The 181,836-nt window shown below is 45.4% G+C and carries 185 protein-coding genes, 1 tRNA gene and 2 pseudogenes; 58 read left to right on the plus strand and 130 right to left on the minus strand.

Features of this window, described 5'->3' with window-relative positions; all coding sequences use genetic code 11:
• The 7 genes and pseudogenes from ACWYVB_RS09710 to ACWYVB_RS09740 all read left to right on the plus strand — a co-directional run.
• A pseudogene (locus tag ACWYVB_RS09710) lies at positions 1-396 on the plus strand (electron transport complex subunit RsxC); the annotation flags it as partial.
• Positions 396-1,442 carry an electron transport complex subunit RsxD gene (gene rsxD, locus ACWYVB_RS09715; protein ID WP_395222151.1) on the plus strand — a complete coding sequence of 349 codons (1,047 nt, stop codon included), beginning with the start codon at positions 396-398 and terminating at the stop codon, positions 1,440-1,442. The pseudogene ACWYVB_RS09710 and the gene rsxD, both read left to right, overlap by 1 nt.
• 7 nt (positions 1,443-1,449) lie before the next feature.
• Complete coding sequence (gene rsxG / locus ACWYVB_RS09720; RefSeq protein ID WP_395222152.1) at positions 1,450-2,082, plus strand: electron transport complex subunit RsxG; 633 nt, start codon at positions 1,450-1,452, stop codon at positions 2,080-2,082.
• Complete coding sequence (locus tag ACWYVB_RS09725; RefSeq protein WP_054867993.1) at positions 2,082-2,774, plus strand: electron transport complex subunit E; 693 nt, start codon at positions 2,082-2,084, stop codon at positions 2,772-2,774. The genes rsxG and ACWYVB_RS09725 overlap by 1 nt, the downstream gene beginning before the upstream one ends.
• Positions 2,775-2,838: 64 nt before the next feature.
• Positions 2,839-3,480: an endonuclease III gene (gene nth, locus ACWYVB_RS09730; protein WP_042522463.1), complete on the plus strand. Its 642-nt coding sequence runs from the start codon at positions 2,839-2,841 to the stop codon at positions 3,478-3,480.
• A 32-nt stretch (positions 3,481-3,512) separates the two neighbouring features.
• Positions 3,513-3,929 carry a lactoylglutathione lyase gene (gloA, locus tag ACWYVB_RS09735; RefSeq protein ID WP_005380739.1) on the plus strand — a complete coding sequence of 139 codons (417 nt, stop codon included), beginning with the start codon at positions 3,513-3,515 and terminating at the stop codon, positions 3,927-3,929.
• 150 nt (positions 3,930-4,079) lie between these two features.
• Positions 4,080-4,514, plus strand: a complete 435-nt coding sequence (locus tag ACWYVB_RS09740) for a DUF2753 domain-containing protein (RefSeq protein WP_005384886.1) — start codon at positions 4,080-4,082, stop codon at positions 4,512-4,514.
• Between the two features lie 120 nt (positions 4,515-4,634).
• Here ACWYVB_RS09740 and motY read toward each other — a convergent pair whose 3' ends face one another.
• Positions 4,635-5,516 carry a flagellar protein MotY gene (motY, locus tag ACWYVB_RS09745; protein WP_012841571.1) on the minus strand — a complete coding sequence of 294 codons (882 nt, stop codon included), beginning with the start codon at positions 5,514-5,516 and terminating at the stop codon, positions 4,635-4,637.
• Between the two features lie 263 nt (positions 5,517-5,779).
• Between motY and rnt the strand changes: the two genes are divergently transcribed.
• Both rnt and ACWYVB_RS09755 read left to right on the plus strand, forming a co-directional pair.
• Positions 5,780-6,424, plus strand: coding sequence for a ribonuclease T (rnt, locus tag ACWYVB_RS09750; RefSeq protein WP_395222154.1), 645 nt, complete (start codon positions 5,780-5,782; stop codon positions 6,422-6,424).
• A 28-nt stretch (positions 6,425-6,452) separates the two neighbouring features.
• On the plus strand, positions 6,453-7,778 hold the full coding sequence (locus ACWYVB_RS09755; protein ID WP_005396535.1) for a Na+/H+ antiporter family protein: 1,326 nt from the start codon (positions 6,453-6,455) through the stop codon (positions 7,776-7,778).
• A 75-nt stretch (positions 7,779-7,853) separates the two neighbouring features.
• Here the strand turns inward: ACWYVB_RS09755 and ACWYVB_RS09760 are convergent, their stop codons facing one another.
• Together ACWYVB_RS09760 and ACWYVB_RS09765 are read right to left on the minus strand one after the other, a co-directional pair.
• Positions 7,854-8,483, minus strand: a complete 630-nt coding sequence (locus ACWYVB_RS09760; RefSeq protein WP_395222155.1) for a DsbA family protein — start codon at positions 8,481-8,483, stop codon at positions 7,854-7,856.
• A gap of 562 nt (positions 8,484-9,045) precedes the next feature.
• Positions 9,046-9,231: pseudogene (locus tag ACWYVB_RS09765) on the minus strand (hypothetical protein).
• A 324-nt stretch (positions 9,232-9,555) separates the two neighbouring features.
• Here ACWYVB_RS09765 and ACWYVB_RS09770 point away from each other — a divergent pair.
• Complete coding sequence (locus tag ACWYVB_RS09770) at positions 9,556-10,722, plus strand: hypothetical protein (protein WP_394623496.1); 1,167 nt, start codon at positions 9,556-9,558, stop codon at positions 10,720-10,722.
• Positions 10,723-11,017: 295 nt separating this feature from the next.
• Here ACWYVB_RS09770 and ACWYVB_RS09775 read toward each other — a convergent pair whose 3' ends face one another.
• From ACWYVB_RS09775 to ACWYVB_RS09905, 27 genes are all read right to left on the minus strand, one after another.
• Positions 11,018-11,215, minus strand: coding sequence for a hypothetical protein (locus ACWYVB_RS09775; RefSeq protein WP_074191600.1), 198 nt, complete (start codon positions 11,213-11,215; stop codon positions 11,018-11,020).
• Positions 11,215-12,795: a hypothetical protein gene (locus ACWYVB_RS09780; RefSeq protein WP_318080040.1), complete on the minus strand. Its 1,581-nt coding sequence runs from the start codon at positions 12,793-12,795 to the stop codon at positions 11,215-11,217. Before ACWYVB_RS09780 ends, ACWYVB_RS09775 begins: the two co-directional genes overlap by 1 nt.
• Positions 12,792-13,340, minus strand: coding sequence for a baseplate complex protein (locus tag ACWYVB_RS09785; RefSeq protein ID WP_206949262.1), 549 nt, complete (start codon positions 13,338-13,340; stop codon positions 12,792-12,794). The genes ACWYVB_RS09780 and ACWYVB_RS09785 overlap by 4 nt, the downstream gene beginning before the upstream one ends.
• A complete protein-coding gene (locus tag ACWYVB_RS09790) occupies positions 13,337-14,230 on the minus strand; it encodes a hypothetical protein (RefSeq protein ID WP_074191603.1) in 894 nt (297 codons plus the stop codon). Before ACWYVB_RS09790 ends, ACWYVB_RS09785 begins: the two co-directional genes overlap by 4 nt.
• Positions 14,227-14,769 (minus strand): hypothetical protein, encoded by a 543-nt coding sequence (locus ACWYVB_RS09795; RefSeq protein WP_074191604.1) that lies wholly within the window; start codon positions 14,767-14,769, stop codon positions 14,227-14,229. Before ACWYVB_RS09795 ends, ACWYVB_RS09790 begins: the two co-directional genes overlap by 4 nt.
• Entirely contained in the window at positions 14,766-15,209 is a 444-nt protein-coding gene (locus ACWYVB_RS09800; protein WP_074191605.1) for a hypothetical protein, read from the minus strand. Before ACWYVB_RS09800 ends, ACWYVB_RS09795 begins: the two co-directional genes overlap by 4 nt.
• Positions 15,210-15,217: 8 nt before the next feature.
• Positions 15,218-16,756 (minus strand): phage tail-collar fiber domain-containing protein, encoded by a 1,539-nt coding sequence (locus tag ACWYVB_RS09805; RefSeq protein ID WP_074191606.1) that lies wholly within the window; start codon positions 16,754-16,756, stop codon positions 15,218-15,220.
• A gap of 2 nt (positions 16,757-16,758) precedes the next feature.
• Positions 16,759-17,340, minus strand: a complete 582-nt coding sequence (locus ACWYVB_RS09810) for a phage tail protein (RefSeq protein ID WP_074191607.1) — start codon at positions 17,338-17,340, stop codon at positions 16,759-16,761.
• Positions 17,333-18,517 (minus strand): baseplate J/gp47 family protein, encoded by a 1,185-nt coding sequence (locus ACWYVB_RS09815; protein WP_457528840.1) that lies wholly within the window; start codon positions 18,515-18,517, stop codon positions 17,333-17,335. Before ACWYVB_RS09815 ends, ACWYVB_RS09810 begins: the two co-directional genes overlap by 8 nt.
• Positions 18,514-18,840 carry a DUF2590 family protein gene (locus ACWYVB_RS09820; RefSeq protein ID WP_457528842.1) on the minus strand — a complete coding sequence of 109 codons (327 nt, stop codon included), beginning with the start codon at positions 18,838-18,840 and terminating at the stop codon, positions 18,514-18,516. Before ACWYVB_RS09820 ends, ACWYVB_RS09815 begins: the two co-directional genes overlap by 4 nt.
• Positions 18,837-21,575 (minus strand): phage tail tape measure protein, encoded by a 2,739-nt coding sequence (locus tag ACWYVB_RS09825; protein WP_457528844.1) that lies wholly within the window; start codon positions 21,573-21,575, stop codon positions 18,837-18,839. The genes ACWYVB_RS09820 and ACWYVB_RS09825 overlap by 4 nt, the downstream gene beginning before the upstream one ends.
• Before the next feature lie 6 nt (positions 21,576-21,581).
• Positions 21,582-21,761: a DUF6890 family protein gene (locus ACWYVB_RS09830; RefSeq protein ID WP_374091105.1), complete on the minus strand. Its 180-nt coding sequence runs from the start codon at positions 21,759-21,761 to the stop codon at positions 21,582-21,584.
• The gene (locus ACWYVB_RS09835; RefSeq protein WP_256955324.1) at positions 21,761-22,024 is read right to left on the minus strand and encodes a putative phage tail assembly chaperone; all 264 of its coding nucleotides are present in this window, start codon (positions 22,022-22,024) and stop codon (positions 21,761-21,763) included. The genes ACWYVB_RS09830 and ACWYVB_RS09835 overlap by 1 nt, the downstream gene beginning before the upstream one ends.
• Positions 22,017-22,319 (minus strand): Rz1-like lysis system protein LysC, encoded by a 303-nt coding sequence (gene lysC / locus ACWYVB_RS09840; RefSeq protein WP_431607711.1) that lies wholly within the window; start codon positions 22,317-22,319, stop codon positions 22,017-22,019. The genes ACWYVB_RS09835 and lysC overlap by 8 nt, the downstream gene beginning before the upstream one ends.
• Complete coding sequence (locus tag ACWYVB_RS09845) at positions 22,228-22,569, minus strand: hypothetical protein (protein WP_256955323.1); 342 nt, start codon at positions 22,567-22,569, stop codon at positions 22,228-22,230. The genes lysC and ACWYVB_RS09845 overlap by 92 nt, the downstream gene beginning before the upstream one ends.
• Positions 22,544-23,134 carry a lysozyme gene (locus ACWYVB_RS09850; RefSeq protein WP_256955322.1) on the minus strand — a complete coding sequence of 197 codons (591 nt, stop codon included), beginning with the start codon at positions 23,132-23,134 and terminating at the stop codon, positions 22,544-22,546. The genes ACWYVB_RS09845 and ACWYVB_RS09850 overlap by 26 nt, the downstream gene beginning before the upstream one ends.
• Entirely contained in the window at positions 23,121-23,330 is a 210-nt protein-coding gene (locus tag ACWYVB_RS09855; protein ID WP_074191615.1) for an HP1 family phage holin, read from the minus strand. Before ACWYVB_RS09855 ends, ACWYVB_RS09850 begins: the two co-directional genes overlap by 14 nt.
• 4 nt (positions 23,331-23,334) lie before the next feature.
• Positions 23,335-23,538, minus strand: a complete 204-nt coding sequence (locus ACWYVB_RS09860) for a TraR/DksA C4-type zinc finger protein (RefSeq protein ID WP_374091088.1) — start codon at positions 23,536-23,538, stop codon at positions 23,335-23,337.
• A 12-nt stretch (positions 23,539-23,550) separates the two neighbouring features.
• Positions 23,551-24,006, minus strand: a complete 456-nt coding sequence (locus ACWYVB_RS09865; protein WP_256955319.1) for a DUF2597 family protein — start codon at positions 24,004-24,006, stop codon at positions 23,551-23,553.
• Positions 24,007-25,116, minus strand: coding sequence for a DUF2586 domain-containing protein (locus tag ACWYVB_RS09870; protein ID WP_256955318.1), 1,110 nt, complete (start codon positions 25,114-25,116; stop codon positions 24,007-24,009).
• Between the two features lie 3 nt (positions 25,117-25,119).
• Positions 25,120-25,458 carry a hypothetical protein gene (locus tag ACWYVB_RS09875; RefSeq protein WP_074191619.1) on the minus strand — a complete coding sequence of 113 codons (339 nt, stop codon included), beginning with the start codon at positions 25,456-25,458 and terminating at the stop codon, positions 25,120-25,122.
• Complete coding sequence (locus tag ACWYVB_RS09880) at positions 25,445-25,822, minus strand: hypothetical protein (RefSeq protein ID WP_074191620.1); 378 nt, start codon at positions 25,820-25,822, stop codon at positions 25,445-25,447. Before ACWYVB_RS09880 ends, ACWYVB_RS09875 begins: the two co-directional genes overlap by 14 nt.
• The gene (locus ACWYVB_RS09885; protein ID WP_074191621.1) at positions 25,809-26,333 is read right to left on the minus strand and encodes a phage tail protein; all 525 of its coding nucleotides are present in this window, start codon (positions 26,331-26,333) and stop codon (positions 25,809-25,811) included. Before ACWYVB_RS09885 ends, ACWYVB_RS09880 begins: the two co-directional genes overlap by 14 nt.
• Positions 26,330-26,794, minus strand: coding sequence for a head completion/stabilization protein (locus ACWYVB_RS09890; protein WP_074191622.1), 465 nt, complete (start codon positions 26,792-26,794; stop codon positions 26,330-26,332). The genes ACWYVB_RS09885 and ACWYVB_RS09890 overlap by 4 nt, the downstream gene beginning before the upstream one ends.
• A gap of 109 nt (positions 26,795-26,903) precedes the next feature.
• Positions 26,904-27,608, minus strand: coding sequence for a phage terminase small subunit (gpM, locus tag ACWYVB_RS09895; RefSeq protein WP_264910895.1), 705 nt, complete (start codon positions 27,606-27,608; stop codon positions 26,904-26,906).
• A 9-nt stretch (positions 27,609-27,617) separates the two neighbouring features.
• Positions 27,618-28,658: a phage major capsid protein, P2 family gene (locus tag ACWYVB_RS09900; protein ID WP_264910894.1), complete on the minus strand. Its 1,041-nt coding sequence runs from the start codon at positions 28,656-28,658 to the stop codon at positions 27,618-27,620.
• Positions 28,659-29,594: a GPO family capsid scaffolding protein gene (locus ACWYVB_RS09905; protein WP_256955315.1), complete on the minus strand. Its 936-nt coding sequence runs from the start codon at positions 29,592-29,594 to the stop codon at positions 28,659-28,661. It lies immediately after the preceding gene.
• Positions 29,595-29,769: 175 nt separating this feature from the next.
• Between ACWYVB_RS09905 and ACWYVB_RS09910 the strand changes: the two genes are divergently transcribed.
• The 3 genes from ACWYVB_RS09910 (at position 29,770) to ACWYVB_RS09920 (ending at position 33,415) form a co-directional block, all read left to right on the plus strand.
• On the plus strand, positions 29,770-31,551 hold the full coding sequence (locus ACWYVB_RS09910) for a terminase large subunit domain-containing protein (RefSeq protein WP_317410337.1): 1,782 nt from the start codon (positions 29,770-29,772) through the stop codon (positions 31,549-31,551).
• Complete coding sequence (locus tag ACWYVB_RS09915) at positions 31,548-32,582, plus strand: phage portal protein (RefSeq protein ID WP_268979305.1); 1,035 nt, start codon at positions 31,548-31,550, stop codon at positions 32,580-32,582. Before ACWYVB_RS09910 ends, ACWYVB_RS09915 begins: the two co-directional genes overlap by 4 nt.
• A 581-nt stretch (positions 32,583-33,163) precedes the next feature.
• Positions 33,164-33,415, plus strand: coding sequence for an ogr/Delta-like zinc finger family protein (locus tag ACWYVB_RS09920; RefSeq protein ID WP_079765352.1), 252 nt, complete (start codon positions 33,164-33,166; stop codon positions 33,413-33,415).
• Positions 33,416-33,419: 4 nt separating this feature from the next.
• On the opposite strand, the gene ACWYVB_RS09925 is transcribed toward ACWYVB_RS09920, so the two are convergent.
• From ACWYVB_RS09925 to ACWYVB_RS09975, 11 genes are all read right to left on the minus strand, one after another.
• Entirely contained in the window at positions 33,420-33,644 is a 225-nt protein-coding gene (locus ACWYVB_RS09925) for a hypothetical protein (protein ID WP_182034166.1), read from the minus strand.
• A gap of 152 nt (positions 33,645-33,796) precedes the next feature.
• Positions 33,797-34,372: a hypothetical protein gene (locus ACWYVB_RS09930; protein WP_268979306.1), complete on the minus strand. Its 576-nt coding sequence runs from the start codon at positions 34,370-34,372 to the stop codon at positions 33,797-33,799.
• Entirely contained in the window at positions 34,369-35,103 is a 735-nt protein-coding gene (locus ACWYVB_RS09935; protein ID WP_318080032.1) for an AHH domain-containing protein, read from the minus strand. Before ACWYVB_RS09935 ends, ACWYVB_RS09930 begins: the two co-directional genes overlap by 4 nt.
• 124 nt (positions 35,104-35,227) lie before the next feature.
• Positions 35,228-37,330, minus strand: a complete 2,103-nt coding sequence (locus tag ACWYVB_RS09940) for a rolling circle replication-associated protein (protein WP_268979308.1) — start codon at positions 37,328-37,330, stop codon at positions 35,228-35,230.
• Positions 37,317-37,556, minus strand: a complete 240-nt coding sequence (locus tag ACWYVB_RS09945; protein WP_054576242.1) for a hypothetical protein — start codon at positions 37,554-37,556, stop codon at positions 37,317-37,319. Before ACWYVB_RS09945 ends, ACWYVB_RS09940 begins: the two co-directional genes overlap by 14 nt.
• Positions 37,553-37,780, minus strand: a complete 228-nt coding sequence (locus tag ACWYVB_RS09950) for a hypothetical protein (protein WP_457528852.1) — start codon at positions 37,778-37,780, stop codon at positions 37,553-37,555. The genes ACWYVB_RS09945 and ACWYVB_RS09950 overlap by 4 nt, the downstream gene beginning before the upstream one ends.
• Positions 37,762-37,983 carry a hypothetical protein gene (locus ACWYVB_RS09955; RefSeq protein ID WP_208623535.1) on the minus strand — a complete coding sequence of 74 codons (222 nt, stop codon included), beginning with the start codon at positions 37,981-37,983 and terminating at the stop codon, positions 37,762-37,764. The genes ACWYVB_RS09950 and ACWYVB_RS09955 overlap by 19 nt, the downstream gene beginning before the upstream one ends.
• Positions 37,980-38,267 (minus strand): hypothetical protein, encoded by a 288-nt coding sequence (locus tag ACWYVB_RS09960; RefSeq protein WP_069515556.1) that lies wholly within the window; start codon positions 38,265-38,267, stop codon positions 37,980-37,982. The genes ACWYVB_RS09955 and ACWYVB_RS09960 overlap by 4 nt, the downstream gene beginning before the upstream one ends.
• A 62-nt stretch (positions 38,268-38,329) precedes the next feature.
• On the minus strand, positions 38,330-38,665 hold the full coding sequence (locus ACWYVB_RS09965; protein ID WP_457528853.1) for a hypothetical protein: 336 nt from the start codon (positions 38,663-38,665) through the stop codon (positions 38,330-38,332).
• A gap of 9 nt (positions 38,666-38,674) precedes the next feature.
• Positions 38,675-39,214, minus strand: a complete 540-nt coding sequence (locus tag ACWYVB_RS09970) for a phage regulatory CII family protein (protein WP_457528855.1) — start codon at positions 39,212-39,214, stop codon at positions 38,675-38,677.
• A gap of 110 nt (positions 39,215-39,324) precedes the next feature.
• Entirely contained in the window at positions 39,325-39,537 is a 213-nt protein-coding gene (locus ACWYVB_RS09975) for a hypothetical protein (RefSeq protein ID WP_017821157.1), read from the minus strand.
• Positions 39,538-39,685: 148 nt separating this feature from the next.
• Between ACWYVB_RS09975 and ACWYVB_RS09980 the strand changes: the two genes are divergently transcribed.
• The 5 genes from ACWYVB_RS09980 (at position 39,686) to ACWYVB_RS10000 (ending at position 44,165) form a co-directional block, all read left to right on the plus strand.
• A complete protein-coding gene (locus ACWYVB_RS09980) occupies positions 39,686-40,327 on the plus strand; it encodes a phage repressor protein CI (RefSeq protein WP_457528858.1) in 642 nt (213 codons plus the stop codon).
• Positions 40,327-40,752 (plus strand): hypothetical protein, encoded by a 426-nt coding sequence (locus tag ACWYVB_RS09985; protein WP_457528860.1) that lies wholly within the window; start codon positions 40,327-40,329, stop codon positions 40,750-40,752. The genes ACWYVB_RS09980 and ACWYVB_RS09985 overlap by 1 nt, the downstream gene beginning before the upstream one ends.
• 177 nt (positions 40,753-40,929) lie before the next feature.
• Positions 40,930-41,844: a DUF6414 family protein gene (locus ACWYVB_RS09990; protein ID WP_457528862.1), complete on the plus strand. Its 915-nt coding sequence runs from the start codon at positions 40,930-40,932 to the stop codon at positions 41,842-41,844.
• A gap of 15 nt (positions 41,845-41,859) precedes the next feature.
• Positions 41,860-42,663: a hypothetical protein gene (locus ACWYVB_RS09995; protein ID WP_457528864.1), complete on the plus strand. Its 804-nt coding sequence runs from the start codon at positions 41,860-41,862 to the stop codon at positions 42,661-42,663.
• Between the two features lie 83 nt (positions 42,664-42,746).
• A complete protein-coding gene (locus tag ACWYVB_RS10000; protein WP_457528866.1) occupies positions 42,747-44,165 on the plus strand; it encodes a KAP family P-loop NTPase fold protein in 1,419 nt (472 codons plus the stop codon).
• A gap of 57 nt (positions 44,166-44,222) precedes the next feature.
• Here ACWYVB_RS10000 and ACWYVB_RS10005 read toward each other — a convergent pair whose 3' ends face one another.
• Entirely contained in the window at positions 44,223-45,065 is an 843-nt protein-coding gene (locus ACWYVB_RS10005; RefSeq protein WP_457528868.1) for a hypothetical protein, read from the minus strand.
• A gap of 234 nt (positions 45,066-45,299) precedes the next feature.
• Between ACWYVB_RS10005 and ACWYVB_RS10010 the strand changes: the two genes are divergently transcribed.
• Complete coding sequence (locus ACWYVB_RS10010; protein WP_457528869.1) at positions 45,300-46,322, plus strand: phage integrase; 1,023 nt, start codon at positions 45,300-45,302, stop codon at positions 46,320-46,322.
• 236 nt (positions 46,323-46,558) lie between these two features.
• Here ACWYVB_RS10010 and ACWYVB_RS10015 read toward each other — a convergent pair whose 3' ends face one another.
• Positions 46,559-46,894: a Grx4 family monothiol glutaredoxin gene (locus ACWYVB_RS10015; protein ID WP_017635833.1), complete on the minus strand. Its 336-nt coding sequence runs from the start codon at positions 46,892-46,894 to the stop codon at positions 46,559-46,561.
• 284 nt (positions 46,895-47,178) lie between these two features.
• Between ACWYVB_RS10015 and sodB the strand changes: the two genes are divergently transcribed.
• The 3 genes from sodB to ACWYVB_RS10030 all read left to right on the plus strand — a co-directional run bounded on the left by sodB (position 47,179) and on the right by ACWYVB_RS10030 (position 49,298).
• The gene (sodB, locus tag ACWYVB_RS10020) at positions 47,179-47,763 is read left to right on the plus strand and encodes a superoxide dismutase [Fe] (RefSeq protein WP_005396533.1); all 585 of its coding nucleotides are present in this window, start codon (positions 47,179-47,181) and stop codon (positions 47,761-47,763) included.
• A gap of 155 nt (positions 47,764-47,918) precedes the next feature.
• Positions 47,919-48,422 (plus strand): VC2046/SO_2500 family protein, encoded by a 504-nt coding sequence (locus ACWYVB_RS10025; RefSeq protein WP_074191638.1) that lies wholly within the window; start codon positions 47,919-47,921, stop codon positions 48,420-48,422.
• Positions 48,423-48,554: 132 nt separating this feature from the next.
• On the plus strand, positions 48,555-49,298 hold the full coding sequence (locus tag ACWYVB_RS10030) for an SDR family oxidoreductase (protein ID WP_053808810.1): 744 nt from the start codon (positions 48,555-48,557) through the stop codon (positions 49,296-49,298).
• Positions 49,299-49,440: 142 nt separating this feature from the next.
• Here the strand turns inward: ACWYVB_RS10030 and adhE are convergent, their stop codons facing one another.
• Positions 49,441-52,143, minus strand: coding sequence for a bifunctional acetaldehyde-CoA/alcohol dehydrogenase (adhE, locus tag ACWYVB_RS10035; protein ID WP_012841564.1), 2,703 nt, complete (start codon positions 52,141-52,143; stop codon positions 49,441-49,443).
• 650 nt (positions 52,144-52,793) lie between these two features.
• Here adhE and ACWYVB_RS10040 point away from each other — a divergent pair.
• Together ACWYVB_RS10040 and ACWYVB_RS10045 are read left to right on the plus strand one after the other, a co-directional pair.
• Positions 52,794-53,432, plus strand: coding sequence for a YchE family NAAT transporter (locus tag ACWYVB_RS10040; RefSeq protein WP_005396528.1), 639 nt, complete (start codon positions 52,794-52,796; stop codon positions 53,430-53,432).
• 35 nt (positions 53,433-53,467) lie between these two features.
• Entirely contained in the window at positions 53,468-54,331 is an 864-nt protein-coding gene (locus tag ACWYVB_RS10045; protein ID WP_005396527.1) for an ion transporter, read from the plus strand.
• A gap of 55 nt (positions 54,332-54,386) precedes the next feature.
• Here ACWYVB_RS10045 and asd read toward each other — a convergent pair whose 3' ends face one another.
• The gene (gene asd / locus ACWYVB_RS10050) at positions 54,387-55,502 is read right to left on the minus strand and encodes an aspartate-semialdehyde dehydrogenase (protein ID WP_005396526.1); all 1,116 of its coding nucleotides are present in this window, start codon (positions 55,500-55,502) and stop codon (positions 54,387-54,389) included.
• A gap of 430 nt (positions 55,503-55,932) precedes the next feature.
• On the opposite strand from asd, the gene nhaC reads away from it, so the two are divergent.
• Positions 55,933-57,366 (plus strand): Na+/H+ antiporter NhaC, encoded by a 1,434-nt coding sequence (gene nhaC, locus ACWYVB_RS10055; RefSeq protein ID WP_395222165.1) that lies wholly within the window; start codon positions 55,933-55,935, stop codon positions 57,364-57,366.
• Between the two features lie 86 nt (positions 57,367-57,452).
• Here the strand turns inward: nhaC and ACWYVB_RS10060 are convergent, their stop codons facing one another.
• From ACWYVB_RS10060 to yejK, 3 genes are all read right to left on the minus strand, one after another.
• Positions 57,453-58,616 carry a chemotaxis protein gene (locus ACWYVB_RS10060; protein ID WP_395222166.1) on the minus strand — a complete coding sequence of 388 codons (1,164 nt, stop codon included), beginning with the start codon at positions 58,614-58,616 and terminating at the stop codon, positions 57,453-57,455.
• A 104-nt stretch (positions 58,617-58,720) separates the two neighbouring features.
• Positions 58,721-60,037 carry an Hpt domain-containing protein gene (locus ACWYVB_RS10065; RefSeq protein ID WP_268845279.1) on the minus strand — a complete coding sequence of 439 codons (1,317 nt, stop codon included), beginning with the start codon at positions 60,035-60,037 and terminating at the stop codon, positions 58,721-58,723.
• 82 nt (positions 60,038-60,119) lie between these two features.
• On the minus strand, positions 60,120-61,118 hold the full coding sequence (gene yejK / locus ACWYVB_RS10070) for a nucleoid-associated protein YejK (RefSeq protein ID WP_005396521.1): 999 nt from the start codon (positions 61,116-61,118) through the stop codon (positions 60,120-60,122).
• A gap of 85 nt (positions 61,119-61,203) precedes the next feature.
• On the opposite strand from yejK, the gene ACWYVB_RS10075 reads away from it, so the two are divergent.
• The 3 genes from ACWYVB_RS10075 (at position 61,204) to ACWYVB_RS10085 (ending at position 63,507) form a co-directional block, all read left to right on the plus strand.
• Positions 61,204-61,431: a YejL family protein gene (locus ACWYVB_RS10075; RefSeq protein ID WP_005380722.1), complete on the plus strand. Its 228-nt coding sequence runs from the start codon at positions 61,204-61,206 to the stop codon at positions 61,429-61,431.
• A 22-nt stretch (positions 61,432-61,453) separates the two neighbouring features.
• A complete protein-coding gene (locus ACWYVB_RS10080; protein WP_046874519.1) occupies positions 61,454-63,262 on the plus strand; it encodes a DUF3413 domain-containing protein in 1,809 nt (602 codons plus the stop codon).
• Between the two features lie 154 nt (positions 63,263-63,416).
• Positions 63,417-63,507 (plus strand) — tRNA-Ser (locus tag ACWYVB_RS10085).
• A gap of 192 nt (positions 63,508-63,699) precedes the next feature.
• Here ACWYVB_RS10085 and ACWYVB_RS10090 read toward each other — a convergent pair.
• Positions 63,700-64,623, minus strand: a complete 924-nt coding sequence (locus ACWYVB_RS10090) for a histone deacetylase family protein (RefSeq protein ID WP_395222167.1) — start codon at positions 64,621-64,623, stop codon at positions 63,700-63,702.
• Positions 64,624-64,893: 270 nt separating this feature from the next.
• Here ACWYVB_RS10090 and ACWYVB_RS10095 point away from each other — a divergent pair, with 270 nt between their 5' ends.
• Together ACWYVB_RS10095 and ACWYVB_RS10100 are read left to right on the plus strand one after the other, a co-directional pair.
• Positions 64,894-65,583: an SDR family oxidoreductase gene (locus ACWYVB_RS10095; protein ID WP_395222168.1), complete on the plus strand. Its 690-nt coding sequence runs from the start codon at positions 64,894-64,896 to the stop codon at positions 65,581-65,583.
• 183 nt (positions 65,584-65,766) lie between these two features.
• Positions 65,767-65,973 (plus strand): hypothetical protein, encoded by a 207-nt coding sequence (locus ACWYVB_RS10100; RefSeq protein WP_005380717.1) that lies wholly within the window; start codon positions 65,767-65,769, stop codon positions 65,971-65,973.
• 44 nt (positions 65,974-66,017) lie between these two features.
• Here ACWYVB_RS10100 and ACWYVB_RS10105 read toward each other — a convergent pair whose 3' ends face one another.
• Together ACWYVB_RS10105 and ACWYVB_RS10110 are read right to left on the minus strand one after the other, a co-directional pair.
• Complete coding sequence (locus ACWYVB_RS10105; RefSeq protein ID WP_395222169.1) at positions 66,018-67,985, minus strand: DNA topoisomerase III; 1,968 nt, start codon at positions 67,983-67,985, stop codon at positions 66,018-66,020.
• Between the two features lie 104 nt (positions 67,986-68,089).
• On the minus strand, positions 68,090-68,638 hold the full coding sequence (locus tag ACWYVB_RS10110) for an NAD(P)H nitroreductase (RefSeq protein WP_395222171.1): 549 nt from the start codon (positions 68,636-68,638) through the stop codon (positions 68,090-68,092).
• Positions 68,639-68,811: 173 nt separating this feature from the next.
• On the opposite strand from ACWYVB_RS10110, the gene ACWYVB_RS10115 reads away from it, so the two are divergent.
• The gene (locus ACWYVB_RS10115; protein ID WP_395222172.1) at positions 68,812-70,128 is read left to right on the plus strand and encodes an MFS transporter; all 1,317 of its coding nucleotides are present in this window, start codon (positions 68,812-68,814) and stop codon (positions 70,126-70,128) included.
• A 60-nt stretch (positions 70,129-70,188) separates the two neighbouring features.
• Here ACWYVB_RS10115 and ACWYVB_RS10120 read toward each other — a convergent pair whose 3' ends face one another.
• Positions 70,189-72,201 carry an NADPH-dependent 2,4-dienoyl-CoA reductase gene (locus ACWYVB_RS10120; protein ID WP_168187874.1) on the minus strand — a complete coding sequence of 671 codons (2,013 nt, stop codon included), beginning with the start codon at positions 72,199-72,201 and terminating at the stop codon, positions 70,189-70,191.
• Positions 72,202-72,425: 224 nt separating this feature from the next.
• On the opposite strand from ACWYVB_RS10120, the gene sppA reads away from it, so the two are divergent.
• Both sppA and ansA read left to right on the plus strand, forming a co-directional pair.
• A complete protein-coding gene (gene sppA, locus ACWYVB_RS10125; protein ID WP_012841560.1) occupies positions 72,426-74,276 on the plus strand; it encodes a signal peptide peptidase SppA in 1,851 nt (616 codons plus the stop codon).
• Positions 74,277-74,440: 164 nt separating this feature from the next.
• Positions 74,441-75,454, plus strand: a complete 1,014-nt coding sequence (gene ansA / locus ACWYVB_RS10130) for an asparaginase (RefSeq protein WP_046874512.1) — start codon at positions 74,441-74,443, stop codon at positions 75,452-75,454.
• Positions 75,455-75,553: 99 nt separating this feature from the next.
• Here the strand turns inward: ansA and ACWYVB_RS10135 are convergent, their stop codons facing one another.
• A complete protein-coding gene (locus ACWYVB_RS10135) occupies positions 75,554-75,838 on the minus strand; it encodes a YeaC family protein (protein ID WP_005380700.1) in 285 nt (94 codons plus the stop codon).
• A gap of 101 nt (positions 75,839-75,939) precedes the next feature.
• On the opposite strand from ACWYVB_RS10135, the gene ACWYVB_RS10140 reads away from it, so the two are divergent.
• A complete protein-coding gene (locus ACWYVB_RS10140; protein ID WP_114323307.1) occupies positions 75,940-76,761 on the plus strand; it encodes a DUF2989 domain-containing protein in 822 nt (273 codons plus the stop codon).
• Between the two features lie 114 nt (positions 76,762-76,875).
• Here ACWYVB_RS10140 and msrB read toward each other — a convergent pair whose 3' ends face one another.
• Positions 76,876-77,286, minus strand: a complete 411-nt coding sequence (gene msrB, locus ACWYVB_RS10145; protein WP_005396508.1) for a peptide-methionine (R)-S-oxide reductase MsrB — start codon at positions 77,284-77,286, stop codon at positions 76,876-76,878.
• Positions 77,287-77,623: 337 nt separating this feature from the next.
• Here msrB and gap point away from each other — a divergent pair, with 337 nt between their 5' ends.
• From gap to ACWYVB_RS10195, 10 genes are all read left to right on the plus strand, one after another.
• Positions 77,624-78,619, plus strand: a complete 996-nt coding sequence (gene gap, locus ACWYVB_RS10150; protein WP_012841556.1) for a type I glyceraldehyde-3-phosphate dehydrogenase — start codon at positions 77,624-77,626, stop codon at positions 78,617-78,619.
• 158 nt (positions 78,620-78,777) lie between these two features.
• Positions 78,778-79,662 carry a D-hexose-6-phosphate mutarotase gene (locus ACWYVB_RS10155; protein WP_395194116.1) on the plus strand — a complete coding sequence of 295 codons (885 nt, stop codon included), beginning with the start codon at positions 78,778-78,780 and terminating at the stop codon, positions 79,660-79,662.
• Positions 79,663-79,861: 199 nt separating this feature from the next.
• Entirely contained in the window at positions 79,862-81,898 is a 2,037-nt protein-coding gene (locus tag ACWYVB_RS10160; protein WP_395222173.1) for a methyl-accepting chemotaxis protein, read from the plus strand.
• Between the two features lie 96 nt (positions 81,899-81,994).
• Positions 81,995-82,822 carry a 23S rRNA (guanine(745)-N(1))-methyltransferase gene (rlmA, locus tag ACWYVB_RS10165; protein WP_258459652.1) on the plus strand — a complete coding sequence of 276 codons (828 nt, stop codon included), beginning with the start codon at positions 81,995-81,997 and terminating at the stop codon, positions 82,820-82,822.
• A 97-nt stretch (positions 82,823-82,919) separates the two neighbouring features.
• Entirely contained in the window at positions 82,920-83,867 is a 948-nt protein-coding gene (locus tag ACWYVB_RS10170) for a ChaN family lipoprotein (RefSeq protein WP_395222174.1), read from the plus strand.
• 251 nt (positions 83,868-84,118) lie between these two features.
• Positions 84,119-84,478 (plus strand): hypothetical protein, encoded by a 360-nt coding sequence (locus ACWYVB_RS10175; RefSeq protein ID WP_047010122.1) that lies wholly within the window; start codon positions 84,119-84,121, stop codon positions 84,476-84,478.
• A gap of 397 nt (positions 84,479-84,875) precedes the next feature.
• Positions 84,876-86,453 carry an alkaline phosphatase gene (locus ACWYVB_RS10180; protein WP_257082660.1) on the plus strand — a complete coding sequence of 526 codons (1,578 nt, stop codon included), beginning with the start codon at positions 84,876-84,878 and terminating at the stop codon, positions 86,451-86,453.
• A gap of 135 nt (positions 86,454-86,588) precedes the next feature.
• A complete protein-coding gene (locus ACWYVB_RS10185) occupies positions 86,589-86,888 on the plus strand; it encodes a ribbon-helix-helix domain-containing protein (RefSeq protein ID WP_031780613.1) in 300 nt (99 codons plus the stop codon).
• A 151-nt stretch (positions 86,889-87,039) separates the two neighbouring features.
• The gene (locus tag ACWYVB_RS10190; RefSeq protein WP_054868006.1) at positions 87,040-87,435 is read left to right on the plus strand and encodes a VOC family protein; all 396 of its coding nucleotides are present in this window, start codon (positions 87,040-87,042) and stop codon (positions 87,433-87,435) included.
• Positions 87,436-87,452: 17 nt separating this feature from the next.
• The gene (locus tag ACWYVB_RS10195) at positions 87,453-87,737 is read left to right on the plus strand and encodes a putative quinol monooxygenase (protein ID WP_395222175.1); all 285 of its coding nucleotides are present in this window, start codon (positions 87,453-87,455) and stop codon (positions 87,735-87,737) included.
• A 69-nt stretch (positions 87,738-87,806) separates the two neighbouring features.
• On the opposite strand, the gene ACWYVB_RS10200 is transcribed toward ACWYVB_RS10195, so the two are convergent.
• Together ACWYVB_RS10200 and ACWYVB_RS10205 are read right to left on the minus strand one after the other, a co-directional pair.
• Positions 87,807-89,405 carry a mechanosensitive ion channel domain-containing protein gene (locus ACWYVB_RS10200; protein ID WP_395222268.1) on the minus strand — a complete coding sequence of 533 codons (1,599 nt, stop codon included), beginning with the start codon at positions 89,403-89,405 and terminating at the stop codon, positions 87,807-87,809.
• A gap of 271 nt (positions 89,406-89,676) precedes the next feature.
• Entirely contained in the window at positions 89,677-90,117 is a 441-nt protein-coding gene (locus ACWYVB_RS10205; protein ID WP_065645037.1) for a YcgN family cysteine cluster protein, read from the minus strand.
• Positions 90,118-90,305: 188 nt separating this feature from the next.
• Here ACWYVB_RS10205 and ACWYVB_RS10210 point away from each other — a divergent pair, with 188 nt between their 5' ends.
• Together ACWYVB_RS10210 and ACWYVB_RS10215 are read left to right on the plus strand one after the other, a co-directional pair.
• Positions 90,306-90,554, plus strand: a complete 249-nt coding sequence (locus tag ACWYVB_RS10210) for a GlsB/YeaQ/YmgE family stress response membrane protein (protein WP_005397239.1) — start codon at positions 90,306-90,308, stop codon at positions 90,552-90,554.
• A gap of 127 nt (positions 90,555-90,681) precedes the next feature.
• Positions 90,682-90,930, plus strand: a complete 249-nt coding sequence (locus ACWYVB_RS10215) for a YkgJ family cysteine cluster protein (protein ID WP_395222176.1) — start codon at positions 90,682-90,684, stop codon at positions 90,928-90,930.
• Between the two features lie 18 nt (positions 90,931-90,948).
• On the opposite strand, the gene ACWYVB_RS10220 is transcribed toward ACWYVB_RS10215, so the two are convergent.
• Genes ACWYVB_RS10220 through ACWYVB_RS10230 form a run of 3 tightly spaced genes read right to left on the minus strand, consistent with a single transcriptional unit; the run spans position 90,949 to position 93,310 of the window.
• Positions 90,949-91,608 (minus strand): helix-turn-helix transcriptional regulator, encoded by a 660-nt coding sequence (locus ACWYVB_RS10220; protein WP_005397228.1) that lies wholly within the window; start codon positions 91,606-91,608, stop codon positions 90,949-90,951.
• A gap of 28 nt (positions 91,609-91,636) precedes the next feature.
• Positions 91,637-92,914, minus strand: coding sequence for an L-cysteine desulfidase family protein (locus ACWYVB_RS10225; protein ID WP_006741736.1), 1,278 nt, complete (start codon positions 92,912-92,914; stop codon positions 91,637-91,639).
• Between the two features lie 15 nt (positions 92,915-92,929).
• On the minus strand, positions 92,930-93,310 hold the full coding sequence (locus ACWYVB_RS10230; protein ID WP_005397224.1) for a RidA family protein: 381 nt from the start codon (positions 93,308-93,310) through the stop codon (positions 92,930-92,932).
• A gap of 317 nt (positions 93,311-93,627) precedes the next feature.
• Here ACWYVB_RS10230 and ACWYVB_RS10235 point away from each other — a divergent pair, with 317 nt between their 5' ends.
• Positions 93,628-94,887 carry an SLC5/6 family protein gene (locus tag ACWYVB_RS10235; RefSeq protein WP_031780611.1) on the plus strand — a complete coding sequence of 420 codons (1,260 nt, stop codon included), beginning with the start codon at positions 93,628-93,630 and terminating at the stop codon, positions 94,885-94,887.
• A gap of 206 nt (positions 94,888-95,093) precedes the next feature.
• On the plus strand, positions 95,094-95,792 hold the full coding sequence (gene aqpZ / locus ACWYVB_RS10240; protein WP_074191655.1) for an aquaporin Z: 699 nt from the start codon (positions 95,094-95,096) through the stop codon (positions 95,790-95,792).
• 51 nt (positions 95,793-95,843) lie between these two features.
• On the opposite strand, the gene recR is transcribed toward aqpZ, so the two are convergent.
• The 7 genes from recR to ACWYVB_RS10275 form a co-directional block, all read right to left on the minus strand.
• Positions 95,844-96,443, minus strand: coding sequence for a recombination mediator RecR (recR, locus tag ACWYVB_RS10245; protein ID WP_031780610.1), 600 nt, complete (start codon positions 96,441-96,443; stop codon positions 95,844-95,846).
• A gap of 30 nt (positions 96,444-96,473) precedes the next feature.
• Positions 96,474-96,803, minus strand: a complete 330-nt coding sequence (locus ACWYVB_RS10250; RefSeq protein ID WP_005380618.1) for a YbaB/EbfC family nucleoid-associated protein — start codon at positions 96,801-96,803, stop codon at positions 96,474-96,476.
• Positions 96,804-96,885: 82 nt separating this feature from the next.
• A complete protein-coding gene (gene dnaX, locus ACWYVB_RS10255) occupies positions 96,886-98,991 on the minus strand; it encodes a DNA polymerase III subunit gamma/tau (RefSeq protein ID WP_395222177.1) in 2,106 nt (701 codons plus the stop codon).
• 8 nt (positions 98,992-98,999) lie between these two features.
• Positions 99,000-99,545 (minus strand): adenine phosphoribosyltransferase, encoded by a 546-nt coding sequence (apt, locus tag ACWYVB_RS10260; protein ID WP_005380615.1) that lies wholly within the window; start codon positions 99,543-99,545, stop codon positions 99,000-99,002.
• Positions 99,546-99,707: 162 nt separating this feature from the next.
• Positions 99,708-100,094: a YbaN family protein gene (locus ACWYVB_RS10265; protein ID WP_371131105.1), complete on the minus strand. Its 387-nt coding sequence runs from the start codon at positions 100,092-100,094 to the stop codon at positions 99,708-99,710.
• A gap of 33 nt (positions 100,095-100,127) precedes the next feature.
• On the minus strand, positions 100,128-100,259 hold the full coding sequence (locus ACWYVB_RS10270) for a hypothetical protein (RefSeq protein ID WP_005380608.1): 132 nt from the start codon (positions 100,257-100,259) through the stop codon (positions 100,128-100,130).
• 225 nt (positions 100,260-100,484) lie between these two features.
• Positions 100,485-101,591, minus strand: coding sequence for a response regulator (locus ACWYVB_RS10275; RefSeq protein WP_005397213.1), 1,107 nt, complete (start codon positions 101,589-101,591; stop codon positions 100,485-100,487).
• Positions 101,592-101,879: 288 nt separating this feature from the next.
• Here ACWYVB_RS10275 and ACWYVB_RS10280 point away from each other — a divergent pair, with 288 nt between their 5' ends.
• Positions 101,880-102,755: a LysR family transcriptional regulator gene (locus ACWYVB_RS10280; protein ID WP_005397211.1), complete on the plus strand. Its 876-nt coding sequence runs from the start codon at positions 101,880-101,882 to the stop codon at positions 102,753-102,755.
• Between the two features lie 66 nt (positions 102,756-102,821).
• Here ACWYVB_RS10280 and purF read toward each other — a convergent pair whose 3' ends face one another.
• From purF to fabB, 10 genes are all read right to left on the minus strand, one after another.
• Positions 102,822-104,336 (minus strand): amidophosphoribosyltransferase, encoded by a 1,515-nt coding sequence (gene purF, locus ACWYVB_RS10285; RefSeq protein WP_005397209.1) that lies wholly within the window; start codon positions 104,334-104,336, stop codon positions 102,822-102,824.
• A gap of 36 nt (positions 104,337-104,372) precedes the next feature.
• Positions 104,373-104,864: a CvpA family protein gene (locus ACWYVB_RS10290; RefSeq protein WP_005380590.1), complete on the minus strand. Its 492-nt coding sequence runs from the start codon at positions 104,862-104,864 to the stop codon at positions 104,373-104,375.
• Positions 104,865-104,925: 61 nt separating this feature from the next.
• Entirely contained in the window at positions 104,926-105,519 is a 594-nt protein-coding gene (locus ACWYVB_RS10295) for an SPOR domain-containing protein (RefSeq protein ID WP_301658232.1), read from the minus strand.
• 14 nt (positions 105,520-105,533) lie between these two features.
• The gene (folC, locus tag ACWYVB_RS10300) at positions 105,534-106,796 is read right to left on the minus strand and encodes a bifunctional tetrahydrofolate synthase/dihydrofolate synthase (RefSeq protein ID WP_395222178.1); all 1,263 of its coding nucleotides are present in this window, start codon (positions 106,794-106,796) and stop codon (positions 105,534-105,536) included.
• A 46-nt stretch (positions 106,797-106,842) separates the two neighbouring features.
• On the minus strand, positions 106,843-107,769 hold the full coding sequence (gene accD / locus ACWYVB_RS10305) for an acetyl-CoA carboxylase, carboxyltransferase subunit beta (protein ID WP_005397203.1): 927 nt from the start codon (positions 107,767-107,769) through the stop codon (positions 106,843-106,845).
• Positions 107,770-107,966: 197 nt separating this feature from the next.
• Positions 107,967-108,761 carry a tRNA pseudouridine(38-40) synthase TruA gene (gene truA / locus ACWYVB_RS10310; RefSeq protein ID WP_047010110.1) on the minus strand — a complete coding sequence of 265 codons (795 nt, stop codon included), beginning with the start codon at positions 108,759-108,761 and terminating at the stop codon, positions 107,967-107,969.
• A gap of 138 nt (positions 108,762-108,899) precedes the next feature.
• The gene (locus tag ACWYVB_RS10315; protein WP_395222180.1) at positions 108,900-113,279 is read right to left on the minus strand and encodes a FimV/HubP family polar landmark protein; all 4,380 of its coding nucleotides are present in this window, start codon (positions 113,277-113,279) and stop codon (positions 108,900-108,902) included.
• A 197-nt stretch (positions 113,280-113,476) separates the two neighbouring features.
• Positions 113,477-114,490: an aspartate-semialdehyde dehydrogenase gene (locus tag ACWYVB_RS10320; protein ID WP_006741728.1), complete on the minus strand. Its 1,014-nt coding sequence runs from the start codon at positions 114,488-114,490 to the stop codon at positions 113,477-113,479.
• A complete protein-coding gene (locus ACWYVB_RS10325) occupies positions 114,487-115,620 on the minus strand; it encodes a 4-phosphoerythronate dehydrogenase (protein ID WP_457528890.1) in 1,134 nt (377 codons plus the stop codon). Before ACWYVB_RS10325 ends, ACWYVB_RS10320 begins: the two co-directional genes overlap by 4 nt.
• A 341-nt stretch (positions 115,621-115,961) precedes the next feature.
• The gene (gene fabB / locus ACWYVB_RS10330; protein WP_457528891.1) at positions 115,962-117,173 is read right to left on the minus strand and encodes a beta-ketoacyl-ACP synthase I; all 1,212 of its coding nucleotides are present in this window, start codon (positions 117,171-117,173) and stop codon (positions 115,962-115,964) included.
• A gap of 128 nt (positions 117,174-117,301) precedes the next feature.
• Here fabB and mnmC point away from each other — a divergent pair, with 128 nt between their 5' ends.
• Positions 117,302-119,320, plus strand: coding sequence for a bifunctional tRNA (5-methylaminomethyl-2-thiouridine)(34)-methyltransferase MnmD/FAD-dependent 5-carboxymethylaminomethyl-2-thiouridine(34) oxidoreductase MnmC (gene mnmC / locus ACWYVB_RS10335; protein ID WP_395222181.1), 2,019 nt, complete (start codon positions 117,302-117,304; stop codon positions 119,318-119,320).
• 76 nt (positions 119,321-119,396) lie between these two features.
• On the opposite strand, the gene ACWYVB_RS10340 is transcribed toward mnmC, so the two are convergent.
• The 3 genes from ACWYVB_RS10340 to ACWYVB_RS10350 form a co-directional block, all read right to left on the minus strand.
• Positions 119,397-119,921 (minus strand): NADPH-dependent FMN reductase, encoded by a 525-nt coding sequence (locus tag ACWYVB_RS10340; RefSeq protein WP_248381314.1) that lies wholly within the window; start codon positions 119,919-119,921, stop codon positions 119,397-119,399.
• 145 nt (positions 119,922-120,066) lie between these two features.
• A complete protein-coding gene (locus tag ACWYVB_RS10345; protein WP_005397926.1) occupies positions 120,067-120,330 on the minus strand; it encodes a YfcL family protein in 264 nt (87 codons plus the stop codon).
• Between the two features lie 25 nt (positions 120,331-120,355).
• Positions 120,356-120,886: an elongation factor P hydroxylase gene (locus ACWYVB_RS10350; protein WP_012841543.1), complete on the minus strand. Its 531-nt coding sequence runs from the start codon at positions 120,884-120,886 to the stop codon at positions 120,356-120,358.
• A 333-nt stretch (positions 120,887-121,219) separates the two neighbouring features.
• On the opposite strand from ACWYVB_RS10350, the gene ACWYVB_RS10355 reads away from it, so the two are divergent.
• Positions 121,220-121,843, plus strand: coding sequence for a trimeric intracellular cation channel family protein (locus ACWYVB_RS10355; protein ID WP_074191661.1), 624 nt, complete (start codon positions 121,220-121,222; stop codon positions 121,841-121,843).
• A gap of 87 nt (positions 121,844-121,930) precedes the next feature.
• On the opposite strand, the gene aroC is transcribed toward ACWYVB_RS10355, so the two are convergent.
• Both aroC and prmB read right to left on the minus strand, forming a co-directional pair.
• Positions 121,931-123,016 (minus strand): chorismate synthase, encoded by a 1,086-nt coding sequence (aroC, locus tag ACWYVB_RS10360; RefSeq protein WP_005397911.1) that lies wholly within the window; start codon positions 123,014-123,016, stop codon positions 121,931-121,933.
• A 179-nt stretch (positions 123,017-123,195) separates the two neighbouring features.
• On the minus strand, positions 123,196-124,128 hold the full coding sequence (gene prmB, locus ACWYVB_RS10365; protein WP_005397909.1) for a 50S ribosomal protein L3 N(5)-glutamine methyltransferase: 933 nt from the start codon (positions 124,126-124,128) through the stop codon (positions 123,196-123,198).
• Between the two features lie 63 nt (positions 124,129-124,191).
• Here prmB and smrB point away from each other — a divergent pair, with 63 nt between their 5' ends.
• On the plus strand, positions 124,192-124,722 hold the full coding sequence (gene smrB / locus ACWYVB_RS10370; protein ID WP_046875553.1) for an endonuclease SmrB: 531 nt from the start codon (positions 124,192-124,194) through the stop codon (positions 124,720-124,722).
• Positions 124,723-124,819: 97 nt separating this feature from the next.
• Here smrB and sixA read toward each other — a convergent pair whose 3' ends face one another.
• The gene (sixA, locus tag ACWYVB_RS10375) at positions 124,820-125,284 is read right to left on the minus strand and encodes a phosphohistidine phosphatase SixA (RefSeq protein WP_005397904.1); all 465 of its coding nucleotides are present in this window, start codon (positions 125,282-125,284) and stop codon (positions 124,820-124,822) included.
• A 375-nt stretch (positions 125,285-125,659) separates the two neighbouring features.
• Between sixA and ACWYVB_RS10380 the strand changes: the two genes are divergently transcribed.
• On the plus strand, positions 125,660-128,437 hold the full coding sequence (locus ACWYVB_RS10380) for an insulinase family protein (RefSeq protein ID WP_047010316.1): 2,778 nt from the start codon (positions 125,660-125,662) through the stop codon (positions 128,435-128,437).
• A gap of 168 nt (positions 128,438-128,605) precedes the next feature.
• Positions 128,606-128,860, plus strand: a complete 255-nt coding sequence (locus ACWYVB_RS10385; protein WP_046875551.1) for a hypothetical protein — start codon at positions 128,606-128,608, stop codon at positions 128,858-128,860.
• A gap of 63 nt (positions 128,861-128,923) precedes the next feature.
• Here ACWYVB_RS10385 and fadJ read toward each other — a convergent pair whose 3' ends face one another.
• Positions 128,924-131,035, minus strand: coding sequence for a fatty acid oxidation complex subunit alpha FadJ (gene fadJ, locus ACWYVB_RS10390; RefSeq protein WP_395222182.1), 2,112 nt, complete (start codon positions 131,033-131,035; stop codon positions 128,924-128,926).
• Positions 131,035-132,342: an acetyl-CoA C-acyltransferase FadI gene (gene fadI / locus ACWYVB_RS10395; protein WP_005394284.1), complete on the minus strand. Its 1,308-nt coding sequence runs from the start codon at positions 132,340-132,342 to the stop codon at positions 131,035-131,037. Before fadI ends, fadJ begins: the two co-directional genes overlap by 1 nt.
• Before the next feature lie 718 nt (positions 132,343-133,060).
• On the opposite strand from fadI, the gene ACWYVB_RS10400 reads away from it, so the two are divergent.
• The 4 genes from ACWYVB_RS10400 to ACWYVB_RS10415 all read left to right on the plus strand — a co-directional run bounded on the left by ACWYVB_RS10400 (position 133,061) and on the right by ACWYVB_RS10415 (position 137,555).
• Entirely contained in the window at positions 133,061-133,636 is a 576-nt protein-coding gene (locus ACWYVB_RS10400; protein WP_029836529.1) for a sigma-70 family RNA polymerase sigma factor, read from the plus strand.
• Entirely contained in the window at positions 133,629-134,360 is a 732-nt protein-coding gene (locus ACWYVB_RS10405) for a DUF3379 domain-containing protein (protein ID WP_005394287.1), read from the plus strand. The genes ACWYVB_RS10400 and ACWYVB_RS10405 overlap by 8 nt, the downstream gene beginning before the upstream one ends.
• 297 nt (positions 134,361-134,657) lie before the next feature.
• Positions 134,658-135,917, plus strand: a complete 1,260-nt coding sequence (locus ACWYVB_RS10410; RefSeq protein WP_104974918.1) for an outer membrane protein transport protein — start codon at positions 134,658-134,660, stop codon at positions 135,915-135,917.
• Between the two features lie 309 nt (positions 135,918-136,226).
• Positions 136,227-137,555: an outer membrane protein transport protein gene (locus tag ACWYVB_RS10415; protein ID WP_256894492.1), complete on the plus strand. Its 1,329-nt coding sequence runs from the start codon at positions 136,227-136,229 to the stop codon at positions 137,553-137,555.
• 75 nt (positions 137,556-137,630) lie between these two features.
• On the opposite strand, the gene ACWYVB_RS10420 is transcribed toward ACWYVB_RS10415, so the two are convergent.
• From ACWYVB_RS10420 to ACWYVB_RS10645, 46 genes are all read right to left on the minus strand, one after another.
• The gene (locus ACWYVB_RS10420; RefSeq protein ID WP_005394290.1) at positions 137,631-138,404 is read right to left on the minus strand and encodes an MlaA family lipoprotein; all 774 of its coding nucleotides are present in this window, start codon (positions 138,402-138,404) and stop codon (positions 137,631-137,633) included.
• A 215-nt stretch (positions 138,405-138,619) separates the two neighbouring features.
• Positions 138,620-139,834 carry a c-type cytochrome biogenesis protein CcmI gene (gene ccmI / locus ACWYVB_RS10425; RefSeq protein ID WP_258431088.1) on the minus strand — a complete coding sequence of 405 codons (1,215 nt, stop codon included), beginning with the start codon at positions 139,832-139,834 and terminating at the stop codon, positions 138,620-138,622.
• Positions 139,834-140,319, minus strand: a complete 486-nt coding sequence (locus tag ACWYVB_RS10430) for a cytochrome c-type biogenesis protein (protein WP_005380519.1) — start codon at positions 140,317-140,319, stop codon at positions 139,834-139,836. The genes ccmI and ACWYVB_RS10430 overlap by 1 nt, the downstream gene beginning before the upstream one ends.
• A complete protein-coding gene (locus ACWYVB_RS10435; protein ID WP_005380518.1) occupies positions 140,316-140,870 on the minus strand; it encodes a DsbE family thiol:disulfide interchange protein in 555 nt (184 codons plus the stop codon). Before ACWYVB_RS10435 ends, ACWYVB_RS10430 begins: the two co-directional genes overlap by 4 nt.
• Position 140,871: 1 nt before the next feature.
• The gene (locus ACWYVB_RS10440) at positions 140,872-142,848 is read right to left on the minus strand and encodes a heme lyase CcmF/NrfE family subunit (RefSeq protein ID WP_053808770.1); all 1,977 of its coding nucleotides are present in this window, start codon (positions 142,846-142,848) and stop codon (positions 140,872-140,874) included.
• Positions 142,845-143,330, minus strand: coding sequence for a cytochrome c maturation protein CcmE (gene ccmE, locus ACWYVB_RS10445; RefSeq protein ID WP_005380516.1), 486 nt, complete (start codon positions 143,328-143,330; stop codon positions 142,845-142,847). The genes ACWYVB_RS10440 and ccmE overlap by 4 nt, the downstream gene beginning before the upstream one ends.
• Positions 143,327-143,533: a heme exporter protein CcmD gene (gene ccmD, locus ACWYVB_RS10450; RefSeq protein WP_005380515.1), complete on the minus strand. Its 207-nt coding sequence runs from the start codon at positions 143,531-143,533 to the stop codon at positions 143,327-143,329. Before ccmD ends, ccmE begins: the two co-directional genes overlap by 4 nt.
• Positions 143,534-143,544: 11 nt before the next feature.
• Positions 143,545-144,288 (minus strand): heme ABC transporter permease, encoded by a 744-nt coding sequence (locus ACWYVB_RS10455; protein ID WP_005394301.1) that lies wholly within the window; start codon positions 144,286-144,288, stop codon positions 143,545-143,547.
• Between the two features lie 109 nt (positions 144,289-144,397).
• Positions 144,398-145,066, minus strand: coding sequence for a heme exporter protein CcmB (ccmB, locus tag ACWYVB_RS10460; protein WP_006741714.1), 669 nt, complete (start codon positions 145,064-145,066; stop codon positions 144,398-144,400).
• Between the two features lies 1 nt (position 145,067).
• On the minus strand, positions 145,068-145,685 hold the full coding sequence (gene ccmA, locus ACWYVB_RS10465; protein WP_012841536.1) for a cytochrome c biogenesis heme-transporting ATPase CcmA: 618 nt from the start codon (positions 145,683-145,685) through the stop codon (positions 145,068-145,070).
• A gap of 286 nt (positions 145,686-145,971) precedes the next feature.
• A complete protein-coding gene (locus tag ACWYVB_RS10470; protein WP_046875563.1) occupies positions 145,972-146,466 on the minus strand; it encodes a DUF2802 domain-containing protein in 495 nt (164 codons plus the stop codon).
• Between the two features lie 14 nt (positions 146,467-146,480).
• Positions 146,481-146,975 (minus strand): chemotaxis protein CheW, encoded by a 495-nt coding sequence (locus ACWYVB_RS10475; protein ID WP_005380507.1) that lies wholly within the window; start codon positions 146,973-146,975, stop codon positions 146,481-146,483.
• Between the two features lie 35 nt (positions 146,976-147,010).
• Positions 147,011-148,087: a chemotaxis protein CheW gene (locus tag ACWYVB_RS10480; protein WP_395222183.1), complete on the minus strand. Its 1,077-nt coding sequence runs from the start codon at positions 148,085-148,087 to the stop codon at positions 147,011-147,013.
• Positions 148,077-148,856, minus strand: coding sequence for a ParA family protein (locus ACWYVB_RS10485; protein WP_047008841.1), 780 nt, complete (start codon positions 148,854-148,856; stop codon positions 148,077-148,079). Before ACWYVB_RS10485 ends, ACWYVB_RS10480 begins: the two co-directional genes overlap by 11 nt.
• Before the next feature lie 8 nt (positions 148,857-148,864).
• Positions 148,865-149,977, minus strand: coding sequence for a protein-glutamate methylesterase/protein-glutamine glutaminase (locus tag ACWYVB_RS10490; protein ID WP_047008842.1), 1,113 nt, complete (start codon positions 149,975-149,977; stop codon positions 148,865-148,867).
• Between the two features lie 29 nt (positions 149,978-150,006).
• Positions 150,007-152,247 (minus strand): chemotaxis protein CheA, encoded by a 2,241-nt coding sequence (locus tag ACWYVB_RS10495; protein ID WP_256954292.1) that lies wholly within the window; start codon positions 152,245-152,247, stop codon positions 150,007-150,009.
• A 9-nt stretch (positions 152,248-152,256) separates the two neighbouring features.
• Positions 152,257-152,997, minus strand: coding sequence for a protein phosphatase CheZ (locus tag ACWYVB_RS10500; protein WP_006741709.1), 741 nt, complete (start codon positions 152,995-152,997; stop codon positions 152,257-152,259).
• Positions 152,998-153,117: 120 nt separating this feature from the next.
• A complete protein-coding gene (cheY, locus tag ACWYVB_RS10505; RefSeq protein ID WP_017635949.1) occupies positions 153,118-153,486 on the minus strand; it encodes a chemotaxis response regulator CheY in 369 nt (122 codons plus the stop codon).
• A 45-nt stretch (positions 153,487-153,531) separates the two neighbouring features.
• Entirely contained in the window at positions 153,532-154,266 is a 735-nt protein-coding gene (locus tag ACWYVB_RS10510; RefSeq protein ID WP_048625854.1) for an RNA polymerase sigma factor FliA, read from the minus strand.
• A complete protein-coding gene (locus ACWYVB_RS10515; protein ID WP_005380498.1) occupies positions 154,259-155,146 on the minus strand; it encodes a MinD/ParA family protein in 888 nt (295 codons plus the stop codon). Before ACWYVB_RS10515 ends, ACWYVB_RS10510 begins: the two co-directional genes overlap by 8 nt.
• A gap of 14 nt (positions 155,147-155,160) precedes the next feature.
• Positions 155,161-156,678: a flagellar biosynthesis protein FlhF gene (gene flhF / locus ACWYVB_RS10520; RefSeq protein ID WP_012841533.1), complete on the minus strand. Its 1,518-nt coding sequence runs from the start codon at positions 156,676-156,678 to the stop codon at positions 155,161-155,163.
• Positions 156,679-156,706: 28 nt separating this feature from the next.
• On the minus strand, positions 156,707-158,806 hold the full coding sequence (flhA, locus tag ACWYVB_RS10525) for a flagellar biosynthesis protein FlhA (RefSeq protein WP_041853026.1): 2,100 nt from the start codon (positions 158,804-158,806) through the stop codon (positions 156,707-156,709).
• A 210-nt stretch (positions 158,807-159,016) separates the two neighbouring features.
• Positions 159,017-160,147: a flagellar biosynthesis protein FlhB gene (flhB, locus tag ACWYVB_RS10530; protein WP_006741705.1), complete on the minus strand. Its 1,131-nt coding sequence runs from the start codon at positions 160,145-160,147 to the stop codon at positions 159,017-159,019.
• Positions 160,148-160,150: 3 nt separating this feature from the next.
• The gene (gene fliR, locus ACWYVB_RS10535; protein WP_005384463.1) at positions 160,151-160,933 is read right to left on the minus strand and encodes a flagellar biosynthetic protein FliR; all 783 of its coding nucleotides are present in this window, start codon (positions 160,931-160,933) and stop codon (positions 160,151-160,153) included.
• A gap of 8 nt (positions 160,934-160,941) precedes the next feature.
• Positions 160,942-161,211, minus strand: a complete 270-nt coding sequence (gene fliQ / locus ACWYVB_RS10540) for a flagellar biosynthesis protein FliQ (protein ID WP_012841532.1) — start codon at positions 161,209-161,211, stop codon at positions 160,942-160,944.
• A 24-nt stretch (positions 161,212-161,235) separates the two neighbouring features.
• Positions 161,236-162,105, minus strand: coding sequence for a flagellar type III secretion system pore protein FliP (gene fliP, locus ACWYVB_RS10545; RefSeq protein ID WP_006741704.1), 870 nt, complete (start codon positions 162,103-162,105; stop codon positions 161,236-161,238).
• Positions 162,092-162,505 carry a flagellar biosynthetic protein FliO gene (fliO, locus tag ACWYVB_RS10550; protein WP_104969689.1) on the minus strand — a complete coding sequence of 138 codons (414 nt, stop codon included), beginning with the start codon at positions 162,503-162,505 and terminating at the stop codon, positions 162,092-162,094. The genes fliP and fliO overlap by 14 nt, the downstream gene beginning before the upstream one ends.
• Position 162,506: 1 nt before the next feature.
• Positions 162,507-162,917 (minus strand): flagellar motor switch protein FliN, encoded by a 411-nt coding sequence (fliN, locus tag ACWYVB_RS10555; protein WP_012841530.1) that lies wholly within the window; start codon positions 162,915-162,917, stop codon positions 162,507-162,509.
• 59 nt (positions 162,918-162,976) lie between these two features.
• Positions 162,977-164,023, minus strand: a complete 1,047-nt coding sequence (gene fliM, locus ACWYVB_RS10560; RefSeq protein ID WP_006741703.1) for a flagellar motor switch protein FliM — start codon at positions 164,021-164,023, stop codon at positions 162,977-162,979.
• A 7-nt stretch (positions 164,024-164,030) separates the two neighbouring features.
• On the minus strand, positions 164,031-164,534 hold the full coding sequence (gene fliL, locus ACWYVB_RS10565; RefSeq protein WP_012841529.1) for a flagellar basal body-associated protein FliL: 504 nt from the start codon (positions 164,532-164,534) through the stop codon (positions 164,031-164,033).
• Between the two features lie 85 nt (positions 164,535-164,619).
• Positions 164,620-166,503: a flagellar hook-length control protein FliK gene (locus tag ACWYVB_RS10570; RefSeq protein ID WP_395222184.1), complete on the minus strand. Its 1,884-nt coding sequence runs from the start codon at positions 166,501-166,503 to the stop codon at positions 164,620-164,622.
• 183 nt (positions 166,504-166,686) lie between these two features.
• Entirely contained in the window at positions 166,687-167,130 is a 444-nt protein-coding gene (gene fliJ / locus ACWYVB_RS10575; RefSeq protein ID WP_012841527.1) for a flagellar export protein FliJ, read from the minus strand.
• A gap of 6 nt (positions 167,131-167,136) precedes the next feature.
• Positions 167,137-168,456: a flagellar protein export ATPase FliI gene (gene fliI, locus ACWYVB_RS10580; protein ID WP_006741701.1), complete on the minus strand. Its 1,320-nt coding sequence runs from the start codon at positions 168,454-168,456 to the stop codon at positions 167,137-167,139.
• A 3-nt stretch (positions 168,457-168,459) separates the two neighbouring features.
• Complete coding sequence (gene fliH, locus ACWYVB_RS10585) at positions 168,460-169,260, minus strand: flagellar assembly protein FliH (protein WP_006741700.1); 801 nt, start codon at positions 169,258-169,260, stop codon at positions 168,460-168,462.
• Positions 169,261-169,331: 71 nt separating this feature from the next.
• On the minus strand, positions 169,332-170,387 hold the full coding sequence (fliG, locus tag ACWYVB_RS10590) for a flagellar motor switch protein FliG (RefSeq protein ID WP_012841526.1): 1,056 nt from the start codon (positions 170,385-170,387) through the stop codon (positions 169,332-169,334).
• Complete coding sequence (fliF, locus tag ACWYVB_RS10595; protein WP_006741698.1) at positions 170,380-172,122, minus strand: flagellar basal-body MS-ring/collar protein FliF; 1,743 nt, start codon at positions 172,120-172,122, stop codon at positions 170,380-170,382. Before fliF ends, fliG begins: the two co-directional genes overlap by 8 nt.
• Positions 172,123-172,136: 14 nt before the next feature.
• Positions 172,137-172,448 (minus strand): flagellar hook-basal body complex protein FliE, encoded by a 312-nt coding sequence (fliE, locus tag ACWYVB_RS10600; RefSeq protein ID WP_012841525.1) that lies wholly within the window; start codon positions 172,446-172,448, stop codon positions 172,137-172,139.
• A gap of 122 nt (positions 172,449-172,570) precedes the next feature.
• The gene (locus ACWYVB_RS10605; protein WP_046875536.1) at positions 172,571-173,980 is read right to left on the minus strand and encodes a sigma-54-dependent transcriptional regulator; all 1,410 of its coding nucleotides are present in this window, start codon (positions 173,978-173,980) and stop codon (positions 172,571-172,573) included.
• Between the two features lie 39 nt (positions 173,981-174,019).
• Positions 174,020-175,048: a sensor histidine kinase gene (locus tag ACWYVB_RS10610; protein ID WP_395222186.1), complete on the minus strand. Its 1,029-nt coding sequence runs from the start codon at positions 175,046-175,048 to the stop codon at positions 174,020-174,022.
• 199 nt (positions 175,049-175,247) lie between these two features.
• Positions 175,248-176,714, minus strand: a complete 1,467-nt coding sequence (locus ACWYVB_RS10615) for a sigma-54 dependent transcriptional regulator (RefSeq protein WP_395222187.1) — start codon at positions 176,712-176,714, stop codon at positions 175,248-175,250.
• A gap of 287 nt (positions 176,715-177,001) precedes the next feature.
• A complete protein-coding gene (fliS, locus tag ACWYVB_RS10620; protein WP_005380457.1) occupies positions 177,002-177,412 on the minus strand; it encodes a flagellar export chaperone FliS in 411 nt (136 codons plus the stop codon).
• Positions 177,413-177,424: 12 nt separating this feature from the next.
• Positions 177,425-177,730, minus strand: a complete 306-nt coding sequence (locus ACWYVB_RS10625) for a flagellar protein FliT (RefSeq protein ID WP_005380456.1) — start codon at positions 177,728-177,730, stop codon at positions 177,425-177,427.
• Between the two features lie 3 nt (positions 177,731-177,733).
• Positions 177,734-179,728 carry a flagellar filament capping protein FliD gene (gene fliD, locus ACWYVB_RS10630; protein WP_395222188.1) on the minus strand — a complete coding sequence of 665 codons (1,995 nt, stop codon included), beginning with the start codon at positions 179,726-179,728 and terminating at the stop codon, positions 177,734-177,736.
• A 21-nt stretch (positions 179,729-179,749) separates the two neighbouring features.
• Positions 179,750-180,184, minus strand: coding sequence for a flagellar protein FlaG (flaG, locus tag ACWYVB_RS10635; RefSeq protein ID WP_005384493.1), 435 nt, complete (start codon positions 180,182-180,184; stop codon positions 179,750-179,752).
• A 92-nt stretch (positions 180,185-180,276) separates the two neighbouring features.
• Complete coding sequence (locus ACWYVB_RS10640; RefSeq protein ID WP_005380449.1) at positions 180,277-181,407, minus strand: flagellin; 1,131 nt, start codon at positions 181,405-181,407, stop codon at positions 180,277-180,279.
• A gap of 288 nt (positions 181,408-181,695) precedes the next feature.
• The coding region (locus ACWYVB_RS10645) for a flagellin (RefSeq protein WP_331442293.1) at positions 181,696-181,836 on the minus strand (141 nt) is incomplete at its 5' end.

A 181,836-nucleotide genomic window follows, 5' to 3' on the forward strand; every position in this document is an offset into this window, starting at 1 on the left:
GCACGTAAAGCGAAACAAGCAGACTCAACTGAAGCGGAAGAAGCTGAAGCACCTGCCGAGCAAACCGACGATCCGAAGAAAGCCGCGGTTGCCGCAGCAATTGCGCGCGCGAAGGCTCGTAAAGCGCAACAAGCGGACTCAACTGAAGCGAAAGAAGCTGAAGCACCTGCCGAGCAAACCGAAGATCCGAAAAAAGCGGCTGTCGCTGCGGCTATTGCGCGTGCCAAAGCGCGTAAAGCTAAGCAAGAAGAACCAGCCGAAACGGTAGAAGCTGAAACGCCTGCTGAACAAACTGAAGATCCGAAAAAAGCGGCTGTCGCTGCTGCTATTGCGCGCGCGAAGGCTCGCAAAGCGCAGCAAGAAGCTAATAAAAATAATACTGAGGAGAACGAGTAGTGTCGTTTTTTATTGCCAGTTCACCGCATACCCACAGCCGTCGTAGTACACCTGACTTAATGAAATGGGTGGCACTTTGTGCTCTCCCAGGTTTAGCGGCTCAGACCTACTTCTTTGGGTGGGGAACGCTTATTCAGCTGATTTTTGCCATCGCAGTCGCTGTATCACTTGAAGCCTTAGTTATGGCCTTCCGTAAACGTTCGCCGATGCGAGCACTACGTGATAACAGTGCGATCGTTACCGCTTGGTTATTAGCCGTGGCTATCCCACCATGGTCTCCGTGGTGGATTATGGTGATCGGACTTATTTTCGCGATCGTAATCGCTAAACACCTATATGGTGGCCTTGGTCAAAACTTATTCAATCCTGCCATGGTCGCTTATGTGGTCTTGTTGATCTCATTCCCAGTGCAAATGACGAGTTGGAGTGCCCCGACGTCACTCATACCTGATCACGTAAATTTTGCAGATACACTCTCTTTAATTTTTACGGGCTATGATTACGACGGCTTATCGCTTCAGCAAGTTCGAACGGGGGTTGACGGTGTGACAATGGCGACGCCACTTGATGCATTTAAGACCGGCATTCATACAGGTGCAACCCCAAGCGAAGTACTGTCGCAGCCAATATTCGATGGATTAGCTGGCATTGGTTGGCAATGGGTAAATCTTGCCTACTTACTTGGTGGTTTAGTGATGATCAAAAAACGCATCATCCAATGGTATATCCCCGTAGGTTTCCTAGCGAGCCTGACGCTATTTAGCGTCGTGTTCAGCTTGCTGACCCCAGGGGAAACTGCGTCGCCAATCTTCCACTTGTTATCAGGTGCAACCATGCTTGGCGCATTCTTTATTGCAACCGATCCCGTGTCGGCGTCTACCACCGTTAAAGGACGTTTGATCTTTGGCGCGCTTATTGGTGCTTTGGTCTTTATCATTCGCAGTTGGGGCGGCTTCCCTGATGGTGTTGCATTCGCAGTGTTACTTGCAAATATGTGTGTGCCACTGATCGATTACTACACCAAACCTAGAACTTACGGTCACTGAGGTAAACATGTTAACCGCTATTAGAAAAAATGGTCTGACACTTGCGATCTTTGCCTGTGCAACAACCGGATTAGTCGCCTTTACTCAGTACCTAACAAAAGACCAAATCAAGATACAAGAACAACAACAATTGCTTTCTGTTTTGAATCAAGTCATTCCAGAAAACATGCATGACAACGCACTCACGCAAGCCTGCACTATGGTCACGTCACCAGAACTGGGGACATTACGTGCGATGCCAGCCTACCTCGCCACGAAGAATGGTGAACCGACAGCAATCGCAATAGAATCCATCGCGCCAGATGGCTACAATGGTGAGATAAAAGTTATTACTGGGATTGACAATCAGGGCAATATTTTGGGGACACGCGTCTTAAGCCATCAAGAAACCCCTGGCCTGGGCGATAAAATTGATCTTCGTGTCACCGACTGGATCCTGAGCTTTACGGGCAAACAAGTCACGGAAAGTAACTGGAACTCATGGAAAGTTCGTAAAGATGGTGGTGATTTCGATCAATTTACTGGTGCAACGATCACGCCTAGAGCCGTCGTAAAAGTGGTGCGAAATACCGTTAACTACGTAAACCAATCTCGTGAAGACATTCTTAGCCAGCCTTTGGTCTGTGAAGGAGAGCAGTAATGAATGAGAATAAATTGCTGATGAAAAACGGTATGTGGAGTAATAACCCTGCTCTCGTACAGCTGCTGGGTCTGTGTCCACTACTAGCGGTTTCTTCCACAATAACCAATGCCTTAGGTCTTGGTATTGCAACCTTATTAGTGCTGGTCGGCTCCAACGTCACGGTTTCTCTTATTCGTAATTACGTACCAAAAGAGATCCGCATTCCTGTATTCGTGATGATTATTGCCTCACTTGTTACCTGCGTTCAGTTATTGATGAATGCCTATGCGTATGGTTTATACCTGTCTCTTGGTATCTTTATTCCTCTGATTGTAACCAACTGCATCATTATTGGTCGAGCTGAAGCATACGCTTCAAAAAATGATGTTGCGCCTGCAGCATTAGACGGTTTATGGATGGGTCTTGGTATGACAAGCGTTTTGGTCGTGCTAGGTGCCATGCGTGAGTTAATTGGTAATGGTACGCTATTCGACGGGGCAGATCTGCTATTAGGAGACTGGGCATCCGCTCTCCGCATCCAAGTTTTCCAATTTGACAACAGCTTTTTGCTAGCGCTTCTTCCACCCGGTGCATTTATCGGTGTTGGTCTGTTGATAGCGCTTAAAAATGTCATCGATAATTCAGTCCAGGCACGTCAACCAAAAGAAGAAAAACCAACCATAGAACGTGCTCGCGTCACCAACGCATAACAAAATAAGGCTCTGTCATAGGAGCCTTTTTCATAAACCGCAGAGACGGTATTGGAAGTCAGCAATGAACAAAATAAAAAGAATCGAAATTCTTGAGCGATTACGAGAAAACAATCCGAATCCTCAAACTGAGCTTAACTGGAGCTCCCCTTTTGAGCTGCTAATCGCGGTATTATTATCAGCGCAAGCAACCGATGTAAGTGTCAATAAAGCCACCGACAAACTTTTCCCTGTCGCTAATACACCGCAAAGTATTCTCGATTTGGGAGTTGATGGCTTAAAAGAATACATAAAGACCATCGGTTTGTTTAACTCAAAGGCAGAAAACACTATCAAGACTTGTAAGATCTTGTTGGAAAAACACAATGGTGAAGTTCCTGAAGATCGTGCAGCGTTAGAAGCGCTACCAGGCGTAGGTCGCAAGACCGCAAACGTCGTGCTCAACACCGCTTTTGGTTGGCCAACCATTGCCGTCGATACGCACATTTATCGCGTGTCGAATCGTACTAAGTTTGCAATGGGCAAAACGGTTGATGATGTCGAGCAAAAGCTATTAAAAGTTGTGCCAAAAGAGTTCAAACTCGATGTGCACCACTGGCTCATTCTTCATGGCCGCTACACGTGCTTGGCGAGAAAGCCTCGCTGCGGTAGCTGCATTATTGAAGATTTGTGCGAATATAAAGAGAAAGTATATCCAGATAGCTAACGCTATTTGAAAATCAAAGCTAGGAGCAAAAAATGTCAAATGGTCGAATTCTCCACACTATGCTTCGCGTAGGTGATCTAGACAAATCCATCAAGTTTTACACTGAAGTTATGGGCATGCAGTTGCTTCGTACGAACGAGAATAAAGAGTACGAATACACACTGGCGTTTCTTGGCTACGGTGACGAATCCCAAGGTGCTGTGATCGAGCTAACTTACAACTGGGGTAAAACTGAATATGACCTAGGTACTGCTTTTGGTCATATCGCCATTGGTGTTGATGATATCTACACAACTTGCGACGCTATCAAAGCGGCGGGCGGTAATGTGACGCGTGAACCAGGTCCAGTAAAAGGCGGAAGCACGCACATTGCATTCGTAAAAGACCCAGATGGTTATATGATTGAGCTTATCCAAAACAAGCAAGCTTCAGCAGGTCTTGAAGGCTAAGCGGCACTTCTAATAATCACTTGTACTGCAAGTTGAACATCGATTACAGGCAGGTCTGCGATCTGCCTGTTCTTTTATAAACAAAACACTTTACTTGATAATAATTATCGTTTAGATTTATTCGCAACTTCGAGATGCGGGATTACGATAATGATCAGTGAATGGGAAAAACACACACTTCTAGCCGATACGGCACTTCAACTAGATGACCCTGTTCGCAGCATTCTTCATTACCAGCAAGCCCTAAGCCTGAGTGAAGATATTAGCGAATGTGTGGAAATTGAAGCAGACGAGCGATTATTAATTTCTGTGATTTCTTGTCATAACTTAGCTCAGTTCTGGCGTTGGGCCGGAGACACTGACTATGAACTCAAATACCTTCAGCTGGCTTCAGAGAAAGTCTTAACACTCATCCCACAATGCCCAAATAAAGAATGTGCAAGCTTTATCGACTCAATAGGATGTTGCACTAAAGCATTAATAGACTTCATGAAACGTCACCCTAATCCGGCTATTGCCAAACAGGTTGAAAAAATCGATACCGCAACAAATTGCGAAGTCATTGCCAAATTCCGCTTAAACTAACATTCAAATTATACAGCCGGAATCACCGAAAGGTACTTAGCAAAATCCCATTAAAATATTATTAACAACGTCAGTAAATTAAAAACGCCGAAGCTTTCAGCTTCGGCGTTTTTATATTCGTTACACTTGGGTTCGCCCGAGTGATATTACGACTCGGCGGTTTTTGTCTTTTCCTATTGGCGAGCCATTATCTGCAATAGGACGACGCTTGCCGTACCCTTGCACTTGAATTCGATCTTCCGGTAGCCCTAGAGACTGAAAATAATCACGAAGTGACTCTGCACGTCGCTCAGATAAACTTTGGCTCGCACTTTTGCCATCGGTTGAATCGGTGTACGTCGCCACCAGCACGAGATCGATATCTTGATTATGTCGGATATAATCTGCAATTTGTGATAAACGCTTTTTGGAAGCCTTGGTTAACTGATCACCTTGTCTTTCGTAGTGCAAAATCGTAAAGGCAATGTCTTCAAAACTGTATTTCAATAAATTGGAAATACAGTCGCTAAACGCGTTGTACTTATTTTGAAACAGCACGGATGACAATGCGACTTCAATTCTCTGATCTCGGCTCTGCCAATCCTGATAACTAAAGGTCGGATAACGCCCTTTTTCCAGCTCAGACAAAATGCCCCATGCTGTTTGCCCTCCGACATAACCATCAAACTGTTTAAAAAACTTTAGGTTTGTAATTCGATCGGCGTGTTCACCTGGTCGCCAAGGTGGCGGCATAGAGATGAGACTGACGTTACGTGTTTCTCCCATCGGACGACGCATTTTTAACTCAAAGTCTAAATTGATTTTTTTATTCGCACGAGATGAAAATACCGCATCTCCAAAACTTGGAATAGGGTGAACAAGTTGGCATTCTAACGGTGTGTTGACCACCATTTCCCATTGAGATTGCTGTGGAGTGGCAACATAACGTTTGCCCATCACAGCAAAACTGCTTGTGCTAAACAACGAAAATACAACGCCACTAGTAATCAGCCATTTCTTCATCTAAGTACTGTCTCTTAAACGGCAGTCTGTTGCCGTCAATTTGAATCAATAGAACCACTTCACCTGGCATGCAAAAACCTCGCCAACGTGCGAAATGTCGTGATATTACGATTAACGTTAATCATGGTAACTCAATCACCCGAAATGCGATCGAGCGTATTGATGAGATGCAAAATAGAATTCCGTTTTTCTCCTAAATTGCGGTTTTTCTCGTCGGTATAATCTGCAATAATGCAGCCTTCGTCACACAAAAATAAGCCGACATGACAATAGAAAATGAAGCCCTGACCTTGAAAAAACGCTTTCGTGGTTATTTCCCTGTGGTAGTAGACGTTGAGACCGCAGGTTTCAATGCTCAAACTGATGCACTTTTAGAAATTTGCGCCGTTACGTTAAAAATGGACGACGATGGCGTGTTGCATCCGGCCTCCACCATTCATTTTCATGTTGAGCCATTTGAGGGCGCTAACTTAGAAAAAGAAGCGCTAGAATTCAATGGTATTCGTGACCCATATAGCCCTCTTCGTGGTGCAGTTTCTGAGCAAGAAGCGTTAAAAGAGATTTATAAGCTTATTCGCAAAGAACAAAAAGCCGCAGATTGCTCGCGCGCAATAATGGTTGCCCATAACGCAGCATTCGACTTAGGTTTTGTAAATGCAGCCAATGAGCGCTGTAAACTAAAAAGAGTCCCTTTTCATCCCTTTGCTACTTTTGACACGGCAACATTGAGTGGCCTTGCTTATGGTCAAACGGTTCTCGCGAAAGCATGCAAAACGGCCGGGATGGAATTCGATAATCGTGAAGCACACTCAGCGCTTTACGATACACAAAAAACAGCAGAATTATTCTGCGGCATTGTCAACAAATGGAAGGCCCTCGGCGGTTGGCCGCTTGTTGACGAAGAATAATAAGTAAACACAACATATTAGGAAAAGTATGAATCCTGTCGTTATATCAGTGTGCGTCATGCTCGTGTTAGCATTGATGCGCGTAAACGTGGTGGTTGCCCTCACGTTTAGTGCCATCGTTGGTGGCCTTGTCGCAGGCATGAGCCTTGGAGACACAGTTGCCGCGTTCGAAAGTGGTTTAGGTGGCGGTGCGACTATCGCTCTAAGCTACGCAATGTTAGGTACTTTCGCCGTTGCTATCTCTAAATCTGGCATCACGGACCTACTGGCAAAAAGTGTTATCAAGCGCTTAAATGGTAAAGAAAACTCGGCGTCAACTACCGGGTTAAAGTACGCGGTGTTAGTCGCGCTCGTTCTTGTCACTATGTCATCTCAGAACGTAATTCCGGTCCATATCGCCTTTATTCCAATTTTGATTCCACCTCTTTTGGGCGTATTCGCGAAACTTAAGCTCGATCGACGTTTGGTCGCGTGTGTTCTTACTTTTGGTTTGATCACACCTTACATGATCTTACCTGTTGGTTTCGGCGGTATTTTCTTAAACAACATTCTATTAAAGAACCTACATGACAACGGTTTGGAAAACGTGGTTGCAAGCCAAGTTCCAACTGCAATGTTACTGCCAGGTGCTGGTATGTTGTTTGGTCTATTGCTGGCAATCTTTGTTAGCTACCGTAAACCACGCATCTACGAAGAAACGGAGTTGACTGTCGTTCACGAGACAGATCATGCTATCAATAAAAAGCACATCTTGGTGGCCGCTCTTGGTATTGTCGCCGCATTGGGTGTTCAGCTTTACACTGGCTCAATGATTATTGGTGCTCTAGCTGGCTTTATGGTGTTTACTTTTGGCGGTGTGATTGCTTGGAAAGAAACGCACGATGTCTTCACAAAAGGCGTGCATATGATGGCTATGATTGGTTTCATCATGATCGCTGCCGCAGGTTTTGCTGCGGTAATGAAGCAAACAGGTGGCGTTGAGACATTAGTACAGTCTCTCTCTACCAGCATTGGTGATAATAAGCCGCTTGCAGCACTACTGATGCTGATCGTTGGCCTGCTAGTAACAATGGGCATTGGTTCATCGTTTTCAACCATTCCAATCTTGGCGACAATCTACGTTCCACTCGCGTTGGCATTTGGTTTTTCGCCAATGGCAACAATCGCGCTAGTTGGTACTGCTGCTGCTTTGGGTGATGCTGGTTCTCCAGCGTCCGACTCGACATTAGGCCCTACATCTGGTCTAAATGCCGACGGTCAGCATGAGCACATTTGGGAAACGGTTGTTCCAACCTTTATCCACTACAACATTCCATTGATCATCTTTGGTTGGATTGCTGCAATGGTGCTTTAGTACCGTTGTTTGATGGATATACTTAGTTACGAAAAAGCCGCTCATTGAGCGGCTTTTTGTTATTTGAAATCGCGATTATTGCGCTGGCATATTGTCAATAATACGTTCACGTATCAGTTTCAAGGTAGGCTCTGTTGACAGATAATCCACGGCAATCGGGAAATAAGCGTCGTTAATTTGAAGAACCAAGCTAGGGTAAGAATCCACGCCTAGGCTCTTTGCAAGACTCAGTTGATCTTGGAACACACCTTCTAAGAAAGAGCCGTCCATATCGTTCTTGAACTGCTGAACATTCAAACCAATTTCTTTAGCTAGCTGCAAGTGAGTTGCTTCTTCATGGGGAGGCATCGCACGTAAGTAATACGCATGTTGAATCGCTTCTAGCATCTGCTCATAAGAATCTTGAAAGCCCGCTGCGATAACTGCGCGACAAGATTGGTAAGTGCTTCTTACTGGCGTACAAAGCTTCCAGAAATCGTAGTTAAACTTGGTGCCCAACTGACACTCAATCTGCTTCCAAATACCTTCGAGTTTTTGTTGCATCTCTGGTGGCATCGGCAAACTAGTATCTGGCGCAAGACCACCCACCACATACTCAAACTGAATAACGCCTGGCAGTTGCTGTTTCAATTTATCAAGCGTCGGTTTGTAACCCCAACACCAACTGCACATTGGGTCATGCACGTAGTAAAGCTTTATATCCACTTAATTATTTAAACCTATAAATTCAATTAGTTACATCAAACAAAAATAACAAATGGCGATCAAGTGGCGACAGATATTATTTTATTCACTTAGTAATCTCCCGTTTGCTTAAGAGTTTTCCGGTACAGGTTCAGGCCTTGATATGTGCTTATCTAGCACAAAAACCTCTCCCTTATACTTTATCATTGGAAACGGTTTTGTAAGTTCTGTCTCATAGTCGCAGTGTGAGCATTTTTTGTTTCCAGGTCAATCTAGGATGATTACTCCCATCTACGCACAAAACAACTTCATCACACTTCGGACAAATAAATTCCACTAACTCGGCTTGTAAAGGTATGTATCTAGCGCCTTAGGTCGTTTAATTTGGCACCTCACGAAGACAAGAACTTCTTTACCCCTATTTCCAACGTTACCTAATAATTTCAGTCTAATTATACTGACTCATCGAATGAAAACCTATTTTTGTTCCTGTTCGTTTTTCAGTGCAATTTCTGTAGATTGCTAGGAGTACAGATTCCGTCACCTGACCACTAATATATTCGTCATTAAGTGGCAGCGATGCTTAAATTACTTTGTAAGTCTCACCAGTTACTTGTACTTGAGCGCTCTGGGTGCTTTCTTCTACCACAGCGTTTGCAATAGCTTCTGCCATTTCATGCATTTCGAGCGTGAGTTCCACTTGTTAGAAAGCCTGAGATTGCAATTCAGTCACAATCTTTTGTTTTAGAGATGCTCTGCTTAATGTCATTACTTACCTGCATTTAACAGCCTGCGCTCCAACATAACCCAAAAAACATTTTGAATAAAACCCTGTCAGTGGCTTTGCTAATGTTTATTCACACAACAGAGAGTTACGCCAAATTCACTTTAACCGCGCTTTTCTATCTGACTATTCTCATGCTTCAGTAAGCATGGTATTAGCAGTTCGATATAAGACGACCGACTTATATTTGTGATTTAAATCAACTTTGTGCCTACTTGTTCTCGGCAAGGGGATAAAAATCTATTGATTTATATGTAACAAGTTTACCATTCATGCGCCCATGTATGATTTAGTTTGAAAGGTAAAACAATGTTAAAAAGAAGACACGTATTGTCTCTCGTTATAAGTAGTGTCCTAGTTAGTGGCTGTGGCGGTGGCGGTGGCGGTAACAGTAGTGATGGAGGGAGCAATGATGTGACTCCTCCAATCATATTTGACGTATCAGGAGTAGTTCAAAAAGGGCCATTACAACCAGGGTCAGTTGTAACACTGCATGAACTTAATGATAAAATGGAACAAACTGGCAAGTCTTTCGATTCCCAAGTCCAAAACTATGATGGTTCATACGCTATTTCAGAGAATTTGAATTCTGACTTTGTAGAGGTTTTTTCAAAAGGCTACTTTTACAATGAATTATCAGATGACTCATCTAAAGAATTAACACTATCTTCATATTATGAATTAAAGCCAAAATCTACTCTTAGCATTAATATTGTAACTACCTTGATTAAAGGAAAGCTAAAAAAATTAATTTTAGAGCAGAAACTTCCATTCTCCGAAGCTTCAAAGCTTGCAACAAAAGAACTGTTAGAAATTTATGGGTATTCAGAGAGCAAAACTCCAGATTTCTACACTGTAAGCCTACAACAAGACTCCGATGCTGCCGCAATACTTTTAGCTATGTCATCCTTAACGCTATACCTTTCTGATATGAACGGTATTGAACCAACAACGCAAATTGCACTGCTAGCAAATTATCTAGAAGAGGATAACTTAGAAAAAATTGAGGAAACAAAAAGCAAACTATTACAAGCTCACAAAGAGATAGACACTTTTACAATTGAAAGTAATGTTACTTCCTATTTTCAGGATCACGGCCTCGACTTTGATGCGCCGTCTCTTTTATATTTCATTGATAATGATGGTGATGGCAAGCTACCTGATAAAACAACCCCTATTCTTCAAGGATACTCTGTAGCGGCAGCAATGCCTAATATTGGTGAAACTGTTGAAATAGAACTGCCAATAAAAGTTTATGATTATCAAGGGCGAAATTGGCAACAATGGCCAATAGACGTATCCTTAAAGCCTATGTTTGGCACGGTAGAAATCATGCCATCAGAGCAAGGCTGGACCGCAACATATACAACCACAATCAAAGAACAAATAGATAGAATAGATGACCACTTTACCACTGAAGTCATCACCCCTGATGGAGTGAGCAACTCTATAACATTGCACGTTGCTATGTTCTAATCACTGATTTTTGAGGATGTTATTTCTCAGAACGAACCCAGATCATAATGCTCTCTAACATTCGTTTGAGAGATTCCATAGCGAAGAAAGGCTTCTGTCTGGAAGCCTTTCTTTATCCCGTGCAACTTTATAACTAATTGAAGCCTAAACAAATCAACGAGGTATGGATTCAGCTTCGGAAAAAAAGGTCGAAACATAGCAAGTGTAGGAGAAGTGTTCATTTATCATCACCTAACTGCTGGTTAAAACTATTTGGTTTAAGTATATAGTGTGCGCTTGATGATACAGGGAATCCCTAGGTTATTTTGTAGGCTCCTGCAGAACTTCCCCCCGTTACCAGCACTTGTGCGTTCTGGGTGATTTCTTCTACCACAGCGTTTGCAATAGCTTCTGCCATTTCTGCATTTCGTGCGTGAGTTCCACTTGTTACAAAGCCTTGAGCTTGCAATTCAGTCACAATCTTTTGTTTTAATGATGCTTTGCTTAATGTCATTACTTACCTGCCTTAACTGTTGATGAGAGGTCGGAGTGAGGCTTCCCCGTGTAAGCACAAATACAATCGCCCTGGACCACCCCTTTACCACCATTCATCGTGATAAGGTTTGCCGTATAGCGCATGTTCTTGGCGGTCGCTGTTATGTCTTTTTCTACGTTGGTAACTTTATTCCCCAGCACCTTGAGCTTGTCGTCTAAACCAATCACTACGTCCCGCAGTTGGCCAATGATCTGCACCCAGTCACCACCGTTGGTTAAGTGTATATTCGCAAGTGAACCCAGGGTAATGTCATCACCTGCCATCACCTCAAACCTGCCCAGAACTTCAATGAGCTTTTGGCCGCCAATATTCTCTTTGCTATGCTGGTTTACCGTCACTTCATGTGACCCAAACTCTGCCAGATATTTATCTACCTGGTGTAACTCTTCATAGGCTTCGATAAGCCTTGTTTGGTCGGTTGCCTGAGTGTGGTTGCCTGCTGCATCAATGCGTTCAAAAACCTCATGCCTTTGCTGAGTCAGCAACTCTTCTGGCTCTAATTCGGGTAGTGACCAGCCATCACCCAGAATGGTTCGAATGAATGGGCGATCGCTTCTGCCATACGCAAAAGCGATTTCAACAATGGTGCCCTCTGTCGGTGTGGCGAACTGACCTTGCTCTGAGCCGCCGATAACCGTGGGTAGTGGCACCGCTTTGTATAGTGGCACTTCTTCATCTGGCAGGCCGTTTTCATCCAACAACTGCACATCTACCGCATAGCGTGGACGAAATGGGTTGTTTTCATGTCCGACCTGGCTTTGGTCGGTGACCGCTTTCACCCTGGCAAGTCTCGGCAAGTGATGCCCGGCAGCCAGCTCGGGGAACAGATAGTTGATTTTGCGCTTTTCTGCATTCATTTCACTTTCCCAATACAGGGTGATGTCAGTATTTTGAAAGTGCACCTGGGTAATGCGCTGACCATTGATAATTGCACCGGGACGAACGGAAGGGATCGCACCTAACTTCATGCTTTTACCCCCCATCTGCTGAGTGGTCAGGTTGGTCGGCAAATCGGTAGGACGGTTAGACCAGCGGCTATCCGCGAAACTGCCAACGAAAATATTGCCATCCGTTTGCTGGTACCAGCAAAAATCCTCTATCTGAAACGCTCGGCCCAGATTCTCCAGTAACTGATAACCGGTGCCCTGACTGGTGAAATTCGGAATGCGCGTGGTCATATAATCTTGCTGGGGCATCACGAAACTTAAGCCGCTATCAAAACTCAACTGCTCGAGTACTTCAGAGGCGGTTGGGTGCTGAATACTCACTGGCCACCTGGCCGCGAGTAACCCCGCACGCTCTCGGGCGATCACTTTGGTGTAACCATTTTGCGCCGGCTGAACCTTGGCGGCGAATCCGTCAAAGTAAGCTTTAAAATCATCCTGATAGCCGATATCAAATGTGATTAGCGATCCTTTTGCGATTTCCCCTTCTATGACGAAGGTGGCGCGGCCACCGGCACTAAGCTCAAGAATGACTTGTTCCTCGGCCAGTTTTTGCTCTTCGCCATTGACTCTGATTCGTTTGTTTAACTTCATGCCAGTTGAGACTCTTTCTGTAACAGTGCGGCTTCAAAGCTGGTTCGTTTCACCTGCTCGGTTTGGTTGGTTGTCGCTGCATGAGCTTTCGGCTCTGCTGTCGTTGTGTTCTCCGTACTTTGTGTGACGGCCTGTTGTGCTTTTGCTTGCTCTTTCTGCTGTTTTGCTTCCGTCACCGACATGTATTCACGCAAACGAAACGTCACTTTCCATGCCATCAGCTTTTCTTGTTCATCTGCGGCAAGCTGTCCCACAAACCTGACCTGGCGCACTGTAAGGGTCTTGGCCGTTTCATTACCAATTCGATAAATCTTGCGTTTGCCTGCTTCTGTTGCCCGGGATAACAACATGAGTCGCTTGAGTACATCTTTTCGTTTAAACGGGATAAGACCAGATACCGCCAGCACGATGCCTTTATCACCTTGTTCACTGCCGTCGGTACCGCTGGCTTGCCCCGTCATATCTTGCTCACGAATTTCTACTGAGGGGCTAATTCGTGTGGAGTTCATGTAGATGATTTCGCCGTCTAAAGCTAATTGAGTCATGCGAATAACTCCGAAACAAAAGTAATTGGTTTGGCACTGATAAACAGGCAAGCGAAGGTATAGCTGTTTTCCCGGCCGGGCGGCGTGGACTGGTTCAGTTTGGTTGCGATCATCTCTGCGGTTCCTGATGCTGCAAACTTATGTAACTCAACATTATCCTGCTTGAGGCTATTGATCGCCTGCGACCAGTCGTTGAGTTGTGCCGCGCGTTTTTCTGCAAGCGCTGCGAGCTTATCGACCGGAGTCTGTCTATCTGAGGCGAGTGACTCCAGCTGGGCGATTTGGGCACCTTGCCATTGTTCAACAGAGCGCAAAGGCTCTTGATTTAGCTGTGCTACCGGCTTAAGCCTTGGCTGTACGATTGTGGCCGGTTTGGTCATTTTCTCAGGCTGCAGGCTTTGCTCTTTGCTTACCCTTCGGCTGACCATGCCAAGCTCAGATATATTCACCACCTCATAAAGGGCTTTTGTTGCACTGGCAAAGTTGGCTAACGTGTTCTCTGCAAGCATCCAGCCGACAACATGTAAGTTGCCTTTTGGATGATGCCTATCATTGAAGTCTTTCAACTTATTGGCCAACACCGTGACTGCTTCATCCGGTGTTAAGTGATTCCCAGAATTCGTAACCGTACCAATAGCATGTTGATAAGGATGAACACAAAGCACCTGGCCGCTGGTTAAAAGTGCATCAAGCTCTGTCCGCAGGTTAAGTAAGGCCTCAGCATTGGTACTTAACGGATGGCGGGCAAATATCACCTGCCCTTTCAGCGCTTGAATGCGCTCAACTGTCTTATTGGAATGTCCCTCAACCTTGGTCAACACTGCCTCTGCAGAGGACTGAATGTTTTGGGTTGAGCCAGACCAGCAGAACGAAGCAGTTTTCCACGTCATACTGCTGCCTTACGAAGTACATCAACCCGGATCGGCGCGACTTTAAACATAGGCTCTGGCAAATCGTGGTTAGCCTCGGCATTGGTATAAACAAACTGGCCACTGGTCGGGAAGTTCAACACGACTTCAAACTGACCGTTGACAACTTGCGCCGGGAATAACGTCAAACGTCCATCATCGCGTTTTAGCGGCATTGAAAAGGTTTGGTCAGGGACAGCGACCGTACCCGTGACCACAATGTCCGTCAGTTCCAGGCAGGTAATGCGGGTGTAGTCACTACTGGTTTTAACTGCTCCGACCACCTTGTTGATGATTATTTTCATCAACATTGGCTCAACTCGCTCGCGATAAATGAACTCAGCCACATGACCAGACGAGTATATCTGCTTAACTTTGTCGCCCGGTAGCGGCTCCGCTACAATCCATGAGCCATCGCGAAAGACCTCTGTTTTGTCTTCTTTAATTGGATTAGATGGTAGTGCACCACTTGGTGGGAAATACTCATTTTTTTCAGGTTCGTCAGTAGTTACATAAGTCATAATTTTGCCTTCTCTACTCGGCTATAACGCGCTAAAACATGAACACCGTAATTCGCGACCGAAGGGACATATACCTGGCATACGAAAGACGATTTACAAAACTCACGCGCCCCATCCAACAACTGTGGCTTAGCAAGGGATGCACTTGCAGCTCCACTCGCACCAATGACTGGAGTGAGAACCTGAGTATCAATACTCCGTGGAACCATTTCTACGCCATCGATGAACCACTTAACCTTTACATGTTCAGATTGGCTCGCCGTATTTGTTCCGCCTACCGCTAAATTGTCAATAATATAAGAGCCAGTTAACTCGAGTACGGTTGTCCAAGTGTCATATTGAATATGCCCAGATTCTGGTTGAAGCCGAGTGCTGTCAAACCCAATCTGATCAAGCCGTTTTAAATAATTATTACCAGTCAAAAAGTCACTGACTTCCATAACGTCTCCTATTGGGTAACTGAGGAAATATAAAAATTACTTCCGGTGACTCTAAATGTTGCCTTGCATCGCCCTGTTATCGTAACGCTCGCATGTCCGGTATTGTCGGGGGCATAAATTTTTGCTCCTCGTGTTGTCTCTAAAACAACCGTAACTTTTCCGGCGTTTTCTATTTGGTTGCAGATAACAATTTCATCGTCATTCTTAAAACTATCCGCATCAATTCTTATCCTGGTTTCAGAATATTTCCGAACTAGCAAATATGCTTTGCTATAACCATTCCGCGTCAATGTGTGCTCTGTTTGGGAGCTCCATAAATGCAAAAACTGTTCGTGCTTATCCAAGCGAACCCAACCCTCCTCAAAACCATATTGATCTCGTGAGGAACGGTAATAAGCTCCACCGTTTTTATACCTAAAACGAAACTGCGCTGCAGACGTTGAGGTGCTCTTTGCTAGCATGTGAAGAACTAGCTCACCATGAGAGCCAGGCAAGGAGGCTTGATACACACCCGACTTCACATCCCAAGGTACAGCATCTAAACCTTCATATAGACTCGTTTTACCTTGTGCATAGAACGTGTCTTCCCTGATGTCAGCGTTTAGTGTGTCAACTTGGTGCTTTAGATAATAATCATCATTGTGGTTGTGACCTTTACCCGACTTGGTACTTACTAAATCCTGAACATAGTCTTTAGATGCGTAATCGGGCTTTAACGTACGATGATCAACGACCTGACCATCGGCTTCGATAGTCGCCAGTTTACTGACAAAATGTTCAACGCCGTCATCGTCGGTGTAGTGGTTAAGCTCGGTATTACTCACCGTCACAACTACGTGGCTTTGCCAACGGCTGGTTACTTGCCCTTGCCAACTCGTGTCGACATAAACGAACTGTTTACCGGCTGGCACAGACAGCGATTGTGTTTCCGCCAATTCACTACGTAGCCCTTCGACATAAGCAAGTCCCGCGTTAACCTTGTGGCCTTCAGCATCTTTGTAGACCAGGAACCCGTCAGCAAAGAACGATGCCGGGCCATAGTGGTCACGATTTGCCAAACGTTCTGCTTCATCAATACCGAAAAGCCGCGCGGTAAAATCGATTTGCCAGGTTGACGCATCCACGGTGATTCCCGTTGCAGATTTAGCGCCCACATAGCTCATCAGAATCGACCGGGTAATCGCATTGCCATTCTTCACCCCAGGCACCGATTTATATTTTGTAATGGTCGGCAAATGCGTAATTGCAGCCAAGGTGCCGGTTGCTTTGTTCCGCAGCCCTATCCAGTTGAAATCGAAATCGCCAATACGCGTATCCAGTGTGATGGAGTAAACCACGGCATTGGGGTTCACAAACCCATCCTGGTGCACATTCGTCACATACATGACATGTTCTGTTGGAATACCTTCTTCACGGTCAATCGGCAAAGTAGGGTCAAGGCCCGGCACATTCGCCAGTACAAACTCATCCAGTATTACCGGTTGTGATATTGCTTCTTGCTGCGCTTTGTATGACTCGAATGCTTTGGTGATTACGGTTTGTGACATTGTTATTCCTCTAACACAGCGACATTGCACTGATGCTCCCAATCTAACGGGGCTGTATTCAGCTCAAGTTCGGTCGGCGTGATAATTTGATATTCGTAGCGGCGACAGGTACGGCCATAGTGCTGCAGTAAGACTTCCAGTAACTTCGCGTTGTCAGACAACTGGCTGTCACTCAAACGCAAAGTGATGATGTCCCACTCGCGCCCCGGTACGCGTTCATCAATTTCAATCTGACCGATACCCAGACGCTGAAATATTCGAATGAAGCCGTTTTTTTCTCCCGCATCCCGGGCATTAACAAACGCGTACTTCACCCGCTTACGAAATAGCACGAGCGGCTCATCTTTAAAGCGCGCAATGTCTCTATCCCATGCCAGTAACCTGAGCAGTTTTTCATTGCAGATCAGCGGGTCGAGCTGTAGCAATGGAAACAACAACCAGACTCTCACCCGCTGCCAAAAGCTCATCACACCATTAGCAAGGAAATACGGCTCTTTCAGTTCTTCAGCGATGGTTTTGCCATCCATCCACCAAGGCGCCTGATGTTGGGGCAATTCTGGCGCTTGCTTATTGTGATCAACCATATTTCACCACCACATCGGTAAGCCGGGGTACTTCTAGCTGACTTTCAATATCAGCATTGTCAAAACGCAGGCTCAGTAAGTCTTCACTAAGCAGGTTGTGGATCTCGGTTGCCAGCTGAGAGAAAGAGAATCGGCTGACCGGATAGGTTCGTGTCACCGCTTTGTAGGAGTCAGACTCCCGAAAGGCAGCCCGGATCATATGCTCAATTTCCGCCTGCATTTGCGCTTTGCGCGTCTCCCCGACATTCGGCTTTGCCGCGATCGTTGCGGTTACGGTGTGATGGGTATCTGGTACCGAGAGCACCAACAAATCATCACCATGACCATGGTTTCCTTCGCTCATGACGTAGCTGTTAAGCTGATCCAACAGATGTGACGGGGTTAAACCGACATCCATCAGAATGTAAGCATTTGCGGTTCCCGGGCCACGCGGCGCATCATGCTCAAAATAGATTTGGTCACTTCGAATGCCTGCGACACTGGCCAGCATCGAGCGGTAAATTGCATCAATGTGGTAGCGGCCTACCACGCTAAATTGATTGCGGGTGCGTAAGGCCAGATCCTCATCTTCCTCAACATCGCTGCCATAGGTGGTGATCCAGTCCGCCTGGTTGACCGCGTGGGTAATACCAGAGACACCAACGGGCAAAATGGAGTAGTACCCTGCAGGCAGGTTGTAACCCTCGCCAGGTTCCTCGGCTTCACAAACGACATAACCGCTTGGTTCGTTCTCCGCAATTAGCACATCACTCTCCACCATCAACCGATAGATTTTTCCATCTATCTGTGTGGTCTCAATGACCGTCCCTGATGGGATGAGCACTGGGTTCGCCGGTGCTTCTTTGAAGAACTCGACCACTCCACGTGTCTTGGTGGCTTTTTTACGTTCTAAATCAACCTCCCAGGCTTTGAGGTCAACATAGATACCTTTAGCCGTTGCAGCAAAAGCATTCGGCAGGACATGCTTTGCTAAGAGTGAATCAATCAGCCATAAGGTCGGCGTGATCACAATGGCCTTGACCAGGCGCCAGAACGGCGACATACGGCTGTCGTTAGACACCTTGCTTCCCGCTGCGACCACTTCTTTTTCCAGCTCTACCGCAATAGCTTCTTCGGTGGTCGGTATGCCCTCATCAGCGATGAGCTGCTTAAAGTCAATGTTTGGTCGGTTACTCATATTGCGACTCCATAATTGATTGGGCCGTAGTCTTCGGTTTCAGCGAATATCCAGATTTTCTCTGCCGTTTGTTCGGTGACTTCTGCGGTACCTGGCACTATGCGTTCATCGTCTTCAACCAGCATCTCAATCTGGGTTAATACATCGGCTCTTAATGCCCGGTTGCGTTCTGCCTGCATCTCTCGCAACAACCCGCTTTCTAATATGGCGTGCTTAATATCTTGGGCGATGCTGTTGCGGTTATTGGTGTAGAAGGGTTGCTGACCGGCATCAAAATCAATACCGCCCTCAGACACCAACAAATCGATGTATTGCTCACTCATGGTGTCGCTAACTCCTGCCATTCAGCCAGTTGTTCCGGAGTAAATGGCTGTTCTTGTTTGATCACAATGTCACCGGTGTGCATGTTTTTGCTGTTATCGGTGTAGCCGTTGCTACCCGATTGGGTGATGTAGTTCGCCACCGATTGACGTTGTTTGATGTCGCCGTTTAAGTAGTCGGAGATTGGGCGTGTGATTTGTTCACTGCGCTCCTGGAAGTCAATCACATCCGGGTCAATGCTCGGCATGTTGGCCGCATAATTGACCGACCCGTCCAGCACTGGCGCTGTTGCCGCTGCAAACTCTGCTTTGTATTGAGCTGCTGACTGGTACTCCGGCAAACTTGAGAGCGTTTGCAGTTGTGCCTTGTACTCAATAGGGCTTGGCTGCCCCACTTCTGGCAATACGGTTTTAGGCAGTTGAGCGTTGTAATTGATGCTGCCATCTAATGGTGTGACTGCGGGCTGCTCTGCATACGCTTGATACTGCACCGTACTTTGATAAGTCGGTAGCTGCTTAAGTTGCTCTATCTGGGTTTGATACTCGATCGCGCTTTGTTGGCCTGGCTGAGTATTGTAGCTGTACGTTGATAGCGACTGTCGGTAGTTACCCAACAGGTAATCCGCTTTTTGCGCTGAGACTTCCGGCACAATTGGCTGCTCAACTTCACTGCCAATATTAATACCCGGGATCAGGTTAATTTTATCAATCAACCAATCAATGCCATCACCGACTAGGTTGAACGGGCTTTTCAGGACATCAAGTACGGAGGTGATAAACAGCGCAATGCCGTCATAGACCATACCGAAGCCAGCAGTGACACTTTGCCAGATAGCAGTAAAGTGGTCAGGTACCGTGCCCCATACCTGCATCGCTGCGGCCGGGCCATCTTTTAACAAAGTGAAGAAGCCCTTAAATGCCGTCCATGTTACCGTTAGCGGTGTCAGCAGCCACTGAACGCTGGCACTTAGTATTTTCCATGCTCCTTGGCCAGCTAAGGCAATACCCTGGAATACACTCGAAGCCCGGGCAAACATCCACTCAAACTCAGAAGATAGGTATTGAACAAACGGGTTGCTTAAGATGTTATCTACTGCGCTGTTCCACATGCCAACGATAAAATCAAAACCTTTGCCAATTTGTTCGAACAACCACCAATCACTGAGTGCTGTGACCATCGCATCCCAATTAGAGATCAGCGCATAGGTAGCCACTCCAACCGCGGCGATCGCCGCTGGTATCCAGAAAATCGGGTTAGCCATCATCAATATGGCACTTTTAAGTGCAGCAAGCCCAAAAGCCTTGAACCCTCCAGATGCAGCCATCAGTGCTTTATCAACCAGGAACGTGGATACGGCATAGGCTTTAGAGGCGAGAGAAGCATTTTTCGCGTAAACGCCTTGCTTTAACATTGAATAGTTAAATGCCCACATGGACCATTTTGCTTTGGTGTACGCTCCGTTTAGGCTAAGAACGCTGACTTTGGTGAAGAGCATTGGAGCCCTCAGAGCGTTCATGGCCAGCTTGCTTGCTCCCAGAGTCAGGTTGTACACCCCGATCACACCCGCACCGCCAGCGATGGCTAATGCCAGATAACCCGCGTAACTGGTTAAGGTTGGGTACTCTTGTGTGTATCCAAGTAGCGTTGTCAGGCCGTCAGCCATGGCACCGGCCACGCTATTAATGGCAGGTAAAATAAGGCCAAATGCCCCGGCGCGGATGGCATACCAACTGGATTCCAGTCGTTCCCATTGGTCGGTCATGGCTCCTGCCATGTTTTTGGCCACATCCAGATTCGCTGCGCCAGACAAGTCGGTGATATTTGCTTTCAGGGCATTCGTTTTACCGATAAGGTCTGTCACCACCATAACCGCTTCATCAGAGCCAAATGCCGTTTTTAGCTGACTGATTTCTGTCGAATCCAGATCACCAAACTCTCCCTTGATAGCCGACAGAATGTCATACATCGGGAGCAGCTTGCCGTTGGTATCAGTAAAGCTCAGGCCAAGTTTATCCTGCGCTTTAACCGCTCCGTTGAGGAAAGCTTTGTATTTGGTACCCGCCTCAGAGCCAGACATTGAACCTTGCAGCATTCCCAATATCGCCATTTGGTTTTGCATCTCAATGCCGTGAGTTTTCGCCAGTGAACCGACACCTCTGAAAGCATCCGACATGCCTTGGCCGGTGGTTTTAAACTTCTCAACAGATTTGGCCGTCATGCCAGCAACACGTTCGGCCCAATTATCTTTGCCCATCGCGTCCGCGTTCTCCTGGTATACGGAGTACAAGGTGCCCATGTAGCTGGTGATGGTGGCGGTATCGGCTTTGGTGGCGGCAGCAAGAATGGCCGAGCTTTCGGTTACTCCAGCCAAATCAGCGCCAGACATATCGCCCATGGCGGATTTTATGTCATAAGCGGCGCCGACAACTTCAGTGGCTGATTTGCCGTAAGCAGAAGAGAATGCTAAAGCGGTTTGTTGAAGGGTGTTAAGGTCGGCATCAATCACGCCAAGCGATTTTACTTCACCGAGTACCCGGTCCATTTCGATGGCCGGCATCAAGGCTTGTTTGATAGCAAACCCAGAACCAAGAGCACTGGCCGCACCGCCAGCCATCTGTTCCCATGACTGGCGGCTGACATCTGCCGTTTGAGTCACGGTTTTCTGGATGCCCTTAAGGGGCTTGGTTGCGTAGTCCTGCAACCCGATTTGCATCATCAATTTATCTACGGAAGTCATTAATGATCAATCTCCAGATGAAAAGGCTTTTGCAATGCCGTTTGCCACGGTTTGCGCTTGGTGCTTTGCGAGCCACAAGGCCCGGGCATAGTTCTCTGTGGTATTGGGTTCGTGAGGCAGGTAATGCGCTTTAAGGGCGAATACCTGCTCTAGTTCATTGTCTTCAATCGCTTTGGCGTGACGGATTAGTTTTTTACTTCGATCTCAAGATCACCTTGGAACTCGTTATTCACGGCACCGGCAAGCTGCATGACGGCCCCCGGTTTAGACAGCACTTCATCCAGCGCTGGCTTGTCATCTTTATGCACGATGCGGCGCAGATAGTTGGTTGCCGGAGCAACTTTGTCGAACGGGGTAGTTTCATTAGTAAGTTTGTTGAATGCTTCAAGCGTTGGCGCAAAACGAATTTCTGTGCCATTAGCCACTAAGGTGATAACTTGTTTAGTCATTTTGACTTTCCTTTGGTTGTTCGTGCTTTGCACGCCAATTTAAATAATCGATAGCCTGTTGGGCACACGGTTTAAGTGCCGCTTTCAGCTTGGGTATGTCTTCTGTCACGACCTCTGGCCACGTCCCTTCAACCTTGGGTTTGTCACACGGAACGATAAGTCCGGGTGGCGGCAGTTTTATGATCAGCTCGGTTCGAACCGGCTCAATAGGGCTCGCGCAAGCTGTCAGTAACATCAGAAGGAATATGACATTCAATGTTTGCCATTTTCTGGGTAAGTTCTGCCACTTGCTCATTGAGTTGCCTTTGTGTTTGTTGCTCTGTTTGAACCCGCTGCACGAGTAGCTGGTTCATGTGTACCTGGTCACTCTGCAGAGTCTGAATGGTTAACTGGCTGGTTTGATTCGCTTGCTTTACCGCTTCTAACCGAGCTCTCAGCGCAACTTGCTCAGCTTTGCTGGCTTTAAGCATTAACCACGTCGACATCATTGCTACCCCCACAACAGCAACCAGTAACCACTTAATCCACTTCCATGCACCGTTCACGCTCAATCCCCCGACGAGTTACCAAGCCTTCCAACACCACGCCCTGGCTCTTCACCCACTCGGTGATATGTCCACAGGCTTGCGTGTAACGACCTTGTTTTATCGCCCGGTAGATACGCGTATCGGAACCATCTCTATTTTTGCGAAATTTGCTGCAGCCAAAGTTAAAAACGAAGGACGTAAACGCATCAAACTGCCCGGCAGACATGGATTTGCCAGAGATGCTTTCTGCCGCCATCACACATCGCTCGGCTTCCTGGATGTTCTTAACCCAGTCAATGGCAACTTGCTCAAGGGTGACCGGGGTACCGGGTACGCCATGAGTATTACCAATGCCGTTGGTTAACACGCCTCCGGGGCAGGTATAAGGGTTCTGCCGACAACCTTCTGCATTGCCGATAATTTCTAGCCCTTTGGGGCTGATTCTCAGCTGACCTAATGGTTGATCGGCGATCACCACCTGACCAACGGGTTGAGTCAGGTTCGAGCCATGCAACGTCGCTCCGCCAGTCACCAGACCGATCACCGCAGCGACTGAACATATAATTCGCTTACTCAATTTCATTGATGGCGACTCCTTTTGCTGCGGCGATTCGTTGCATCGCCCGTTTGTGCCAGTAGTTCAGGCCCAACGCCGCTAGGCCAATCAACAACGACAAGATGAAGTACCACTGCTCAAACGTCAGTTTGCTGATTGTCATTCCTGCTAACGACATGAAGTAAGCAATGCCACTGGTTATTTTGTCGAACCAGTCTTTCATTCTGCTATTCCTTCTTCGCCTGACAGTTGACGCATAACTGACAACCCTTTATCGCCTGGCGTCTTCCCTCGGGAATAGCCGCGTCACATTCAATGCACTCTTTGGCACTCTCCTGGTCCACCCCTTTGGTCTTTTGTGCCATATGGTTGGCCAGTGCCATTTGGGTCTGTTTGGCTTCGAGCGCACTGGCGCGATCAAACACATCCATCGCGCCTCCCTATTAACCGATTAGATCGCGGGTGTCTTCCGCACTGAGGTACGGCACACCATCGATATGGATAAAGTCCGGACTGGTCACAACACCTTTGATTTTGTGCTTAGACTTATCCGACGAACTTGGGTCGATATCCAGCAAGCTATCAATCATCAACTTGACGCCATGCACTTTGATTTCTAACTCTTCACCACCGGTATTGGCGTAAAACAGGCAATCATGCGGCTCTATGCCACGCCAGCTACCCGCCGCTTTTGCCGCTTCGACCAACAACTTGAAGTTTTTGGTATCCAGTTCGTATTCAACGTCTGCACTGACCGCACCATCGGTGAAGTCGTCCGGCACGCCACGTGTTTGCGCAGCCTGGCTATCATCGGTAATTGAGACTGTGGCTTTTTCTACGTGAATTAAGCTGCCGTGAATATCGACATCAAAGCTCATACCTGAAATTCGTTTTCCCATTTACGCGGCCTCCGGACTGCTCAGATCTAACATAAGACCTGCTGTGATGGATTTCGGACAGTCGAGCGGCGTAGCCGTCATATAAATCTCGACTGTGTTTTTCGTTTTCCAGGTGATGGCAATGGCACCTTCTTTCGGGCTTTCGATTTCACCCGGAATAACGACTTGTCCAATCGTTGTACTCTTCGCCATTTCACGCATTGGCCTTGTGTAGCGCATTTTGGCGCGAGCAGTGCTTGCTGGCGTACTATTGAACGAACGGTCACCGATGTCAGCAATTGCGATCAAACGAACCCGGCGGGCAATTTTGTCAATCACTCGACGGTTCTCGACCACCTGGAAGTCACCGCCCTCGACATCGAGCATGCGACCATCAGCCCAATAGATGCCGTCGAAGTCCGGGAACCAGGCAGGAACCGAAAGACGGTTTTGCTCCAGAGTTTGTAGTGTTGCGGTAGAGAGCTCGACACCATTCATGTCAACTGGCTTGGTCACATCCCCAACCAATGCACCGGTTTTCACCCGCATTGGGGTATCAGCCACCGATGCTGCCCGGTTACACAGACGACCCGCCAACTTGCCAATCGCTTGTGGTAGCACTTCGGGAACCAGCATGACGCCATCTGCAGCCAAGGTATCTTGAACCGCGACCATTGATGCCTCATAGTCCGACCATGTTTCGGTCTGCTTATCAATACCAGGCAGAGCCAACATCATGAATGTCCAGCGACCATACTTAGCAATCAGTTCATGGTAGAGTTCCTGCGCTGCAGTCACCGCCGCTTTGTCAGTGGTAGGAACGGTATGCACCACAGCTTCAAAGCTTTGTGTTTGTTGCGCATCTTTTACCGCCTGGGTCCAGTCTTCCGGCGCCGTAAGAACGTAAACCCCTGCTGACCAGTTCTGCCCGGCGTTCACCATGGCGGCCTGCAAATTGTCTTTAAGCACACCATCGTCTAACAGTTCGCCAAAGTCAGTTTGCGTATTCACAGACAACAACTTGCCTGCATTCTTGGTGCCCGTACCGAGAAAGAGGAAGTGACGCTCAACTTCAGTCACTGGCCCCTGTAATTGGTTAAGAGCTTTTACGTTGATAATTGGCCATGCCATTGGTTATCTTCCTCTTTTAAGTTCTTTGCGAAGTGCCGCTCGCGCTTTCTTTTTGTCTACCTGAGTAAACGGCCGAGCAGGTAACACGGTTTCCCAGGACTCTTTCGGTGCGCCGCGCATCTGGCGAAGAATTAGCCCGGCTTGTTCTTGGCTGAGGTTATTCTGTATCCACCTCATGCTTGGTTTGCGAAGCTTGCCAATTGGGGCATTCGGGTTGATACGCCTGGCAAAGACACGAAAACCCTCATCTTTTAAAGCCTTGGCTTGAGCCCTGGTTGCGCCACCGTGCCCACCGCCAATTTCCTTTAAAGCCTGTTGCAACCGGCTTTTATTTTTTGCCATGTCGCAGTGCCTTTATTGCTGCGGCTCTGGTATGCCGCTGACGATGGCCATAGTGTTGCTTTGCTGCCACTCTCGCAGTGGCACTTTTGCGCCAGCCGATCACAGCGGTATTGCCATCATTACCAGTGACAGTTAACAGCCTGGCTAAGCGAACTTGCATTTTCTTGCGGCTGGTACCCGATCGCTTTCTCCAGTTTCTGCCCAGGGGTGTTTTTTGGCTCCGCTGGTTTTGTCGCGAAGTCTGCACAGAGCCTTTTGCCGCTGCTTGCAATAATCGCTTTCTGCGCTTTGGCGGCAATGTCATGGCTTTCAACGAATCAAGTACGCCCAGCTCTGACTGCTTATCCACGCTAATTTTGATCATCGACCGTTACCGGACTGGCTGGGTTATTGGCGTTAATCACATCAATATGCTCAGCACACCAAATCTCATAAGGAGCGTTCTTCCAGCGCTTGCCATCCCAGTAAATATCACCGTCTGGGTCTTCGACGAGCATCAGCGGCTCAGTCATATCGACCTCAAGAGTCATAACCACTGTGCTGTCGCTTTCTGGTTCGATGTCAAAGCTTGGATCCGCCAGGTCAAATTTCTCTCTAAATTCGTCGTTGTCATCCAACCACGCCAAAGTGTTTGCCATTACCGCGGCAGGGTTTTGCTTCTTAAATGGAAACCGCTCAAAACTGAATACAGCGGTGTATTCCATCCAGCCGATGTCACGGCCCAACCCTTGGTTTTTGGGAGCAAACTTAAGCTGAATGTCTTCCATCCAACATTCAAAATGCTTGTGCAAACGTTCATCAATAGTGCTACTTAAGTGCTGGTTAAGCCCTTGTAGCATAAAGCCCGCCTGGTACTGGTTGAGTGGTTCTGTCATAACAGTTCTACTCCACAACGCGTATTACCACTGATGGCCCGGATATGCTGCTGGCTCTCTGCAAGTAAGCGCTCTGTGATATCCCGCTCACTTTCTGCCACTCGATCACCGGCTTCTTTGGTCGATACAGTGGCGAACTCTGAAACCATGTCTGCTTTGGCTCTGGCAAATACCGCTTTTTCATACAGTACGATGATGTTGTTTTTGCCCAATACCTTTGGCAATCCCGGTATCTCTTCAGCTTTGGTAATACCTTCGGCCTCGTAGCCTGCTTTCATCGAGGCCAGCTCAATGTTGATTTGACTTACTGCGGCGGCCAGCGCCAATGCCACAGCTTCCGAATCAAAATTTGATGGGATGCCACGACGCTTTTCAAAGTCACCTACGTTGAGGTTTGGCCAAAATCCATCGTTCTCGATCTCGGTGCTTTGGTAACTTTGTGACGATTTGCCATCAAACATTGAACTAGTCCTTAATTGGTGGACTTCTGCCCACTGGGTCGACGGTTAGAAATCGACACTAAGTGTTATTTCAACCTCGCCAGCCGAAGTCCGGTGGGTGTAGGAGCCTTTACAGGTTCTTACCTGTGGTCAAAGCGCTGATGCGTGCTCTAACTCGGTTTATCTTGTCGCCAACGCCAATTTTGTCGTATTGGTTGTTGGCCTCGATCAGTAGTGCCAATGACTGGTTAAGCGTTTCGAGATCACCGACGGCCGCTGGGCGTGGTACGCCATTGCTGTTGCGCAGCAGGTGAAGGCCCGCAAACTTAAACCACTTGGCCGTTGGTTTTTCTTTCAATCGCCACTTGGTGCGCACTTTTTCAAACACCTGGCTGAAATAGGGCTCGATGGAGTGACCATTTGCCGCCATTTTCTCTGCCCAGGCTAAGGTGCTGTCTGCGCAGAAATGGGCGAAGTCTCTTTTAAAGCCCGTTTCTAGCCCTTGCTCAATCGCTTTATCACACCAGGCAATGGCGGTTTCCAGGTCTTCGGTATCGAATAGCCAGATCACCATTTTGCCGAGAAGTGGATTGCGGTAGTTTTCCCCTTTAGCTAAATACTCTTCCACATGGGGTTTGTATTTGGGGATAAGTACCGAACGTTTGTGTTCCACTTTTTCATCAATACGAGCAAGGCCTTTGAGCGCTCGTTCATCGTTCTCTAGTTCAGCAAGCAACACATGTAGACTCTGACTGGCAACCGCCACCACCGAATGGGTAGCCGTTGCGCGTTGTTGCTTGGCTTGCTGGCGTTGTCGTGCAAGGGGACTAAGCATGGTTATCTACTACGCTTGGGGTTCTGTAGTATCGACTGTTTCAGGTGCTGCAGCATCGACAATTTCAACATTCTCAATGGCTGCGAACTTATGAAGATTACCGACCGCGTACCCTTCCATACGCAAGTAGGAGGTTTCAAAGCGTTTACGATCTTCTTCATTGCGAGACTTACGCCATTGCGTACCTTTTTGGGTCAGGATCTGCAGGTTCTTCAGGTTTGTTACCCACACCATGTTTGATGGGAAAAATGGTGGGATATACGCTTTTTTACCGGCAATGGTCTTCGCTAATTGCTGCGCTGCTTTGTGCTCCGTTGGTACCTCTGCCGCTTCCAACAAACGGTGCTGCTCTGCTGCGACAAGGTTACGGCCAACCAATACGACAAGGTCAGGATCATCGACATGAACTTCATGAATGGTGGTGTTCACCAAATCATTAACCAATGAATCCAGATTTTTATATGCGCCCTTAGTGGCTCCGGCGGCATCCAGTTGTGCCGCTGGATTAACTTGATCTGGCGCTTTCTCTTTAACGATTTGTAGCCAGCCCTTGTTGACATCCTGCCCCATGGGTTTCGTACTTGGGTCTGTTGTTACTGCTGATGCGTCAATGCCGTGGAAACCGATGCGAAGCTTATCCAGAGCGAAGCTGCGCGTGATCGCGTTGTTCATTAACTTAACCCATTCCCCTTTTGAGCCAGAGTTCGCCCAAATGGTTAAGGTAATCCAGTTAATGTGTGCACCTGAGTCTGTTTCTACCAGCTCATAGGTGTTGCCGCCTTGGTCCAGCGATGCGCTAAAGCGACCATCTTTAACACGACCAGTCGTTAGGCCACTGTCACCGACATCGATCACCTGGCCTTTAATTTGGTCAACGAGGATATTGGAGATTTTGCCAAGAAATGCATCCGATTCGACGATCGCTTGCTGCAGTTTGGTTTCCATTACCGGTGTAATGCTGAACTGCTTTGAGGCATCGTCGACGCCAGCACTCGATGCAATGGCCGCGTTATATTCTTGTAGGTACTGGGTTGAAATAGCATTCAGCATTTACACAGCCTCCATTAGCGATTCACCCGTGTCACCTTGGCCAAGTTCTTGGTTCGGCGCTTCCTGCTTCAGTGCTTTGAACTGAGCATCTAGCGAATTTTGTTGAGTTACGATGTTGTCAATCTTGCCGATTAGCTGACTAAATTGTTCAGCCGAAAGACCTGACTCTGGTACAACAGTTTGGCTTTGCTGTACTGGCGGTGTTTGCTCTTCGCCACTGCCATCTTGACCTTGGTTAAGCTGTTCAGAGAATTGCTTCTGTTGCTGCTCAAGTTCAGTCTGTTTGGATTCGATGCCATCTAGTTTTGACATCATTTGAGTGAACTGCTCTTGGTTCATGGGTTCATCATCCTCAATGAGAGTTGATTCAATTGGTTGAGAGCCGGTTGTAAGCTCTCCATGCAAGGCGAGGTTTGCCAATGCAGAAAAGAAGTTGCTGAGAGGGTTGGCTTTAGGCTGACACTCTGAAAAATCCAGCTCTTCTAGCTGTGACACTTCACGTTCAACCTCTTTGCCGGATTGGTCTGAGAATTTAAGACGAGTGGTTCCTGTACTAGCCGGTTTATCCGTGACACCAATACCACGCAGGTAGCAACGACCATTACCGCAGTAATCCGGGTCCGGCTCTATAGAGGTGAAAAGCTTCTGACCGTCTTTGTTCGCAGCCAATAGGTAATGATTCGGCGTTAATCGCGCAAATAGGCGCAATTTACCTGCCCGTTTCTCTGCTTTTAGCTCTTCAACCACACCCCAGTTTTTGCCTTCATATGGTCCCCAGGGGGTATCGCCTTTGTAATGCTCTGGCCAAATCAGCGCAGTGGTTAAGTCATGGGAATAGGTTTCCGCCATGTCTTTAATCCATGTAGCAGTAATGGTGCGGCCATCAACGGTTGCTCCCTCAGTTGCTACAATTTTCCAGTCACTGGTTTTCGCCATTTACGTATCTACCTAGTCAAAAATGTCAGTCAATGTCTTGGTTACGGCAAACGATACGCCTTTGACTAAGTCCTTTCAGCCACTTCATTTCCTAACAATTCGGATTTAGCCCATATCCGAATTTATCCGAATTTATGTTAGTCATTTGCAAGTTTTCAGGGCGTATGATTCGCTTATGGCTTATTCCCCTGAAACCCGACATGCTGCCCGGGCGCTTTATCTAAAGGCCTGGACACCTCAAGAAATCGCTGACGAACTTGGCATCAACAGTAATCGAATAATCTATTACTGGGCTGACAAGTATGGTTGGCGGGATATGCTGCGCGAGCAAACTATTGATGAATCGATGGCGCGCAGAATTGAAGTTCTAATGGAAAAGGAGGAACCGACACCTGCCCAGCTCAAAATGCTGGACATGCTCATCAACCATCACACCAAACTCAAAAAGCTTCGCGCAGCCGGTAATTCTGGCGAGCCTGCAAGTGATACTCAGCCAGATGGCAAAGAAAAACCTAAAGCAGTTGAAAGCTCACGCAAGCCAGGTAAGAAGAAAACCAAGTCTGAAAGTAAGAAAGCAGCGGCGTTTGAAGCCATAACAGAGAAAAGCTTTAAGCTGTGGCATGAATCGTTGTTTGGCTACCAGCATGTGATGCGCGATAACCTGCATCAGCGAACACGCAATATTCTCAAATCCCGCCAGATTGGCGCTACATATTACTTTAGTGGCGAAGCCCTGGAGAATGCGGTACTGACTGGCGACAATCAGATTTTCCTTTCAGCATCCCGGGCCCAGTCTGAAGTATTCCGCCGCTACATCATCGCTATTGCCCGTGAGTTCTTAGACATCGAGCTCAAAGGTAATCCAATGATGTTGCCAAATGGCGCAGAGCTGCATTTCTTGTCTACCAACTCGAATACCGCTCAGAGTTATCATGGCCACGTTTATATTGATGAGTATTTCTGGATACGTGATTTTGCCAAGTTAAACAAGCTGGCCTCGGCAATGGCCACGCATAAAAAGTGGCGTAAAACGTACTTCTCAACACCATCATCAAAAACGCATCAAGCTTACCCATTTTGGACGGGGGAACTTTGGAAAGGTAACGACAGCAACCGTTCAAAGATTGAGTTTCCTCGTTTTGACGAATACCGTGACGGTGGGCGGTTATGCCCCGATAAACAATGGCGTTACGTTGTTACGATTGAGGATGCCGCCGCCGGTGGCTGTGACCTTTTCGATATTGATGAACTCCGCGACGAATACAGCAAAGACGACTTCGACAACTTGTTTATGTGCGTGTTTGTTGATGGCGCCAATGCGGTGTTTAAGTTCTCTGATCTTGAAAAAGCGATGGTTGATGCTTCAACCTGGCAAGACTTTACGCGAGACAGCGACTCACCATTTGGTCGCCGTGAAGTATGGGGCGGCTATGACCCATCCCGGACGCGAGACAACGGCTGCTTTGTGGTCGTCGCGCCTCCTATCGTAGCAGTTGAGAAATTCCGTATTTTAGAAAAGCACTATTGGCGCGGTCTCAACTTCCAGTACCAGGTTCAGCAGATAGAGAAAATCGCCAAGCGCTACAACATGACTTATATCGGCATTGATACCACCGGTATTGGTGCCGGTGTGTGGGATTTACTGCACAAGAAATTTCCACGAGAAGCAGTGGCCATCCACTACAGCAACGAGAATAAAACCCGCCTGGTGATGAAAATGATTGATGTCGTGGAGGCCAAACGCATTCAGTTTGATGCAGACGAGAAAGATGTCGCAATGGCGTTCATGGCCATCAAACGAGCTCCGACTAAAAGTGGCGGCAACATGACATTTAAAGCCGAGCGGAGTGAACTAACCGGCCACGCCGATGCTTTCTGGGCGATCAGCCACGCCGTGATTAATGAACCTTTAGATTACAGTGACCCAACCAAATCAACCTGGGATTTAGCAGCATGACCGAAACACTCATTGACAACTCAGAAACAAAAAAAGAATCCTCATACAGCTTAGACCCGGTTGCTGAACCCGTAGATCCAAACCGATGGCTTACCGATTACACCGCGCTTTTTTACAATGAGTTTGAAGATTATTGGGAGCCCCCTATCTCACGCCGTGGACTCGCCAAAATATCAAGAGCAAATGCTTACCATGGCTCACTACTTCGGGCGCGAGCCAATTATGTGACCGCACGCTTTGTGCAGGGTGGCGGCATGCGACGACGTCAGTTCCAAGGTAACTGCCATGACTACTTTACCTTCGGTGACTGTGCCTGGCTCAAGGTTCGTAACTACTTTGGTAAGGTGATTCGCTTAGAGCAGATTCCTACCATGTTTCTTCGCAAGCGCAAGAACGGCAATTTTGCTTTCTTACAACGTGGCAACAATGACCAAATTGAACAAAAGACATTGAAGAAAGAGGATGTCATCTTTTTGCCTCAGTACGACCCAGAGCAACAGATTTATGGTGGTGCAGACTATGTGGGAAGTATTCAAAGTTCGCTACTCAACAAAGAAGCAACCCTGTTTCGCCGTAAGTACTACCTGAATGGTGCACACATGGGCTTCATTTTCTATGCGACCGACCCGAACTTAGGCGAGAAAGACGAGAAAAAACTCAAAGAGGCAATTCGTAGCTCTAAGGGTGTGGGTAATTTCCAGAGTATGTTTGTGAACATTCCTAACGGGGCAGAGAAAGGGATTCAACTTATCCCTGTCGGTGATATTGCCACCAAAGATGAGTTCGAACGAATCAAGAACATTACCGCGCAGGATATTCTGGTAGGCCACCGCTTCCCGGGTGGTAAAGGCGGCATGATGCCAGAACCTGGTGCAACCTTACCTGACCCAATCAAAGTCGGCATTGAATACGCCAAGGATGAGATTATCCCAGTGTGCAAACTGATGATGGATGAGATCAACTCCGACCCGGAGATTCCTAAGCATTTGCACTTTGATTTTGACTTAAGTACTGGTCAAGAGGTGGCTTAAACCTCTGCAATAAATTGAAATTCTGTATGGGGCTGAAATTGGTGTTCAGCCCTTGTCACATAAGAGATCAGAGATCTTTTTCAGATCATCACCTGATCGCTCAGATCACCTAGAACCGTGACGTAAAATATAAAAAGACTTTAAAATTAGCCACTTAATCATCCTCCATAATTAGTGCGCCATCTCTGCTTTTTCAATTTCTTTCAAAAAATTTCAATCGTTGAAATTTTATCAGACCCAATATAAGCCATTCTCAGCGGTGTTTAAGTAACCTTGAATCCTTTACTACAAAAGGGTTTAGCGTTTGTTTGTGGGCAGCCCTACCCCCTAGCTTTTTGCATTCAGAGGAATTTCAAAATTTTCTAGATCGAAAACGTCGCAGGTGGGGAGGAGGAGTGCATTTTACGCCACGCGCTCGCTCCTTTACGTGGCAGATTTTCACAAGCGAACTGCCCTTTGATAAGAGAATAGTATAGGTAGTCTAAGAGGTTGAACTTGGGTTAGAAGAGCCGTAAAACTGTATAAAAACACAGCCTTTTGACGTATGATTATTAAGTCAGTCAATAAGCTAGGTATTTTATATGAGAGTGTTGTGTCCGGAGTGTGGCAGCAAAAGTCGAATCCAAAAATCGAACCGCTTAACTAACAGTCATTCAGATTTGTATTGCAGCTGCAGTGACCCTGAATGTGGGCACACCTTTGTGATGAATTTGTCTTATAGCCATACGTTGAGCCCATCGGCGAAAACGACAAGCCAACTGGCATTCAATTTGTGTAAGGCGTTGCCGCCAGAGGCACGGCAACAGCTCAAACATCAATTATCTATGTTGTAAATTACTACGACATAAACGCAGTACTCTCCGTTTCGCAAGCCATCTCGATAATACTCAAGATGGCTTGTTGTTTTTTGGTGTCTAATTGCCCCTTTGCATCCGCAAGTATTAAGCCTGCGATATACGCACCAGCTGCTCGAGTTCTCTCTGTCGCCTCACTATTAGCCACACCATCAATGACGATTTCTAAAGCAGACAACAAGATATCGTTTTGATTTTTGTTCGACATATCAACACCCTTATCAGTCACCAGTAAAATATACTGTATATCTATACAGCTTTCTAGTGTTGATTGGTGCTTATCATCATTCTGCTATGTCGATAAAGCTCTTTACTTTCACTTAGCAGAAAGTAAAGAGCTTTATACCTTTCGCGTAAAATCTAACCAAATGGATTCGTCAAACTTGAAGAAAACCTTATGCTATCAAACTGATGTTTTTCGCAAAGAGACTTGAACTTATCGGTGCAATAAAGAGTACCCGCTTTTTCCATCTTAGATTTGAAAATTAACTTATCTTCTAAATCTTGCTCATCAAAGACCAAGACTTCCAAACCTGCGGGATAGCCATATTCAATCTTTTCAATACACTTTTGCTTGTCTTCTAAGCCAAACTGAAAAGTCGTGTAGAAATACCACTGAGAGCCATTGCACCGAACAGGTAAAAACTCTCCACCTTTTTTGAGTTCCTGATAAAGAACATCAAAAGCTTTGGGAGATAGAACAAGATATGTTCTCATCCAGAGGCTGACATCAGGTACAAGAGAGTTTTTGTTCAGAACATCAGTAAACTGCACTTCGACGTCCTGCCAAATATCTGATAATGAATCGTTTTCTGCTGCCTGTAACAAAATTCGTTCAAACAGTTCAAAATCACCTAACTGAACAGCGACATCATCGGGAAACGTACTAATCGCCTGATACTCATCCAACTTATCTGCAATCCTATAAACCGTCATACACCTTTCCAATTCTTATCAATACTTTGTAATATTTCAGGTGGGTGGGTTCCATTTTTTAAATTCATTTTCACCTGAAGCAAGTTTGCTTTAAATACGTGCATCTTTGTCTCAAAAGCTGCAAAGCGAGTGCTAATCCATGTTTCATAATTAGATGTATGAATCGACCTATGTGCCGGCGAATTGGGTGACTCCCAGTTCAAGTCAATATTCTTGGCAAAGTTCATGAGCCATACACCATTCTCAGCAGCATTTATGCCTATTTTATGCATATGAAGATTCAGACGAATTCTTCTCATATCAGTTAACTTGTATTGACCTTTCCCTGGAATAATATGATGAGGCTCATGCCTTCTGGTCGGTTTTGGTTCACCTGCAGCCGTCAAATTATTCGCTAACATTCTTGTTGGATGATGCTTCTCTGCGGCTAATTCATTGGCTGTTTTAGTATTATTACTAGCAGTATACGCTGCTAGCTTTAATTGTAGCTCCTCCGCTTTGGCATGCGCTATGAGCTGTATTCTTTTTTTCTTTAAGAAAGCTAGATCTTCAGCCTCTGCTTGTAAAAGCCTTTCCTTTTGCTCTTTTGATTGCACCACTGACGGCTTCTTGCGATATTTTTCGTAGAAATCAGTAACCAATGTTTCAAACCTATCGAGTGCTAGCTCTGCTGCTGTAGGTTCACTAGGCCTATTCGATTTATATCCCGCGGTGCTTAAATTAGTTTTCATCATTCACTCCACTTACTACTAGAGTGCTGTTTAGCATTTGACAGTTCGACGAGTAAACACTCAATAGTTCATATGGAATATAAGCAACCGTACTAGCAGCTCTTTTTCGATATAAGTCTCAAATTTAATTTTTTTCAACCCGACGACACACAGGCAAAAGCCGCCCCTCGAGATAATCTGCCGTAATGCTATACCAATAAGAAAGCTCACTTTCATCAACTTCCATGTGTGGTATAGATTCATGTAATAGTGATTGCCAATAGGACTGATTCTCCTTAAATCGCTGATATTCAGATTGATAGAAGTGACTCGCGTCTTGTTTTATATCGCTCAGGTCCAAATCCCTGCAGTTCAATGACCACCCTCTTGCACCAGCAGCCCAAACCATAAACTTGTCTACTTTATCCTTCGCCAGTTCTCCTTCAAACGTAATGCAGAAACGATTGCTCGTATTCACGTGCACGCCTCTGTTATGCAAGTTCTGACTCAGCTTTTCGGCCTGCTTTTCCAAACGGATGATTCTCTGATAAAGCTTGTTCTGATACTCCTCAGATTTCTGCTGCTTTTTGGCAATGGCTTTAGCTTTGATGGTTTGCTCTTTGGCATTTCGTAGCTTGCGGATTTGCCGCTTAATTGGCTTTTTCCATTGCTCAAGTTTATAGCCCAACTCCTTAATTATTGCGGTCATATTGCCAGCTTCAAACGAAGCAAGAGTTTCCCAGGCAGGAGCTCTTGAGCACTTCGCGATATTGTATCGATTTCCCTTGATTAGCCCTTGGTCAGCATTTTCACCTTTAGCGGCATAACCGACTGCTTTGATGATGTAAGAACCGGCGGCTTTTGGCTTTTTGATTCGCTCTAATTTCGCAAATCCATGCCCCCATATTTTTTCAAGTCGCTTAGCCCAAGGACTAAAGAGATGCTCTGGTACCGTCCAACGTAGCAAAATATGAACGTGCGGATTAGGCTCTCCATCTTCATTGGCTGGACACTCGGCTACCCATATGTAATGGAAATCAGCAGGCAAATTAGTCGGGCCAACATCGCCAGACTGAACATGTTTAGCAACTTTCTCCTGAGATAAGTCGCAGTACTTTCGTCCACTATCTTTATCAACTTGGATGGTATGGTCCGCAACCCAGCCGCGTTGATACATTTTCTTTGCACCATCAAGAAAACGAGAGACTTCTTTACCTATTGTTGTCTCTAAAGTTTTTTCCATCGAGAACTCTTGCTTGGGCTTTTGCTTAAGATCGCAATATGGGCCGACTATGACATTGCCCTGGTTCATAGCTTTAACACGCTTACTATCTGAGGTTGGAAACAGCCAGTATTCTCCACCAATATCCGTTATTGGTTGGTCAACTTTCTTTTCGCCACGCTTGGGATGTATTGTCACCATGTTGCGCTTATAGATTATTGGGTGATGCGATCCCATACTGACACACTCACTTCCATCCAACATTCCACCGAATATGGCCATCCGTTGTGCCTTGGTGAAAGTCAGCGTCAGAAAAGTAGAGAAACCACCATGGCAAGCTGCAGTGTAAGCCCCTGCCTCAAAGATTTTAGAAACTGAACGGGACGTCAGCTTTTCCGAGAACCTCTCACCATTGTTTTCCGCAGGCGCAGCACTAGATGGCGTTTCGGTTACTGCCTGAAACTTATAAGTTTCATTCCAAGACCGGTGCATTAGCTGCATTGAAATAGGAATCTTTTTAGGTTCGCCTTGTCCTCGTTTTCCATTCTGATTGAGAATGGCAGGTTTGGAGCGCTCGTTCGTTTCATACAAAGCATCATGGCTAAAGTTGGCGTCGGCATTGCTGATGATACTTTTAGGGCGTAGAGACTTGCTCAGACTCATCAATTGCTTAATTTGCTTGTCTTTTCTGTGGCGAAATTTCTCTGTCGGACTTTTGCGCCCTTTGACTAGCCTATACTCTTCGGCGATTCTCGCCGCCGCTTCGCGGTCGTGTTCCGAGAGATAATTTACTGATTTATAGAAGTCAGTTCGCTCTTGAAGATCTCGCTCGCGCTTAGACTTTCGATTGGGAACGCGGTCATATATCGCTATTTTTTTGACCATTCCACTATCTAGAAGTGCTTGTTCTTGGTCTGAGTAAATTTTGGAACCTAAAAAACCAGCTTTATAGCTGGCGTCATTATTTTTGATTCGGTCAAGGGGCATCACTGCCCCGCCGATATAGAGAAGGTCAGACTGGTTCATACTCTATCCCTAATTTTTCTTTCGAAAACTTAACAAATAGTCTCTGTGTATCAGGAGACTTCAGAAAACCTTCGACCTCTTCAAGTCGAATAGTCATGGTTATGCCCCATCCTTCCGGCCCAGCAAAATATGCAATAGCACACTTTTCATATGTCTTTGTTCGTCCTTCCAAAATTTGAATGACATCATCACCGACACTAACTGAAGTGATCCTTTTATTTTTCATACCGCCTCCAGTTCTTGGGTCGTTACCAACAAAAAGCCGCCTTTCCCATTGCCTTTGCTCAAAACGCCTTTGGTTAAATGAGTGCAACTGAGGGATACACACGCTTGTTCGATCGCTTGGTCTAACGAGTCAAAGTCGCCAACCATTACATTGGCGACTTCTTTCGTGTCTTCATGGCGGATGATGCCGCCATCTGGGCAAAGCATTATTGCGGCGTATTGCATGACGCACGCTCCTGTTCTTCTAAGAAGCTACTCGCCTCATCAATAAAAGAGCGCCCGCCTTCCACCGTTAACTCGGCATCAATAGTCGTGTATCCGGCAGAACGCGTAATCTCATAGCCAGCTTCGATGCAGTCACAACACTCTTCCAATCGGTCTTTCAACATTTCGATTAACTGGTTGGCTTCACTCGAACTATTACTCATGCTGCATCCTCCGATTCAATTTGATCACGGCGAACAGCAATGCGTTCAATCAGGTAATCTTCAATGTTCAGTAGCTCTTCAAGCGCACGCTCTTTATCAACCAACACAACGTTGTGAGCGTGATTCGTTGTGTTTTCGTCGAACACAATCACGTTGAGAAGGCTCATTTTTGATGAGTACTCGATACGAATACTGATGACGTCTGAGCTATCCAACGCCAAAGCGAACAGACTATTGATGGTTGTTTGGATAGCGAGTTTGTTTGCAACTTCATTTAGATTCATCTTTTATGCTCCTACGCTAAGACGAAAAAAGCCCCCTGTTACAGGGGCAAAGGCTTGGAGAATTAATGCGTACTACTGAGTTGGTAATGCTTGAGGCGTCGAACGTCACCAAGATTGCGATCGAACAACGTCGCGATTTCTTTAATCTGTTGCATGCCGTTACGGATTTTTTGAAGCTCCAAATCATTAAAGCTTTCAAACTCTCGCACATGCTCCGATGCTTTCAGATCACCGGCGATTAAAACCATACCGCGAAAACGTGGTGGCATACCGTTCCACAACTGCTTCAACTTGCCGCGTGTAGCGGAACCATTGAACAACGCTTTACAGGCAGCAATGCTCTCGCTGGCGTTGGGGATTTGCTTTTGTTGTTCTTGTTGAATAGCTAACTGACTCATAGGTTCTCCTTAGGCTAAGCCTGGAAGTGGCGCACCGTTGGCTAGGAAATCTGTGCCCATTTGCATGAGTGGCTGAAAGCCGGTGGTGCGGTTTTCTAAATCGTTGACGAACAAAACCAAGTTGCCGATGGCCGCTTGAACCTTGGCAATGGTTTTGCGCTTTTGACTGCGAGGTAAACGGTCTGCACTGCACATGTGCATTGCATCGCTAGACAGCTCACCTGAATATTGGTTGTTAAGTAACGTGCGCTCTAAAAGGTTCTTATCTTCCCCGTCTTGAGGTAACTGAACCGTCACGACACCTAGGTCAGCAAAGAGTGTGTTCACAATGGTGTAATCGCCGGATTCTTTGCTCAGCAATGCCAAATCCACTGGATCTAGTTTGTGAGGCTGTTCTGGGTTTAGCTTGTTACGCAGCATTCTCCCAGTTAGGCCGATGCATGGAGCCAGCTTTTCCATATTATGATTAATAGCGAAGTCGCAGCATGCAGCGTTAAAAGATTGCTGTTTGCGTTCGCGGAATCCGCACATAGCGATATTTGCGTCCATGATCCACACTCTTACATGAAAGGCGGTACGAGAATGACAACCAACGCGAACACATCTAGCCACATTGGACTGTGCGTTTGAGTTGGAACATGAGAGGTAAAAACCATGACTTACCCTAGCGCAGCAATGGCTTCACGTGCCGCCATTTCGTGCATAGCAACCATGTTAATCAATGGCTTATCGCGGCGTTTGTCTTTTGGTTTGATGATAACGCGACCTTCAGTCACGTATTGCTTGATGGTGCCCATAGGTAAACCAGTCAGGCGAGAGTATTCTTCGTAAGTCACATATGGACTTAGTGGAGGTATCTTGTACGTTAACATGGTGATATCCTTGTACTTATGTCTATCTTCTTCGGTTGTCTCTTGCTTTGGTCGGCGTGACTTCCGAAACACATAAGAATTATTGATCGTCATTCTCGAACTTTCAACAAAAAATGACAAATTAATTCGAAAACGAGAACTTTAAGCCATGAGCATTCGTAAAATAGAACCTTTCGATTATTTGAAAGGCACTGATTTCACAGAAAATTTGAAGAATTTGACAGGATGTAAGAACTTTCAAGAAATGGCGTTCGTATATGGCGTACCCAAAAGCACTTTCAGCACTTGGAATACTCATAATCGAACTTCCCATGAACTCATGGTTAGAGCTCATTTAGCTTTGGGAATCCCAATGGTGGATTTAGCGTTAAAGCCAGAAGACCGGTTTAAGGCTCACTCAGCGACAAAATGTACTGCCGAAGAAGCAAACGCTACAGCTTCACCTCAACACAACTCAGTACAGATCAAAAGCTATTGCTTAACCAATGGAGAGCTTTTAGATACTGGTGAACTGCCCTACGCTATCCGCAGATTTAACAGCTTCAACCTAAATGCTGACGCGACGATTGAAGTTGAAACAAATGAAGCTTTATATCTTGTTGATAAAGGCTCTACGAATCCTGCCTCGGGCAAATATTTAATAGATATTGACGGTACTTTGTCGATCAACCATATCCAGCGCTTACCAGGCAAAAAACTGGCTGTTGTGTTTGGTGAAAGCACCGTTGAAGTTTCAGAAAAAGATATAAAAGTAATTGGCCGCGTGGCGGTGGCGTTGAGGAAAGAGTGATGGCTGGCACTAAGAAAACAAAATGGCTAGCTTATACCGTAGGGGTTGGGATATTACCTATCGGAGCTCGCTTGTTAGCTAATCTCCTCTTCAATGTAGAAATCGAGTGGTTTTCAGCAACCGACTTCATTGCTTTTGGGTTTGTCATGCATATCTCGATCTTAAATGAGCTCGAGCACATGTCAGCAAATAAAGACTGGAAGACAAAGATGAATTTCACCTCCATAGGTTTTGTTTTTGTCTTTGGCTTGCTAACTCTAGCCCAGCTAACAACAGAAGCTGAATCTACATTACTTAATGCGAACACGCTCAAATATTGCTCAATGATTATTGCGGTTGTTTCTTTTATACTGGCTCATAGCGTCTTTAAACGCCTCTCAGTCAAAATAGAAGCCCCTACCTCAGGAGAGCAGCCAGCATGCTAAACATCATCGTAGTTGCACTAACAGTTATTAGTACTATCGCAGGCCTTATTGTTGCTGCTTGGTCTTACATAGACACGCAACGTGTTCGCTCTCGTCAAGAATTCATATCCGAAAGAGCGGAAAAACATAAAGAAGCTAGAGAACGCTTCAAGGAACGTAGTAGGTTAACAAAAAGACATGATTAAAAACTTCCTTTATTTGAATGAGCCCAAATTATATTCATTTTCATCACAACTATTTGAAGGCATAACAGAGTACGTTCTAAACGAACAAAATTATTCCATTAGCGATGAAGAAAAGCAGCAAGGTAAGCTGTTTTCAGGCCGTGTTATCGCTGACGTAATCAAAGAAACCTCCTCATCTACTACTAAGAAGTTCCTTCATGATCATTCGTTCAATTTGTTTGAAAGTGAACTTGAGCAATCTAAACGCTTGCTAGACGTAGGTATCGAAACACTCACTTTTGATGACATTTGTACAACAGATAAGTCTTTTATTCGCATTCGTGCAAAAGGCAAATTCGTTGACATGGCTGAAATTCAAACTTTATTCAGCAACTATGCAAAAATTGGTGAAGCGATCGCTGTACTTCCCCTAACTGAGCAGTTGCAAACACTAGAAATACTTAAAGCTCAAAACAACAAAAGTAAAGAAACTAGAGAACTGCAATCTAAATTAGACAAGTTGATAAAAGAACGAATAGTGGAGATGACATCAGGCCTCCCTCCACGTGCAATAGCAGGATTCGAAACTATCATAGGCAATTTTGGCGATGATATCGTTCGTTTCCAGCAACAAGTTAACGATGTCATTTTTTCCACTTGTCTAACACATGATTATTTAAGAGAACCTCTAAAAAACATTTATCGAAAGTACTCAAGGAAGACTGCAAAAGAATTCACTGTTTTGGGGTTTATCAGTCACGCAGATGGGACGCAAGACCCAGATGTTAAGGAAATTCCTGAAGGTGAAAACATGTTACGCCATATGATCGGAATGGCTGAGAATATGTATGAACTTGAGCAAACTTTCGGACAAAAAGGAGATAACGAGATAATCATTGAACCAATTGCTATTTACACTGAACTGTAAACAACACCTACTTCAATGGTATCGTTCTATTTCCGTAGTCAGGAGGCGGCTATCAATCCTATAGATAAAGTTACAGACCCATCATTTACTGAGTCAGCAAAAGGCCTAATGGTTCTCTTTTGTATTGGTGCGATACACTTGGTAATTGGTGTAGAGCTAACTAATACGAAAATCGCTATCCCTTGGTTTCCTACCGTAAACTTTAAGCACCCTGAGTATTTGGTTTATCTATATTGGGCGTTGAGTTTTTATGCGATGTATCGATACTCTTTGCACAACGCTACTCTTATCCGCGAGCAATGGTTTAAGTCTTTGTACGAGGGATTAAGAGGACCAACAGGGAAGAAATTTATAAAGGAAGCTATATTTCTTCAAGACGCTTCTTATGAAGTAAAAATTGTCAATTCACCTCAACGAAAAATAGACATTGTTGGCTACAATTTCGAACCAGGCAAACGTCCCGGTGAATATCTAAAAGTAGGCGTTTTCTATTTCTCTCTTATACATACTACAGACTATCAGTTTGAAGAAATAATCAGCTCATCAGACCCCGATGTTGAAGTTGAAGGGGCATGTTTCAACAATGAAAATACTCGTAATAAATGGGGGTTCGATCGATTTTTTGATGAGGAAGATCGAGAAGAGTACAAAGCAAGTTTCATCAAAAGTAAGATGTATAAGTTTAAACTTACACACCTTAGGCTCAAGCCACTCATTGGTGCATTACTGACCCAAAAGTCAATATTTGACCTTTGTGTTCCATTGATTTTAAACATCTCTTTATTTATCGCTTGGGTATTAGAAATAAGCCTTACTTAGGCTAGCGTTTGGAAATGAATAGTAACTCGCGAACAATATTGGCTACAGAGATTCGGTAAGAAAAAGATTAATTGGGAAGTTCTATGAGTATCGTTGTACCTAAAGAAGAAACATTCGAAAAGTATGAACTGATTGATAGAAAGCCGTTTGCAAACTACCTTACTGCTTTCCTGAACACCAAAGCTGAAGAAGGCTACGTAATTAACCTAAATGCTGAATGGGGGGCTGGTAAAACGACTTTCTTACGATGCTGGTACAACGAACTATCCAAAGATCACCCAACAATTTATTTTGATGCCTGGCGTTCGGACTTTTCCAAAGATGCGATGCTGGCGCTAATTGACTGCTTTCATGCCCAATTAGCTAACCCAATAGCTGGCAATGAAGAGTTAATAAAATCGTTATTTGATAAAGGTAGCTATTTTATTCGAAAGTCCGTCCCTTCCCTCCTCGTTGGGTACTTGAAACACAAAACAGGAACTCCTGAAGATGAGTCCCTAATCGAAGATATCAATAAGCAGTTTGGTATAGAAATAGCTGAGAAAGAGTGTGGCGACGCATTAAAAGACATCTTAAAAGATATTCTAGAACAAAGACAAAGAGTTGAAGGAATCGAAGCCTTCCAAGAAGTACTTGTAAAACTGGCGAAAGCTTTCGTAGATACATACGAAAAAGCTCCAAACCCAAAACAGTATCCTGTCTACGTACTTATAGATGAGCTCGATCGCTGCAGACCAAGCTACGCCATCGAGATAATCGAGAGTGTTAAGCACTTCTTTAATACTAAAAACTTCGTATTTGTCATCGCTACAGATACCGAACAGCTCCAACATTCTGTTAAGGCAGTTTACGGTGAAGGCTTCGATGCGTACTCATATCTAAGCCGATTTTTTCATAAGACCGTAACGTTACCGGCTCCAAGCATGGCAGAATACTTGGTCTCTCGACTGTCACCAATAGTCGAGTCTGACTTTGAATTTGATGCACCTTTCTTACTTGATTTCCTCGTGGGGATATTCGAGTGGCACAATATGACGTCACTTCGTGAAATCGACAAAGTGATACAAGATATAGAGGTAGCAAAATCAACCGGAAACAAAAGCTTTAAAATCATCCCATTAGTTTTACTCTCAGTTCTAAAGAGACTGCATCCACAAAGCTTCAACAAGTTTATAAAAAGTGCCGTTTTACCTTATCGACATGAAAATCAAAATAGTGCTGAGGATAAAGACTATCTGTTACCGAAAAATAATAACGTTAAACCTTTGAAAATCAATACAACGTTAATAATACAATTTGAAAATGCGTTACGATACATGTTGCTATCTCTAAACCAGAACGCAGATAAGTTTAGTATAGACAACCTTTCTACTTTACCGTCTCACAATCAAAGCAACGGTATTTACATCGTTTGTGATGCATACCGCCTCAACCCAATGGGAACTCCCGCAAATAAAGACGGTTACAGTAAAATACTAAATTTGGCTGGGCATTTTGAATAAAAACAAAAGCCCCATTAACGAGGGGCTCATTTATTCAGAATGGAGAGATACTTCGACCTAAGAAGTGCCTGAATTGCTATGCTCTTCTTTTACGGCCTCATCTTCAGCTACCACATTCATTTTACGGAATGATAGATACTTGGTGAAACCAGTGGAAATGATAGCTTTATTATTGGGAGAGATTCCAACATGGCCAACGACTATCACATCTGAACCATCGAGCTCACCAACATCTTTAATCTTAAAGTTTCTAAGGAGCTGGTCTTTTAACTCTGGTCTAAGTCTTATGCTAGGTTCAGTCCTATAGTCACCATAATTCAGCCAAAGGACTCCATTATTATCAACGTTCAAGTTGTTTATGGGACCCCAGAATATGTATTCTTTTCCTGTGTGCTTGTCATTTGCTTCTGATATGGGAACTAAGAAGTCTGCAAGTTGACCTTTAATGATCTCTCTTCCACCGTCCGTCACAATGTTAATCGTCTGCCCCTTATCCGCATAATTGGGGTTACGACATAGGTTTGTTAACAGCGCCCTCAAAGATTTATTTAGTGGGAAGCCTGAGCCAGAACCAACACCAGATGCCGGCCTTGCCGTTACTCGTGTTGATTCCTCTTCACCGTGCTTGCCGTTATCTTGAGATACATACAATGAGTTGTTGTTGGCTTTATCTAGATCAACACGAATATCAGAAGATAAATCTCCTTCTCCCGCTGATTCATCTTCCCCATCAGGTTTCATCAATACCGTCGAAGCGTCGCAATTAGGTTTATGGCGAGCACCAAAACATGCCATACGGTCGATTTTTTCTGTCTTATATCCCTTAACAAACCAAGCTTTTTCTCCACAAGCTTTGCAGTCAATTAATCCTCGAAATTTACCCGGATCATCTTCATACATTTCCGTTGTACAATCCGACTCATCTTCCCTATAGGTGCAAACAAGCATACTCACCTCAACACATACACTACCGTACTAATCCCGATTTATCAGCAATTTGTGTATCGGTCAAACCGTAGTCTTCTCTTTGCGATATAGAGCATACTCATTCTTGTTCGTTCATTTTCAACTTAAACATTGCAAAAAATACCACATAGAAATACTGTATATAAAAACAGTTAAATTTATCTCATTATGACAATTCGAAACCTCAAAGACAGCAGCAAAAAACCTTGGCTTTGTGAATGCTACCCACAAGGTCGAGCTGGTAAACGTGTCCGTAAGCGCTTCACAACCAAAGGCGAAGCTACCGCTTTTGAGTTGCATCTAATGAAAGAGGTAGATGACAAACCATGGTTAGGGAGTAAACCCGATCACCGTCGATTATCTACCTTGGTGGAACTTTGGTACATGCTCCACGGAAAGAACTTAAAATCTGGCGAGCATACTCGTCTACGCTTAGAGAATATGGTTGAAGACTTAAGCGACCCGCTCGCTGCTCAACTAAATTCGAAACATCTCGCGACTTACCGAGCAACCCGCATGAACAAGGGGCGTGGCCAAGAGCACAAAGATCTTTCTATTGCATCCAACAATGTGGACTTTGGATTGCTAAAAGCGATGTTCAACAAGTTAATAAAGCTTGGTGAGTGGAAGCTACCAAATCCGGTTAGCGGTATTGAGGCAATCAAAAAGCCTGAGTCCGAACTTGCGTTCCTGACCGAACAGGAAATTCGCTACTTGTTTGAAATGGCTCAACAAAGCCCAGTTGGTGATGAACTAACGAAGATATATAAAATATGCCTAGCGACAGGAGCGCGAATCAGAGAGGCGATTTATCTGAAAGGCACTAACCTGACGAAATACCGCATTACCTACAACAACACCAAAGGCAAACGGAACAGAACGGTACCGATTTCTGAAGAGTTGTATACCCAAATTTATAAGCCAACCAATGACCGCCTTTTTACTTGCGGTTACGGCGTAGCATACAAGTGGTTAACTAAAGCCCTCCCCCATTTACCAGAAGGACAAGCGACTCACGTTTTACGTCATACCTTCGCAAGTCACTTCATGACGAATGGCGGCAACATTCTTGTACTGAAGGAAATCCTAGGCCATCAGCATATCGACCACACGATGATTTACGCCCACTTTTCACCAAACCATTTGAGCGATGCGGTGAGGTTTAATCCGCTTACGGCTCTCAGTATTTAGCCGAAATAGATGGCGACAAAGTGGCGGCAGAGGTCAGTTTTTGTCGTTATTTATACGTCATCACCAGATTGAAGCGATTGCATAAGTCTTTATATAACAAGGAATAGCAAGGGTTGGAGGGGTTTCTAAGGATTGTGAGACATAATAAAGCTTTATGTTCATTCCACTAACCTAAAAAGAAAAAGGAGCCAGTACGGCTCCTTCGTATTCTATCGCTAAATGTGAGTATTTACGAATTACTCAGCTTGATCTTCAGCGCGCGCTGCAGCTTCTTTGATTAGAGGCTGAAGTTCACCTTTTTGGAACATTTCTAGAATGATGTCGCAACCGCCGATAAGCTCGCCTTCAACCCATAGTTGAGGGAATGTTGGCCATTGTGCGTACTTTGGTAGCTCAGCACGGATATCTGGGTTTTGCAGAATGTCTACGTAAGCGAACTTCTCACCACATGCCATTAGAGCCTGTGACGCTTGAGAAGAGAAACCACAGCTTGGCAGTTTCGGTGATCCTTTCATGTACAGCAGGATTGAGTTTTCAGAGATCTGCTGTTTGATTTTGTCGATAGTTTCCATCGCTTCCTCATTCATGGGTTTGAACTTTGTTTATTTGCCACATTCTACTCAATAACGACAGAATAAAAACCATATAATTAATAAGGCTTAAATTCAGGTTGCTTGATGGCGAACAATTCCGCACTTCACAGCCGCTAACCCCTTAAAATATTTTCATATCGGGGTTTTAATAAAGTAAAAACTTGCTAAAATACTTAGCAAGTCAGCCTTAAAGGCTACATAGCTATAAAAAACACTGGAAGCAATCGAAAGGTCATCCTTTCAAATCAATGGAGAATCGAGTAATGGCATTTGAACTACCAGCTCTTCCTTACGCGAAAGACGCACTAGAACCACACATCTCAGCAGAGACTCTAGACTACCACCACGGTAAGCACCACAACACTTACGTTGTTAAGCTAAATGGTCTTATCCCTGGCACTGAGTTCGAAGGCAAAACTCTAGAAGAGATCATCAAGACTTCTACTGGTGGCGTATTCAACAACGCAGCGCAAATCTGGAACCACACGTTCTACTGGCACTGTCTTGCTCCAAACGCAGGCGGCGAGCCAACTGGCGCAGTTGCTGACGCAATCAACGCAGCGTTCGGTTCTTTCGAAGAATTCAAAGCGAAGTTTACTGATTCAGCAATCAACAACTTCGGTTCTTCATGGACTTGGCTTGTTAAGAAAGCTGACGGCTCTCTAGAGATCGTTAACACTTCTAACGCTGCTACTCCTCTAACAGAAGAAGGTACAACACCACTTCTAACTGTTGACCTATGGGAACACGCATACTACATCGATTACCGCAACGTACGTCCTGATTACATGAACGGCTTCTGGGCACTTGTAAACTGGGACTTCGTAGCTGAGAACCTAGCGAAGTAATTTTACTTCCCCCTAAGTTCAATTTAGTCTTATTTTAAAAGCTCGCTAAACCAGCGAGCTTTTTATTTTTCGCTTAAAAACTCCAATTTAATCTCTTCTTTTTCCTAAAGTTCTTCTCAGACACGCCGTTAAAATGGCATCGAGCGAGGAACATCATGCAAATTCATACTTTAGACAAAGCGGCAATTATTAACGAGCTTCAGTTCGGCAATGGTATCAACCATGCTGTCCACGAAGGACGTCGTGCCGATTTTGCACTGATTTTGTCGATGTTTTCTAACGATGTACGCGACGTTGTACCTGTGGAGGAAATCAAAGAAGTAGCCACTAGCGAAGATATACTCCGTCAACAACTTGAATTGTCAACGCCTCAAGCTCTTCGTTCTGATAGCAGCAGCTATGAGCTAGCAGCACAGCAAGCAAAACAATTCCACGGTGCAGGTCTATCCTCAGCGAAACTGAGTCACTACTTGAAACCAGACGCCCTGACCTACTTGCCGGAAGATACGTTTAACCTTCCTGAAGACGTTTATCACAACCTATCCGGTCATGAGCGACGCAAATTGGGCGAGCGCAACAAAAACCTCATCCCAGATGCAGGGCTATACAATCAACTAGTGACGGCTCAACGTCAGTATCAAATTCAACTGCAAGTATAGAGATCATTGTTCAACCAACAGCTTGCAGTATCCACAGTCAGAAATGTGACGCCTTACAAATTACCGCACAATAGTCCTCATCCAAAAGCGTTAGTTTGAAGTCTTTCACACTGAGCCTTTCTAATTTCAACCATGCTAATAGCACAAACCACTGGTGTATTTTTTTTCACACAGGGATACAGTGAAGGTGTTATGGATATTAAAGAATCAATTATTCTCGTCACGTCTGCAGGTTCTGTTATAGGAAGGACTTGTGCTAGTCACTTTGCTCACCTTGGAGCGACGTTGATTCTTTGTGACCAAAACTCTAGCGCTCTAAAATCGAGCTATGAGCAGATTAGTGCCTTCACAGATAAAGTCTATGCGATGAATGTGTGCAGTGATAACACAACGTCCATTAACTTACTGTTTGATCAGATAGAATCGCAGCTGCGTGCGACACCAGACGTGATAGTCAATTGCTGGACGAGCTCTCCCATGCCAGGCTTGATGGCTCCCGAACCTATGAGTACTTACATTGATCACTTGTCTTCTGCAGCACGTTTCCTCTACACCTATGGCCAGGTGGGAGCCGAACGATTTCGCGCTAGAAATAAGAAAGGGGTAATTGTTAACGTCATTTCCCATGACAGCCATGAAGATTTAACGGGAGTCGAAAGCATGGCTGCTTTGGTGTCAGGTTTTACTCACAGTTGGGCAAAGGAGCTCACTCCATTTAATATTCGGGTGGGTGGCGTCATTCCTTCGGTAAACCATACAAGAGAAGAACTTAACGAAAGGCACTGGGCAGAGATCCAAGATGAACTGGTTCGCAATACCGCATATATCGTATCAAATGAGTATTTTAGTGGCAGAGTGGTTGCTACTGAAGTATGAATGGGCAACACGTTTGTTGCGTCAAGGGATCGCTATTACTCAACTCTTTCAACAAAAAAAGCCCCAGTCAAATGACTGGGGCTTTTACTTTTTCCCGGTTAAGGTTTCGTGCTAGCGAAAACCTTACTCACACGACTCTTGATTACGCGTCAGCTTTTTCTTTCTTTGCTTTAGGCGCCGCTTTCGCTGCTTCTTGGTCTGCTTTCTTCTTGATAACTGTTGTACCTTCGAAAGTTTCACCTTCAACGAATGCTTTACCGTAGTAAGAAGCCATTAACACATCTTTAAGTTCGCTAATTAGTGGGTAGCGAGGGTTCGCACCAGTACATTGGTCATCGAACGCTTCAACTGCTAGCTCATCAAGTTTCGCGATAAAGTCTGCTTCAGCTACGCCTGCCGCTTGGATAGACATTGGGATGTCTAGGTTCACTTTTAGCTCATCCAACCATGCTAGTAGACGTTCAATTTTCTGAGCAGTACGGTCACCAGCTTGGCTTAGACCTAAGTGGTCAGCAACTTCAGCGTAACGACGACGTGCTTGTGGGCGGTCGTATTGAGAGAACGCTGTTTGTTTAGTTGGGTTATCGTTCGCGTTGTAACGTACAACGTTAGAGATAAGTAGTGCGTTTGCTAGGCCATGTGGAATGTGGAACTCAGCACCTAGTTTGTGCGCCATTGAGTGACAAACACCTAGGAATGCGTTAGCAAATGCCACACCAGCGATAGTTGCTGCGTTGTGTACTTTCTCACGAGCGATTGGGTCGTTAGCGCCGTTCGCGTAGCTTGAAGGTAGGTATTCTTTTAGCATCTTAAGTGCTTGTAGAGCCTGACCGTCAGAGTATTCATTCGCAAGAACAGATACGTAAGCTTCTAGAGCGTGAGTTACTGCATCGTAACCACCAAATGCTGTTAGAGACTTAGGCATGTTCATCACTAGGTTCGCATCAACGATAGCCATGTTTGGCGTGATTTCGTAGTCAGCTAGTGGGTATTTAGCGCCAGTCTTGTCGTCAGTAACAACCGCAAATGGCGTAACTTCTGAACCAGTACCTGAAGTTGTAGTGATACATACAAGCTCAGCTTTTTGACCCATTTTAGGGAACTTGTAAATACGTTTACGGATGTCCATAAAGCGCATTGCTAGTTCTTCGAAGTGAGTTTCTGGGTGCTCGTACATTACCCACATGATCTTCGCAGCATCCATTGGTGAACCACCACCTAGCGCTAAGATAACGTCTGGTTGGTAGCTAGCCATTTGAGCCGCACCTTTCTCTACTACAGAAAGCGTTGGGTCAGCTTCAACATCGAAGAATGTTTGAACTTCCATGCCTTGAGCTTTCAGTAGGCTTACTACGTCATCTGCGTAACCGTTGTTGAATAGGAAACGGTCAGTTACTAAGAATGCGCGTTTCTTACCTTCTAGGTCGCCTAGAGCAATTGGAAGGCTACCACGACGGAAGTAGATTGACTTAGGTAGTTTATGCCACAACATGTTTTCAGCTCGCTTCGCTACAGTTTTCTTGTTGATTAGGTGTTTAGGACCTACGTTCTCAGAGATAGAGTTACCACCCCATGAACCACAACCTAGAGTTAGAGAAGGCGCAACGTTGAAGTTGTACAAGTCACCGATACCACCGTGAGTAGTCGGGATGTTGATTAGGATACGAGCTGTCTTCATCTTGTCACCGAAGTAACGGATACGGTCAGCGTTAGTATCTTGGTTAGTGTAAAGACCAGATGTGTGGCCGATACCACCAATCTCAACCATAGTTACCGCTTGAGCAACCGCGTCTTCGAAGTTGTCAGCACGGAATAGACCTAGAGTTGGAGATAGTTTCTCGTGAGCGAATGCGTCATCGTGAGACACTTTACCTAGACCTTCACCAACAAGGACTTTCGTGTCTGCTGGAACTTTAACGCCTGCCATTTCAGCGATTGCCGCTGCTGGCTGACCTACGATTTTCGCGTTTAGCGCGCCATCGATAAGAAGAACTTTACGAACTTTTTCAGCTTCTGCTTTGCTTAGTACGTAAGCTTTGTGAGAAGCAAAACGCTCTTTCACTTCATCGTAAACTTCATCAACGACGATTGCAGCCTGCTCAGAAGCACATACTACGCCGTTGTCGAAAGTCTTAGACATCAGGATAGAAGCTACTGCACGTTTGATGTCAGCAGTTTCGTCGATAACAACAGGAACGTTACCTGCACCTACACCGATTGCTGGTTTACCAGAAGAGTAAGCTGCTTTAACCATGCCTGGGCCACCAGTTGCAAGGATAAGAGCAATGTCATCGTGTTTCATAAGAGCGTTAGAAAGCTCAACAGAAGGTTGGTCGATCCAACCGATGATGTCTTTTGGTGCACCCGCTGCTACTGCTGCGTCTAGAACCAGTTTCGCTGCGTCGTTAGTCGAGTTTTTCGCACGTGGGTGTGGTGAGAAGATGATACCGTTACGAGTCTTCAGAGAGATTAGAGATTTGAAGATCGCTGTAGATGTAGGGTTAGTCGTTGGTACGATACCGCAGATGATACCTACAGGTTCAGCGATAGTCATAGTACCTAGGTTGTCATCCTCTTCTAGGATGCCACACGTTTGTTCGTCTTTGTATTTGTTGTAGATAAACTCAGAAGCGAAGTGGTTCTTGATTACTTTATCTTCAACAATACCCATACCAGATTCTTCAACCGCTTGTTGAGCTAGCGGGATACGGGCTTGGTTAGCTGCAAGCGATGCTGCACGGAAGATTTTGTCTACTTGCTCTTGAGAGTAAGTAGCGAACTCTTCTTGCGCTTTCTTAACGCGAGCAATCATTGCATCTAGTTCAGCCATATTAGTTACAGGCATAGGGAATCTCCTAAAATTAACAAATATTAAAAACTTTTTACTAAGGCTATTACTTATCGTTTTTACTGTTTATCAGTCACTTAGAAAATAAACGTCTTAGTAAATTGCTTTCAGGACTGAGTATAATATTTCAGAGTGTGAAAAAAATTGACTTGGATCAGTTCTCACGACCTAAATACCACCAAAGTGGTGCCCCACCACACTAAAACGACATAACTCATTGATAAACAAATAAATTAATCTTCACTTTTTATTGAACAAAAAAGAAGCAAATAGACAAATAAATAAAAGAAACTACAACAACCTGTAAAAAAGTTTCATTTTTAGCCAACAAAATTACATGTAGGCCCAATTCCTTGTGCTACTGAGAGTATATCGAACCGAATACATCTCTCTACAAACCACCTTAGTTTTTATCAAAAGTGTGCGAATGTTAACGTTTATGTAAAACAGCACGCTTTGACAGCAACTTTATACGCAACAATTCTTTTCCAGATTAGATACAGTTTATTAAAGAATTAGTTTTTCTCACTAAAACAGTAGGAAATGCGTTAGTTTTTTTCATTTCTTCCAACCCAACTTTTGCCTTACATTACGCCCAAATTACCCCTTCGCCTTTTCACTAATGTGAACTTTAATGAGTACGCAACATGCAAACTTTTGAACTTGCTATCTTCTTGCAGTTTTTTCTTGGTTTGGTCGCCGCAGTAAACCCTGTTGGTATCATGCCTGTGTTTGTGTCACTAACCGGACATATGACACCAGACGAAAAGCGCAATACGGCAACCACAGCGAACGTGGCTGTTGCGATCATCCTGATCATTTCGCTCTTTGCTGGCCAGTTACTATTAGATATGTTCAGCATTTCTCTGGATTCGTTTCGTGTTGCAGGTGGGCTACTGCTGCTTAGCATCGCGTTCTCGATGATGAGCGGTAAACTGGGGGAAGATAAACAAAACAAACAGGAAAAATCAGAATACGTGAGTCGCGAGCAGATCGGTGTTGTTCCTCTTGCGATGCCGCTAATGGCAGGACCAGGCGCAATCAGTTCGACTATTGTTTACGGTGCACGCTACCCAAGCATGTTTGATACGGTAGGCATCAGCATTACAATTGGCTTGTTCTGTCTATGCTCGTGGCTGTTGTTCCGCTCTGCCCCACTGATCGTGCGATTTTTGGGCCAAACTGGTATCAACGTCATTACCCGTATCATGGGTTTGATATTAGGCGCATTGGGTATTGAGTTTATCGCCAATGGTTTACGCAACTTATTTCCAGGATTAGCCTGAGTTTCTATAAAATTGTATGATAGAGCGATTCAACAATGGATCGCTTTGTCATGACGACTGACTCTCTCAAACATACTCTTTATGTCACCATTTTTGGTACTCATACCAAAGCTGGTCGAACCTTCGATATTGCACTCATTATCGCGATTATCAGTTCTCTAATCGTGCTGGTATTAGACTCAATACCATCCGTACGCGCCGAGTGGGCAAAAGAGCTGAAATACTTGGAGTACACTTTTACCGGTTTATTCACTATTGAGTATTTTCTCCGGCTTTATTGCTCTCCAAAACCAGCCGCCTATGCGAAAAGCTTTTATGGCGTCGTTGATTTACTCGCGATTTTACCTACTTACTTAGCACTGTTTTTCCCTTCTGCCTCCTTTATGGGCGTAATAAGAGCACTACGAGTCATGCGAATATTCCGCATACTCAAGTTGGTCCGCTATCTTCAAGAGTCCAACATCCTCTTACGCTCTCTACTGATGGCGCGCAGAAAGATTTTTATCTTCTTTAGCTCTGTCGCCATTATGGTCACGATCTTTGGGTCACTGATTTTTGTCATTGAGGGGCCTGAAAACGGATTTACTAGCATTCCGAAAAGTATTTATTGGGCTATTGTGACCATCACAACGGTTGGATATGGTGACTTGGTACCTCAAACAGATCTCGGAAAAGGACTTGCCTCACTCACCATGTTGTTGGGTTATTCAATTTTGGCGGTCCCTACTGGTATTTTCACAGCAGAGCTTCACCAAGAAATGCAATCGCACAAAGTATTAGTGAAGTGTCCTAACTGTTCTCACGCCGGGCACGACTCTGATGCGACTTACTGTAAACACTGTGGTAGTGAACTGGCCGATCCTGACAAACGCGTTGTTCGTGGAGAAGACGAAGCATAAAAAAGAGCTCCCTAGGGAGCTCTTTTATTTTGTCATCAAACAAAGATTGATGTGATTATGCTTTCTCAGAAAGAATAATGCGTAACGTACGACGCAATGGTTCTGCTGCGCCCCATAGTAGTTGGTCACCAACAGTGAAAGCATTTAGGAAGTCATCACCCATTGCCATCTTACGTAGACGACCTACTGGTACTGACATAGTGCCTGTTACTTTTGCAGGTGTAAGTTCTTGCGCAGTAATGTCACGATCGTTAGGAATCACTTTAACCCAGTCGTTATGAGTGGCGATGATTTCTTCGATTTCGTCCATTGGGACATTTTGCTTAAGCTTGATAGTGAGTGCTTGAGAGTGACAGCGCATCGCACCAATACGGACACAAGTACCATCAATTGGTACAGGCGAGCTTTGTGAGCCCAAAATTTTGTTTGCCTCTGCGCCCGCTTTCCACTCTTCTTTACTCTGACCGTTATCACGTTTCACATCGATCCACGGAATAAGCGAGCCAGCTAGTGGTACACCGAATTTATCGGTAGGGAAAGAACCGCTGCGCATTGTGTCTGCAACTTTTTTATCAATATCTAGGATAGAGCTTGATGGGTTTGCAAGTTCGGAACTTACAGAGTCATTGATAACGCCCATTTGCGAGATCAGTTCACGCATGTTTTGCGCGCCAGCACCAGAAGCGGCTTGGTATGTCATTGCGCTTGTCCACTCAACAAGGCCTTTTTCGAATAAGCCACCTAGACCCATTAGCATTAAACTAACCGTACAGTTACCACCAACAAATGTGTTCGTGCCACCGTGGATGCCTTGTTGGATTTGCTTTAAGTTCACAGGATCAAGCGTGATGATGGAATCTTCCGCCATACGTAACGTAGATGCTGCGTCAATCCAGTAGCCTTTCCAACCGGCTTGTCGAAGTGCTGGGTAAACTTTTTCTGTGTAGCTACCACCTTGACATGTAATTACCGCATCAAGCTGTTTTAAGCTTTCAATATCATACGCGTCTTGCAGTAAGCCTGCGTCTTTTCCTAAGTTAGGAGCAGGAATACCAACTTGAGAAGTACTGTAGAATACTGGTTCGATTAGGTCGAAGTCTTTCTCTTCAACCATACGCTGCATAAGGACTGAACCAACCATACCGCGCCAACCAACTAAACCAACTCTCATCGTATTAACTCTCCATGTATTAAAAAACCTACCCCATAGTTAATTTTTCGCGTCAAAATCTCAACCCCTATTTTGTAAATAAGCCTATTTTTTAACCTTTCCCTATAAAAATTCGTGTTAAACGAGATTTTTTAGTGTTTGATTTGCGATTTCGGCCATTTTTCAAGTAGGGAAAGCCCTGTCACTCCAAATTGGTCTTACCACTCAGTAATAAAATAACACATGAAGCACAATAATTTCACATTACACAACATTTAAAACCAAAAAAGTTAAAACAAACTAACAGTTAATTTCACAAGCAAACGTTTTAGCCGACGAACATCAAGATAAAACACCAAATATTCGAAATATAATTTTTGTTAATGTATGTTATGCGCGATTACAACAAGGAGCGCCTTCCTCTATTGCTCCAAGATTGACAGAGGCACATATGAAGCAAGTTACACCACGCCTACCAAGCTTGATACAGGTATTTATCTCGCTCGGTTTATTTCTACTGCTGGCATTTTCGTTCACTGCCAAGCTAGACCTACCGATCCAGCTAGCGCTGTACATCGGTTGGTTCATTATCATGATATTAGGCATTAAGCTTGGTCATCAGTACAAAGATCTGGAAAAAGCTGCACTAAATGGCATTTCCAATGGACTAGGAGCCGTCTTAATTCTTCTTGCCGTTGGCGCGCTTGTTGGTACGTGGATCTCTGGTGGTATTGTTCCAACCATTATTTACTACGGCCTTAAAGCAATTCACCCTTCTATCTTTTTGCTCGCAACCATGATCATCTGTTCATTGACTGCGCTAGCGACTGGCACCTCTTGGGGCGCTGCTGGTACTGCTGGTATTGCGATGATGGGTATTGGCCAAGGCCTTGGCGTTCCTGCACCAATTACTGCTGGCGCGGTGCTTTCAGGTTGTTACTTTGGTGACAAAATGTCGCCTCTATCGGACTCCGTCATCCTTGCTTCATCTATGTCTAACGTTGAAGTAATGGAACATATTAAAGGCATGCTGCCGATCGCACTCATTAGCTACATTATTACAGGCATTATGTTTACTGCATTTGGTTTCCACTACGCAGGTCAAGTTGACATGAGCCAGGTAGACTCTGTAATTAAAGCGATGGAGCAGCAATTCTACATCACGCCTTACTCATTTGTTCCTGTGATCATCGTATTGTCACTTCTAGCAATGCGTATGCCTTCATTCCCAGTGATCAGTTTTGGTTCTCTGCTCGGTATTATTTGGGCAGTAATGATTCAAGATGTGGACTTCCTAACCGCGTTCAACACCGCTTGGGCTCCGTTTGCGATTTCTTCAGGCGTAGATTTCATCGACTCGATTCTTAACCGTGGCGGCATGTCTTCAATGCTTGGTTCGGTAGCGGTTATCGTGTTCGGCCTTGGTTTTGGTGGCCTGCTAGACAAAGTGGGCGTACTTGAAACTATCGCGAAACTGTTTGAAAAACGCGTTCAAAGTGCAGGTTCACTGGCAACAAGCACAATTGGTACGGCCTTTATGGGTAACGTGTTTGGTTCGGCAATGTACGTTTCACTTATCCTGACACCAAAAATCTGTGCGAAGAATTACGACCGTCTAGGCTACAAACGTAAGAACTTATCTCGTAACGCAGAATTTGGCGGCACGCTAACATCAGGCATGGTTCCTTGGAGTGACAACGGTATCTACATGGCAAGTATTTTGGGTGTTGCTACGCTGTCTTACGCCCCATTCATGTGGCTAAGCTTTGTATGTATTATTGTGACTATCTTCACGTCTTACATGGGTTGGTTTGTTGATAAATGCGAACCAACAGCAGAAGCAGTTGAACAAGCTGAAGGCGAATTAAAGCAGCAAACGGCTTAACTTCGCAGAGTTAGGAAGAACCTCACTTCCGAATGAAAGACAAAAAAAGAGCGCATTAGCGCTCTTTTTTGTATCTAAACTACACGTTAGCTTTGTTTAACTTTTGTTTTCACCGCCGCTCGCTTGCCAAGCACATAACCTAAACCAAGCGGAGCGAAGAATATCGCAGCAATGAACAGAATGAAGTAGACAATTGTGCTCTTCACTAATTCTATCAACTTGGTCATGGCGAGATTCACAACCTCTTGAGACACTCTATCCATATCCTGAGCAAACTTCTCACGTTCATGAGTGATGATCAGAGCGATCTCTTGGCGCTCTCTGGCTACCATCAACTCTAAAGCTTGGCGCTCCTCACCCAATTGAGATAAACGCGCTTGCGTTTTTTGGTCAATATCGTCAACCAAAGGTTGTAACTCTACCGCCATTTGCTCTGCCAAATAGCGCATGTACTCTGGATTGTTATCAATAAAGTCCTTCATCGAATCTGCCGTAACTTGTAAGCTATTTAGCGCAGCATTAACTTTTTCGATGCTGGCAGAGCTATTTAATGCTAATAACTGCGCCTTCCAAGTCATAATTTTTGGGGTCTGTTCTGATACAAGGCTTAGACGATCCGAGACATCACCTAATGCTTCTGGCATTGTACCTAGCGTAGTCACTGCCTCTTCCTCGCTAATTTGATTCGCATCTAACCACCCACGGTAAGCTGGCGTCCTGATCATACTTAAGTCCGCGAATGGATGTTGCTTAACGAACTCTGCAACAAACGCTTGTGTCTTGATGTACGCTTCTTGTTTCAACAGAGATTGAGCCAGTTTATCCACCTCTTTCGCTAAGTGAGCAGAAACTAACTTTGCCTCATCTGTCGCAAATAGTTCATTACCAGGGCCAGTCGTAAAGAATTGATCCATCTGTAGCGTAAAAGTCCAAGTATCAATCAGTGCTGCCATTGGCGAGACTTGGTATGCTGCGGCTTGAAGACCTTCTTCAGCATTTATCTTCCAAAGCAAAATATAAGATTGATAGACTTTATCATGCGGCTCATATTGATCGTGCAATGCATCAGCAGCTTGCTCTACCTGAGCAAAAAACTGTTGCGCATACTCACGAGTCAGGAGACGCATATTAAGCTCTTGTTTGGTAAGAGGGACGGTTTGACTCTCGATTTTCACTTCTAACAGGGAGCACCCTGAAAGCATCACAACCAACCCTATCAACATCATTGAAGACAATCGACGAACGGACATGAAAGTACCTTTAACAAATTGTATGGAACAGGAATAAAGCGAACTAAGTCATATAGTTCGGGCCTTTAATACCCCAACTCTGATGATTGTAAGTCAGAGCAATATCAATCTGTTAGCGCTTCTTGTATCTTTTCACTATTGAGAACGTGGTTAGCGAAAAGTATGGTTTGCTTTAGGACATCATCTAAACGTGTCAGTTTCTCTTCCGGCACTTTTTGCCCTTGTTTAATCAACAGTTCAATATCACCCGAAATGCAGTGCAATGGCATTGCCCCTAAACTTCCCGAGACCCCTTTAAGACTATGAGCCGCTCTTTGCGCTTGCTCTTTATCCTCTTCTAATAGCCGATGCATTTTTGAACCATCGCCAGAGTGATCCTGAATAAAGACTTCAAGTAACATTCGCACCGCGCTTTCATCTCCCGATAGCGAGTCCAGCATCTTATTGATATCTATATACGGCTCACGTTCCACGACTTCCACTTGCGATATGTTCGGCTCATTAGGGCTCTGTTCGTTAACTTGGCTGCTTTGAGAGATTTCGGACTGAGCAGAAAAAACAACGTAAGACCCACCAACTTGCTCAGACTCTTTATCCTCTGCTCTTGATGGTATTAGCGGCTGAACGGTTCTTTGGGAGAAAAGCCCCCATGAAATAAGAGAAAGAAATAAACCACTGATTACTGACAACCAAGTAACAAAGGTCATCAACTTTTGTTCCAACTGGTCATTTATCGAAGTTAACTGGTTCGGGAAATCAGGATTAAGCAGTTGATTAACTAGATAGCTGCCTTGCGCCTTGGCAGATAGCGCGCTTGAAGTCTGGGCTAGTTGACGCTGAAAAGCACTTCGCTCTTGAGGAGAAAGCGTGTCCGACTCGATAAAGAGTCGGTCTAAATCACGATAAGTATCGCTATTCGTTGCTGAGTCACTAAAAATAGACTCCAAAACAAGTGCGCCTAAGCGATAGTACATTGATTGAATTTGCTCAGAGTTTTCATCTCGGGCGCGGCTTCTTCGCAACTGTTCAGCCAATGATACAAGCTCACTGTCACTCCCTACAAAGGCTCGAGCACTTTCTAAAAATCGATCGGTCGCATAAAGCAATTGAGTAATATCTGGTGTGATTTTTCCTTCAGAAAACTCACTTTCAAGCTGTAAGCGAACTGCATAGGCTAACTGAAGTTTTAGTGAAACTTGGTCGACGTGCTTAACACGATAAGGCAGATCAAAGTTAAAAAAATGTCTGACTTCTTCAACTTTGCTTCCTAGCTCATTCACCGTTGAAATGGTTTGAATCGTTTGTTTGGCTTGCAACCAAATCCCTAGCGCTAAAACACACCATAAAACGAACCAGAACCAAACAAACCGCCTAATTCCTTCTTTTAGCTTCAGCAACACTCGCCCCTCGCATATCTCCATTAATTACAAGCATATACTATGGATGTTTCTTATTCACATAAAAAAAGAGAGCCATTGGCTCTCTTAATTTGACGATACGGTTTTAGTTGCGACTCAGCTGATCTTTTAGATTTGGAGGCGTACCTTTAATCGTTAAGGTATCCGTCTCTGGGTCATAAAAAATACGCTCACCAAGCAATAGGCTATCAAAGCTAATATTCAAACCACCGCCAGCACCAACAAATTTAGTCAGTTTGCGAACCGTCGCACGGTCACCAGGGAAAGATTCTTCAAGCTCGTACCCTTGCTCTTTGGTGAAATCCATAAAGCTTGTGCCATCTTGGCTTGGAGGAAGCTCTCCAGAAAGCTCTGAGATTTGAACCTCATCACCGGATTTAATTTGCTCATTGCAGTAATCGTAAACTTGTTTCTTGTACTCGTTCACTTCTTGCTTTTCTAGCTTCGAGTCAGCACAAAAATCATCCACTGCCTGCATCAACACTAAGTTTTGTTGTTTCGTATCTAAGCCGATGTCCGCTTGCAGGAAATCTAGGAAGAAATCCGCCACTTTACGGCCAACGCGTCCCTTGATGTATTGCAAGTAACGATTAGATTCCTTGTCAGTGTCGTAGCTCGACAAGTCAATGCGTGCCGCAATATCCATTTTGGTGATATCTAGGTAATCCGTCGCACTGATGTCCAAACCTTCGGTCACTTTTAAACTTTGGTTCATTGGTAAGATACCGATGAACAAGTAGTCCGTTGCTAAACTCTGATACTCAGCGAAAACCAAAATACCTTCATCCGCAAATGGGTACTTAATCAACTCTTCTTTCAAGCGATTTGCACTAATTTGTGAGAAGTCGTAAAAATCTCGCTCTCCTTTGCGCATTTCTTGAAGCCAAAATTGAAATTCGCTGTCTGACTGGAAAGAGCCAAAACCCTTACCAGCTTTAGAATGGAATACTCGGTGAAGTTCAGCGACTAAGTTTTCAGTAGATGCATCGTTCTCTAATGATGCTGGACGAAAGTTTACAACTAGCTCGTCCTGATCGTTTTTGCACAGTTGATGCAGAATAACGTTTGAAAGATGAAGGCTCATAGTGATTTTATCTTGCTACAAGGTTTTAGTTGATGGGCATTGTAGGTTATCATAAGCCGCTTTTACTATCATTATTAGAGTCTTTATGCCGATTACATCTAAATATACTGACGAGCAAGTAGAGAAAATTCTTGCTGAAGTAGCAACAGTTCTTGAAAAACACGCTGCTTCTCCTGAGTTGACGCTAATGATTGCCGGAAATATCGCAACCAATGTCTTAAATCAACGTGTTGCTGCTTCACAACGCAAAGCGATTGCTGAAAAATTTGCTCAGGCGCTGATGTCTTCTTTAGAAACACCAAAAACACACTAATAACGGACAATAGAACACATACATGGTAGACAGCGGAAACTCATACGGCGAACGTGTATCTCGACTGGTTGGTTGGGGTCACTGGTTTGCATTCTTCAATATCGTTGCATCGATGTTGATAGGCACACGCTACATTGTTCAGTCTCCTTGGCCCGAGACGTTACTTGGTCAGTTTTATCTGGCGGTTTCTTGGGTTGGTCACTTTGGCTTTCTAGTTTTCGCGCTTTACTTGCTCGTTCTATTCCCGTTAACGTTTATCCTGCCATCGCGGAAATTGTTCCGTTTGGTGGCAGTGATTTTCGCGACCGTTGGGCAAACCATATTATTGATTGATACCCAAGCGTATCAGTCGATCAATTTGCACTTAACTCCTGTCGTTTGGGAGTTACTATTCAGCGAAGATAAAAGTGCACTCAGCACTGATCTACAACATCTGTTTGTTGTAATGCCGCTGATCTTCCTTATTCAGCTCGCTCTATCCGAATGGGTATGGCGAAAACAGCGCAAACTATCTCATAAGCACGTAGGACGTCCTCTAGCAGCTGTATTTTTCCTCAGCTTTATGACCAGCCATTTGGTTTATATTTGGGCAGATGCATACTTCTACAATCCAATTACCAGTCAGCGTTCAAACTTCCCATTGTCTTATCCGATGACGGCGAAGAGTTTTATGGAAAAACATGGTCTACTTGACCGTGAGGAATACCTAAAACGCTTAGCGGAAAATGAAGGCAACGTAGAGTTAGTCAATTACCCTCTGGAAAAGCTAGAGTTTAACCGTCGAGTCAATAAGCTCAACGTGTTGATGATCAGCGTAAACAACCTGCGTGCAGACGCGCTGAATCCAGAAGAGATGCCTAACCTCTATGAGTTTGCCGAAAACAATCAGAACTTCCGTAATCATTATAGTTCAAGTAATGATACTTACGGGGCTTTTGGTTTGTTCTACGGCTTACCAACCAGTTACGCCTCAAGCATCAAGGCGCAAGGTGCTTCGCCAGTGTTACTCGATGTACTGAAAGATCAGGGTTACAACTTCGGCCTATTCAGTGGCAGCGGGTTTGAAGATGATCTCTACTCAGAGATTATTTTCCGCGACTTAAAACTAGCGGAAGACCTCGATGGCACACAAGCTCATACCGATAAGCAATCTATCGCGAACTGGAATACATGGTTAACAGAGAAAGCGAGTCAACCATGGTTTAGTTACATCGAAGTCACCACCGTTGATAATTTTGAATCGATCCCTTCCAATAATGACGAAGAAATGTCCGCAAGTGATCGCTTCAAAAAAGCTTATGAATATGCGGTGAAATCAGCGGATAAAACCGTCGCTAGCATTATTGATGAGCTTGAAAAAAATGGACTATTGACAAACACCATCGTGATTATCACTTCTAATCACGGTAGTGAGTTTAACGAAACCAATACGAACAGCTGGGGCGCAAACAGCAACTACAGCCGTTATCAGTTACAAGTTCCTATGGTAATCCAATGGCCAGGAATGTTGGCTGGTGAATTTAATCACAGCACAAGCCACTTGGACCTTTCGGTCACGTTGTTGCAGGATATGCTCGGCGTATCTTCCAACCCATATGATTACAGTAGTGGTCGTAACCTATTTGACGAAAGTCGTCGCCGTTGGATCCTAGCGGGCGACACTCGTGAGCTTGCCTTAATTACTAGCTCACAAACCACAGTGATCGATAAGTTTGGCAACTACAAGTTGTATGACAAAAATTACAAACGACTTCGAGATGATGCACCGAAGTTGCCAGTTTTGATGCAAGGTTTAACTGAGTTACAGCGTTTTTATTCTAAAAATGATTAATACCTAGCAACCCATATACTATTCAAACTCCCCTTTTTGGGGAGTTTTTGTTTATTTAAACAACACAAACCACAAATTTGCGCAGTAAACATCCAATCAGTTCAACTAGGGGTTTACAACATTTTCAAAGCCTTATATTATGCGCCTCAACAACGGAGAGATGGCTGAGTGGTTGAAAGCACCGGTCTTGAAAACCGGCATACGTTAATAGCGTATCTAGGGTTCAAATCCCTATCTCTCCGCCACATTTAGAAAAAGCCCGCTAAGAAATTAGCGGGCTTTTTCGTATATCCAGAATTGAAAAGATTAGTACAAATCCCTTCTTTGAACACAACTAAGCACTCCGCAACATTCAGAAAGAGCACGCTTAGAAATTAACGACCTTTTCGTTTCAGTGTCCCGTTTTTAATCAGGTTGATACTCACGTCTAGTTGTATTTACTTACCAACAAAGATTTCTCTAGCGGCATTAATGAGCTGTAAATGAATTGGGACAAGGTCTGCATGATTCGTTCGATATCCACCTCCGACGACAGCTGCGACAGGGAGACCTCGCGATTTCATTGTTTGCATTAAAAATCTATCACGTTCTAAAATCCCTTGCGTCGAAACATCAAAATATCCCAACTCATCGTCTTGATGTATATCAACACCAGCATCGTAGATAACCAAGTCAGGACGATGAAGATTAAGCGCCATATCGACTACTTCCTTAAACGCCATTAAAAAATCCTCATCACCTGTTCCTCGCACCAAAGGCACATCTAGGTCAGACTGAGGCTTTCTAGCCGGGAAGTTTTTGTCACAGTGGAAAGAAAGCGTGATGATATCTGGCTCATCGTGACACAAAGTTGCTGTTCCATCCCCATGGTGAACATCACTATCAATGATCAATACTTTATCGACATGCTCGACTTCGAGCGCTTGCCTAGCCGCGATCACTAAGTCATTAAATAAACAAAAACCACTGCCAAACTCTTTGTGTGCGTGGTGATACCCGCCACTCAAATGAATGGCAACACCATACTCAAGTGCTTTATTTGCGGTCAAAGCCGTGCCCGCTGCTGAAGTTAGCGTTCTGGTAATGAGAGACTCACTCCAAGGAAAACCTATTCTGCGCATTTTCGCAGCTGGCATGTTTCCATTCACTAGCAAGTCGACGTATTCCTGATCATGAACACGTTTTACTTCCTCAACAGTTAATGCTTCTGGCTGGAAAAACTGCACGTGTTCTTTCCAGTTATCTTTCTCCATGTGTACCAATAGCGATTCATAGAGGTACTGGTACTTCATAATTGGGTAACGATGCCCCTCTGGCAACTCAAGTTGAGAATAAATCGGGTGGTAGATAAATGGCAGCATGAGAAATTCTTAATAACAATCGTAGCGAAATAGTATCAACTTCAAGGGTTGAATAAAACGCAATTTAATTGATAATGATTTTCAATATCAATTAAATTTAATATACATATGAATTCTACTTTCTTTGCTATTCTCGGCGCACTGTTTGGCTCTCTTTGTGCTCTGTCCCTATTTTCATCTCTCGTTGTTGGTGCGTGGTCGCTGGTTGATTTTATTGCGCTTAGCTAACACAATGACTTTCAACTGAAATCAAAAAATATAGGTGTTTGTATGAGTCAAACCGTCTTTATTACCGGAGCAAATCGCGGCATTGGCCTTAGCTTAACTGAGCTGTACCTGAAGCAAGGCCACCAAGTACATGCTACCAGTCGTTCCTTGGAGAACAGTTCAGAACTACAAACTCTAGCCTCACAATTCAGCAATCTGGTTTTGCACGAACTGGATGTCACTCACTACGAACAAGTCGCTAAGCTTGCCGATAAACTCCCTGCCATCGACTTACTCATCAATAATGCAGGATATTACGGCCCCAAGGGATATGGCTTTGGAAACACTGACGTAGAAGAATGGCGTAAAGTCTTCGAAGTAAACACCATTGCACCGTTAAAACTGGTTGAGCACTGTTACCCTCGCTTACAACAAGGCAAGATGAAAAAGATTGCTTGTATCTCATCAAAAGTGGGGAGCATGACCGAAAATACGTCCGGTGGCGGTTATATTTATCGTTCATCGAAAGCGGCGCTAAACTCGGTTGTTAAAAGCTTGAGCAATGATTTAACACCTGAAGGATTTACCGTTTTAGCGCTTCATCCTGGTTGGGTAAAAACGGCAATGGGCGGGCCAAATGCATTGATAGATACGCAAGCCTCCGCGCAGGGCCTAGCGAACGTGATAGAGCTGAGTACACCGCAACTTTCAGGTCGATTTATTAACTACGATGGTACTGAGCTACCTTGGTAGCGGCGTTAAGAAACAACCATCAATAAACCAAATAACACCTAAGCTAGGCTTCATAATCGTGACTTGGTTGGCAAACATAATGTTCATCGGCGATCTACCAGCATAATTCGCGCAATCTAACTTGAATTTATCTATATCCAATCCAGACTTATGAAAAAGTAGAACAATTAAGGAGAAGGCACGATGGCAGCAGATAGGGATTTGGTTAATTTTAGCGAAGAGCACGAGCTAAACTACTGCTTGAGAAGTGCTGGTAAACGCCAAACTCAAGCGAATCGAGATACATTAGTTGACTTGGGCAACCAGGTGAAAGAGGTACTGGACAAACGCGTGTTAACTCAAGGTGAAGTAAGAGGCGCGATCCAAAACCACGGCGACCTGTTCGAGTAATCTATTTTCAAGCATGCGCGGTGTTTAATTACGCCGCGCTTGTCCTATGCCCGCTTACCTTTGGTTGCACGGGATTTAGTCGCACTACCACTCTTTGAATAACTACGCTTTTTACGTTTAAACGCAGGACGTTCCACCTTGGGTAGATGACGCAATGAATCAGGGATCGGCCCTGCTTTTACTTGTGCCATCAAGCCATCAATGCGTTGCTCTAGTGCTTGCATAAACGGCTGATATGCCTGATTTCTCTCTGCCATACCTTGTAACTGGTGCTCCCAATGAGCCGTCATATCTGGGTACGTTGAATCCTGTGGCAAGGCATGAATGAGACCTCTTCCCGCAGGAGAGCTGAGAATTGATTTACCTTGACGCGTGAGCAGTTGGCGTTTGAACAACGTGTCCAAAATACCAGCGCGAGTCGCTTCCGTACCTAGCCCATCAGTATCACGAAGGATTTTTTTCAGTTCTTTATCCGCAACGTAACGGGCGATCCCGGTCATCGCTTGCAACAGCGATGCTTCGGTAAAGTGCTTTGGTGGCTCGGTTTTTCGGTCTTTTATTTCCCCTTCACGACAAGTTAACACGGTGCCTTCTGGTAACGGTGGTACGGCATCAATACCTTCATCTTCCTTGTCGGTTTTGCCCATTAGCGCTTTCCAACCCGGCGCAACTAACTGACGACCTTTCGCGATAAACGTACCACCAGCGATATCAAAAACCAATTTCGCTTCTGCGTAAACTGCCGCCGGATAAAACTGCATCAGATACTGGCGCGCAATCAATTGATACACTTTCATCTCATTGCCCGAAAGCGCATTCACATTAGCTTGTTTTGGTGTAGGGATAATCGCATGGTGCGCATCCACTTTTTTATCATTCCAAGCTTTGGACTTTAATGTTAAGTCTGCTCCCTGAACGGCACCTTGCAGCTCTTTTGCGTTATTCGCAATAGCTGTTGTCACCGTCCCTGCTTGTGAGTAGTGTTCCATCGGTAAATAGCGACAATCTGAACGTGGATAAGTGATCAGCTTGTGCTTTTCATACAATGCCTGACAAGTATCTAACACTTGTTGCGCACTCATGCCATAGCGCTTTGCTGCATCGATCTGTAAAGCAGATAATGAATAAGGTAGTGGTGCGGATTGCTTGGTTTGCTTCTGTTCCGACTCCGTCACTTTCGCGGGTTGATTTGCAATGCGGTTTGCAACGTTTTCCACTAACTTACGGTTTAACACTCGCCCTTCTTCATCCTGCCAAGGCTTGCATGCCTCACTTGGCTTCCAACGAGCACGAATATCAAAAGTGCCATTGGCATCTTGATACGGAATCAGAGCATGTAGGGTAAAATAGTCCTTCGGGACAAAGTTTTCGATTTCCTCATCACGACGCACCACTAAGCCAAGAACTGGCGTTTGCACTCGCCCTACCGAGAGAACACCTTGATACCCTGCTTTTTGACCAAGTAAGGTATAAGCACGAGACATGTTCATACCATACAGCCAATCAGCCCGAGAGCGGGCCAATGCAGAAACTGAAAGTGGGATAAACTCGCGATTACTGCGCATAGAACTGAGTGCGCGTTTAACCGCAGGTAAGTTCAAGTCGGAAATCAGCAAACGCTGTGTGGATTCCTTCTTGGTTTTAGATAACTTGCAATAGTCGAGAACTTCATCAACTAACAGCTGACCCTCTCGGTCTGGGTCTCCTGCATGAATGACTTCGTTAGCTTCTTTGAGCAATTTACGAATCACTGTTAATTGCTTACTTGCGCTTTTCCTCGGTCTGAGCTGCCATTGCTGCGGAACAATTGGTAAATCTGCCATATTCCACTTTTTATAACGCTCATCGTAAGCGTCAGGTTCGACTTGTTCGAGCAAATGGCCGATACACCAAGTAACGATATCCCCGTTCCCACAGCGGATGAATCCTTGATCTTTCTTTTGAGGGTTTGGCAGAGCAGCGGCAATCGCACGGCCTAAGCTTGGTTTTTCAGCAATAAACAGACGAGACATAACGTTTTGGAAATAAATATAATTAGGGCCACATTAACGAATGTAGCCCTAATAAATCAAGAAAAACTGTATAAATAAACAGTCAAGTTTGTTTAAGTTTTCAGTTATAGAAATTCAACAAACTGAGAGAGGTCACGCTCAGGAACTTTCATCGGTGTACAACCAGGCGTACCTAGGTACAAGAAACCAACAATCTCATCGTCGCCTTCTAAACCAAACGCTTGATGAACTTCTGGATGGAACATCCACTTACCTGAGCGCCAAAAACCTTGAAAGCCTTGTGCTACGGCTGCCATTTGCATCGCTTGTACAGCGCATCCCGCAGATAAGTGTTGCTCTAGTGCTGGCACTTTCTCATGTTCCGTTACTTTAGCAATCACCGTGATCACCATTGGTGCGCGAAATGGTGCATTCTTTACCTTTTCGACCACCGCTTCATCACTCTTTTCAGCTTCTGCCGCTTTTACCAAGATATCTGACAGTTTTTTCAAACCATCGCCCTGTGCGATAACGAAACGCCAAGGGGTTAATCCCGCATGGTCAGGCGCACGAAGGCCTGCACGAATGATGTTCTCAAGAGCTTTACCTTCTGGTGCAGGCGCAGATAACTTCGCGATAGATCGGCGATTGAGCAAAAGATCGAGAGCGTCCATGAAAGAGTCCTTATCGAATATCGTTGTTATTTTGTTTACGCTACTTTAGCACAATCTGCTCCTGCGAATAACAACCGGTTTTCTGTGGGCTTGATAACGTGCTTCACTTAACATCAAGCTGGATTTAATGTTAATTTATTCGCGAAATGAATAAGTTGAACATAGGCAGGTTGATGAACAAGGATAAACAAAACAGCATTTACGAAAAGATCGTTAATGACGAAGATGCCCGTGCCTGTAAGGCGATTCCTGAATCAGCTTGTCATCAAGTTCCCGGCAACTTTCTTAAAATCATTCTTGCTCAGTTTTTAACGAAGGTCGGCGATGCGTTAATCAATCCCAAAGTCACGTTGCCGTGGATACTACAAAGCCTCGGGGCACCGGTTTACTTAATTGGTTGGCTCGTTCCTATTCGTGAATCAGGTTCCCTTATCCCACAACTTAGTATCGCGCACTACATCCGACGCATTCCAGTAAGAAAATGGGTCTGGGTAATTGGCAGCATCTTGCAGGCTCTTTCCATATTTGCAATCGGAGTGGTCGCATTAACTCTAACAGGAGCAGCTGCGGGTTATGGTGTAATTGCATGTCTTGTGATCTTCAGCCTCTCACGCGGTTTAAATTCCGTCGCATCAAAAGATGTGTTGGGAAAAACCATCCCTAAAAACCAACGAGGTCAAGTCAACGGCTGGTCTTCAAGCGCTGCTGGCCTGGTTACGCTGCTTTTCGCGAGCCTTCTGGCACTAGCCTGGTTATGGGACGTAGAGCCGACAGAGCGCTTTTACAGTCTGAGTTTAGGGTTAGCGGGCGCCATATGGCTTATTGCGGCATTAGTTTATGCACGAATTAATGAGTATGCCGGTGAGGTAGACGGTGGTCGAAATGGCGTCCTTGAGGCATTTAAACAACTCGCGTTACTTAAAACAGACGTGACCTTTCGTCGATTCGTTATCACGCGGACACTATTTTTATGTTCTGCGCTGAGTGCACCGTACTACGTTGTGCTGGCACAGCAATCTCTCGGTGGACAGCTCTGGGTTCTAGCTCTCTTTATGTTTGCGAGTGGCTTGGCTTCCTTTGTGTCAGGTCCTTTCTGGGGAAGAATGTCCGATCGCTCTAGCCGCAGTGTTATGGTTATCGGCGCAACGATGAGCGCGCTACTTGGCGTTGTTTTATTTGTTTACGATACGTGGGTCACCGCTAGCCAAAGCTTGCTATTCGTGATTCCTCTGCTCTACTTTTGTGTGTGTATTGCCCACGACGGAATACGAGTCGGACGAAAAACCTACTTAGTTGATATCGCAGAAGGTGACAAGCGGATAAGCTATGTAGCCGTGAGTAACACGGTGGTTGGAATAATGCTGCTTCTAATGAGTTCTCTTGGTGTTATGTCGAACTTTTTGAGCCTTTCAGCAGTGGTGTTAGTGTTCTCTTTTATTACTCTTGCTGGCGTAGTAATGGCCAAACAACTGCCAGATATCAGTGACTAGTTCTATACAAAAAAAGCTGCGCTCAAAGCGCAGCTTTCATGGTAAACACACATTAAAAAGCTAGAGTTTTACCGCCAATTTAACACCTTGACGAATCGCACGCACAGCATCAAGTTCACCCGCATGGTCAGCTCCGCCAATGATATGAATCTTCTCTCCGAGTTCAGACCATTTATCTTCAAATGGACGAACAGACTCTTGCCCCGCACAAATGACGACTTTGTCCGCGTTCAATAATTGTTCTTTTCCATCTACATGAATGTGCAAACCTTGATCATCAATTTTATCGTAAGACACGCCACCGACTAAATGTACGCCCCTTTTTTCAAGGGTACGTTTATGGATCCAACCTGTTGTTTTACCCGGACCTTTACCTACGCGACCTTTACGACGCTGAAGCACCCAGACTTCTTTATCGCTGACCGCATCAGGGTAAGGGTATAAACCACCCGGTTGAGACATCTCTTTGTCGATTCCCCATTCATGCAACCAGTCATCCAACGTTTGTCCAACTGGCTCTGTGAGCATGGTCGCGACATCTACGCCAATACCACCTGCACCAACGATAGCCACTTTCTCACCGACTGGCGTTTTGTCTCGAATGAGTGTTTGATAGTCGACGACTTTTTCTGGGTTCTCAATTCCATCAATATTGACTTTACGTGGCTCGACACCCGACGCCATCACGATCTCATCGTATTCTGTTAGTAGGTCATAGTTCGCTTCCGTCGATAAGTGCAGATTCACGCCTGTTTCATCAATACGATTAGCGAAATATCGTATCGTCTCTCGAAACTCTTCCTTACCAGGGATCTGCATAGCAAGACGGAACTGACCGCCGATGCGGTCGTTCTTTTCGAACAAATCAACCTTATGGCCACGTTCAGCCAGTGTAGTCGCACAAGCCAAGCCCGCCGGACCTGCTCCGACAACGGCAATGTTTTTCTTCTTAAAGGCTGGTTCAACAACAATTTCGGTTTCATAGCACGCAAGTGGATTCACTAAGCAACTGGCGCGCTTACCTTTAAACACGTTATCTAGACACGCCTGATTACAACCAATACACGTATTGATAAGCTGCGCTTTTTCCTGTTCGGCTTTAGCAACAAAGTAAGGATCAGCCAAGAATGGGCGCGCCATCGAAACCATATCGGCATGCCCAGAAGATAGAATACGTTCTGCTTCGTCTGGCGTATTTATTCGGTTACAAGTGATGATAGGAACCGAAACGTGAGGTTTAACTTTTTCCGTAACCCACGTAAACGCACCGCGTGGTACTTGAGTCGCAATGGTCGGAATTCGAGCCTCGTGCCAACCAATGCCAGTGTTAATAATCGTGACGCCAGCCTCTTCAAGCGCTTTCGCCAATTCGATAACGTCTTCAAATGTGCTGCCCTGCTCGACAAGATCCAGCATAGAGAGACGGAAAATGATGATGAACTTGTCGCCCACCGCCTTACGAACCGCTTTGACAATTTCTAGCGGAAAACGCATACGTTTTTTGTAACTGCCACCCCATTCGTCGTAACGCATGTTCGTGCGCTTACATAAGAATTGGTTTATCAGGTAACCTTCCGAGCCCATTAACTCGACGCCATCATAACCAGCAAGCTGGGCTAACTCAGCGCTGTTCGCAAAGGCATCAATGGTTTTCTTAATCTGGCGGTCGCTCATTTCACTCGGAGCAAACTTTGCAATTGGCGCTTTAATGCCAGACGCACTTTGCGAGAATGGATGCATGGCATAACGCCCAGCATGAAGAATTTGTAGGGCAATTTTGCCACCGTGCTTGTGCACCGCTTCTGTCACAACTTTGTGGGCCTTGGCATGCTTTGGCTTGCTGAACTCAGCACTCAATGGGTGCAAACGACCGCGTAAGTTCGGAGAAAAACCTCCGGTTACAATCAGTCCAACACCGCCTTTCACGCGTTCTTCATAGAAAGCCGCGAGCTTCTGTAATCCTTCTTTGTGCTCTTCTAAGCCCGTGTGCATTGATCCCATCAGGACTCGGTTTCGTAATTGTGTAAAACCGAGATCCAGTGGCTTTAATAGGTTTGGGTACATGGCAGACATCACTTAACATCCATTGTTATTATCATGGTCTGACCAGATTAAGCCCGCTCAACCAAAAAATCAAACAAGCGTTTACATTTTTGTAACACCGATCAATCTCGCGTGAAAATATGCCAATTGTTGAGTGGTCGTGATAAGCTAAAAAAATGTTATCTTTTGAGATCTTAGAGATAAGAACCCATACTTTGTTAGACTCGGCGTAACTATCTCGTTATGGAGACAAGATGAAAAAACTCTTCAAATTTATTGGTTTGATATTTAAAGGGATATGGAAGAGCATCACCTTTATCAGACTCGCACTGGCAAACCTGATCTTCTTGCTGATGATTGCCGTTTTCTACTTTGCTTTTACTTATACCGGAGACGGTCAACCCGTCGTCGAAAAAGAGTCGGCATTGGTGATGAATCTTTCAGGTCCGATTGTCGAACAAAGACGCTATGTAAATCCAATGGACTCTTTTGCTGGTTCCCTTTTGGGCAATGAGTTACCGAAAGAAAACGTCCTTTTCGATATCGTTGATACTATTCGCTACGCGAAAGACGATCCTAAAGTGTCTGGATTAGTGCTAGCACTGCGAGACATGCCAGAAACAAATCTCACGAAATTACGTTACATCGCGAAAGCGTTGAACGAATTTAAAGCGTCAGGTAAACCAGTTTACGCTGTAGGTGATTTCTACAACCAAAGCCAATATTACTTGGCAAGTTACGCTGATAAAGTTTACCTGGCACCGGATGGCGGCGTATTGATTAAAGGTTACAGTGCCTATTCAATGTACTACAAAACGTTATTGGAAAAGCTTGATGTTTCTACTCATGTTTTTCGCGTAGGTACTTATAAATCCGCTATCGAACCGTTTATTCGTGATGACATGTCCGATGCTGCGAAAGAGTCTGCAACACGTTGGGTTACTCAATTGTGGAGTGCTTTTGTTGATGACGTAACGACAAACCGAAATATTGATGCGAAAGTGCTTAACCCAACCATGGATGAGCTGATTGACGAAATGAAGTCAGTGGACGGTGATCTTGCTCAGCTCGCGGTTAAACTGGGTTTGGTTGATGAACTCGCGACACGCCAAGACATTCGCACTCTATTTGCAAAGCAGTTTGGTAGTGACGGCAAAGACAGCTACAACGCGATTGGTTACTACGACTACCTTGCAACGATTCGCCCTGATTACACACTACCTCAGCACGATATCGCCGTTGTTCTAGCCAGTGGCGCGATTATGGATGGTCAACAACCTCGTGGTACTGTCGGAGGTGACACCGTCGCAAGCTTGTTGCGTCAAGCACGCAATGATGAAAAGGTGAAAGCGGTCGTGTTGCGAGTAGATAGCCCTGGGGGTAGTGCCTTTGCCTCTGAAGTGATTCGCAACGAAGTAGAAGCACTGAAACAAGCAGGCAAGCCAGTTGTTGTATCCATGTCGAGTTTAGCCGCTTCTGGTGGTTATTGGATTTCAATGAGCGCAGACAAGATCGTTGCTCAGCCAACAACACTGACGGGTTCCATTGGTATTTTTAGTGTCATCACCACGTTTGAAAAAGGCTTTAGCAAGTTAGGCATTAATACTGATGGCGTTGGCACATCGCCGTTCTCTGGTGACGGTATTACCACTGGCCTTTCTGACGGCGCGTCTCAAGTATTCCAATTAGGTATCGAGCACGGTTATAAGCGCTTTATTTCTTTGGTTGGCGAGAATCGCGATATGTCTCTAGAGGAAGTCGACAACGTCGCTCAAGGTCGAGTTTGGACAGGACAAGACGCCCTATCCTTTGGTCTTGTTGACCAAATGGGTGACTTTGATGATGCCGTAGAACTAGCGGCGAAACTGGCGAATGTGACCGATTACGGCATTTACTGGGTAGAAGAACCGCTTTCTCCCACTGAACTATTTTTACAAGAGTTCATGAAACAGGTGAAAGTCTCTCTAGGTATTGATGCAACCAGCTTGCTACCAAAAAGTCTTCAACCCGTAGCTCAACAGTTTGAACAAGACGCAAGCTTGCTACAAAGCTTTAACGATCCTAAAGGTCAATACGCATTTTGTTTGAACTGCCAAGTGCAGTAGCTTTTTCATTAATATTACAAAGGGTACCTCTACTTGAGGTGCCCTTTTTATTACGCTCAACATCTCCTCAGATGACTTTCTGATGCTGTGCGCATAGCCTCGCATCTCAAGGTTATTTAGGTATATAATCCCCGCCTCTGTTCCCCTACATGAAAGAAAAAACGATGACTAGAAAACACATCTACATCGCTTACACCGGTGGCACCATCGGAATGCAAAAATCGGATCACGGCTATGTGCCTGTTGCTGGCTTTATGGAAAAGCAACTAGCAAGCATGCCAGAGTTTCACCGTCCTGAAATGCCGGATTACACTATCCACGAATACGACCCTCTGATTGACTCATCAGATATGACGCCTGCCGACTGGCAGCAGATTGCGGATGATATTCGTGACAACTATGACAAATACGATGGTTTCGTCATCCTACATGGTACTGACACCATGGCATATACAGCATCTGCATTGTCTTTCATGCTTGAAAATCTTGGCAAGCCAGTGATTGTTACAGGTTCACAGATCCCTCTTGCGGAGCTGCGTTCTGACGGTCAAGCAAACCTATTGAATGCTCTGCATATTGCCGCAAACTACCCGATCAACGAAGTGACTTTGTTCTTCAATAATCAGTTGATGCGTGGTAACCGCAGCACAAAATCTCATGCGGACGGTTTTAATGCCTTTACTTCACCAAACCTTCCTCCACTACTGGAAGCTGGGATCAATATTCAAGTAAGCAACAGCGTAACCGTTGGTGCACAACCAGAAGGTGAGTTTAAGGTTCACAACATCACGCCACAACCAATCGGTGTGATCACCATGTATCCTGGTATATCACATGAAGTTATTCGTAATACGCTTCGTCAGCCTGTAAATGCGATGATTCTTCTGACTTTTGGTGTCGGCAACGCGCCTCAAAACCCTGAGCTACTGGGCCACCTAAAAGAAGCCTCTGAGCGCGGCGTTATTGTCGTGAACCTAACTCAATGTTTGGCAGGCAAAGTGAATATGGGCGGCTACGCCACGGGTTGTGCATTGGCAGACTCTGGAGTTATCAGCGGCTTTGACATGACGCCAGAAGCGGCACTAGCAAAACTGCATTACCTTCTAAGCCAAAACCTTTCTTACGAAGAAGTGAAAGAGAGAATGCAGCAAGTACTGCGTGGTGAGATGAGCCTATAAATTCAAGCTTACTACGATCTAAAAAGCCCAATAGAGATTGGGCTTTTTTCTTTTAAAGTCAAAGTAGTAAACGACACTCTGTAAAATCAAAGGTTACACTTAATCAATGTTCGGATTGACACGAACAATGTCGCTCTCTTCTCCGCTAAATTGTTTTTTAAGTTCTTGCTTCGATTTAAAGCTGATTTCACCACCTGCCGCAACCGTCATATGCTGCGCATCAGTATTATGTTTTGATTGATACAACATCACAGCTTGCATACACGAATCTCGCTGCTCTTTAGAAAGTGTTGTACCCTCTGGCCATCTTCCCGTTTCTACTGCATAGACTAAGCGATCATAAACTTCTGGAGTCATCGCTTGTAATAGTTGTTCTGCGTCCATAATGTACCTTCTTATTACATTCTATTTACAGAACATAACGGGTTAAGAAACTGAGTCAAGAATACGAAAATGAATTGGTGTAACGGATCACAAGCAAAGCCATGAAAAGAACACACTGGTTACTTCTCAGCCTCACAAGTCTCGCACTAACGGGCTGTTTCGAAGGTAACGTGACAACCGAAGAGTTGTGCCAAAAAACACCAGAGCTGCGCTGCAAACAGCTCAATATGGATGACGGGCAATGTCGAGTTCCCAGAACAAATTTAGTATGGCATCGGTTTGAGCAATTGAAAAAACCATCAGAAGCCAACCAAATCATCGAATACGGTCTGGTCGCTGAATATAGAAAATGCTTAGAACTCGCCTCTCAGATCACACCTATTGATCAAAGTGCTCTCAAGAGACAGCGTTTTAACGCTTTGGTACACAGTATTGATGAGCTAGAACGCATCGTAAACGAGTTAAAAGGCTCAGAAGACCCGGCTACTTTGTATTTTTTGTGGTCTCAAACGGGTGACATCCAAGCTCGTCGCGCATTTTTACAAATGGAAGGCTCACCCAAGTTAAATACTGCTGAGATGCAATATGCATTAGCTACTTTCTATACTAATCGAGATGCCAAGAAAACGTTAATACTGCTGAATAAAGCGTTGTCTTTATCGGATGAAGACAACCTTAATCCGATCATTCTCAAATCAATGGCAAGCATTCATCAAGGGCTTGGAGAAAAAGAGCGCGCGTATCTGTGGGCAATGGTTGCAAAAAGATTCGACGTCCCGCTTGCTGATGAAAAGCAGCTCAAGCGTATGTTTAATTTTAGTCATGCAGAGCAATATCAGCAGCTAGATGAATTAGCTGAATCGGTGGCAAAAGCCATAGAGAGAGGAAACTACTCTCCAGCAATGATACCCAAAGAGATATAAACGAAAAAACTCCCGCAATTGGCGGGAGTTTTTCTTTGGGCAAACTACACTCTATTTTCTACTTACAACAAATCGTATTGAAAGGATAAAACACTATCGAGCACAATTTTGTCGTTATTGTTCTGATTTGTTGAAAATTAACGACACTGAATTAACACAAAAACGCTCACCCGTGGTCTGTGGGCCATCTTCAAAAACGTGCCCTAGATGGCTATCACATGTGGCACAACGAATCTCTGTACGTACCATTCCGTGACTCAGATCTTCTAAATAGCGCACCGCTTGATCATTGATGGGCGCATCAAAACTTGGCCAACCACAGCCAGAGTCATACTTGTTATCAGAGACAAAGAGAGGGGCATTGCAACAGGTACAAGCATAAACACCCGTCTCTTTATTATGCAGTAGTTTACCGCTGAAAGGCGGTTCTGTACCTTGCTCTCGGCAGACACGAAACTCTTCTTCAGAAAGTTGCTCACGCCACTGCTCATCTGACTTCGCCACTTTTTTCCCGTTTTGTTCCACGACTTTCTGCTCCTTCTTTACTGTTTTTGGTATTGACTTTTTTAGCAAAAAACTTGCTTCTCTTAACAGTTGTAGCACATACTTTCTCACTAGGACACCATGCGTAATTAATTTGATAAGAGCACTTATCTCACCAGTTATATTACGCCAACTGGACTACAGAAGAATCAGTTAAAAGTTTAAAAAACGAACATTTGCGAAGAATTGTTAAAAAAAGCGTCGCTTTTTTTTGACTTTAAACAAGTTAAGTCCGATTATCACTTGCAGATGTTTACTGGATTCTGTAATTTTACTACCAGTTATCTTTAATCAGAAATTAAGTTGTGGAGCAACTATAATGACTATCAAAGTAGGTATTAACGGTTTTGGCCGTATCGGTCGTTTCGTATTCCGTGCAGCGCAAGAGCGTGCTGACATCGAAGTTGTAGGTATCAACGACCTTATCGACGTAGATTACATGGCATACATGCTTAAGTACGACTCAACTCACGGCCGTTTCAACGGTACTGTTGAAGTTGAAGGCGGTAACCTAATCGTTAACGGTAAAACTGTACGTGTTACTGCAGAGCGCAACCCAGCGGACCTTAAGTGGGACGAAATCGGTGTTGACGTTGTTGCAGAAGCAACTGGTCTTTTCCTAACTGACGAGACTGCACGTAAGCACATCGAAGCTGGCGCGAAGAAAGTTGTTCTAACTGGTCCTTCAAAAGACGCTACTCCAATGTTCGTAATGGGCGTTAACCACGCTACTTACGCTGGTCAAGACATCGTTTCTAACGCTTCTTGTACTACTAACTGTCTAGCGCCTATCGCTAAAGTTCTTAACGACAAGTTCGGTATCGAATCTGGTCTTATGACTACAGTTCACGCTACTACAGCAACTCAAAAAACTGTAGACGGTCCTTCTGCTAAAGACTGGCGCGGTGGTCGTGGTGCTTCTCAAAACATTATCCCATCTTCAACTGGTGCTGCTAAAGCTGTAGGCGTTGTTCTTCCAGAACTAAACGGCAAACTAACTGGTATGGCTTTCCGCGTACCAACAGCTAACGTTTCTGTAGTTGACCTAACAGTTAACCTAAAAGAAGGCGCATCTTACGAAGCTATCTGTGCAGCAATGAAAGAAGCTTCTGAAGGCGAACTAAAAGGTGTTCTAGGTTACACTGAAGATGCAGTAGTATCTCAAGACTTCATCGGTGAAGTTCAAACTTCTGTATTCGATGCTAAAGCTGGTATCGCTCTAACTGATAACTTCGTTAAAGTTGTATCTTGGTACGACAACGAAATCGGTTACTCAAACAAAGTTCTAGACCTAATCGCTCACATCTCTAAGTAATTAGATAGTTAGCAATTAGCGAATAACTTCGTTAAAGAAAAGGCGGCTCTAGAGTCGCCTTTTTTGTATCTGGAATTTGAGAGAATACCTCGGCGCTGTTGCATTGTATTTGCGACGGATGTCGAAACCCTACTTTCCCCAATGATAGGAAACAGCACATGGATTTAAAAACTCTCCCAGCTCTAACCGTGTTATCTGATAACGTTACTGTCGTTGAAATTGATCAGGTCAAAGTAGTACGTGTTATTCATGAGAAAGCGACAGCAGGCATATCCTTACATGGTGGTCACGTTGTTTCGTTCACTCCTGCTGGTCATGAAGATTTGATTTGGATGAGCGAGAAGGCGATTTTCGACGGGAAAAAAGCCCTGCGAGGCGGCATTCCCGTTTGCTGGCCATGGTTTGGCCGTATTGCAGCACCGGCTCATGGTTTCGCACGTACTGCTGAATGGGAGCTGGTTGAACATCGCGAGAACGATAACGGCGTGATTGTTGAACTTGCTCTGTTCCCGACAGAAGAAATCCACGATATTTGGCCACATATGTTTGACGCTCGTTTAGTGGTTGAAGTTGGCGATGAGCTAAAAGTGACACTCAAAGTCATGAACATCGATGACGAAGCTTGGACCTTCTCTGGCGCGTTACATACTTACCTAAACGTTGGAGACATTAAGCAAGCACAAACAACAGGCATGGGTGCCGAGTACATTGATAGCTTGAAAGCTGATGCGGTATGCCAAGGTGGTGATGTTCTGCAACTCACAGACACCATTGATCGCGTTTACACGCAACCAGAAGCGAAAATTTTGGTAAAAGATCCGGAACTGAATCGTACATTAAGCGTGGAAAACCATGGTCATAACTCCGCGGTACTTTGGAACCCTTGGGCAGAAGGTGCACAAGGTATGCCAGATATGGCTGACGATGGTTACCAAACCATGCTGTGTGTTGAATCTACTGTTCACGCTCCAAGTATCGAGCAAGGTAAAACGCTCCAGCCAGGTGAGACTCATGAACTTGTCACTGTAATTTCAGTGCAGTAGTTGTAACCAGCTCAAAGGTCGGGGATACCCGGCCTTTTTTGTAATAAAAGCCCCACTTAGATGGTCCTCTCTCAACTAACTTATTGGTTATCAGTCACTTTTGACTATTTCATTAATAAATATCAAAAAATTCGATCATATAAACCGATAGCATGCCGATACAAAACTCATAAATAATAAAAATATCAGGAATTGATCTATGTTAGAGAGATACCGAAATCAAAGTGTCGGATTCCAGTTAAAGCTGGTTATCACTTTGTGTCTATTCATTGCTTTCAGCAGTATTGCTGCGCTTGTTTACCGTAACGCTTCCGATGTTCTATTGGAAAGCACCCTTAAAGAGCACCAATCTAAAGTAGAGTCGATGGCTAAAACCATTGCTGGCCAATTCGATGCTTATCTGCATACCGCTAAAGTGCTCGAGTCCACTTTTCGTAATGGTTACCTTGCCGGTGTTTATGTCGAAAACTATACCGTTGATTTCATGGGTCATGAAATACCAAACATCACTCAATACAGTGAAAGCTTAATTAACGACACAAAGCTGGTCGATAGCTTCACACGTGATACTGGTGCTATCGCGACTTTATTCGCGCCTTTAGGAGATGACTTTATCCGTGTATCTACCTCACTAAAAGATCCTCAAGATCAACGAGCAGTGGGAACCACACTAGGTCTCGACCACCCAGGTTATCAGCAACTAAAAGCTGGTCAGCCATATTACGCTCAAATAAAGTTGTACGGCGAACGCTACATTACCTATTACTCTCCAATTAAAGATGCAACAGGAAAAGTTGCAGGGTTATCGTTTATTGGTTTACCCGTAGATCAAGCAACACAAACGCTATTCGATGCGCTAGAAGAGATTAAATGGGGCGATACTGGCTATACCATCATTGTCGACAACGACGACAACAATCTTGGTAAGTACCTACTCCATCCGACTAAAAGTGCAACCGACCCTTCAATCACAGAAGTTCGTGACTACGAGGGTAATAAGCCTTTCCATAAAATTTTTGAACAAAAGAGCGGATTAATTCTCTACCCTTACCAATTCGGCTCAACAGTCGGCGAAAAGTACTTAGTGTTTACCGAAGTACCAGGCTGGAACTGGAAACTACTGGGTGGTACGTTCATCAAAGAAGTGACCAAAGGCAGTGATACACTACTCAAACTTATCGCCATCATTTCTTCGGTAGCGGCAATCATTACTTTTGTTGTACTGACACTTTTCTTGAATCGCAGCTTAAAACCTCTGACCGTTCTAAACTCCTATATGACTCGCTTGGCGGGCGGCGAGGTCAGCTTGAACGTCCCATCGTCTCGTAAGGCATCAAAAAATGAAATTACGAACCTGAATAGAGGTGTCGCCAGTATGGCAAGTCAACTCAATGGACTTGTTGGTAAGATCCGTTCCACAAGCGACTTAGTAGAGAGCAACTCCAACAGCGTTGCCAATGATGCCCATAGCAATTTAACCCAAGCTGACCGCCAACAAGAAGAAGTCGAACAAGTGGTAACGGCGATCGAAGAGATGGCCTCTTCTGCTCAATCGGTTGCCCAACAAGTCGAAAGTATTGCGGAAAATGTACGCTCAGCGAATACCGATAGTCAATCTGGTCTCGCGATTGTTGAAGGCGTATGTATCGATGTTGCTCAACTTAACGATCAGTTGGATCAATCAGCAGCGGCTATCGAGCAAGTCAATCGCGATAGTGAGAGTATTCAAACCGTCACTAAGATGATTGATGAGATTGCAGAGCAAACCAACCTACTCGCGTTGAATGCAGCCATTGAAGCCGCACGAGCAGGTGAGCAAGGTCGTGGCTTCGCAGTTGTAGCAGATGAAGTGCGTACACTTGCGCACCGTACACAAAGCTCAGTTCAGGATGTAGTTGAAATTATTGAGAAGCTAAAAGGCTCTACTCACAATGCAGTTAATATGATGACCGACAGCCAACGCAGTGCCAATCAAGTCTTAGACAAAGCACAAGACGCAGGTACAGCATTAGAGGCCATCGCAGTACAAGTCCAGTCGATAGCGTCTCAAGCCGACGCCATTGCTGCGACCTCAGAAGAGCAAGCGCAAGTATCCCAAGAAATTGCTGCAAATGCCCATTCTATCAGTGAGCTAAACCGAGAAAGCCGCGACACCAGCGCGAAAACCTCGCAAAGTGCCATTGAACTGCAACAACAAGCTCGGAACTTGAAAGAGCAAGTCGACTTCTTCCACTAATACTTAATAAGAGCCGATTCCATCGGCTCTTTTTGTTTCACTTGAGACCACGCTTTTTGATAGAATTTGCCGCCCTACTTTCTGTTCGAGATCGTCATGAACTATCAATGCCCTTTATGCCACCAAGCTCTAGCGTTAAATGAAAAAACGTTTAAGTGCGAAAACAATCATCAGTTTGACTTAGCAAAAGAAGGCTACGTTAACTTGATGCCAGCGCACCACAAACGTTCTAAAGATCCTGGTGACAATAAAGAGATGATGCAAGCTCGTCGTCGATTCCTTGAGGGGAATTACTACAACCCAATGCGCCAAGAGGTTGCGCAGCTGTGTGCGAAATACACAGAGGGAACCGATCATCAATTATTAGATATTGGTTGCGGCGAGGGTTACTACACGGATCAAGTGCAGAAAACGATACAAACGCAAACGGACGATGCGACGATATATGGACTGGACATTTCAAAAGTTGCGATTCGTTATGCGGCGAAGCGCTACACACAGTGTCACTTTAGCGTCGCTTCTAGCCATCGGCTTCCTTTCGCGAATGAATCCTTAGATGCTATTTTGCGCATTTATGCCCCTTGCAAGGCAGAAGAGCTTCAGCGCGTTGTAAAAGAGAACGGTGTGGTCATCACGGTGACACCTGCAAGCCGTCACTTATACCAACTACGTGAACGCATTTATCAAGATGTTCGTCTTCACAGTGAAGAGCCAGAACACATTGAAGGATATGAATTAGAGCATCAACAACATCTTAACTATGTTATGAATTTGAAGAACGGGGCCGCATTCGATTTATTGCAAATGACGCCATTCGCATGGAAAGCAACCGATGCACTTCGTGAAAAGTTGAAGTCCGCTACACTCTATCAGTGTGAGGCTGATTTTATGCTGCGCGTATATCGCAAAAAGTCCACTCAGTAATAATAGTGGCAGTCAACAAACGCAAATAGTTATCATTTATATTGATTCATTGCTCAGCCTCCATTAATATCATCCGGACATTTTTGGAGGCTTTTCAATGCGCTTTTCTATTTTAAGCTTGCTCTTTGCTGGCTTACTTACTGGTTGTTCTTCTGTTCCATCAACCAACTCTCACCCTACCTCTGCGGAAGTCACTACTTTTTACGACTACCAACTTTACACCCCTTCTGGCGAGCACATCGCTCTAAGCAAACTACCAAAAGAGCTGCGACAAGCAGATGTTATTCTTATTGGTGAATGGCACACACATGCCGGCGTTCATCGCTTTCAAACCGATATGCTCAAACAACTTTCATCTTATGACCGCCCACTCGCGTTATCAATGGAACAATTTACCCGCGACAAACAACCTGTTGTTGACGCTTACCTGCGTGGGGAAATCGGTGAACAGTACTTGATGAAACAAGCCAATGCTTGGCCCAATTATGAGAGCGACTATCGCCCTCTCGTTGAGTTTGCTAAGCAGAAAAATCTCCCGGTGATTGCAGCGAATGCACCAAAGGGCATTGTCCGATGTATTGGTCGTCAGGGGATAGACTACGTTAACAAGCTCGATGATGAGCAGCGAACGTTTATTGCAGAATCCATCAACACGGCCAGTAGTCCATACAAAGAGAAGTTTATGGCATCCATGCATCATGGGAAACCAGAACAAACCGAGAAACAGTTTGCAGCTCAAGTAACTTGGGATGAAACCATGGCAGAGTCTATTGTTAACTACCTAACCGCCAAACCAGGTGCTCAGGTTGTTCATGTCGCGGGCAAGTTTCATACCGAGCAAGGGTTAGGTACGGCTGCATCCATCTTAAGCCGCAACCCGAGCTTAAGAGTGGTTGTAATTAGCCCAACAGATAATGTGCTTGCTGATAATACTGATTATCAGTTAGAGGTTCTTGCACCACCAGTACGGTATGTACAAGATGCTCACCGCATGGCTGCATATCAACACCTCACTAAGCGCAATAGCGATCTTCAATGTAAGTAGCTGGTCTCCAATTTAAGTTACTACCTTGTCGTTGCGTTGCATCATCACAGTGCTCCGAGTTCATAGAGTGACAACGGTCTGCTTCCTGCTGGTCTATTTTTTGCTAATGATCACGAATAGAAACCAGAAGCGGCAAAAGCAGACCTGTTTTTATCCAAATAGCTTCAGAAATAGACTTTGCCGCCGATAGTAATATAACTGCTTTTTACCCGCACTCAGTGACCGAGTGTCGATGTTCCAAGGAGTATTCGATGAATCCAGTAGGAAGCACTTCTGTTAATAGCTATGCCAAACAATCTGTCGCCTCTAAGCAAACAAGTATTGCACAAGAGGAAGGCAACGCTTCACCGCTAAAAGTCGAACACAATAAGGTGACACTGTCTACGGAGGGCAAAGCACTCCTCGCCGCTCTGCAGCAAATCGAACACGACAGTAAGAGAGTAGAAGCAGAAGATAAATCTGTTGGTGAAAAAGTGGAGTCCTTTACACATGGCGCACTTGGCATGGATCACCCTGACAAAATCGAGGAAGAAGAAGACGGCTCATACTCTGCGGGTCAATACCTTTCTGCGGCCCTCACTGTCGGTGGCATCATATTAGCGTTGGTCTAATAATCGTTACGACAATAAATCCTATTTGAATAAATCACTAACTGCAGCCCATAATTTGATACGTCAAAGAACGATATGTCGTAAACGTAGGTTATATACTCCTCAATTCGACCGCTCTTATGACCTTAGAACGCATACTCGTTTATTGCTCCCTAAACTAGGTTTCTTGTGAAGGCACTGAATGGATAACTTTAGTCCATGCTTTCAACTCCTAAGCGCAATCCAAGCCCACGTTTGTGGGCTTTCTTCTTTCTAAATTCACAAACGTTAGAGGTTGATTCACTTTTTCTACAAACCCAAGCAAAGACGACATTTTAGTTAAACTTTTATTACCGACACAAAATCGTCATAAATCATTGTTTTAATGCCAGCGCTTTCAATAAACAAGGAAAATATAATGAAGCGCTTAGTATCTCCAATCGTTACCGCAGTGGCAGCATCAACCCTCTCTTTTAATGCACTCTCGGCCGAAATCAAAAACGTTATTTTGATGATCGGCGATGGCATGGGGCCTCAACAAGTTGGTCTACTAGAGACCTACGCCAAACACGCACCTAACTCGATTTACAAAGGCGAAACTACCGCTTTGTATAAACTCGCTCAAGAAGGTGTGATTGGATCATCACTGACTAATCCAGAAGACGCGATTGTCGTCGACTCTGCGTGCTCCGCAACGATGCTAGCAACAGGAATACCTACCGCTTCTGAAGTCATTGGCATTGATAGCCAAGGCAACCACGTTGAAACCATTTTGGAAAAAGCCAAAAGCAAAGGTAAGGCTACGGGTCTCGTCTCTGATACACGTATGACTCATGCAACGCCAGCCGCATTTGCCGCTCATCAACCACACCGTTCTCTAGAAAACAGTATTGCGGCGGACATGCTAGAAACTGGCGTTGACGTGATGATGTCTGGCGGACTTCGTCATTGGATTCCAAAGTCGACAAACGACAAGGGAGAGACATACGAGCAACTTGAAAAGCTCACTGAAGGTAATGTCTACCTAAAGTCGAAACGTAAAGATGAGCGCAACTTGCTTACTGAGGCGCAAGACCAAGGTTACAACCTGGCTTTCAGCCGCGATATGCTCACACAAGCTAAAGGTGACAAATTACTTGGACTTTTTGCTTACTCTGGCATGAACGATGGTATTGCCTACAGTCAAAGCAAAAACGATCCAAAACGTACGCAGCCATCACTGGAAGAAATGACCACCAAAGCAATCGACATTCTTTCAAAAGACAAAGACGGCTTTTTCTTGATGGTTGAAGGCGGTCAAATTGACTGGGCTGGCCACAGTAACGATGCGGGTACGATGCTGCATGAAATGCTTAAGTTCGACGAAGCGGTAGACTCGGTTTATGAGTGGGCAAAAGGCCGTGATGACACACTGATCATTGTTACCGCAGATCACGAGACTGGTTCTTTCGGCTTTAGTTACTCATCAGCAAACTTGCCTAAACCGCAAAAACGCGACGGCGAAGCATTCAAAAATCAAGATTACGCGCCAAACTTCAACTTTGGTCAGTTCGAAATCCTCGATGGTTTATACAACCAGAAGAAAAGCTACTACGGTATGATCAGCGAATTCCAAGCGCTTGATAAGAAAGCTCAAACACCAGAGAAGTTTGCAGAAATTGTGAATGCAAATAGCGCTTTTTCGATTACGCCTGAGCAAGCAGAACGCGTATTAGCAAGTAAACCAAATCCATACCGACTCGCTGGACACAAATACTTAAGCGAAGAGAACGTTCCTACAATCAATGACTTTGATGCGTTCTTTCCTTACAACGACCGTGGCAACTTGCTAGCGCGTGAGCATGCAACAAAGCAAAACACAGTATGGGGAACGGGTACTCATACGCATACCCCAGTCAACGTATTTGCTTGGGGGCCGGCAGAAACTATCCTTCCGGTATCAAAAATCATGCACCACTCTCAGTTAGGTGAGTACTTAAAGCAACAAATCAAATAATCGGCTTGCACTTACTTCACGACTCGTGATGTTCAAACGCTCTCGTAAGGGAGCGTTTTTTATGCATGAAAATAGTTGACGTTTTAAACAATAAACCTCAATAATTATAGGTCTTTGATTATATGAATGAAGAAAATGTGCGAAATATTTGCTAAGCAGCCCCAAGACAACTATCAGTTCATCACCCGCTCTATCCGTATTGATGGTCACGCCACAAGTGTAAAACTTGAAGCGAGCTTTTGGACGATTCTTGAGGAAATTGCTAACGCTCAAAACATGACTGTTCCTAAGTTTATTAGTACGGTCTATCAAGAAGCGCTCGAATACAATGGTGAAGTAAACAACTTTGCCTCCCTACTCCGCTGCGCCTGTCTCACTTACGCTCGCCAGCCTAAAGAGACGATTCGTCAAGCACTGACACAACTAAACACTTAATAACAACCAACCTCTGACCAACCTACCAATAACCCTCATAGGCTATGCAACAGAGTTGTAAGCCATTGAGCATGTTCTAATTTGTCGTACTAGAGTACTACCCAGACTCCTTTTGAACTCGCTAACCTATGCGGACTATCAAGGAGTACCCATGACAAAAATGATTCACACCATGATCCGAGTCTGCGATCTGGACCGTTCTCTACAATTTTACCGCGACGTACTTGAGCTAGAAATCAAAGACCAATACATCTTTGATGGTTTTTCTCTGACCTATCTAGCCAACGAAGAAACTGGCTTTGAATTAGAGCTAACACACAATCACGATCAAACTGAGCCTTACACTCACGGCTCAGGCTACGGTCACCTTGCTGTCAGCGTAGAGGACATCGAACAAACTCACAAACGCATAAAATCTCTCGGTATTGAAGCGGGTGACATCAAAGCTTTTGATCACCAACAAAAGCATTTGGCAACGTTCTTTTTTGTGACTGATCCTGATGGTTACAAAATTGAGTTCTTACAACGCCAAGGGCGTTACCTATAACAAAAAGAGTAAACATCATGATTCACTTGACTGCTACCTTTCACGCACAACCGGGAAAAGAACAAGAACTGAAAGCAGTGCTCACCCGAGTACTTGAACCCACTCGCAATGAGGAAGGTTGTGTTCGTTATCAGTTATTCCAAGATAAAGACAATACGTGCCACTTCGTTTTTCAAGAGCAATTTAAAGACCAACAAGCGTTCGATCTTCATGGTAAAACAGAACACTTTTCTCTTTTGATTAGCCAAATCGACAACTTGTTAGAATGCGAACCGAAATTGGCGTTCTTTAACGAACTGTAAAAACACCGCTTAATGCAAATAAAAAGGCACTCTTTACTAGAGTGCCTTTTCGTACTGTTGTGGCTGTGATTACGCGTCTTGCTTCTCTACCATGTGCAAATGCACATCTTGTTGTGGGAAAGGAATCGAAATGCCTTCTCGGTCAAAGCGCAGTTTCACTTCTTTTGTCACATCCCAATACACGTCCCAATAATCATCAGTTTTTACCCAAGGACGAACAATAAAGTCTACAGATGATGTGTTTAACGTATGCACTTTGATCATCGGCTCTGGTGTACGAAGTACTGCAGGGTGAGAAGTAATGATATCAGACAGCACTGACTCGGCTTTCAGCAAGTCATCCGCATAGCCAATGCCAAACACCATATCCACACGGCGAATGCGCTCGTGTGTGACGTTCTTAATGACATCTCCCCAAATTTTACTGTTAGGTACAATAATAATTTGGTTATCAAACGTACGGATTGTGGTGTTCACCAAACTCATATGGCTTACCTTACCATCCACGCCACCAGCATACACAAAGTCACCAACATCAAATGGGCGGTAAATAAGCAACATCATACCCGCCGCGAAGTTGGACAAGGTGTCTTGCAAAGCGAAGCCGATAATCACACCAGCAATACCAAAACCGGTTAGGATCGGTGCTAGGTTCAATCCAAGCTGAGATAGGCCCACCATGATACCAATCACCCACACGAACTTGCCGGACATTGAGATAAAGAAATCCTGCATCAAGTGTGAGAGTTTTAAGTTTTTCGATGAAACCGCTTTGCTGACCACTTTGCGCGTTAACTTCGCGAGCCCACGAGCGATCAATAAAATCAGCGCAAATACAAACAGCTGGAAAATGTGCTGCGGCGCATTTTCGGCAAACCAGTCTAGTGCCGAGTTGGACCAATGACTCAGTATTGACCACACTACTTTAGTATTCAGTAAATCGTGGGTGATATTCCCTGTCACTTCGAAAATTTGGCGTTTGTATTCGGACGTTTCTAAACCGACTTTATCGCCAATCGAAATTAAATTGCGTAGGCTTTCCGTCGCAATATTCAGTCTTTGCTTAGTAATAAGCTGACTTAACTGCAGTGACGCTTTTTCCGATTCAGGGCTTGACGAAAGTTGAGAGCCGATGATCTCACTTTGCTGACTCAAGTACTCAATTGAGGCAGACAGCAAACGCATGCGTTTATCAACTTTATCCTTTAGTTCCGCTTCTGCGCGCTCATTTTGAGCCCCTAACTCTCTCAGCCAAGCAAGGTTTTGCCAACTTGAATCGAAGCTGACATCGAGGTAATGCTGTAACTCTCGGTAATCATTAACAAGAGCAAGTTTCTCTTCATCCTTGGCTTTATTTAAATCTTCAACGACTTTCTTTATTTTTTCCGACAGATAGTTCGTGGCGTCCTCGGAGTATTTTTCCTGCTTTTTAACCAAGGAGATCAATTTGTCACGAGGGATAGTTTCACGTTCAATCGCTGATGCTAACTGACTTCTTAACTCTTCATTTTTTTGGAACAGCTGCAGTTGAAGCGCGTCGCGCTCATCACCACTCGCTTGCGAGAGACCTTGGGATAAATCCACAATTTCTCGATTCAAGTTATCAATAGAAGTTTCGGCAGCAGAGGGCTCTGGCGTATCCTGAATATCTTTCGCATTGATGACCATCGGGGCCATCATACCGAGGATGAGCGCGAATAATACCACCCAAGATGTCAGGCGTATTTTCTGGGGGAAATGAAACGTCATGTTTACCTCTTAGGGAACAGTTCTGATCAAAACGACCAAGAATAGAAGTGTAAAGCCTTGAAATTATATACCTAAGTTTACAACACTAAATAATAAACTGAGCAGCATTTCGTTAGTTGGGCGTCAAAGTTGAGAAACCCAATAACAAACAAGCCTTTCATTATTAGATGAAAGGCTTGTGTACATTTAACTACTGGCGATTGGGGTGATTCAGAATGTGGTCTTCCCAATCCACCACATCAATCTCGTATACCACTTTATTGCGGACACTTTCGCCCGCCGCGTGCATCGCAGATTTCGAGCCCGTAATCAACGGATGCCATTCTGGTAAAGGCTGCTTTTCAGCCAACAGGCGGTAAGCGCACGTATGCGGCAGCCAAGTAAAATCGTCGATGTCTTCGCGCGTCAGCTTGGTGCACTCTTCACCCGAAGTAAAACGATTTGGGTAATCCTTACAAGAACACGTTTTGCTATTTAGCCAGCTACAGGCCACATTGGTGTAATAGATTTCGTCGGTATCTTCGTCCATTAGCTTATGCAGGCAACATTTACCACAACCATCACAGAGAGATTCCCATTCCTCTTCTGTCATCTGCTCTAACGATTTACTTTGCCAAAATGGAGTGCTCATACTTCAGGTCTCACCAAGGGAATTTAGGGGGCGATTTATACCCCTCTCGACGCAAAAGTTCAAGTTTTGAGAAGATCTCGAATCATTCACACATAACAGTAGAGATATTCAACTACTTTCGCTTTACTGTTCTATCCTTAAACGAGTTTCCATTACTCAATTGATCAAGAAGGCATTAAGGAGTTTTCATGGGTATTATTTCTTGGATTATTTTGGGCTTAATCGCCGGTGCACTCGCAAAATGGCTCATGCCAGGAAAAGATGGGGGTGGCTGGATTGCGACAATGCTACTCGGTATTGCTGGGGCGTTTGTCGGCGGCTTTCTTGGCGGTATTCTGGGTTTCGGCGGGGCAACTGGCGTAAATATCGGTAGCATAATCACCGCAACGCTAGGCGCATTTATTCTGCTGTTTGTTTACAACCGCTTCTTGAGATGATCACAACGGTTTAGAAGCCAAAAGGAGCACTCTATTGAGTGCTCCTTTTTATTTTTTTCTTAGGCGACTCTTCCAATCCACGTCAAAATGACCATAATTGCCCCTCAATTTTTAAGAGGTTTACATTATGGATTGTCGACTAGGATGCGGAGCTTGCTGTATTGCGCCAAGTATCTCTTCACCGATACCTGGAATGCCCAAGGGCAAACCAGCAAGTGTTCGTTGCGTACAACTCAACGATGATAATTTGTGTAAGCTGTTTGGTAAGCCTGAGCGCCCTAACGTTTGTCACGATTTTAAACCGTGTCCGGTTGTGTGTGGCAAAACCAACCAAGAAGCGCTCGACAACATCACTGAGCTAGAGCAACTTACTTAATCTATTCAGAGCCCCCGTTTAGTCGTTACCAAGCTCTCGTAAGTACAAGTAGATGGTATCGCGCGAAATGCCAAGATGGTTTGCAACCATTAAAACAGCATCTTTGTATTTAAAAATGCCTAAGCCGTGCAGTCGCGTCACCAGTTCACGGTTACGTTTAGAAGGCGCAATGGCTTCATTTTCCCACACTTCTGTTTGCACGGTTTCTATCGTACTGATGATGGTTTCATCGATATTACGCGCAAACGTTTCTGGTGATCGAGCGCCACCAACACAACACTCGGTGTGTTGCTGAGGCAGCATTGCCTTTAAAAACGCCTGCATCGGTGCATCCATATCCACGTTGATACACAGCAAACCAATCGGTTTGTTTTTTGGATTTCTGACAATGGTCGTAATGGAGTGCAAGGTCTTTCCGTTCGATGTTTTCGTCAGGTACGAATCAGAAACATCCTTGCCCTCTCTTAACTTCATTCTCGCTAAGTTGGTAATTGGGGCACCTTCACTGCGTTCCGTCACGTGCCCGTTTGCGATTTTGATGATTTCCGGCGCTTCGGCATCTAAGCTGTGGAGAACCACTTCAGTGTGTTCACCATACATACGTGCAATGCCATCCACGACGTTTTTCATAGAGTTCAAAATATCGAGATCACTCTTGGTGAGTTTCTTTAGTAGCAATGTTACTTCCCTTAGCAAAAACTGGAGGTTAGGCCGACATAATATCGATAATAGATTTGTCAGTATACGGCATACCGAAACGAACCATTGAGCCAACATTTCTTATCGTTTGCTCAACTTCTTCGCCTACTATACCTTGATTCTTAACACTGTGGTTACCCATCGCCATCAAATATGAGCGCACCGCCGTTGTCGATGAAGTACACACTTTCATCGCACAAGAGGACTTCGCACCATCGCACACCATACCTGAACTGTCGCTGATGACGTTTTGAATGGCGTAGCATGATTGCTCGAATGTACCACCAGCTAAATACACCAGCGCCATAGATGCCGCCGCACTGGTAACAGTGTTGCCACAAAATGCGGATAACGGTGGGTAATAAGATTTGATGTAAATAGCCCCTAAATGACTCATGATCAACGCGCGAGCCAGCTGTTCTTCGTCGTTTTGAAATGCTTCTGCGGCAACTACAACTGGCATTGTAGCGGCAATACCTTGGTTCCCACTGCCGAAATTGCTCATGGCTGGCAACGTCGCCCCTCCCATGCGAGCATCAGACGCCGCGGATGTCATCATCTGTATACGACTCATTAAGTCATTGCCCAATAAGCCTTGCTCGATGTTGCCTTTTAGCGTGCGTCCAATTTCTAGGCCGTAACCTCGGTCGATACCCTCTTGAGCCAGCAAGGTATTAAGCTCTGCAGCTTGGAGAATAAATTTGATCTCTTCAAAAGGCGCTTGAGTGGCAAACTCATAGATTTGTTTGATCGAAATATCCACACCTTCACAAACGGAAGCGGTTGCAACGCGTTGCTGTGGTGGAGCATCAAAAATCACGTCGCCATTGCGCGTGATCTGGATAATGTTGGTGTGACCGCCACTGATCGTAACCGAAACAACATCGTCACCAGAAGTGAGCGTTACGCTGCAATAAATGAATTCTTGCGTATCCATGCGCGCTACAGTTACCCGCTCTTCATCTATCAATTGTTGCGCAGCAGCGACATCCTGCTCATTAATCCGAGCCAACACTTCCAGTTCTGCTGTTGGGTCACCGGCTAATGCACCAACTGAGGCGGCAATTTTGAGGCCTATCTTGCCCGTTCCGGGTACGAAAACACCCATCGAGTTTTTAAATAGGTTGTCTGAAACACGCACCTCTATCGCATCAATATCGGATGTGCCCAACTCTTTTCTAGCAACTGCTGCCGCGTACGCAGCAGCAATGGGTTCTGTACATCCTAATGCAGGTTTCACAACTTGCTTAATGATTTGGATATATTGTGTCCATTGCTGGTTCATGCTCTGTTCTCCGTATTACTTTTTATGAGCAATCGCTTCGACTTCAATTAACACGCCAAGAGGCAAATCTTTCACTGCGAAGCAACTGCGTGCCGGACAATCTTGTTGGAAAAACTCTGCGTAGACCTTGTTAAACTCGGCAAAGTCATTAATATTCGATAGGTAACACGTTGTTTTTAAAACAGTATCGATACTGCCACCACCAGCCTCTAAAACGTGCTTCAAGTTAGTAAGAGATTGATGACTTTGTGCACTGATGCCGCCTTCAACTACTTTTCCTGTTGCCTTATCAACGGGTAACTGGCCAGAAGTAAAAATCAAATCGCCATAGCTAGTGCCATGTGAATAAGGTCCGATAGCAGCAGGCGCGTGTTCAGATGAAATCAATTTTTTCATTTTTAAATCCTCACATAAATTTTATTTTTTATTAAGAAGTTTCTAATTTAACTTCCGTATTAGCGTTATTTTTTCAATTAAATATGAACCAAACAACTAGATCAGATCACAAAATTCGTTAAAAACTCCAATTTATTTGAACTTCCTCGCCAAGATCTCAAATTTATCTGAATTTTCCACAAAAAAATTGGTGATATACATTTTCTCAATTAAATTTGAGAAAAATTCATACTAACAAGAGAAACAATAAAATGAGCGTGACAGCACCTACACAAACCTTACCCATCGGTAAAGAGCCACCGCACGTAAAAGCAGGCATGGCCCTAGATGAGTGGAAAGCCGCGATCAAGTTTGATAGCACAGACTGGGGATGGGTGATCATGAGTATCGGCATGGCAATCGGCGCCGGTATTGTTTTTTTACCAGTAAAAGTTGGCGTATTGGGCCTTTGGGTATTCTTGGCCTCTGCCGTAATCGGCTACCCAGCGATGTACTTGTTCCAACGCCTTTTCATCAACACTCTCTCAAGTTCACCAAAGTGCCAAGATTACGCTGGCGTCATTTCCGGCTACCTTGGTAACAAATGGGGGGCGTTATTAGGTGTGCTCTACTTCATCATGTTGGTGATTTGGGTCTTTGTTTACTCAACAGCTATCAACAATGACTCGGCATCTTTCCTACATAGTTTTGGCATCACGGAAGGTTTATTGTCTGAAAACCCGCTATATGGTCTGGCTTTAGTGTGCGCGCTGGTCGCTATTGCATCTCGTGGTGAAAAGATTTTGTTTAAGGTCAGTACTGGTCTTGTACTGATTAAACTTTGTACCGTTGCATTACTTGGCGTCATGATGATCGAAAAATGGGATGTAGCGAATGTCGGTGCAATTCCAGAAACAGGCGCTGGTTTGAAAGATGCAATTGAGCTACTGCCGTTTACTCTAACGTCTATTCTCTTCATTCAAAGCTTGAGCCCAATGGTGATCTCATACCGATCAAAAGAAAAATCGATTGAGGTTGCTCGCTTTAAAGCCATGCGCGCAATGAAAATTGCTTTCGGTATCTTGTTTGTGACGGTCTTTTTCTACGCGATTTCCTTTACGCTTGCGATGTCACATGAACAAGCGGTTAAAGCAGCAGAAGAGAACATCTCTGCTCTTGCGATGGTTGCGCAAGGCATGGACGGCACGACGCTAAAACTAATGAGTTTGATGCTGAATATTTTCTCAGTAATGACTGCGTTTTTTGGCGTGTACTTAGGTTTCCGCGATTCTTGCCAAGGTCTAGCGATGCTGGCTCTAAAAAAGGTCATGCCTGAAGATAAGATCAATAAAGACTTAGTCACCAAGGGAATCATTCTCTTTGCGATTCTCATGGCGTGGGGTGCAATTGTATTGAATCTACCAGTTCTGAGCTTCACATCAGTATGTAGCCCTATCTTTGGTTTGATTGGCTGTTTGATTCCAGCTTACCTTGTCTACCAAGTGCCTTCTTTACACAAATACAAAGGCGCGTCGCTTTACTTGATTATTGCGACTGGTATTTTGTTGTGCGTATCACCTTTCGTCGCATTTAGCTAAAACCTACTTTGCCTTGGCTGTTACTCAGGTAGTGATGGCCAAGGCAACCTTAAGATTCAACCTCTCCTCTCCCTGCTTTTCTCTCATCCTTGAGAACTCTTGCCACATACCGTCCTATTTGCAGTCTTTACGCGATCTCCCTCACACTTAATTGACAATTCTCGACTATGTTCAGCGGGTCATTTAAGTAGAAATTAGGAAATAACATGAACAAGTATTTAGCAGAGGCTTTTGGTACGTTCTGGCTAGTATTAGGCGGTTGCGGTAGCGCAGTGTTGGCTGCAGGTTTCCCAGACGTGGGTATTGGTCTGCTGGGCGTTGCTCTGGCCTTTGGTTTAACCGTTTTAACCATGGCATTTGCAATCGGTCATATTTCAGGTTGTCACTTGAACCCGGCAGTGACGGTTGGTCTTTGGGCTGGCGGTCGGTTTGAGACAAAAGACGTTGCGCCTTACATCATCGCACAAGTGCTCGGCGGGCTGATCGCTGGTGGCATTCTTTATGTCATCGCGACAGGACAAGCTGGATTCGATGTTGTGGGTTCTGGTTTTGCCGCCAATGGTTATGGTGAACACTCGCCGGGTCAGTACTCCATGCTTGCTGCGCTAGTTTCTGAAGTCGTGATGACGATGATGTTCCTTATCGTAATCATGGGGGCGACAGACAAACGTGCACCTCAAGGTTTTGCACCTATTGCGATTGGTTTGTGTCTGACTCTTATTCACCTGATCAGCATTCCTGTCACAAATACCTCAGTAAACCCGGCTCGTAGTACAGCAGTCGCGATATATGTGGGCGACTGGGCAGTTTCTCAATTATGGCTGTTCTGGGTTGCGCCTATTTTGGGTGGCGTACTTGGTGCAGTTATCTACAAAAACCTTCTTGGTAAAGAATCGAACGATTAATCGTTCCCAACTCACAAGATCAAAAAAGCCGCTGAATTCAGCGGCTTTTTATTAAATTCTGTGTCGACCTAACAGCGAGTGTGACAACGTCGTGCCATCAACAAGCTCAAGTTCTCCACCGACAGGCACACCATGCGCGATGCGGCTGGCATCAACTTGGTGTTCTTTACATAGCTCTGCGATGTAATGTGCAGTGGCTTCGCCTTCAACCGTCGGGTTTGTTGCTAAAATCACTTCGGCTATATCACCGCGACGTAAGCGGTAATCAAGCACATCCAGTCCAATATCACTTGGACCAATACCGTCTAGTGGTGACAAATGTCCCATAAGAACAAAGTATCGACCAGAATACTGGCCCGTTGCTTCGACTGCAGCAATGTCTGCCGGGCTTTCTACCACACAAATTTGACCATTTTCTTGGCGTTTTGGGTTAGTACAAATATGACAGACTTCTTCTTCGGTGAAGGTTCGACACTCAGTACAATGACCGATTTCTGTCATTGCCTGGCTAAGCGCATCTGCAAGTTGCAAACCGCCTTTTCTATCGCGCTGTAACAAATGAAAGGCCATACGCTGCGCTGACTTGGGGCCAACCCCAGGTAGACAACGTAAGGCCTCCATCAATTGCTCCAGCATATGACTGGTACGCATTAAAAGTCCGCTTAATTAAATATCAGCAGATTAGAATGGCATTTTCATACCTGGTGGTAGTTGCATACCGCCAGTTACAGAAGCCATTTTCTCTTTTTGAGTTTCTTCAACACGACGGGCCGCATCGTTGAACGCCGCAGCGATCAAATCTTCAAGCATTTCTTTGTCGTCTTCCATCAAACTTTCATCGATGTCAACACGACGTACGCTGTGACTACCAGTGATAGTAACTTTTACTAGGCCAGCACCAGACTCGCCAGTTACTTCCATATTCGCGATTTCTTCTTGAAGCTTTTGCATGCGATCTTGCATTTGCTGGGCTTGCTTCATTAGGTTGCCCATACCGCCTTTACCAAACATGTTTATCTCTCTGGTTTAATGAGGTGTTGCATCAATTAATGGGGTTATACCTTTGGGTTTTCAACCCCATTCCATTCGATTATTAGATAGGGCGCACACTATCTTTATCAAGCTCTGCAGCAAAACGACGTTCAATAAATTGAACATTTGGATCGTTTTCTAAACTGTTCAGCGCTTGCTGTAATTTCTCTTGGTAGAGCCTATCTCTCAGTTCAAGTGGTGTTTCTCCACTCTCCCCTATTTCGATGCTCATGTGGCACTCTTCACCTAACACGGTATTAAGTGCTTTAAGCAATTCGGCTTGAGCTCTATCAGTATTCAAATGAGCTTGGCTACTTCTCAATAGTAACGAAACGGTTGTTCCTTCCTTACTATAATGAGAGTTTAGCGCAAGTTGCTCTACCAGCTTAGGGATCTCCATTAAGCTGATGAGCTTCGCCCATTCATTATGTTCTAACGATTCATCGATGAGCTTTTGTGCCATTTCAGGCGTTTTCTCATGCTCAAGTGCCTGCTTGAGCTGCGTAGGTGTCAGTTTTGTATTCACTTTTGTCTCAACAGGCTTGCTTGGACGCCAGCGATACGCTTCCTCAACTTGTGGCTCCGTCGACTTCGGAGCTGAGTTTGGCGACACCTGCGCGGAATTGCCATGCAATTGCGCTACTCGGTCGATAACCGATTCTGGTTGTGCAGATGCCGCTTTAGGCTTTTTTGAGCCACCATTTTGAGGAGTGTTCTGTTGTAGGCCTTGACGCTGAGAACGTAATTGGTGACGTAAACCGCTTAGACCACCGCGCGCCGGTGTTGAAACGCTCTCTTGCACTTGTTGAGGTGGCGTTTCATGCTGCGGCGCTGGGTTTTCGCTCATCGGCGGCGCCATATCATACTGTGGCGGAACCGTCTCATATCCACTCGCGTGATACTCAGGTTGCGAATTGGATGAAGGTTGAGGCGCCACTTGTGGTGTGCTTTGTGCTGGATTCGGCTGCTGAGCTCGAGGAGCAGCGACTGTCTGAGCTGGCGCAGTCTTTGGCTGACTGGCACTTTGAACTGGTGCTGAAGCTGGTTCGCAGTTACTGGAAACAACATTTGCCCCACTGTTATTTGATGGGCGGAACGCCATCATACGCAGTACAATCATTTCCAGACCGACTCGCCCATTTGGCGAGAGGGTCAAATCTTCACGACCTTTCAATGCAATTTGGTAGTAAAGCTGAACGTCTTGCGGACTTAGTGCTTTACTCAACAACTCGATTTTTTCTGCATCTGGCTGCGCTCGGTCTAGCGACGCTGGCAACGCTTGATACATCGCAATTCGATGAAGCTGTGTTGCGACTTGCTGCAACAAACCATCCCACTCAACACCATTTGCCGCTAATTGCTGGATTTTATCCATGGCTTGTTGAGGTTGCTTGCTGCTGATTGACTCTAGTAAGTGAATCGCTTGGTCGGTATCAATCGTCCCCAACATGTGGCTGACAATATCGGTTTGCACCGCACCGTTACCTAAAGCAATTGCTTGATCGGTCAAGCTGAGAGCATCACGCATACTGCCATCTGCAGCATGTGAAATCATACCCAGTGCTTTTGGTTCTGCCGATACTTGCTCTTGACCCAAAATGTAGTCAAGTTGCTGATGAATATCATCAACGCTGATCGGTTTGAGATGGAACTGTAGACAACGCGACAATATAGTAACTGGCAGCTTTTGTGGATCGGTTGTCGCGAGTAAGAACTTCACATACTCTGGCGGCTCTTCCAGGGTTTTCAACAACGCATTGAAAGAGTGACGCGATAGCATGTGTACCTCATCGATGAGGTACACTTTAAACCGTCCACGAGCAGGCTTGTATTGAACGTTGTCTAACAGTTCGCGAGTGTCTTCAACTTTAGTACGTGATGCCGCGTCGATTTCAAGAAGATCGACAAAGCGACCTTCATCAATTTCACGACAAGTATCGCACTTACCACAAGGTGTCGCGGTAATGCCGGTTTCGCAGTTCAAGCCTTTGGCAAACAACCTACCGATACTCGTTTTACCCACACCACGAGTCCCGCTGAACAGATAAGCATGGTGTAAACGGTTTTGCGCCAGTGCGTTTTCCAACGCCGTCAGGACATGTTTTTGTCCGACAACTTGGTCAAACTGATTAGGACGCCATTTTCGCGCTAAAGCTAAATAACTCATTGAATGTATTAATGTCCTTCAAAATCGCAGATGCTGTACACGTTTAGACCTAATGCTTCTAAACGTTTATCGCCACCGATTTCTGGTAGGTTGATAACGAACGCAGCGTGCTCAACTTCACCACCCAGTTGGCGAATCAGCTTAGTCGTCGCTTCAATAGTACCGCCCGTTGCCAATAAATCGTCGACAACCAGTACTTTGTCGCCTTCAACGATGGCATCTGTATGGATTTCTAGTGTATCAACGCCGTATTCAAGCTCATAAGACTGAGCAACAGTAGGGCGTGGTAGCTTGCCTGGTTTACGCACTGGTACAAAACCAACACCTAGCTCAAGCGCTAAAGGCGCGCCAAATAAAAAGCCACGAGCTTCCGTACCCACAACCTTGGTAAAGCCCATATCTTTGTAACGTTCAACAAGTAAGTTAATCGTTGCTTGGTATGCTTTTGCGTCTTCAAGAAGGCTCGTTACATCACGAAATAGAATGCCTGGCTTTGGGTAGTCTTGGATGCTTTTGATGCTAGATTTGATCAGTGAAATTGTTTCTGTAGTCATAATACCGATTTACTTAGATTGGCTCATCGCCCTCTCTAATCGCAGTATCACGAGGGCAACGAACAATAGGTTTTCACCACTATGTGCTTATTTTCGTAACAGTCACAGGCGCTGAAAATACAAACGCCCACTCGAAGAGCGGGCACACTATTCTCTACAATCTTAGTGATTTTCTTCTCTGTCAGCAACCAACTCAATCACAGGCAGACGCATAAACCAGCCGAGTAAAACGATTAGCATCACTAAAAGACCAATTTTCACCCAAACAAGGGGAACAACAACGATTGAAACCATGAAACTAAGTGCAATAAAAATGGCGCCACGCTGTTTTACTTTTGAAGTAACAGCCCGGTGCTTATGCCAATTATCGAGAATCGGTCCAAACGTTTTGTGGTTATGTAGCCAATGATGAAATGCGGGGCTACCACGCATAAAACATGCACTAGCAAGTAGAATGAAAGGAGTGGTGGGTAAAAGCGGAAGGGCTATGCCGGCAATGCCGAGCACAATACAGAGTCCACCAACGGTATTGAAAAAGTAACGCTTAATACGAATGGTGAACTCCGGTACAAAATAGCTAGATTAAAAGCCTGCGTAACCATTCATTACACGAAGCCAGGTTAGCGTTGCAGGTAATGTTGGAATTAAAAGTACTGCAATGAAACCTAAAAAGTAAAAAATATTATAAGGCTCTTTAAAATCTTTGTCTGCCATGATGTATCTTCTCACTAGTTGACTTTGCTTCTCCCAAGGCACAGCGTTAAATTATCGTTGCACAAATGGGTCATTATTGTTTTAGGCGTTGACTATACCTTAAACAGCCAAATCTAAACACCAGCAAAAAGTAAGGTTATTGTTCGAGCATTTGTTGTTTTTTTGTGGTTCTAAAAAGACAATAAGCAGCGCCAAGACGCTGCTTATTGTGTTATGAAGTCAGAATTATACCAGTCGTGATTTCCGGGCAATATTTAAGCTAAAACTTGAAGAGCCTAAACAACCGATGGATAACTGACCAGCAACACCTAGCGGTAAATCTCGGGTTATGAAGTTTTTCATACTTCCTGCCCCTAAACAGTTACCTGCCGCGATATGTTGATTAGTATTTCCGTCAGACCAATGACTATCTAAACCCGCAGGCAGGATAGAAACGGAGGACGAAGCCAGATCAGCGACACCAAATACAGCATTAACCGCACCAGCGCACTCTGAACACTCGATTCCTTTTTCAATGATCCCTACCATATCCTTCAGATCAGCACTGAAACTCTTCAAATTACGCAGGTAATCGTCAAACAAAGCCCTAACAAGCAATGTCGTCGCGACACCATCATTACTCTGGGAAGCAGAGTCAACGAGATAGAACGCAAATTGCCCATTCATTAACCAACGATAATCGAACACCAGTGGCATAACGTCCGTCGATTGCAATAAACGGTATGAGCAGCGCCAATCACCTTGAGAAGCATCTTTCTCTGGCAATAGAGCATGCAGTAAATCTCTTGCAGCACTCGGGTTCTGCTGCAAATACTCTAGATGCCAGTGAAGCTCTTGCTCATCTGGGATTTCGCCACCGTCATCGACTCGGAACCACTGACTTGAAAAGTCTCGCTGTTCGGAGAAATGGCTATCGGTATCTTCGAGCGTATTGTCTATCGCCTGAGATAGGTGCTCATAATTACCTATCGGTTTAGGAAGAAAATCTTTAATACCAAATCGCAACGCTTTCGCGACATCGGACATTTCATCCGTGCCGGATACCACGATAAGCGGCAAGTATGGATATTCAAGACTGACTTCTTCGACGAATTCAATGCCATCTAATACCGGCATCGATAAATCACACAAGATAAGATCGGGTTGGCATTCCCTGAGTTGTTGAAGCGCCTCTAGGCCGTTTTCAGCTTCTACTACTTTAAAACCCTGACTTTCTAAATAAGCATTGGTTACTTTACGAAATATTGGATCATCATCCACCAACATAATTAGTTTTTGATTAACCACTTCCTGTGCCGAGACCATTGCCGTTTGACTGTGAGTCTTAAACATACCTTTACACCTCACAAAGCTAAGTCAAAAAACAGATTTATTATTAAGTCATTATTTTTGTTGTGTTTACATCCGGCGAAACGTTGCGCAGCAAGACTTGAGGCCGTTCCGCCTTGTTATAAAACGTAGCTTGAAAACGGCGTTTATACAAATATTACGGGGTATAACAGTATTTACTCAAACAGGGTTGCTGTGTTCAAATGATGCAACATGTTGACTTAAAGCAAGCTTTGATCACAAAGTTAATTATAAATTAGCCGTAATCGGTAATTTAATGTGTCTGGAAATATGAAATTAGATGACTTAAACCTGTTTCGACTGGTTGTCGAAAATGGGAGCTACACCGCAACTTCGCGAAAAACCATGATCCCGGTTGCGACCATCACCCGACGCATTCAAGCGCTAGAAGACTCTGTCAATCTTCGACTATTGAACCGTCACGCTCGCAAACTCTCGCTTACAGAAGCCGGGGAACGTTTTTACCATGAGTGCTCCCCTTTGCTACAAAGGCTAACCACGGCAGCAGAGGAAATCACTGACGACTGCCGAGGAGCATCAGGCAAGATTAAGATATCGGCGCCTTATAACTTAACTAAGCGCATGATGATGCCGATGTTCAACAGCTTTATGAAGCAGTATCCGGACATCAATATCGAACTAACGACAGAAAATAATGCAGACAAGCTTGACCCTACTGAATGGGATGTCATTTTTCGAGTGGGGCCCCAACGTGATTCTAGCCTGATCGCACGTAAGATTGGCGAAGTGAAGGATATTCTTGTCGCAAGTCCTGACTACCTTGCCTCGAATCCAGCACCAAACCACGCAGAAGAGCTCTCTAACCATTCATTGCTAAAAGGCTACCCTCTTATCAAGTGGACCTTAATTAATAGCAAAGGCGAGTCTGTCGTAAACGTTGATCGTGGTCGCTTTCAGGCGAATGCACTAAATGTAGTACGCAGTGCTTGTTCCGAAGGTTTAGGCATCACGCTAATGCCAGATGTCATGATCAAAGAATACATCGAAAGCGGCGATTTGGTACGCATACTGCCAGATTGGAGTGCAAACCCGCGCGACATTTATATGCTTTACAACCACAAAGATCACCTGCCAGAGAAAGTTCGTCTCTTTATCGACTTTGTGATCGCTTATAACATCCACTAATTCGATAGCGAATACAAAAAACCAGAGCCGAAGCTCTGGTTTTTTTACGCCTCAAGAAAACGCCTATTATGCGCCTTCGTTATGCAGCTCTAGGTTTGCTAAATCCTGTTGGATTTCAAGTTGTGTTTTCGCATCATCGTTACGAAGACCATCTAAGAAGTCTAGGTATTGTTGGTCGATATCACCCGTTACGTATTCGCCGTTAAACACGGATGTATCGAACTGAGTAATATCTTGGTTTCCAAGGCCGACAGCCTCAACCAAATCTTCTAGACGTTGATAAATCAATGCATCAGCACCAATCTGCTTACAAATTGTATCGTTGTCGCGGCCATGAGCAATAAGCTCGGTAGCACTTGGCATATCAATACCATACACGTTCGGGAATCGAACTTCTGGTGCTGCTGATACCATGTACACTTTCTTCGCACCAGAATCACGTGCCATTTCGATGATTTGTTCTGACGTAGTACCACGAACGATAGAGTCATCCACCAGCAACACATTCTTATCTTTGAACTCCGAGCGAATTGCATTCAACTTGCGACGTACAGATTTCTTACGTTGTTGCTGACCAGGCATGATAAACGTACGTCCCACGTAACGGTTTTTCACGAAGCCTTGGCGGTAAGGGATATCGATCGCTTGAGCGATTTGAAGTGCGATGTCGCACGACGTTTCAGGGATAGGAATAACGACATCAATATCAAGATTTGCGTAGTCTTCACGAATACGTTCGCCTAACTTTTTACCCATTTCAACGCGAGCACTGTATACCGAAATTTTATCGATGAACGAGTCTGGACGAGCAAAATACACGAACTCAAAAATACAAGGGTTCAGCTTAGGATTGTCTGCACACTGCTTCGTGTACAGTTCACCGTCAAACGTTGCGTAGATCGCCTCACCAGGTGCAACATCACGAACAAAATCAAAACCGACGGCATCCAATGCTACCGATTCAGACGCAACCATGTACTCCGCTCTGCCATTAACTTCACGCTTACCTAAACATAGAGGGCGAATACCGTGTGGGTCACGAAATGCAATCATACCATGACCGATAATCATGGCAGTCACAGCGTAAGCACCACGAATTGTGCGATGCACATTGGTGACTGCGCGGAATACGTCTTCTGTCGTGACATTTCCTTTTACTGAGTCAATTTCGTGCGCCAGTACATTTAGTAATACTTCGGAGTCTGAAGTGGTATTGATATGACGGCGATCTTTTTCAAACAGCTTTTGACGAACTTCGTTAGCGTTGGTCAAGTTGCCATTGTGGGCAAGTGTAATACCGAAAGGAGAGTTTACGTAGAAAGGTTGAGCTTCTGAAGCGCTTGAACTGCCTGCTGTTGGGTAACGAACATGACCAATTCCGACCTCGCCTTGCAGGCGCTGCATATGTCTTGCTTCAAATACATCCTTGACTAAACCGTTCGCCTTGCGCAGACGAAAACGATTGCTTTCTATGGTACAAATACCAGCGGCATCTTGGCCACGATGCTGTAACACCGTTAACGCGTCATAAATAGACTGGTTTACAGGCGTTGTGCCCACGATTCCAACAATACCACACATGTCCTAATCCTCGATTTGCGACAGTAGCTGGCACTACTAGATAGTGCCAGACAGAAAACTTGATGTTGCTTGTAAATGCTCGAAGAATGGGGCGATGATACGGCTGAACTCAGGGATCAACTGTGAATCTTTCCACCAATCCGAGCTTGGGAATGCAGTAAACGCATCCATAAAAAACAGCACCGCAGAAACAATTAAGACTCCGCGTAGACCACCAAATACAATCCCAAGAATTCGGTCCGTACCTGATAGCCCTGTTTTTTGTACCAGTTGACCAATGACGTAATTCACCACTGCACCAACTACCAAGGTCGCGACAAATAAAGCCGCAATCGCCGCTCCGTTACGAAACATGTCATCTTCGATGTTGGTGAAGTACACCGCCAATTTGGCGTAGTAGTTGCTGGAGATAAAAAACGCTCCAAACCAAATCACCAAAGACAAAGCTTCTTTAGCAAAACCGCGAACTAAACTGATCAGAGCTGAAAATCCGATCACACCTAAAATGATAAAATCTATCCAATTCATGTTTTCTTCATCTTAAGTTGGCGCGCATTTTAACAGAAAAAATGCTGACGCAAACGTTTTCTTATGGATTTAATGGCTTAAATTTAAGCAATTGACCTTTTGAGCCTGTAATTTTTTGTAATTCCTTGACTTGCCGTTCAAGTTTACTTTTTGACACATCAGGACCAACAATCACTCTCGTAAACTCGTTTTCTTTCTTTGTATGGGCTTGATAGCCACGCTTTTGCAAATCAGCGACAAGCGCGACCGCATTTTCGTGATTCTTAAGCGCCATCAACTGAATGATCCAAGCAGAATCTTCATATTGATTTTTTTCTTGCACAGGACGAGTGGCCACCTCAACTTGCTCTGGCTGTTTGATGACCTCTGGTTTAGGCGTCGGCGTTGGGTCAGGCTCAGAAGCAGCCACTTGGGCGCCCTCTTGCTCCTGCACCACCGCTTCAACTGGAGAGTCCGGTAACACTATATCGTCTTCCACTGGCTCTAATATTTCGAAGTTTTCCACATCACTATCAAGTTCAGGTTTGATAGGAATACTGGCAAATTCTTCTTTGTAGTGCAGTTTCTTACCATCTAGCACATCGGGAAGAACAATCACTCCGACTGCGACTAGAATGATGGTGCCGACTAAACGACTTTGGAATTTACTTGCCATCAAAATACCTTTACTTATTTATTATTTGATTGCCAATGTTCCAATACCTCTCCGACGGTATGGAATGAGCCAACCACCAGAATAACGTCTCCTGTCTTTGCGTGGCTTCTCGAACTCTCGAAGGCGTCAACAGGGTTTTCAAAATGAACTTGCCCATCAGGTAAGTATTGGCACAATTCATCAGCTGTCGCCGCTCTCGGTCCAGTAAGCGACGCTGGATACCATTGTGTTGCAACTGGAGTTAGCGCTTCAATGGTTGCTTTAATGTCTTTGTCATGCAGCATTGCAACCACAATATGGATATTCTTACCCAGATATTGTTGCTTCACTCTCTCTACCAAATACTCAGCAGAGTGCGGGTTATGAGCGACATCAAGGACTATTTCAGGTTCGTGATGCAGTACCTGCATACGCCCTGCCAGGCGAGCATTATTCAAGCCATTGACAATGTTTATGTCAGTGATTTGCAATTCCGATGCTCCTAACGCCATCAATGCTGTTGCCGCATTTTGTAGCGGTAACGATGGGACAGGTAAATCCTCTAACGCAAATGCACCACTGCTCCACTTCCAACCATTATTAGTCAGTTGGTAATCATACTGAATACCCACTTGGAAGAACTCAGAGCCAATATCGTCAGCATGAGCTGCCACGGTCGCCGGTGGCGTTGGTTGACCACAAATTGCTGGCTTCCCTGGACGGTAAATGCCTGCTTTTTCAAAACCAATGACATTGATGTCATCACCAAGCCAATCCACATGATCGATAGCTAAGCTCGTAATAACAGAAACATCATGGTCAACAACGTTGGTGGCGTCTAGACGGCCGCCAAGTCCTACTTCAAGTAAGACAACGTCAACTTTCTCTACTTGGAAAATACGTAGCGCAGCAAGCGTACCGAATTCAAAGAGGCTAAGGCTGATATCACCACGCTGCTTTTCTACATAGTCGAATGCTTCACAGTGCTTTGCATCTACAACGTCAACGCCATTAATACGTACACGCTCGTTGTAACGAATCAGGTGCGGAGAGCTGTAAACACCGACTGAATAGCCAGCATCGAGTAAAATGGCTTCCATTAACGCACACGTTGAACCTTTGCCATTGGTGCCGGCAACGGTGATTACGGTTGGAGCTGGTTTGGTAAGATTGGCTTTGTTTGCTACCGCTTGGACACGGTCTAAGCCTAGATCAATTGCTGAGGAATGAATATTTGCTAAATAATCAAGCCACATCTCTAATGAAGATGTGGCTTGAGGAATTGGGTTTTGGGTCATCTAACTTTAACCATTAAATTCTTTGGTTTTTATGTTAGTTGATACTTTACCCTTTTTCGTCCGCTTCTGGTACAGAATATGGCTCTTCATTTGGAGATTCGTTAACCGAAACCACCAAAGGAGACTTGTGGTTAGTCATCTTAGCGATTAGACCACCCACACGCTGACGCATTTCACGACGGTCAACGATCATATCAATCGCACCGTGATCAAGCAGGAACTCACTACGCTGGAAACCTTCAGGAAGATCTTCACGCACTGTTTGCTCGATAACACGACGACCAGCAAAGCCAATCAGCGCCTTAGGTTCACCGATGTTGATATCACCCAACATAGCCAAACTTGCTGATACACCACCCATTGTAGGGTCAGTGAGAACCGAAATAAACGGCAGACCTTTTTCTGATAGACGCTCAAGCGCAGCACTGGTTTTTGCCATTTGCATAAGAGACATCAATGCCTCTTGCATACGAGCGCCACCACTTGCTGAGAAACAAACAAGTGCACAATTGTTTTCAATTGCTGCATCCACCGCTTTTACGAAGCGAGCACCAACAACTGAACCCATTGAACCGCCCATAAAGGAGAATTCAAACGCACACGCCACAAGGGGTAGACCAAGCAGTTCACCTTGCATCACAACTAGCGCATCTTTCTCTCCGCTGTTTTTTTGTGCTGCAGAGATACGCTCTTTGTATCGCTTAGAATCTTTAAATTTCAGTTTATCCTGTGGCTCAAGTTCGGTACCTAATTCAACTCGATTGCCTTCATCTAAAAACGTTTCCAAACGACGACGCGCTTTCATGCGCATGTGATGGTTACACTTTGGACAAACTTCTAGGTTACGCTCTAGTTCAGCATGGTATAAAACCTGTTCACAAGAGGTACATTTAGTCCACACACCTTCTGGGATAGAAGCTTTGCGTGAACTTACTAGGTTGCTTTTCTCTAAAATCTTTTCAAGCCAACTCATGGAAGACCTTTTCTCTCAACTCTTCCGCTTCATTGCGAAAGATATAAATTCGACATAATACCGACGGATTAAACCATATCTTGCAGCTACTGTAGATAAAAAACTGGTTGTACCTATTTTTGATATCATAAATAGCGTATGTTTTCCGCTCACATTCAATGTAAACACTACCGATATTTTGAAATAAGTTTGTAAAATTAGTTCAAATTATCTGGCAAAAACAGTGGGCCGATCGGCACTTCAGGTAACCCAAATTCTTCTGGATAGTCTACATCTACCAGGTACAGACCTTCCGCTTTCGCTGTCGCACCCGCTAGTTTGCGATCTTTAGCCTCTAGCAACCATTTGATCCATTCAGGGCTCTCTTCACCACGTCCAACCTTTATCAAGCTACCCGTGATGTTACGAACCATATGATGCACGAACGCATTAGCTTTAATATCAATAACCACATAGTTCCCATGGCGCGTAACGTTCAGATGCATCAAGTTTCGAAATGGGCTACGAGACTGACAATGCGCCGCACGAAACGACGTAAAATCATTTTCACCAAGCAGATACTGCCCTGCCTCATGCATTTTTTTCTCGTCGAGCTCACCATGATAGTGGCTCACACCAGAGTTTAAGATACCAGGTCGTAAAGCATGATTGAAAATAATGTAGCGATAACGGCGCGCTGTCGCTGAGAATCGTGCATGGAAATCATCTGGGACTTCCTTAGCCCAACGAACCGCTATATCACTCGGCATGTTCGCGTTTGCGCCCATGGTCCAAGCTACCATTTTTCGAGTAACGTTGGTATCAAAGTGCACAACTTGTCCTGTGCCATGTACGCCAGCGTCTGTCCGACCAGCACACTGCACTTCAACTGGGTGATTAGCGACAACGGACAATGCTTTCTCTAGCTCTTCTTGGACACTTTTCACTTCTCTTTGACGCTGCCAACCAAAGTAGTTTGTACCGTTGTACTCGATACCTAATGCGATTCTCATCTTAACCTTCGAACTCTAAAATGGGGCGGGAAGTATATACTCAAGTCACCTCAAGTTGCCAGTTTCAACAAGGATGACGTAAAGGTAGCATCATACTAGCGGGACACAAAAAGGGTAGCTAACGCTGACCTTTTTAATTTATCGGCCATTAATGGCATCAATCAGGCTCTTTGCTTCGCGGCGAATATCATCTTCACCGTAAACAATCGCCTCTTCTAGTAGTTTTATCGCCCCTTGAGAATCGTTCATCTCGAGATAGATTTTAGCAAGGTCCAGTTTTCCAGCAGCTTCAGCGTTGCTATCTACGTCAACATCGCCGATCTCACCGATAACATCTGGAAACTCGTTCAATCCGACATCAAGCTTCAGATCTTCTTCTTCGAATTCACCACCTTCTTTATCGACCTGAGCCATCAATTCATCAATCGTCATAAATTGATTTTTCTTTGGGTCGAAGTCATCCAAGTCGCTTTGCTCTGCCCAGTTTTCTTGCGCGATCTCTGGCTGACTTAGTGCGTCACTCGAATTCCAAACATCACGCTGGTCCTCAGGCACATCTTCCGTAGAACTTACACTATCGGCAGCTGGTTTAAAGCCATCCCAATCATCTCCAACATCAAGCATGGTTTCAAAATCCATACCTGCGCTTGCGATGGTGTCACTGTCTAACTGACCTTCAAATACCTCTGAACTTGCGTCTTCAGCAAGAAGGTTAGCCATTGAAGATTCATCATCTAAGTCACTTAGTGGCTCACCCTCTGTCGCCGTTGGCTGCACTTCTGGTTCAGTATCAAAACCGTTTTGCTGCGCAAAGACTTCAAACAAAGCATCATGATCGTTATCGGCTTGAAGAGTTGGTCTCGATGTCTCAGCTTCAACATTAGGAGTCTCTGGCGCACTCTCATTCATTGATGCGAGAACATCTTCCTCATTGAACTCAGGAAGGTCTTGGTCGTCAAAACTTAGCTCTTCACCCTCACCGGAGATTGGTTCTATATCTACGGTTTCAGAACTCGGTAATTCTGGCTCTTCTTCCATAGATGCCAAGGCGTCTTCTTCACTGAACTCTGGTAGATCGAGTTCATCAAAATCGAACTCTTCTTCTGCTTCAGTAGCCGACTCAGCTTCAGAGCGCTCAGGCTCGATAGACTCTGATTCATCTAACGTAGGTTCGCCTGCCATGGACGCCAATGCGTCCTCTTCGCTGAACTCTGGTAGATCGAGTTCATCAAAATTAAATTCATCTTCTGCTTCAGTGGCCGAATCAGCTTCAGAGCGCTCAGGCTCGATAGACTCTGGGTCATCAAACGCAGGTTCGCCCGCCATAGACGCCAATGCGTCCTCTTCGCTGAACTCTGGTAGATCGAGTTCATCAAAATTGAATTCATCTTCTGCTTCAGTCGCCGACTCAGCTTCAGAGCGCTCAGGCTCGATAGACTCTGATTCATCTAACGCAGGTTCGTCCGCCATGGACGCCAGTGCGTCTTCTTCGCTGAACTCTGGCAGTTCGAGTTCATCGAAATCGAACTCTTCTTCTGCTTCAGTAGCCGACTCAGCTTCAGAGCGCTCAGGCTCGATAGACTCTGGGTCATCAAACGTAGGTTCGCCTGCCATGGACGCCAATGCGTCCTCTTCACTAAACTCTGGCAGTTCGAGTTCATCGAAATCGAACTCTTCTTCTGCTTCAGTCGCCGACTCAGCTTCAGAGCGCTCAGGCTCTACAGATTCTGGTTCACCAAACGCAGGTTCGTCCGCCATGGACGCCAGTGCGTCTTCTTCACTGAACTCTGGTAGATCGAGTTCATCAAAATCGAACTCTTCTTCTGCATTGGTTGCCGACTCAGTTTCTGATGCTAGTTCTGAACTTTCTGGCTCACTTTTGTTACCCGAGTTTTGTTCTTGTTCTGGTTGAGTTTCACTTTCTAGTTCAGGCTCATCCAGTAGCCAATCTTCTTCTTGTGGAACACCAAATTCATTTTCTACTGTATTTGGTGTCGGAGTGAACGCCGGAGCGTCTTCTTCTGTCTCAACTTGAGGCGGCACTTTAGCATCAGGCTCTACTGATGCATCTTGCGTTGACTTAGAATTGGCATCCTCTTCTTGTTGTGGCGAAGATTCCTCTATCTCAGCTTGCGACTCTTCAACTTGTTGTTGCGCTAAATCATCTTCAGTATCAAATAGCGCATCCAGTTCAGCAGAAAAGTCCGCTTTTTCTTGCTCTGTAGGCTGAAGCTCTTCACTGTCTGACTCAAACAAGTCGTCTAGCTCGCTCATTAAAGGATCGTTCTCTGGTGAGAGGTCCTCTAAATCACCAAGAAACTCATCGCTGCTAAATGGCTCTGAAGCAGTTTCTGGCTCGGTTAATGGTTGCTCTGGCGCTGTTTGTTGTGGGTCTGGTTGACTGTCACTTAATAAAGCGTCGATGTCCAAACCAGACTCAATTTCCGGCTCTTCATGAGCGGGCTCTGACTCGGCTATTGAAGATGGTTTTTCGTCGCCGTCTGGTTCGCCAAAACCAAGTGAAGCGAGTAACTCTTCCTCCTCCGATTTATTCTGTGCAGGGCTTTCGTCCTCTCGAATCAGATCATCAAACGGATCTAACTCAGTCTCAGTTTCTGTCTCTTCATCAAGTTCGGATGTGACGTCATCAATGAGTTCATCCAGTAAATCTGTGCTATCTGCATCTAACTCTTCAATCGAGTCATCACCTTCAAAACCAGAGAGTGCTTCTAGCTCATTCAGTGGGTCAAACTCGTCGTCTGTTTCATCTTCGTCAAAATCGATCAGTTCATCGAGTAAGTCCGTACTGTTTTCATCTAGAACGGCGTCTTCGCTGGCGTCACCTTCAACTTCTGTCGGCTCAGTAACAGGCTGCTCGTATTGAGCTAATAGCTTATCGATATCGTCATCAGATGCCTCTCCTGCGCTGAAATCATCATCCGATACGGGCTGTTTTAGTTCAGGTTCATCGGTATCTAGGTCGAAGTCGTCATTGCCAAGTTCCGCAAACAAGTCATCAAGCATATCCTGATCGACAGTGTCACTTGGTAACTCTTCTGACGGCTCATCTGCTGCAAGTAGTTCCGCAAACGCGTCGTCTGAAAGCGAGTCTGCTTTCTCGTTCGTATCATCTGAAAGATCGAAGCCAGCCTCATCGTCATCGAGCACTTCTAGTTCTGGAGCAACCTCATCTAAGGCTCGCTCCATCTCTTCTAAACCAAGCGCTTTTTCTTCGCCGTTAACTTGGATACCATTGTTTGATGACTCAAACTCATCCAGACCAACATCCAGATCGCCGTCATCACCGATACCCGCAAATGGGTCATCGTCCCCTTCTAGATTGAAATCAAGTTCTTCATCGTCAAGGTTGGCAAAGACGTCTTCTTCTAAGTCTGGCTTCTCTTCTTGTGTAGCCTGAGTATTTATATCTTCATCTGCGAACAACTCATCATCAAGTGTGAGTTCTTCATCCAGCTCGTCCGTCGCCGCTAAACCAATTGGCGCAGCTAATGGATCGGTTTCCTGCGGCGATTGCGCAGCAGGCTCTTCCTCTTTGTTTTTAGAACGGCGACCAAGCAACATCACAACCAATAGTGCCAGCAATGCACCTGGAATAAGCGCCGCTAAGCCGACAAGCCAACCATTAGACAAAATCTTGTCAATCGTACTTGGCTGCATGCGTTGTTGCTCAGCAAGGCGCTGGCGCTCTTCAGCAAGCAGTTTCTCGACTTCCGAGCGAATGCGTTCTTCGTCATTCAGCTCATTTTTCAAGGTTTCAACTTCGCTTTGCACTTCTGACAACATTAAGCGAAGACGATGGTTCTTCTCTTCCAATGACTCTAATTCACTTTGTGAGCCTTGAAGTTTGTCTTTTAACGCACTGACCTGCTTTTCACCCTGCGGAGAGGTGTTCACAGGTGGCGCAGGAATAACTGGTATTGTTTTTTGAACCGGTTTTGGTTCCGCAGCTACAGTGGTTTCTGGTTTAGGAGCAACAGGCTTGGGTTCTACTTTTATTTGTGGCTTTGGTTGCTCGGTGACGCGTTGCGCTGGCGTGGCTCTATTTGTCGGCTTCGGCTGTTTTAACTTAGCCTCGTGCGCTTTCATAATCGCAACAGCTTGCTCTGTAGTCGCGCTTTGCACTTGCTCTAGAGACGGTACTCGTAGTCGACTCCCTGGGATCAACTCATGAATGTTTTGGTTCTCAAACGCTTGAGGGTTAATTCGATAAATGGCAAGAAGCGTTTGTTGAACGGTAACACCGCGTGAAGGTCGTAATTCTGAAGCGATCGACCATAGTGTTTGATTTTCACCAGTCGGACCAAAGAAACGTGACGGCTGAGTATTTGCAGGAGGAGCAGGTAATGCTCGCTCAATATCTTCAGCATAGCTCGGAGATGATTGCACTTCACCAGATGGTCCAACAAGACGAATTCCTTCGGCTTGAACCACTGATGATGTCTGAGTCGCGCTCATCAACACAAGGGCTGCTAACAAACGCTTATAATTTTGACGCATAGAAGGCTCAGTTTTGTGCTAAATACAATTTGAAATGGTGATCGGTTAAATATATCGGATATCACATGCAAAACTATAGCGTTGAGAATAAAAAATGTGTGGCTCTCGCCATATTCGTACTAATCTCACACTATTTTGTTCCGTTCGTACAAAAAAGCCTCGCATAATGCGAGGCTTTGAAATGAACAGTAAGTGACTTAGTAGTAATCGCGGATCAGGACTTCAGCGATTTGTACCGCGTTAGTTGCTGCGCCTTTACGCACGTTATCCGCCACAACCCACAAGTTTACACCACTGTGGTGGCTGATATCGTTGCGGATACGACCAACCATAACATGATCTTTACCACCCGCATCACGCACTTGTGTCGGGAAGTCATCACCGTGGAAGACTTCAATGCCTTCTGTTTGCTCAAGCAAGTTAACAACTTCTTGTGCATCGATTGGAGAGCGAGTCTCAATGTGAAGCGCTTCAGCATGACCATAGAATACCGGCACACGCACACACGTTGGGTTTACTGTGATTGATGGATCGTTAAAGATCTTCTGTGTTTCCCACACCATTTTCATTTCTTCTTTGGTGTAGCCATTTTCCATCATCTGATCGATTTGCGGAATACAGTTAAACGCAATCTGTTGAGAGAATTGCTTCTTATCCGCAGGCAGACCGTTTAGAAGCTTAGCCGTTTGACCTGCTAGTTCGTCAATGCCCGCTTTACCCGCACCAGATACGGATTGGTATGTAGATACGTTAATACGCTCAATACCCACTGCATCGTGAATTGGTTTTAGTGCCACCAGCATTTGAATGGTCGAACAGTTTGGGTTCGCGATGATGTTACGGTTACGAAACTCTGCAATCGCTTCTGGGTTTACTTCTGGCACAACAAGAGGAATGTCGTACTCGTAACGGAAGTGTGAAGTGTTGTCGATAACGATAACACCTTCATCTGCCGCGATTGGCGCCCATTTTTCAGATAGTTCACCACCAGCAGAGAACAACGCAATATGAGCTTGAGACCAATCAAACTCTTCAACGTTCTGTACACGAACCGTTTTGCCATTAAAGCGATAAGTCTTGCCTTCGCTACGCTCACTTGCCAATAAGTGAATGTCACCCACTGGGAATTTACGTTCTTGAAGCACTTCTAAAATTGTTTCACCGACCGCACCGGTCGCACCTAAAATGGCAACATTATATTGCTGGCTCATTGACTTACCTCAATCTGAAAACCTAGTTCTGCTAATGGAGCAAGGTTACATGTTTTGTTACCCACTAGCGTGACAGCGCTGTATTCACGGCGATCCCAGTAGTTTTTACGCATCAGGTCAAAAGCACCTGGCTTACTGATCTCACGACAGAAAAGAGCGTCATCTCTACGCACATCATAGATTAACTGCGTGATGTTATGCAGTGTTGCTTCATCCCAAGCTCTGTCCAATACCATAGTAGGAACAGGCGCGGTTGGCAGTAAATCGCTGGCATGCGCACGTAATTCGTTATTTAAGAACTCACAGTAGCTGTTGAAAATCATCGTCGTACCGCGAGCTTTCCCTTCCAAGCCGTAGCCTGCAACGTGAGGGGTTGCGAATGCTAGCAGAGGCAGAAGCTCCATATCAACCTCTGGTTCAAATTCAAATACGTCAAGCGCTGCGGTAAAACCGTCGTTTTTCAAAAGACGTTGCTTCAATGCCTCGTTATCAACGATTGGACCTCGCGCGGCGTTAATCAAAATCTGATCACCACGAAGCGAGTTTAAAACCGTTTCATCAATTAAGTGATGAGTTGGATATGGACCATCTCTGGTGATTGGCGTGTGCAGCGTAATGATGTCTGAGCCTTCAATCAGTTCTGTCAACGGAGTAAAGCTACGAGGATCACCAGCCTCTTGTTTGAATGGGTCATTGATGAGAACTTTAATCCCCATGCCTTTCAAACATTTCTCTAGGTAGCTACCTACTTGGCCTGCACCAATAATACCTACCGTCTTGTCAAATACCGAGAAGCCTTGTTGCTGAGCGAGCACCATCATCACGCTGAACGCGTATTCCGCCACACCCACTTTGTTACAACCCGGCGCAGCGGTGAAGAATATACCTTTCTCTTTTAAAAGCGCTTGGTCGACATGATCCATACCTGCTGTTGCGGTACCAACAAACTTTAGCTTGTTTGCTTTGCTGATTAGATCGGCATTCACTTTGGTTACCGAGCGAATCATTAGGGCATCAACATCCACTAAATCATCAGCCGTCAGTGTACGACCTGGTTTTAGAATCACTTCACCGAGTTGGCTGAATAGCTCTTCAGCGTACGGCATATTTTCATCAACAATAATTTTCATAGCGCCAGCGTTTTAACATCCATTTGTATGAGTTCGTTTATTCGCAAGATGCGAAACTAAAGCGATTGTGCCCTTTTCCCGAAAAATCTCAAGAAATAACCCTAATAAACCTCAAGGAGATTAGTTCCAAAGAAATCGTTTAACGGGAAGCAATGTAAAAAGCAGAAATTGAGAAAAGAAAAAGCCCGGCTAAATAGCCGGGCAAAGTTCCAGAACAAAAGGATCCTATCCCGCTCTCCATGGGATAGAGTCTGCGTCTGTTCGATCAGTGTGACTGATCAAGCTCTGGAAACTGGATTGTTGACGCTGTACTCACTCACGTGGCGCGCCAACAAATTCAGTTAACCTTGGTACTTTTTAATAACCAAAGTTGCGTTTGTGCCGCCAAAGCCAAAGCTGTTTGACATTACGGTTGTTAACTCTGCATCACGTGCTTCTGTCACGATGTCCAGACCTTGAGCTGCTTCGTCCAAGTTTTCAATATTGATGCTTGGAGCAATGAAGTTTTTGTCTAGCATAAGTGTTGAGTAAATCGCTTCGTGCACACCAGCGGCGCCTAGTGCGTGACCAGTCATTGCTTTTGTTGCAGAGATTGCTGGGCTGTTCTCACCAAACAATTGTTGGATCGCACCAAGCTCTTTCACGTCACCAACTGGTGTCGACGTGCCGTGCGTGTTGATGTAATCCACACCGTCAACGTCTTGCATCGCCATCTTCATACAACGGATCGCGCCTTCACCTGATGGTGCTACCATGTCGTAGCCATCTGAAGTCGCACCGTAACCTACGATCTCACCGTAGATTTTCGCGCCACGTGCTAGAGCGTGCTCAAGTTCTTCGATAACCAGCATGCCGCCACCGCCAGAGATAACGAAACCATCACGGTCCGCATCATACGTACGAGATGCTTTGTCTGGAGTGTCGTTGTATTTCGTTGACAGCGCACCCATAGCGTCAAACATCATGGTTTGAGACCAATCAAGCTCTTCACCGCCACCAGCAAAAACAATGTCTTGTTTACCAAGTTGAATAAGCTCCATCGCGTGACCGATACAGTGTGCAGAGGTAGCACATGCAGAGCTCATTGAGTAGTTCACACCACGAACCTTAAATGGCGTAGCAAGACAAGCGGAAACCGTAGAAGACATAGTACGAGGAACCATGTAAGGGCCAACTCGTTTTACGCCTTTTGCGCGCATCGTATCTGTCGCTACCGTTTGGTTATATGCAGAAGCACCGCCAGAACCCGCAACGATACCGGTACGATCGTTTGAAACCTGATCCTCTGTAAGACCAGCGTCTGCGATTGCCTGCTCCATTGATAGGTATGCATAAGCAGCCGCATCACCCATAAAGCGCATCTGCTTACGGTCGATGTGTTCCGCCGGGTTGATTTTTAGGTCACCCCATACTTGCGAACGAAGACCGTGTTCTTTGAACTGCTCAGATGCAGTGATGCCAGATTTGCCCGCTTTAAGAGACGCTAGAACTTCTTCGACGTTGTTACCGATACTTGAAACAATACCCATACCGGTGATTACGACTCGTTTCATTATGACATTCCTATAATTCAAAAATCCGCTAGATGATAACTAAGATAGTCAACAAAAGTGGTCAGCTTTCCCATAAATTCGTACAATCGCCCCATTCTTACCGCGCCAAATCACAAATTTGCACCATTATGACTTCAATAAAAAACGCAGAACTTGGTTGGAACGAAGCTGGTACTCCGGTTTCAGACCAATTTGATGATGTTTACTTCTCTAACGTAAACGGTCTTGAAGAGACACGCTACGTTTTCTTAAAACAAAATCATCTCCCAGAAAGATGGCAGGAATTTGACCAAAGACGTTTTGTCATTGGTGAAACAGGATTTGGCACGGGATTAAACTTCTTGGCAGTATGCCAGTGGTTTAGTGAGTTTCGTCGTCAGCATCCAGACGCAGCATTGAAAGAGCTGCATTTTATTAGCTTTGAAAAATACCCGCTAAGCCAAGCGGATTTAAAGAAGGCGCATAAAGCTTGGCCTGAGCTAGCTGAGTACGCGGAAAAGTTACAAAAACACTACCCTGCCGCCGTACCTGAGTGTCACCGCATTGTGCTTGAAGATGGCGCAATTACACTCGACCTTTGGTTTGGCGACATCAAAGACTGCATGCCGCAAGTCCCATACAACGAACAAGGTTTGATTGACGCTTGGTTTTTAGATGGATTCGCGCCAAGTAAAAACCCAGAAATGTGGAACCAAAATCTGTTCAACAACATGGCTAAGTTAGCCAAGCAAGACTGTACAGTTGCCACTTTTACCGCAGCGGGCTTTGTGCGTCGAGGATTAAACGAAGCAGGCTTGGCAATGAAAAAGGTCAAAGGCTTTGGCACCAAGCGTGAAATGATCGCAGGTTCGATGGAACAACGCGAAAAGCAGTCGAACCACCTTCCGTGGTTCAATCGCACGGCGTCCAGCAATCTTGATTCGATTGCCATAATCGGAGGTGGTATTGCCAGTGCAGCGTTGGCAAAAACGTTGGTTCGTCGTGGCCAAAACGTCACGCTTTACTGCAAAGACACTCAACCAGCCGAAGGAGCGTCGGGGAATCGTCAAGGGGCCGTGTATCCATTGTTGAACGGTCCTCATACTGGTGTTTCGCGTGTGTTTGCGCCTGCATTTTTGTTTGCAAGACAATTTATTGAACAAGCTGCGGAGTCAGTTACATTCGATCACGATTGGTGTGGTGTAACTCAGCTAATGTGGGATGAAAAATCTGCTGATAAGCTGGAAAAGATGCTTGCGGGTAATTTTCCTTCTGAATTGATTCAAAAACTGTCCGCCGAGGAAACTGCGAATACTATCGGATTACCTATCGATATGTCGTCTGTGCACTACCCTATGGGAGGATGGTTGTGCCCTGCCGAGCTAACGCGTGGGTTAATCAGACAATTAGAACAGACATCGTTACTCTCAACGAAGTTTGAACATCACGTTGAAGCATTAAATTGGGATGAAGAGCATCAGCTTTGGACACTAACCGTCAATGGTCAAACATTTGAGCACTCAACCGTTGTGATTGCGAATGGCCATGAGTTCCAGACATTGAGCCAAACCGCTTCCCTGCCGATGGGACAGGTGAAAGGGCAAGTCAGTCATGCTCCGGCGACCGAAACGCTGAGTCAATTGAAAACGGTATTGTGTTACGACGGCTACATGACGCCTGTTAACCCAAACAATCAGCACCTGTGCATAGGCGCGAGCTACGATCGCAGTCACCTAGACTACGAATTTGATGAAAACGCTCAGAAGGATAACGCAGAAAAGTTAGTTAAGTGCGTACCGAACCAAGAATGGCCAAAAGAGGTAGATATCAGGGGCAATCGATCTCGCCAAGGTATTCGCTGCGTGAGCCGAGATCACTTACCATTTGTCGGAAATGTGGGTGACTTTGAGACGATAAAAACGCAATACGCCAACTTACAAAATCAAAAAGCAGAAGAGGTAGAAACCGTTCATCAGTTCACTAACTTATTCTGCTTCTTAGGTTTAGGATCTCGTGGGCTGAGCTCTGCACCATTGTTAGCTGAAGTGTTGGCCTCGCAAATCTGTGGGGACCCGCTGCCATTACCTGTTGATGTATTGACCGAACTTCATCCAAGTCGAATGTGGGTTCGTAAACTAAGAAAAGGCAAAGCCATTACTGAGCTGTAAGAGTATCCTCTCGTTTACATTCCCGACGCAAATATGTGTCGGGAATCACTAACTCATTAAGTCACTCGTGTTGAAATTACTTCAGCCGTGCAATTGCCTGTTTCACTTGTTCTGCCACTTCCGGATTTACCGCCTCACCAGACTCCACGTCAAAGTTCTCGTAGAAGCTCGGCACAGATAGCGATGCTTTCACATCTGCTCCGAAAAATTGCGCGGAACCTGTTGCCGCAGCAAGAACGCTCTGTGCGCCACCCGGACCAGGAGAAGTTGCTAGGTAAACGACTGGCTTGTTTTGGAATACGTTGCGCTCAATGCGCGTTGCCCAATCAAACAGGTTTTTATACGCTGCTGGGTATGAACCGTTATGCTCTGCAAAGGAAACAACAATAGCGTCAGCCTCAGCCAAATCACGTAAAAATGCGACAGCACCTTCAGCTTGACCAATTTCTTTTTCTTTGTCTTCGCTAAACATCGGTACTTGATAATTGTTTAAGTCTAAAACGTTCACGTGAGCGCCTTCGACTTGGTTTGCTGCGTAAGTAGCAAGTAATTTGTTGATTGAGGTAGAGCTGGTAGATGCACCAAATGCGACAATTTTCATGGTTGTAATCCTTTGTTCACGTTTTATGCTGATCAGAATAAAAGTTGAACAGTTTCGCTACAACCACAAAAATTTTATGGAGAGGTTCGAATTTTTCGAAGTAGTAAATGACTTGGACTAATAAATGGAGAACGACGTTCAGAGATTAAGCCTGAGCCTGCAGTTCTTGCCACAAGTCACTGACGATCGCGCGATCAGCTGGGCTTAATTCGGTACGAGCGTCTTCCAAACTGCTCTCAATGCGTGACTTCAGCTCAGTAATATCGCTAATGCCTTCTTCTTCACAAGATGCCGCAGACAAAGAGATGTGACCACGTAGATAACCACCAGCAAACAATTCATCGTCAGATGCTGTTTCAATTCGAGCATCAATCAGTTCCAGTAGTTTTTCTTCAAATTCAATAATCATGGTGTATCTCTGAGGTTATTTGAGGTTATTTAACGCAAAAGTCTGACGCTTCCAGCGGCTTGGTTTGGTAAAACGCACGCAGAGCATCCGAAAGCATTTTCACTCGCAAAGGCAAGCCAGCTTCCAAAATACCCAACACTTCTTTATGCACTTTCTGCATAAAGCCGAGCCTATCTGGTTCAAAATCGCCGTGTAGATTGTCACAACTCACCGTAAAAGGGAAGCCAGCACTTTGTGCCAGAATCCATTCATAAGCTTGCGGACGCACTTCAACTTTCTCAAACTCCGCTTGAACTTCTGCCGTGCGCCCATCAGGTTCATACCAATAGCCAAAATCTTCCAGCAAACGACGCTCAGGCCCTGCCACACACCAATGCGAGATTTCGTGTAATGCGGAGGCATAAAAACCCCGAGCAAAAATAATCCGATGATGAGGATGCTCATCATCAGCAGGAAGATAAATAGGCTCATCACCACCTAACTCCAATTTCGTATTAAATTGGTCTAAAAAGGTGTCATTGAAAATGGTGATAAGGTCTTGGTATTCGTGGGTCATCGTCGAGTTTGTACTTCAGTTTGACATGCGCTGCGTATTGTCGCTGTTTTTATCTATAAGGTAAAGATGCTCCCACAGTTTTGGTTATTAGTTGAATTTATCTGAACATCGCTTTCTCCATATAATTTCTCATTCGTCAGCGTACTCATTTGCTACTACACTCTCGCCTTATTTTGATGCTGCTCAAACTGCTGTTTTTTAAGCGGTTTGATTACAGGCATGTTGCTGGTTTTAATCACTTTTTAAGAATGATAAAACCTTTTGTAAGTATTGTTGCTGCGCCTACGATGATTCATGTAGAACGTAGTAACTTTTTACGTTGAGTGTCTCTCTATGTTGCTAAGTGTGTTGTATATCATTGGTATCACGGCTGAAGCCATGACAGGTGCGTTGAGTGCTGGTAGAAGAAAAATGGACTGGTTTGGTGTTATGTTGGTGGCCAGTGCAACGGCCATTGGTGGTGGCACCGTACGTGACATTTTACTGGGGCACTACCCTCTTGGTTGGGTAAAAAACCCAGAGTTCCTAGCAATCACGTGTGTTGCGGGTGTACTTACCACAGGCTTAGCTAAATGGGTGATTAAGCTAAAAGGTCTATTCATCCGCCTTGATGCGTTAGGTTTGATCGTGTTCAGCATCATCGGAACTAAGATTGCGATGGGCATGGGCTTACACCCTGGAATCTGTATGGTTTCAGCGCTAGTAACTGGTGTATTCGGTGGGCTACTCCGCGACTTAATCTGTCGCCAAACACCGTTGGTACTGCATGAAGAACTTTACGCTTCTGTCGCTCTTATCGCATCAGGAATGTACTTAGCGCTATTAGAATTTAATGTTCCCGATGTAACAGCCACTATCATTACACTGATCACCGGTTATATGCTGCGTATGGCCGCGGTACGTTTTAAGTGGCGTCTTCCTTCTTTCAATTTGGAAACGGAAGGCTCACTCCATTAATTTAAATCTAAACGCGTAGTGAAAACACATTAAAAAAGGCTGCTCATTGAGCAGCCTTTTGTCTCTCTATCAAGCTTATTTTTAAGCTTAAATCTTCGGTGTTTCAGTTGTTACGCCATGGTTCTGACCACGATGACGCAGCAAATGATCCATCACCACAATCGCGAGCATCGCTTCAGCAATTGGTACGGCACGAATACCCACACAAGGATCATGACGACCTTTGGTGATCAATTGAGTTGGCTCACCTTCTTTTGTGATGGTCTCACCCGGAACGGTGATGCTTGATGTTGGCTTAAGCGCAATGTTAGCCACAATGTCTTGACCAGTTGAGATACCGCCAAGAATACCGCCCGCGTGATTACTGCCAAAACCTTCAGGAGCAAGCGTATCACGGTGTTGACTGCCTTTTTGGTTTACCACATCAAAGCCATCACCGATCTCAACGCCTTTCACCGCATTAATGCTCATTAGCGCGTGCGCGATGTCTGCATCCAGACGGTCAAATACAGGTTCACCAAGACCAACAGGCACGTTAGTTGCCACAACCTGAATTTTCGCGCCAATTGAGTCGCCTTCTTTTTTCAGGTCACGGATAAGTTGGTCAAACGCTTCTACCTTGTCCACATCTGGGCAAAAGAACGCATTGTTTTCGATTTCGTTCCAATCTACCTTGTCGATAGAAACATCACCCATTTGTGACAAGTACGCGCGAATCTCAACACCAAACTCATCTTTCAAGTATTTCTTCGCAATTGCACCCGCCGCCACTCGCATTGCGGTTTCACGAGCAGACGAACGGCCGCCACCTCGATAGTCACGGATGCCATACTTTTGGTGGTAAGTATAATCAGCATGACCCGGACGGAATTTATCTTTGATGTCCGAGTAATCTTTTGAGCGCTGATCGGTGTTTTCAATTAGCAAACCGATCGATGTGCCTGTGGTTTTGCCTTCAAAAACACCAGAAAGAATTTTAACTTCATCCGGTTCACGACGTTGTGTGGTGTAACGTGATGTGCCTGGACGACGGCGGTCGAGATCGATTTGCAGATCTGCTTCTGTAATTTCTAACCCCGGAGGACATCCGTCTACGATACATCCCAGTGCGATACCGTGACTTTCCCCGAATGTCGTCACTCGGAAATGTTGTCCGATACTGTTTCCTGCCATTACTTCCTCAAGTTTTTATCGCTACGCCCTCTCAAACCAGAGCGCAACTGCTTTCCAATTCTTCGTGGATTCATAGTGGCTTTATTACGTTTTGATGTAAAGAGTTAATATCGGCGAGTTATGTATAAAAAAACACCGAGCATAAAGCTCGGTGTTTTGACGTTTAGTGCAAGACCCTATTAGTCTTTGTACAGTTTGAACTCTTCGGCACACTCAACCAGCTGATCACGCGTTAGCATGAATACGCCGTGACCGCCGTTCTCAAACTCAATCCAAGTGAACGGAATCTGTGGGTACTGTTCCATCATATGAATCATTGAGTTGCCAACTTCACAGATAAGAATGCCGTTATCTGTTAGGTAGTCTGGTGCGTTTGCAAGAATACGACGCACAAGTTTTAGGCCATCCGTACCGGCTGCTAAACCAAGCTCAGGTTCGTGTGTGAACTCGTCTGGCAGGCTGTTCATGTCTTCTTCATCCACATATGGTGGGTTAGACACGATCAGGTTGTACTTCTCTTTTGGTAGGTCGCGGAACAAGTCAGAGCGAATTGGGAACACTTGTTGCTCCATGCCATGATCTTGTACGTTTTGCTCAGCCACTTGTAGAGCGTCTGTAGAGATATCAATCGCATCCACTTCAGCTTCAGGGAACGCGTGAGCACATGCAATTGCGATACAGCCGCTGCCTGTACATAGGTCCATGATGCGCGCTGGCTCTTCCACCAACCAAGGTTGGAATTCAGCTTGAATCAACTCACCAATTGGAGAACGTGGCACGAGTACACGCTCGTCAACGAAGAACTCAAGACCGCAGAACCAAGCTTTGTTGGTTAGGTATGCAGTTGGTGTACGTTCATTGATACGTTTTACTACACGCTCAACAATACGCAGACGCTCGCTGGTCGTTAGGCGAGAGTTCAGTACGTGCGGAGGCACATCAATCGGCAAGTATAAGGTTGGCAGGATAAGCTGAACCGCTTCATCCCACGCATTATCAGTACCATGACCGTAAAACAGGTTCGCTGCGTTAAAGCGGCTTACCGTCCAACGAATCATATCTTGAAGGGTATGCAGCTCCGATACCGCTTCTTCTACAAAAATCTTATCCAAAATTGCCTCCGAAAAGCGCTACAATACTGCCAATAAAAGTTTATTAATGAAATTGTTTACCTAATGAGCAAAAAAGACACCGAACACGATGACGATTTCGCCTTGTTTCAGGAAGCAGTACAGGGCGTAAAAAAGTTGCGACAGGATACCATAATCCAGCAACCAAAAAAAAATACTAAGCAAAAAGAAATCAAGCGCTCCAACCGTGAAGCGAGTGATTCTGAGTTTTACTTCTCCGACGAGTTTGTCCCTCTCTTAAATGAAGATGGCCCAACTCGTTATGCACGTGACGACGTCTCCACTTATGAAGTTAAACGTCTGCGTCGCGGCGTGTATGTACCGGACGTATTCCTCGATATGCACGGCATGACACAACAAGAAGCTAAACGCGAACTTGGTGCGATGATCGCCTACTGCGTCAAAAACGAGATTCACTGTGCGTGTGTGCAACATGGCATTGGTAAACACATCCTGAAACAGAAAGCGCCACTTTGGTTAGCACAACACCCAGACGTAATGGCTTTCCACCAAGCGCCACTAGAATTCGGCGGTGATGGTGCGTTGTTAGTTTTGCTCTCGATTCCAGAAAAGTAACTAGCTCACTGTAGAAGCAATTAAACAAAAAGGCAGGAAATTTCCTGCCTTTCTTCATTCTATATCTAATGTTTAAATGCTTATTTGGTTTCGACGCTTATGGCGTAATATGCCACAGCACTTCACCGTTTTGCGTTTGTAGATCGTATTCAATACACACTAGACCTGATGTAGGGAACATCGGTGGTGCCATGTCTTTTACAAACTCTGAAGTGAGATAGCCAACCAAAGGCAAGTGAGAGACAAGCAGAAGCGAGTCTAGTTTTTCCACTTCAATCAATGCACTTGCAAAATCAAATACATGCTCAGATTGGCCGTAAGGTGTAATATCTTCACAAGTTTCGATGCTTTTTGCAGCAAAATACTCGCTGATCTCTTGCCAAGTTTGTTGAGCTCTAATGTACGGACTCACCAACACTTTATCGAATTGCGCAAAACCTTGTTCTTTACAGGCTCTCGCAACCGCTTCTGATTCGACTCTGCCTCTTGGGGTCAATTGTCGTGCTGCGTCTGAATCTGCAAAATGCTCGGCTTCGCCGTGACGCATGATGAATATTTTCATGTTATTTCCTAGGGATAGCTAACGCTACCAAAAGGTTGACTGCTATCTTTATTAGATAGACGGGGCTAACTTTAATAATGACGAAACAAAAATACTGATATAATTATCTGTTCATTATACCAATTCGCTTGCTAAAGATAGCGACTTTCTTAACAATCTATTAAAAAGAATGTACTCAGTTCATCACAGTATTTAACTGTGCTATGAGTTCAGAGCATTCATTCAAACAGTTCTTCCCCATACGCAAACGCGATGGGCCTGTGCAGAAGTCTACGAATAACAAAAATACGGCAAGCAGTATTTGTCGAAACGCAAACTTTGCGCCCCCTAGCTAGGGGTTCATAATTACTGTAATGCGAAATCTGGAGACGCATCGTGCATCTAAGTCCTAACGATTCAAATCAATACCGCTACATTACCCTGAGCAATGATCTGCGTGTACTGCTGATTCATTCCGAGACAGCTCAACAGTCAGCAGCTGCTCTAGCAGTGAACGTTGGACACTTCGACGACCCAAACGATCGCCAAGGTCTGGCACACTATTTAGAACATATGCTTTTTTTGGGTACGGAAAAATACCCTAAAGTGGGCGAGTTTCAAAGTTATATTAGCCAGCATGGAGGAACAAATAACGCTTGGACGGGTACTGAGCACACTTGTTTCTTTTTTGATGTTACTCCGAATGCCTTTGAAAATGCCTTAGATCGATTTAGCCAATTTTTTACCGCACCATTGTTTAACGAAGAAGCTTTAGACAAAGAACGCCAGGCTGTCGACTCCGAATACAAACTCAAACTTAATGACGATTCTCGCCGCCTGTATCAAGTCAACAAAGAAGTCATCAATCCAGATCACCCTTTCTCTAAGTTCTCAGTCGGCAACCTAGATACATTAGGTGACCGAGATGGTAAATCCATCCGCGACGAAATTGTCGAGTTTCACCACTCTCAATACTCTGCCGATCTCATGACGTTGACGCTCTTTGGGCCGCAGTCGCTCGATGCTCAGCAAGCGTGGGTAGAAGCCATGTTTGCCAATATCCCAAACCACCACCTTCGTGGAAAATCGATTGATGTCCCCATTAGCACCAAAGAAAGTACCGGGATTTTAGTTCAAGTTGAACCAATCAAAGAATTTCGAAAACTCATTCTCACCTTCCCAATGCCGGGAATGGATAAGCACTACGGCGTTAAACCACTCTCTTACTTCGCGCATTTACTCGGCTATGAAGGCGAAGGCAGCTTAATGCTCCAGCTAAAAAATGAGGGCTGGATTACGTCGCTTTCTGCGGGAGGCGGCGCAAGTGGTAGCAACTATCGAGATTTTACGGTTAGCTGCACACTGACCCCACAGGGTCTCAACCACGTTGACGACATCATCCAAGCGGTTTTTCAATACCTCTCGATGATCAAACAAGACGGCCTAGATGAATGGCGCTATCTCGAAAAACAAGCGGTGCTTGAGTCGGCGTTTCGTTTCCAGGAACCATCTCGACCAATGGATTTGGTTAGCCATCTTGTTATCAATATGCAGCATTATCAGCCAGACGATACCATTTATGGCGACTACAAAATGGCGGGCTATGATGAACAACTGCAGCGTTCGTTGCTGCAATACTTAACCATCGATAATGTCCGCGTAACCCTGATTGCAAAAGGACTGGAATACAACCGTACTGCCGAATGGTACTTTACTCCGTATTCCGTCACGCCTTTTAGTGATGAACAACGCCGCTTCTATCAACAAATCGATCCAAGCTGGCAGTTCGTCTTACCAGAAAAGAACCCTTATATTTGCTACGATCTCGATCCCATGCCGTTCGAAAATGGTGGTTCACTACCAGAGTTAATTGAAGATCTCGAAGGCTTCCGACTTTGGCATTTACAAGACGATGAATTTCGCGTGCCAAAAGGCGTTGTATATGTCGCTATCGACAGCTCTCATGCTGTTGCATCACCGAAGAACATTGTCAAAACTCGCCTATGTGTCGAGATGTTCCTCGACTCGCTAGCAAAAGAAACCTATCAAGCTGAAATCGCAGGGATGGGTTACAACATGTACGCTCACCAAGGCGGGGTTACCTTAACCCTCTCAGGGTTCAGCCAAAAACTGCCTCAATTGTTGGAAATGATCCTGCACCGTTTTGCTTCTCGAGATTTCAGCCCTGCACGCTTTGAAACCATCAAGCAGCAACTGTTACGTAACTGGAGAAATGCTTCACAAGATCGTCCTATTTCGCAGCTGTTTAACGCACTTACAGGGCTACTTCAACCCAATAACCCGCCTTTCGCAACCTTAGTCGAAGCGCTAGAAGAAATCGAAGTCGATGAACTCTCAGTATTCGTAGAATCAATTCTTGCAGAGCTGCACGTTGAAATGTTTGTTTACGGAGATTGGCAGCGTCAACAAGCGCATGACATGGCGACGACCTTAAAGGATGCCCTAAGAGTAAAAGAGCAGCGTTATGAAGAGGCGCTCCGCCCACTCATCATGCTGGGAAAAAACGGCAGTTTTCAACGTGAAGTACATTGCAACCAGCAAGATTCGGCGGTCGTTATTTACCACCAGTGTGAGGATATTGAGCCTCGTAGCATTGCTCTATACTCATTGGCGAACCATCTCATGTCGGCAACATTTTTCCACGAGATCCGCACAAAACAGCAATTAGGTTACATGGTGGGCACTGGCAATATGCCACTTAACCGTCATCCGGGTATTGTGCTTTATGTGCAGTCACCCAATGCAGCGCCTGCCGAGCTGGTTACGTCAATCGATGAGTTCTTAAATGCCTTTTATATGGTGCTGTTAGAACTGAACGATTACCAATGGCATAGCAGTAAGCGCGGCTTGTGGAATCAAATAGCGACGCCGGACACCACACTGCGAGGTCGTGCTCAGCGTCTTTGGGTTGCAATAGGAAACAAAGACACCGAGTTTAACCAACGTGACAAGGTACTTGCTGAACTGAAGAAATTGACCCGAGCAGACATGATTCGCTTTGTCGTTAATGAGTTGAAACCTCGCACGGCAAACCGATTGGTCATGCACTCTCAAGGGCAATCGCATTCGGACGCTCCGCGCATCCACTTAGGGCAAGAAATTGGATCGATTGAAGAGTTCCAACTTAGGCCAAAAGATTGCGGCTTAGGATGATCTAATTGCGCAGTAATAAAATTATCGATTAGTAAGTATATACCCACAAACCAATGAGGTTGTGGATCTCATAAATAGAATCGACACCATAATTGGCAGAAAATTGAAATTACGCCATTGCGGCTTATGCTCTAATTACCACACTAAAAATAAATTAATGAGGTAATCATGAAAAAAGCACTACTACTTGCTGCTATTATACTGCCACTGGCATCTGCACACGCTGAAATCTCGGTGAAAGGTGATGGCTTTGAGCTAAGTAACGACTGTGTCCGCCTAAGCGGAGACAATGTTTCCATCAAATCAGATGATTGCTCTTCAAAACAGTGGAAAGATAAAGACAACAAAGGCAACAGCAGCGTTCACGGGGACGACAACCCAGGTAAAGGCCACAATAAAGATAAAAAAGACAAGAAGAAGTAACTATTTCTTATTTATGAAAAAGGCTTGCCACTGGCAAGCCTTTTTTCTTTACCGAAGCAACGCTTAATAGAATGTGGTTCCCTCTCCAGCTCGAGTAAGCAAACCATCACACGGTGCGTAACGATCGCCGTACTTCGATGCAAACTCATTCATTTTCTCAACCAGTTCTTTAATGCCAAACTGATCCATATAACGGAATGGACCGCCCAAGAATGGAGGGAAACCAATGCCAAATATTGCACCAATATCACCATCACGTGGCGAGCGAATAATGCCGTCATCCAAACAACGTACCGCTTCATTCAGCATTGGTAGTACACAGCGCAACGCAATATCGTTATCACTCAACTTAGATTCAGGGTCGAGCTTAAGCAGCTTGTAGATAGATTTATCGACTTCTTTCTTCTTACCTTTGTAAGTGTAGAAACCTTTCCCGCTCTTACGTCCTTTGCGACCGTCATTCAATAAGATATCGAACACGTCCGGGCCTTTGAATCGCTCACCTAACTCGTTGACTAGAATCGGCATGATCTTCGCGCCAATGTCGACACCGACTTCATCCAGTAAGGTAATCGGGCCGACAGGGAAACCAAAATCAAGCAACGCCGTATCAATCTTTTCGATCGGTTCGTTAGCCAGCAGAATATGCGCCGCTTCGTTCATGTATGGCGCAAGAATGCGGTTCACGTAAAAGCCCGCTTTGTCTTTCACTACGATCGGGGTTTTACCTTGCTTTTTAGCAAGTGCAACGACTGTTGAAATGGTTTCATCTGATGTTGTTTCATGCGGAATCACTTCCACCAACGGCATTTTTTCTACCGGGCTGAAGTAATGCAAACCCACTACGTTTTCTGGACGCTCCGCTTTTTCTGCAATTTTGTGGATTGGTAACGAAGAAGTATTAGTCGCAAAGATGGTTTCCGGCTTGGCATTCGCTTCAATATCCGCCACCATTTTTTGTTTAAGATCTAAGTCTTCAAAAACGGCTTCAATTACGACATCAATATGATTAAAGCTGGTAAAGTCGACACCGCCAGACAGTTGCAACATTTTCGCTTGCAGATCGGCTTTTGATAGAATGCGACGTTTACGCTGTTTCTCGAATAACTTGTAGTTATAGTTGAGTGCGTTTAGAACGCCATCGTTGCTGACGTCTTTGATGCGGACAGGCACCTTCGCTTTTGCAACAGACACATGGCTGATTCCTGCGCCCATCAAGCCACCGCCAAGCACGCCAACTTTATGAACTGGCGCGGGTTTCGCATCCGTACCATTTTCTTTCTTCATTTCAGTTGTCGCAAAGAAGATAGAACGGAGCGCTTTTGATTCAGAGCTCATCACAAGCTCACCGAAGCGTTTCGCTTCAAGCTCTTGTCCTTGGGCGAAACCTTTCTCTAAACCATGCTGAATAACGTCTAAAATCGCGACCGTTGCAGGATAGTTACCACGGGTTTTCTGATTGGTTTTCTTCGCTGCCTGTTCAAACACAAACTTGCGCCCTAACCCGCTACCCGACATCACTTTTTCTTTCATCGATAGCTTTTTCGTACCCTTGTTTTTACCTTTGTCGATAAACTGTTTGGCTACGTCGAGCAAAATGGTGTCAGGGACACAGGCGTCCACAACGCCCAGTTTTTTAGCTTTCTTCGCACGAAGTTGTTTACCCGTCAGGATCAAGTCCAACGACGGTAACAGGCCAATCAAACGTGGCAGACGCTGAGTACCACCAGAACCTGGCAATAAACCAAGTTGTACTTCTGGCAGGCCTAAACGCGTTTTATCTGAATCCGTACAAACACGATAATCACATGCAAGAGCAAGCTCTAAGCCACCGCCCAAACATGGACCGTGAATAGCGGCAACCACAGGATATGGTAAGTCCGATAGCTGCTGGAATAGCTCTTGACCTTGCCTCGCTAATGCTTCTGCTTCACTTGCGGTCGTGCACGCTTCTAGCATGCGAACATCGGCCCCCGCGACAAAGTTGTCCGGTTTTAGGGAATGAATGATCATCCCTTTGATGCCACTGGCGTCTTTTAGCTGAGCAAAGATTTCTTTCATTTCATCAGCAAAAGCCGCCTGTAGCGTATTCATTTTTTCATTAGGTACGTCAATCGCTAACCAAGCAATATTCTGCTCATCAACTTTTAGACTAAATGCTTTTTGCTCGCTCATTACTCAACCTCCAGAATCATTGCTGCACCAAGACCGCCAGCTGCACATGCGGTATTCAATGCAATACCGCCACCACGGCGTTTCAGTTCACGTAGGGTTTGCGTCATCATACGTGCACCAGTCGCAGCAAATGGGTGACCATAAGCAATTGATCCGCCAAGCACGTTGAACTTATCCATGTCGATTTCACCGATCGCTTTCGAACGACCTAGATTTTCTTGAGCAAACTTATCTGAAGCAAACATCTTCACATTCGCCAATGCTTGCGCAGCAAACGCTTCGTGCATGTCGATCAACGTCAGATCAGACAGTTCCAAGCCTGTATTTTCTAGCACTTTCGCAGTGGCATAAGTCGGTCCCATCAGCATGTCCTTTTCCACACCAATCGCTGAAAATGCGTAGCCGCGGATGTAGCCAAGAATCTCCATGCCAAGCTCTTTCGCTTTACCTTCGCGCATCAACATCACTGCCGCACCACCATCAGTCAGTGGCGTACTGTTAGCTGCCGTAACACTGCCATACTGGCGATCAAAGGCAGGTCGAAGTTTCGCGTACCCTTCTACGGTTGAGTCGTGACGGACATTGTTGTCTTCCGAAATCCATTTTTTGTATGGTTCGGGAAAAGCCGTCATCACTTCACCTTGGATCTTACCTTCTTTCCAAGCTTGGGAAGCCAGCGTATGAGAGCGATGTGCAAGCGCATCCTGCTCTGCACGAGAAATACCATGCGTCTTTGCCATTTGCTCCGCAGTTTGTCCCATCGACAAGCCCGTCGAGTATTCGGCTACTGCAGGAGGCACTGGCATAAGGTCTTTAAAGCTCAAGTTTTTGAGGATGCTAAGCTTCTGACCCATTGTTTTTGTCTTACTTAGAGCAAGCAGATTAGCGGCCAGTTTCTTAGATACGCCAATAGGCAGGACGGAAGAAGAGTCTGCACCACCAGCAATACCGATATCGATGGTTCCCGCCATGATGCTTTCTGCGACATTGACCGCCGCTTGAAAACTCGTTGCACACGCACGAGTCACACTGTAAGCATCAGTATGGATGTTCATACCGGTGCCTAACACAATTTCTCGTGCGATGTTTGGCGCTTCAGGCATTTGTACTACTTGTCCAAATACCACTTGTTCGATTAACTTCGGATCAATATCTGTTCGAGCAAGCATTTCGCTTACTACCATTTTCCCTAAATCGACCGCTGGCACTTGGCTAAATTCCGTGCTTTGACGAGCAAAGGGAGTTCGAAGCCCCGCGACAATAGCGACACGCTCACCATTGCGTGTTTTTACTTCCTGCTTGCCCATTGTTTCTCCTTAAATACAAGAGGTCTGACCTGATGCATTGTAATGAATTTGTTAAATTTATCAAACGTGCGTTTAAATAAACGTGAAGCAAGTAGATCAATTACTCTACTTCTTTGATTCTTATGCGATTAATAATGATTAACTATAGAGAGTTAAAACGGTAAGAGGTATATGGAAGGTAAAATCGAAGCAAAAAAAAACCACACATAACTGTGTGGTCGGAATATCTATAAAACAATTAACTTACGCCAATTGAAAATTAATCAGTTTCCTGATTAGGAGAAAGTAAAGTCAGCCTTCAAAAGGAAGTGTCATCTTGCTCAACATGTTAGTCACAATGACTAACGAGATGACAAGATGTACTATAACCCCTTCACTGCTTGATATTTTGAAATAGATCAATTTTATAGTGATTTTACGAGCTTTAAGCACATCTAAAAGGCTCAGCGATGCAAACCTATTCAAAAATTCACCGCTAGCAGTCTCTTTTTATGTCCCATCGAATGAACTTATCCAAACCATTGATTACTAATGATGATATTGTTAACAATCTTTACCAATTCATGTTCGATGATATTTGGCATTTGCGTATACACTTTTAAGTAACCACATAGCTTATTGTGTCAGAGGTTATCTACGACACACGCTCAACCGAAACCGCGAGGCTATTGAAAAGTAAAGTCATGCTCAGAACAAATAAAAAACTCACAGAGCGAGGATGGAGGCTCCTGTGGCCATATTAAAAATGTTTGGAAAGAAAAATTCCAACAGTCCGGTCAACTCTGATATGGACAAGCAAAGAAAATACGAAGCGCTCGTCCGAGGATACCATCGTGACTTATATCGCTACGCATACTGGTTGTGCAAAGATAAAGCGATAGCGGAAGATCTAGTTCAGGAAACCTGTCTTAGAGCTTGGAAGTCACTCGATAGTCTCCAGGATGAAAAAGCAGCCAAGTCTTGGCTCATCACCATATTGAGACGAGAAAATGCGCGCCGCTTCGAACGTAAACAATTTGATTTAGTTGATATCGATGATTATGGCAATGATGCTAAAGTCAGCGATGACCCACATCATCAGCAAGAATGGCTGCAAGCACAGATCATGAAACTCGATGTTGAATACCGCGAACCTTTATTTCTCCAAGTTGTCGGTGGTTTCAGCGGAGAAGAGATTGGCGACATTCTTGATTTAAATAAAAATACAGTGATGACTCGATTATTTCGCGCTCGTAATCAACTCAAAGAGATGTTGGATTCTCAAGATACTAAGAGAGGACAAAAGAATGGATGATTTAGAATTTCGTCGTCGTATTTTGTCGGATCCAAAACAAAAGGATGAAGAGATTCTGCAAGCTTTAGCTGGTAGCGACACCAACAATAAGTTTGTTGATGACATTTTGGATCTCGACGTAAAAATTAAACAAGCCATGAATGTGGATGTACCTGAAGATCTCGCTGATAAGATTTTATTTAGTCAGACGTCGAGTGCACTTGATGAAGAGAAGGTCGTCAGACCAAACTTTGTGCGCAAAGCAATGGCACTTGCCGCTTCTATTGCGTTCACCGCAGGATTATTAGTTGGTCAAGTAAACTGGGGAAATGTTTTGGTTTCTCCAGCACAAGCCAGTTTAGCTGATACCGCGATGAAACACGTTATTCATGAAGAACCTTTTGTTCGTCATCTTGATGAGGATGTACCGAGCTCGCAAATTAATGCGAAAATGTCGCCATTTCATTACCAGTTTAGTGAAAGCTTTCCATATCACGTTTACTACCTAAACCACTGCGGTTTTGGCGAATCCAATGCGGTGCATATGGTATTCCAAGGTCCAAAAGGTAAAGTAACGTTATTTATTACTGGTATTCCTAGCGAACAAAGTACCGACTTTAATAAGGATGGCATGACCGGAATCGTTCAGCCCGTCGGGAGTTCAAGCTTGATTTTAGTCGGAGAAGAAGGTGAAAATATTGATGCTATCGCTACGACTCTTGCATCAATGATTAAACCGATGTAATAACTTCGACGATTGCCAGCCTTCAAAAGGTTAAATGCCGCTAAATGATCTTATTTAGCGGCATTTTTGTATAAATAGAACACAAAACATTCACCCTTGCTATAGCATTTAGAGCTTAAACTCTAAATTATGCATTTTAAGTGCAATTTCCCGTCTTTTAGACATCATTTCTGCAATTTTTATTCAATTTTATCCAATGGTCGGATTTGTCCAAGCAACTATTGATACTACTATCTGCGCCACTGAGCAAAAGCTCAATTTATCGTCCAAAGAGACGAATCTAATAAGGAAAAACAAATGACTCAGAACACGCGTCTGTTTAAAAAGACTCTCCTAGCAGTAACGGTAGCTTTTGCCTCAGGTCAATCGATGGCAGCGGGTTTCCAAATCAACGCTCAATCAGCAACTGGCATCGGCCGTGCATTTGCTGGTGATGCAGTAATCGCAGATAACGCCGCGGTAATGGCTCGTAACCCAGCAGCAATGGCTCTATTTGATAAAATGGAACTTTCGCTAGGTTTCGAAAGCATTACTTCAATGATTGAAGTGAAAGATGCGAAATATAACGTTAATACTCCTTTGGGTTCCAGTACTGTAAATGTTGCTGACACTGATGATGTGGGTGATACGTCAATAGCTCCAAACATTCACCTAATCGTTCCAGTAAATGACAAGTTTGCATGGGGCGTAAACGCATACTCTAATTTCGGCACTAAAACTGAATTTTCAGATAACTATACCGCAACCGAGTACGGTGGTCTTACGGATGTAAAAAGCTTCAACTTTGGCTTTGCGGGTTCTTACCGTTTAAACGAACAATGGAGCTTTGGTGCTGGTTTAGATTTAATCTACGGCCAAGGCACAATGAAGCGTACAACTAGCTCTTCAGTCCCACGGGTTGGCGGTCAAAAAATTCTGGACGTAGATAAAGCTGATGGTTGGGCTGTTGGTTTCAACGTTGGTACTGTGTACGAACTAGATGAAAACAACCGTTTTGGTCTAGCGTATCGTTACAGCCCTGAATTTACAGCAAAAGACGACAAAGGTCAGGAAATCACGCTACCTCTACCAGATATGGCCGAGTTTTCTGGTTTCCACAAAATCCAAGACACTAAGTTTGCTGTACACTACAGCATCCAATACATCGGTTGGAAAGATTTCGACCAAATTGATTTTGAGAACCTAAATCAGGGTTTACTTAAAGGTGGTTACTCGAAAGACTATCAATGGCAAGATGGCTGGCACTACGCAATTGGTGGTACTTACTACCTAAACAACAACTGGACACTTCGTGCTGGTTACATGTACGACACAAGCGCTCAAGATAAAGTAACGTCTATCTCGGTACCAGATTCAGATCGCCAGTGGTTCTCAACAGGTTTCTCTTACCATATTGATAATAGCTCAAACATCGATTTTGGCTTCACATACTTGTTAGGTGAAGATGTAAAAGTTAATGAGAATACTCAATTAGTTCCTGGTCTTTCTACCGGTGTAACAGCAACAACTCATGCTGACGCAATTCTATTCGGCTTACAATACAGCCGTAGCTTCTAAGCGCTTCGCTGTTAGTTAGTAGAAAAATACTTTATATAAAAGGCTGGATTTCCAGCCTTTTTTCATATCTGCGATTTATTGCCCACTCAATTTGAGTGAACACGTGTATCTAAATCTCACAATTAGGACGCACAGCTGTTCGCTGAATTCCATTTACAAGCCCTTCACAGTTAGATTATTAAACCACCCAAACAACACTTGAAAGCATAATATTCCAAATGACTGTTTGTGCTGGATTTTCATTTCTAAAGTAAAAACTCTACCTTTAAACTTTCGTCCCACGTTATAAACAAATCAGCGAACATTCGAATGAAAACCAACAAGACTCTTCTATCAACAGCAGTGGCATTAAGCCTACTTGGCACAACGGGCATGGCTAACGCAGCAGGTTTCCAACTTGCTGAATATTCTGCAACAGGCCTAGGTCGAGCATATGCTGGTGAAGCAGCAATGGCTGACAACGCAAGTGCACAATGGCGTAACCCAGCAATGCTAACTTATTTGGAAGGCACTCAAGTGTCCGTTGGTGCAATCTATGTGAACCCAAATATTGATATTGAAGGTGATGTAAACTTCCACGGTAGTACTTCTTCTGCATCTTCAGATGATTTCGCACATGATGCAATCATTCCAAACTTCTACCTATCACACCAATACAATGAGAAATTCGCGATTGGTTTGGCATTTGGCACCAACTACGGCATGGAAACCGATCTAGGTAAAAGCTTTGGTGCATCACACTTCGGTAACGAAGCAAGCGTAACGACAATGGAAGCGAACTTAAACGCAGCTTACAAAGTCAATGAATCAATCAGCGTTGGTGGTGGTATCCGTTACATCATCGGCGAAGGCAGCTTTGGCGCAGCAGCTCCTAAGAATAACGTTGTAGGAAAGCACCCTTTAACTGGCGATCCTATCAGTGTTCCTCAAGGTACCGCTCTAAAATACATGGAAGGTGACGATACCGCTTGGGGCTGGCAAGTTGGTACTGCATGGCAGATCAATGAAAATAACCGTATCGGCTTCGCGTACAAATCTGAAGTTGAACTGAAGCTTGAAGGCCATGCTGAAGGTCTAGGTTTTGGCTTCGGTACTTCTGAGCTTCCACAACTACGTGACAACGGCTACATGTACCTAAACCTGCCTGCAACGGCTGAGTTGGCAAGCTTCCACCAAGTAACAGACCAACTTGCGTTACACGCAAGCTTTAACTGGACGGATTGGAGCTCTTTCGAGAAATTGGAAGCACGCCTAGATACCGCTGGCACGCATATGGTTAAAGTAGAAAACTGGGAAGATAACTACCGCTTTGCTGTTGGTGCCACTTACCAGCTTGATCCTAAGCTAGCGCTACGTACTGGTATTGCATACGATACTTCAGCGGTAAGCGACAAAAACCGTACGATCACTATTCCAGAAACTGACCGTACTTGGCTAAGTATTGGTGCAACGTACGATTGGACAAAAGACTTCAGCCTAGACGCTGGCTTCACCTATATTTTCGCGAAAGACGCACCAATCGTTGAGTCTCGTGGTTACAAGTCAGACGACGCTGCAGAACAAGTCGGCGGCCAATTCGTAGGCGAAACTACGGGTAATGTTTGGCTAATCGGTGTTCAAGCAAACTACCGTTTCTAACCAAACAGCAAAAATACAAAAAAGGTTTAGCATCAGCTAAGCCTTTTTTTATTTGTATATTGTAAAGAACAGCGCTTAAAAGTCTTCTAGGTATTCGTCTAAATACTCTTCTTCTTCGATGTTAACTTCTTCCACCGTTTCAACTTCTGCTTTAAAGTTTTGACGCTGAATATAAACATCGCGAGTAAGAATATATGGATCCGGCGACGAGTCTAACTGTGCTTCTTGCGGTACTAATAAAGCACGCTTCTCCATGCCTTCAAACGCCCACTTACCCAAACTCGCCCAGAAGTTGAGGTAAGAGAGGGGTAAATACGTACTATCTACGGTATCTGTCACTTCACGTAAGGTATACGGGCCATAACCTGGAATCATGAAGTAAGGGCCATTTCCAACACCATAGTGGCCTACTGCATCACTGAACGCTTTCTCGTCATATTTCGTAATACCCGCGGCACTTGCAATATCGAATAAACCGAAAATACCAAACGTCGAGTTAATCCAAAAACGGTTAAAGTGGTCCACGGCTTTCGTGCCGTTACCCATGACTAAGTTATTAACCATGCTGGCTGGCTCATCTAAGTTCGACAAGAAGTTAGCGATACCGGAACGAATAGGAACTGGCGTGTATTCCACATACGCAAGTGATACAGGACGAACCAAATACGGATCTAAATATTCGTAGTTGATTTCCCACATGGTTCGGTTAAAGCCTTCCAACGGGTCATACACATCAGAAGTCGTTTGATTTGTTTCTTGTCCTGTTACTGCTTCATCAGGCGCACTTGAACAGCCAACCAGTCCAACTGCAAGCAGTAACAAGAAGGTAGATTTACCCTTGTTATACATTTTATTTTCCATAACGACTATTAATGTACCTAAGTCACCCAATGAACCGTTGTACGTATGTTGAGCAGTATACGTAGTAAAGATGACTCAGATATGGGAATAAATAAAGGCCAGCAATCGCTGGCCTTCGGTATTCTACTCGATCGTTTAAAGTCATACCACTAAAGGCAACAGACTCTACCCCGTTGTCATATTTCAGAGACAGACGCTAACGATTAATATTGCTGATCAATGGTCACGTCTACTGGTGCGCCAAATTCAACGACGTCACTTTCTCCGTGCCAATCTTGATCACGCGTTGCTACGTTACCGTCAGAATCTATACGCACACGGACGATTAGCTTATCGAGTGAAGATAACTTTTGTCCTTGCATCATGGCATTGCCATCATCTAATACGACTGTGCGAGGGAAAGTACCTAGCGGATAACGAGCAGCAGCCACAGGCATTGGGGAGCCATCTGAACGATGTACTGACACAATCAGAACTGCGTTTGGATCCAACTGAGCATTTGGTACCACATTAATTGTCACAGCAACACTCTTATCCGGTGAAACCGCTTCGCCCATTTGCTTACGAGCACTCTCAATACTGCGTGACAACATCTCGTAGCGGCTATCTTCTGGACCAATCATTTGCTGCATGATTCCCCAGTACTTGATGGCTGCCGGGAAGTCTTGACGCTCAAACGCATCGAACGCTAACAAAGAAAACACACGCAGATCGACATAGTCTTGCTGCATCAGCTTGCCGAGTAATGAGCGAGCCGTCGCTTGATCCATTTCCTCTTGAGACAGCATCAGAGCTTGTGCATAACCCAACATCACATCTGGGTCTTTTGGCTCTAGGCGGTATGATTTTTCCATCGCATCGATAGCCGTGGTGACATCACGATTTGCTAACGCAATACGACCTAACAGTAACCAACCTGTCGAGTCTTCCGGCTGGTAATGTAAGCGAGTTCGAAGGGCAAGGGTCAAATCCGCCATTTCATCGTCACTCAACGGCTCAGAAGAAGCCGACATCAGCTTTTTCGATAACTCAGGTAGATTTGCAGACACTTCTTGCCATTGAACAATATCGTCTGACGCGCCAAATTTGTAATACAAGCCATAGCTCAACGCCACCGTCAGAATTACCGATGGAACTAAAACCGCGATTGGTGAAACCTTGGTTTCTTTTTGCGCTTTATCACCCGGAATATCGTCAAGGAGAGACTGCTTTAGATCAGAAATCAGTTCGTCTTCGCTTTCAACCAGCCCTTCGTCGGTTTCTTCTGCAAGCTCAGATAGACGGTCTTTATAAAATGCCTTGTTAAGCTCATCGCGTAACACATCATCATTGTTCGCTTTTTGTTTAAGCAGCGGCAAAGCCACCAGCGCACAAGCAATAAGCGTAAGAGCAACGGTGGAAATCCAAAATAGTGTCATTACTTCTTATCTCCGTTGTTCTCTTCTTCAAGCAATGCTTTTAAGCGAGCCTCTTTTTGCTCATCCCATTGCTCGTCACTGCTCGCTTTTGCCTTAACTTTAGATTTACGGCTACGCAGTACAATCAAACCAAAACCACCCAATACTACAGCGAGTGGCCCTAGCCACAAGATCGCAGTCGCAACCGTAAATGGTGGGTTGTAAGTCACGAAGTTACCGTAACGGGCGATCATGTAATCAACAATCTCATCTTTGGACTTACCTTCTTTGGTCATTTCGTACACCTTATGGCGTAAGTCCTGAGCAAGTTCAGCGTTAGAATCCGAGATCGTGTTGTTCTGACATTTAGGGCAACGGAGCGTATGGCTTAACTCTTTGAACTGCTGTTCTTGTTCCAAATTATCAAACTCGTACACTTCAATGGCCGCATGAGCAGCAAGAGATAATGTCATCGCAGCAAAAACGGCAAGAATTAGCTTTCTCATTGCTTCGCCTCCTCAACCAATTTGTTGTAAAGTGGCTCCAGTGTTTCTGACCAATTACGTGGGTTTACATCCCCTACATGGCGATAGCGAATCACACCATTTGCATCAATAATGAATGTTTCTGGAGCACCATAAACGCCAAGGTCAAGGCCAAGCATACCACTGCCATCAAATAGGCTGATCAAGTACGGGTTGCCGAGATCATTCAGCCAACCTATTGCTTTATTACGATCATCTTTGTAATTCATACCGATGATCTTAACGCCCTTACCCGCCAATTCGTTTAGGTATTTATGCTCTGCATAACACGTTGGGCACCACGTTGCCCAAACGTTCAAGAGCAACGGTTCACCTTTAAAAATTGATTGGTCGTACTGTTTTCCAGGCTCAGCCAGGTCTTCTAAATGAAATTCAGGAACTGGCTTGCCAACCAAAACCGACTCCAATTTCGTTGGATCATCGCCCTCTTGGTTACGCATTAATTGGGTTGCGAAAATGCCCGCTAGAATCATGAAAGCGACAAGCGGAATAAATAAGATTTTCTTATTCATGTTATGCCTCCTGCTCTTTTGACTTCGCGTTTTTCTTCGGCGATTTACGGAAGCGGTAGCGTTTATCAGAAATCGCTAGTGCGCCGCCTAATGCCATAATCAAAGAGCCAGCCCAAATCCAACGAACGAACGGTTTATAGTAAATACGAACAGCCCAAGATCGGTTGTCGTCTAAACGTTCACCCATTGCAATGTATAAGTCGCGGCTAATACCACGGTCAATGGCAGCTTCAGTCATCATAGACTTAGCCGTACGGTAGAAGCGCTTCTCAGCGTGAAGCGTATTCACGTATTTGCCATCATGTGTGATCTCAAAATCCGCGATGTAGCCATCGTAGTTTGGACCATCTTTATCACGCAGGCCTGAGAAGTAGAAATCATAACCTTGAATTTGGAAATGTTCGCCAGGTGCTAAACGTACATCACGCTCGATGCTGTAGTTCTGTACCATCGCAATACCGATAACAGATACCGCCAGACCAACATGACCCAACATCATCGCCCAGTGGCTACGCTGCAGCTTGCGAACGCCTTCACTAAAGCTATGACGGTGCGTTGCACGCTCATATAGTTCAAAGCCATGCATTGCAATAATCCAAATCGCCATTACCCAGCCAATGTAAGCCATGGTTGAGAAGAAGTCGGCAAACAGGAACACGCATACCGCAGCCAAGGCGAAAGCAAGCACACCTGAAATGAGCATTGGTTTCACAAGTTTAGATAAATTGTCTCGCTTCCAACGGATAAGTGGACCAATACCAAGTAGGAAAGCAAATGGCATCATCAACCACGCAAACAGCATGTCGAAAAATGGCGCACCGATAGAAACCGACCCCAAACCAAGCTGCTTATGTACGAGCGGCAACAGTGTCCCCACTAACACCACAACAAGTGCTGCGATAAGTAATACGTTGTTGGCTAAGAGCGCGTTTTCACGAGAGACTAAGTCGAAGTTACCTCGTACACGCACTGCCGCCCCTTTCACGGCAAACAGCAGTAAAGAACCACCGATAACGAAAACTAAGAAACCTAGAATAAACATACCGCGCGACGGGTCAGACGCGAACGCGTGCACCGATACTAAAATACCGGAACGGACTAAGAATGTGCCCAACAAACTCAACGAAAATGCAGAGATTGCCAATAGTACCGTCCACGCTTTAAATGTGCCGCGTTTTTCTGTCACGGCAAGAGAGTGCATTAATGCGGTACCCGCTAACCAAGGCATGAATGATGCGTTTTCTACTGGGTCCCAGAACCACCAGCCACCCCAGCCAAGTTCGTAGTAAGCCCACCAAGAGCCTAGTGCGATACCGAGTGTTAAAAATACCCATGCAGCGGTTGTCCAAGGACGAGACCAACGGGCCCAAGCCGTATCAAGGCGTCCAGTCATTAGGGATGCGATCGCAAAAGAGAAGGCAACCGAGAAACCAACGTAGCCCATGTAAAGCATTGGCGGGTGAACAATCAAACCAGGGTCTTGAAGCAGAGGGTTCAAGTCACGCCCGTCAACCGGGAAGAAAGGCAACGTACGTAAGAATGGGTTTGACGTTAAGATAATAAACAGTAGGAAACCTACTGAGATCATGCCCATTACGGCAAGTACACGTGCAACCGACTCTTGCGGCATACCACGACTGAATGTCGCTACAGCGACAGTCCAAGCAGCTTGGATTAACACCCATAGCAACAGTGAACCTTCGTGTGCACCCCATACTGCGGTTAAACGGTAGTACCAAGGAAGCTGACTATTCGAGTTGCTCGCTACATACTGTAACGTGAAGTCGTTGGTATAAAATCCCCAACATAAAATGGCGAAAGAGAACAACAGCATCAGGAACATAGACCAAGATAGCGGTCGCGCTGTGTTCATGAGCATGGTGTTATTATTCGATGCTCCCCACAATGGCAATACGCTCAGCAGCACAGCCATTGCAAGCGAAAGAATGAGAGCAAAGTGACCGATTTCAGCAATCATTGGCCGCTTCCTTGTTTCTGTTCGGTGCTGTATTGAAGCGGTTCATGCGTTTTCTTCATCGCTTCTGCAATTTCTGGTGGCATGTATTCTTCATCGTGCTTCGCTAGGACCTCAAATGCCTCAACTGTCGTGGCATCTTTCAGTACACCTTGAGCCACAATACCCTGCCCTTCACGGAACAAGTCAGGAAGAATACCGTCATAAGTAATCGTCACTTTAGGACCGACATCGTGCAGGTCAAAACTCACTTTCAAAGAATTAGGATCTCGACGAACCGAGCCCACAACCACCATACCACCAATACGCAGACGCTGGCCTACTTCTGGCTTGGTGCCATCTGGCTTACCATTAACCAATTCCGTTGGAGTGTAGAAAAGGTCCATATTTTGGTTAAGCGCATAAAGTATCAAACCAATAGTGGCACTAATACCGATAAAGATCGCTAGTACGATACCTAGCCTCTTTTTACGTCTCGGGTTCATAAGGTGTTCTCCATGTTCTTCGCTGCGTCGATACGAGCTTGACGGTCAATTTTTGCTTTCACTTCTTTCAATAATGCATCACCGCGGCGAAGGCTAGTGATCAGAAGAATCAGCATGGATAAGAAAGTAATACCAAACGCACTCCATACGTATGATGCGTAGCCACCCATGGCAAAAAAGTCGCTCAGAGATTCAAAATGCATAATCAATTACCTCACTGAGTTTGTTCTGTTGCGAGTTTGCGCACCCAAGGGCGGTGACTTTCTTTACTGATGATTTCGTTACGAAAACGTACCATCGTCACTGCACCAAAGAAGAACGCAAAGCCAAAGATGTTTAGCAATAACGGCCAAAGCATGTCGGATGAAATAGAAGGTTGTTCAAATTTCGTGATCGTCGCGCCTTGGTGAAGCGTGTTCCACCATTCTACGGAAAAGTGAATGATAGGTAGGTTCACGACGCCTACGATCGCTAAAATACCCGCCGCTTTTGCGGCTGTTTTCTGATCGTCAAACGCGTGATAAAGCGCAATAACACCAAGGTAGAGAAATAGAAGAATCAATTCTGAAGTAAGGCGGGCGTCCCATACCCACCAAGTGCCCCACATTGGCTTACCCCAAACGGCACCAGTAAGTAGAGCAATGAAGGTAAATACCGCACCAATCGGCGCCATCGCAAGCGCCGCCATATCAGATAGACGTACTTGCCATACTAAGCCAATAAATGCCGCAATCGCCATCGACATATAAACGCCCATAGACCAAATAGCTGATGGGACGTGAATATAGATGATTCGGAAACTGTCACCTTGTTGGTAATCTGAAGGCGCAAATGCAAGCCCCCAAACCGTACCAACCGATAAGCATACGAGGGCCAATACAGAAAACCAAGGCAGAAACTTACCACTCAAACGGTAAGCGGTTTCTGGCTTGGCATAAGGATGTAGCCATTTCCACATGTTTTGTTCTCACTCTTACTTCAGGGACACTGTCTAAAGGGCTGAGACCGTAGCAGTGCTTTAATAATAATTCTTTGATCAAGCGCCGCTTCATTGGCACTTTATTGAGTTAGTTAACACTAACTCTCAATGCGGCACTAATGGCAAAAGGCGTTAACGTCATCGCTCCCATTAGCATCGCACCTAAAATTGCTAGTTGACCGTTATACGCCATACCAAGCGCGGCGGCATCAATTGCTGATGTTGCGAAAATCAAAATTGGGATGTAGAGCGGAAGAATAAGCAAACTCAAAAGAACGCCCCCCTTTTGCAACCCAACCGTCAAAGCCACACCAATAGCTCCAATAAAACTTAGTGTCGGTGTACCGATCATCAAGGTTAGTACAACAGATAGCCAAGTATTGAAATCGAGCGAAAGTAAAACCGCCAATAATGGGCTAATTAGGATCAGAGGTAACCCTGTTAACAACCAATGTGCTATGACCTTTGAAACCACTACAAGTTGCAATGGAATCGGCATTAGCATCATTTGTTCCAATGCACCGTCTTGAAAATCATCACGAAATAGACGCTCTAATGATAATAAGGCGGATAGCAATGCGGCAACCCAAACAATGCCCGCTGCAATACGTGCTAACAAATTTGGTTCAGGCCCGATACTAAGAGGAAACAGAGTAATAACAATAATAAAGAACCAAAGCGGGTTCAGAATGTCTGCCTGACGGCGAAATGCTATCAATAGCTCGCGGCGAATGATGGTGGTCATAGATGGAATCATATCAATCACCCAACTTTATTTTTCTAAGTTTTGGGCTGTCCGAAAACATATCTTGATGCGTAGTCAACACGACAATACCGCCATTATCAGCGTGACTTGCGAACAAAGATTCAAGCACTTTGACGCCTTGCTTATCGATGGCGGTCAACGGTTCATCTAAAATCCATAAAATTTGCTTACTGAGCCATAACCTTGCTAGTGCCACTCGTCGTTGCTGACCTGCGGAAAGCTGTGCTACAGGCACATCTTCTCGACCAGCTAAACCAACTTGAGTTAAAGCAGTGAAGATTTCTTCGTCAGAAGAGCGGTTATTTTGAATAGATTGGTAAAAACGTAAGTTTTCTAGTGCGGTAAGCTCTCGTTTCACTCCAGTTTGATGCCCTAAGAACAGCAGATCTTGATGGAAAACATCACGAGATTTTTCAACCTCTTCTCCTTTCCACTTAATGATGCCTTCTTCTCTATCACCTAAACCTGTCACAATACGTAGTAACGTAGTTTTGCCAGTACCATTGCGCCCTTCTATCTGGACCAATTCACCAGGCTTAATTTCAAACTGCAGGTTTTCAAACAGGACCCTCTCATCACGGATCGCTGTCAGGTTAGATACTTCTAACATAGAGCTTCAACTAAAAAATGAACGAAGCGCTATATTAGCACAGCTTAGTTATGACAAAACAGGATAAGAGGGCTGGGATGTATGTAAGTTCATGTATTTTTGTTAATTAATCGTCACACTTTAATAAAATTAACTATAAGTAGTTATAAGCTCTCATTTTAACTTGGGGAGCGAGTGCTAAGAATGAAGAGAGCTCAAGGTAACCTAGGGCTGTATTGCAAAAAGATAATTAGTAACCGAACACAAAAAAAGAGGCTTATCGCCTCTTTTTATCGCTTTAAAACCTTTAGCGTCGACGACGTCCACGCGTCGGGTATTCTGCATCATCTGATGGCTGACCGCTTAGTGGTGGAATTTTCTCTTTTCCCGCCAGTTTTTTCTGTAGTGAAAGCATCAATTCCGCTTCAGCTTTTGGCAGTTCACACTCTTCAATGAGCTCATTGATATCTGCACCAAGCTGTACCATTTTAGAAGCTCGACTGTACAAGCGACCATCAGTATCAGCGTGCTCGAGTTCACGAATTCTCTCGTTTAGGTGCTGAATAATGTCTTGTTGTTCCGTTACTTTTTGTCCAAGACCAACGACAACCGAACGCACTTCGAGTAACTGCTTACTCAACTTTTGTACTTCTTTATCTACATGTCGAGACTGTGCTCGTTGCTGGTCTACTTGCTTTTGCAACCCCGAGCGAATGCGCAGTTGCAAAACAACCAACACCAACACGATAAAAGCGACGCCACCCGCAAGGAATGGAACAGATAAAAGAGTCTCTTCAGCCATCATTATTCAGCCCATTATAGGTGAGCCATCTCGTCCCATTCGTCATCCGTTAGGAGCTTGTTCAAATCCACAAGGATAAGAAGTTTGCCGTCACGGTTGCTCACACCTTGGATGAACTTCGCGCTTTCATCAGTACCAACAGAAGGCGTCGTGTCAATTTCAGAAGAACGTAGGTAAACCACTTCTGCCACACTATCTACCAAAATACCAATCACTTGACGCTCAGACTCGATCACAATAATACGAGTATTATCTGTAACTTCGCCTTCCATCAGGCCGAAACGCGAACGCGTGTCGATAACAGTAACCACGTTACCACGCAGGTTGATGATACCCAGAACATAATCTGGCGCACCTGGAACGGGTGCAATTTCAGTATAACGAAGTACTTCACGAACTTGCATTACGTTGATGCCGTACGTTTCTTCTTCTAGCTGGAACGTCACCCACTGAAGAACTTCGTCATTCGATGCATCTTTCTTCACTTCTACTTCAAAAGCTTGAGACATAGTTAATCCTCGTTAATGTCGTTCCCGACTTAAATCTAATTCAGTGATTTGACATCTAAACCGGCGTTTAGCATGTCAATGAGCGCCTGGACATGAATTAAGGCGCACATTTTTTCTTTTACCATGCCCGCTAGCCAAGGGCGTTTACCCGCCTGTTCACGCCAGCGAACCTTGTCGATATTGAGCGTTTCCGTCCCCATTAGTTGGTTACTGGCCAGCCCCCACATGCTCTCTCCAAGCATGACAACGTATTGGTAATTATCTTTGTAACTGTCATCGCGAAGCTTATCTGCCATCACCCATTTCGCGGTATCGACGACATCAAACTGTTGCTCACGATTTGTTTGTAGCCCCAAATACCAGGCGGGCTTTCCTATCAAATGGTTAAGCTCGCTGATGCGATGAATACCACCTAACTCATCAAGCGGTACGGCAAACGTGACATCATTCACATCAAAGTAAAGCACTTGAAAATCTTCACTTCGCTTCGTACTTTCCCAGTCAGTTGGTATTTCGGAACCTGTTTGTGTCTCGAGCTCGGTATCAACGTTCGATTCTATATTGACATCATGCTCAATCACCGATTGAGGTTCAACCAGTTCTGGCTGAGTTCCCTCAAAAACTGGCGCATCAATCACCCAGTCTTGTATCTCTTCAACTGTTTGTAACCCGGACGCCTCACTAACGGTTTGCACTTCTGGCTCAGCCGCTTTTATTTCTGCTGCAATATCAATCGTATTTTGTTCAAGAATACTATCAATATCTAACTCGGCTACAGGGTTGCTTGCTTCAAGCTGACTTAATAACCTTTGCACATCTTCCAGATTTGGGGCTTCCAATTCTGGCGGGTACGCTTCTTGAAACTGGTAAGTTTCCGGCTCCGAGTATTGAAACTGCAATTCTGGCTCTGGCTCTGGCTCTGGCTCTGGCTCTGGCTCTGGCTCTGGCTCTGGCTCTGGCTCTGGCTCTGGCTCTGGCTCTGCAGATGATATTTCTTGAGCCAGCAAGTCAAGCTCTTCCTCAAGAGTCGTTGCTTCAGCCTCATCACCCAATAGCGCATTAAAGTAGTCATCAAGCGCTTGTTCACTGGAAAGCACGTCGTTACTGCTCATCGAACGCTAACCTCTCCAGGTAAATCAGTAACTGTTTATACGCAAACACACCACGACTACCAGATGCAAAATGCGATGCTGGCAAATGCTTTAAACTAGCATCACGGAATTTGGTATCAATCGGCACCGCAGAGGTCCATACTTGATTTGGGTAATCTTTCTTCAGTTGCATCAATGTTTGCAAAGACGCTTTGGTGCGCTTGTCATACATCGTTGGAACGATAGTCACTTTGAAACCACCCGGACGAGACTTTTGCATAATGGTTAACGTGCGCATCATGCGTTCCAAGCCTTTCATCGCCAAAAACTCGGTTTGAACGGGAATCAAAATTCGGTCACTGGCGGCCAGTGCGTTCACCATCATCACACCAAGAATTGGCGGGCAGTCAATCAACACATAATCATAGTCTTGTGAGACCGATTGTAGAGCTCGTTTTAAGATCAGCCCCATCCCACTGCGATTCCCCATGACACGATCAAGCGTCGCAAGGGACATATGCGCGGGAATGATATCCATCCCTTCCAGTTTTGTCTCTAGGATTAACGGCCTCACCGTTTCACGAGAGAATGTCTTCAACTGGAATAAATCAAACAGGCTCGAAGTTACTGCGTCAGGATCATAACCAAGATAGGTAGTCAGTGATGCGTGAGGGTCAGTATCGACCATCAGTACGCGATGACCTTTTTGACTCAGCAAACCCGCTAATGTCACTGTTGAGGTGGTTTTACCCACGCCACCTTTCTGGTTAGCTACACTCCAAACAATCATGATGAATCCTACGCTAGGCCAACTTCCACCAACATGCGTTCTGCAATGCGGTCAAGCGGTAAATCTTCTGAAGAAATGCCTGCTTTAGCAACAGCTTGGGGCATACCATAAACAACACAACTTTCTTCATCTTGAGCCCAAATAGTTGAGCCTGCAGACTTCAACATACGAGCACCTTCACGACCGTCTGCACCCATGCCAGTCAGTACTAAAGAGAGCACTTTGTCACCGTACACTTTGGCTGCAGAACCAAAAGTCACATCCACACATGGTTTGTAGTTCATGCGGTCGCCGCCATCAATGATACGAAGACGAGCAGCCCCTGCTCGACCATCCACCATCATTTGCTTACCACCTGGAGCCAGGTATGCCACACCAGGCTGTAAGACGTCGCCATCTTGTGCTTCTTTCACTTGAATCTTACACAAGGTATTCAAACGGCTAGCAAATGCAGCAGTAAAGGTTGCTGGCATATGTTGGATCAACACGATCGGATGCGGGTAGTTCATCGGTAAACGCGTCAGAATTTTTTGCAAAGCAACCGGACCACCAGTCGACGTGCCAATTGCGGTCAGTTGATACTTCTTACCAGAGGCTCGGAACTTTGCCGCAGCCGGTCGAGCAGGAGCTGGAGTCGCTGGCGAAGCCGTTCTTGAACCTAGTGGACGAGCTGCCGCACTGGTACTCGCAGCAGCGCGAGTGATTGGTCGACGCATAAAAGCGCGCTTCGAAGCAATCTGAATAACTCGTTGCTGAAGCAGTGACACCGCTTCTTCGCGGTTACGTGCGATGTCTTCAAACTTTTTCGGTAAGAAATCCAATGCGCCCGCATCTAGCGCATCAAGCGTGGCTTTCGCCCCGTCATGAGTCAGGGACGAAAACATTAGGATTGGCGTTGGAGCCGCTGCCATGATTTCACGCACAGCGGTAATGCCATCCATCACTGGCATTTCAATATCCATCGTGATGACGTCCGGTTTAAGAGACTTGGCTTTCTCAACCGCCTCTCTGCCATTTACCGCAACGTCAATCACTTCTAGGCGCGATTCTGAGTTGATGATTTCGCTCACGCGACGTCGAAAAAAACTCGAATCATCAACGACTAGTACTTTAATCGCCATCTTATTCCTTTTAATAACGTCAGCTTTGCTTAAAGGCGTGAAGCCGCAGCATATCGCTTAAGTAAATCAGGCACATCTAGAATTAATGCAATATGGCCATCGCTAGTGATTGTTGCACCAGCCATGCCCGGAGTGCCTTGCAATAGATTATCGAGTGGCTTAATAACCACTTCTTCTTGACCAATAAGCGTATCCACAACAAAACCAACGCGCTGGTTACCGATCTGTACAATAACCACATGACCGTGACCAGTACGCTCTTCGACGTTTTGTGATTTGGATGCTAACCAGTTCTGTAGGTAAAATAGCGGGATAGATTTTTCACGCACAATGATCGTCAACTGACCATCTACCACGTTTGTGCGACTCAGATCCAAGTGGAAAATTTCGCTCACCGATGCCAGTGGCAGCGCAAACGGATGACCGCCAACACCAACCATCAGTGTTGGTAGGATCGCAAGCGTCAGTGGTACTTTGATGGTGATCTTAGTGCCTTTACCTAGTTCTGAATCGATATCGATTGAACCATTTAAGGTGTTGATCGCCGTCTTAACCACATCCATGCCAACGCCACGGCCAGAGATGTCAGAAATTTTATCTTTACTTGAGAAACCTGGCGCAAAGATAAGGTTGAAGCACTCTTTGTCTGTTAAACGGGCCGCCGCATCTTCGTCCATCATGCCGCGCTTAACCGCGATACCACGCAGTTTGTTCGGGTCCATACCGCCTCCATCATCTACGATGGATAGCTCAATGTGATCCCCTTCTTGCGATGCAGACAAAATCACTTTACCTGTGCGTGATTTACCTGCTTTCGCGCGATCGTCTGGCATTTCAATACCGTGGTCAACCGAGTTACGAACCAAGTGAATCAATGGATCAGCCAATGCTTCTACAAGGTTTTTATCGAGATCGGTTTCTTCACCGCGCATTTCCAGCACGATGTCTTTATTTAGATTGCGCGCCAAGTCACGGACAACGCGTGGGAAACGGCCAAATACTTTCTTGATTGGCTGCATACGCGTTTTCATTACCGCGCCTTGCAGATCCGCCGTTACGACATCAAGGTTGGCGACCGCTTTGGACATTTCTTCATTGTCGCTGTTCAAACCAAGGCTTAATAGACGGTTTCGGACCAATACAAGCTCACCTACCATGTTCATGATGGTATCAAGCGTTGAGGTATCGACACGAACGGTTGCCTCGGCCTGAGGCTTTTTAACCGCTGGCGCTTTCGCCTCTTCTTTCACCGCGACAGGTTTAGATTCTGGTTTTGGTGCTGGAGCCGGAGTTGGCGCTGCTGGTGCTGGTGCTGGCTTAACCGCAGGCTCAGGTTTCGCAGGGCTTTCCTCTACGTTTGCTGATGCCGGCTTCGTTGCCATATCCAGTTCTTCTAGCGTAGGACCTTTGCCCGCACCATGTAGCTCATCGAGTAACTTTTCGAACTCTTCGTCCGTCATTAAGTCACTATCTTGATTTGCTGACGATGCAACTGGCGCAGCTGGTTCTGCCGCTTTAGGAGGTTCTACTGGTGCAGATGCTGCAGCCTCTGCCGCTGATGGACTTTTGCCGACGCCGTGAAGTTCGTCAAGTAGACGTTCAAATTCATCGTCAGTGATATCGCCACTTTCAACTGATGGCGCACTTGATTGAGGGGGCTCTGATGGCGTTGTTGGTGTCGCAGGTTCTGAAGCGCCTGGAGCTGAGCCTTTACCATGAAGTTCATCCAGCAGCTTTTCGAATTCGTCTTGGGTAATTTCATCAACAGAGCCGACACTTGACGCTGGCGCGGCAGGTTCTTCAATAACAGGCTCAGGAATGACAGGTTCAGGAGTAACCACTGGTTCTTCAACCACGGTTGCAGCGACTTCATCTTCTGATTCAGGTTTACATAGACGATGAAGTTCTTCAAGAAGGGCAGGATCCGCAGCTTCCAATGGTTCACGATCTTGAACGGCTTGGAACTGGGTATTGACCGTATCCAACGCTTTTAGCATCGTATCCATTAAGTTTTGCGTGACCGTGCGTTGGCCGTTTCGTAAAACGTCGAACACGTTCTCCGCACCATGACAAGTATCGACTAGCTCTGCCAAAGACAGGAAGCCAGCACCGCCTTTTACGGTGTGAAACCCGCGGAAAATTGCATTAAGTAAGTCTTTGTCTTCTGGGTTATTTTCCAATTCAACCAACTGCTCAGAAAGCAGTTCGAGAATTTCCCCAGCCTCAATGAGAAAGTCCTGAAGAATATCTTCGTCTAAATCGTAGCTCATACGTTACCTTTAAAATCCAAGACTGGACAACAAGTCATCGACTTCGTCCTGCGATGAAACCGCATCTTCTCTCAGTTCTGGATGAAGAATCGGGCCTTCGGCTTCGCTTGTTTGTGTATTCTTTTTATCTGCCGGTTCTGACAAAACTTGAATGTGTTCTTCAGGTTTATTTCCAGAGAATACGGTTAGGATTTCCACTAAGCGGCCTTCTACTTCATTTACCAACGTAATTACGCGGCGAATAATTTGGCCAGTTAGGTCTTGGAAGTCTTGCGCCATGAGAATTTCGGTCAATTGACCACGCAACTCAGTGCTGTCACCTTCGACTTGAACTAATAGCTCGTCGATTCGGTGACAAAGTGCTTTGAATTCGCTTAATTCGATGCGCCCGTGCATGAGTTCATTCCATTGAGGACGAACTTTCTGAAGGCAATCATGCAGGTTGTCAGCGATAGGAAGGCAGCAGTCGACTGCATCCATCGTTTTGTTGGCTGCTAGCTCTGTCTTCTCGATCACATAATTAAGACGATCCCTTGCGTTAGGGATTTCGTCTTTCGCAATTTCGGTCATGCGCTGATCGAGACTGAACTGCTTGAGTGATTCGTGAAGGTCTCGAGTTAAGGCTCCAATTTCTTGCAGCATTGGATTCTCGGCACCTTCGTAGATCGAGGCAACAAGCATATTGGCTTGGTCTTGTTCCCCGTTTTCTAGCATTTGAACGAGTGACTTCGCCTGCTCTAGTGAGATCATTCTGAATAGACCCTTTTACGTTTAGTTCTTCTTATCACTTTAAAAACGCTAAACGAGTCATTTAATAGGTATTTAATAATTGGTATGAATGACTCGAATAACAAAGAGAAAAAGAGAGAGTTATAAACGCTCGAAAATTTTATCTAATTTTTCTTTTAATGTTGCAGCAGTAAATGGCTTAACAATGTAGCCGTTTACGCCTGCTTGAGCAGCTTCAATGATCTGCTCACGCTTCGCTTCAGCCGTGATCATTAGAACTGGCAAATGCTTAAGTTCTGCATCCGCGCGGATGTGTTTAAGCAAATCGATGCCTTGCATACCTGGCATGTTCCAGTCAGTTACAACAAAATCGAAGTCACCTTTTTTCAGCATTGGTAATGCGGTTAAACCATCGTCCGCTTCTTGAGTGTTATTGAAACCCAAGTCACGAAGCAGGTTTTTAACAATACGGCGCATTGTTGAGAAATCATCAACAATAAGGATCTTCATGTTTTTATTCAAAATTGCCTCCACTGAATCGTAAAATCAGTGTTTTTAGTCATTTTGTGTCCACGCACTGAGCTTGGTGCGCAAACGTTGCATCGCTTGACTCAGTATTTGACTTACGCGAGATTCGCTTACGCCTAACACATCGCCAATTTCTTTCAAATTGAGTTCTTCATCATAATAAAGCGAAAGTACCAAAGCTTCACGCTCTGGAAGCTGTTTTATTGATTCAACCAGTGCTTTTCGAAATGATTCATCGGCAACCCCTTTGAACGGGTTACTGTCATCAGTTTCATCTGCAGGTGAAATCACATCATCAGAAACGCCTAAATCTTCAATACCGACTAATTTTGAGCAGTTGATATCGGTCAGAGCACTATGATATTGATCCAGTGTCATACCGAGATGCGTGGCTACTTCAGAATCAGTAGGATCTCGATTTAATTCGCCTTCCAGTTCCGCAATCGCTTGGTTAATCTCTCGATTATTTTTATGAACAGAACGCGGTACCCAATCGCCTTTGCGCATGTCATCTAACATTGCACCGCGAATACGGATACCTGCATAAGTTTCAAAGCTCGCACCTTTAGAACCATCATAATTCTGCTGAGCTTCGATAAGACCGATCATGCCGGCCTGAATTAAATCCTCTACCTGAACACTCGGCGGTAAACGGCCTAATAGGTGGTGAGCAATGCGCTTAACCAACACTGAGTAGCGCTCTATAAACGCTTGCTGGCTATTAAACTTGCCATGTTGGTCATAGGTTATCGCTTTATTCACCAAAAGGGTCCTCTGCGAATTCGGTACGATTTAGCAACCTTTCCACAAAAAATTCCAAGTGTCCACTTGGTGTTTTCGGTAGTGGCCACGTTAACGCTTTGTTTGCTAGTGAGCTAATAGCTAAAGCGGCAGGTGAGCGAGGGAACGCATCAACGACAATTTTTTGTCTTTTTACAGCCTGTCGTACTTTATCATCTAATGGAATACATGCTACGAGTTCAAGGCTGACATTCAAGAATCGCTCTGTGACTAGCGTCAACTTTGCAAACAATTCTCGCCCTTCACGGTAGCTTCTGACCATATTTGCTACAACTTTAAAGCGTTGGACCTGGTGTTCTTTACTTAACAGCTTAATTAACGCATATGCATCTGTGATTGAAGTTGGTTCATCACACACAACCACAACGACGTCTTGAGCTGCTCGCGAAAAACTGATTACCATGTCAGAAATGCCTGCGGCGGTATCTATCAGCAGGACGTCCATTTCGTCTTCAAGACTACCAAATGCTCGAATGAGTCCAGCATGTTGAGCGTGAGAAAGCTCAGTCATGCTCTGTGTGCCAGAAGTTGCAGGGATTATCTTTATACCATAAGGCCCTTCGACAATCGCATCTTTTAGCTCACATTCACCCGCTAAGACATGTCCTAGATTACGTTTTGCACGAATTCCGAGCATCACGTCCACATTGGCCAGACCTAAATCAGCGTCGAGAACCATCACCTTCTTGCCTTGGCGAGCCATACAAATCGCCAGACCCAGTGTTACGTTTGATTTCCCCACACCACCTTTGCCGCCAGTAACAGCAATCACTTTGGTCAACGATGGTTGTGTTAAGCGACGGAGGCCGCTTGCTTGATCGTGTATCATATTCTCAGTCATAGTAGTCCGCCGCCTTAGAGTCCTTCACTGTCACTATTCCAAAAGTGAGGTTCGTTCTCTGTCGACTTCTCTAACAGTTCATTTGCTTTCGCAAGCATATATTTTGGTTGCGCTATCACAATGTCTTCTGGCACGCGCTGACCATTAGCGATGTAAGCCACTGGCATTGCGTTTTGAATCACTACACTGATGAATTCGCCTAGACTTAATGACTCATCAAGCTTCGTCATAATACAACCCGAAAGTGGTATGCGTCGGAAGTGATCCAGCGTTTCTTGTAGAACGCGACGTTGTGCGGTAGCTGGCAAAACAAGGTAGCTGTGAATCACTTCTCCGCTCTCTTGCATTAGAGTATCGAGCTGCTCAGAAAGCCTGACATCTCGTTGCCCCATCCCTGCCGTATCGACCAAAATCAGTCTTCTGTTTCTTAGCTGATATATAACATCGGCTAACTCGTTAGAATCTTTAGCAACTCTTACGGGACAACCCATGATTCTTCCGTAAATTGAGAGCTGCTCATGTGCACCTATGCGATATGTATCTGTTGTCACAAGGGCCACATTGTCAGCACCGTATTCCATGGCGGCACGTGCTGCGAGCTTCGCAACGGTGGTTGTTTTTCCCACCCCCGTCGGACCTAACAGTGCGACCACACCACCACGTTTTAAAATGTCCTGTTTAGGAATATTGATTTGATCCGCCACCAGCGATAACAACGCTTTCCACGCTCGCGCTGGTTTTGTATCTTCCGGGATATAGCAAGCCATTTGGTCTGCTAACTCCGGAGAAACGCCCATACGCTCTAAGCGCTTAATCAGCATTGCTCTGAGCGGCTCTCGACGTTCCACTTCCTGCCACATCAGGCCAGATACTTGATGCTCTAAAAGACGACGAATTGACGTCATCTCTTCGCGCATACTCTCCAGCTCATCGGCAGATTCTTCTCGCTCATCACTTGGACGGCGGCGATCATAGCGTGTCGGATCCAACTTCGGCGTTGGACGCTCAAATCGATTATCTTGTGCGATTAACTTCGCCAAAGGTGAATCTGGTTGATATGGCGCTGGCTTTTCTTGGTTGTAGCCGTCGCGATGCTTATTCTGGCGTTGCAATAAAGCAGAGAGCGAATCTTCATTTTCCGCTACATGATCGTCAGCATCTGCTGCACCACCACTATATTGCTTAAGCATGTTAGCGAATCGCTGCGTCATCGAGCCTGTTTTTTCGTTGTTACTGTTATTACTGTTCAGACTAATTTTATCTTCATCTAAATGACGATCTTGATAACGATCTGCAGAAGACGATGACATTTGACGATGTTCGTTATAGCGATTCGATTGAGAAGCACCGCGATTTTGTTGTGACGCTGCGCTTGCTTGAGACGGGTTAGATTCACTATCTATCGCCGCAACAATCGCCACCCCACCAGCCACTTTCTTGTTTGACATGATCACCGCTTCCGCGCCTAACTCCTCTTTCACTTGGAGCAGCGCCGTTCTCATGTCTTTGGCAAAAAATCGCTTTATTTTCAAACTATGAATCCATTAATGATGCGTGAGATCAGTTACCCACGGCTTGCACAATTCTGATCTGTTTTTCATCCGGGATTTCTTGGTAAGACAGTACCCGGAGATTAGGTATTGTGTTCTTCACAAATTTCGCCAACGTCGAGCGTAATACACCGGAAGTAAGCAGAACGGCTGGCTCGCCTTTCAATTCTTGTTCCTGTGTCGCTTGGCTTAGTGAAGACTGCAATCGTTCAGCGAGCCCCGGTTCAATCCCCGCGGATTCGCCTCCTGATGCTTGCATAGTTTGATGCAATATTTGTTCCAGTTCAGGTATCAAAGTAATCACTGGCAGCTCAGGTTCTATACCATTGATTTCTTGAACAATTAGGCGTTTAAGACTAATTCGAACTGCTGCCGTCAATATGTCAGCTTCTTGACTCTTACTTGAGTACTCAGCCAAAGTTTGAACAATCGTGCGAATATCGCGGATTGGAATGGCCTCGTTTAACAAGTTTTGTAGGACTTTCACCACCACACCTAAAGGCAACTGATCAGGAACAAAGTTCTCAACCAACTTAGGTGCGCTGCGTCCTAACATTTCTAATAAATTCTCTACTTCTTCATGACCAATCAACTGCGATGCGTTATTAGTCAATAACTGGCTCAGGTGCGTCGCTAATACTGTCGATGAGTCAACAACCGTATAACCTAACGCCTGAGCATGCTCACGCTGATCTTCGCGAATCCATACGGCTTCCAGTCCAAATGCAGGGTCAATGGTTGGCTCGCCATCAATCATGCCATACACCTGACCTGGGTTAATCGCTAGCTCTTGATCCGGACGAATCTCAGCTTCGCCCACCGCAACCCCCATTAATGTGATTCGATAGCTGTTTGGCGTCAGTTCAAGGTTGTCACGTATGTGAACCGCAGGGATTAAGAACCCAAAATCTTGCGATAGCTTTTTACGCACACCTTTTACGCGCTCTAACAGTTCTCCGCCTTGGTCTCGGTCCACTAGCGGAATCAAGCGGTAACCCACTTCTAGGCCAATAATATCGACTGGCTGGACGTCGTCCCAAGAAAGCTCGCGTTGCGATGAAGGCTCTGCACCTTCGTCGGCTTTCGCTGGTAAAGCCGGCTCTTTCGCTTTCTGCTTTTGGCGTTTATCGATGAAATACGCCGCCGCGCCAGCCGCTACCGCCAGACTCAAAAACGCAAAGTGTGGCATGCCCGGTACGATGCCCATCACACCGAGGATAGCTGCGGTAATCATCAGTGCTTTTGGGTTGTCGAACATCTGGAAGACCAGCTGTTCACCCATGTCTTCATCAGTGTTTTGACGCGTCACCATCATCGCCGCTGCAATCGACAGCAATAGCGATGGAATCTGTGCAACTAGGCCGTCACCAATCGTCAGCAAAGTATAGATTTCAATTGCCTCACCGAAACCCAATCCATACTGCGCCATACCGATCGACAGACCGCCGATGATGTTGATAAACAGAATCAAAATACCGGCAATCGCGTCACCTTTTACGAACTTCGAGGCACCATCCATCGAGCCGTAGAAATCCGCTTCTTTGGTCACTTCAAAACGACGAACTCTTGCCTGTTCTTGGTCTATCAATCCGGCATTTAAGTCCGCATCAATCGCCATCTGCTTACCTGGCAACGCATCAAGGGTGAAGCGAGCACTTACCTCAGAGATACGACCCGCACCTTTGGTCACCACCATAAAGTTGATGATCATTAAGATAAGGAAAACCACTAAGCCGACCGCGTAGTTACCACCAATAACGACATTACCAAACGCTTCAATTACGTTACCTGCCGCGTTGCCGCCTTCATGACCATGCAGTAAGACGACACGTGTCGAGGCAACGTTCAGTGCCAAACGCAACAAAGTCGCGATCAGCAGTACCGTCGGAAAAGCGGCAAAGTCCAACGGACGACGTGTGTAAACGGTCACTAACAACACCACCATCGACAACGCGATGTTAAAGGTGAAGAACATATCCAGCAAAAAGGCTGGAATAGGCAGCACCACCATCGCTAAGGTGGCCAAAACCATCACCGGCGCGCCAATAGCTGGCATTTCACGCTGAGGGATTCGTGGCAATTTATCTGCAAATGGCAGGCTTAACTTCATACTACGAGAGATCTCAATCGATTGAAGCGTCACGTTAGCTCTTACTATTAATACGCGACCGCTTTGGCCTAAAAGTTTAGGTATGGTTGATAATTAAGGCGTTTTAAGCAAGCTATGTACCATAATTAACGCCAAAATAATGACTAAACACTCAAGTAGAGCTTAATATCTGATTAAATTAGCCTTTTTAGAATTAGGCTTCTTTTAGTATTAGTGCCGGTGTTCTGGCGGGATTGGCAAATCGTAATCCTGAATTTTGGGGCGCTGTCCACCTCGTTTTCGGTATTGCTTCAACTGGAATACAAATGCCAAAACCTGAGCCACCGCAGTAAATAATCCATCGGGGATCTCTTGTTCTAGCTCGGTAGTATGGTACAGCGCACGAGCAAGTGGCGGAGCAGGTACAATTGTGATGTCATGCTCTCGGGCGACTTCTCGAATCTTCATTGCCATGTGATCGGTGCCTTTAGCGATCACTACCGGCGCACGGTCTGTCTTCTGTTTATAACGAAGCGCAACCGAAAAGTGCTCTGGGTTGGTAACAATAACATCAGCCTGAGGAACGTCTGCCATCATACGACGTTGAGCCGCTTCTCTTTGCAGCATACGAATGCGCCCTTTGACCTCTGGCTTACCCTCGGTTTCTTTATATTCGTCTTTAACTTCTTGCTTGGTCATTTTTAACTGATCAGCGTGCTGCCAGATTTGAAATGGAATATCGATGGCAACCACGATCAACAGTGAACAGCTGATCAACAAGATAAAGTTCAGCAGAATATCTAAAGCATGGAAGATGTTTTGCGGATACACATCCATACTTAATTGAATCAGATCCGCCTGCGATGCTTGGATCAAATAGATCGCGACACCAGTAACCAAAACCACTTTAAGAATTGATTTGATCAACTCTACCCAGCTTTGCATTCCGACCATCCGCTTTAAACCGCTAAGCGGATTCATTTTCGACAGCTTTGGCATAGCGGCTTGAGCAGAAAAACTGATTCCTCCCACACCCGCAGCACCAATCATGGCGGCAGTAAATAATGTCGCTAGCACCAAAAATAGAGGGAACAACAAATCGGTCATCGCCCCTAAAGCAATGTCAAATAGCTTTGCCGTATCAAAAATCTCTTCTCGTTGAAGATCAAATAAACGGCTCATGATGGAAAACAATGAACGTGCTAACGCCTCGCCAAACCACATCAGTGAAATGGCGCCAACGATCAGTACAGATGCTGATGCGAGTTCTTTAGATCGAGCAACCTGCCCCTTTTCTCTGGCTTGTTGTAACCGTCGGGGCGTGGCTTCTTCGGTGCGTTCCTGACCGTCTGATTCTGCCAATTCTTAGCACTCCAAGCGAATGAGCCGACAAATCTGCGCCTCACCCACTGTCCAGAACATTTCATAATGACTGTAAAGGCCAGCCAGTATGTACCAACACAGTAATAGACCCACCATCAACGCAAACGCAAAACCAAGCGAAAAGATATTCAGCTGTGGTGCAGCACGGGTCATTACACCAAACGACAAGTTAATGGTAAGTAGTGCAATAATGCCAGATAGAGACATACTCAGTGCCGTTTGGAACATAATACCAAGCCAGCCTGCCATTTCACGGAAATCAACCGCGTTGAGCGAGCCGGAGCCAATCGGCAGTGTTTTAAAGCTGAACACGACCAGTTGCAGCATTTTCAAGTGCCCATCGGTGGCAAGGAAAAACATTGTCGTCAAAAACATGAATAGCTGACCAAGCAATGGCGTGTTCTGACCATTTGCGGGATCAACCATAGAAGCGAAACCCAAACTTGATTGCATACCCAATATTTGTCCCAACAAGACAAAGGTTTGAATCATAAATTGAGTGACCATGCCCATCGCAATACCGATGATCATTTGCTCGGCAATGGTCATAAAACCCCGAAACGAGAGCAACTCAATGTCTTGAGGCACTGCAGGGATCGCTGGCATGACTGCAAAAGTGATGGCTAACCCGAGGTAAAGGCGGATTCGTGGTGAGACAAATCGAGCCCCAGTTACCGTCATCACCATCAGCATGGAAGAGATACGAACGTAGGGCCAGAAATAGTTTGCGATCCAATCTAAGACAACGCTAGTGGGGTACTCCATAGGCGCCTCTAATAAAGCACCTGAGGTAAGCGCTCAATCAAGCCATAGAAATATTCCATCAACATTTGCGTCATCCAGTGACCAAATAGCATTAGAGCCAAAAGCGTGACAATCAAACGCGGCAAGAAGCTCAATGTTTGTTCGTTGATGGAAGTCGCAGCTTGGAAAATCGCAACAATAAGGCCGATAAGCAAACTTGGGATGATAATGGCGCAGACCATGATAAGCACCATCCAAAGTGCTTCACGGAAAAGCTCGACAAACATTTCTGGTGTCATGTCTTATCCTCTATCTGCGCTTATCTAAAGGGCGAAACTGCCCGCGAGTGTCGAAAGTATCAAGTTCCAACCATCGACCAATACGAACAGCATCAACTTGAACGGCAACGAAACAATCATTGGTGACAACATCATCATACCCATTGCCATCAGTACCGACGCTACCACGAGGTCAATAATCAAAAACGGCAAGAAGAGCATAAAGCCAATCTGGAATGCAGTTTTTAGCTCCGAGGTGATGAAAGCAGGAATCAACACCGCCATCGACACATCTTCTGGGTTCTCAACTTGCTCTCCTGACATGGTTACAAACGTCTCCAAGTCTTTGATTCGGGTCTGTTTAAGCATGAACGCTTTCATTGGCGCTTGTGCAGCATCAAATGCTTCTCGAGCCGTGACTTGCTCGTTCAAATAAGGCTGAACGGCTTTATCGTTGATTTCGTTCAGGACGGGAGACATAACAAAGAAGGTCAAAAACAGCGCTATACCAATGATGACCTGATTAGACGGCGTTTGTTGCAAACCCATTGCCTGACGCAATATCGACATCACCACAACAATTCGAGTAAACGACGTCATTAAAATCACCATGGCTGGCAAGAAGCCAAGCATGGTCATTAACGCTAAAATTTGCAGTGTAACCGAGTAATCTTCACTGCCATCTGGGTTCGTGGTCATGGTAAACGCAGGGATGCCACCACCACTAGAAACGGACATAGCACGACTGGCGCCAGTATCACTTTGCATCGCCTGAACAGTGACGCTACTTCCATCAGCCAAGTTGTCAGGCAGAGCAGACTCCTCTGCCTCAGCAAACGAAAATGAAGAAAACAGCACGCCGACGAAAAGCAACAACGTGCTCAGGAGCAAACGAATCGGGTTACCCTTTGTCATGTTTTTTGATCAGTTGGCTAAATTGAGTCGCAAAAGCATTGGTCGCCAACTCTTCCTCTTTCAGTGGCTTATCTAACTTGGCTAACGTTTGGATTGATTGGCTGGTAATTCCAACCAAAAACTGCTCTTCACCCACTTGAACTACGGCGATTCTTTCTTTGGTGCCCACTGGCAACTGACTCACAATACGCAAGCCTTTTTGTTGTCCCATCGCAGGCACTTGCATACGTTTAAGTAGCCAAGCCAACAAAAGAATCACGCCGATCACAAGCACAAGCGAGCCCAGTGTCGTCGCAAGATCCAGATTATTTGGTGCGGCAGCAAATGCATAAGGAGCACTCAGCATTAAGCTCAGTGCTCCAGTGATTTGCGTCAATCGCGTTTTGATTGAGCAGCTCATCTTAACGTAGCTTCTTAATTCGTTCAGTTTGGCTGATCACATCCGTCAAACGGATACCAAACTTATCGTTCACGACCACGACTTCGCCATGCGCAATCAGTGTACCGTTGACTAATACGTCCAATGACTCGCCCGCTAGACGATCCAACTCAACAACCGAACCTTGGTTCAACTGCAATAAGTTCCGAATGCTGATTTGTGAACGACCGACTTCCATCGAAATCGTCACCGGAATATCCATGATGGTGTCGAGTTTACGGCGCTCATCTTCGGTAATTGGGCTTGAAGTGTCTTTTAGCTCTTCCAGTGGCGCGGCCAATACTTCATCTACGTCAACAGAAGGTGCAGACGGGTCTTCGCCAAGAGCGGCTGCCCATTCATCTGCTAGCTTTTGATCGTCACTTGGTTCCATTTTTCTATCCTGTGTTAAGCCTTATTTAATGCCAAAGCATGTCTGTTCAATAAGGTATCTTAATCGTCTATATCGTCTTCATTCTCAAGCTCAGACATGATGTCTTTGCCCAAGAAAGCTAAATCTGTTTTGACTACATGTGGGCGCTCAATTTCCTCAGAAATTTGCACCGCTAATTTGTCTTCCGAACGGCCCATTTTTACGCGATAGGTCGGCAGGTCTTCCACAAACATTGTCGCATGTTCTGGCATTTCAATCGGGATGATGTCACCCGGTTGCAATTCCATGAGGTCACGCAAAGAGATGTCTTTTTCAAGCAAGTTAACGCGGAAGTTAACCGGACAATCCATAATCTCTTCACGTAATGCTGAGCTCCAACGGACGTCTGTCTCCATCTTGTCGGACTGAACACCTGCATCCAACAGTTCACGAATCGGCTCAACCATGGAGTAAGGCATAACGACATGAAAATCGCCGCCGCCACCATCGACCTCAATGTGGAAAGAACTCACGACAATCACTTCTGTCGGGCTGACAATGTTAGCCATACTTGGGTTTACTTCAGAGTCGAGATATTCGAACTCCACCCCCATCACTGGCGACCACGCTTCTTTGTAGTCTTCAAATACAATCTTCAGCAGCAGCTGAATGATGCGGCGTTCCGTTGGGGTAAATTCGCGCCCTTCGATTTTGGCATGGAATCGACCATCCCCACCAAAGAAGTTTTCTACCAGAATAAAGACTAAGCGAGCCTCCATGGTGATCAACGCTGTACCTTTTAACGGACGAAAACGCACCATGTTCAAACTGGTTGGCACGTACAATGTGTTTTGGTATTCGCCAAACTTCATCATCTGCACGCCATTGATCGACACTTCTGCCGTTTTACGCAGCATATTAAACAGACTAATACGCATGTGTCGTGCAAAGCGCTCGTTGATAAGTTCGAGCGTCGGCATTCGACCACGTACAATCCTGTCTTGCGACGAGAAATCAAAATTGACGGCACCTTCGTTGTCGTTTTCTATCGGTTCATCGACGTCATCAACATCGTCAACCCCGTGCAATAGCGCATCAATTTCGTCTTGGCTTAATAGATCGGTCACGTTTTACCTATTGAATAACAAAATCTGTAAACAGTACTTTTTCAATCACTGGCTTACCGACCGCAGCGTTTAGCGCTGCTTTGATATCTTCGGAAGCACGATCGCGCAATTCCACTCGTCCCGTTGGAGAACGCAACTGATCAACCGTCGCCGAAGCAAACGTTGATAATAAAGAGCTCTCAATCAGTGGCGAATGGTACCGCGCCAACTCTTCATTCTCTGCGCCGCGAACCATTAACTGCGCTTTAATTTGTACCAGTCTGTCGCGACGGTCCCCTGTAACGTTAAATACAAATGCCTGAGGAAGGTTCACGTAGGCAATTGGCGAGGCATCTGATGCCTTCGCTTGAACCTGTTGAGACGCTTCAGCCTGAGCTGGTTCATCAGAGCCCATGAGAAAGAACGCTGCAGCACCACCGCCAAGTAGCAATACCACAACAGCGATTATGATGATAAGTAACTTACCTTTTCCTTTCGGCGCATCGGCCCCTTGTAACTGTTCTTCTGCCATTGTTGTCTCTTATTGTTCTTTTAGGTTACCGAGATGCTTAAGGAAGTCGTTTGGTAACCTTGTATTATTGCCTTTAAACGGCCTGTTATGCGTAAAAACTAATTCCATCACGCTTTGAAGCGACATTCAAATCCAGATTGACGTCAGCATCAAAGCTCTCTTCTGATTGTCCAGAAAAACCGCTGCCTTGAGCGCTTTGACCATGTTGCTCAGCAGTATACCTACCTTGCTGCTGTCCGCTGTTTTGTTGCTGAACAGAAGAATCAGCCAGTTGCATGCCCTGCTGCGCCAACATCTCTCTCAAGCGAGGAAGTGTCTGTTCAATGATGTCACGCGCTTGCGGGTTGTTCACCGTAAAATGCACATTAGCCACATCGTTGTTCATCGTCATACGAATTTGCATACGACCTAATTCTGGTGGATCAAGACGAATATCGAGGTTTTTTAGGTTCTTCGACATCATCATTTGCACTTTTTCCGCCACTTGTTCATTGGCCAACTCTTTGGTCAGTTGCAACGGAAGCTGAGCTTGCTGAGCGGCATCAATACGCGCTTGTTGCTGCACGTTTGTTCCTTGTTGACCCGCCATCGCCTGAAGCTGCCCTGCTAAACCATGTTGAAGTTCTGGTTTATCTTGCTTATCCGCTGTCGCTTTAAGTGCACCAGCAGCCAATGCGGCATTCACAACTTTCTGGTTAACCTCTCCATCCTTTACGCCTTGAAGGGCCGTCGGTAAATGAGCTGCGACGAACGCATCTAGCATCGGAGATAATGCGACTTTATCTGCACTCTGAACAGCTTGCGGCTGAGCTGATTGAGTAACCAAATTAAGGGCTTGCTGAGACATCCCCATAGGCGCAGCCTGGCGAGCCAAATGCTGTTGTCCTTGCTGCTCGGCGAGAACCTGTTTAACGTCAGTAGGAAGCGCAACAAACTGGGCAAGATCTTGCTCAGGAATATCGGCAATGACCGTCCCTTTTTTCAACCCTTCTATGATCTCAGTTTCTTGCTGAGTCAGTGGTTTTCCCTGCGCCAGTTTGGTATCTATGAGTTCGAGTTCATCCAAGGAAACACGCTGAAGCGCATCAATTTTAGAGCCATCCAAACCCACCTCCAGTGGCGATAGTTCATTGGCAACGTCACCACTGACCATGCCCTTCTCGGTTGGGTGACTGACTTGTTTAGCCATACCTTGCCAAGTAGCAAACTCAGACGAGAGCTTATCGACATCGATAGGTTGACCATTCTTATCTAAAATTGGCTCTAAGCCTTGCCCAGCCATTGCCTGCACTTGTTCAAGCGATTGAGCTGATGGCATTTCATTCAAAGCAGGTTCATCAATGTCTGTTGTTTGCTCGTTAAACGAGTGCTCTAAACCCGCTCGTTGAGGCAAAACTTTGCCACTATCGATGGATGCATTATTCGCTTTCAAGGTTTGATTCGCTTGTTCAATACGACCAAGCAGCTGTTGTCCTTCACCCATCGCGCTTTTTGCGCCATTAGCAGCTGAAGGGGCGTTCGAGAGTGAACCGACTTTCTCAGTGACATCAGCATCATTTTGCGAGTGCGCGCCTTGTTTGGCTTCCAGTAGGCTTGCTTCATCACTTTGAATGGTGTTCGCATGCTCTGTCAGCATGTCGCCAGAGCGGCTTTGCTCTTGAATAGCAGTTTCTTGGCTTTCTTGCGCCAGCAACTCCTCGGCATCGTTACTGCTCGCTTGAGCCACTTCTGTGACCGCTTCTTGACTATCAGCTTTGCCAGACGAAAGCTTGTTAATCTCGGCACTGTTTTGTTCTTCACCGTTTAGTGATTTCGTTGCTACTTTTTCTGACTTTTGTGAACCTGAAAACGCATCCGTCAAGGTTTCTAAAAATCCCTTGTTCTCGGCGTTTTCTGTAGGTGCTTGTGCGGCAGAGTCAGACACTGACGTCTTGCTCGTCGCAGAAACATTGGACAAATTCACATTCATATAGAAATTCTCATTATCAGCAGCTTCGAGCGCTAGGCCGCTGCTAAATTGCACACGGTGGCAAATTTAGGTTATTGGGATGATCATCTACAGAGTTATCTGCAAAAATTACGCCAATAACAAGCTCATTGCTGCAGTGACAAAACGAGCGTTATAAGTGGAAGCAACATCAACTTTTAAACATTAAAAAGGCTTCGCTCGACGGCTGTAAAGCAACGTTGAAAACTCGTCCATTTGCTTTTGTTCCCGTTTGGCTTCAGCAAGCTGTTTCTCTTTCTCACGCTTTTCGATCATCCACTCATAGGATTTGCGTTCTTTGCGTACTGTTAACCAGTATTCTTGACAGTTTTCTACCTGTTCTTTGAAATGACTTTCTGCTTGTTTCTGCTTAGATAACGTTTCGTCTAGCTGAGTGAGAAAGCGATTTAAATGCCCATATTCGCTTGCCGTTAAGCCCGCCTGCCCACGGTCGATAAGCTGTTGGCAATAATCAAGGCGATACTTTTCGATTTGCTCAACCTGACGGTAATAATCTTCAAGTTCAGAGCGCGCTTTGTTCAGCGCAAGTACGGCTTGATCTTCACGCTCTTTAGTCTGCTCAAGTAGGAACTCCATCGCATTGTTCATGCGCTATCACCCGCCTAAAATGTTTCTAAGCATGTTGACGCACATATCGTATGGCACCGATTCTTTCATGCTCTGCTGTAAGTATTCGTCTAACTTTGGCTTCAATGTAAACGCGCCATCGATAGCAGGATCGGTGCCCGGCTTGTACGCCCCAATCGACACCAAATCTTGGTTCTTGCGGCAAATCGACAAGACCTGACGTACCGCTTTCGACATCAGAACATGTTCTTCAGTGGTGATTTGCGGCATAACACGGCTAACCGACTTTTCGACGTCAATCGCAGGATAATGGCCTGCATCCGCCATTTCACGGGACAGCACAATGTGACCATCAAGAATTGCCCGCGATGCATCCGCAATCGGGTCTTGTAAATCATCGCCCTCGGTCAACACGGTAAAGAACGCCGTAATTGAGCCTTGTTCGGCGCTTCCGTTACCCGCACGCTCAACCAAAGCAGGTAGCTTGGCGAACACAGATGGCGGATAGCCTTTTGTCGCTGGCGGCTCACCAACAGAAAGGGCGATTTCACGCTGTGCTTGCGCAAAACGCGTCAAGGAATCCATCAATAACAGAACGTCCAAACCTTGATCGCGAAAGTACTCTGCAATGGTTAAGGCGGTTTGACAGCCTTTCAAACGCATCAATGGTGAAGCATCGGCAGGCGCAGCCACCACGACAGAGCGACGTCGTCCATCCTCACCTAAAATCTCTTCGATAAACTCTTTAACTTCGCGTCCACGCTCACCTATCAGACCGACCACAACAACTTGTGCGGTTGTACCTCGCGTCATCATGCCAAGCGTGACCGATTTACCCACACCAGAGCCAGCAAACAGACCGATACGCTGACCTTTACCTACCGTCAATAATCCGTTAATCGCTTTCAAACCCACATCAAGTGGCTCTGAAATTGGCTTTCGAGCCAGCGGGTTGATTGGCTCAGCATTAAAAGAGGCGCGATGATCGGTATACAACGGACCAAGTCCATCAAGCGGATTACCAACCCCGTCAATCACGCGACCAAGCAACTCCATGCCAACAGGCAAGCCAGCGTCACTGGTTAATGGCGTCACTCTAGCGCCAGGCAAAATGCCCGTAATTTGCTCGCTTGGCATCAAAAATAGGTTATCGCCTGAAAAACCGACGACCTCGGCTTCCATCTGACCGGACATGGTTTCCACTAAGCATAAACTGCCAATTGGCGCGCGACAGCCTGTCGCTTCCAACGTTAACCCAACCACTCGAACTAGTTTGCCAGAGGCAACTGGGCGCGTCGTTAAGCCTTCAACTTTGTAGTTTCTTAAACGGTCAGCCAATGCTTGCATGGATTACTCACCCTCTTGATGACGGTTTGCACCACAAAAACTGTGCAACACGCTTTTGACGCGCTCTTCCATACGGTAGTTAATGCTTGATTCACCCGCTTCAATCTGGACGTCGCCTCGATTGAGTGATGGCTCAGCAACCAACGTCCAGTTGCGGCAATCAAGGTCTTCTTCGCCGTAGGCTGAACGAATAATCGCAACGTCTTCTGGATTCAGGTGCAAGGTAATGGGGTGACCTGATATTGGCAGCGCTTCAACCGACTGCTTAACCGTGTCTAAAATAATTTGAGGGTTGGTTTGCACTTCGACATGCACGACTTCTTTAACTAAACAGAGCACCATGTCCACCAGCTGCTTTTCAACCTGAGCATTCATTAGCTCTAACGGCTGAGCAAACTGGTTCGCTAAGTTCATAAAGGTTTCGACTTGCTGCTGAATATATTCTTGGCCTGCGGTCACGCCTTCGGCTTTTCCAAGCTCCAGCCCTTCAGCATGGCCCGCTTGCAGGCCTTCTTCTTTGCCTTTGTCGTAACCTTGCTTAAAGCCGGCTTCTTGACCTTGATACAAACCTTCCTGATAAGCACCTTGCTTGATCAGCTCTATCTGCTCTTCGGTTAGCTCAAGTGCTTGCTCTTCTTCTGGTTCTTCAAGATTCGGTACCCAACCCGGGTCATAGTTAAACGCGGTTTGTTTTGCTTGCTTGGCTTTGGGCTCGCCGTAATCAGGCAACCCCCAACGTTGTGGTTCGATCATCGAATCATCTTCATCAGGGCGGATAAATCCACGTTTTCTTTCGCCAGCCATGGGTTACCTATTATGTATTCGATTAAGAAGTGAGGGCGCTCCGCAATAGGATAATCACGGAGCAATAGAGATTATAAGAATTCGTCCGCACCGCCAGACAACATGAGTTCGCCTGCATCGGCCATGCGACGAGCGATCGCCAGGATTTCTTTCTGTGCTGCTTCGACATCCGCCACGCGAACTGGCGGCATCGCTTCGATGTCATCACGCATCATCTCAGCCGCTCGTTTCGACATGTTCTTAAATACCTTCTCACGCAGAGAATCGTCGGCACCTTTAAGTGCTTTTTGCAACACGTCTTGTGGTACATCACGCAGCAATTTCTGAATACCTTGATCGTCCACTTCGACTAAGTTTTCGAAGACAAACATCAAGTCTTGAATTTGCGTCGCCATGTCTTCGTCTTGATCGCGAATCTGCTCCATCAACAAACCTTCGACGTTGTTGTCTAGATAGTTCATGATCTCCGCTGCCGCTTTCAGGCCGCCAATCTTGGCTGCTTGAGCGCCAGCTTGACCCGCGAACTGTTTCTCCATGATTTCGTTCAGCTCTGCCAGTGCCGATGGCTGAACTTCTTCAAGGTTGGCAATACGCATCATCAGGTCCAAACGCACGCGCTCAGGGAACTGAGACAAAATCTCCGCGGATTGGTCTGCTTCTAAATAAGACAATACGATGGTTTGGATCTGCGGGTGTTCGTTGACAATGATGCTCGCCACTTGTCGTGGGTCCATCCATTTCAGCGAATCCAAGCCTTTTGAACCCGTACCAAGTAGGATCTGGTCAACCAAATTGTTGGCTTTGTCTTCACCAAGAGCCGCCACCAGCGCATTACGCATGAAGTCTTCGCTGCCCATGCCGATGTTGGTGTATTTCTGGATGTCCTCCAAAAACGCACGGTGAACGGCCGACACCTTGTCTTGGCTGAGGTCTTTCGCCTTAGCCATCGCACTACCCACACGCTGGACCTGTTTTGGCTCTAGGTGACGAATAATGCCAGCGGCATCTTGTTCATTGAGGCTCAGTAGCAAAATTGCTGCTTTTTCTTCGCCAGTAATGGTTGAGACATCCAGCTCAACTGGCATTCCCGCGGCGTTGTCATCTTGAGGTACGATATCGTTAGCCATTGTCATTCATCCAGTTTTTCACTACTTGAGCAGCAAGTTCAGGTTCATTCGCCACCAGAGCGCGAACCGCTTTCAATACATCTTCATCTTTATGAAGGTTTGGCAAATCAATACTTGAACCAAACTCAAACAGTTCGCTGCTTTCAATGTCGCTGCCAATCAGGCTAGTTTCACCATCCGCACCAATCGGCAAGCCGTCTGGTCCGTACATTTCGTCTTCGTCATCACTGGTAGGGTTAAGCAATTTCTTCATTGCTGGACGAACCAATACCAATACGACAACGATGATCACCAATGCACTTGCGAACCAACGAACCCAGTCACTGAAGTTAGGGTGCTCCCAAATTGGTGGTTCTTCCAGCTGTTCAGCCTCAGGCTCTGCAAACTTCACACTCAGTACATTCAACAAATCACCACGGCCTTGGTCAAAACCGACCGTACCAATTAAGACTTGGCGAATAGCATTAATTTCCGATTCGGACATAGGGGTATAGGTCACTTCTCCCGTATCTGGGTTGACCTGACGACGGTCCTTAATCGCAACAGAAACTGTCTGACGAGCAACCGTCCCTGTCTGCTTACGCTCATGGCTGATGGTGGTATCAAGCTCAAAGTTACGCGTGGATTCTTTACGCACCGAACCCTGTCCCATGACAGAACCGTCTTTCATCTGAGCCACATCTTGCGGAATAGAGGCATCCGCTGGAGGCTGATTACTTAACGCCCCCGGAATACCCGCTACCATATTGCCGTTATTGTAATCTTCTAATGCGTACTCACTGCGGGTTGCAGGGGTATTGGGATCAAAGCGTTTGCGAGTTTGTTCAACCGCGCTGAAATCCATTTGGATATCGACCTGCGCCGTGTAGTTGCCATAACCTAAAATAGGTAATAGCACTGAATCAATTTTTTCACGCAGCGCTTGTTCCTGGCTACGCTCTAATTCTTGCTCTTTGCGTCGCGCAGCAGAAGCAGGGTCTTGAGAGCCTGAACTGAGCAAACGACCATGCTGATCTGTGACGGTAATGCGGGAAGTTTTCATTCCCGGAACGGCACTCGCCACCATGTCAACGATAGAATCAACTTCTTGCTGTTTGAGGTTCGTGCCAGTCGACAGTGTCAAAAATACGGACGCAGATGCTTCTTGATTGTGACGTACAAACACACTGTGCTTTGGCAGCGCCAATAAGACTCGTGCTTTACGAACTTGCTTCATTTCCTCAATCGCTTGAGCCAATTGACGTTCTCGACTGAGTTTAAGGCGCTCTTGCTCTAAACGTTGTGATACGCCAAAGCCCATATCTTGCAGCAAAATATCATCGCCCGCCTCTGTGGCTTGGTTTACGCCCGAGCGAACCATGCCAAGTTTGATCGAGTTGTATTCGCTCGATTCAACAGAAATGGTATTACCATCAAGCTTGTAATTGATTTTTTGCTGGTCCAGATAATCCAAAACGGGGATCAACTCTTCGGTCTCATAGGCTCCAAGCGGGCGCATCTCCGGCTCTTTGACCCAAAAGAACAGCATCACGATCAATGCAACACAGATGGAGATTGACAGCACAAGTACAACTTGACGAAGTAAATCAAGGTCACCCACTGCCATATCAAATTTTGACGCACTGCGCTCCTCTAGATCTGGATTTTGACTCTCCACATCTACGTCGGAACTTGCTACCAGTGCACCATCTGAGCCGCCTTCAGTGACGGTTAAATCTGTAGACTTGTCTGCCACACTTATTACCTAAATTACACTGGCATGTTCATGAGGTCTTTATACGCCTCAACGAGTTTATTGCGAATTTGAACCGTCGCATCAAAAGCGACACTAGACTTGTTACGAGCAATCATAACGTCAGAAAGGGAAACATCGGCATCACCACGATCAAAACGGGTTTGTAAATCACCGGATGCTTTTTGAAGTGTGTTCACGTTATTGATGGCTTTAGTTAGGAGATCATTAAAATCTGCTCCAACTTTCGCCCCACTTGCAGTAGGAGCAGTATTGGTTGCTTCTACCATCATGGCGCGCATTTCTGCCTGAATACCATCAACTTTCATTAGCACCTCTAAGCCAAAAGATTGACTATTAACAAAACTGATTATTAACACAGCAATTAACGTGCCATAAGACATTAGTTAGCGGTTTGCTTACACTTTTTGTCTTATGGCGATTGCACATGTTAATTTGGGATATCTATACCAGCATCACGCATTTTGGCAAGTTTGTAGCGCAAGGTTCGTGGGCTTATGCCCAGTTTCTCCGCCATTTCTTTGCGTCGGCCGTTACACTCCACCAAGGTTTCCAAAATAATGGCGTATTCTTGGTCACGCAGCTCGCTGCCCAAGCCCTCCCCGCCAGATACCGGACGGTTCACACTCTCAGGTTGAGCGACTGGCTTAACATTAGGTACCACCATCTCTGCATTTTGCACCACATGCTGCAAGCTGTTGGCATCTTGCCAATCCACCCCTTCTAGCAAAATGTGCTCTGCGTCGATATCACCATTCTCACTTAAGATAAGAGCTCGTTGCACCACGTTATCCAGCTCACGAACGTTACCTGGCCAAGGGTATTGCAGCAGTTTTTCTACCGCAACGGCTGAAAATTGAGGCACTGGCATCCCCATCTTGCTGCAATGACGCTCAGCAAGATGCTTGGCAAGTGGCGCAATATCGCCTTTGCGTTCGTTCAGTGCTGGCCACGCAATTGGGAACACATTCAGGCGGTAGTATAAATCTTCACGGAAGTTGCCTTCTGAGACGTACTGCTTGAGATCACGGTTACTGGTCGCGAGCACGCGTACATCCAGCTTGATGCTCTTACGACTGCCAAGGCGCTCAACTTCACGCTCTTGCAAAACACGTAATAGTTTCGCTTGCAGGTTTAAGTCCATTTCGCTGATTTCATCCAGCAAGATTGTGCCGCCTTGCGCTTGTTCAAACTTACCCGGACACGCTTGAACAGCGCCAGTGAACGCGCCTTTCTCATAACCAAATAGTGTCGCTTCCAGCATGTTGTCTGGAATCGCCGCACAGTTGATCGCAACGAATGGACCATCTTTACGGTTTGATGCGTTGTGAATATAACGCGACATCACTTCTTTACCTGAGCCACTCGGACCTAGCACCATAACATTCGCATCTGTACGTGCCACTTTATCGGCCAAAGCAAGTAGGCGCAGACTTTTTTCATCTGCCACGACCGCGTCACCATTGTCATCGCTTTTGATCGGTGCATATCGACTGACCATGTTCAGCAATACTTCTGGTGCAAATGGTTTCGCCATGTAGTCAATCGCGCCGTCTTTCATTGCCGACACGGCATCTTCAATGTTGGCGTACGCCGTCATTAACAGTACTGGTAAGTTAGGCCAATTCTGCTTGATGTTTTTGAGCAGAGCCAATCCGCCCATACCTGCCATTTGCACGTCAGAAACGACGATATCGACAGTATTCGATTTGAGTTTTAGTAGTGCGTCTTCCGCACAGTCAGCTTCTAACCACTCATACCCTGCCAGAGCCAGAGTATCCACTAGGGCTTCACGAAGACCTTCATCGTCTTCTACGATCAGCACTTTGCTTTGCGCCATTCTGATTCTCCAGTAATTGTTATTACCAGAAGCTGCTTACTACGCTTCTGGTTGCACTCGCTCTAGCGGAATGCACATGGTAAAGCAGGCTCCATCACCCTGCTCTGAAATAAGTTCCAATCGACCGTCATGGGCACGGCAAACCATTTGAACAACTGCCAACCCTAATCCAGTTCCTTGAGAACGTGTGGTAAAAAATGGCTCCATAATTTTGGCTTGCAGTTCTTCGGGCACTCCCGGTCCGCTGTCTTGCACAGAAATGCGTAACTCACCATTTACCGGGCGGAAAAAAATATCGACTTGCGATTCTTTACCAGACATTTGAATCGCATTCATGACCAGATTACTTAATGCGGATGCAATGGCGTTCGCATTGCCTAGTAGCTCAGTTTGTTCTTCTTCCACTTCTAGGCAGTAATCAATACTGTTGTTTTTTAGCGCGGTTTCGACCATCGGCTGATATTCCGCTACCAACTGGGCAATCGTGAATGGCTTAATGACTTTATTATCACCACCTTTAGCAAAAAGCAGCATATCATTAACCTGCTTTTCCAAATCGTGCAGTCGATCCATTAATTTGGTTTGGAAGCGATCTTTTGTCGCTGGAGGAAGATTTGGCGCTCCCAAATTGGATGCATATAACATAGCGCTCGACAGCGGCGTTCTTACTTGGTGAGCAAGCGATGCAACCATACGTCCTAACGACGATAAGCGCTGTAAATCACTGACACGAGCTTGAAGTAAACGGGTTTCGGTTAAATCGGTAATCAGGATCAATTGACCTGTTGTGGACGCCGAGATGGCGAGTCGAACTTTACGGCCATTACGTAATGAAACTTCGTGGCCATCATCTTCACGTGGGTCAAACACCGCCTGGATAACGTTGAACCATTTTTCGTTAACCAGTGGAATCTCAAGAATTCGGTGCGCTTCTGGATTTGCTTCACGCACTACTCCGTACGTATCGAGCAAAATCACTCCAGCAGGCATCACATCGAGCACCTGTTTGTAGCGCTCAACCTGATTCTCTACGGAATCTAAATGGGATTGATTGGTGTTGTTATCCATTACTGCCTGTCGAAATATCGCCGCTAAAACTAAAATAGCTTGGTAAGCAATTAGCGTACCAAGCTATTTTCTATATTTATCAGGACGTTAAGCTATCGACAATAAGTTGACACTCAGAGATAACGGTTTTGGATGCCAGAAAAACGATGTTAACCAGCCCAAGTGATTATTCAGATATCGTCTTAAAACTTCACTTTACCTAGCGCTGTAAGTTGTACTTACGCATTTTTTCCACCAGCGTAGTACGTCGCATACCCAGCATGTCGGCCGCTCTTGCTACAACGCCACCCTGCGCTTCTAATGCTTGGCTGATCATATTAACTTCTAAATCAGCCAGCAGCTCTTTCAAATTAATCCCTTCCGGTGGCAGCGCTTGCGGGGCGTTCATGCTGTGATCAAGGTCGTCTTGATCTTCAAAGCTAAAATCTTCAGAGAAGATATCTTGGAATACATCACGCTCTTGCTCTTCCACCGAAACAAATGGATTGCTCTCTGGTTGGAACTCTGGGATGTCACTGTAGCGATATTTGGTTGGTAGATGGTTTACATCCACCAAGCTATTTGGATACAGAATAATCATTCGCTCAACAAGATTAGCCAACTCGCGTACGTTGCCCGGCCAGTTATGCTCCATAAGTGAGTTGATTGCACGAGGTGTAAAGCAGATAGGTTGTCCGCCTTCCGCCTCTAAACGTGTCATCAGTTCTTGCAGCAGCAATGGTATATCTTGTTTGCGCTCTTTCAGCGCTGGCATCTCAATTGGAAACACGTTCAGGCGATAGAACAAGTCTTCTCGGAACGTGCCTTCTTCAATCATATTTTCTAGATTACGGTGTGTCGCCGCCACAACTCGAACATTTACCTTGATGGTACTATTGCCACCTACACGTTCAAAGCAGCGTTCTTGCAATACACGAAGCAACTTTACTTGCATCGACATTGGCATATCGCCAATCTCATCAAGAAAGATCGTGCCACCGTCTGCGAGCTCAAATCGACCTTTACGGGCAGTTAACGCACCAGTAAACGCGCCTTTTTCGTGACCAAATAATTCGCTTTCTAGGAGCTCAGGCGGTATTGCACCACAGTTAATAGGTACAAATGCGCCATCGCGGTATGAAGAATGATAGTGGATGTTACGCGCAACAACTTCTTTACCCGTACCGGACTCACCTAAGATCAACACGTTTGCTTCCGTGTTTGATACTTGCTCAATCAGGTGTCGAACTTCTTGAATACCTCTACTTTGACCAACTAAGCTGCGAAAAAGCGTGTTTTTGCGTGCACTAGCAACAACATTCACTCCTTTTCGCCCCAGAAAATCTTTGCAGTGGCGTAACGCTTCACTAAGCTGTGGGTAATTAAGCGGCAGCTCTAGTTCACCAACAAAATTTGGAAGATCATCAACAGGCAAAGGAAAACGGCCCATGACTAGAAGAGGGATGTGGTAAGCGCTGTTTAAATGAGAGATAACCGTACTCGCCGCTTGACCTGCTGGAATATTACCAACAATACAGCACGACCATACGCTAGACCAATCAACATCGCTGAGCTGATCAGAACTGACCGCTTCGCAATTTTCTCCAACAAATTCCAATATATTGCTTAAATTTAAACGACTTGATGCGTCATCATCAATTACAAGCAGCTTTGCCAAACCATGCATAAGTAAGAATGATTGCCTTTATTTTAGGTGCGTTGCGGCCAAACCTTGATTTGCGCAATTGGGTGCTAAAGAAGGCAGAACCACCACACTCAATTTACGATAGACAAAATAGGAAAATCAGCAACAAAAAAGCCATTAGGGCTACTAATGGCTTCTATTTTATTTGAATATAAAAATAAGGCAACCAAGCAATGGAGAGGTGTGAGCTTGATAGAAACTTTGCTACACAACTCGTTGCGCAATTGACAAATATATTCGTCTAGTATCTTAACACATTGTTTTGACTATTAAATACCAACTTCAGCAGCGGTAAGATTATGAAACTCTGTTGGGATTTGGTCCCAAGCGGACTTGATCTCACGGATAATGTCGATAACGTCGTCGATCAGCTGAGGCTCATTTTGATGGTTAGCAGCAGAAATTTGCGTGATCATAAACTCATACAGTGAATCTAAGTTTGAAGCAATATCACCACCGTCATCCATAGATAGACAGCTGCGTAGCGCGATAATGATGTCTAACGCTTTACCTAAGCGCTCACCTTTTGCTGGAATATTGCCTGCTTGCATGGCTGCTTTACCTTGAATAAGGCGCTCAATCGCACCAGCCATAAGCATTTGAATGACTTTGTGCGGAGAAGCCGCGCTAAGCTGGCTGTCGACTGATACCTTTTTGTATGCTTGCAAAGAACCGCGCATAGTAATCCTCTTTTAAATAAATTTTTTGTACTGCTGAAGTGAACGCTGGCCATAACGAAACTTATGGAGCTCTTTTCCGACCTTTGACGTTTCCGATTGCATCAGCTCGACAATTCTTTTGGTACGAGTTAGCAATGCTTGCCACTCTGCATCCTGCTTAACCAAAGGATTTTGATGAATAATTGGTAACAGGTTTTGCAATAACCGTTCCCTGATATCGACCAAGCGAAGAATTTCTTCAGCATTAAAATCAATTTTTTCTAATTCTTGCGTAATTAGTTGATCTATATCACTAATTTCCATGAGTTCTTTTTGCATTTATTAACCCAACGCACTCATCAAAGCGCCTAACTGGCCCTGCATTTTACCGGTCGCATCTTGCATCGCGGTAAACTTCGCATGAGTACGCTTCTCTAGGCTTTCCATGCGGCGATCTAATGCCGCTTGATCGTCACTCAAACGGTAGTTTTGTTCTGTGAGACTTTTTTCTCGAGTACGAATACTGCCTGTAATACCTGTGATACCGTGAATCGCATCTTCTACTCGTTTAGCAAAACCTGTGTTGCCACCGAAGAACTTTTCTAACTCGTTGAAGTTATTGTTCAACTGGCGGTCTAGCATGTCATAGTTGATTTCTAGGGTGCCTTGACGTGTGGTCGTAATGCCAAATTCTGTTAAGGACTTTAGGTTTTCAGGTGCTTTATCGATTCGAGTAGAAAAGACCGATTTTAATCGTGAATCTGCACTGCGTACGGTGCTGTCACCTGACAACGGCCCTTTTTGACCAGTTACCGGATCCACACTCGCCAACGCTTGGGAGGTTTGATAAAACGAGTTATACGCTGCCACAAAGTTTTCGATATCGTTGCGTACACTTTGACGGTCGTACTCGACACCAATTTCAGCAGGCGGTTTATTCGGTTCTGATTTGCCTTTTAGTGTTAAATCAACACCTTCGATCGCATCTTCAATCACATTGTTGTGGCTAGATAGCTTTGCCACTCCATCAAGCAGAACTTCTGAATCTTGCCCTGCTTGTACTTCTGTCATTCCAAGGTATTCTTCAAAAGCAGATTGTGCCTTTGCGATTTTCGCTTCTGCTTCATCAATTTTTTCCAGACGCTCACGTTCTTGAGGATCAAGTTTAGCGCGATGAATTTGCTTAGCTTGCGCTTCGGAAAGTTCACCACGTGCCACTTTTTCGTCTAACGCTTGCTTTTCACTCGCAATTTTTTGCTCGATTTCCGCTTTTTCTTGCTCAAGAAGCTGCTTAGCCTCTTTCGTCGTAACGTAAGAATCGGTTAGAGTGCCCGATGCGGCATTATTCCAGCCTGGTACATCTGGTGCCTTCTCTATTGCCTTTTCGTCGAGTTCGAGCTCTGGTTCTTCATAAGAGTCCAACAAAGTACCTGACGCAGTTTCTGTCCACCCTGGAATTCTGTCTTCAGGGCGTAAACTCGCGCGTCGGTTGGCTTCATCAATGGCTTCTTGACCAGCTTTGGCTGCTTCTGCACCCGCCGCAGAGATTGGCGCTTGCGATGCATCATCTTGTACATCGTCTGCCGCTTTTTGCTCTTCTGGAGGTAGAGGATTGCCGTTTGCATCCAGCTCTTCTGCTGGTTGTTCCGGAAATTTAAGAGGACCTAAGACATCTTCCGCCGCTGAACGAGCTTCTTCAAGCGCGTTGACGCGGTCTTCAAATGTTTGGTATTCGAAATATTTAAGAGGGTTGCCTTTTTCTGCCTCCACACTGACTCTGATTTGATGATCCTTACCAGAGAGGTTAGAAGCAAGGATAAGGCGTGGACCTTCGACGTCGTTAATAAGAGATGCACGAACGCCAGGGTTATCTTTAGCGCCATTGATGCCACGTACGACATCGATGAGCTTAGATCGGGAACGAACATCGATATTAAAACGCTCATCACCAAGCGAAATCTGCAGCTTACCAGGGCCAAATTTTGCGTCTTCTGGCAATACGTCAGAAGCGACTTTATGGCTCTGAGCAAGCTGCAACACATCGATAGCATATTTGCCAGCGATAGCATCTGTGGTTGCCGTGGCAGATACGATATTGTCATTGGTCGTTTCGACAGTGCGAACGGCAAATGCTTTCTCCTGACGAAAGTTCGCCATGAGATTTTTCATCGTATCCAATGATTCTCTGAGTCGCCCGTAAGCACTGATACTGGCGTTAATTGTCGTGCGTTCGTTGTCGATACGTTGCTGCTTTGGTACGCGTTCGGCATCCACAATTTTGCTGACCATGGAATTAATATCCATGCCGCCAGACATCCCCAAAGGGCCTAAACTCATCAAATCACCTCTAAAAACGACTTACACTTTTTCAGTCAACAACCCGCTGTTGGCTGTGTGCTCAGCTAGGCGACGCAATACCACTAGCATTTCTTCATCAGGAATTTGACGAATCACGTCACCGGTATTGGCTTCATAAATCGTCACCACATCTCGTCCGGATTCTTCATCCACTCGAAATGCGACTCCTTTGTTTATGGACGTTACAAATTCATTCATTTGTGCGACCAATTTTTCACGTTCTTCTTTGTTCAGTTCTTGACGGCTTTCAGCCATCTCGATCGCAGCTTGAACAGAGAAGTCGTATTCGGTGTTTTTCGCTTTTTGCGGCGAAATCTCACCATTTGAATTTGCTGGGCTAGACGTGCCTATATCATTGCCATTTTTATTTGCAAACTTTGTGCCATTTGGCGTGCCGTAAGGCTGGATGTTCGATGCGTAGGAGGATATATCCATTACAATCTCCCTTCCACCTTATGGGCTAACGATAGAATCTATCGCTTTGGTGCCCCAGCACTAAGGTGTTGACCTCAGGCTGGGTTTACCACTTAGCCCAACAAGCTTAGCGCTGCAGATGGAGACTGCTTCGCTTGAGCCAGGATTGAAGTACTTGCTTGCTGAAGAATTTGCGACTTAGTCATCGCAGTGGTTTCCTTCGCGTAATCAGTATCTTTAATACGGCTTTTAGACGCGTTAACGTTCTCGTTAATGTTGTCTAGGTTGCTGATTGCGTGGTTGAAGCGGTTTTGGAAAGCACCGAGTGAAGCTCGTTGGCTGTCTACGGACTTAAGAGCGCCGTCGATAACCGCTACTGCTTCTTGAGAGCCAGCTACTGTGGTTACATCGATGTCTTTCACTGTTACGTCTTTCGGACCACCAAAGCCGATCTCGTCTGCTAGGTTGCCAGAAAACTCAACATCACCTTCAACTTTTTGAGAAGAAGCAAATACTTGTAGTTTGCCATCTTCGCCAACAGAGGCTTTTACATCATCGTTTTGACCGTTGATGTATGTCGCTAGCTGTTCAATATCATCGCCTTGCTTAGCGCTGATTGATAGCTCTTTCTCTTCACCCTGCTTGTTGGTATAGCTCATTTTGAACTCTGTTTTCTCACCAACAGTCCAAGATGCGTCTTTACCCTCTTCTGCTGCGTAGCTCTTACCACCCATTGCTGAAGTGTCTGAGCGTAGGTTACCCATAGAAAGCATCACTGCTTCACCTGAGTCCGCACCGATTTGGAAAGATTGAGTACCGTAAGTACCGTTTAGAAGCTTGTTACCACCGAAAGAGGTAGTTTCAGCAATACGGTTTAGCTCGTCATTTAGCGCTGTTACTTCTTCTTGGATCGCAACACGTTCTGCTTTTGAGTTAGAACCGTTCGCAGATTGAAGCGATAGGTCACGCATACGTTGTAGGATGTTGGTAGATTCATTCATTGCACCTTCAGCAACCTGTGCAATAGAAATACCGTCGTTTGCGTTTTTCACCGCCATGTCTAGGCCACGGCTTTGTGCATTCAAGCGGTTTGAAATCTGTAGACCTGCAGCATCGTCTTTCGCGCTATTGATTTTATAACCCGAAGACAAACGCTCCATTGATTTTTGTTGACCGTCAGCTGCCTGGTTTAGGTAACGCTGTGCAGTCATCGCAGAAACGTTAGTATTAACGTTAATCGCCATAATTGATCTCCTTAAGGCTTTAGTGAATGTACCGTCGTGTCTCTCACCTCACTTAGGTACATCTCATTTCTCTCAGTCCCTTTAACGGCGACCGATGAATATCCTTTAGAAGAAATTTTCAATTTTTTGCGATTATTTTCTTTGGCTTACTGAAATGTGATGAAGCTCTAATGTCGTGATTCGCAGAAATCCTGAGTCCCCAAAAGACAGAAAAAAACCCAGCCGAAGCTGGGTTTACTCGCTCATCTCTCACCACGAGCCAATGAGGTTCTCGTCTTAGGTTTGAAATTAACCTAGCAGACTTAGCGCTGAGTTTGGCGCCTGTTTCGCTTGCGCAAGGATTGAGCTTGATGCTTGCGATAGAATTTGTGACTTGGTCATTTGAGTCGTTTCTTTCGCGAAGTCAGTATCTTTGATACGGCTCTTCGA

The organism is Vibrio sp. JZG10, assembly GCF_054064075.1.

Coding starts and splice junctions, on each gene's coding strand:
- ACWYVB_RS10185 (WP_031780613.1), top strand. CDS start 86,589: ATGTGCGAAATATTTGCTAAGCAGCCCCAAGACAACTATCAGTTCATC.
- ACWYVB_RS09825 (WP_457528844.1), bottom strand. CDS start 21,575: ATGACTTCCGTAGATAAATTGATGATGCAAATCGGGTTGCAGGACTAC.
- ACWYVB_RS10120 (WP_168187874.1), bottom strand. CDS start 72,201: ATGTCTGCCATGTACCCAAACCTATTAAAGCCACTGGATCTCGGTTTT.
- ACWYVB_RS10290 (WP_005380590.1), bottom strand. CDS start 104,864: ATGAATTGGATAGATTTTATCATTTTAGGTGTGATCGGATTTTCAGCT.
- ACWYVB_RS10455 (WP_005394301.1), bottom strand. CDS start 144,288: ATGTGGAAATGGCTACATCCTTATGCCAAGCCAGAAACCGCTTACCGT.
- ACWYVB_RS10570 (WP_395222184.1), bottom strand. CDS start 166,503: ATGAATGTGAATTTGTCCAATGTTTCTGCGACGAGCAAGACGTCAGTG.
- ACWYVB_RS10410 (WP_104974918.1), top strand. CDS start 134,658: ATGACTCAGAACACGCGTCTGTTTAAAAAGACTCTCCTAGCAGTAACG.
- ACWYVB_RS10325 (WP_457528890.1), bottom strand. CDS start 115,620: ATGAAAATTATTGTTGATGAAAATATGCCGTACGCTGAAGAGCTATTC.
- ACWYVB_RS10010 (WP_457528869.1), top strand. CDS start 45,300: ATGACAATTCGAAACCTCAAAGACAGCAGCAAAAAACCTTGGCTTTGT.
- ACWYVB_RS10440 (WP_053808770.1), bottom strand. CDS start 142,848: ATGATTGCTGAAATCGGTCACTTTGCTCTCATTCTTTCGCTTGCAATG.
- ACWYVB_RS10470 (WP_046875563.1), bottom strand. CDS start 146,466: ATGGCTGAAGAGACTCTTTTATCTGTTCCATTCCTTGCGGGTGGCGTC.
- ACWYVB_RS09960 (WP_069515556.1), bottom strand. CDS start 38,267: ATGAATCTAAATGAAGTTGCAAACAAACTCGCTATCCAAACAACCATC.
- ACWYVB_RS10385 (WP_046875551.1), top strand. CDS start 128,606: ATGAAAAAAGCACTACTACTTGCTGCTATTATACTGCCACTGGCATCT.
- ACWYVB_RS10175 (WP_047010122.1), top strand. CDS start 84,119: ATGAATCCAGTAGGAAGCACTTCTGTTAATAGCTATGCCAAACAATCT.
- ACWYVB_RS10405 (WP_005394287.1), top strand. CDS start 133,629: ATGGATGATTTAGAATTTCGTCGTCGTATTTTGTCGGATCCAAAACAA.
- fliG (WP_012841526.1), bottom strand. CDS start 170,387: ATGGCTAACGATATCGTACCTCAAGATGACAACGCCGCGGGAATGCCA.
- ACWYVB_RS10140 (WP_114323307.1), top strand. CDS start 75,940: ATGAAAAGAACACACTGGTTACTTCTCAGCCTCACAAGTCTCGCACTA.
- ACWYVB_RS10355 (WP_074191661.1), top strand. CDS start 121,220: ATGTTGCTAAGTGTGTTGTATATCATTGGTATCACGGCTGAAGCCATG.
- ACWYVB_RS09900 (WP_264910894.1), bottom strand. CDS start 28,658: ATGCTGAATGCTATTTCAACCCAGTACCTACAAGAATATAACGCGGCC.
- accD (WP_005397203.1), bottom strand. CDS start 107,769: ATGAGTTGGCTTGAAAAGATTTTAGAGAAAAGCAACCTAGTAAGTTCA.
- ansA (WP_046874512.1), top strand. CDS start 74,441: ATGACTAGAAAACACATCTACATCGCTTACACCGGTGGCACCATCGGA.
- ACWYVB_RS10340 (WP_248381314.1), bottom strand. CDS start 119,921: ATGAAAATTGTCGCATTTGGTGCATCTACCAGCTCTACCTCAATCAAC.
- ACWYVB_RS10230 (WP_005397224.1), bottom strand. CDS start 93,310: ATGAAAAAATTGATTTCATCTGAACACGCGCCTGCTGCTATCGGACCT.
- gpM (WP_264910895.1), bottom strand. CDS start 27,608: ATGCTTAGTCCCCTTGCACGACAACGCCAGCAAGCCAAGCAACAACGC.
- fliN (WP_012841530.1), bottom strand. CDS start 162,917: ATGGAACCAAGTGACGATCAAAAGCTAGCAGATGAATGGGCAGCCGCT.
- fliS (WP_005380457.1), bottom strand. CDS start 177,412: ATGCGCGGTTCTTTGCAAGCATACAAAAAGGTATCAGTCGACAGCCAG.
- ACWYVB_RS09875 (WP_074191619.1), bottom strand. CDS start 25,458: ATGGCAAAAAATAAAAGCCGGTTGCAACAGGCTTTAAAGGAAATTGGC.
- fliL (WP_012841529.1), bottom strand. CDS start 164,534: ATGGCAGAAGAACAGTTACAAGGGGCCGATGCGCCGAAAGGAAAAGGT.
- ACWYVB_RS09865 (WP_256955319.1), bottom strand. CDS start 24,006: ATGGGAAAACGAATTTCAGGTATGAGCTTTGATGTCGATATTCACGGC.
- yejK (WP_005396521.1), bottom strand. CDS start 61,118: ATGAGCCTTCATCTTTCAAACGTTATTCTGCATCAACTGTGCAAAAAC.
- ACWYVB_RS10640 (WP_005380449.1), bottom strand. CDS start 181,407: ATGGCGATTAACGTTAATACTAACGTTTCTGCGATGACTGCACAGCGT.
- fadI (WP_005394284.1), bottom strand. CDS start 132,342: ATGGGCAAGCAGGAAGTAAAAACACGCAATGGTGAGCGTGTCGCTATT.
- ACWYVB_RS09995 (WP_457528864.1), top strand. CDS start 41,860: ATGGTATCGTTCTATTTCCGTAGTCAGGAGGCGGCTATCAATCCTATA.
- ACWYVB_RS10605 (WP_046875536.1), bottom strand. CDS start 173,980: ATGGCGCAAAGCAAAGTGCTGATCGTAGAAGACGATGAAGGTCTTCGT.
- ACWYVB_RS10105 (WP_395222169.1), bottom strand. CDS start 67,985: ATGTCTCGTCTGTTTATTGCTGAAAAACCAAGCTTAGGCCGTGCGATT.
- ACWYVB_RS10250 (WP_005380618.1), bottom strand. CDS start 96,803: ATGTTTGGTAAAGGCGGTATGGGCAACCTAATGAAGCAAGCCCAGCAA.
- mnmC (WP_395222181.1), top strand. CDS start 117,302: ATGACTTCAATAAAAAACGCAGAACTTGGTTGGAACGAAGCTGGTACT.
- ACWYVB_RS10030 (WP_053808810.1), top strand. CDS start 48,555: ATGCTAATAGCACAAACCACTGGTGTATTTTTTTTCACACAGGGATAC.
- ACWYVB_RS09815 (WP_457528840.1), bottom strand. CDS start 18,517: ATGAGTAACCGACCAAACATTGACTTTAAGCAGCTCATCGCTGATGAG.
- ACWYVB_RS10205 (WP_065645037.1), bottom strand. CDS start 90,117: ATGAGCACTCCATTTTGGCAAAGTAAATCGTTAGAGCAGATGACAGAA.
- sppA (WP_012841560.1), top strand. CDS start 72,426: ATGAAAAAACTCTTCAAATTTATTGGTTTGATATTTAAAGGGATATGG.
- ACWYVB_RS10155 (WP_395194116.1), top strand. CDS start 78,778: ATGGATTTAAAAACTCTCCCAGCTCTAACCGTGTTATCTGATAACGTT.
- ACWYVB_RS09890 (WP_074191622.1), bottom strand. CDS start 26,794: ATGTTTGATGGCAAATCGTCACAAAGTTACCAAAGCACCGAGATCGAG.
- ACWYVB_RS10190 (WP_054868006.1), top strand. CDS start 87,040: ATGACAAAAATGATTCACACCATGATCCGAGTCTGCGATCTGGACCGT.
- rlmA (WP_258459652.1), top strand. CDS start 81,995: ATGAACTATCAATGCCCTTTATGCCACCAAGCTCTAGCGTTAAATGAA.
- ccmI (WP_258431088.1), bottom strand. CDS start 139,834: ATGACACTATTTTGGATTTCCACCGTTGCTCTTACGCTTATTGCTTGT.
- ACWYVB_RS10040 (WP_005396528.1), top strand. CDS start 52,794: ATGCAAACTTTTGAACTTGCTATCTTCTTGCAGTTTTTTCTTGGTTTG.
- smrB (WP_046875553.1), top strand. CDS start 124,192: ATGAGCAAAAAAGACACCGAACACGATGACGATTTCGCCTTGTTTCAG.
- fliP (WP_006741704.1), bottom strand. CDS start 162,105: ATGACAAAGGGTAACCCGATTCGTTTGCTCCTGAGCACGTTGTTGCTT.
- ACWYVB_RS09800 (WP_074191605.1), bottom strand. CDS start 15,209: ATGGAAGTCAGTGACTTTTTGACTGGTAATAATTATTTAAAACGGCTT.
- ACWYVB_RS10090 (WP_395222167.1), bottom strand. CDS start 64,623: ATGCTGCCATTTATCTACCACCCGATTTATTCTCAACTTGAGTTGCCA.
- ACWYVB_RS09930 (WP_268979306.1), bottom strand. CDS start 34,372: ATGACGGTTTATAGGATTGCAGATAAGTTGGATGAGTATCAGGCGATT.
- ACWYVB_RS10475 (WP_005380507.1), bottom strand. CDS start 146,975: ATGTCTCAAGCTTTTGAAGTAGAAGTGAAGAAAGATGCATCGAATGAC.
- ccmD (WP_005380515.1), bottom strand. CDS start 143,533: ATGCATTTTGAATCTCTGAGCGACTTTTTTGCCATGGGTGGCTACGCA.
- ACWYVB_RS10075 (WP_005380722.1), top strand. CDS start 61,204: ATGCCGATTACATCTAAATATACTGACGAGCAAGTAGAGAAAATTCTT.
- rsxG (WP_395222152.1), top strand. CDS start 1,450: ATGTTAACCGCTATTAGAAAAAATGGTCTGACACTTGCGATCTTTGCC.
- purF (WP_005397209.1), bottom strand. CDS start 104,336: ATGTGTGGTATTGTTGGAATCGTGGGCACAACGCCTGTAAACCAGTCT.
- ACWYVB_RS10315 (WP_395222180.1), bottom strand. CDS start 113,279: ATGCGTCAAAATTATAAGCGTTTGTTAGCAGCCCTTGTGTTGATGAGC.
- fadJ (WP_395222182.1), bottom strand. CDS start 131,035: ATGAGCGAGCAAAAAGCATTTAGTCTAAAAGTTGATGAGCAGAATATT.
- ACWYVB_RS10480 (WP_395222183.1), bottom strand. CDS start 148,087: ATGAGCAGTAACGACGTGCTTTCCAGTGAACAAGCGCTTGATGACTAC.
- ACWYVB_RS09790 (WP_074191603.1), bottom strand. CDS start 14,230: ATGACGTGGAAAACTGCTTCGTTCTGCTGGTCTGGCTCAACCCAAAAC.
- ccmB (WP_006741714.1), bottom strand. CDS start 145,066: ATGATTCCATCTATGACCACCATCATTCGCCGCGAGCTATTGATAGCA.
- ACWYVB_RS10025 (WP_074191638.1), top strand. CDS start 47,919: ATGCAAATTCATACTTTAGACAAAGCGGCAATTATTAACGAGCTTCAG.
- gap (WP_012841556.1), top strand. CDS start 77,624: ATGACTATCAAAGTAGGTATTAACGGTTTTGGCCGTATCGGTCGTTTC.
- sixA (WP_005397904.1), bottom strand. CDS start 125,284: ATGAAAATATTCATCATGCGTCACGGCGAAGCCGAGCATTTTGCAGAT.
- ACWYVB_RS09870 (WP_256955318.1), bottom strand. CDS start 25,116: ATGGCATGGCCAATTATCAACGTAAAAGCTCTTAACCAATTACAGGGG.
- ACWYVB_RS10515 (WP_005380498.1), bottom strand. CDS start 155,146: ATGACTGAGAATATGATACACGATCAAGCAAGCGGCCTCCGTCGCTTA.
- fliH (WP_006741700.1), bottom strand. CDS start 169,260: ATGGCTGGCGAAAGAAAACGTGGATTTATCCGCCCTGATGAAGATGAT.
- ccmE (WP_005380516.1), bottom strand. CDS start 143,330: ATGAACCCGAGACGTAAAAAGAGGCTAGGTATCGTACTAGCGATCTTT.
- flhA (WP_041853026.1), bottom strand. CDS start 158,806: ATGAAGTTAAGCCTGCCATTTGCAGATAAATTGCCACGAATCCCTCAG.
- recR (WP_031780610.1), bottom strand. CDS start 96,443: ATGCGTACCAGTCATATGCTGGAGCAATTGATGGAGGCCTTACGTTGT.
- cheY (WP_017635949.1), bottom strand. CDS start 153,486: ATGAAGATCCTTATTGTTGATGATTTCTCAACAATGCGCCGTATTGTT.
- sodB (WP_005396533.1), top strand. CDS start 47,179: ATGGCATTTGAACTACCAGCTCTTCCTTACGCGAAAGACGCACTAGAA.
- ACWYVB_RS10045 (WP_005396527.1), top strand. CDS start 53,468: ATGGATCGCTTTGTCATGACGACTGACTCTCTCAAACATACTCTTTAT.
- ACWYVB_RS09970 (WP_457528855.1), bottom strand. CDS start 39,214: ATGGACGCAAATATCGCTATGTGCGGATTCCGCGAACGCAAACAGCAA.
- lysC (WP_431607711.1), bottom strand. CDS start 22,319: ATGAGCAAGTGGCAGAACTTACCCAGAAAATGGCAAACATTGAATGTC.
- ACWYVB_RS09775 (WP_074191600.1), bottom strand. CDS start 11,215: ATGACATTAAGCAAAGCATCATTAAAACAAAAGATTGTGACTGAATTG.
- apt (WP_005380615.1), bottom strand. CDS start 99,545: ATGACTACAGAAACAATTTCACTGATCAAATCTAGCATCAAAAGCATC.
- fliE (WP_012841525.1), bottom strand. CDS start 172,448: ATGAAAGTTGATGGTATTCAGGCAGAAATGCGCGCCATGATGGTAGAA.
- ACWYVB_RS09965 (WP_457528853.1), bottom strand. CDS start 38,665: ATGAGTCAGTTAGCTATTCAACAAGAACAACAAAAGCAAATCCCCAAC.
- ACWYVB_RS10135 (WP_005380700.1), bottom strand. CDS start 75,838: ATGGACGCAGAACAACTATTACAAGCGATGACTCCAGAAGTTTATGAT.
- ACWYVB_RS09980 (WP_457528858.1), top strand. CDS start 39,686: ATGAGCATTCGTAAAATAGAACCTTTCGATTATTTGAAAGGCACTGAT.
- ACWYVB_RS09805 (WP_074191606.1), bottom strand. CDS start 16,756: ATGTCACAAACCGTAATCACCAAAGCATTCGAGTCATACAAAGCGCAG.
- ACWYVB_RS10270 (WP_005380608.1), bottom strand. CDS start 100,259: ATGGCAGACAAAGATTTTAAAGAGCCTTATAATATTTTTTACTTTTTA.
- ACWYVB_RS10485 (WP_047008841.1), bottom strand. CDS start 148,856: ATGATTGTTTGGAGTGTAGCTAACCAGAAAGGTGGCGTGGGTAAAACC.
- ACWYVB_RS10625 (WP_005380456.1), bottom strand. CDS start 177,730: ATGCAAAAAGAACTCATGGAAATTAGTGATATAGATCAACTAATTACG.
- ACWYVB_RS09835 (WP_256955324.1), bottom strand. CDS start 22,024: ATGACTAAACAAGTTATCACCTTAGTGGCTAATGGCACAGAAATTCGT.
- ACWYVB_RS09855 (WP_074191615.1), bottom strand. CDS start 23,330: ATGAAAGACTGGTTCGACAAAATAACCAGTGGCATTGCTTACTTCATG.
- aqpZ (WP_074191655.1), top strand. CDS start 95,094: ATGAACAAGTATTTAGCAGAGGCTTTTGGTACGTTCTGGCTAGTATTA.
- ACWYVB_RS10215 (WP_395222176.1), top strand. CDS start 90,682: ATGGATTGTCGACTAGGATGCGGAGCTTGCTGTATTGCGCCAAGTATC.
- ACWYVB_RS09990 (WP_457528862.1), top strand. CDS start 40,930: ATGATTAAAAACTTCCTTTATTTGAATGAGCCCAAATTATATTCATTT.
- ACWYVB_RS10160 (WP_395222173.1), top strand. CDS start 79,862: ATGTTAGAGAGATACCGAAATCAAAGTGTCGGATTCCAGTTAAAGCTG.
- ACWYVB_RS10210 (WP_005397239.1), top strand. CDS start 90,306: ATGGGTATTATTTCTTGGATTATTTTGGGCTTAATCGCCGGTGCACTC.
- ACWYVB_RS09725 (WP_054867993.1), top strand. CDS start 2,082: ATGAATGAGAATAAATTGCTGATGAAAAACGGTATGTGGAGTAATAAC.
- dnaX (WP_395222177.1), bottom strand. CDS start 98,991: ATGAGTTATTTAGCTTTAGCGCGAAAATGGCGTCCTAATCAGTTTGAC.
- ACWYVB_RS09770 (WP_394623496.1), top strand. CDS start 9,556: ATGTTAAAAAGAAGACACGTATTGTCTCTCGTTATAAGTAGTGTCCTA.
- ACWYVB_RS10275 (WP_005397213.1), bottom strand. CDS start 101,591: ATGTTTAAGACTCACAGTCAAACGGCAATGGTCTCGGCACAGGAAGTG.
- ACWYVB_RS10610 (WP_395222186.1), bottom strand. CDS start 175,048: ATGGATAACAACACCAATCAATCCCATTTAGATTCCGTAGAGAATCAG.
- ACWYVB_RS10115 (WP_395222172.1), top strand. CDS start 68,812: ATGAACAAGGATAAACAAAACAGCATTTACGAAAAGATCGTTAATGAC.
- ACWYVB_RS09935 (WP_318080032.1), bottom strand. CDS start 35,103: ATGAAAACTAATTTAAGCACCGCGGGATATAAATCGAATAGGCCTAGT.
- nhaC (WP_395222165.1), top strand. CDS start 55,933: ATGAAGCAAGTTACACCACGCCTACCAAGCTTGATACAGGTATTTATC.
- ACWYVB_RS09810 (WP_074191607.1), bottom strand. CDS start 17,340: ATGGTTGATCACAATAAGCAAGCGCCAGAATTGCCCCAACATCAGGCG.
- ACWYVB_RS09975 (WP_017821157.1), bottom strand. CDS start 39,537: ATGTTAACGTACAAGATACCTCCACTAAGTCCATATGTGACTTACGAA.
- ACWYVB_RS10350 (WP_012841543.1), bottom strand. CDS start 120,886: ATGACCCACGAATACCAAGACCTTATCACCATTTTCAATGACACCTTT.
- gloA (WP_005380739.1), top strand. CDS start 3,513: ATGTCAAATGGTCGAATTCTCCACACTATGCTTCGCGTAGGTGATCTA.
- ACWYVB_RS10225 (WP_006741736.1), bottom strand. CDS start 92,914: ATGAACCAGCAATGGACACAATATATCCAAATCATTAAGCAAGTTGTG.
- ACWYVB_RS10080 (WP_046874519.1), top strand. CDS start 61,454: ATGGTAGACAGCGGAAACTCATACGGCGAACGTGTATCTCGACTGGTT.
- ACWYVB_RS09905 (WP_256955315.1), bottom strand. CDS start 29,594: ATGGCGAAAACCAGTGACTGGAAAATTGTAGCAACTGAGGGAGCAACC.
- ACWYVB_RS10170 (WP_395222174.1), top strand. CDS start 82,920: ATGCGCTTTTCTATTTTAAGCTTGCTCTTTGCTGGCTTACTTACTGGT.
- ccmA (WP_012841536.1), bottom strand. CDS start 145,685: ATGTTAGAAGTATCTAACCTGACAGCGATCCGTGATGAGAGGGTCCTG.
- ACWYVB_RS09785 (WP_206949262.1), bottom strand. CDS start 13,340: ATGACTCAATTAGCTTTAGACGGCGAAATCATCTACATGAACTCCACA.
- ACWYVB_RS10435 (WP_005380518.1), bottom strand. CDS start 140,870: ATGAATAAGAAAATCTTATTTATTCCGCTTGTCGCTTTCATGATTCTA.
- ACWYVB_RS09755 (WP_005396535.1), top strand. CDS start 6,453: ATGAATCCTGTCGTTATATCAGTGTGCGTCATGCTCGTGTTAGCATTG.
- ACWYVB_RS09885 (WP_074191621.1), bottom strand. CDS start 26,333: ATGACAGAACCACTCAACCAGTACCAGGCGGGCTTTATGCTACAAGGG.
- ACWYVB_RS09780 (WP_318080040.1), bottom strand. CDS start 12,795: ATGAAGTTAAACAAACGAATCAGAGTCAATGGCGAAGAGCAAAAACTG.
- ACWYVB_RS09985 (WP_457528860.1), top strand. CDS start 40,327: ATGGCTGGCACTAAGAAAACAAAATGGCTAGCTTATACCGTAGGGGTT.
- ACWYVB_RS10490 (WP_047008842.1), bottom strand. CDS start 149,977: ATGGCGATTAAAGTACTAGTCGTTGATGATTCGAGTTTTTTTCGACGT.
- nth (WP_042522463.1), top strand. CDS start 2,839: ATGAACAAAATAAAAAGAATCGAAATTCTTGAGCGATTACGAGAAAAC.
- ACWYVB_RS10095 (WP_395222168.1), top strand. CDS start 64,894: ATGAGTCAAACCGTCTTTATTACCGGAGCAAATCGCGGCATTGGCCTT.
- ACWYVB_RS10180 (WP_257082660.1), top strand. CDS start 84,876: ATGAAGCGCTTAGTATCTCCAATCGTTACCGCAGTGGCAGCATCAACC.
- ACWYVB_RS09850 (WP_256955322.1), bottom strand. CDS start 23,134: ATGAAATTGAGTAAGCGAATTATATGTTCAGTCGCTGCGGTGATCGGT.
- ACWYVB_RS10235 (WP_031780611.1), top strand. CDS start 93,628: ATGGCCCTAGATGAGTGGAAAGCCGCGATCAAGTTTGATAGCACAGAC.
- ACWYVB_RS09795 (WP_074191604.1), bottom strand. CDS start 14,769: ATGACTTATGTAACTACTGACGAACCTGAAAAAAATGAGTATTTCCCA.
- ACWYVB_RS10005 (WP_457528868.1), bottom strand. CDS start 45,065: ATGTATGAAGATGATCCGGGTAAATTTCGAGGATTAATTGACTGCAAA.
- ACWYVB_RS09955 (WP_208623535.1), bottom strand. CDS start 37,983: ATGAGTAATAGTTCGAGTGAAGCCAACCAGTTAATCGAAATGTTGAAA.
- ACWYVB_RS10015 (WP_017635833.1), bottom strand. CDS start 46,894: ATGGAAACTATCGACAAAATCAAACAGCAGATCTCTGAAAACTCAATC.
- truA (WP_047010110.1), bottom strand. CDS start 108,761: ATGAGAATCGCATTAGGTATCGAGTACAACGGTACAAACTACTTTGGT.
- fliQ (WP_012841532.1), bottom strand. CDS start 161,211: ATGACACCAGAAATGTTTGTCGAGCTTTTCCGTGAAGCACTTTGGATG.
- ACWYVB_RS09910 (WP_317410337.1), top strand. CDS start 29,770: ATGGCTTATTCCCCTGAAACCCGACATGCTGCCCGGGCGCTTTATCTA.
- fliO (WP_104969689.1), bottom strand. CDS start 162,505: ATGAGCTGCTCAATCAAAACGCGATTGACGCAAATCACTGGAGCACTG.
- fabB (WP_457528891.1), bottom strand. CDS start 117,173: ATGAAACGAGTCGTAATCACCGGTATGGGTATTGTTTCAAGTATCGGT.
- ACWYVB_RS09820 (WP_457528842.1), bottom strand. CDS start 18,840: ATGAGTGAGCAATACATCGATTTGTTGGTGTCTGAGGGCGGTATTGAT.
- fliJ (WP_012841527.1), bottom strand. CDS start 167,130: ATGAACAATGCGATGGAGTTCCTACTTGAGCAGACTAAAGAGCGTGAA.
- ACWYVB_RS10615 (WP_395222187.1), bottom strand. CDS start 176,714: ATGCATGGTTTGGCAAAGCTGCTTGTAATTGATGATGACGCATCAAGT.
- ACWYVB_RS09860 (WP_374091088.1), bottom strand. CDS start 23,538: ATGGATGTGTTTGATCGCGCCAGTGCGCTCGAAGCCAAACAGACCCAA.
- ACWYVB_RS10400 (WP_029836529.1), top strand. CDS start 133,061: ATGGAGGCTCCTGTGGCCATATTAAAAATGTTTGGAAAGAAAAATTCC.
- ACWYVB_RS10100 (WP_005380717.1), top strand. CDS start 65,767: ATGGCAGCAGATAGGGATTTGGTTAATTTTAGCGAAGAGCACGAGCTA.
- ACWYVB_RS10195 (WP_395222175.1), top strand. CDS start 87,453: ATGATTCACTTGACTGCTACCTTTCACGCACAACCGGGAAAAGAACAA.
- ACWYVB_RS10345 (WP_005397926.1), bottom strand. CDS start 120,330: ATGATTATTGAATTTGAAGAAAAACTACTGGAACTGATTGATGCTCGA.
- ACWYVB_RS10295 (WP_301658232.1), bottom strand. CDS start 105,519: ATGGCAAGTAAATTCCAAAGTCGTTTAGTCGGCACCATCATTCTAGTC.
- fliD (WP_395222188.1), bottom strand. CDS start 179,728: ATGAGTTTAGGCCCTTTGGGGATGTCTGGCGGCATGGATATTAATTCC.
- ACWYVB_RS09940 (WP_268979308.1), bottom strand. CDS start 37,330: ATGAACCAGTCTGACCTTCTCTATATCGGCGGGGCAGTGATGCCCCTT.
- ACWYVB_RS09915 (WP_268979305.1), top strand. CDS start 31,548: ATGACCGAAACACTCATTGACAACTCAGAAACAAAAAAAGAATCCTCA.
- fliI (WP_006741701.1), bottom strand. CDS start 168,456: ATGCAAGCATTGGCTGACCGTTTAAGAAACTACAAAGTTGAAGGCTTA.
- rnt (WP_395222154.1), top strand. CDS start 5,780: ATGACAATAGAAAATGAAGCCCTGACCTTGAAAAAACGCTTTCGTGGT.
- ACWYVB_RS10110 (WP_395222171.1), bottom strand. CDS start 68,638: ATGGACGCTCTCGATCTTTTGCTCAATCGCCGATCTATCGCGAAGTTA.
- ACWYVB_RS09740 (WP_005384886.1), top strand. CDS start 4,080: ATGATCAGTGAATGGGAAAAACACACACTTCTAGCCGATACGGCACTT.
- asd (WP_005396526.1), bottom strand. CDS start 55,502: ATGAGAGTTGGTTTAGTTGGTTGGCGCGGTATGGTTGGTTCAGTCCTT.
- ACWYVB_RS10060 (WP_395222166.1), bottom strand. CDS start 58,616: ATGTCCGTTCGTCGATTGTCTTCAATGATGTTGATAGGGTTGGTTGTG.
- ACWYVB_RS09950 (WP_457528852.1), bottom strand. CDS start 37,780: ATGCAATACGCCGCAATAATGCTTTGCCCAGATGGCGGCATCATCCGC.
- ACWYVB_RS09925 (WP_182034166.1), bottom strand. CDS start 33,644: ATGTCGAACAAAAATCAAAACGATATCTTGTTGTCTGCTTTAGAAATC.
- ACWYVB_RS10495 (WP_256954292.1), bottom strand. CDS start 152,247: ATGAGCTACGATTTAGACGAAGATATTCTTCAGGACTTTCTCATTGAG.
- ACWYVB_RS10000 (WP_457528866.1), top strand. CDS start 42,747: ATGAGTATCGTTGTACCTAAAGAAGAAACATTCGAAAAGTATGAACTG.
- ACWYVB_RS10500 (WP_006741709.1), bottom strand. CDS start 152,997: ATGATCTCACTAGAGCAGGCGAAGTCACTCGTTCAAATGCTAGAAAAC.
- fliR (WP_005384463.1), bottom strand. CDS start 160,933: ATGGAGTACCCCACTAGCGTTGTCTTAGATTGGATCGCAAACTATTTC.
- ACWYVB_RS09945 (WP_054576242.1), bottom strand. CDS start 37,556: ATGAAAAATAAAAGGATCACTTCAGTTAGTGTCGGTGATGATGTCATT.
- ACWYVB_RS10415 (WP_256894492.1), top strand. CDS start 136,227: ATGAAAACCAACAAGACTCTTCTATCAACAGCAGTGGCATTAAGCCTA.
- ACWYVB_RS10065 (WP_268845279.1), bottom strand. CDS start 60,037: ATGGAGATATGCGAGGGGCGAGTGTTGCTGAAGCTAAAAGAAGGAATT.
- ACWYVB_RS09880 (WP_074191620.1), bottom strand. CDS start 25,822: ATGATCAAAATTAGCGTGGATAAGCAGTCAGAGCTGGGCGTACTTGAT.
- motY (WP_012841571.1), bottom strand. CDS start 5,516: ATGAAGAAATGGCTGATTACTAGTGGCGTTGTATTTTCGTTGTTTAGC.
- ACWYVB_RS10280 (WP_005397211.1), top strand. CDS start 101,880: ATGAAATTAGATGACTTAAACCTGTTTCGACTGGTTGTCGAAAATGGG.
- flaG (WP_005384493.1), bottom strand. CDS start 180,184: ATGGATATATCCTCCTACGCATCGAACATCCAGCCTTACGGCACGCCA.
- ACWYVB_RS10420 (WP_005394290.1), bottom strand. CDS start 138,404: ATGTATAACAAGGGTAAATCTACCTTCTTGTTACTGCTTGCAGTTGGA.
- folC (WP_395222178.1), bottom strand. CDS start 106,796: ATGACCCAAAACCCAATTCCTCAAGCCACATCTTCATTAGAGATGTGG.
- ACWYVB_RS09920 (WP_079765352.1), top strand. CDS start 33,164: ATGAGAGTGTTGTGTCCGGAGTGTGGCAGCAAAAGTCGAATCCAAAAA.
- ACWYVB_RS10430 (WP_005380519.1), bottom strand. CDS start 140,319: ATGAGAAAGCTAATTCTTGCCGTTTTTGCTGCGATGACATTATCTCTT.
- aroC (WP_005397911.1), bottom strand. CDS start 123,016: ATGGCAGGAAACAGTATCGGACAACATTTCCGAGTGACGACATTCGGG.
- adhE (WP_012841564.1), bottom strand. CDS start 52,143: ATGCCTGTAACTAATATGGCTGAACTAGATGCAATGATTGCTCGCGTT.
- ACWYVB_RS10200 (WP_395222268.1), bottom strand. CDS start 89,405: ATGGTCATCAATGCGAAAGATATTCAGGATACGCCAGAGCCCTCTGCT.
- ACWYVB_RS10320 (WP_006741728.1), bottom strand. CDS start 114,490: ATGAGCCAGCAATATAATGTTGCCATTTTAGGTGCGACCGGTGCGGTC.